Genomic DNA, 230,686 nt, shown 5'->3' on the forward strand with positions numbered 1-230,686 from the left:
TTTTTTTGCAGAGGCCGTCCGGATGGTGAACGAGTCGGTGCAGATCTATAACAACGAGCGGCCTCATCTGTCGCTGAAATACAAAACGCCCGATGCGGTGCATCGGGCGTTTTGAGGCTGAAACAGGTGTAAACCTATTTCAGGACTAGACAAAGATTAAGCTTCCGCCATGGCCGGAAGGTCCTTCAGAAAGAATTAATGGAGCATTTCGCGCTGCAGTGCTCCACGGGAATGCGCTCAGTACACTGATGCAGGTCGCCCCAGCAGCAGCATCGGAAGTACTCCTCGCTTGCATAATTAAAGTCCCCCCAACCAAGGAGTTTGGTTCGTCGATGTACTTCGAAGACGATCTCGGAATGGAGTTCGACCTAGATAGCTCACCGACAATTTTCTGGAAGAGCCCCTTTTTGCTCTATCTTCAAATTCAGCCCGACGCGGCTTTGGCTGCTCTAAGACAGTTGATCGATTTCGCGACTCAGCGCTGGGCGGCAAGAGCTCCAGTAGGTGCGCAAATTCCATCTTTGTCGGTATCGCAAGCCGGCGGCAAAATGCAAGAGTTTCGCGGTAACCATGTGCAGTTTGGCTGGTCACAGCAAAATTCGACATCGAGCGGACAGCTGTTTAGTGCACTAGACGCACTGGAGCGCTGGCTGACGCTGAAAATCGACGCGGGCGAGGACATCGCTCCCTGGTGCCAACGCATCCTCGACATGGGAACCTCCACCGCACTACTCGGCGTATTGGTCAATCTCGGCAAGTATCAGCCAACACTATTCCAAGGTGTGCTGGCTCCTCTTACAGAAATCGAGGCGCTATATCGGTGGGACGATATCCGGGTGGAATCGGTTAACTTTAATTTCGCAGCCTTCAACTGGTCGCGACAAGGAGAAACCGTTTTCAACATGGCACGAGATTGGGTGCTAGCGCCTCATCGGCGTAAAACGTTCCGATCTTTACTCTCCAACCTTGTCGTGGCCGACGCCGACCTGGCAAAAAGGGTAACCGACGCGTCAGCGCTCTGGCCACAACCGGTAGCCCCTAAAGCGTTAATCGAACAACAAATCCTACGCGTGGAGTTGGACCCCATCTACCGGCAATTGATAGTCGATGAAACGAACGGCGAAGCGGTATCACGCATTGTTTACCCCATCGAACTTCAACAAGCCATTACGGCGTTTCAAAAAACGGCCGCCATCAATCTCGAACCGCTCACTGTTCCTTACAAGTGCGAAGAAATCCTTGCGGGCGAGACCCCTCTCTCAAACGCAGACGCCGCATACTTGGCTAACTTACTGCCAGAAGTCGGCTCGAGGCTTCCAGAATCCCCCGACCAACGCCGGATGATGGCGGCAGCTTCCGCGACGTTAATGGCAAAAGGCATCGACTGGCTACAAAGTCAGGGCGACGTAACAGCTAAAACCCGCCATGTCATACACACATTGATTGCGGAAACGGGAAGCACTCTCGACGAGATCAAAGAGCAAAATAACCATTCTTCGTACGACACGCTTCGGTTTGCAGCAATCGGTGCTCTCTATGCTGCCATCAACACTAAGGATTCGGGATCATGGGATCAGATGCTGCTTTCTGTTATTAGCGGTCGAGATCAGAGTGCTATTGGCGGGCTTATGCGAGAAGCGGCGCGTAATCGAGTCCTCTTAGGCCCCGTATGGTATCAGTTGATGAGCCTGTTGATCCTCGCGGCGGGACTCGACCGGCTCGCTCCACACTGGGAGGACGACCCCGCCGTGACAGTTCGATGGAACCGCTGGCTTGCAAGGCTTCGATCTCAACCTGTTTTTGGCACTAACGCTGACCTTGCCAGGTTCAACCCAATCAACATCACCCGACGGGTAGAACGATTGCTCGTCATACGAAGCACTCGATTGCAACCCGATATTTGTGAGGGCATGAGGACACAAGGTCGCAAGCGACAGTTTACCGGGCTGAACTGGCACATTCTAAACGTAGGGTTCAACTGGTTGATCGACCATGAACTCGTTGAAGTCAATGTTTCAGCACCAGAGAATCACTCGTTGATCGCGCGTCTGTGGAGGTTTGAAGAGTGGCGCATGGTAGGAGAGCGCGACGACATGGAGGTGGATGGGGAAGATAACGAGGCAGGTGAATATGATCTACCGAGCGAGCTCGGATACTCCATTTTACGCATTGCACCTACCTTCATCCTCGCTCCACCAATAGGCGAAGCAGATCCGATCTGGCGTCAAATTCTTGGTTTGGGCCCCGACGGCCATTACGCGATCAACAATTTTATTGGGAGTTGGTTTCTTACGCTGTTGAGAAAGCACGACCCAAGCCGCTTTATGGTCGAGTGGCAAGCGATGATTGACTATGCCTTCGCCGCGAATTGGTGTTCAGGTCGGCGTTGGTATCGTGGTCGCGAGATGTTTGTGAACCTGCTCGGCTTCAATGCATCTCGCGAGTTAACACAGGGGAGTGTCATCTGTGAAAGATTGCCCGAATTATTACCGTATTACCGGCGGTGGGCGGAAGAGCACTTAGCCGGTGACGAAGATAACATCGCGATCTTCAGCCACTTCCTAACTTCTCAACCTGGTCAGTCACTACGCCTCGAAGGCTTGATCTGGCTCAATTCTGCGCTAGTCCAAACTGAACGCTTGAATCGACTATCTACTGGAAACAGCATCGCCGAGGCAATAGACGCCATCCTTTTGCAACACACTACTGACCTAATCTCGCAGCCAGCGAGCAGAGATGCAATGATTGCAATTGTTGCCCGACTCGTACGTGAACAGGTTGGCACTGCAATGGACCTTCAGAAGAGGATCGGAAATTTACGGTGAAACCTTTACTGCGGTAATCCAATAAAAGAAAAGGGGACAGATTTATTTTTGCAATAATAAATCTGTCCCCCTTTTTCGTTTTTCCATCTCTTTCCTCTGCCCCTTTCTCCCCCTTCTTTTACCCTTTTTCCCTTTTTCCGCCTGATTTGGCTGAGCTACACCTCAAGCATGTTTTCATGCCTATGTTTGCTTGGATGCAGGTATCGCCTCAGGCAGTATCACGACGTCATTGCGCTGCGTGAGGATGCAGGTATGCGAATGATTGGGCCATTCACCCAGGAGCGTCCCACTCAACCTGCTGGGGCACAACAGGAGAACATTCCCAAGAGAGAAGAGTGGGAAAGCCATTACGACGGGGAGATCCCGGCTGCCGTCCACCGCCCCCCAGCTAGCCAGATCAAAGTCCTTGACCTCAAAATTTTTCAACAGACGATACTTGAGTGGGCTGGCCTCGCGCACCCCCATTATCTCGGCAGCTTTAAACACAACCGTAGAGCTAGCACCCGGATATACGGCGATCACCGCTAAGGTTACAAGCAATGCAGACCCGAACGACAGCAGCCCCCGTGCGACAATATGTTTTTTGCTCACAAAAAAAATCAATGCTGGCAAGAACAACAAGACAACCGCGATCATGGAAATAACCATCAGCGTTGTGATGGCCTCCGGTGTATCTTTGCCCGTGTACGATTTCATCAGTATCAACACCGGGTAGACAGCTGCGAAAACAGCGACCATCAAAACAAAGTAGGCGAAAAACAATACTCCCGCCTGATGCCACCAAGCCCCGAGCGATCTGAGGTTGTTAAAAAGTGAAACAAACTTAAGAGCGATTCGGAATTTCTTGGAGACTAACGACAAACCCATGAAACTGATCATGCAAGTGATAATAACCCCTACCACGATGACATGACCGATTTGGGGGGCTTGAAATAATAGCGCTACAAAAATCAACGACCCAATCACCGCCACCCAAAAAAACAACCGGGCAACAGTTGGCCTAAAATTCGGTGTTTGGTTAAACAACGAAACGGCCAAAGCGTAAAAAATAGTTGTAGTAAACATCACCAACATATATAAAAACAAAACAAAGGCAACTAGCCCAAGCCACGGAAGCAGTGCAGAAAACCTCTTATCAAAGACCAACGGCAGAAGGTCTATTCGGTCTATCGCCTTTGCGTACGTCATTAAAATCCCGAAGCTAATCACTGCACTGAATAAAGCAGCAACACTTCCAATTAGCCCCCAGTGTTCTGCCATCAACTTGAGCGCCGCATGCATATCCTGTTGGAATGAGGCAATCTTTTTTTTCTCATTCCCCCCACCGCTGCCTTTATCCACTGCCTTTACTCGTCCTTTCCATATCCAATATTAACGAAAATCACCGATCAATAATTGATCAGCTCACTATTTCAGTAAATAGTATCGACTCACACTCAATTAACTTTAGCCCCAGAAAAGCAGAACAAGTGGATAAACTTATTTTCATCCACCCTGCTAAAACTTCCGAACCCAAAACTACTTGAGCAAGCCACCTACTTCAAGCAGGCAACACAAACCTTGCTTCAAGCCTATGCAATAACTCAAACGTATTCAAAAAAGGAACATCAAGCTCCTGACAAATATTGGGAATGATGAATTTTCGCTTCGCGTCGAGATTCAGCACTTCATGAGTAACGACTGTAGCCCCTGTAGTCATCGCTTTCGCAATTAACCAAGGGTCAGCACCCGCTAAAAACTCCTCCACAGCACCTATTTTCATCTTAGGCGCTTGGCCAGCCACAAGCCCCGCAACCTGCGTGAATGCCAGTTGCGTATCCTGATCCGTGGTGGAGTGAAAGAAATCAGAATTGTCCTTCGCCCACTCCGCCAGATCGTCATGCCCTTTTGTTAACTCATCCATTACAGGGGCAATGCTGGCTAATGCGAATTCTTTATTTTTAAGTAATAACCATTGCCAAAATCCAGGACAGATAGCCATCCCGTAATAACGGTTCTTCGCTTCGATCAGTGTGTTAGAGTCGAGTAAATGATTCATTCCGTGTTCTTGCTGGCGAGAGTCCTTAATTTGGCAGGTTGCACGCCGAGCAAATGTCCCGCATCGCGCAGCAGCATCCGACCACTCATTGCTTCACTCAGCACTGCCTTGCTTAGGCGAGGGCTGTTTTTCGCGGTGGCGTTACGGTAATAGTCACCCGCTCCACCTTTGTCATCCTGGAAAGCCTTGAGGATCATTCGATAGTAAGTGCTGTACTGCGTTTGGCTTATATAACCAAGATCCAATGCGCGACGACCGATAGCTAATTTACTGATGTGAAACCGAGTGGCTAGCGGAGCTAAATTGTCTTCCCAGTTAATGTCTGCATTCCATAGGGCGCGGAATTGGGCTTCGGGAGCCAGAAACTCACCTGCAACTGCATTGCAGAAACGCTCTTCTTCTCGATCATTGGCGGTATTTCCGTCAGACACTCCACTGCTACCAATCCAGATATGAGCCAGCTCGTGAAGCAAGGTGAACATCCTGGCGGTGGGAGCGTCGGAGCTATTGATAAATACGACGGGGGCGTGGGCATTGCTGATGGCAAAACCCCGAAATTCGCTCACTTCCAGTTTGCGGTGAGTGTTCCCTAGCGCAATGCCACTGCGCATAACCAAAATGCCAGCCACTTCAGCAGCGTCGATCAAGGCACGGCTGTATTTTTCGTAATCCAATCGAGCAATGTCTGGGTTCACGCCGAGGACCCGGCGGATATCGTCCACCACCTCTCCGACTTGAGATCGACTACTGAAGCGACCTACAAATGCCAGCGGTTGATGCTCCTGGTGTTGCAGATACTCCAGGTACCAGTCCTGCTTACGTATTGCATCCCTTACGGTGTCCGCCAGCTCCAAAGTGGGACGTTGAGGAGCGATCCCTCCCACTGTCCGCAGATCAGGTAAAGGCAGTTGCTCGACTGGAGGGTGCTGAAGAAATAAGAAACCAAACGGGATGTGAGCGACACTCGCCCACTTTTGAGCCTGAAGGAATGTTGGCTTGGTCTCACCAGCCTCCCACTCCTGCACTCGATCAGGTTTCACCGGCAGCCTTTTAGCAACCTGCTCAGTGGACAGACCTGCGCGCTCCCGAGACCAGGTGAGCAGGCTTGGATTGACGTAGGCGGCTTGACTCATAGGGTCGCAGGCAAATCAGATGGGGCCAGTAAACGTTCAAGAGCATCCTTGGCAGATGCGTCTGACTGACGCTGGTTCCCGTTATCTGGCATTGCCTTTCTCCTTGGCTATTGAAGATCTGGTAACAGCGTCTACAGATTAGTAGAGAAGCGGAGCTACCGACGGTAGAAGCGGGCGAGTATGAGGTAAATCCGCAACGACCCGAAGCGCAAATATGTAACCCGCGGACAGATGGCATTGCCCTTTTGCCAGCCGCAGCGGCCTCTTTACGCAAACATCCGCCCTCACCACCCACATCATCACCCAGCGGTCTCGAAGGTTGCAGGAAAAGGATCTCCACGATACCCTCCCCACCGTCGCTGCCAATTCAGCGACCGGGTGTGGTAACCCGAGTTATTCAAGGCGCAACAGCGCCCCAATCACGTCATCAGGCGCTTTTTTTATGCCTGCGGCGTGAGTTATGGCGGCTGTGCGTGGGACGCCCTCGGGCGTGCCGGTTTCCTTGATTCCCGGTTTACCACCCTGCGCACAGCTGTCACCCATTCGTGTGGTAACGAACGTGGCGGCTCCTCATATCAAGGAGTTGGATAATGCGCAGTATCAATCCGTTTGAAATTTTGCTTTCCCCTCTACGCAATTCCCAATCGCGTAACACCCTCCCCCATTGCCTCTCCATCCTCGGAGGTGGCCAATGACTGAACAAAATGAACTCAAAACCATTGGTCTGACACCTGCGATCTACTGCGCGGATCAAGCGCTGTTTCATGTCACTCGCGGGGTTCCTCTTGGCGATGCGTTAGCCATGGCCTCCGATTTTTTGTTCCTGGCCAAGACGCTCACTGAAGATGCTGCTTATGCCAGAGACACTGACCGTCACGCCTGGGCTGCGCATTATCTGACTTCGATGAGCAAGGCGTTGGTGGATGATGCGGTGAAGGTGCTGACTCGGGATCGGACTTGTGCGCCGGTATCCAAGCGGGCGGGGGCGAAGGCTGAGGCTTAGTGGTTGAGGCCTGTGGGTGTGGGTGACTTGCGATGGTGGCGGCTGATTCAGCATTAATGTTGGTTGGGCTGGCGCTATCGCGAGCAGGCTCGCTCCTACAGGGGTTGCGGTGAGCTGACAGGCATTATTTGGCCCGACTGGGTGAGTGGGTTGTGATTGCGGTGCATCTTCAGCATTGATGGTGGCTGGGCTGGCGCTTTCGCGGGCAAGCCCGCTCCTACAGGGATTGCGGTGAGCTGACAGGCATTATTTGGCCTGAGTGGGTGAATGGTTATTGCGGTACACCTTCAGCATTGATGCTGGCTGGGGCTGGCGTTTTCGCGAGCAGGCTCGCTCCCACAGGGGGTTGTGTGTTTAGTGGGATTTGTGATTCGCCCCTGGGTTTCGTTAGGAAAGGCTTCGGAGGGGCTGGCTTAGGCAATTTCCATGTTCCATAAACAAGAAGGCCCGAACGTAATGCCGGACTGAGCCAACACCAGAGGATCGGGCGCGATTGGGATCAATGCTGTCTTAGCCTAATGACGATGTCAACGTCGCCAGCAGGAATGGTGGTTGCCTCGGTTTTTTCGCGAGCGAGCTCCTACAGGGGTTATGGGGAATCGGTTTTGGGATTTCCGGGCTTCGAGTGCTTCCGATGGGCTTGATCGTCACCTTCTCCACAGGCAATCCACTGTGCATAACTTCTGCAACCTCCCCTCTGGCACGGCGCCTCCCCCCTCATTCTTCTAGACTCAATACAAGGTCGTAGACAGAACCAAACACGTCGCTCTGGTGCAGCCGAATCAAGGGCCGCGTGGCAATCTGGCTTTTATGCCCCTATTGAGGTGCGGCGAAGACCGTGCCGGGCGCAACAAGATGCCCGCTCAGGGTGCCCTGGCCGACGGCCTGTAGATGCCACGATACCGTGACGTGGTGTGAATGCCGCAGCCGACACTTTCGGACAACCGACAACCGCCTGGTTTGTCCGTGACCGTGAGGATTGCTGAATGCCTGATGAGAAGTTGCACCTGCCTGTGGTCAACAGTCTGCTGGAGCGCCATAAGGGCACCCCGGGTGCGCTGTTGCCCATTCTTCATGATATTCAGGAGCGCATCGGTTACATCCCCGATGTCGCCGTCCCCGAGATTGCCCATGCCCTCAACCTGAGTCAGGCCGAGGTTCGCGGGGTGATCAGTTTTTACCATGACTTCCGTACCGCGCCGCCCGCGCGGCATATCCTGCGGCTGTGCCGGGCCGAGTCGTGCCAGAGCCGTGGCGCCGAGCAGCTTGCCGCGCAGTTGCGCGAGCGTCTGCAACTGGACGATCACGGCAGCAGCGCCGACGGCAGCATCAGTTTGCGTCCGGTGTATTGCCTTGGCGCCTGTGCCTGTTCGCCCGCTCTGGAGCTGGATGGTCGGGTGCATGCGCGGCTCAGTGCCGAGCGTCTGGATGCGTTGCTCGATGCTTGCCGGGAGGACGCGTGATGCCAGCTTTCTATCTGTCCCGTGATTCGGTGGCCCGTGCCGTAGGCGCCGAAGAGATTGCGGCAGCCCTTATCATCCATGGCCGGGGCCGCGTTATGTCTGAGTTGCAACGCACCAGTTCGCGCGGCCTGTATTGGCTGGAACCATTGCTGGAAGTGGACACGCCGCAAGGCCGTTTCGGCTTCGGCCCACTGACTGCTGACGATGTACCGTCAGTGCTCGAAGCCTTGAAAGGCGAGCCGTCTGCCCATCCGTTGGCCCTGGGCCTGGTGGAAGAGTTGCCCTATCTGAAGACGCAACAACGCCTGCTGTTTGCCCGCGCCGGCATCACCCGGCCGCTGTACATCGACGATTACCTGGATCATGGCGGTTTCGAGGGTTTGAAAAGAGCCATTACCCTCGGTGGCGAACAGACTGCGACTGAGGTATTCGATTCGGGCCTGCGTGGCCGTGGCGGCGCGGCCTTCCCGGCCGGGATCAAATGGCGCACGGTGCGCGGCACTCAGGCTGCGCAAAAGTACATTGTGTGCAACGCCGACGAAGGCGACTCCGGCACTTTTGCCGACCGCATGTTGATGGAAGGCGACCCCTTCCTGCTGATCGAAGGCATGGCGATTGCCGGCATTACCGTCGGCGCCACTTACGGCTACATCTATGTTCGCTCGGAATATCCCGATGCTGTGGCCACGCTGCGTGCGGCGTTGAACATCGCCCGAGACGCCGGTTACCTCGGCGCCAATGTCGGCGGCAGCGGCCAGGCCTTCGATATGGAAGTCCGTGTCGGGGCCGGGGCTTACATCTGTGGTGAAGAAACCGCGCTGCTGGACTCCCTCGAAGGCAAGCGCGGGATCGTCCGCGCCAAGCCGCCGATTCCGGCGTTGCAGGGGTTGTTCGGCCTGCCGACGCTGGTGCACAACGTACTGACTTTGGCCTCGGTGCCGCTGATTCTGGCCAAGGGTGCGCAGTTCTACCGCGATTACGGTATGGGCCGTTCTTTGGGCACCATGCCCTTCCAGTTGGCGGGCAATGTGCGTTGCGGCGGTCTGGTGGAACGGGCCTTTGGCCTGACCTTGCGCGAACTGGTGGAAGACTACGGCGGCGGTACCGCCAGTGGCCGGCCGTTGAAGGCTGCGCAGGTGGGCGGCCCGCTCGGCGCCTGGGTGCCACCTTCGCAATTCGACACACCGCTGGATTACGAAGCCTTTATGGCCATCGGTGCGATGCTCGGTCACGGTGGTGTGGTGGTGGCTGACGACACCCTGGACATGGCCCGCATGGCGCGTTTCGCCATGCAGTTCTGCGCCGAGGAATCCTGTGGCAAATGCACGCCGTGCCGCATCGGTTCGACCCGTGGCGTCGAGGTGATCGACCGTCTGCTGGCCGCGCCTGACCAGATCAGTCGTGATGAACAGGTGATCATCCTCAAGGACCTGTGCGACACCCTGCAATACGGTTCGCTGTGCGCGTTGGGCGGCATGACGTCTTATCCCGTGGCCAGCGCCCTCAAGCACTTCCCCGCTGACTTCGGTCTGCAAGCCTCGGAGGCCGAACAATGATCACTCTCTTCGACCCGAAAACAGACATTGACCTGGGTACGCCTGCCCGCGACAGCCAGGTGCAAGTCACCCTCAACATCGATGGCCGCAGCATCAGCGTGCCCGAAGGCACCTCGGTGATGCGCGCCGCCGCGCTGCTGGGCACTACCATTCCCAAACTCTGTGCCACCGACAGCCTGGAAGCCTTCGGCTCCTGCCGCATGTGCCTGGTGGAGATCGACGGCATGCGTGGTTATCCGGCGTCCTGCACTACGCCGGTCAGCGAAGGCATGAGCGTGCACACCCAGACGCCCAAGCTCGCGACCCTGCGCCGTAACGTCATGGAGCTGTACATTTCCGATCACCCGCTGGACTGCCTGACCTGCTCGGCCAACGGCAACTGCGAGCTGCAAACCGTGGCCGGTCAGGTCGGCCTGCGGGAAGTGCGTTATGGCTATGAAGGCGAGAACCATCTGGAGGACGTGAAAGACACCTCCAACCCCTATTTCGACTATGACCCGAGCAAGTGCATCGTCTGCAACCGCTGCGTGCGCGCCTGCGAAGAAACCCAGGGCACCTTCGCCCTGACCATTACCGGGCGTGGCTTCGAATCCCGGGTGGCCGCCGCTGGTGGCGAGAACTTCCTCGACTCCGAATGCGTGTCCTGCGGCGCCTGTGTACAAGCCTGCCCTACTGCGACGCTGATGGAAAAAAGCGTGGTCGAACTGGGCCAGCCCGAACGCAGCGTGATCACCACCTGTGCCTATTGCGGGGTGGGCTGCTCGTTCCGTGCCGAGATGAAAGGCGACCAGTTGGTACGCATGGTTCCGGACAAGAACGGCCAGGCCAACCACGGCCACTCCTGCGTCAAGGGGCGCTTCGCCTGGGGCTACGCCACACACCCGGATCGCATCACCAAGCCGATGATCCGCAAGCACATCAACGACCCTTGGCAGGAAGTCAGCTGGGACGAAGCGGTGACCTACGCCGCCAGTGAATTCCGCCGGCTGCAGCAAAAATATGGCCGCGATTCCATTGGTGGCATCACCTCCAGCCGCTGCACCAACGAAGAAACCTATCTGGTGCAGAAACTGGTGCGGGCCGCCTTCGGTAATAACAACGTCGACACCTGTGCGCGGGTCTGCCACTCGCCCACCGGCTATGGCCTGAAACAAACCCTGGGCGAGTCCGCCGGCACCCAGAGTTTCGACTCGGTGATGCAGGCCGACGTGATCCTGGTGATGGGTGCCAACCCCAGCGACGCCCACCCGGTGTTCGCCTCTCAACTCAAACGCCGCCTGCGTGAAGGCGCGCGGCTGATCGTCATCGATCCGCGACGCATTGATCTGGTGGATACGGTGCATGCCCGCGCCGAGTATCACCTGGCCCTGCGCCCCGGTACCAACGTCGCCATGCTCAACGCCTTGGCTCATGTGATTGTCACTGAAGGACTGCTCAACCAGGCCTTTATCGACGCCCGTTGCGAGGGTAGCGATTTCGCGATCTGGAGTGAATTCGTCAGCCGTGCGGAAAACTCGCCGGAAGCCCTTGGCCCTGTCTGCGGTGTACCCGCTGCCGACATCCGTGCCGCTGCGCGCCTGTATGCCACCGGTGGCAATGCGGCGATCTACTACGGTTTGGGCGTCACCGAACACAGCCAGGGCAGTACTTCGGTGATGGGCATCGCCAACCTGGCCATGGCCACCGGCAACATCGGCCGCGAAGGCGTGGGCGTGAACCCGTTGCGCGGGCAGAACAACGTCCAGGGCTCCTGCGACATGGGTTCCTTCCCCCATGAGCTGCCCGGCTACCGGCACGTCTCCAACGAGGTGGTACGAGCACAGTTCGAACAGGCCTGGAACGTCACCCTGCAACCCGACCCGGGCCTGCGTATCCCCAACATGTTCGAGGCAGCCTTGGGCGGCAGCTTCAAGGGCCTGTATTGCCAGGGCGAAGACATCGCCCAGAGCGACCCCAATACCCAGCACGTCACCGCGGCCCTGTCGGCCATGGAATGCATAGTGGTGCAGGACATTTTCCTCAACGAAACCGCCAAGTTCGCCCACGTGTTCCTGCCGGGCTGCTCGTTCCTGGAAAAAGACGGCACCTTCACCAACGCCGAGCGACGCATCTCCCGGGTGCGCAAGGTCATGGACCCGCTGGGCGGCAAGGCCGACTGGGAAGGCACGGTGGCCCTGGCCAATGCCTTGGGCTACCCGATGAACTACCAACATCCATCGCAAATCATGGATGAAATCGCCAGCCTGACGCCGACTTTCACCAACGTCAGCTACGCCGAACTGGACCGCCACGGCAGCCTGCAATGGCCGTGCAACGCCGAGGCACCGGACGGCACACCGACCATGCACATCGAAGAATTCGTGCGTGGCAAGGGGCGCTTCATGCTCACCGGCTACGTGCCCACCGAGGAAAAGGTCAACAGTCGCTACCCGCTGCTGCTGACCACCGGGCGCATCCTCAGCCAGTACAACGTCGGCGCCCAGACCCGGCGTACCGACAACGTCGCCTGGCATGACGAAGACCGCCTGGAAATCCACCCGACCGACGCCGAGAGCCGTGGCATCAACGAAGGCGACTGGGTCGGCATCGGCAGCCGCGCCGGGCAGACCGTGCTGCGGGCGCGAATCACCGAACGGGTCGCCCCGGGCGTGGTGTACACCACCTTCCACTTCCCGGAATCGGGCGCCAACGTCATCACCACCGACAACTCCGACTGGGCGACCAACTGTCCGGAGTACAAGGTCACCGCCGTGGAAGTCAGTCGCGTTTATCACCCTTCGGAGTGGCAAAAGCGCTTCCAGGAATTCAGCGAGGAACAGCAACGTTTGCTCGATGAACGTCGTCAGGCACGCGGGACCAAAGCCGAGGTACGCCGATGAGTACTGACAACCTGATCAAGATGGCCAACCAGATCGCCCAGTACTTCGCCAGCCAGCCGGACCAGCAACAGGCGGTGCTCAGCGTGCGCAATCATATGCAGATGTACTGGGCGCCGAGCATGCGCAAGGAGTTGCTGGCCTGGCAGACGGAGCATCAGGGGGCGGACTTGCACCCGCTGGTGCAGGCGGCGGTAACAGGGGCGGGTTGGGAGGCCTAAGTTTAAGCCAGCGGAAAAACTGTAGGAGCGAGCTTGCTCGCGATGGTCTTCAACGATAACGCGCGAATCCAGGAGACGCGCGGCGTTCTTGAGCCCATCGCGAGCAAGCTCGCTCCTACACATCCTTCCTCGCCGCCGTCACGGTCACTTCAATGGCCCGGACACTGATCGCCGCGAAAGTCGCGGTCATCAGCACGCCGTTGAAACCCAGCAGCACTGCCAACACTCGCGACACACCCAGTTTTGGCACCAGTTCTCCATAGCCGATGGTCAGTCCGGTCACGAAGGCAAAGTAGACACCGTCATCAGGGCTCCACCCTTCCAGCTGGGCGATGACGAGGCCAAACGCAACGATCACTAAAAGCAGTATCGAGAAGATCGGCCACACCACTTTGAAGTAGAACCAGACGGCTTTGTAGAACTCGTGGCGGACGTTTGATGCACGGGCGAGGTTCATGGCATGGGCTTCCTGGGTTTTGCCTGACCGGCTATTGAATGCGCGGCGGTTCAATACCCCGTTCAGCTTGGCACAAGCGCTGAAAACCGCGACCGACGGGGCGTTATCTTTGGCGAGGACTATGACAAAGATGACGCCAATCGGGCTATCCAGAAACCGCCTGCTGCTGGACTCGTTGTAGGAGCGAGCTTGCTCGCGATGGTCGTTAACGATAACGCGTGTTTACTGGTTAAACGCGGCGCTCTCCAGTCCATCGCGAGCAAGCTCGCTCCTACAATAACGCGGCGCTCTCGAGTCCATCGCGAGCAAGCTCGCTCCTACAACAACAGCAACAGTGGCAGGCTTATCCCTCAGTTCGCTTCAGTTTCCCGGATCAGCTTCTTGTTGATCTTGCCGACGCTGGTCTTGGGGATTTCGGTCACGAACTTGAACTGCTTGGGGATCGCCCATTTGTTGATGCGCCCGCCGTCGACGAAGGCTTGCAAATGAACCTCCAGAATCTTGCGGTCAAGGTATTGCCCCGGCTCGCAGACGACCATGGCCATCGGGCGTTCGCCCCACTGTTCATCGACGATGCCCACCACGGCCACGGACATGACGCCCGGGTGTTCGCTGATCAGGCTTTCCAGTTCCAGGGAGCTGATCCATTCGCCGCCGGTCTTGATCACGTCTTTGATGCGGTCCTTGATTTCCACGCCGCCCAGTGGGTCGATCGAGGCCATGTCGCCGGTGTGCAGCCAGCCGTTGTGCCACAGCTCCGCGCCTTTGTCCGGGGCTTTCAGATAGCCCTGGGTCAGCCACGGCGCGCGCACCACGATCTCGCCCAGGGACTCGCCATCATGGGCCACGTCATTGCCCTCGGCGTCGATGATCTTCAGGTCGACCATCGGCACCGGCGTGCCGGTCTTGATGCGCGTCGGCAGTTGGGCCTCGGCGGACAGTTGGCGGTCTTCATCGCGCAGGTACGTCAGGCACAGCAGCGGGCAGGTTTCCGACATGCCGTAGCCGGCATGCACCACCATGCCTTTGGCATTGGCCTCGCTGGCAACGCCGAGGGTCAGCGCACTGCCGCCCAGGAGCATTTTCCAGCCATCGAAACGGGTCGCCTTGCCTTCCTCGCAATTGAGGATCATCTGCAAAATGGTCGGCACGCAGTGGGAGAACGTCACCTTCTCTTCGCGGTACAACTTGACCAGGCTGTTGGGTTCGTAGCGGCCGGGATACACCTGCTTGATGCCCATCAGGGTCGCGACATACGGCACACCCCACGCATGCACGTGGAACATCGGCGTGATCGGCATGTACACATCGTCGGAACGCAGCAGCGGCTGGCCCTGATAGACGCCCAGGGTGCCGACGGCATTCAGGGTGTGCAGCACCAGTTGCCGGTGGCTGAAGTACACGCCTTTCGGGTCGCCGGTGGTGCCGGTGGTGTAGAACAGCGTGGCGACCGAGTTCTCGTCGAAATCGGGAAAATCGTACTGGTCCGGGGCCAGGGACAGCAGGTGCTCGTACTCGCCCAGCACCGGCAGCGAGGTCGTGGTCGCCTCGTCATCGGTGAGCTGCAGGTAACCTTTTACGGTTTCCAGCCGTCCGTGGATCTGCTCGACCAGGGGCAGGAAATCATCATGCACCAGCACCAGGTCATCCTCGGCGTGGTTCATGGTGAACAGCACCTGCTCCGGCGACAGGCGAATGTTCACGGTGTGCAGCACCGCGCCGATCATCGGCACGGCGAAGAAACACTCCAGGTAACGGTGGCTGTCCCAGTCGAGCAGGGCCACGGTGTCACCGGCCTTGACCCCGGCCGCCGTCAGCGCATTGGCCAGGCGGCGGATGCGCTGGTTGAGCGTCTGGTAGCTGTAGCGCAGCTTGTCGGCGTAGACGATTTCCCGGCCCAGCTCGTAGCGCACGCCGGACAGCAGCAATTGCTTGATCAGCAAGGGATAGGCATAGGCGCCGTCGGCGGGCGGAATTATTTTTGTCGCCATCATGATTAAGGTTCCTTGTCCTTTCGATCAGAACTGATCGGCTTGCAGCTCGTAGAGGCAGTCGCTGCCGGCCTTGGCCGATGCGCTCAACGAGTGGATACGCGGCAGCAACCGGGCGAAATAGAAACGCGCGGTGGCCAGTTTGCTGGTGTAGAAATCGTCCTCGGCATCCCCGCTCATGACGGCCTTGGCCATGCGCGCCCACATGTAGGCGTACGCGGTGTAGCCGAACACGTGCAGGTACTCGACCGAGGCCGCGCCGATTTCGTTCGGGTTGTTTTGTGCCCGGTCCAGCAGCCACGCGGTCAGGTCGTCGAGGGTGTCGACGGCGGCGTTCAGCGGCTGGGTGAACTCGCCGAGGTCCGCGCAGGCAGTGGCGGTGAAGTTGCGGATTTCCGAAGCGAACAAACGGTAGAGCGCCCCGCCGCTGCCGACGATCTTGCGCCCGGCCAGGTCCAGCGACTGGATGCCGTTGGTGCCTTCGTAGATCTGGGTAATGCGCACGTCCCGCACCAGTTGCTCCTGGCCCCACTCACGGATGTAGCCGTGGCCGCCGAAGACCTGCTGGCCGTGGAGGGTGGTCTCCAGGCCCATGTCAGTGAGAAATGCCTTGGCCACCGGGGTCAGCAGCGATACCAGATCCTGCGCGCGCTGGCGTGTCGGTGCGTCTTCGCTGTACTTGGCGATGTCCAGTTGCAGGGCCACGTAGCTGGAGAACGCACGGCCGCCTTCGTTCAAGGCTTTCATGGTCAGCAGCATGCGGCGCACGTCCGGGTGCACGATGATCGGGTCGGCCGCTTTGTCCTTGTGCTGCGCGCCGGTCGGTGCACGGCTTTGCAGGCGGTCACGGGCGTAGGCGACGGCGTTCTGGTACGAACGCTCGCCCTGTGCCAAGCCTTGTATGCCCACGCCCAGACGTTCGTAGTTCATCATGGTGAACATGGCCGCCAGGCCTTTGTTCGGTGCGTCGACGATCCAGCCGGTGGCGCCGTCGAAGTTCATCACGCAGGTGGCGGAGGCCTTGATGCCCATCTTGTGTTCGATGGAGCCGCAGGACAGCGCGTTGTTTTCACCCAGCGAACCGTCAGCGTTGACCAGCACTTTCGGCACCAGGAACAGCGAGATGCCTTTCGGCCCGGCCGGTGCATCCGGCAGTCGCGCCAGCACCAGATGGATGATGTTTTCGGTCAGGTCGTGCTCGCCACCGGTGATGAAAATCTTGCTGCCGCTGACCTTGTAACTGCCATCGGCCTGGGGTTCGGCCTTGGTGCGGATCAGGCCGAGGTCGGTACCGGAATGGGCTTCGGTCAGGCACATCGAACCGGTCCAGGTGCCGGCGTACATGTTCGGCAAGTAAGCCGCTTTCAGTTCTTCGCTGGCGTGGGCCTTGATCGACAGGCAGGCGCCGGCGGTCAGCATCGGGTACAGGCCGAACGACAGGCTGGCCGAGTTGACCATCTCTTCGACCTGCGCCGAAATCGCCTTGGGCATGCCCATGCCGCCGTACTGCGGATCACCGCCGACACCCACCCAACCGCCTTCGGCGAAGGCTTGATAGGCCTGGGCAAAACCGTCCGGGGCGGTGACCGCGCCGTCGTTCCAGGTGCAGCCCTGTTCGTCGCTGGCGCGGTTCAGTGGCGCGATCACTTCGGCGCTGATCTTGCCGGCCTCTTCAAGGATGGCGGCGGCGGTCTCTTCATCGATCACGTCGGCCAGGCCGGGCAATTGTGCCCAGAGCCGGGACACCTGGAAAACCTCGTTGAGTACGAAGCGCATGTCGCGCAGGGGAGCTTTGTAATCAGACATCTTGGCTTACTCGGAAGTGGTCACGGCATGGGGCATGCCGGGACGTTCAGTGGATTCAGCGTTTTCGGTTGCCGCGACAGAACCGGGCTGCGGTGCCCGTTCGCGCAGCAGGAACCAGGACAGGGCCGGAATCAGGATCAGCGCGCCGAGCATGTTCCACAGGAACATGAAGGTCAGCAGGATGCCCATGTCGGCCTGGAACTTGATCGGCGACCAGACCCAGCACACCACGCCGGCGGCGAGGGTGATGCCCACCAGCCCGACCACCCGGCCGGTGAACGACACGGCGTTGCGGTAGGCCTGGGACAATGGCAAGCCCTGACGCTGGAAGTGCAGTTGCACGCTGAGCAGGTACAAGGCGTAGTCCACGCCGATGCCCACGCCGAGGGCGATCACCGGCAGGGTCGCGACTTTCACACCGATACCCATGGCCACCATCAAGGCTTCGCAGAGGATCGAGGTCAGCACCAGCGGCAACAGCGCCACCAGCGTGGCGCGCCAGCTGCGGAAGGTGATCAGGCAGAACAGCGTCACCGCCGCGTAGACGTAAAGCAGCATGGTGCGGTTGGCTTCGCGGACCACTATGTTGGTTGCGGCTTCAATACCGGCGGTGCCGGCGGCGAGCAGGAACTGGCGATCCGCGGTGCTGTTTTCCTTGGCGAACTTGTCGGCAATCGCCACCACCGCGTCCAGGGTTTCGGCCTTGTGATCCTTGAGAAAGGTGATCACCGGCATCAGCGAGCAGTCGGTGTTGAACAGCTCCGGGGAGTTGACCGAGGCTTGTTGCGCGGCGTAGTTCAGCACGTCCTGGTTGCGCTGGATGCTGTTGAGCTTGGGGTTGCCTTCGTAGGTGCCGGCGGTGATCTGGCGTACCGCGTTGACCAAGGACGCGGTCGCCTGCACGCCCGGATACTGTTGCAGTTCCCAGGCCAGGCGGTCGGCGAGGACCAAGGTCTTGTAGTTCAGGCAGCCTTCCGGCGCGGTCTTGATCATCACCGCGAACAGGTCGCTGGACAGCGCGTAATGCTGGGTGATGTAGGCGTTGTCGCGGTTGTAGCGCGAGTCGGCGCGCAGCTCCGGCGCCCCGCTGTCGAGGTCGCCGATTTTCAGGTTCTGGCTGACCATGTAACCGCCAATGCCCATCAACACCGCGACCACTACTGCGCCCGTGGCCCACTTGGCGGTGGTGAAGCGATCGAGCGCGTCCCACAGTCTGCCGGAGCCTTTGTGCTTCTCTGCGCGGTTGTCGATTTTCAGCGCACGCTCGGCGGCTTTCGCGCCCACACCGACATAGGACAGTGCCACCGGCATCAACAGCAGCGAGGTGAAGATCAGCACTGCGACGCCGATGCTGGCAGTGATCGCCAGATCCTGGATCACCGGGATATCGATCAGCATCAGCACGGCGAAGCCCACAGCGTCGGCCAGCAGCGCGGTGACACCGGCGATGAACAGACGGCGGAAGGTGTAGCGCGCAGCGATCAGTTTATGGGTGCCACGGGCGATGTCCTGCATGATGCCGTTCATCTTCTGCGCGGCGTGGGACACGCCGATGGCGAAGATCAGGAACGGCACCAGCACCGAGTACGGATCGATGGCGTAGCCGAGCCAGGCGACAATACCCAGTTGCCAGACCACCGCGATCAGCGAGCAGCCGACCACCAGCAGAGTGCTGCGCACGCAACGGGTGTAGCCGTAAATGATGATCAGCGAAGTGACCACGGCCAGGCCGAAGAACATCATCACCTGGATCAGGCCGTCGATCAGGTCGCCCATGAGCTTGGCGAAGCCGATCACCCGCACCTTGTAATGGCCGGTGCCTTCGACCCCGGATTTACGCGCAGCGCTGTCGCCGGCGTATTCGATCTTGTCGCGCAACTGCTCTTCGAGCATCTGCGAGAAAGCGTGGTAGTTGATGCGTTGACCACCGGCGGCGGCTTTGTCCATCAGCGGCACGATCAGCATGGTCGACTTGAAGTCGCTGGCCACCAGGCTGCCCACCAGACCGGCGCGGGAGATGTTCTGGCGCAACTGTTCAATGTCGGAGGGCGAGCCCTGATAACTGTCGGGCATCACCGGGCCACCCTGGAAACCGTCCTCGGTGACTTCAGTCCAGCGCACCGCCGGGCTCCACAGCGACTTCATCCACGCGCGGTCGACGCCTTCGGTGAGGAACAGCTGGTCGTTGACCTGCTTGAGCACGTCGAGGTATTGCGGATCGAAAATATCGCCCTGGGTGTTCTCGACCACTACCCGCACCGAATTGCCCAGGCCGCGCAGCGAAGCGCGGTTTTCCAGGAAGTTCTGGATGTAGGGCTGGCTCTGGGGAATCATTTTTTCGAAGCTTGGGCGCAGCTCCAGGCGAGTCACGGCCATGAAGCCCAGCACCACGGTGGCGAGCGCCATCAGCAACATGAACAGCGGACGGTAGTTGAACACCAGCCGCTCGAGGAGGTTGCCGGAGCGCTGGTCGAAATCCCGCAGTTCGCGGATCACCGGCATGGCGTCTTGTTTGATATTGCCCATGTCTGGGTTCTCGCTCTTAGGGTTCGAGGGCTGGATCGGCGGACAGCGTCCGGGCACCACGGCTGCCCGCTACCACCAACGCGCCAGCGGCGGACTGGGTGGCACCGGCGACCGGGGTCGGTGCCGGTTGCCGCACCAGATGCAACTGCGCGCCCGTCCCTTGGCTGACCAGCATCTGCCCGCCCTGGGTGAACAAGCGATAGTTGCCACGGGCATCGATCAGGCCCGCGGTGATGCTGACGTGCAGGCCGCTGTCCAGTGGGGTCCAGCTCTGGCCGCCGTCGGTGCTGCGCAGCACGTTGCCGCGCAGGCCGTAGATCAGCACTTCGCCTGGCTTGCCGAGTACACCGAAGAAGCTGCCTTGATAAGGCGTCGGCACGGCATTGAAGCGTTGGGCGCTGTCGTCCCATTTGAGCAGCAGGCCTTGCTCGCCCGCGATGTACAGACTGTCGCCGGTGGAGGCGATGGCGTTGAGGTGGAAACCCTGGGGGTTGTCGGTGCGGTCCTGGAATGGCGTCCAGGTCAGGCCACCGTCGTCAGTGCGCAGGATCAGGTTGAATACACCGACCACATAGCCGGTTTTGTCGTTGGCGAACCAGACGTCGAGCAGCGGTTTGTCCGCGCCCTGATCGACTAGCTTCTGGCCCTCGGTGACCAGCAGCGGCCATTGCTCATTGCCCGGTTCGGCGCTGGCCAGCGCCGTGTAATGCTTGACCAGCAAGGCGCCGATCTGACGACCGTCGAGCTGCTTGTGCCAGGTCGCGCCGGCGTCGCTGCTGTGCAGCACCACGCCATCATTACCCACCGCCCAGCCTTGGGTGGTGGTCGGAAAATTCACCGCAGTGAGATCGGCACTGGCCGGTACGGCGGCCTGTTGCCAGTGGTTTCCCGAATCATCGGAAAACAGAATATGGCCACGCTGGCCGACGGCAATCACGCGCCCGCCGGCGCGGGCCATGCCGGACAACGGACTGTTGATCGCCAAGGCACTGACCCTGGCAGGCAGGTCCAGCACATCGACGTAATCGGCCGCATGGGTGATGCCCTGCGACAGGCCGAGCACGACACCAAACGCCACCCGCAAAATATTATTTTTATACGAACACATACTGCGTCCTCTTCGGAAAACCGCGCCACACCTCGCGCCGTGCAGCTCATGCCACTGTAGGAGCGAGCTTGCTCGCGATGGTCGTGAACGATGACGCGTGCTGTCTGGATGCCCGCGTCGCCCTCTGGTTCATCGCGAGCAAGCTCGCTCCTACAACAACGCACCGGATCGTGCCAGCGCGTTTTTGCAGTTGGCTTAGCGAATGCCGGCGCCGGCCAGGGATTCCGAGGACCACTGGGCCTTGGAGAGCGGGTCGATGTATTTGATGCCGCCGTACGGGCCGACCACACCGTTGATGTTGTACGAACCGCCGACCAGGTCGTAGATCATGAAGGGCGTCGAATCCGGAACCTGCTTGTCGTAGCTCTGGCTCAAGAAGGCGAAGGAACCACGATAAAGCTGACCACGGGCGTCATATTGATCCGAGGCCAAAGCGGTCCAGCTGTCTTCGTCGAGGTAGAAGCGGCGCTTGGCGTAGATGTGACGGGCACCGGCCTTGAGGTTGCCCTCAACGACCCACACGCGGTGTTTTTCCCAGCGTACGAAGTCCGGTGACAGGTGATTGGCAGTGGTCAGCGACTTAGGATCCTGCACGTAGGTCAGCTTGTAGGTGTTGTAGGGCACGATCATTTCCTGCTTGCCGACCAGTTTCCAGTCGTAGCGATCCAGTGCACCATTGAACACGAACACGTCATCGTAGGTGCCCGCACCGGCGGTACCAGGGTTTGGCGTGTCGTAGGCCAAGCTCGGCGCCAGTTTCACTCGACGCTGCCCCGGCAAGTACTGCCAAGCGCGACGCGGTTGCTGCAACGGGTTGGCGGCGTCCTTGAGCATGATCGCCTCACCGGCGCGGCGCGCTGGGCCGGTGTATGCCAGCTTCATCTGGTAGTACACGTCGGCGCTGCTGATCGGCTGCGAGAGGTTTTCATAGATCGGGTAGGAGATGTTCGCTTGCCCGGTGGTCGCCAGGCTCGCCACGCCGGCCGAGTCGACGTTCCAGGAGTCGTACTTGGAGCTGATGCTGACGCCTTGGTAGCGCAACAGGAAGTTCCACATCGCTTCGTTGCCCGACTGCGGAATCGGGAACGGTATGCCTGGCAGGACGTTGTCGATGGCCAGGCCACCTTCCAGGGACTTGGCGCCGCTGGCGTTCTTCACGCCGTTATCCAGAATGGCTTGTGGCAGCGAAACGGTACGGTGAGTCGGGAAAACGTCGACATGGAAAGTCGGGAAGCGCTTGGCCAGTTCAACGGTGGTTGCGCTGAGCAGGCCCTTGTACTGATCGACGTTCTTGCCGTCGATCACCAGCAGCGGCTTCTCGCTGGCAAACGGATCCGGGCGCATGCTGTCACCGGCTTTGAAGCTGGCCGGCGGCGTGGTCAGGCCACCGTTGTAGGCAGGGATGGAACCATCAGCGTTCCCGGCTTTTTCAGCGCCCACCAGGGTCAGGCTGGTGCCCAGCTTGGCAGCTTCCTGGGTTGAAACAGCGGCCTGTGCCTGGGCGGCAAGGACCATGGCCAGCGAAGCGGCCAACACGGTTTTTACAAATTTCATCTTGTTATTCTCCTGCTTGCATTGAGCAAATCAGTGGTGAATCAGAATGTTGTTTTCATCGTCAGGTACACGGCGCCACGGTCCTCAGTCGTGGCACCACCTCCGGAGAAGGACGAGTAGCCACCGGCGAAACAGGCGTAGTTCTCGTTGCCGCTAAAGGCGTTAGGCGTGGAGCCGTCACCACCGTTCGGGCCGGTACTCACACCGCTGACGTTGCATTTTTCGGTTTTGCCGAAGGAGTCCACGTACTTCAGGTCAACGAAGTATTTGTTGTACACAACGGCACCGACGCCCACGGCATAGTTGCCGGTGTCCTTGGCACCGCCACCGGAGACCGGTGACACGCCGGCGAGACCGACGTTGACCGACATCGGCGCGTTGAGGTCGACACCCGGGAATACCTGGTACCAGGTCGGTGTGAAGTTGACTGCCAGACCCCAGTTGTCCCGGGTCGGCGCGTCGATGCCGCGATAGCTGTCCTTGCCCTTGTAGAGCGCTTCGTTCTTGCTATCGAGCTTGAGCAGGTTGCTGTAGTACAGCTCGGCAAGCACGGTTGCCTGATCGAACACCGGCGTTTTCGGCAGGGTCATCAGACCGTTGAGCGTCCAGTGCAAGGTGTCACCGGTGGCGCTCATGCTGTCGCCGCGGCTCGGGGTGTCGTAGACCACACCGGTGGCGTCGGTACGTGCAGGCAGCAGACCAAGCCCTTGCCCCAGACCCAGCGGGCTGCGGGTACTGACGATCGCCGGGATACTGGCCAGCGGCATGTTGTGACGGATGTTCAGGTCCGAACCGACACTGATCCCGCCCACGTCCTTGGACAGGCTCAGGCCGACGATCTTGATGTTGTCGGCATAGGCCATCTGATAGGTGGCGGTGTCCAGCGAATTGAGGGTGTTGATCACCGCAGGCACTTGCCCTGCCGGCCGAGTGCCGTTGGGGTTGGCCGAGGTAATGCCCCTGGCGTCCAGCCAGGCTTGCGGCAAGATTTCCGAAGTCTCGCGGTAGTAGACGCCGAGGGTGCCATCCAGCCAGGCCGGCGACCACTTGGCCATGACGCCCCAGTCGCCGCTGCTGCCCGGTGTCAGGTCATGGCCGCGACGCACGTTGGTCAACGCGTTGCACGGCGCCAGGCCACAACCCAGCGGACTGCCAGGCACCACGGCGTTGGTGTTGCCGAGCAGGAACGATTGCGCACCAAAGCCGACCAGGTCGGAACCACCGTAATAAGTACCGGCTTCCGGCAGACGCGCGGCGTCCCAATCGAGGAAGTACTGGGCACCCACGGTCAATTCCGGATTGACGGTGAACGTCATCGACAACTGGTTACGCGGAACGAACAGTTCCTTGGCCTCGGTACCCGGCGACGCGGCAAGCTTGGCCAGGTCGAGGCCGGACTGGCCGTAGCTGACCGAGTGCACCGGGTTGAGAATGGTCTCGCCCCAGAACACGTTGTGCTGACCGGCCTTGACGCTGAACATCGACTCCTCGCCCACTTCGGTGCTGTAGAACACGAAGGCATCGAGGATTTCGCCCGAAGGACCGCTGTAGTAGCGCTGGGCATAATTGCTCAGGTGCGGGCTGCCGTTGCCAACGTTGTCATGGGTGACCCCGGCCAGGCGCGGGTCGTTGGCGATCAGGCCCGAACGCGCATCGTTGCCATTGACGAACGGGTTGGAATTGGAACCGGTATTGTCATAGGCCTTGTCGTACCAGCTGGCGGCGCTGACGCGAAAACCCATGGCGTTCTTGTAGACCACGTCCATTTCGGTCAACAGGTCGATACGGTTGGTGATGTTGGTGCCGGCCTTGCGGAAGTTGTAATCGCCGTCGTTGTTGTTCGGCGTTGCCAACATGCGTTTGTCGGCGCTTTCGGTGCGCACGCCGTAGTTGTACTTGATGGTGTTATCCACGCGTACGTTCCAGTCCGGATTCCCCGTCTCGATCTCGGCCGCATGGGCCACCGGTAGGGTTGCCGCGAGAATGGCTGAGGCCAACAAGGTGTAGCGTGGAGCGGTGAAGCCGTGACTCTTATTGTTGTGCATTGCGTTGTCTCCGCCTTTTTGTATTTGTTTTAAGCGCAGCCGCCCCCGCGCAAACATCGATGGGTTTGCGTTTAAGGAATGAGGGCAAATGCCGGTTGGCGTACTGCCAGTCCAGCTCCTTGTACTAGCGGTCCAGCTCCAGGATGAGTGCTTCGGCCTGCGGCCAATGGCCAAATCCTGCGGCCGGATTGAGATGGCCGACATCGCCCAGATCGAGCAATTCGGCGCCCCAGCCTTCTGCCATGCGGGTGACTGCAGGAAGGCTGGCAAGGTGATCGTTGGTGCTTGCGGCCACGACGCTGCGAAATGGCAGCGGGCCTTGTGGTAGAGGATTCCAGCCCTGGCTACGCAGGGTTTCGGAAGAAGGATAGTTTGCCGGCCAGACCGCATCGAGGTCCGGTGGCGCGGCCAGCAAAGCGCCCTTGATCGGTCGGCTGTAGTGCGCCGCCCAGTGCGCGACCATCAGCACGCCGGCGCTGTGGGCCACCAGAATCACGGGGCCGTCGATCTGTTCGAGTTCGTGTTGAATCGCCCGCACACGGGCCATGCAATCGAGTTTGTCGGTCTCCAGCGGCGCAACACTGCGCACTTTGCCCAGCCTGGCTGCAAGCAATGTTTGCCAATGTTCGGCCACGTGCTCGCGCAGACCCGGAACGATCAGAATGGTGGCGGCAGTTTGCAGTTTGTCCACGGTCAACACCTTCGCTTTCTCGATAACTCGACTGGCTGTTTTCGCCAGGGGCTTTTTGTAGTGTCGACATTAAAGAGCGCCCACCCGCAGCGCTTTACATTGGACGTCAGGCACTTTTCTTTTGATGACAAATTGTCGGACAGCAGGACAGCGCGACCACTGGTCGAAAAATCCCCCAGGTTGGCGCAAGGTCACTGTAATCAACGGATGAGCGCTGATGGCTCCCTGCAGCGTAGAGGATGGGTGACCGGACAGCATGAAATCCATCAACGACATGACAACTGTTCAACTGTTGATGCGCTGGATATAGTCGCCACGCTCACGCCAATCGCCATAGGCCCAGGGAAGACTTTCGCATGACCAAGCTTGTTCGCGCCGCTGTCTTGACCAACTACCTGGAGGTCACCCAGTACCTGGGTTTCAACCCGCGCGACGTGCTGGCCGCTGTCGGCCTGAGCAGGGCCCAACTGCAAGCCCCTGAACACCGTATCCAGATCGATGCCGCCGTGCGGTTGCTGGAAGACTCGGCCGCTGCCAGCGGTTGCCAGACCTTCGGCCTGAGCATGGCCGAATCGCGCCAGCTCTCGGACTTCGGCGTGGTCAGCCTGCTGCTCAGCCACCAGCGCACCCTGCGCGATGCCTTGCAGGTCGTGGTGGATTACCGGCACCTGATGAATGACTCGCTGGCGATCTTCATTGAAGAGGCCGGCAAGATGGTGATCATTCGCGAAGAGGTGGTCACCGAAACGCCGATGCCCAGCCGCCAGGCCACAGAGCTGGCCATCGGTGTGATGTTCCGGCTGTGCTCGGCATTGCTCGGCTCACACTGGCACCCCTACAGCGTCAACTTCATGCACCAGCCACCGGACAACCTGCACCTGCATCGCCGCCTGTTCGGCTGCAACCTGGAGTTCGGCAGCGAGTTCAACGGCATCGTCTGCCCGGACGTCAGCCTCGACATGACCAACCCCAACGCCGACCCGGCCATGGCCCGCTACGCCCAGAGCTACCTCGATTCGCTGCAGAACCACGAAGGCGCCTCGATGCTGTTCGAGGTGCGCAAGGCCATCTACCTGCTGCTGCCCATGGGGCGCGCCACCATCGAACAGGTCGCCCAAAGCCAGGGCATGAACGTGCGCACCCTGCAACGCCGCCTCAAGGACGACGGCTGCGCCTTCAACGACGTGATCAACGACGTGCGCCGCGACCTGGTGCTGCGTTATTTGGACAACCCCAACTACTCGCTGAGTCGCATTGCCGACATGCTCGGCTACTCGATGGCGAGTTCGTTTACGCGGTGGTTTATCAGCCAGTTTGGTATGCCGCCGGCGACGTGGCGGGCGCAAAAACAAACCACCGCCAAACCCCTCGCTGGCCCTAAAGAACTCTGAATCGACAGCGCAAAAAAAAACGGCGACTGCTGGTACAGTCGCCGCGAAAGACCGGTGTTTGTGACACCGGTCGAGAACCCCACGGCATGAGGAGTCAACGCCGTGTGGTCCTGCCATAAAACGTATAGAGGGTGACGCGTTCAGAGCCCCCAGCACAGCAACAACAGCACCAGCACGACCAGGAACACCGTCTCCCCGACCATCAGCAGAATCGGCTTGATCCCGACCGCCGCCAGCTCCTTGAGCCAGGTCTTCATACCCAGAATGCGCGAAGTTGGAACACTATCCCTGTGGGAGCGAGCTTGCTCGCGATGGCGGTGTGTCAGCCGCCATGAGTGTTGAATGTGAAACCGCTATCGCGAGCAAGCTCGCTCCCACAGGTTTTGTATCAACCTGACGATTAGAAGCCCCAGCGCAGCAACAACAGCACCAGCACGACCAGGAACACCGTCTCCCCGACCATCAGCAGAATCGGCTTGATCCCGACCGCCGCCAGCTCCTTGAGCCGGGTCTTCATGCCCAGAATGCGCGAAGTTGGAACACTATCCCTGTGGGAGCGAGCTTGCTCGCGATGGCGGTGTGTCAGCCGCCATGAGTGTTGAATGTGAAACCGCTATCGCGAGCAAGCTCGCTCCCACAGGTTTTGTGTCTGGCTGAAGACTAGAGCCCCCAGCGCAGCAACAACAGCACCAGCACGACCAGGAACACCGTCTCCCCGACCATCAGCAGAATCGGCTTGATCCCGACCACCGCCAGCTCCTTGAGCCGGGTCTTCATGCCCAGAATGCGCGAAGTTGGAACACTATCCCTGTGGGAGCGAGCAAGCTCGCTCCCACAGGTTTTGTGTCTGGCTGAAGACTAGAGCCCCCAGCGCAGCAACAACAGCACCAGCACGACCAGGAACACCGTCTCCCCGACCATCAGCAGAATCGGCTTGATCCCGACCGCCGCCAGCTCCTTGAGCCGGGTCTTCATGCCCAGGGCACTGATGGAAATCACCAGGCACCAACGCGACAGTTCGTTGACCGATCCCTGCACCGCAGGCGCTATCCAGCCGGTGCTGTTGATGCAGGCCAGAATCAGAAAGCCGACCGCGAACCACGGCAACAGCGGCGGGCGCTTGCCGGTCGGGTCAGCGCCCTGCATGCGGGTGATCATCGCGGCGGTGACGATCACCGGCAGCAGCATGGCAACGCGCATCAGCTTGACCACCGTGGCCGTGTCGCCGGTCTCGGTCGACATGCTGTAGCCGGCGCCAACCACTTGGGCCACGTCGTGGATCGTGGCGCCGAGGAATACGCCCGCGACTTGCGGCGACAACTCCAGCCAGTTGGCGATCATCGGGTAGACGATCATCGCCAGAGTCGACAGCGCCGACACGCCGATGACGGTGAACAGTGTCGCCCGCTCTTTCTGTGGATGGTTTGGCAGCGCCGCCGCCAGCGCCAGTGCCGCCGAAGCGCCGCAGATGGCCGTGGCGCCGCCGGTGAGCATGCCGAACAGGCGCTGGAAACCCAGGGCCTTGGCCGCAACCACCGAAACACTGATGGTCACCACCACCAGAATCACCACCAGGGCTATCGGCTTCCAGCCCAGCGCCGCCATTTGCTCCAGGGTGATGCGCATGCCCAGCAGCGCCACGCCAATGCGCAACACCGTGCGCGCGGTGAACTCGATGCCGGCCTTGCACGGGCCGTCATCGGCGAGAAAGTTCAGGGCCATGCCCAGCAGCAAGGCAAACAGCATGACCGGCGCACCGTAGTGCTCGGACAGGAACGACGCGGCGGCCGCCACGATCAGACTGACGATAAACCCTGGTGCCAGTTCGCGCGTGCGACTGTGGATACGGGTGAGAGCAATGGCGCTCATGACGCGGACTCCTCGGATGCGATAACGATAAACGCCTGGCCGTCGATGCTCTCGACCGGGTATTTGGTGACTTTGACCTGGGTGGAATTGAGCATGTAGCCGCTGCGCAAATCGAAGCGCAGGCCATGGGCGCAGCATTGAATCACCCGGCCCTCAAGGCGCCCGCCACACAGCGAGGCGCCCTGATGCGGGCAGCTGTCGTCGATGGCAAACAGCTGCCCGTCGACGTTGAACAACGCCAGGCTTTTGTCTTCGAATTCGAACAGCGCCCGGCCACCGGCCTGTGGGTGTTTGCCGGCTGGTACGGGAATGCGCCGGGTCATGTCGGTTGCCGCTCGCGATCACTTTCTTTCAGTGCCTGGCTCATGGCTGCCAGCAATGTCTCGGCAGGCTGTGCGCCCACCACCGTCATGCGGCGGTCGAACTGAAAACCCGGTACGCCACTGCTCGCTCCGGAAAAGCCTTCAAATGGAGAGGCGTCGCCATTCAGGCAATCGGCCACGGCCCCCACTTCAATGCCGCAGGAGCGGGCAATGGCGAGCAAGATCTCACGGCAACCGAGATCTTCGCCCTTCTGGAAATATGCCGCGAACAGGCGCTCAAGCAAGACGTCACTCTGGACAGCATTGCCCAGCGCACCGACACGCTCGAACAAACGATGAGCGTCTGCGGTGTTGGGCATGGTCGCGATGCGGCTGAAATCGATAGCCAACCCGACTGCCGCCGCAGCCTGCCGGACCTGGGCCTGACGCATGGCCACTGCGTCCGCATCGCCCAGGCGCTTGCGATAGAAATCGGCGAAGGGTTCACCTTGTACCGGCAGCTGCGGCAGCAACTGCACCCCGTGCCACGTCGTGGTGATCTGCACATCCGGGTGGCGACTGCGAAACTGCACCTGCGCATGCTCCAGTTGGCGTTTGCCGATCAGGCACCAGGGGCAGATAAAATCGAAAAACACATCAATACGTAAACGACGACTCACAACTTCACCTCTATCCCGGCTGCACTGAAGGGCTCAGGCACGCTCTGACCCTCAAGCCGGGCGATATCTTTTTGGTAATGACACTTGGCATAGAAGAACACCGCTGCCGCCGCGAGGCTGACCAGTGGCACTAATTGGAAAGCGGCATGCAGGCCGATGAGGTCGGACACACGGCCAGTCAGGAACGGCCCCGGTGCCAGCCCCAGCAGGTTATTGGCCAGGGTCAGCGTGGCGAACGCCGTACCGTGGACGGAGTAATGGGTCAGGTTGGCAACCATCGCACCGGCGGGGCCGGTGGTGCCGGTGGCAATCGCCATGCCCAGACAGATCAGCGCCAGTTGCACAGGCCCTGCCGACAATGCGAACGCTGCCGACAGCAGCAGGCAACTGCCCAGGCAAAAACCAATGGCCAGGCTGACCTTGCGCTCCGGCGAGTTGCGACACAGGCGGTCGCTGAGCATGCCGCACAGGATCATCCCCGCGCCGCTGCACAACACGATGATCGCCGCCATGCCGCCAGCCTTGTCGGTGGGCATGTCGTAGTAGCGATTGAGGTAGCTGGGAATCCACACCATCACCGTACCGCCGACGAACAACTGCAAGCCGCTGGCGACGTAGGTCGCTACCACCGAACGGCTGGACCACAGCGTGCGCAGCGGACGCTTGACCGCGGCGGCCGTCTTGTTCGCAATCTGCGCGGCACGTTGTGGCGCAATGCGCGCCTCCTTGACGATGAGCGGGTAAAGCACCGCCAGAAACAGGCCAAACAGCGACATGCCGGCGAACGACCAGCGCCAGCCCAGCTTGGCGGCAATCGCACCGCCCAAAGCCATGCCCAACACCGAGCCGAACATGCCGCCAGCCATGAAGGCGCTGGCCAGGGTGGCGCGCATGTGTTTGGGGAACACCGAGATCACCACGGCGATGCCCACGCTGCCGTAGGCGGCTTCGCCGACGCCGACCATGAATCGCGCAATGAACATCTGCTGGTAGTCCTGAGCCAACGCGCAACCCAGGGTCGCCACGCTCCACAGAAAAGCCATCAGCGCCAGGCTCTTGACCCGGCCGAAACGGTCCGCCATCAACGACAGGGGAAACGTCAGCAGGCCGACCATCAGGGCAACGATGCCACTGAGCAGACCGAGCTGACCGTCGCTCAACGCCCACTCAGTCTTGAGCAGCGGGAATACCGCGTTCAGCACCTGACGCGACATGTAATCGGAAATCAACAGGCCGAACGTCAAGGCAAAGACGATCCAGGCATATTGGCGCGCAATGCCGACTCCGCCGGAGTCGTCATCGTCAGCGGCGATTGGGTGAAAGGCCATGCAGCCTCCTCAAGAGCTTTGTTTTATTTTTGTTATCAAGCGTGTAACGGTCAGGCGGACGAGAGGTCACGGCCTCTCGTCCCGACCCTCGGTCAGCCGCGTTGCGGCACGCCTTTCTGCCCAGCCTTGCGGTTGGGGGCCATGCCGTTGGCCAACAGGGTTTCTTCGATGGTTTCGTACTGCACGCCGATGCGGTAGATCTCGCGGGCTTCTTTGCCGGTGGCGATTTCACGGCCCAGTTCATGGGCAATGCGCACGGTTTGCCGGATCTGTGCAACCGAGCCGAAACGATCGCCCTTGTGATCAATGATAGTGTCTTCATTGCCCACACGCGGGTGCATGCCCATGGCCATCGACATGGTGTTGAACGGCATGACGTTCTTGAGCAGCGATTCGGAGGTCACAGTAGAACCGTCCGGCGCGCGGTGGAGGAAGTTGAAGAAGTTGAACGGATTCGGACCATCGAAACCGCCGCCGATGCCGATCCAGGTCAGGTTCAACGGACCTTTGTAGACGCCCCTGCGCACCAGACGCTCGAGGGTTTCCAGGGCGTGCATGCCGGTCAGCTGGAAGTGTGGCTGGATGCCGTTGTCCATCAGGCGCTTGAGGTGCTCGGCAACCCAGGCCGGGCCTGCCGGCACGGTCATTTCGCTGTAGGCCGCCTGGATCATCGGGTTGGCCAGGGAGGTGCCTTCCAGGTACTCCGGATACAGCAGCTCCATGATGTTCATTTGCGTGGTGTTGATCGCGACCGTGACCTGATCCGGTTTCGGCGTCAGCTCGGCCAGCATGTGGCGGGTGTCGTCGGACAGCCACTTGGCCGCTTCGCCATCGCTTTCCGGGGCGAAGGAGATCGAGCCGCCGACCTGGATGATCATGTCCGGCACGGCTTCACGCACACCGGCGATCAGCTCGTTGAACTTCGACAGACGCTTGGAACCCTTGCCGTCCAGTTCGCGCACATGCAGGTGCAGCACGGTGGCGCCGGCTTCATAGCAATCGACCGCTTTCTGGACTTGCTCATCCATGGTCAGCGGGATGTCTTCCGGGAAATCTTCCGGCATCCACTCCGGGCCGTACGGGGCCACGGTGATGACCACCTTTTCCATGTTTTCCGGGTGCAGGGAATCGTCGAAGAATTGCATGGTCTACTCCAGTTCTTATGATTGTCCCGTCCACCCGGGGTCGTGCCGGGCAGACGTGTTTACGAGTGCGAATGCAGCGAGTGCGAATGCAGATGGCGTTCGATCAGAACGTCTTGTCGCCGATGATCCCGGCGCGATCCATCTTGCGATGGCACGGCGGGTAATCCATGACGGCGTAATGCTGGGTACTGCGGTTGTCCCAGATGGCGATGCTGTTGGGCTTCCAGCGCCAGCGCACCTGATACTCGGGGATGTACGCCTGGCTGATCAGGTAGCGCAGCAACTCGCTTGCGCCGGGGTTGGCGTCCTGGCCGAAGCGCACCCGCTCAGGGGTGTGGTAGTTGCTGATGTGGGTGGTGAAGGCGTTGACGAACAGCACCTTCTCGCCGGTTTCCGGGTGTGTGCGCACCACCGGATGCTCGGCATCCGGAAACCTCTCCCTGAGTGCCAGGCGTTTTTCGATCGGCATGGCCGCACCAAAACTGGCTTCGATGCTGTGGCGCGCACGCAGGTCGGCAATCTTCACCTTCACGTCTTCGGGCAAACGCGCGTAAGCCTCGACCATGTTGGCCCACATCGTGTCGCCGCCCACCGGCGGGCACTCCACGCAACGCAGCACGCAGCCCATCGGCGGCGCCTCGCGCCAGGTGGCGTCGCTGTGCCAGGAGTTTTCGTAGCGGTCCGCCGGCTGGTCCGGACGCTTGTAGATTTGTACCAGGCCGGGATGCTCCGGATCGCTGCCCGCCACCGGGTGATCTTCCAGTTCGCCGAAGCGACGGGCGAAGGCCACATGCTCGGCGCGGGTGATGTCCTGATCACGCAGGAACACCACGCGGTGCTTGAGTAACTGGGCACGGATCTCGGCAAACAGGCCGTCGTCATGGACTGCGTCGGCCAGGTTGACGCCGATCAGTTCGGCGCCGATGGAGCAGGTCAATTGTTCGACTTTCATGGCTGGCCGCTCCTTAAACGACGAAAATCGAAGAGCCGGTAGTCTTGCGCGATTCAAGGTCGCGATGAGCCTGCACGGCGTCCTGCAACGCGTAGTGCTGGTTGATCTCGATCTTGATCCGGCCGCTGCCGACATGGTCGAACAGTTCGCCAGCCAGGGCGGCTTTTTCCGCAGGGTCGCTGATGTAGTTGGCCAGGGCCGGACGGGTCAGGAACAGCGAGCCTTTCATCGCCAGCATCACCGGGTCGAACGCCGGGATCGGGCCGGACGCAGTACCCACGCAGACCATCAGGCCACGGGGTTTCAACGAATCCAGCGAACCCATGAAGGTGTTCTTGCCGACGCTGTCGAACACCACGTTGACGCCCACGCCGTCGGTCAATTCGCGAACGCGAGCGGCGACGTCTTCATGGCTGTAATTGATCGTATGGTCGCAACCGTGAGCCCGGGCGATTTCCGCCTTTTGCTCGGTCGACACCGTGCCGATCACGTTCAAGCCCAGCAGTTTGGCCCACTGCGAAACGATCAGACCGACACCGCCGGCGGCGGCGTGCAGCAGAATGCTGTCGCCAACCTTGAAGTCGTAGATGCGGCGCATCAGGTACGAGGACGTCAGGCCACGCATGGTCATCGCGGCGGCGGTCTCGAAGCTGATGGTTTCCGGCAGCTTGATCAGCGGCGCGGCCGGGATCAGGCGCTCGGTGCTGTAGGCGCCGAGGGTGTTGAGAAAACCGGTGTAGGTGACGCGATCACCGACCTCGACATTGGTGACCCCTTCACCAACCGCCTGGACTACGCCAGAGGCCTCGACGCCCATGCCGTTGGGCAGTGGAATCGCATAGGTACCGTTACGGAAATAGGTGTCGGCATAGTTCAGGCCAACTGCCACATGACGAAGCCGAACCTGGCCGGGACCGGGTTCGCCGACTTCGACGTCCTCATAACGCAGGACTTCGGGACCACCGGTTTCGTAGAAGCGTACGGCTTTAGCCATTTTTCTTATTCTCCAATCTGCAATATGGGCGTGTTGCATCGAATTGCGTTGATTGGACTGTAGGTCGAGGCCTGTCGGGACGCTTCTCATCAGACGACAATGGCTTTTCATTTGGTGACAGGCAGAAACGGGATCGTCCCAGACGGCCCCGCCGCCACCTGCGCTATCATCGCCCGCCTCGATACCCCAAGAGTCTTGAACCTGGATGTCTGACACCCTGCCACTGCTCGACGATTACCAAGCCTTGCCCCCGGTCCTGGCCGGCCCGCTGTTGCGGCGCCTGGAGCCCACGCGACTGGTGCTGTGGCTGGTGGGTTCCCGGGCGCTGGCGCTGACCTTGCGCTTGCAGGGCGTCGGCGATATCCGTCTGGATGCCGGGCAATGCGCGGTGATTGCAGTGGGGGCTCATGCCTATGTGCACTTGATCGATGTGCAGCTCGATTGCGCCCTGCCCTGGGACGAGTCGATCGACTATGACCTGCTGATCGATGGCACAGAGAAAGGCATCGCCGACTGGGCGCCGCATTTGCTGTACGGCGATGCCCGATGCCCGAACTTCGTCCTGCGCGCACGGGTCGACCAGTTGCTGCACGGCTCTTGCCGCAAGCCTCATCACCCGGCCGTTGACGGTTTGCTCTGCGTCGACCGGTTGCTGGCGCAAAAGCACGACGCCAAGGACCGCCCGGCACTGCTGATGATGACGGGCGATCAGGTCTACGCCGACGATGTGGCGGGGCCGATGTTGCGGGCGATTCACGCCTTGATCGAGCGTCTGGGCCTGTTCGGGGAACAGCTCGAAGGCGCCGTGGTCAGCGACAGCGCCAGGCTCTACGAGCATCCAGCCAGTTACTACCACCGTGCCGATCTGCTACCGGCGCTGCAAAGCAATGAAACCCTGCGCGAGCGTTTTTTCGGCGGTGCGCGCAAGCCGATTTTCACCAGCAGCAGTGCCGACAATCACTTGGTGACCTTCGCCGAAGTCATGGCCATGTATTTGCTGGTCTGGTCGCCAACGCCCTGGACCTTGATCGCGCCCCAGGCACCGACACTGACGCCAGAAAGGCTCAAGCGCTACGCCCTTGAACAGACGCGCATCGATGCCTTCAAGGCAGGCCTTGGCAACGTCGCACGGGCCATGGCGCATCTGCCGACGCTGATGATTTTCGATGACCACGACATCACCGATGACTGGAACCTTTCCGCGCAATGGGAGGAAACGGCCTACGGCCATCCGTTCTCCCGGCGCATCATCGGCAACGCGCTGCTGGCGTACATGTTGTGCCAGGGCTGGGGCAACAATCCGGATGCGTTCGGTGCCCTGCTGGAAAAGGCCGGCGCGTTGAGCGCCAGCACACACGATCACCTCGACAGCACCGTTCAGGATGACTTGATCGATGATCTGCTGAAGTTTCAACACTGGCATTACGTGCTGCCCACCACCCCGGCCGTGGTGGTGATCGACACCCGCACCCGACGCTGGCGCAGCGAGATGAACCTCAAGCAGCCTTCCGGTTTGCTCGACTGGGAAGCCCTGAGCGAACTGCAACAGGAACTGCTGGACCACCCGAGTGCAATCATCGTTTCGCCGGCGCCGATCTTCGGCGTCAAACTGATTGAAACCGTGCAGCGGGTATTCAGCTGGTGCGGTTATCCACTGCTGGTGGACGCGGAAAACTGGATGGCCCATCGCGGTGCGGCGCAGGTGATCCTGAACATTTTCCGCCACTCGCGCACACCGGGTAACTACGTGGTGCTGTCGGGGGATGTGCACTATTCCTTCGTCTACGAAGTGCTGATCCGCCATCGCAAGGCCGGGCCGCGCATCTGGCAGATCACCAGCAGCGGCATCAAGAACGAATTCCCCGCCACCCTGCTCGAGTGGTTCGACCGCCTCAATCGTTGGCTGTACTCACCACGCTCGCCGCTGAACTGGCTGACCAAACGGCGACGCATGCGCATCGTGCCGCATGTTCCTGTGCATGCTGAAGCGGGTGAGCGGCTTTGGAACTCGGCGGGGATCGGGCAGGTGTTCTTTAATGACCTGGGGCAGCCGCAGACCATCTATCAGCACAACTCGAACGGCTCGCCGAAGACCCGGATGATTGCGCCGGAAGGAGATGATTGAGGTAAAGAAGACACCACAAAAAACTGTGGGAGCGACGGTGCGGCGAGCAGGCTCGCACACACTGGATTTCTGGCATGTACTCTTTCCAGATCCTGTGGGCCTGCTCGCGAAGAGGCCAGTTAAATATTGGGGGAATCCATCCTGTAACCCGCCCCCGGTGCACCTTCATGGAGTGCCACCTGAATTTTCGAATACAAGGCATTCGCCTCAGCAGTGGTGATTGATCGCGAACAATCACGCAGTACAACACGTAGTAGCACATTCTCCTGCCCCGGCAGCAATCCGAGGCGATCAATGGCCTGCAGAGGCAGTTCTGTGAACGTCCAGCGCCCTTTGATCTGCATTTCCTCGATCCAATCTGAACAATCGCCAGCTGCCTGCAACATCCTTTCAGTCAACACTTCCTCGCTCAGCCCCGGCGTTACCGCTAACGAAATATCACGAGTAATCGAAGGCAACCGAGAGACAGCGCTCCACGGATTCAGATCATGCATCTGTGCCTGTACTCGTTCGTTCTGATCACGCAGCAAACGAATATCCGGAATGCCTTTGCGCAGCATGGTCAAGCGATCCAATCCCATTCCCAGCGCCAGTCCTCCATGACGCAAAGGATCGATCTTCAGTCGCTCCAATAATGATTTGGCAATTCGACCGCACTCCAGAACCTCTACAGGGACGCCGTCATTCAACAGATTTACTTCGATCCCGCCCTCAGTGTAGTGATGCGGACTATCACTGTAGATCCAAGGCATATCAGGCACGGCGGATTTGAGGATATCGCCGACCAGGCAAAGCAAATGCTCATGCGTCGACAATTCAGGATCACCGAGCACCCAGATATCCATCTGATGCGGCTGCGCACAATGCCAACGATCCCGGCTATCGCGACGAAAAGTGATACCAGGCGCGGCCAATAATATTGACTGCCCCGGTTGTCGTAGCTTGGCCGCTCGCTGAAGCGCAGACGGAATTTGGCTAGTGGTTTGCGTCCGTAACAGAGACCACTCGTCAACCCATCGTGTGTGTGCACTTCCAAGCGTAATCTCAGATGGGTCATAACCAAGCAATCCGTAGTTTTCTTCAGCGGAGACAATTCTCGGCCCCGTCTGCACTTGCGCTTGTGGCCAGCCTTTATCCGTTAACCCTTGAAGGACCTCCTTGAGTAATAATCGAATGGCGTGATCGGGTGCAGCGGGTTCTGTTAGATCAGCCAGTAACAAGGCTTGGTGTACGGACGTCTCTGTCAGATATTTCTTTGATTCCTGCACTACACAACCCCTTATTAACAATTGAATGTAGGCTCCCCGTAAAAAGAACCCCATAGACCAACTTAACGATTTAAGATCGTCCATCACAACCAAATTCGGTGAAAAACTAAATTTTCAGAAGAGGACTACAGCTACTACTTACACAAATAACCAAGAGCTTCTTATAAGACACCTCACGAGCATCATTAATTCTAAAAAAACCTCAAGAAACCTATTTAATACATCAAAAAAATCTGTATTAATTATTTCGCCCCCTCAAGACCAATAGGGAGCACAAAACCAACAAAACGAAAAAGGATAATCAAATGAAAAAGAAAAACGTCGTTAAAGAAAAGCTCACCCGCATAACTTCCGGCCCGGAAAATTTTGGCTGGGCGCCGTTAGCTTGGGCTCATACTGAAGAGTAAACGATGAAAATGGGCGTCAAGATCACTCTTGCCGCCCTCCGACAAAAAAGGAGGTACCAATGTTATCCAGGACGATGATAAAAACGCTCTTTGGCCAAGAAGAGCCTTCTATAATTTCGGACTTTGAGGAGTTCCTCCAAGAGTGCTCTAAATTAGGATTCAAGACACTCAACATCTCTGACATCGACAGTCTCCCCAAAAACAGCATCATCTTTTCATTCACTAATGACGCAGCGAAAAAGACATTTGAAATTGCGAAAAACACCAAACACAAAAAAAGCATCTTTTGCGCAACACAAGTATTCGAGCCTACTTTAAAAGCAGCACTTTATAGTTTCAATCTATTATTGGTAAGCGACTTTCAACGAGCACTAAGCACACAAAGACGTGTACTGAACATGCTCAATTCACACAACTCATTTTTCTTGACTGAAAATGACGCTGACGCGCAAATAACGATAGCCCCTCACGCTCAGCCTTATGCTTTGATTACGGAGGATATAGAAAACGATTTCATTCATTCCGTGGCGGAGTTTTTTGAAGTTCATTATGCTCACATGAATCCACAAGATCCGAGTCCATTTTCCTTTCACGGAACCTTGAAAATAGCCGGAATACTTACAGTTCTTAGAAGATCCAACCCTGCTTTACCAGAAGGCTTAAATATTTCTTTAAAATGGTTGAGCGATCGCATATCTGAAGAAGGTGCACTATTGACCATTGAAGACAACACAATCACATCACTGAAGATAAATGGCAATGAACACATAAAACTATTGGATCTTGCAGCAGGGCCTAGAGGCCTCAAGCTGACTGAGTTTGCTATTGGAGTAAACGACACAATCGCAAATAGCATTAACTACAAAATCAACTCTCAATTAAACGAAGGGATTAATGGCGTTCATATAGCAATCGGGGACGGTTCTTCTGGTTATCACATAGATTTCCTGAGCCCGACAGTAAAGGTAAGCCCGACTCACAACAGAGCCAACCTGATCGCCCTTACTACAGCCTCCCACATCACGGCAATGTCTAAAACATGACACTATAAAAGGGCTTACAGAAATGATGAGCAGTGACGCACGGCAAGTTACCGATAGACCTCAAGGCGCGCAGGCCGGCGGATTCTGGTGTACCTGTAGGCTTGCCCGCGGTAAGACCAGCACATCCAACATCAATGCTGACTGAAGCACCGCTTTCGCGAGCAGGTTCGTACCCACAATTGATCGGAGTCGCTCATGGACCTCACCCGAACCCTGATCATCGGTAATTCCGGTTCCGGCAAAAGCTGGCTGGCGCAGCGGCTGGCCGAGCAACTGCGTGTGCCCTGGACCGATCTCGACTGGATTCACTGGCTGTCCGACGAACACAGCATCCCCCGCCCCCGCGCCGAAGCATTGACCATGGCGCGGATCGCGGCCGAACAAGAGCGCTGGGTGATCGAAGGCGTGTATGGCTGGATCGCCAGCGAAATCCTGCCACGGGCGACTGCGCTGATATGGCTGAGCGTCGGGGACGAGGATTGCGTGGCCAACATTCGACAACGCGAGGCCGGGCGCGATGAGCAGGACCTGTTGCTGATCGCCTTGCTGGAGTGGGCGGGCAGTTATCGCCTGCGGCTGGGGTCAAGTGGGTTTGCGGCGCATCAACGACTGTTCGAGGAGTTTTGCGGTGCGAAAATCCGTCTGCGGGATCGGAAGGAAATCGCGGCGCTGGTTCATCACTCGTAAATTTTCGCAGCTTCGGTCGGACAATCCTGATGGATGGCGTGTAGCTCAGAATGGGATTACATCAGTCACGGAAACGTCCTGAGGAACATTCGGCGATACTCGATACAAGCGTGGATGCACTTTCCACGTCACAACCGATCGTAGGTATCACCTTGCTAACATGTACTCATTTCTGTACGTTCTCTGCATCAAGCGAGGACAATCAGATGGAAACCATCAACTACACCAACGCTCGGGCACACCTGGCGCAAACCATGGACCGGGTGAATGAAGATCGCGCCCCGCTACTGGTAACCCGTCAGAAAGGCGAGCCGGTGGTGATGATGTCATTGGCCGAATACAACGCTCTCGAAGAGACAGCCTATCTGCTGCGCTCCCCAGCCAACGCTGAACGCCTGATCAAGTCCATCGCCAACCTGCGAGCGGGCAAAACCAAAACCAGGCAACTGATTGAAGAATGAATATCGAGTTCACTCCTGAAGCCTGGGACGATTATCTCTGGTTCCAGCAGAACGATAAGGCAGGGCTCAAACGTATCAACCTGTTGATCAAGGCTATCCAGCGTGAGCCTTTCGACGGACTGGGAAAACCCGAACCGCTCAAGCATAACTTGAGCGGATTCTGGTCACGCCGGATTACGGCCGAACATCGTCTGGTCTACGCCGTTGAAGACGGCGAAATACGCGTCGTGATGTGCAGATACCATTACTGAGCAGAACTTCATCCCTCTTTCACCACGCCCCTCACCCCCCTGACAATCATCTCCACCTCCCGCTCATCAATGGTCAGCGGCGGTAGCAGGCGAATGGTTTTGCCTCGCGTGACGTTGATCAGCAAGCCATGATCCCGGGCGGCGATCAGGCTCAGGTCGCGGATCGGTTGCTTGAGTTCGATGCCGATCATCAGGCCCTGGCCGCGGATTTGCGAGACGTTCGGGTTGCCCGCCAGTTCTGTACGCAATCTTTCGATCAGGCGTTCCCCCTGAAGCCGGGCGTTTTCCAGCAGCCCTTGTTCTTCAACGATATCCAGCACCGTGCAACCGACCCGGCAGGCCAGCGGATTACCGCCGAACGTACTGCCGTGGCTGCCCGGCGTGAAGAGTTCGGCCGCCTTGCCACGGGCCAGGCAGGCGCCGATGGGCACGCCGTTGCCCAGGCCTTTGGCCAGGGTCATGACGTCCGGGACGATGCCTTCGTGCTGGAACGCGAACCACTGGCCGGTGCGGCCGATGCCAGTCTGGATTTCATCGAGCATCAACAGCCATGAGCGCCGGCTGCACAGTTCGCGCACGGCCTTGAGATAGCCCGGTGGCGCCAGTTGCACGCCGCTTTCGCCCTGGATCGGCTCCATCAGGATCGCCACGATCCGCGAGCCAAAGGCCTGTTGCACCTTGTCCAGCGCGTCGAGGTCGCCGAACGGCACTTTGACGAAATCCCCCGGCAGCTTGTTGAAACCCAGGCGCACCGCCGGGCCATCGCTGGCCGACAAGGTGCCGAGGGTGCGGCCATGGAACGCGTTCTCCATGACTACCACCAGCGGCTGCTCGATGCCCTTGTGCCAGCCATGCAGCCGGGCGATTTTCAGTGCGGTTTCGTTGGCTTCGGCCCCGGAGTTGTTGAAGAACGCGCGGTCCATGCCCGCCAGCCGCGTCAGTTTCTGCGCCAGCCGTTGCTGCCAGTCGATGCTGTAGAGGTTCGAGGTGTGCAGCAGTAACCCAGCCTGTTCAACGATGGCGGCAACGATTTTCGGGTGGGAGTGGCCGACGTTGGTCACCGCCACACCGGCGACCGCATCCAGGTATTCGCGACCGGCCTGATCCCACAGGCGAGTGCCCAGGCCCTTGTTGAAACTCAAGGCCAAGGGTTGGTAAGTGCTCATCAGGCAGGCGGCGGTCATGACATCAAGCTCCAGCAAGGGTCGGTGTTTTTGCAGTATGGTTAGCCACCAGAGCTGGATAAACACTGTAAAACTTCAATCATTTAAAAGCCGAGCTTGATAATGGATCTGTTCCAGGCAATGACCGTCTACGTCAAAGTGGTAGAGACCGGCAGCATGACCGCCGCCGCCTTGCAGTGCGAAATGTCCACGACCATGGTCGGCAATCACCTCAAGGCCCTGGAGCAACGGCTGGGTGTGCGCCTGCTCAACCGCACGACACGGCGCCAGCGGCTGACTGAGTTCGGCGCCGCGTATTACCAGCGCTGCCTGGAAGTGCTGGGACTGGTGGCCGATTCCGAGCGACTGGCCGAGCAGACGCTGGACGAACCGAGCGGCATCTTGCGCATCACCGCACCCTTGACCTTCGGTACCGAGCGTTTGGCGCCGGCACTGAGCGAGTTCAGCCGGCAAAACCCGCGGGTGAAACTCGACGTGGTGCTGACCAACCGGCGCCCGGATCTGCTGGAAAACGGTCTGGATGTGGCGTTTCGCCTCGGCGCGCTGGAACCCTCCAGCCTGATCGCCCGCCCGCTGATCGACTACACCCTGACCATGTGCGCGTCACCGGAATATCTGGCCCGTCGGGGCACTCCGCAAACGCCTGAAGACCTGCGACACCACGACTGCCTGTCCTTTGCCTATCCGGCCGGCGATGACTGGCAATCTGTGCAAAAGGAATGGCGTCTGGCCGGTCCCGATGGCGAAGTCAGCGTGGGGGTCAGTGGGCCGATACTGATCAACAGTTCGGCCGGACTGCATCAGGCAGCGCGAACCGGCATGGGCATCGTGATGATGCCCGATGCCTTGGTCGAACAGGACCTCAAGGACGGAAAGCTGCTGGCCTTGATGCCCGACTACTGCCCGCCCAGTCGACCGATGCACCTGGTCTATGCCCAGGATCGCCACCGTTTGCCGAAACTGCGGCGTTTCGTCGAATTCGCCGTACAGAGGTGGGGCAAGCACTAGCCGGCCGAACAGGCCATGCAGTCGCTGATCGCCATTTACATCCCCGCCTTCACCAGCACCGGCTGCTCCTGAAAACGATTCGGGTACAGCTGCTTCAACTGCGCGACCTTCGGCAAATCGTTGATCACGATGTACGGATAGGTCGGATGCTCGGTCAGGAAATCCTGATGTTCTTCCTCCGCCGGGTAGAAACCGTTGAAGGTTTCAAGCTTGGTGACGATCGGCTTGTCGAAGGCATGGGCGGCGTCGAGCTGGGTGATGTAAGCCTGTGCGACCCGCTGCTGCTCAGTGCTTTTGGTAAAGATCGCCGAACGATACTGGGTGCCGCTGTCCGGTCCCTGGCGGTTGAGTTCGGTCGGGTTGTGGGCCACCGAAAAGTAGATCTGCAGCAAGGTGCCGTAGCTGACCTGAGCAGGATCGAAGGTCACTTCGACCGACTCCGCATGGCCGGTATTGCCGTCGCTGACGCGCTCGTACTGCGCAGTATTGGCCGCCCCGCCTGCGTAGCCGGAGACGGCATTCTTCACACCTTTGACATGCTGGAACACCCCTTGAACACCCCAGAAACAACCACCGGCGAACACGGCGGTTTCACTATGGGCCTGGGTGGTTTCGTCGAGGGCCGGTGGTGGGATGATCACCGCCTCTTCGGCACCGCCGAACGAGAAGGCCGAGCATTGGCTGATGATGCCGGCAGCCGCCAGCCCCAACAGGGTACGGCGCCAGGTAAAGAGGGTTTTCATGGGGCGAACTCCTGAAGCGTTGGAAAGTAATCAGCCGAAGGTGAAGGCGTAAGCCGACGCGCCCGGATCAAGAAACTCTATGCTGAAGGTCCGGTCGGTCACGCCGCCGCTCTGGCGCACCAGTTGATACAAGCGCTGGTCGGTCACGGTGCCGCTGCCATCGGGGGTCACGTCCATGCCGTGGTCGTCGCCCGGCGCCTTGCCGTCGATCAGCACCTTGAAGCGCACCGGTTTGCCATCGGCGCCAGGGCCGAGCACCAAATGCAAATCACGGGCGTGGAAGCGATAGACGATGCGGCTGGCCGGTGCGCTGGCGGTGGCCCGCTCCGGGCCGACATGCCACTGGCCGTCCAGGCTCCAGTCGTTGAGGCCCAGTTGCGTCGGCGGGTTGTAGGCCGCCAGCTTGTCCGGCACCAGCGCGGTTTCCGGCACGAAATGCTCGGCACGTTGATAGCCGACGTAGGTTTCCGGCGACTGCACTTCGCTGTTGTCCGGGGCCATTTGCACGCCGTCGGCCTTGGCGTTGATCAGCCCGTCCGACACCTTGGTCGAACCGGCCTCACGCAGCAATTGCTGAATGATCCGCTCCGACTCGTCGTACGCGCCTTCGCCGAAGTGGTGATAACGAATACGTCCCTGGGCGTCGGCAAAGTAATGCGCCGGCCAGTACTCGTTGTTGAAGGCGCGCCAGATCTTGAATTCGTTATCGATGGCCACCGGGTAGGTGATGCCCAGGTCCTTCATGGCTTTGGTGACGTTGCTGACGTCGCGCTCGAAGGCAAACTCCGGCGCATGCACACCGATCACCACCAGGCCCTGATCACGATATTTTTCGGCCCAGGCTTTCACATAGGGCAGCGAACGCAGGCAGTTGATGCAGGAGTAGGTCCAGAAATCCACCAACACGACCTTGCCTTTCAAGGCCTGGGCATCGAGGGGTGGCGAGTTGAGCCATTGCACGGCGCCCTCCAGTGGCGGCAGGTTGCCTTCGACCGGCAAGGTGCCTGGGGATTTCTCGGCCACTTGCACCGCGCCCTCAGAGGTCGTGTTCTGCGCTAGTAGCGCCCCGCTGTTACGCAGCGATTTGCCGGACAGTTTCTCCACCAACGCTTGTTCGATACCGCCGGTAGACGCTGTGGAAAACCGCGCCAGAACCCCCGTATCCAGGCCCAGGGCAATCGCCGCCACACCGGCCAGCATCGCCGCGCCAAGACCGCGACGCACCCATTCGCCCGCGCCAATCGAGCGCTTCATCGCGGTGAAGACTTTGCCGCCCAGAAACAAGGCCAGCGCGAGGGACGTAGCGGCACCGGCGGCATACGCCAGCAGCAAAAAGGTGGTTTGAATGCTGGCGCCTTGCAGCGCTGCACCGGTCAACAGCAAACCGAGGATCGGCCCGGCGCAGGGCGCCCACAACAGGCCGGTGGCCACGCCGATCAGGAGCGAAGCACCGGGACGTGGCCGCGCATCGGCACCCGCCGCCTCCGACAAACGACTGCCCGCCGCCACCAGCGGCCGGGTCAGGCGCTCAGCCAATTGCGGCAGCAACAACGTCAGACCGAACAACGCGACGAACACCAGCGCCAGCCAGCGTCCGTACTGGTTGAGCTGCACCACCCAGCCACCGCCCACCGCCGCCAACGTGGCGACCAGCGCGAACGTCAGCGCCATGCCCACCAACAGCGGCAAGCCGCTTTTGACGAAGGGTTGCCCGGTGCGGGCGAAGACAAACGGCAACACCGGCAGAATGCACGGGCTGACAATCGTCAGCACACCACCGAGATAAGCGAGGACCAGCAGCCACATGGCGATTACCTGCAAAAAGTGAGTGGTAGGGAATCACACCGTCTTGGGCACGAATTTCATCGCCAGGCCGTTCATGCAGTAACGCAGGCCGGTGGGTTTCGGGCCGTCGTCGAAGACATGCCCCAGATGCCCGCCGCAACGCCGGCAGTGAACCTCTTCGCGGACCATGCCGAACGCACGGTCCTGGCGGGTCGCCACGGCCTTGTCCAGCGGCGCCCAGAAACTCGGCCAACCGGTGCGGCTGTCGAATTTGGTGGCCGAGGAAAACAGCAGCAACTCGCAACCGGCACAGACGAAAGTGCCATCGCGGTGCTCGTTGTTCAGCGGGCTGCTGTAGGCCCGTTCGGTACCCTCTTCGCGCAGGATGTCGTACTGCTCGTCACTGAGGATGGCGTGCCATTCTTTGTCACTGTGGGTCACTTCGAATGCCTCCGCTGCGCTGGCCTCGCTGATTAATGCGGTGCCTGTGGAAAACTTCGGCAACAGGCCGATCGCCAGGGTTGCCACCCCCAGTCCGCCGCTCACTAGAAGAAATTGCCGTCGTGAAAACATGCTCGTCTCCAAAAAATCCAGGGGTGTTTCATGGAACACAGCCTAGGCTTTGGGTGATCGCCAAATCCTCACGGGAAGTTAAACAATTCGTGATAACTCGGCCCCCGAAAAACCCGCACAATGCGTATGCCACAGCTGTAGGAGCGAGCTTGCTCGCGATGGAGGCCAACGATGACGCGGGATGCCTGACGCCCCGCGGCGTCCTCAGGTTTTTCGCGAGCAAGCTCGCTCCTACAGTGGCATTTCGCACAATGCGCACATTGCGCTGAAGGATTGAGCTGTATGGAACCGACCAAACGCGTCCTGGTGGTCGAGGACGATATGCATATCGCCGACCTGATCTGCCTGCATCTTCGCGATGAGCAGTTCGAGGTGGTGCACAGCGCCGATGGCGATGAAGGCATGCGCCTGCTGCAGCAAGGCAACTGGGACGCACTGGTCCTGGACCTGATGCTGCCCGGTGTCGACGGCCTGGAAATCTGCCGCCGCGCCCGGGCCATGGCGCGCTACACGCCGATCATCATCACCAGCGCGCGCTCCAGCGAAGTACACCGGATTCTCGGCCTGGAACTGGGTGCCGACGACTATCTGGCCAAGCCCTTTTCCATGCTCGAGCTGGTGGCCCGGGTCAAGGCGCTGCTGCGCCGGGTCGATGCCATGGCGCGCAACCTGAAGATGGACGCCGGCAGCCTGCTCACCGACGGCCTGGCCATCGACCCGATCACCCGCGAAGTGTCCCTCGACGGACGGCGCCTGGACCTCACGCCCCGGGAGTTCGACTTGCTGTATTTCTTCGCCCGCCAGCCCGGCAAGGTGTTTTCGCGCATGGACCTGCTCAATGCCGTGTGGGGTTACAGCCACGAAGGCTACGAGCACACGGTCAACACCCACATCAACCGCCTGCGCGCCAAGATCGAGGCCGACCCGGCGCAACCGGTGCGCATCCTCACGGTCTGGGGTCGCGGCTACAAATTCGCCACCGGTGAGGAGCCGCAGCCATGAGGCTGACCCTGACGCAACGCCTGTCCCTGGTGTTCGCCGTGCTGCTGCTGGTGTGCTGCGGCACCTCGGCGTGGTTGCAGGTGCGCTCCAACCAGATGCATGAGCAGGAAGTGGTGCAAGGGCTGTCCCGGGACCTGGCGCAGCACATCGCCAGTGACACGGTGCTGATGGACACCCAGGGCCTGATGCCCAACGCCGTGCGCGACCTGTTCAGCAAACTGATGCAGGTCAACCCCAGCGTCGAGGTGTACCTGCTCGACTCCGCAGGCAAGATTGTCGGCAGCGCCGCGCCCGAAGGCCGGATCCGTCGCGAACAGGTCGACCTGGCGCCGATCCAGCGCTTGCTGCGGGGCGATGCCCTGCCCATCCTCGGCGACGACCCGCGCAGCGTCGATGCGCGCAAGGTGTTCAGCGCTGCACCGCTGAAGGTTGAAGGCAAGCCGGCCGGTTATCTCTACGTGGTGCTGCTCGGTGAAGATCACGACCGCCTGGCCGAGCGCGGTGCGACCAGCGCGGCGCTCAACACAGCGCTGTTGTCCATCGGACTGGTGGCGCTGCTGTGCCTGATCGCCGGTCTCACCGCGTTTGCCCTGATCACCCGGCCGTTGCGCCGCCTGACCGAAACCGTCAGCCAGTTCGACATCGATGGCGTGCCGGTCACACCGGCCCTGCCCGTCGCGGTGGAAAAAGCCGCCAGCCACGATGAAATCGCCGTGCTCGATGCCGCGTTCCGGCAGATGCAGGCACGCCTGGGCGAACAATGGCGCTCGTTGACCCGCCAGGATCAGGAGCGCCGCGAACTGGTGGCGAACATTTCCCACGACTTGCGCACACCGCTGGCCTCGCTGCACGGTTATCTGGAAACCCTGTCGCTCAAGGACACCACGCTGTCCCCTGCCGACCGCCGTCGCTATCTCGGCATCGCGCTGGATCAAAGCCGCAAGGTCGGTGGTCTGGCGCAGTCGCTGCTGGAACTGGTGCGCCTGGAGCATGGCTTCGTGCAGCCGGTGCTGGAGCGCTTCTCCCTGACCGACCTGGCCCAGGACATCTTCCAGAAATTCGAACTCACCGCCGAAGCGCGCAAAGTCGAACTCAAGGCCACGTTCGCGCCAAATGCCTCGGCGGCCTGTGCTGATCTCGGCTTGATCGAGCGGGTGCTGACCAACCTGTTCGACAATGCCCTGCGCCATACCCCGCCGGGGGGCGAGGTCGAACTGGGCCTGCGCCCGCAAGGCTCATTCATCGAAGTCACGGTCAGCGATACCGGCCCCGGCATCGCCCCGGAACTGCGCGAAGGGTTGTTCCTGCGGCCGTTCAATATCGGCGGCGCACGGCGTGATGGCGGGCTGGGGCTGCGGATCGTGCATCGCATCCTGCAATTGCACGGGCGCGAGATTCAGATGATCGATATGCCGGGGCGCGGTGCGACGTTCCGGTTTTCGTTGCCGATCGATGAGGAAACGGCGACTGCCTTGGCGGTGCGGTCGATGAACCTGAATACACCGCGGCAGGCCTGACGGACCGAGGCGCCTGCATCGCGAGCAAGCTCACTCCCACAGGGGTTATGTGTCGATCACAAAATCAGCGACACATCGAATCAATTGTAGGAGCGAGCCTGTTCGCGATGGTCTCAAGGGCACCGCGTTCATCCAGAATGAACGCGTTATCGTTAACGTCCATCGCGAGCAGGCTCGCTCCTACAGGGGAGCAAAAAGATGACCAGCCGCCTGTTGATCCGTGACAACGCCGCCCCGGTCCAATAGATTAGGCGACCTGAAAAAGCCCCCGGGCTTTCTCGCCCCTATTCAAGTTCAAAGAAGTAGTGAAATTTCAATGTCCGATTCCAATACCGCTGAATCCGTAGTCACCCTGTCGTCCAAAGCGGAATACGAAAACTCCATCAATCTTTCACAGCACATGCCCCAGGCCAAGACCATCAGCGAGATGGTGCTGGACGCTTTCCAGTCCACCCGCGAAAGCGACCAGATCCGCGAACTACGCGCTGCGATCCGCCAGGCCCACGACAGCTTCGACGATGACAAAGCCTACGAACTGATGGGCGAACTCAAGCAGCTCAAGGACGCCGAAGCCGCCGACATCGCCGCCCTCGAAGACCTGAGCAGCAAATTCCCGATCAGCCGCATCCTGTCCAGCTTCAAGGACGACCCGGCGTTTCAGGAAATCGTCTACGGCCTGGCCCTGAAGGTGCTGAACCAGACGCACCAGGCCATCAGCAACCCGAGCGGCGGCAAGAGCAAAGCCGCCAAGGCCAAGAAAGAAGTCGAAGTGTTCACCATCAGCAAGGACGGCATCAGCGTCACCTTGCCGTTGCGCACCCCGCGCTCGCGCCTGAACGTCGACCGTGAAGCCCTGGAATTCCTCGGTTTCACCTTCGTGGGCGAAGGCGAAGAGGCGGAGCTGGAAAGCGAGACGTTCCTGGACAACAGCGGTGCCGAACAGGCCGTCAACCGCAAGAACATCATCACCGCCCTGCAGCAGCAGACCGCGTTCGACGGCTATAGCATCGCTGCGCAGTAAGGCGACCTCGCCACAAGGTCTTCAGCGACTGACTCAAGAGCCCCGCCATCAGTGCGGGGCTTTTTATTGCCCGTGATTCGGGCAAATCCGCGATTACTCTTCCAGTATCGACGCCAGAACCACACTTCCCTTCACCCATGAGCACCACGGGTCCGCCTGCAGGGAGCGTCAACTCACTTTCCAGCCCAGACCTCGGTGGTGCAACTGCTGAGGTCATCATGAACACGACCCCCTTGTATCGCCAGTTGGCCAACCATTACCTGGACGCTATCCGCAGCGGCATCTTGAAAACCGGTGAACGCCTGCCCTCGATCCGGTTGATGATGGAAAAACACGCCGTCAGCCTGTCGACCGCCGTGCAGGTGTGCCGGGAACTGGAAGACTATGGCGTACTGGAAGCCCGGCCGCGCTCCGGCAACTACATTCGTCAGCCCGACACCGTGCCCAGGCGCGCCCCGATTGCCTTGGCGCCAACGCTGGATACCAGCATCTATGTCGGCATCCATGAACAGGTTTCAGCGGTGCTCAAGGCCAGTCAGCGCGCATCGATCAAGGTCAACTTCGCCAGCGCCTACTGCGCGCCCGAGCTGTATCCGCTGAAAACCTTGCAAGACAACATGATCAAATCACTGCGCTTGACACCCTGCCTGCTCGGCACCGCGGGCGGCGCCTGCGGCAACAGCGCATTGCGCAACATCCTGGCCCGACGGGCACTTGCCAGCAGGACCCACCTGGCCCCCGAGCGGATCGTGATCACCAACGGCGCCACCGAAGCGATCAATCTGGCCTTGCGCGCGGTCACCCGCCCCGGCGACACCGTGGCCGTGGAGTCGCCGACGTTCTACGGTCTGCTGCAAATTCTCGAAAGCCTGAACCTGCGGGTGCTGGAAGTCCCGGCCTCAGCCCACACCGGGCTCAATCTGGCGGCCCTGCAACGGCTGCTGCAAGGCCCCGAGCGGATCAAGGCATTGATCGTCATTCCCAACCTGCAAAACCCGCTGGGCAGCATCATGCCCGACGCCAACAAGGCACGACTGGTGAAACTGTGCGCGGAGCACAATACCGTACTGATCGAAGACGACACCTACGGCGACCTGGTGGACAGCGAGCAGCCGCTGTCCACGCTCAAACATTGGGACCGCACCGACAACGTGATCTATTGCGCCTCGCTGAACAAAACCCTCGCCCCGGGCATGCGCCTGGGCTGGATCAGCGCCGGCAAATGGCACGAGCGCGTGGAAATGCTCAAGCATACGCAGTCACGGGGGTGCGAGGCGTTATCACAATTGGCGGCCAGCGAATTCATGCGCACACCGTCCTACGAACGTTACCTGCGGCGTTTGCGCAAAACCCTGACCCAACAACGTCAACAGATGAGCGAGGCAATTATTCGCTACTTCCCCCTCGGCACCCGCGTGACCACCCCCCAGGGCGGCACGTTGTTATGGGTGGAACTGCCTCGCCGGCATTCATCCATGGCGTTTTTTCATGAGGCGCTGAAGGTCGGCATCCAGATTTCACCTGGGGATATCTTCTCCAATGCCAATCGCTTCGATCACTTTGTGCGCATTGGTTGTGGCACGCCGTATTCGCCGCGGATTGATGAGGCACTGCAGACCCTCGGCCATATCCTGAAAAACCAGCCTTAACACAATCCCCTGTAGGAGCTGCCGAAGGCTGCTCCTACAGGGGGTTGTGGGGTTAGTGAGGGTTTTGGTGCAGGCAAATGATATGCGGGTCGTCATTCCAGTGCGGGAAACGCTCGGCGATCAACGGGTCGTGACCGGGGATGACGTGGTCTTCGCTGTCGGCCAGGCGATCGATCTCGGTGAAGGCTTCGAGGGTTTGCGCCAGGTCATCGAGAATCGGAAACGGACTGCGCTCACGAATGTTGACCCACAGGTGCGCAGCATCCGAGGCCAGCACAATCCAGCCGCGTCCGGTATTCACCCGCACCACCTGACTGCCCGGCGTATGCCCGCCCACCGGGTGCAGCGTTACGCCGGGCAGTACCTCGACAACACCGCTGTGCAAACGCATCCGCCCTTCGAACAGCGGCGGCAGCGCCGACATCACATCCTCGACCTCGTAGGTTTTGTTCACCGTGCGATGGGCCATTTTCGGCCCGGTGCAGAAACGCAGTTCCGCTTCCTGCAAATGCACGGTCGCCTTCGGGAACAGCCCGAGGTTGCCGGCATGATCCCAATGCAAATGGGTCAGGATCAGGTGTTCGACCTGCGCCGGATCAATGTCCAGTTGTCGCAGGGATTCTTCCGGCAGGCGATACATCTGGCGATTGCGCCGCTGCGCCGTGGCCGGTTGAAAACAGGTGTCGACCACGATCACCTGCTGCTCGTTGCGGATGACCCAGAAGTAGTAGTCCAGTGGCATTGGCACATTCGGATCACCGCAGCAGGCGTCATAGAGAAAGTTCTCTTTGGCGGTGCGCTGGGCATTGGCACCGACGCGGATGGCGAACACTTCGTACACAGGCATGGGCATAGACACCTCCGGATTCAGGCCGCTGCGGTGGTTTTGAGAGTCGGACGGAAGTCGAAATCGATCTGCTCGCTGATACCCAGGTCATGGGCCAATTTATGCAGGCCACTGTAGTCACGCATGATGTTCGCGTTCCTGTTGCTCTCGCGGGTGTCGGCAATGATCAGCGCTGCATCCTCGACCCCAAGCTGCGTCAGAATCGCCTCCCACATCGAGTAGTCCTGGGCGATAAAAGCACTCAGCGCCACCGACAGGTTGCGTGCGAAAAATTCCCGCTGGGCCGGCTGCATGTTCGCGTACATGACCTTCGCCACTTCGGCCAGCACCTTGCTGTGGGCGTACTCGTCACGGTTGTGCAGTTCGGCCACCCGGCGATTTTGCGGCTGGATGGTCTGGTCGTCCGCCAGCAAGTCGAGATAGGCGTTGACGCTGATCTCGGCCACCACCGCAAAAGTGATCGCCGCCAGATCCCGCTGCCATTGCTCGGGCAACTCTGCATGCAAGGCCTTCAGGCGCAGGTAAGTGACGGACGGCGGCAGATCCAGGTCCTGATCCAGCGCCCGCTCCAGTTTGGTCCGCTCGATGGCGCGCAGGTGCATCAGCGTGTGGTAGTGCTCGTCAATCAGGGTCTGTTGCATGGCCTCGCGAAAATGCCAGTCGTCCTTGCCAAGGTACTGATTGGCGATGACGCTCAGCGCCGGATTGACCACATGCTCCTCGGCGGTGACGGTGCGCAGGTTGTAGCCGATCCAGCCCCAGGTCACCACGCTGCTCTTGAGTTCGTCGCTCAAGGCCTGGAATTTCGGATGATGGAAAAACGGCACCATGCATTCCGGGTAATCCGGGCGCGCCGGGTCGAACACTTCTTCGACCTGGCCCCTGTCCGGCGAACACACCGTGGCGCGCTTGGTCCAGGCCTGGTTGAGCCGCACGATCAGTTGATGATCGACCTGGGCGATCTCGATTGCTGTTTGCATGACGCGATACCTGTAAGGCGCGTACCCGCCAAGGGGTACGCCGAAAAAATGAAGGGCGACGGAAAAATCAGGCCAGCCAATAGCGGGTCAGGTGGCGCGCCGGGTCAGTGTAACGACTGCGCGCATGGATCATTCGCCAGTTGTCCCAAATCAGCAGGCATCCGTCGGGAATCAGCACCGGAACGTTGTGCTCGACGAAGTACGCTTCGCCAAGCACGGCAAACCTGGCCAGCGGCGAGGTGCTGTTGGCGACCAGGGATTGCTGCAGGGCTTCCTTGGACGGGTTCACGTCGCCGTAGTGAAACTGGTTGTAGCTGAAGCGGAAAATATCCCCGTCTTCCGTAGGCGTGAGGATGTATTCCTTGACCCGCCGTTGTCCCGGCTCACCCGGTTTGGCGGTGGCGACAAATTCTACCGGTGTGTCATCCAGCCACTCACGCAGTTGCGGTTCGCTGCGTTCCAGGGACTTGAGAAATTCGTAGCCGTCCACCAATCCGGTGTGCCCGCCGCCGCACGTGGCCTGTTTATGGCAATGCAACGCCAGGTAGTGCGGCGGCGGCCCGTACACCGGCGCTTCAGTGTGCGGGCCGATGCCGTTCATGCTCTGGGAATACGGCAAGTCTTCGTAACCCGGCTTGCGGGTAATGGGAAACGCCATCTGGCCATTGAACTGCGGAATGATCGGGCCGAACTCGCGCAAGGTGCCTACGACATCATCGGCAAATTCGTCCGGGGTAAGCACCGTCCAGCCCAACGTCGACAGCTCTTCATGACGATGGCCGAGCGAAATGCAAGGTTGAGACGCAACAATCCCTTGGTCTGACATGGTGAGATTCCTGGCGGGTTATCCGGCGTTGACGGTTGAGGTGTACGCGGCAATGAAGTCGCGGCAGGCGTCACCCGGTCGATAGCGTTGCTCATCGATGCTCTGCACCGGGGTGATTTCGGCGGCGGTGCCGGTGAGAAAGCATTCATCGAAGTCACCAAGCTCCGTAGGCAAAATGGTGCGCTCGACGACCTGATAGTCCAGCGCTTTGGCCAGTTCGATCACGGTCTGCCGCGTGATGCCGTTGAGGAAGCAATCCGGCAGCGGGGTGTGCAGCGTCCGGCCTTTGACGAAGAACACATTGGCACTGGTGGCTTCGGCAACGTGGCCACGCCAGTCGAGCATCAGCGCATCGTGGTAACCCGTGTTCTCGGCGTCGTGCTTGCTCAGCGTGGCGATCTGGTAATGCCCGGAGGCCTTGGCCTCGAACGGGCTGCTGCTCGGCGGCGGGCGGCGCCAGCTCGCGGTTTTCAAGCGGATACCGGCCATGCGCGCCGCCGGGTCGAAATAGCTCGGCCACTGCCAGCACGCGATGGCCACGTGCACACGGTTGAAACGCGCCGAGGTGGAAATCATCTCGCTGCCACGCCAGGCCACCGGGCGCAGGTAACCATCGACGACGTTGTTGCGTTGCAGCAACTCATGGCTGGCCGCCTCCAGTTCAGCCAGCGCATAGGGGATGGCAAAGTCCATCAGTTGCGCCGAGCGATACAAGCGCTCGCTGTGTTCGCGCAGCTTGAAGATCCTGCCGTTGTAGACCCGCTCGCCTTCATACACGGTGCTCGCGTAATGCAGGCCATGGGTCAGCACATGCAACTGCGCCCGGGACCACTCGACGAACTCGCCGTCGAGCCAGATAACGCCCTCGCGCTGATCAAACGGGATACTGCTCATATCCATATCTCCCCATTGTTCATAAATTTTCCTACGCCGTTTCCAGCAACACGGGTATCAATTCCGGCACGGCGGCGAGCTCGGTCTGAAAGAAGAACGCACGCTCGCCGAAGGCCGGTTGCAAGTCGTCGAACCAGGTCACTTGCGGATCGAAGTGCGCGTAGAACGTGCGCAACACCCATTGCGGATTGCGTGCCTGGAGGAACTGCAAGACGAAGACTTTTTCCCCGGCGACGGTCTCGATGCCGTTGATCAACACCTTGCCGTAGAAGGTGCTCATGGACGGCCCGCGCACCGTGCGCGCAAGCCCCGATACCGTGCGGTACGCCGCCTGGAAGATCTCGAAGGCCCGGGCCAGTGGCATCGCGAAGTAGTGGCTGGGGCCGGTGTCACGCTCGACGAACATGTAATACGGCACGGCCCCGAGCCGCACACCTTCGGTCCACAGCGCCGCCCAGTCGGCGGGGTTTTCGTTAATGTGGCGGATCAGCGGCGCCTGCATGCGCACCGTCGCGCCCGTCGAGCGAATACGCTCGACGGCCTGGCGGGCGATGGTCTGGCGGATCTCCACCGGGTGGTTGTAGTGCCCCATGATCGACAGGTTTTTCCCCGCCGCGACGATGCGCTGGAACAGCTCCAGCAGCTCGGGTGCATCCTTGTCGCTGACAAAACGCTGCGGCCAGTACGCCACGGATTTGGTGCCGATGCGGATGTTCTTCAGGTGCGGCAAATCCAGCAGCGGCTCGATGTAACCGGCCAGGGAGCGGGTGTTCATGATCATCGGGTCGCCGCCGGTAATCAGCACGTCAGTCACTTCAGTGTGCACCCGCAGGTAGCTGACCAGCTCCTGGGACTCACGGGCATTGAACTTGAGTTCTTCTTCGCCAATGAACTGCGCCCAGCGGAAACAGAAGGTGCAGTACGCGTGACAGGTCTGACCGGCACCCGGGAAAAACAGCACGGTCTCGCGGTACTTGTGCTGGATGCCCGGCAGAACTTTTCCGTTGAGGGTGACACCGTTGTGGGTCAACTGCCCGGCCGGATGCGGGTTCATGCGCCGCCAGATCGCCTCGATCCGACGCTTGATCGCCGCGCTGTCATCCTGCTCGATCAGGTGTTTAAGCGAGGCATACTCCTCCGCCAGCAACATGTCCTTGTGGGGGAAGGTCATGCGAAAAACCGGATCGTCCGGAATGTTGTTCCAGTCGATCAGCGTGCCCAGCACGTATTCGTTGGTGCGAAACGGCATGACCCGCGCCACCACGGTCATGGCCTCCTGCAACGCCGGCGTCAACTTGTGCCAGTAAGGTGATTCGCGGATGGTGCGTGAGTTATAAGGTTTGTAGCGTTCGTGCTCCGACAGTCCTTGCATGGCCGCGCTCCTGGTGATTGCCCTGGGTGTTGTCAGGCGATGGCCGGCGCTTTGCGCTCTATGTCCATCCACGCCCGGACGCTGTCGCGATCCCACTGGCGCCGCACATACGCCGCGAGCCGCGCCGGCACCGGATCGCCGTTGGCAACCAGTCGGTTGAGCATGATTGCCAGGTCGGTGTCGGCAATGCTCCAGTCACCGAACAGATGCTCGGCGCCCTCTTCCAGCAAATGCTCGGCGACGAAGAACAAGCGCTCGACGGCGACACGGGCATCCGCGCTCAGGGGCAGATCTTTTTTACCGAAGTAGACCAGGTCAAACGGGCGCTCCTTGCGCACCACCAGCAAGTCACTGCGCAACCAGGCCTGCAATTGACGGGCACGGGCACGCTGCTGGATGTCCTGCGGATAGAGTTTTTTAAGCCCTGGGGAGAGCTCATCGAGGTATTCGGCAATCGCCGATGATTCCGACAAGGCAAAACCTTCGTAAACTAACGTTGGGATTTTGCAGGTCAGCGAAAGATCGCGATAACTCGACAGATAGTTTTCGCGTGTTCTTAGATCAACAGTAACAAGTTCAAATGAAAGTTGCTTTTCCTTGAGCGCCACAAAAGCCGACATCGCAAAAGCGCTGACATAGTCGGCGCCAACATACAGTTTTAGCTTCCTGTTTTCCATATAACACTCCATTGACCAACTGCAGGAATTGACGTGCATTGGAAGTGATCGTAGTTAGTTGAATGAATGTTGAATAGATACAGAATTTGTCCGTTTCAATCGATACAGAACGTTGTTTTTCACCGGCAGACACGCAGCCAGAATCCCGGCAAAACTGCTGCAAAAAGGGATCCTGGGGCAGGTCTGAAAAACAAAAAAGGGAGCCCACAAAAGTGGGCTCCCTGGGCAGATACGGCGGGGAATTACGGCTGGGTGGTGATCAGACCGTGGCTGTCGGCAAAATTCGAAAGCAGTGCCATTTGTGGCATGTTGCTCATGTTCAGCATCGCCAGAGGCTCGTGTTTACTGGTGTTGACGAAACCATGCCGGGTCCAGGCTGGCACCAGTAGCACGTCGCCGCTACTGACGTTAACCCCGTCGGCATCGCCGAGGGTCATCACGCCGCTGCCGCACTGGATAACAAACAGATGCCACCAGGAATGGGCATGACCGTTGAGCGTCACACCGGGGTTCAGCCATTGCATGGCGATCGCCATTCCAGGCGTCACTTCACAGCCTTCAATGCTTTTGTCGTGAGCCAACGCGACAATATCGACGTCGCTGTCTTCAAGGGTTTGACGCATACCCGCCAGTTCAGTGCCCTTCCACACCTTGGGACTTGGCGTTCGATGGTGGAGGCTTTGACGAAAGTCCTTATATGAAAAAAACGCACCTTGAAAGTTATCCATTCGCACGTCCTTTCTTCTTATTTCCCATACTTTAGCGCCAAACCTTAAGTTAACGATTCAGCGCTGTAAAGCTGGGAAACATTTTACAAAACCGAGGGGCGCAAGGCGGCAATCATGTCCACTTCTATCGCGGCATTCTTGGGTAACTGGTAAACACCTACGGTGGTGCGGGTATGTTTACCGGCATCGCCCAGCACATGGCTGAACACATCCGAGGCGCCGTTGGCCACTTCGCTCAAATCGACAAAATCCGCCGTGGACTTCACATAGACCGTTACCCGGATCAATGACTTGATCTTGTCCAGCGAACCAATGGCATCGACGATCAAGGCCAGCCCGCGCATCGCACTGATGCTGGCCGCCGCTTGCGCATCGGCCAAGCTGAGGTCCAGGCCGACGCGACCGGGGTAATGGATCTTGCCGTTCATGCGCGGCACCAGACCGCTGATGTACAGCTCATCGTGATGACGGATCAGCGGCGCATAATGCCCGCCTGCGGTGTTTTCGCCGTAGATGTCGTAGCCAAACTCTTTAGCCAGGGCGATGAAGCGTTCATCGCAGGTCATGTGCTGGATCATTGATCGAACCCTCTTAATCAGTAGTGCAAAAAACGGGTGCTTGCAGGCTCAACACACGGCGCGGGTAGCCGGTGCCAGGCAAGTCACCTCAATGCGTGACTCAATCGCCTCGGCCAGACGCAACAGGTCGTTGCTCAGTTGCCCGTAGTGTTCGTTGAACAGCACGATGTGGCCGATGAATGAGAAGTTGTCTTTCACTAACGCGCTGACGGAGTCGCCGATTCGCTTGGCGTACTGGCCCTCCACCAGATCGATACGCAATGCGCGGGCCAGGGCCTCGATGTCGGGCGTCGCGCGCAAGATGCCGCCATCCGGCGCCCTGAGCAGGCGAATGCCGCAGAAGCCGCGAGCCACTGGCTCGTGCTGTTCGGTCTTGCCTTCCACCGCCCAGCGCACCCAGCGTTCCCACGGATCGAAATTGACGAAGGCGCGTTTGGCCAGATCCCAGATGTGCATGCCGCCGGGGCGCATGTTGGTTTCCACGGCGCAGGTCAGGTTGTCGCTGCGCAGGAACACTTCGTTGTGCCAGGCACCATTGTCCTGGGATACCAATGCCGACATATGCCGACCGGCTGCCATCAAACGCGCCTGTACCTCAGCCGAAAGCGGTGCGGGGACGACTTGCTGGATCTCTGCGCGGTAGGCGCCTTCGGTGGTGGTTTTTTCAGTCACCCAAGTGCTGCCGGCCACGTAGTCCCAGCTGTATTCGCGGGCGTTCTGCACCAGTGCTTCAAGGACGATGCCGCCTTCGCGGTAGGGCTTCAGTGCGAGCCAGGCGTCATCGCATTCCGAAGGGTGATGGATGACGCGACAGCCTCGGCTCGCGCCTTCGCAGGCCGGTTTGATGAAGGCCTTGCCGCCCAGTTCGACAACGCGTTGGCGCAGTTCCGGCAGGCTTTCGACCCGCGCGGAAAACACCGGTCGGTATTCTCCGGGAGAGGTGCTGGCCGCCGCTTCGAGCCGACGGAAGATCTGCTTGTCCAGGCCCGCCCGCGCTTCGCCTGGGGTAATGCCCGGCAGGCCGAAGTGAGTGGCCAGCGCGGCACCGAGCAGTACGCCGCGATCGGAAAACGGCAGCACGCCGATCAGTTTCCAGCTATCGGCATTCAGGCACCCCACCACCAGTTCAAGGGACGCCGCCACGTCTTTCTCGGCCAGCGAAGTGCTGCAAACGTGATCGGCCACCTGGTCGTCATGGAGCTGAATTTTCTCGACCAGCAGGATGAGCCTGGCGTCGTAGAGCGACTTGCACAGCTCGCGCAGTTTCTGGATGTCGTGAACCCGATTGCCGTTGTAACCGACCACTACTACGCATGAAGTCGTATTCATAATGCCCCCGACCTGCAAAGTGAAAACCGCAACGGCGATGACTCAGTCATGCAACGACGCATTGGATTTACGATTGAGCCAGTACCAGGCCAGGATCCCGCCGGCGCCGATGGCGGCCAGCACCAGCGCGTTGTACGGCGCCGGCACCACCCGCATGATCAACACGGTCAGCCCGGCCCCCACCCCCAGGGACACTTCCTTGACGAACATGTTGTTTTGCTTGACCGAGAAGTAATCGAGGTAGCTGAAGGCGCACTCGGCGATGGACAGCAGCGCCACCCAGACCAGCGCCCCGGCGAGGGTTTCGACGTGGAACGCGGCGGGCGAAGACAGCACGGCAAAGCCGCCGACGATGATCCCGATCACCGCCACGACCTTGAAGCGCCCGGTGCGCTCGATCAGCTTCATCACCGGCACCTGGGCGAACACCACCACGGCGCTGTTGAGGATCAGCATCAAGCCGTACCAGGCCGGCAGCTCGCCGGTCTTGAGCAGGATCGCCTGCGGCAGGATCGAGAACACCCCGAACAGCTTGATGCCCATGATGATGCCGGCGATCACCCAGGGCAGTTTGTTGCCCCAGTTGCTGCCGGCCTGAGTGGCCGGGCGGGCCAGCACCGGTTCGGTGGTGAAGGTCGCGCCGAGGGCGATCGGCAGGCACAGCAACACGAAGGCCGCCGCACCGAGGAAAAACATCGTAGGCGTGAGCAGCGGCGACAGCAGGATCAAACCGGCCACCAGGCTGCCCATGTTCATGGCCACGCGGTTGTAGGCCGCGCCTTCCTTGGTCTGGGCCGCTTCGCTCTTGATCAGGTAACCGGCAATCGCAATGCCGTAGGCAAACAGTGCGGCAGCAAACATCACCATGCCTTGATGGCTGGTCAGCGCGAGCAGCACCAGGCCAAGGCCGGCACACAGCAGCGTGACGCTCAGGGAGCGGCGGCCAAGCACCAGTAAAGTCAGGGGCAACAGCAGCAACAAGGCGCGATATCCAAGGGCCAGGATGCTGTTGGTGGCCGTGTCGAGCCAGACGTTGGCCTTGCCCAGCACCGCGAACAGCGAGACGGCGGTGATGATCCGGATCGTGAATAACCGCAGGTTAATGACCGGCTTGGCCACCGCGACCGTTGTTTCGACACTCATGCAGCACCTCAGGAACGGGGTGAATGCCCGCCGACAAAGGCCGACATTCAGAAAAGTCTGTAAGGGCATGGTAGAGAGAGAGGCGTGTCCTGATCAGAGCAAGTTCGTATAGAATCCAACGAACTTTACTGCCGGAGAGACCAGTAAAATGCAGGTTCAACGTGCAGTCATTGCCGCCATTGAATTCCAGCCCGGCGTGCCGCTGGTGCAGCAGATCGTCGATCAACTGACCCAGGCCATCAGCACGGGCGGCCTGCCCCACGGCGCCAAGCTGCCGCCGATTCGCGAACTCTCCGACTTGATGAACGTGGGCAAATCCACGGTGGTCGATGCCCTGGACCGCATGCGGGCCAAGGGGCTGGTGGTGTCTCGCCAGGGCTCCGGGCATTACGTGCATCGCTCCGAAGCAGCACTGAAAAGTGGCACCGGTCCGGACCTGCAACCTCAGGACACCCTCAGTGTGGTACGCCGCGCACTGCTGCTGGACAACGGCACGCTGCGCCCCGGCTGCGGTTTTCTGCCGACCTCGTGGCTACCCGCCGAAGAATTGCAGAAAGCCGTGCGCAGTACCCTGCGAGCGACGTCATTGCGCATGGGCGAGTACGGCGTGGCCGGCGGTTACCTGCCGTTGCGCCAGGCCTTGCGGGTCAAACTGGCGACCTTCGGCATCGAAGCGCCGGTGGACCAGATCATCACCACCGCCAACACCATGCAGGCCATCGACCTGCTGATGCGCCTGCTGGTCAAACCCGGCGACACCGTGCTGCTCGACGACCCCTGCTACTTCAACATGCACGCCAACCTGGCGTTGCACGGGGCCAAAGTCATCACCATCGCCCGGGATTGCGACGGCATGGACCTCGACGCCTTCGAGCAACTGCTGATCGCCCACAAACCCGTGCTGTACATGACCAACAGCACACTGCATAACCCCACCGGCCACTCGTTCACCCCGGCCCAGGTCTACCGCTTGCTGGAACTGAGCCACCGCCATGGCTTGCACATCGTCGAAGACGATCTGTACTGCGACATCCAGCAACGCCGCACCCCGCGCCTGGCGGCCAGTGGGTTGGACAACGTGAGTTATGTGTCGGGTTTCTCCAAGACCCTGACCGCCAACAGCCGGGTCAGCTACACCGTACTGTCACCGCAATTGGCGGCACGCATGGTCGCGCTGAAAATGGCCTGCGGCGGGGTGACGTCGGAGCTGGCGGAGCAGATTACGTGCACCATGCTCAGCGATGGCAGCTATGCCAAACATGCGCGGCGCACGGTGGATCGGTTGTATGAATCGAACAGCCGCGTGGCCGGTTGGCTGGCCGAGGCCGGGTGTTCGCTGTCGTCATTGCCGGGTGAAGGCGTATTTATCTGGGCGCGGTTGCCGGAGGGCTTGCACGCCGAGAACCTGGCTCGCCAAGGGTTGGAGAACAATATGGTATTGGCGCCGGGCACCTTGCTGAGCAAAGGGCCGGATGCCAGCCAGTTCCTACGCTTCAATGTGGCTCACAGTGACAGTTTGCAGGTGCGCGAGCGGTTTTTCCGCTTGCTCGATACACAAAGTAAATAACCGACGCCCCCCAACCCTGTGGGAGCGAGCTTGCTCGCGATGAGGCCGTCACATTCAAAATTGATGCTGCCTGACACGCCGCCATCGCGAGCAAGCTCGCTCCCACAGGGGCCCGCGTCATGCTCGATATCAGCGATGACGCTAGTCCAATGTGGGAGCGGGCTTGCTCGCGAAGAGGCCGTCACATCCAGCATCAATATTGCCTGACCCACCGCCTTCGCGAGCAAGCCCGCTCCCACAGGGATTGCGGTGCCCAATGAGATCCCCGGCCACCAGATTGCTACGATTGCCGACCTCATCCTTGCCGGCTAACTTCGCCCCGTCGCTGCCAATTCAGCGACCGGGCCTGATAACCCGGGTAAGATGCGCACGCAACTGCGCCAACCTCACGATTGTCGGCGTTTTTTTTCGCCCGTTTTTTCGTGCAATGGCGGCTGTGCGTGGGAGACTTTCGGGTCTGCCGGGTCCTGCATCTCCGGTTTATCAGCCTGCGCACAGCTGCCACCCATTCGCCTGATAACGAACGGGACAGCTTCACTTATGCAGGAGTTACAAATGAACGCTATTGATCCGTCTGCTACACCAGTCATACCCCTCCACCTCCAGCCCAATAGGAGGTGAAGCCCAATGACCAATCCCCAAGACCTCAAAACCATCGGCCTCACCCCCTTCTCCTACCACGCCAACGAACCACTGTTCCGCATCAATGCCGGTGTCCCGGTGATCGAAGCCCTCTACCACGCCTCCGACCTGCTCCACCTCGCAAAACTTCTCGCCTCAGACGCAGCCACGGTTCGCGACTCCGACCGGCATGCCTGGGCCTCTCATTTTTTGCAGGACATGAGCAAGGCAATCATCGATGACGTGGTGAAGGTGCTCGACGCACCGTGTAACAACCGCGAATGAATGAAAAAGCCCCACCGTTCTCTCGAAAGGAGGGGCTTTTGCGCAACAGGCCATTTCAACTTTTGAACCAAACGATGCAGCCTCTTCGCTGCAACCAGAGCTCAGGAAAACATGGCGCGCTGCTCAGCTTCGTAATGCCGGGTCTGAAAAGGCATGAGGGCTTGGGCTTTTAGGCCGAGGCCCTCACTCAACCCCCAAGAGATAGCGAGTTCATCACGGCGTCGACGCAGTGGAGTGACGGTTTGTAGCCTCACGGCTTGCACGGAAGTCGAATGTGCAAAAAGCTCGAGGACATTGAGAGTTTCCGACACCCGGAGATCGGATAAGCAAGTAAATCGAGTGAATCGCTCAAGCAGATAGCCAGCGCGCCGAACCTCCACTTCGTCAGTGTGACAATTCAAAAAAGCGGTTACCTCGCATTCAAGATTTGAGTCCGAGTACCAGACAGCTTTGGCGGCGCTCACCAAGGCAGCGTCATCCGCTTGATTCAAAGGTCTTTTTACCAGCGTGTCCAAGGCGGATGAGAGGACGTGGCCGCTATGGGGCTTCGTCATCTGTGTTCTCCAGATAATCATGCAAAATATTCGTGAGGACGGAGATTGGTGACTCCTCAATATGAACGTGTTCTTGCGTACCAATATCAGTGGTCCGCACGTCTTCCACCGCATTGCGACGCATGACTTCGCGTTGAGCTCTCATTTCTTCAACGCCCTGGATCAACTCGTCAAATAGGTTACGTTCTCTCATTCAGTCCCACTTTCCTGTCATCGAAGACGAATACGTTGCCACTGTCTTGTGCCTCAACGATCTATCAATTGACGAGAGAGACCTTACCCGAGCAACGCAGGAGCTGGCGTTAGGACGTTTCCTAAATGCCATGTTCCGTTTTCCTCAATGACTCATGACACAGGGGTTGCGCCGAACCCGTTTGGCCAGACGACTATGGTTCGTGCCTGAAACACCGCGTCGCTGCCATCGCGAGCAGGCTCGCTCCCACAGGTGATCGGGGTTGCATTCAACATTGGCGGCGACGCAGATCCAATGTGGGAGTGAGCCTGCTCGCGATGGCGGCAACACGGTCCACCAGAATCACCCCCAACAAAAAGCCCCGCTCTTCTCTCGAAGGCGGGGCTTTTCTTTAAAGCATGTCCGACGCTTACGGCGCGTACGTCAACAGCAACTCGCTCGGCACTTTGAAGTCCAGGGACATCATCACGCTCAACGCGGTAATGGTGAAGATCGAGAACACGAACAGCTTGCGTGCCCAGACCGTGTCATCCACTGCCTTGTAGCCGGTCCAGGCCATGTACAGCCAGTACATGCCCATGGCCGCGGCGACGGCGAGGTAGCTCATGCCGGCGTAGCCGCTGAAGGTCAGCATCAAGGTCGCCACGAGGAAGGCCAGGATGTAGAGCAGGATATGCTTCTTGGCCACCTGGATGCCGCGCTTCACAGGCAGCACCGGAATCGATGCGGCCAGGTAATCGTTGAAGCGGAAGATCGCGATGGCGTAGGAATGCGGCATCTGCCACAGGCTGAACATCACCAGCAGGGTCAGCGCGGCCATGTCGAAGGTGTTGCTGACTGCGACGTAGCCAATCACCGGCGGCATGGCGCCCGACAGACTGCCCACCAGCGTGCCGTGAACCGACTTGCGCTTGAGGTACAGGCTGTAGAAGCCGACGTAGATGACGAAGCCGATGACTGCGAACAGCGCGGCCAACGGGTTGGCCACCTTGTACAACAGGGCAACGCCGGCGACACCCAGGACGGTCGCATAGATCAGGGCCAGTTTCAGGGAGATCAAGCCCTGGACCAGCACCCGGTTCTTGGTGCGTTCCATCTTCAGGTCGATGTCGCGGTCGATGCAGTTATTGAACACGCAACCGGAGGCAACCACCAGAGACGTGCCGATCATGGCGGCCAGGAAGATGGCCAGATCGACATGCCCTTTGGAGGCCAGGAAAAATCCGCCTGCCACAGAAAGCACGTTACCGAAAATGATCCCCGGTTTGGTGATTTGGATAAAGTGCTTAAGGGACATGCGGACTTACCTCACTTCGCCATCATGAACGTGTGGATGCTGAACATGATCCACAGCGACAAGCCAACCAGCAGGACAATCACGATCGCGGCAAAGACAAACGCAATCACGTTGTTACGCTGCGCGGCCGAACGGTCCAGGTGCAGGAAGTACACCAGGTGCACCAGCACCTGGATGACTGCGAACGCGACGACGATCATCAGGGTGATCGACTTCGGCAGCGTCGGGTACATCACCAGACCGAACGGAATCAGGGTCAGGATCACCGACAGGATGAAACCGATGCCGTAGGACTTGACGCTGCCGTGACCGGCGTCGTGGCTGTCATGGCCATTTTGGGAATGAGCTGCGTTAGCCATTTACATAGTCCCCATCAGATAAACAACGGTGAATACGCAGATCCACACGACGTCCAGGAAGTGCCAGAACAGGCTCAGGCAGCTCAGACGGGTCTTGTTGGTCGCCGTCAGGCCGTTTTTCTGCACCTGATACATCATGATCGCCATCCAGATCAGACCGCTGGTCACGTGCAGACCGTGGGTGCCGACCAGGGTGAAGAACCCGGACAGGAAGCCGGAACGGCTAGGGCCGTAGCCTTCGGAGATCAACATGTGGAACTCGTTGATCTCCATGCCGATGAAGCCGGCACCGAACAGGAAGGTCAGGGCCAGCCAGCCCAGGACCTGCTTCTTGTTGCCACGGAAGAACGCCAGCATGGCGAAGCCGTAGGTGATCGAACTGAACAGCAGCAGAGCGGTTTCGCCCAGTACGTATGGCAGTTCGAAGATGTCGTGGCCCGACGGGCCACCCGCTACGTTGTTAACCAGTACCGCGTACGCCGCGAAGATCGACGCAAACAGAATGCAGTCGGTCATCAGGTAGAGCCAGAAACCGAATACGGTCATCTCGCCCGAGTCGTGGTGATGGTCATCATGCCCATGTCCATCGACATGGGTGTGTCCAGCATTGGTCACTAAGTTCGACATGGTTTAAGCCTGTTCCAACGAGGTTTCAACACGGGTGGCGGTGGCCGGGATTTTCCCTGCCGCTACCAGACGCTTGTGCTGCTCGGCTTCGATGCGCTCGATCACGTCGACCGGCACCATATAGCCTTGATCATCACGGGCCGCGTGGATCACGAAGTAGATCACGGTGCCGGCAAGACCCGCGATGGCCAGCCACCAGATGTGCCAGATCATCGCGAAACCGAACACGGTCAACAGAGCACCCATGACCACACCGGTCGCGGTGTTGTTTGGCATGTGGATCGGCTCGTACCTGGCCGGGGCCTTGTACGCGGTGCCGTTTTCCTTGGCTTCGGTGAACGGGTCGACAACGTCGGCTTTTGGCAGCACGGCGAAGTTGTAGAACGGAGGTGGCGACGAGGTCGACCATTCCAGGGTGTGTGCATTCCACGGGTCGCCGTGTTCGCACATGTTTTCCGGTTTGTTGCGGTCACGCACGCTGACGTACAGCTGGATCAGCTGGCAAGCGATACCTACGGCGATCATCACCGCACCGAACATGGCAACGTACAGGTACGGCACCCACTCAGGGTTGGTGGTGGCGTTCAGACGACGGGTCATGCCCATGAAGCCCAGTGCATAGAGCGGCATGAACGCGACGAAGAAGCCGGAGATCCAGAACCAGAATGCTGCCTTGCCCCAACCTTCGTGCAGCTTGAAGCCGAACGCTTTAGGGAAGTAGAAACCGAAACCGGCGATGTAACCGAATACCGCACCGCCGATGATCACGTTATGGAAGTGTGCGATCACGAACAGGCTGTTGTGCAGAACGAAGTCAGCACCCGGGATGGCCAGCAATACGCCGGTCATGCCGCCGATAGCGAAGGTCACCATGAAGCCCAGGGTCCACAGCACCTGGCTGGTGAAGCGCAGACGGCCCTGGTAGATGGTGAACAGCCAGTTGAACAGCTTCACACCCGTCGGGATGGAAATCAGCATCGTCGCCAGACCGAAGAAGGCGTTGACGCTGGCACCCGAACCCATGGTGAAGAAGTGGTGCAGCCAAACCATGAAGCCCAGGATCGAGATTGCGCCCGATGCGTAGACCATCGAGTGGTGGCCGAACAGTTTCTTGCCGGTGAAGGTCGAGATGACTTCGGAGAAGATACCGAACGCTGGCAGGATCAGGATGTACACCTCAGGGTGACCCCACGCCCAGAACAGGTTCACGTACATCATCGGATTGCCACCAAGTTCATTGGTGAAAATGTGGAAATCCATGTAACGGTCAAGCGTCAGCAGTGCCAGGGTAGCGGTCAGGATCGGGAACGAAGCCACGATCAGGACGTTGGCCCAGGTGCAGGTCCAGGTGAAGATCGGCATGTCCATCAGCTTCATGCCAGGGGTACGCATTTTCAGCACGGTAGCCAGGAAGTTGACCCCCGTCAGCGTCGTACCTAGCCCGGATAGCTGTAGCGCCCAGATGTAGTAATCCATCCCCACGCCAGGGCTGTATTGCAGGCCCGACAGCGGCGGATAGGCAACCCAACCGGTCTTGGCGAATTCGCCGACGCCCAGGGACAGGTTGATCAGCACTACGCCGGAAACCAGCAGCCAGAAGCTCAGGGAGTTCAGGAACGGGTAGGCAACGTCACGCGCGCCGATCTGCAGCGGCACTGCAAGGTTCATCAGGCCGGTGAAGAATGGCATCGCCATGAAGATGATCATGATCACACCGTGAGCGGTGAAGATCTGGTCATAGTGTTCAGGTGGCAGGTAGCCAGGCGAACCCTCGGTGGCCATGGCCAGCTGGGTACGCATCATGATGGCGTCGGCAAAGCCGCGCAGCAGCATGACCATGGCGACGATGATGTACATCACGCCGATTTTCTTGTGGTCGACCGACGTCAGCCACTCGGTCCACAGGTAGGTCCACTTCTTGAAGTAGGTGATTGCAGCGAACAGCGCCAGACCACCGAGCGCGATCATGGAGATGGTTATCATCACGATCGGTTCGTGGAACGGGATCGCTTCCCAACTTAATTTACCAAACATCGTTTACTCCTCTGCCCCGGCAGCTGAATGCGAACTCGAGTCCATCCCTTCCATCTGGGCCACTTCTTTCTCTTCTTTCTCGTGCTTGACCTTAGGACCTGGTTTCATGCCTTCGTACTTGTCGACGATGGACTGGAACATGCCTGGGGTAACCGAGTTGTAGAGCTCGACTGGGTTGTTCTGGCTTGGTTTGGAAAGGGCTGCGTATTCAGCTTGTTCAAGCTGTTTAGGTGCCTTTTTGACTTCACTTACCCAGGCGTCGAAATCTTCCTGGGAAGTTGCGATCGCTTTGAATTTCATACCGGTGAAACCAGCGCCGCTGTAGTTGGCGGAGATACCGTCCATTTCAGCGTTCTCGTTGGCGATCAGGTGCAGCTTGGTCTGCATGCCCGCCATCGCGTAGATCTGGCCGCCCAGAGCAGGGATGAAGAACGAGTTCATCACGGCGTCGGAAGTAATCTTGAAGTTGATCGGAGTGTGCGCCGGGAACACGATCTTGTTGACCGTGGCGATGCCTTGTTCCGGGTAGATGAACAGCCACTTCCAGTCCAGCGCGACCACTTCGATGGTCACAGGCTTAACGTCGGATTCCAGCGGCTTGTACGGGTCCAGCGCGTGGGTCGACTTGTAGGTGACGTAACCCAGGGCAATGATGATCAGCACTGGAACAGCCCACACCGCGATCTCGATCTTGGTGGAGTGGTTCCATTTCGGGGTGTAGGTGGCGTTGGTGTTGGACGCGCGGTATTTCCAGGCGAACAGGAAGGTCATGACGATGACCGGCACCACGACCAACAGCATCAGCAGCGTTGCGGTGATGATCAGGTTTCGCTCGTCCAGACCAACCTGGCCCTTGGGATTGAGCAAGGTCATGTTGCAGCCTGACAGCAACAACGTGCCGATCAGCGGCAATAAGCCTAGTAGTCTGGGGTACCTGTTTTTACTCATCTCACGACCTCTAAAGCAGCTTGCGCAATGCAGTTGGGTTTTGATCGCCAACACTTCACCCTGCCAAGGGTTGGCATTTTTCTTGGATTGAATAAGGGCATGCCCGTTGTGCGTCAGACGCTGTACGACAAATCCCGGGCCTGCGGTGAGTTCTTATTCGAATTCGTGGTCAAAGGCCTTGTTACAGACCAATTCCATTTGGTGCGGGTAGTTGGAGGCTCCGACACCTGGGCATCGCATGAAGCCACCAGACCTCTCGACACCCTGTTTCTGCTCACGTCTGGTTAAGATTTGAGCAGTGCCGGGGATTCAGTGCGGGCGATTGTAGATATGTAACGTTGTATAAACCATGTCTCATCCCGAAATAATTTTTATCCGAACCGGCAACAATCATTAACCGTTTTCGCAAAAGTGGCGCATCTTATCGAAATTAATTCTCAACAAAAACACCACAATAAGTAGGTCTTCCACCCACAGTTCAGACAGTATCGGCCCCCTCTTCACTGCCCTTTACCTTGCCCGGAGCCCGATATGACGGGGGCTTCGGCCATTCGCCAGACCCTGTTAAAACTGCCTGCTCGCGTTCGCAATGGAAAAAACCGCAAGCCTGCAAAACAGCCCAATTTCGTTACGTTTCCATGTACCAATCCGGCCTCTTCGAACGCCCTGCGACACTGACTCTGTGACAACATGTCGCACATGTGTCGCACCCTTGGCTGTCGCACATCACGGTCTTTTTACCCGGCCTCTGAAATGCGCTGAGCAAGACAAAAAAGCCCCGGTCCTCTCTTCAAGGACCGGGGCTTTTTTGTCCGACAATTCCTGCCGACAGATGACCTCAGCGCAGCGCTTTGCGGTTACGCGACGTGAGCAAAGGCACCAGCACCACAATCAGCACGAAGGCGACCAACGCCCACTGTGCCAACGACAAACCGAGGATCGGCGGGTATGGCGTGGAGCAGAAACCATCGACCTGGAAACCCAGCGGGAAGATCTTCGCCAGCGGCAAGTCATCGACAATCGGTTGCAGCACATCGATGCCGCAGCTGACCGCCGGATAGAACTGCGTATAGACGTGATGCCCGGCAACGCCGACACCTGCCAGTGCGCAGATCACCACCAGGGTTTCGAACACCGTGATGCTGCGACGGCTGCGCATGGCGGCGCCGATGAAGGCGAAGATCGCGATCAGCAGCAACGCATAACGTTGCAGGATGCACAGCGGGCAAGGGGCCTCGCCCAGAACAATTTGCATGTACAGCGCCCCGCCGATCAGCGCCAGGCAAATGATGCCCAACAACACCAGGTAGCGCCGTTCACGCCCCAACCGCATGGATTCATCGCTCATCGCGTTTCCCTTGAAAATTTCGATTGCCCGCCAGTCTACACGCTGGCCTGATCTTTGAGAGCTGGCGCGTAGCAAGGGGGATGTCGCAGGGAATAGACGACAGGACGGTTAAGGAGGGATTAACTTTTAACCAGAAAGATCAAAAGATCGCAGCCTCCGGCAGCTCCTACATCGGAATGGATTGCATCCTGTAGGAGCTGCCGAAGGCTGCGATCTTTATTAGGGGTTACTCCAGTGCCGCAGCCGGCCCGAAGAACTCGTAACGGCTTTGCTTCTCCGGCACGCCCAGGGCTTTGAGGTGACGCTTGATGGACGCCATGAAACCTTTCGGCCCCAGGAAGTAAACATCCAGGTCACGCTGCTCCGGCAGCCATGCATGCAACTGCTGCTGGCTCAACAAGCCGACCTTGTGCGCCGCCGGGCTCACGCCGTCATCTTCGGCGTAGCAGTAGAAGCGCTTGAGCTGCGGGTGACGCTCGGCCAGGCCATCGATCCAGTCGCGGAAGGCATGGACGCTGCCGTTGCGCGCGCAGTGGATGAAATGCACCGGCCGCTGAGTTTCCAGCGCAGCTTCGAGCATCGCCAGGGTCGGGGTAATGCCGACGCCGCCGCTGATCAGCACCAGAGGTTTGTCGCTGGCGGTCAGGGTGAACTCGCCCGATGGCGGGAACAACTGGATGCTGGCGCCAACATGCAACTGGTCATGCAAGTAGTTGGAAGCGCGGCCACCGGCTTCACGCTTGACGCTGATGCGGTACTGGCCTTTGTTCGCCAGCGCTGACAGCGAGTAGTTACGACGGATCTCTTCACCGTCGAGGATCAGTTTCATACCGATGTACTGGCCGGGTTCTGCCTCCAGAATCGGGCCTTTGTCTGCAGGTTCAAAGTAGAACGAGGTGATCTCGGCGCTCTCCTCGACCTTGCCGGCCACGATGAATTCCCGCGCCCCGCGCCAGCCGCCCGGTGCCTGTTCCTTCTGGTCGTAGATGCTGGTTTCGGCACCGATCAGGATGTCCGCCAGTTGCCCGTAGGCCGCACCCCAGGCCGCGATCACTTCCGGGGTGGCGATCTCTTCGCCCAATACTTCGGCAATGGCCCGCAGCAGGCAGCTGCCGACAATCGGGTAGTGCTCCGGCAGAATCTGCAGGGCCACGTGCTTGTTGATGATCTTGGCCACCAGGTCGCCCAACTGGTCGAGTTGGTCGATATGGCGCGCATACATCAATACGCCGTTGGCCAGGGCTCGCGGCTGATCACCACTGGCCTGGTGGGCCTGGTTGAACAGTGGGCGGACTTCCGGGTATTCGGAGAGCATCATGCGGTAGAAGTGTGTGATCAGCGCTTCACCACCGCTTTCGAGCAGTGGCACAGTGGATTTGACGATGGCACGATCTTGAACGCTCAGCATAAAGTGACTCCTGGTCTTCTTGGATTGCTAACGGATTACCCTATGCCTATCAGTTTCCATGCCAACTATTTAGTCTTTATAAATCAATAAGTTAATAACTTAATAGTCATTTAGACACTGCCTGACTTATAGTCATACCGACTACACGGAGTCACTATGACTGCAAAACCCCTGCTCACCGCCCTGCTGCCCCTGGTCTCCGACCTGTCCCGCGAACTGCCCGAGGGCGAGCGTTATCGCCGCCTGCTGGAAGCCATGCGCGCCCTGCTGCCATGCGACGCCGCCGCTCTGCTGCGTCTCGACGGTGAATGGCTGGTGCCGCTGGCGGTCGACGGCTTGAGTACCGATACCCTCGGTCGGCGCTTCAAGGTCAGCGAGCACCCGCGTTTCCAAGCGCTGCTCAGCGGCCCAGGCCCGACCCGTTTCGCTGCCGACAGCGACTTGCCTGACCCCTATGACGGCCTGGTCGATGGCCTGGATGATCATCTGGAAGTTCATGACTGCATGGGTTGCCCGTTATTCATCGACGAGCGCCCATGGGGCCTGCTGACCCTCGACGCCCTCGATCCGGAGCGCTTCGAACCGATCGAGCTGGATGCCCTGCAAGCCTTCGCCAGCCTCGCGGCCGCCACAGTCAACGCCGCCGAGCGCATCGAGCGCTTGAACAACCGGGTCGAAGACGAGCATCAGCGCGCCGAGGTCTACCGCCAGGCCAGCGGCCAGCAGACTCGCGAGATGATCGGCCAAAGCAAGGCCCACAAGCGTCTGGCCGAAGAAATCAGTCTGGTGGGCGGCAGCGACCTGACCGTGTTGATCACCGGCGAAACCGGGGTCGGCAAGGAGTTGGTGGCCCAGGCCATCCATGCCGCCTCGCCCCGCTCCGACAAACCGATCATCAGCCTCAACTGCGCCGCGTTGCCCGACACACTGGTGGAAAGCGAATTGTTCGGCCATGTCCGCGGTGCTTTTACCGGTGCGCTGAACGACCGCCGTGGCAAGTTCGAACTGGCCAACGGCGGCACGCTGTTTCTCGATGAAGTCGGTGAGTTGTCGCTGACCGTGCAGGCCAAGTTGCTGCGCGTGTTGCAGAGCGGTCAACTGCAGCGACTGGGCTCGGACAAGGAGCATCAGGTCGACGTGCGCCTGATCGCGGCGACCAACCGCGACCTCGCCGAAGAAGTGCGCAGCGGCCGTTACCGCGCCGACTTCTACCATCGCCTCAGCGTTTATCCGCTGCTGGTGCCGGCCCTGCGCGATCGCGGACGCGATGTGCTGCTGCTCAGCGGTTACTTCCTGGAGCAGAACCGCTCGCGCATGGGCCTCAACAGCCTGCGCCTGAACAGCGACGCCCAGGCCGCGCTATTGGCCTACGACTGGCCCGGCAACGTGCGCGAGCTTGAACACTTGATCGGCCGCAGCGCCTTGAAAGCCTTGGGCAACTGCAAGGAACGGCCGAAGATTCTCAGCTTGAGCGCAGCCGACCTGGACTTGCCCAACGCCAGCGTCGAAGCCGCTGCCGAGCAACCGGCTGCCAGCGTCACGCAACTGGTGACTGGCGATTTGCGCGAGGCCACCGAGCGTTATCAGCGTCAATTGATCGGTGCCTGCCTGGAGCGGCATAACAACAACTGGGCAAGCGCGGCCCGTGAGCTGGGCCTGGATCGGGCGAACCTGGGGCGGATGGCCAAGCGGTTGGGGATGAAGTGATGGCGGCCTGACATTCAACGGAAATGCTAAAGCCTGCCCCCGACAAGTCGATAACCCGGCATCGAAGTCATTGGCGATCCCGGGATTGCCCGTCACCTTTTTCCAGAGAAGGTTCCTATGTCCTCCACCAAAGCCCGCGCAGACTCACTTTCGCTTCTGCTGTTTACCTTGCGCAGCGGCAAGTTGATGGCGATCAACCTGCTCAAGGTCAGTGAAATCATTCCCTGCCCGCCGCTGACCCGGCTGCCGGAGTCGCACCCTCACGTCAAAGGCATCGCCAGCCTGCGCGGTGCCTCGCTGTCGGTGATCGACCTCAGCCGTGCCATTGGCGAACGTCCGCTGGAAGACCCGAACGGCGGCTGCCTGATCGTCACCGACGTCAGCCGCTCCAAGCAGGGCCTGCACGTGCAGGCCGTGAGCAAGATCGTCCATTGCCTGACCACCGACATCCGCCCGCCGCCCTTCGGCTCCGGTGGTTCGCGCGCCTACATCACCGGCGTGACGTCGGTCGATGGCACCCTGGTGCAAGTGCTGGACATCGAAAAAGTCATCCACGGCATCGCCCCGGCACAAATCGAAATGGCGCCGACCGAGCTGAGCATGGAAGACGCCGAACTGCTCGGCAACGCGCGCATCCTGGTGGTCGATGACAGCCAGGTAGCCTTGCAGCAATCGGTGCACACCCTGCGCAACCTCGGCCTGCAATGCCATACGGCCCGCAGCGCCAAGGAAGCCATCGACTGCCTGCTGGACCTGCAAGGCACCGCACAACAGATCAACCTGATCGTCTCGGACATCGAAATGTCGGAGATGGACGGCTACGCCTTCACCCGTACCCTGCGGGAAACTCCGGATTTCGCGCATCTTTATGTACTGCTGCACACCTCGCTGGACAGTGCGATGAACGCCGAGAAAGCACGACTGGCGGGGGCGAACGCGGTGCTGACCAAGTTCTCTTCGCCGGAACTGACCCAGTGCCTGATCACCGCGGCCAAGGCTGTCGCCGAACAGGGTTATTGAGTGTTGACCGAAGAGTTCTGCTGGCTGATGCGGCGCGACCTCTCTGTCGTCGTGCCGTCCCCCGATTGGCCAGCCGGCCTGCAATTGACCGAGTACCGCCCCGAACTGGCCGCCGCCGTGCATCGGCTGATGGAGCTCGGTTATCTCGACGGCGCTGGGCGTGTAGCCGCGCTGGACATGTGGCAACGGCAGTTCGAAACCGATCCGGAATATGACCCGGCCCTGTGCTTCATTGCCCAGGATGCCGAAGGTGTGGTGGGTGTGTGTCAGTGCTGGACCAGTGCCTACATCAAGAACCTGGTGGTGCATCCGCGGTTTCAGGGCCGTGGATTGGGGCGTGCCTTGCTGTTGCAAGCGTTCAAGGTATTCCAGCAGCGGCGTGAAGGCTTCGTGGACCTGAAGGTTCTGGAAGACAACCTTCGGGCGCGGCGCTTGTATGAAAGCGTCGGGATGCGCGCAGTCCGCCGGGAGCCGGTTCCTCTCTGACATGCCGCCTTCGCTGGCAAGCCAGCTCCTACAGTGACCGGGCCGATCACAAAACATGTGTAGGGCGCGATTCCTGTAGGAGCGGGCTTGCTCCGGCCGGCGAGGCCAACTGAGTGGCGCATAATTTGCTTCGATAGCGGCTTTTGTGGCGGCATTCTGTCGCCGTTTCATGCCCTGTAATGCGAATGAACACTCAATGAATACAAGGTTTTCCTGCGTAGGCTGCGGCAAATGCTGCAACGGCCACCATGTGCCCCTGACCCTGAGCGAAGCCCGGATGTGGGCAGCCGACGGTGCTCAGGTGATCGTACTGGTGGAAGCGTTTCTGGACAACGGCCTGGGCCTGCCAGTGCAACAACGGGAGCACACCGTACGCCGTTCGGCGGCGGTGCGCAGCGGCGAATCCGACGCGTACGTGGCCATCACCTTCGCCGCCTACAATGTCGGCCCCTGCCGGAATCTTGACGAAGACAACCGCTGCCGCATCTACGAACGCCGGCCGTTGGTGTGTCGCATCTATCCGATGGAAATCAATCCGCACATTCCCCTGAACCCCACCGCCAAGGAGTGCCCGCCAGAGTCCTGGGAAACAGGGCCAGAGCTGATTGTCGGTGGCAAACTGGTCGACCGGGAGTTATCGGAATTGATCCAGCGTTCCCGTCAGGCGGATCGCGACGAAATTCAGACCAAGGATGCGATTTGCGCACAGCTGGGCATCCGCACGACGGCCCTGAAGGGCGACGGGTTTACCGCATATCTTCCGGATATGGCGGAGTTCGCCAGAATCATCGACGAACTGACCGGGCAAATGTTGCCGGAGTGGGGCAGCGAGTGGCTGTTTCATGTGTCGGGGGACGATATCGCCGGGCAGATTGTTGCGGCCGGGGCGAAAGTGGCGGCGGATGCGCCGACGAACTTTGCGTTCATTTCGTTGCGCACGGCTTGAGAGGTCAGGTGCGCAGCTTTGCGAGCTGCGCACGCGCCTTCAGACAGGTAAAGATTTAAAGCGTCGTGACCGCCAGACACTCCACTTCCACCCCTGCGTCCAGTACAAGCTTGCCAGCAAATGTCGTACGAGCGGGTAACCGATCCGCCGGAAAGTAGCTGCGATAAACAGCATTCATGGCAGCAAAGTCCTTCATGTCGGAAAGAATAACCGTGCATTTGGCCACCTGCGCCAGAGACGACCCATGATGCTGCAGTGCTTTGCGCAGATTGGCCATGGCCTGTTCCATTTGCGGCCCTATACCACCTTTCACCAACTCCCCTGCCTCCGTCATTCCGATTACGCCAGAGAGGTAAAGTGTCTGACCAACCTGAACCGCATTGGAAAATGGCATGCCTTCTTCGTTTGGAAAGTACCGAGGAAACTCGAGAGCCAGCGTCGGCAAGTAGCGCTGGGTTATTGCTTGCAGCTGACCATTTTGTTTCAACCGCTCAAGAGCAGCATTCAGGTTATTGCGCAGCAGGGTGTCGTTTTTGCGAACCGCCATGGCCACGCCGCTGCCCAGCATGGGATCGCTAATCGCCGGGCCGGCGAAGTCAAAACCTTGCCCCTGCGGTTTACTCAATAGCGCGTAGGTAATTTCGATCGAGTCTTGCAAAGTCGCATCCAGCTCTCCCGCCAGCAGGCTGGCGATCAATCGATCATTGAGGTTGAAGCTGCGTACTGTTACCCCCGCCTGCGCCCAACGCGCCTTGGCGAACGCCTCGCGACTGGTACCGGCCAGCACGCCGACACGCTTGCCCCGGAGCGATTGAGCATCGGGTTGCAGATTCGCCTCCTTGGGAGCCACCAGCCTGCTGCTCAGGGGATGCAGGTTTTCGGTGAAATCGACACGCTCGCGACGCAACGATGTGGCTGTCATCGGCATGATTGCGTCGAAACGACCGCCTTCGAGCGCATCGATGTTGGTGGCGTAATCCTGGTCAACCCAGACACAGCGGGACTTGAGTTCGGCACACAGCGCATTGCCCAACTCGATATTGAGCCCTTCCAGTTCGCCATTCGCGTTACGGAATTCAAACGGCGGTACAAGCGGCTCGACACCGAAACGGATCTGTGGATCGACGACAGCTGTAGTACAACCCGCGGCCAGAGCCACTATCAGGGGTGCAGAAAAAAACTTAAGCAGACGCATGAGAAAACCTTCATCAAGATTCATGGAAATGAATCCTCGACGAATGGCCTTCGAGATTCCCAGAGGGCGAATCGCCAACCGGTGTAGGAACGCTCTGACTTACAGCAAGGAATACGGGCGACCTGAAAATGCCTGAACCTTAACGCTTACCCATCGATCGACGAGTTCCCGGCGGCGCCATGCCCGGTGTCTTGGTGTGGCCGTTCTTGGCGCCGTTCTTGTACCACGGCTGGTTGGAGCCCTTGGCGGCCGCCAGTTCGCCCGGTTTGAACGGGAACTTGAAGGCCGGGATTTCGGCTTTGGTTTCGCTGTCGGCGCTGGAGTCGACGCTGTCTGGCAGCTCTGCCTGCACGTCGCTCAGGGCGTCGGCGACCGGCGGTTGTTTCGGGGAAGTCATGAAAGCTCCGGGTGGTGCATGAAGTGTCGGGCCCGGTGAACGAGCCGCATGCCACAGTATAAGAAGTGCGGCAGTATAACTGGATGGAGCACCGCAAGCTGCAAGCTTGCATTGACCGCCTGACGACTCGCACAAATCCCGCGAAGAATGTTAGCGTGCTCATCATTCTTCACCGCCCGACGAGCCCGCCTCCCATGAAAAAGACTGTCCTGGCCTTCAGCCGCGTCACCCCGGAAATGGTCGAACGCCTGCAACAAGACTTCGATGTCATCGTGCCGAATCCGAAAAACGGCGACATCAACGCCCAATTCAACGAAGCCCTGCCCCACGCCCACGGCCTGATCGGCGTGGGTCGCAAACTCGGCCGCGCCCAGTTGGAAAACGCCGCCAGGCTGGAAGTGGTGTCCAGCGTCTCGGTGGGCTACGACAACTATGACCTGGCCTACTTCAACGAACGCGGGATCATGCTGACCAACACGCCGGATGTGCTCACCGAAAGCACCGCCGACCTGGCGTTTGCTCTGTTGATGAGCAGCGCGCGTCGCGTCGCCGAACTGGATGCCTGGACCAAGGCCGGGCAATGGCAGGCCACTGTCGGTGCGCAGCTGTTCGGTTGTGATGTGCATGGCAAGACGCTGGGCATCGTCGGCATGGGCAACATCGGTGCCGCCATCGCCCGGCGTGGCCGCCTGGGGTTCAACATGCCGGTCATCTACAGCGGTAACAGCCGCAAGACCGAACTGGAACAGGAACTCGACGCGCAGTACCGCAGCCTCGATCAATTGCTGGCCGAAGCTGATTTCGTCTGCCTGGTGGTGCCGCTCAGCGAGAAAACCAAACACTTGATCAGCCATCGTGAACTGGCACTGATGAAGCCAAGTGCCATTCTGGTGAACATTTCCCGTGGTCCGGTGGTGGATGAACCGGCGCTGATCGAAGCGCTGCAAAACAACCGCATTAGGGGTGCAGGGCTGGACGTGTACGAAAAAGAACCACTGGCCGAGTCGCCACTGTTCCAGCTGAAAAATGCCGTGACCTTGCCGCACATCGGCTCGGCCACCCATGAGACCCGCGATGCCATGGCCAACCGTGCCCTGGCCAACTTGCGCAGTGCCCTGCTGGGCGAGCGACCGCAGGACCTGGTCAACCCGCAAGTCTGGAAGGGTTAACGCAAATCGGGCAGACGTTACAAGCGCCTGCCCGTTTGAAAAAAAGTCACTTTCAAGTTATTAAACAACTCTCTGAATACACACCCTGCAATTCAGTCAGCAGCCGAACAACAAAACCACGAGATAGACTCTCCTTGTTTACCCTGGCACTACGGGATCAGCAACGGAGATCACCCATTTGAACTCACTCACAACAAATCAAGTCATTCGACTCAGCAAAGCCAAACTGATGTTATTTACTAGCCTCTTTGGATTGCTGATGCTATACAACAATTTCACGGATTACTCGACCAACTATGAATACATCAGCCATATCCTGAGCATGGACACTACCAATGATCAAAGCAAATACAGACACAGGGCTATTACTTCCGCCATACTTCACCACCGCATTTACTGGCTGATCATTACACTTGAGGTGGTCTACACCCTATGTTGCCTGCTCGGAACCTATTGCCTTTACAAAAACATCAACGCCAGCCCCGAACAATTTCACGAAGCTAAAAAACCTGCAATCATCGGATTATTGATTGCCCTTTTTCTTTATTACGTCGGTTTTCAAACAGTCGGTACCGAATGGTTCAATATGGATGAGTCGAAAACCTGGAACTACAATTACAGGGCTGGACACATTGTTGATTTCATCTTTCCGTTACTGATATACATCGCGATAAAAATCGAGCACTGAGTCACTCAGCACTCGACGCCCCCCTCAAGCCAGCTTGCCGTTGCCCAGCACTTGCGGCGTTTTGGGTTTGCGAAACACCAGTACGTTCCCCGACATCACCAACACCAGCCCCAACAGCGCCGGCACCGTCCATTGATAGCCCTCGGCGAACGCTGACACGTTGAGCGCCACCACCGGAAACAGCACCGTGCAGTACGCCGCCCGCTCAGGCCCCATGCGGCCGACCAGCGTCAGGTAGGCGGTGAAACCGATCACCGATCCCGGAATCACCAGGTACAGCAGTGACCCGATGTAACGCGTGCTCATTTCCATGTCGAAGGGAATGCCCTTGACCAGACACCACACCGAGAGCATCGCCGCCCCGTAAGCCATGCCCCAGGCATTGGTGGTCAGCGGTTTGAGCCCGGCCTTCTGTTGCAGGCTCGAGAGCATGTTGCCCGCCGAGAAACACAAGGTGCCGCACAGGGCCAGACCGAGACCGAGCAGGGTTTCCGGGCTGGCGGTATGCCCGGCCAATTCAGGCCAGAACAACAGGCCCAGCCCAAGCAGGCCCAGCGCGCCACCCATCAGCACATTGCGGGCGATTTTCTGACCGAAGAACACCCGCGCGTTGAGGGCATTCCACAGGGTGGCGGTGGAAAACACCACAGCCACCAGACCGCTGGGGATCCACTGGCTCGCAGTGAGAAAGCACATGAAGTTGACGCAGAACAGGCACAAGCCCTGAGCCAGGCAAATCAAATGCCCGCGACGGTTCATCACTTGCAGGCGTCGGCTGAGCAGCAAGATCACGAACAGCACCAGCGCGGCGAGGCCGAAGCGATAGACGATCGACACAGGAATGGCCACCACACCCAGTTGCCATTTCAAGGCAATCCAGGTGGTGCCCCAGATCAGCACGGTCAACAGGTACAAAGAAAGGTTCATGGCAAAGGCTCCTCGATAGGCGCCCAGTGTCCGGCGCCACGCCTGGGCGCACTTGCATAAACTTGCGCTTTTGTCTGGCGACAGGCTGGCAGGCACGCGTCTACGGAGTAGGATGCAGGGCGTTGGATGCAGGTGTTAGAGAGCAACGATCATGGCTGTACTGGATACCCTACAAGTCTTTCAAGCCCTCAACCGCTCGCCGAATGCTCGCCTCGAGCACAGCGCCGAGCTCGGGGACGGCTTGTCTGCAGCTTTGTGGAGCAATCACCACGACGCCCAGGAATACGAAGCACCCAGCCACCATACGCTGTCCTGTTACATTGCTGGCGGCACCGGTACCTTCCGCCGCGATCAGCCCGCAACCAAGGGCGGCCCGGACAAACTGTGCATCCTGCCGGCCGGTCACCAGTCAGGCTGGGTGATCAACGGCGACATTCGTCTGGCGCACCTGTATTTCAGCCCCGAACAATTTGCCCTCGGCTGTGTCACCCTGCTCGATCGCGAGCCACGGGAAATGCAACTGCGCGAGCAGACCTTTCTCGATGATCCGCAGCAGGCGCTGCGCTTTCGACAGTTGATCACCCTGAACTGGGACGAGCCGGGCGAGCGCCTGCTCACCAGCAGCCTGGCTCACGAACTGCTCAGCCATGCCCTGCTCAGCCAGGTCAATGCCCGGCAAGGCCTGCGCCTTAAAGGTGGGTTGGCCGCGCATCAGCGCCGACATCTGGTGGAGTACATCGACAGCCATCTGGACGAGGCCATCAGTCTCGGCCAGTTGGCGGCGTTGTGCGCGTTGTCGGAATACCACTTCGCGCGGATGTTCCGCGAAAGCTTCGGCTTGCCACCCCACCAGTATGTGCTGGCACGACGCCTGAACCGGGCGCAGGAGTTGCTGCGCACGACCTTGCAGCCACTGGGGGAGATTGCGCTGGCCTGCGGATTTTCCAGTGCCAGCCATTTCACCAACCGGTTTCGCCAGGCCCTCGGTGGAACGCCCGGCGAATATCGCCAGGCGTTTTTGCGCTAGGCGCGGGATTTTCGGCGTCCTTCAGGCCGCCATCGCGAGCAGGCTCGCTCCCACAGGGAGAAACAGTCGTCAGAACTCCAAGGTGCTCGACAACGTCACCTGCCGCGAGTCACCCATCGACACAAAGAACCGACTCGCCGCCGAGGTGTAGTAAGTACGGTCAAACAGGTTCTTCACGTTGAGCTGGAACTTGACCTTCTGCCCTTCGACCTTTGTGTCGTAGGTGGCGAACGCATCGGCCACGGTGTAGCTCGGCAGGTCGAAATCGTTCACCGCATTGCCCGCGCGCTCCCCCACATAACGCGCCCCGGCGCCGACCCGCAGTTGGTCGCCGCCGACGATGGTGCCGAAGTCATAGACGGCCGACAGCGAGCCGCTGTTCTTTGCCACGTTTTGCAGTTGATTGCCCTTGTAAACAGGGTCTTCGGTGACTTCGGCATCGGTGTAGGCGTAGCTGCCGATCATGCTCCAGCGATCCGTCAGCTGACCGCTCAAGTCCACTTCCAGGCCACGGGAACGCACTTCGCCGGCGGCACTGTAAATCGTGGTCGGGCCTTCGGCGTTGGCCACCAGCACGTTGCGTTTCTTGATGTCGAACAGCGCGATGTTGCCAGTGACGCGGCCCGGCAGATCGAGCTTGGCACCCAGCTCCCAGGACTTGGCTTCTTCCGGCGCGATGCCGCCGTCAAGCACGGTGCTGCTGCCGCTCAACGGCGCGATGGTCGAGTTGGGTTTGAACGACTCGGTGTAGCTGCCATAAAACGACAAGGCATCGGTGTATTTGTATACCAGGCCCGCGCGCGGCACCCATTTCTGCCCGTTACTGTCGGTGTTGGCGTGGAACGGTACGCCTTTGCCGGCGTATTGGTCGTACGCCTGGAAGCGCGCGCCGGCCACCAGAATCCATTGGTCGTTGAGGTGGATGGAATCCTGCAGGAACACCGAATCGCTACGCAGTTCATCGGTCTGCGCGCTGTCGGCCGCACTGACAGTGGTGCCCGGCACTTCCTGGCCATAGATCGGGTTCACGTAGCTGAACTGGGTGCGGCTTTTCTGGCGGATCAGGTCTTCGCGGAAAATCTTGCGGTACTCGTCATCGACGCCGAACAGCAGGTCATGCTGCATGCCGAACACATCCACGTTGCCTTCGAGGCTGGCGGTGGTGAAGCGGTCGGTGCTGATCGCATTCCGGGTGCCGTCCATGCTGCGGGTCAGGGTGCCCTTATTGGTGTCGATTGCAGTCACGCGCACCTGGCTGGCGTCGTAGGTTTCGCGGTTCCAGCTGTAGCCGAAATGGGCCTTCCAGTTGTCGTTGAGCTCGTGATCGGCCTCGAAGTGATAGAGGTCCGAACGCCCTTCCATGTTGTTGAACGGCTCGTCGAGACGCTCGTTGCGCGAGATGTCCAGCGGATGGTTGGTCCGTGGATCGATCAGCGTGCCTCGGTCAAACGGCGTGAGGAATTCGCGGTGCTCATAGGAGAACAGCAACTTGGTGCTTTCACCGTACCAGGCCAGCGACGGCGCGATCAGGCTCTCACGATGTACACCGAAGTTGCGCCAGTAATCTTCGTCTTCGTAGTCGAGCACCATGCGGTACGCCAGCCCGGAGTCGCCCAGGGCACCGGTGCTGTCGAGACCGCCGCCGCTGCCATTCTTGCCGTCGCCATAGCTCGAGCCGCGCACGGTCAAGGCGTTGTACTGCTCAAGCTCGGGCTTCTTGCTGACCATGTTGACCACGCCGCCCGGATCCTGGATGCCGTAGAGCAACGAGGCCGGGCCCTTGAGTACTTCGACCCGGTCGACGCTGGCGTTGAGACCACGACCCTGCACGATCGGCATGCCGTCTCGCATGATCGAGCCGTTACGGTTGTCGCCAAAGCCGCGGACCATCACCGAGTCCTGGGTGCTGCCAAGGGTGTTGGCCTGGGTGATGCCACTGACATTGGCCAGGGCGTCATCGAGATTGCGCGGAGCCTGGTCGCGAATGACCTGGGCCGGGACGACGTTGATGGTCTGCGGGATTTCCTGAATCGGGGCCGAGGAGCGCATCACTGAAGAAGTCGGTGGCGGCTGGTAGCTCATGGATTCATCCATCGACGAGGTGATGGTGGTCGCGCCGAGATTCAATGCGCCTTCAGTCGGCCGTGGTTCCAGTGCAATGGTGTGGCCGTCGGTGCGACGGAAGGTCAAGCCCGAACCAGTGAGCAGTCGTTGCAGGGCCTGTTCGGCGCTCATCTGGCCATTGATGGCCGGCGCATTGAGGCCGTACGGCGCCTCATCGGTGTAGACCACGCTGATACCGGTCACCCGGCTGAAATCACTCAGGGCCTGGGGCAGCGGTTTGGCGGCCAGCGCGAAATTGAATTGCGCCCGCGACTGGCTGCTGCCCGCCTCTGCGGCCAGTGCCACGCTCAGCGGCAACAAGGCCAATGCCGAAAAGCTCAACGCAGACACACCCAACCATTGTTTGACCGAACCCGATTTTGCCCTGGACTTCATGACTCATGACCTGTGTAGAACCGCAACGGATGCGAATGAATCGCAGTTTCAGTCACTACACGAATGGCAATCGGGTTTACCTCATCACAATTTGAAAATATTTTTACTTGAGTGATTGGGTGTCTGATCTGCCGCCATCGCGAGCAAGCTCGCTCCCACAGGGTTATGTGTTGCCCCAATATTGTGACCGACTCAATACCTGTGGGAGCGAGCTTGCTCGCGATGGGGCCGATCGATTCAACGCAAAATAATCAGATGCCCCAACACCTGATGCTGCTCAAACCCCAACACACCTTGCAGTGAACTCAACACCGCCTGCGGGTTCCTGCTCGGAAAGCTACCACTGACCCGGCGTGCCGCCAGTTCATCATTGAGCAACACGATCCGTCCGGGGTAATAGCGCGCCAAATCCTGCACCACATCGGCCAACGTCGCCTTGTAGTAATTGAGCCAGCCCTGGCGCCATGCCAACTGCGCTTCGCTGTCCACCGCGTGGAGTTTTTCCGCCGAGCCTTCGCCGTAGGCCACTTGCTGGCCAGCGGTAAGAATTTGCTGTTCGGCGTTCTGCTCCGCCGTCACGCCAACCCGCCCTGACAGCACCGTGACCTGCGCACCGTGGGGCTGCAAACGGACTTCGAACTGCGTGCCCAAGACCCGCGTCTGGCCTTTCTCGGCGTCCACCACAAACGGCTCGCCGGTGTGGGTGACACTGAAAAAACCGGCGCCGCGACGCAGTTGTACATGTCGCTCACCGCGACTGAAATCCACGGCGATGGCGCTGTCGGCATCCAGAGTCACCTGTGACTGATCGGCCAGGGTAACTGTGCGAATTTCCCCCGGTGCCGAGACGTAATCCGCCCCCAGGTCATCAATCCAGCGCATCGGCTGCCAGCCTGTGCCGAGACTGATCATCAACAGCAGGCACGCGGCCATCGCCAGCGCACCCGACCAACGTCCGACCGTGCTGCGCCGCGAGCGTTTGATGGCATTGAGATAGCCTTGCATGGCAAAAGCGTCTTCATCGGCCAGCGTGCGCGCCGGCCCTTCGCTCAACTCCCACAAGACCTGCGCCTGGGCATACGCCTGCGCATGAGCAGTATCGGCTCGCAACCATTGGCTGAACGCCGCCTGATCACCACTGCCAGGCTGGTCATGCAACAGGCTCAGCCAGGCCAGCGCGGCCTGCTCCTGAGCGGGCGTCGGGGTGACGCGTTCGAAGTGGTTCACGGTGCTTTCCCTGGCGTTCGTATTTCAGGCTCCCGAAGGCTGGCCTTGCAGGCTTCGAGGGCGCGCATCATATGTTTTTCCACGGCACTTTGGGACAAACCCATGGCCTTGGCGATCTCGGCGTATTTACGGCCGTGAATGCGATTGAGCAAAAAGATCTGCCGCGTGCGCTGCGGTAATGCGCGCAACGCCGCTTCGACGTGGCGCAAATCGTTGCCCGCCTCCAGCGCCGCTTGCGGTCCGCAGCCGTGGCTGTCCGGTGGTTCCACCATCAAGCCTTCACTGGCCCGGACCCGCGTGCCTTCACTGCGCAAATGGTCGATGGCGATATTGCCGGCGCAGCGCAGCAGATACGTGCCGAGCTCCTCGACCTGCACCAGCGGCCGCCGCCAGAAACGCAGGAACAAGTCCTGCACCAGGTCAGCCGCCGTCGCCCGGCAACCGACGCGCCGACTCACCAGTGCCTCCATTTGTGAACGCTGGGAGAGAAACACCTGGAGAAACTGCGCACGGTCGCCACGCTGTTCGTCGCGTTCGATATCGTGGGGGTCTGGGGGCAGAGTGATCATCGTTCATGTTCCGACCTGAAAACCGGGGAGGCCACGACAGCGTCAGGGGGCCGGCAAGGTTGCAATATTAATGATAAATATTCTCATATGCAAAAGGATCGGGTGCAGCCCTCTATTACGCCCATTGGCTGCACCGCAAACTCGGCCGTCCCGATAGCCCAGTCCAATGGCCATGGAATCCAAAAGCCACCCAAACGAAAACGGGCCTGCAATGCAGGCCCGTTCTAATGGGTAGGTAAAAAGTGAATCAGGTGTCAGCCGTTAAGCGCCGCCTGTTCGTTTTCCAGAAACTCTTCTTCCAGCAGCTGGTCGGCATGGGCGCCACTCTCGATGGGCACCACATTGGCTCGTTTGCCGCGTAATTTGCCGAACATATGCTCCAGCGCATGTTCAAGTTTGGTAGCTGCTCCGTCGATCGCCTGCTCCATGGTGGAGGCTTTATGGGTGACGGAAACCGGTTGATGGCCTTTTGGCCGCGCCTCCAGTTGGCAGCGCATGTCATGGGGACCCGGCTTGTCGCCGTTCTCGTCCCGCAGGTGAACCTCGACGCGTGTCAGGTCCTCTTCGTAGCGTTCGAGCGTGCTCTCAATGGTCGTACGTACCCACTCCTCCAGTCGTTTACTGCCTTGAATATGGTTATCGCTATTGACTTGGATTTGCATAGTTCATCCCTTATTTCAGCTAGCTCGCGAGAGGCCGGTCAGCTAAGCCCTTGGGCGTCATCACCGTGACCTCTTGCTTACACAATCGGTCTGTACGCTGAACAATTCAACCCCCTAAAAAAGATAAATTTTCAATCGCAAAAAAAGCCGGACAACCGGTAAAAGCGCTGTTAAGGTCGGGAGTTGGGTCGCCCTGCTCTTACGTAATAATTGCTCACATTTGCCGCTCCCCCAACGGGTGCAAACTGCGAAAAGCGCCCGCCTCCTCCACCAACCAATCGTGCACCGCGCGCACACCCGGATGGCTCAATGCCCCTGGTGCGTAAAGCAGCATGTAGCGCTTGTGATTGGGCACCGCCAGGCCGAACGGCACGATCAACGCCCCACGCTCCAGCTCATCGTTGAGCAGTGTCCGTCGGGCAATCGCCACCCCCATCCCGGCGATGGCCGCTTCGATCGTCAGGTGATTGCGATTGAACGTATGCCCGCGTCGCACATCCGCCCCCTCGAAACCGATGGCGTTGAGGTAAAACTCCCATTCCGCGTACTCATAGCTGCCGCGCCAGGCGGTGATGTCGTGCAGCAAGGGAAAGTGCATCAGGTCTGCCGGACCGTGCAGCGGCGGACGACCGCGCAACAGGCTCGGTGCACACACAGGAAAAATCTGCTCATCGAGCAAGGCTGTGGATAACAGGCCCGGGTAGCTGCCGTCGTTCAGGTCGATCGCCAGGTCGAAGTCGCCTTCATGCAACGGCACGCTGCTGTCCTCGGCCACCAGGCGCAACTGAATATCCGGAAAACGCTGCTGCAAACGCGGCAGACGCGGCGTCAGCCATTTGCTCAGGAACGACGGAATCGAACGTACCCGCAGAATCCCGCTGATCATGCCCGCATCCAGTCGCCGCAATTCCGCGTCGATGCTGCCAAATGCCTCGTTGACGGTAATGGCCAGACGCTGGCCCTCAGCGCTCAACTCCACTCCGCGGGCGCGGCGGTGAAACAGACGAAAACCCAGGCGTTCTTCCAGCTGACGGATCTGCTGGCTGACCGCCCCCGGTGTGATGTGCAGCTCTTCGGCGCAGCGGGTGAACGACAAGTGCCGCGCGGCACAGGCAAACACGTTCAACCAGACATATGTCTGGGCGTGTAATTGACGGCTCATCGTTTAGTCCTGCTAAAGGATGTCTTAGGAATTTTCGTTGGTCACGCAGGATCGTGACAGGCAGTATCGCCCAAATAGCGCTTGTCCTACAGAAATGGCAGCGATTACCCTTCCATTGCATGTAAAGGCTTTAGCATGGCTATCAGTGTTTTCGATCTATTCAAAGTCGGCATCGGCCCGTCCAGCTCCCATACCGTCGGTCCGATGCGCGCTGCCGCAACCTTTGCCCAAGCGCTGGTCGATCACGGTTTTCTGGCTGACGTGCGACGCGTGGAAATTCGCCTCTATGGTTCTCTGTCAGCGACCGGCGTCGGCCACGCAACGGACCGCGCCTGCGTCATGGGCCTGATGGGCGAATGGCCCGACCGCATCGACCCCACCACCATCGACAGCCGCATTCACACCCTGCGCGAAACCGGCAAATTGTGCCTGGCAGGCGTTGCGGACATTGCCTTCGACTGGCAACACGATCTCCTGCTGCTAAACGAGAGCCTGCCCTACCACCCCAACGCCATGTCCCTGACAGCTTTCGGTGAAACCGGCGAATTGTTCGAGCAGACCTATTACTCGGTGGGCGGCGGTTTCATCATCGAAGCGGCCGAAGCCGAATCCGGGGTCGCACTGGCCGGCGATGTGGTGCTGCCTTACGATTTCTCCAGCGCCGCCGAACTGCTCAAACTCTGCAACCAGCACGGCCTGCGGGTGAGCGAACTGATGATGGCCAACGAACGGGCATGGCGTGGTGATGCCGAGATTCGCCAGGGCCTGTTGCATATCTGGTCGGTGATGCGCGAATGCGTCGAGCAGGGCTTGCGTCACGAAGGCATCTTGCCCGGCGGTCTGAATGTTCCACGTCGAGCGGCGAAACTGCATCGCAGCCTGCAGGAAATCGGCAAGCCGAATGTCATTACGTCCACTTTGTCGGCAATGGAATGGGTCAACCTGTATGCCCTTGCCGTGAACGAAGAAAACGCAGCCGGCGGGCGCATGGTCACGGCACCGACCAACGGCGCGGCGGGGATCATTCCCGCGGTGCTGCACTACTACATGAAATTCAATGCCGATGCGTCTGACGATGACGTGGTCGCGTTCTTCCTGGGCGCAGCGGCCGTCGGCATCCTGTGCAAGAAAAACGCTTCGATCTCCGGGGCCGAAGTCGGCTGCCAGGGTGAAGTCGGCTCCGCCTGCGCCATGGCCGCCGCCGGCCTGGCAGAGGTGCTTGGCGCCACCCCGGAGCAGCTGGAAAACGCCGCCGAAATCGGCCTGGAACACAACCTCGGCCTCACCTGCGACCCGGTTGGCGGACTGGTACAAGTGCCGTGCATCGAGCGCAATGCGATCGCCGCAGTGAAAGCCATCAACGCCACGCAAATGGCCCTGCGTGGCGACGGCCAGCACTTCATTTCCCTGGACCGGGTGATTCGCACCATGCGTGACACCGGCGCCGACATGCACGACAAGTACAAAGAGACGTCACGGGGCGGACTGGCGGTGAACTGGGTGGAATGTTGACCGTTTTGGTTGCACACCGAGGTTTATTGCCCTGAAACGTGCAGAAAACGCGGCCCCTGTAGGAGCGAGCTTGCTCGCGAAAAACCCTCAGGCGCCGCAAACCATCTGGTTTGACGCGTTATCGTTCACGACCATCGCGAGCAGGCTCGCTCCTACAGAACGTTTTTTTGTCCGACAATTTTGTCGGCATGCCCCTTGCTACATCCTGGTTGGAACAATGATGGCGAGATGGCCGGTGGTCAGGCATTGCGAACCAACCCGATCACGGCCGGTCAACAACTGCACGTTCAATCAGGCGGTGACGCATCATGGACAACCCTTTCCAGCTCATTACCGATGCCTTTGCAGCGGATTACCAGATCAACCTGAGCATTCAGGGCCTGGATGGCAGCATCATGCTGACCCTGTCCAACAGTGGACGCGTAGTCGCAAAGCGCATGATCAGTGCCGAACAACGCAATGACCCCGAGCGCCTGAAACGACTGGTGCAAAGCATTCAGTTCGGCATTGCCATCGAGCAGGGCCACAGTGCCGTGGCCATCCTCGAATCCATGACCGATGGCGGCATGCACAGCCTGCCGCCACCAGCCAAAGGCCGGCCCCGACCCGCCATGGAGCTTTAAAGCTCGCCCTTTTCTACTTCGGAATGCTCACTGGAGCCCGCACCTGTCTTGCGGTGCGGGTTCTCAATCTTCACCGAAGGAAATTGCGACGAAGCATAACGCACCACCAGAATCGCAAACGCCAGCAGCAGAATCCCGCCGCACAGGTAGATGATCCCAAGGTCCGGCGGGTTGTGGTGCGAAACGTTGGAAATCAGCAGCCGCGTCAGCGCGGTGATCGCCACGTAGATCAGGAAGCGCACCGGCATGTGATTGGTCTTGAAGTAAATCCCGACCATCGCTCCCAGTTCCAGATAGATGAACAGCAGCAAGATGTCATCGATCTTGATGTGCCCCTCTTCGATCATCCCGAGGAATTCCATCACCGCCGCCCACGCGGTCACCGCACCAATGGCGAACAGCGCCAGGTAGTGGAAGGTTTCGACGAACAGATTGCCCAGGGACTCGGCCAGTCCATGCACGTTCTGCCGCAGTTTTTCGGCCCAGTTGATTTTCACGATGATGCTTCCTTAGGTCGGCTCGACCGGATGATGCGGGTTGGACGTGACGGTTTTTCTGCATGCAGAAAAAAGGCCAGCCCATGATGGCGAGCCGCTCTGGATCGCGCGCCGTGGCGTTTGGTCGCACCCGTACAGCGCCTCACCTGACAAATCTCGAATCCGGTCTACATTGAAAAGCCACTATCCAAAAGACAGGGTTTCGCTTATCCTTTGGCTGTATATAAATACAGTAGTCGAAATCGACAACCAATGTGAAGGCATGTGAGGTGGTGAATGGCCGTCGAAGTGGTATACCGCAGCAGCCGAGATCTGGAGCGTTTGTTCATGGATAAAGCCGAAGCTGACCGTCATGACAAAATGCTCGAACTGGCCGAATTGCTGGCTGAAGTGTTGCAAAAAGCCGTTCCGTCCCTGACCGAGCAGCAAGTGGAAGAAGCCGGGATCTACATGGCGAAGAATCGCGACGTGTTCGCCAAGGCGTTCAAGAGCCAGCCGGACGCTCTGTCCGAATTGCTCAGCGCACCGGTTGAAGTCGCAGAACCTGTCGCAGCGCTCGAGGTCGTTGAAGCCGCTGAGCCGATCGCCCCGGCCAAGCCTGCCAAGGCCCCCAAAGCCGCCAAGTAAGCAACGCGCAAATTGAACAGGCCCTGAGTCGAATGGCTCAGGGCCTTTTTCATGCCTGTGGAAAACTCATGCCTGACTCACCGGTACAACACTTTCTCCGCCAGTTCGTCCGCCACCCGGGCCGGTGAGCGTTTTTCCGCTTGGGCGTGGGCGAACACTTCAGTCAGGCGCGAACTGATTTTCGACAGGTGCGCGGTGATGGTTCCCAGTTCTTCGCCCCGATGTTTGAGCGAAACATAGATCAAACCGCCGGCATTGATCACGTAGTCCGGCGCATACAGGATGCCCCGCCGTTCCAACTGATCGGCGACGTCCAGATGGGTCAGTTGGTTGTTCGCCGAACCGGCCACTGCCGAGCAGCGCAGTTGCGTCACGCTGTGGCTGTTCAGCACTCCGCCCAAACCGCACGGCGCAAGAATATCGCAAGGCGTGCTGAGCAGTGCGTCGTTGGCGATGGGGTGAGCCCCGAGTTGCTCCATCGCCAGTTGCACCTTGCCGTGATCGATATCGCTGACCAGCAGTTCGGCCCCGGCGGCGTGCAACTGTTCTGCCAGGGCATAACCGACGTTGCCCAGGCCTTGAATGGCGACGCGCAGGCCTTCGAGGTTATCGCTGCCCAGTCGCGCCATTGCAGTGGCGCGAATACCGGTGAATACACCCATCGCCGCGTGCGGCGCGGGGTCGCCCGCCGAGGTGGTGCTGGTGACGTGTTGGGTCTGTTGGGCAATGCAATCCATGTCCGCCACTGAGGTGCCACTGTCGATGGCCGTGATGTAGCGCCCGTCGAGCTGATTGATACAGCGCCCGAAGGCTTCGAACAGCGCGGCGCGGTTGGCCACGTGAACGGGGCGGATGATCACCGCCACACCGCCGCCCTGAGCCAGGCCGGCCAGTGCCGCCTTGTAACTCATGCCTTGGGCAAGGCGCACCGCATCCTCGACCGCAGACTCGTCGCTGGGATAGGCAAGGTAACGACAGCCGCCCAGGGCAGGCCCCAAGCGGCTGTTATGAATGGCAATGACCGCCTTCAACCCGGTGACCGAGTCAACGCTCAGATGCAGCGATTCAAGGCGGGTGCTTTGCATGAGAGCGAACATCGTAAGGCTCCCGAATCACTTCTTGTAGTCGCCAGTATAGGCTTGCGCCCAAAAATTGCAGAAGCGCACCGGAATAAGCACGGCCACGATGCAAGCTTTAGGAAATAACCTGCATTCGACCTTGTACGGCACTGGACGAACGCCGGAGAGGGGGCTAAAACGAGGCATTGCCCGGAGATTTTGATGACCCCGCGCCAATCGTTCTTCGCCTGCCTGCAACGTTCACCGCCCGCGCTGTTCGAGGCGGCACTGTGGATTGCGGTCGAGCACGACAGCGAAGTGGAGCCGCAAGCACTGCTGGCCGATTTCCAGGAGTTGCAGCAACGGGTCAGCGGCGGCTTGCCGATGCTGCCGGTCAGTGAACTGGCCCAGCCGCTGCTGCGGCGCCTGAATGACCTTGGCTTCGCCCAGGACGATTTCACGCCGTTGCGCCCGCAAGTGGCACTGCTGAACAAGGTACTGGAACGCCGAAGAGGGCAACCCTTGACGCTGGCGCTGATAGCACTGGAGTTGGCCAGGGGCCTGGAGATTCCCCTGGTCGGGGTCAACTTTCCCGGGCATTTCCTGCTGCGGGTGCCGGGCGCCGATCATTTGCTCGATCCCTGCGGCGGTCGTCGCCTTTATCCCAACGATTGTCGGGAGTTGTTGCACCGCCAGTACGGCCCGAACATCAAGCTCAGCGCCGAGCACCTGGAAACCGCCGAGCCGGTACAGATGCTGCAACGGCTGTCGCGCAACCTGCGCCAGTTGTACCTGTCCCACGACGATTTCATCAATGCCTTGATCGACGCCGAGCGTGTCCTGGAACTGGGCAACGCCAGCGCCGCCGACTATCTGGCCCGGGCCAGCTTGTACCAACGACTGGACTGCCCGAACGCCGAGCGTTTTGATCTGGAGCACGCACTGCTGCTCAGCGACGATCCGATCCAGCGGATTCGCCTGACGGAACGGTTGGGGCATTTGCCGCCGAACGCCATCGTTCATTAAAAGCAAAAGATCCTGCTTCTGACTTAAGGCGTATCTGGCTGATTCGCCGGATGCGCCTTGATGAACGCCGGGTGTGTCGCCGCCAATGCCGCCACTCGCCGGATTCGCGGGTAAGCTTCAAGAGAAACATTGAACCGCTCGGCCGCGTACAGTTGCGGGATCAAGTAGACATCCGCCAACCCGGGTTCGGTGCCGAAACAGTAACCCTCATCACCGATCAACTGCTCCACCGTCGCCAACCCTTGGCCGATCCAGTGGCCGATCCACTCCACCACCTGCGGTTCGTCGTGGCCCGACTGGCGCAGCCGATTGAGCACGCTGACGTTGTGCAGCGGGTGCACATCGCAGCCGATCACTGCCGCCACGCCGCGCTCGTGAGCACGGGCAGCCAGGTCTTTGGACAGCAGGGGCACCTGTGGATAACGCTCCTCCAGGTACTCGATGATCGCGGGAGACTGGATCAGCAATTCGCCTTCATCGGTGCGCAAGGCCGGCACACGGCCCTGCGGGTTGATGCCCAGATAAGGCGGCTGCCGATGCTCGCCACCCTGCGGTGCGATCAGGTTGACTGGCAAGGATTGATAATCCAGACCCTTGAGCGCCAACGCGATACGCACCCGGTACGACGAAGTCGAACGGTAGTAGGTATAGAGTTCCATGCCCTGCTCCTGTCAGCGCGCCGGCAGCACTTTGCCGCGGCATTCGCCGAAGCCAATGGACGCGAACCCGTCGCGGCGGCAACGTCCGCGCAGGATGATTTCGTCGCCGTCCTCGAGGAATTTACGCACCTCGCCCGAGGCCAGTTCGATCGGCTTTTTACCGCCCTCGGTAATTTCCAGCAGGCTGCCGAACTGACCGCTCTGCGGTCCCGACAACGTGCCCGAGCCGAACAAGTCCCCGGCCTGCAATTGGCAACCATTGACGCTGTGGTGCGCGACCATTTGTGCCACGGTCCAGTACATGTGCCCGGTGTTGCTCAGGGTCAGGCGATGGGCTGGCAGGTTCTGCTCGCGCATCGCCTCGGTGAGCAGCAACACTTCCAGTTCGATGTCGAACGCACCAGCGGCCTGATCGCGCTTGTCGAGCAGGTACGGCAGCGGCTGCGGATCGCCCTGCGGACGCGCAGGCTGGGCACGACGGAACGGCTCCAGTGCTTCGGCGGTGACCACCCACGGCGAGATGCTGGTGATGAAGCTTTTCGACAGGAACGGCCCCAGCGGCTGGTATTCCCAGGCCTGGATGTCCCGTGCCGACCAGTCGTTGAGCAGGCAGAAACCGGCGATGTGGTCGGCGGCGTCGCCAATGGCAATCGAGTCGCCCATGTCGTTGCCCTGGCCGATCCAGATGCCCAGCTCCAGTTCGTAGTCCAGGCGCGCGCAAGGGCCAAACGTCGGTTCGCTCTGACCGGCCGGCAACGTCTGGCCTTTCGGGCGGCGGACGTCAGTACCGGATGGGCGAATGGTCGACGCACGACCGTGGTAGCCGATTGGCACGTACTTGTAGTTCGGTAGCAGCGGGTTGTCGGGACGGAACAGTTTGCCGACGTTCTGCGCGTGCTCGATGCCGACGTAGAAATCGGTGTAATCGTTGATTTTCGCCGGCAGGTGCATCTCGCAATCCACCGCCAGCGGCAGCAGTTTTGCGCCCTGGGCTTCGATCTTGCCGTGCAGGGTGCTGCCTTCGGCGAACAGTTCCAGCAAGCGTTCACGCAGGGCCACACGGGCCTCGCGGCCCAGTTCGAAGAACGCATTCAACTGGCCGCAACAAGTAGCCTCGACCGCAGCCTTCGCGGCGCCATCGAACAACCCGACTTCAAGGGCCGCTTGCAGATCAAAGATATGCTCGCCAATGGCCACGCCACTGCGCGGTGCCGAGCCATTGAGGCTGAATACGCCCAGCGGCAGGTTTTGCAGGGGGAAGTCCGCGTGGCCGTTGGCGGACGCAACCCAGCTGCGAGTGATGGAAGTCTGCGTCATGGGTTATCTCCGGGTCGGGTCGAAAGTGGCGGGCAGCGTAGCCCAGCAGGCGTCGTAGGTATTTTGCAGTTGTGGGCAATCGAGGGCGAAACGGCTTGGGCGCAACACTTGGCTGGTTTCGAACATGAACGCCATGGTGTTGTCGATTTTCGCCGGCTTGAGGTCAGCGTTGATCGCTTTGGTGCAAGTCTCACCGTCGGGACCGTGGGCGCTCATGCAGCTGTGCAACGAAGCACCGCCGGGCACAAAACCTTCAGCCTTGGCGTCGTATTCGCCCTGGATCAAACCCATGAATTCGTTCATCAGGTTGCGATGGAACCACGGCGGGCGGAAGGTTTTCTCGGCCACCATCCAGCGCGGCGGGAAGATCACGAAGTCGAGGTTGGCCAGGCCGTGGACGCTGGTTGGCGAGGTCAATACCGTGAAGATCGACGGATCAGGGTGATCGAAACTGACGGTGCCGATGGTGTTGAAACGGCGCAGGTCATATTTGTACGGCACGTTATTACCGTGCCAGGCAACCACGTTGAGCGGCGAATGATCAAGCTCGCACGCCCACAACTGGCCGAGGAATTTCTGCACCAGCGTGGTCGGTTGTTGCAGGTTTTCGTAGGCCGCCACCGGGGTCAGGAAGTCCCGCGGATTGGCCAGGCCATTGCTGCCAATCGGCCCCAGGTCCGGCAGACGCAGCGGCGCGCCATGGTTTTCGGCGACATAACCGCGGGCTTGCGGGTCAAGCAGTTCGATGCGGAATTTAAGGCCGCGTGGCAGTACGGCAATTTCCAGCGGTTCCAGTTCAAGCACGCCGAGTTCGGTGGCAATGCGCAGGCGCCCCAGTTCAGGCACCAGCAACATCTCGCCGTCGGCGTTGAATAACACACGCTCCATGGAACGGTTGGCGCAGTAGTTGTAGATGCTGATCCCGGCCGGTTTTTCCGCGCCCGAGTTGGCCGCCATGCTCACCAGACCGTCGATGAAATCGGTCGGCTCGGCAGGAATCTCCAACGGGTTCCAGCGCAGGCGATTGGGGGTCACGTCACCCAGCGGACCGCCGGCCAGTTGCCGGTCAAGTTTGACGAATGCCGGGTGATTGGCCGACGGCTGGATGCGGTACATCCAGGTGCGCCGCGCCTCGCTGCGCGGCATGGTGAACGCCGTGCCGGAGAACAGTTCGGTGTAGAGGCCGTACGGGGCTTTTTGCGGGGAGTTCTGGCCGACGGGCAGTGCGCCGGGCAACGCTTCGCTGCTGAATTCGTTGCCGAAGCCTGGCAGGTAGGCCAGCGCTGGCGTCGTTGAATCGGGGTTCATGGAGCCTCCTGAACAGGGAGTCGGCAATGCCGGTCACCCTTTGGAAGAGTTACTGGCCAGCCTCGGTTATTTTTATCGTAATTAGATTACGCATAACGTAATTTGATTGGTATTGACCGTCAAGCTATAAAGACGCCCATTCGTTACAGGATCAAACCGCCACCATGGAAAAACCTACCAGCGACAGCAACGGCAAACAGAAAGTCCGCTCGGCTGAGGTTGGCACCGACATCCTCAAGGCTCTGGCCGAGTTGTCGCCCTCCACTTCGCTGTCGCGCCTGGCTGAACACGTGCAGATGCCGGCGAGCAAGGTTCACCGCTATTTGCAGGCCTTGATCGCCAGCGGTTTTGCCGAACAGAACGCCGCCACCAACCATTACGGCCTGGGCCGCGAAGCCTTGCGTGTAGGGTTGGCGGCACTCAACAGTATGGACGTGCTGAAAGTTGCCGCCCTGCCCTTGTCCGAGTTGCGTGACGACTTGAACGAAACCTGTTTTCTGGCGGTATGGGGTAACCAGGGCGCGACCGTGGTGCATATCGAACCGGCGGTGCGTGCGGTGACGGTGGTGACACAACTGGGCTCGGTGTTGCCATTGCTCAGTTCTTCGACGGGACTGGTATTTGGCGCCTACCTGCCCAGGCGTGAAACCGTGGACCTGCGCGATCAGGAGTTGCAGAGCAGCGCCACCCACAGCTTGGCGGATGATCAGGCGTACACGACGATGTGCGAACAGATCCGCCAACGGGGCCTGCATCATGTGCATGGATTGTTGATGCCCGGTGTGGATGCCTTGTCGGCACCGGTATTCAACGCCATGGGCAAGATTGCGGCAGTACTGACCGTGGTCGGGCCCACCTCGCTGTTCCATGCCGATGAAAACGGTCCCGCGGCGCAGCGTTTGCTGTCTGCCACACGAGCAGTGAGTTGGCGCATGGGTTATCAGCCAGACGCATTGACAACCTGAACGCAACGGCGCTGATCAGACGGGCAGGATCAGCCCCAGCTTCTTGCCCATTGCCACGGCTTGCGTCCGACGCTCAACCCCCAATTTGCTGTGGATTCTCCGGGCGTGGGTTTTCACCGTATGCAAGGAGATGAACAGTCGCTCGGCAATTTGCTGATTGGAACTGCCTTGGGCAATGAGACCCAGCACCTCAATCTCCCGGGTACTCAGCGGGCTGACATCGGCGAGCATGGCCGTCACCGACTCTTCCCCGCGCAAACGGCTGAGCAAGTTCGGCTGGCGCAGCCCCAGTTCACGCAACGCCTGTTGCCCATTACAACGCTTTACCAGCGCCAGGCCCGCCTCCAAAGCCGCCCTGGCCAGCCTGGGCTCCGCGGTCAGGTCCGCCACTTCGCTGATCGCCAAATGCAATTCCGTTTCCAGCGCCAGCATGGCATGCCGTTGCGCGTGATCGAGCAACTCCTGCAGCCGATCCAGCGGCTTTTGCGTCTGTTGCAAATGCATCTGCGCCAACACCAATTGGTACTCGATACGGGCAATCAGTTGAAGCGTGGCCGGTGGCGCCTGGCGTGCACGAGGCCCGCGATAGTGACGCAAGACACGGGTCAGCGCTTCACAGGCCAACTCCGGTCGCCCTTGCTGCAACCAGAAATGGCTGCTGATTTGCAGCAGCACCCCGCGATACACCGTATCGGGAATCTGGCGCTGCTGCATCACGCGTTCGGCTTCGCGCAAACGATCAAACGCAAGGGCGTAATCGCGCTGATTGGCGGCCATCTGCGCTTGCCCGAGAAAGCCATACAGCGCGTGCTTGTCCTGGCTTTGCAGGCAGTCCTCCAGGCCGGACTGGAAGAAATCGGCGGCCAACTCATCTTGTCCCTGACAGAGGGCCAACCGCCCTCGCCGCAGGGCAATTCGCCCCAATAACGGCGTCGGTCGATCAGCCTGTCGGGACAACAGGGCAAAAACTTCAGCCAACAAGCTCTCGGCGCGTCGGGGCGCACCGCGCATCTCCAGCAACTGCGCGTGATCGAGTTCAAGCAGCCCTTCGAACAATAGCGAGCCTTGGGCGCGCGCCAGACACAGCGCCTCACGATTGAACGTCTGCGCCGCATCGAGTTCGGCGTTGAGCAAGGCCTGCTGGGTCAGACCCGACAGGCACAACAATCGCACCGGCCAGGCATCGACGCTCAACTCGGCCAGCGCATCGAGAAAGTGCGCACGGGCCGCCTCCATGCGGCCTTGCAAATGCAGCAACCAGCCCTGTTGCGCCTGCCAGCGTGCCAGCAGTTGCCGTTGCAGTTTTTGCGTAGGCTGTGGGGCAAATCGAGCCAGTTGCTCAATGCACACGGCAGCATGATCGAAGCGCCCGGCAAACAACAACGCCGCAGTAACCAGTCCCACCAATTGCGGTGTAACAAGGGTCAGCTCAGCCTGTTGACGCTCGTGTAGATTCAACAACAGACAAGCATTTTCACGCCGGAACAAATGCTCGAAGCTGAAGTGCTGCAACAGGCTGACCGCCACTTCGAACTCCTGCGCCAACAGAGCCTGCTCGAACGCACCTTGCCAGTCTTCTTCGGTGCTGAACCATTGGCACGCGCGGCGATGCCAGGATCGCCCGGCCGGGGTCGGCTCTTCACGCATCGCCCGGGCCAATGGCTCGAAGATCCGCAACCACTCGACGGAGTCTTCCCTGGGTTCAATGAAGCAGCCCATTTCCTGCAACGCGTGCAGCCACTGTGCGCCCTCACCCGTACCGAAAAGATGCTCGCACAGGCTGGCGTTGAAGCGTGGCAGATGAACCAACACCTGCCAGACTTCAACCAACTCCGGCGGCAAGGTGTTGAACAACTCATGCTGCAGATAATCGAGCAGCGTCGCCGAACGCCCCTGTTCACCAGACCACGGACAACCATTGAGCAACGCGATCCGCACGCCAGCGCACCAGCCACCGCTGCGCTCAACTACCCTTTTGGCGGTTTGTGCCGCCAGGGTCGGCTCGACATGACCGAGCAACTGCCCGACCTCGGCCTCGGTAAACGCCAGCGTCCGGCCTTCGCACTCGTACAACTCATCATCCAGCAGCAGCCGCGGCCAATTGCAGGATGGTCGTCGACGGGAGCTCAGCCACCAGGTCAGCGCCGGGCTGGCGACGGCCAACAGGCGATCGAGCATCCGGTCGAGTTCCGGATTGGGTGCGCGGCAGTAATCATCCAGAAACAGCCAGGTCGGCGCCTGTAATCGGGCCAGATGCGCCAGCAGCCCGGGCTCATCCGCCGAGGGCAGACCCAGCGCTTGCGTCAGGCGCAACAGAAAATCGGCTGCACTCAACGACGCCCCCGCCAGCGGCAGCCAACAGACCCGAGAGTGCTCCGGCGCCCGCAGCAGGCATTCGGTGAGCAACGCGCTCTTGCCACTACCGGCCGGCGCGCAAAGCAACTTCACCCGCGCAGTCGAGACCAGCATGGGCTCGATCAGCCGCTCGCGGGACAGATGATGGGACGACAGTCGGGGCAGGAAACCGGGGCGGTCCAGACAGTGCGTCATTGCAGTCATAGTGATGCGCCTTTTTTATAATTCTGGCGCCACCCTAGTCCCCTCCCGAGCGCTTGTTGAAGAAGTATTCAACACACTGATCAACCCCTATAAAAAAGGTGACCGCGAAGTCACCCTTTTGTTTAAGAGTCTGTAGGAAACCTACCGAACTCCCGTACTACGCAAGGCTGCCGGCGTGTAGTCCCCCGCTTTTGCATCGATGTTGAATTCGAAGCTGCGCTTCTCTTCGTTCTTCATTCCCAGGGCGATATAGCGGCCGGCAATCAGGTCATACAGCGCTTCGACGGTGTAGGCCGGCACCTGGTGATCGTAGTAGAACTGGGCATGCCCTTCGGCGACGCGCCAAAGCTGGCCACGCCCGTCGTAGTGGTCGGCCAGCGCCACTTGCCAGCTGTCTTCGTCAATGTACATGTGACGCTTGGCGTACACGTGCCGCTCGTTCGGCTTGACCGTGGCAACGACTTCCCAGACCCGGTGCAGCTCATAGCGGGTCAGGTCCTGATTGATGTGTCCGGCCTTGATCACGTCGGTGTACTTGAGGTCTGGCGAGTCGAGCTTGTAGCTGTTGTAGGGGATGTACATCTCCTTCTTGCCGATCAGTTTCCAGTCGTAGCGATCCGGTGCGCCGGAAAACATATCGAAGTTATCGGTAGTGCGCAGGCCGTCGGATGAGGTGCCGACGCCGTCATAAGCGACCTGTGGCGCACGCCGTACCCGGCGCTGTCCAGCGTTGTAGATCCAGGCCTTGCGCGGCTCCTTGACCTGGTCGAGGGTCTCGTGGACCAGCAACACGTTGCCCGCCAGCCGCGCCGGTGCGGTCACTTCCTGCTTGAAGTAGTTGAGGACGTTATCGTCGCTGCCCGGTTTGAGATCACCGAGCAACGACGGCACGGCGACCTCGTCCTTGAAGCGGATCACGGTGAAATCGCCATTGGACTGCGGTGTCGCCTGGGTGATGGTGCGCCGCAGATTGCCGCCGTGGTAACGCGTGACGTGGTTCCAGATCACTTCCACGCCATTCTTCGGAATCGGGAACGCGTAGTAGCGATTGCCGGTGAAATTGGCCAGACCGTTACCGTCGTTGATCGGTGTTACGTTCAGAGCGCTGCGTTTGGCCGACTCATAGATTTCTGCCGGTAACGCCACGGTGCGGTGGCTGGGATAGACCGGAATCTTGTAAGTCTCTGGATAGCGCTTGAACATCGCGATCTGGCCGTCGGAGAGTTTGTCCTTGTACTTGTCGACGGTCGCCGCGGTGATCACGAACAACGGCTTTTCATTGGCGAATGGGTCGGCCAGGAAACCTTTGCTGTCCACCGCACCAGCATTTTTCGGGATGCCGCCGGTCCAGGCCGGAATCGAGCCATCGACATTGCCGGCCCTCTCGGCACCGAGCGGTGTAAGGCTGGTGTCGAGTTTGCCGGCTTCTTGCGGCGACACCGCGGCCATCACGTTGGCGGCCAGCAGACTCAGAGCCAGAACGGCGCCCAATTGCAGAATCATCTTGCGCATTGAATTCATCCTTTTCAGCCAGATCAGAAGTTCACACCAAAGCTCAACGCCACGAAGTCACGGTCAGTGAGGACGTTGTAGTCCCCGCCGAAAAAGTCGGTGTAACTGAGGCTCGCGGTATAGGTGTTGCGATAGTCCGCGTCGACACCGAGGCTGATGGCCTTGGCGCCTTCGTTGAACAGACCGTTGGGGCCAAAGCCTGCGACGTCGTGGGACCACGAGAGGTTGGGTCTGAAATTGATCCCGGCGATCAGGTTGTTGTAATCGAGAATGGCCCGGGCGCGATAACCCCACGACGTCGAGGTCACGAAGCCGCCGGTATCACCGCCGAAACCATACTGACCAAACACCGAGTCGCGGCCGTAGCGCAGTTTGGTGCGAGGCTCCAGACCACCGACCCGAACCACCGCCGCCTCGCCCACCAGGGTCAGGCGATCCGCACCCGCGACCTGATCGATGAAATGCGTCAGGGTGCTCTGGACCTGCGTCACTTCCTTGCGGCGATAACCTTTGTTGTCAGCCCCAGGTGAAGTGGCAATGGGCGATGCCGCACCGCCTGCAATCGGATTGAGCATGGCCAGGGTCAGGTCATTGGTGTTGACCTGCACCGGGAGGTTGGGGCGGTAGCTGATTTCCCCGCTCCATGCGGTGCCGGTGGATAACGTGGTAGAGAAGCTCGCACCGTAGAGGCGGATGTCCTCCGGGTATTCGAGGTAATACTGGCCACGACCGAGCATCACACTTTGGGCCAGGCCCGAACCGCTGCCGGGCGCGATGCGGTTGGCGGCGGCAACGATCCCCGGAAGGCTTGCCAGCGTACCGGGGCCAGCGGTGGTGGTCCCGACATTCGGTGAGCGGCTGTGGTAGTTCATGAAGTACAGGCCGTACTCGGTGTCGTCCCCCAGCCAGCGCAATGCCGTCCCCCACTGTCCGGAGTCCCGGGCATCGCGGTCGCCACCACGGGGAACGATCACCCCCTCCTTGCTGACTTCGAAGCCCTGGCCAAAGGCAGCAGCAATCGGCTGCAGCGGTGCAATGGCCGGGTTGGCGACGGTGTAACCCTTGTTGCAACCATCGGCCACCACATCGACGCCGAAGAAGGTGCCGCAGTTATCGACAACCGTCTGGTCCCACTCCAGTTGATAGAAGCCTTCGACCGTCAATTTGTCCGTCAGCCCCTGGGAGGCAAACAGCATGTTGACCGGAATCAGGCCCTCCTTGATCTCGGCGCCAGGACGACGGAACGCGGACACGTCGACCGGGTTGATGCTGTTGATCGAGTTGCCGATGAAGGTGCTCTCACCCCAACTGACCACTTGTTTACCGGCACGCACCGTACCCGGCAGATCGGCAAGGGAGTAGTTGTGATAGACGAAAGCGTCGAGGATTTGTCCACCTGAAGACTTGGCGCCCTCTTTGCGATTGTGATCGCTGATGTCCTTGAATGGCCGGCTCTCATCTTTCAGTTCGAAGTCGTACCAGTACTTGCCACGCACAAACGCACCGGTGTCGCCGTACTTCAGTTCGAGGTCGTGAATCCCCTTGAAGATTTTCGAGAAGGTTTCACCCTTCTTGAAATTCAATCGCCCGTCGTCGCCGGTCGAAGACTGGCCGGAACCGCCGTTGACGGTGCCCACCAGGGCGTTATCCGCATCACGCACGCCCCAACTCGCGCCGACCGACAGCGAGGAATCGAACGTCCCCTCGATTTCCCCAATGTTGAACGAAATGGCCTGTGCCTGGGCACAGCAGCCCAATGCAACCGCAGCCGCCAGCGCCTGTGGTGTGAAGATGGCGCGCATTGTTGTTTTTGTCATGCGTCTTCCCCGGTGAGTGACAGAAGGCCTCACCCTACTGCCGGGCACCGGGGTCGATAAGCGCACCAAGGAGGTATTCGTGGTGTACCTCTAAAGGATGACCGGCACAGGGTCATCACCCAGAGGACGAGCAGCCGAATCCTGACTGTTGCCGGGGTTGCAACAGTGCATGTCCGTAATTGGTATTTTTCCTACGACACCAAGGGCTTATTCTTGCCTGGCTGTCACGGTAAACCACCGCAGGCACGATGTACCCGCCTGTGCCGTGATGAAAGATTTCAGATGAATTGAGGATTCGGTTCTTCGCTCCGTGTTCACTGACGTTGATTTGTAGCTCCTGATCCAACGTCTTACCTTGGCCGCTGCGTTTGCAGCGGCCTTTTTTATGGGCGATGGTTTTTGATGAGTCACTGCTGCCAGTCGGTAACCCGTGACAACCGAGGCAAGACGTCGCCTACCTACATTTCTTTCAGAAAGCGCCTACAAGCATAGGTAAACACCAAAAGCACTCGAGCCATTAAGTTGAACAGCAAGTCGGCGCACGACTTTTATCGTCGCCCGGCTTCAAACTTACTTAATGCGAGTGCAATTATGAAACCCATCAACTACAACCAGTATCGCTCAATCCGAAGCTTCAACAGTCGAATACACTTTCTGATTCTTCACTACACGGCCGCTAACTTTTCAAGTTCTGTCAGTGCCCTGACCGGCCCGTATGTCAGCGCGCACTATCTGATTCCAGATATCACTGACCCCAGTTACCTGAGCGCCGGTCATACCGGGCAGGAAGTTTTCAACCTGGTGGATGAAAACCATCGCGCTTGGCACGCGGGCGTCAGTCAGTGGGGCAACCGCAGCAATTTGAATGACACGTCCATCGGCATTGAAGTCGTCAACCTGGCGACTGACAACAACGGCGATTTCACCTTTCCGCCGTATCACCCCGAGCAGATCGCTGCGATTGAACAACTGGCGCTGAACATCCTCAAGCGCTACCCGGATATCACGCCGACGAAGGTTTTGGGCCACTCCGATGTTTCGATCGGCCGCAAGAGTGACCCGGGGCCGATGTTTCCCTGGCAGGCGCTGTACTTGAAAGGCGTCGGCGCCTGGTTCGATGCAACCACTCGGGACGAGTATCTGCGCCAATACACCACATCGGGCGTACCAGCCCGAAGCGAATTGCTTGGGCTGTTCAAAACCTATGGATACGATGTTTCGGGTGCGTCAACGGAAGGCGGTTTTAAACAGTTGGTGCGGGCATTCCAGATGCATTTTCGCCCGGAAAACTTCGACGGAAAAATGGACGTGCAAACAGCCGCCAATCTGAAGGCACTGGTAGTCAAATACTTTCCCGGCTGATCGGTAACAAACGGCTCCCAGCCGACAAATGCAACAACCGGCAAGGTCAATCAATGTGACCTTGCCGGCAGTATCAGAGCGTATATCTCTGCAAATTCCCCATCATTTCCTTCAACGCTTCGATGTTGTCCTTCGGATGCGCCGCGCCTTCGAAGTCGCAAATCTGCTGCCAGTGCGCCGCCACGTCTTCCGGGGAGAAACCTGTCCGTGGATCGAACCCGGCACCAAGGCTGCGCTCCCAGCGGACCTTGCCCATCCAGCCGCCGCCGACTTCAAACAGTCCGGAGGTTTCCTGGCAGTCCTCGCTGGCCAGGTACACCACCAGCGGGCTGACCAGTTCCGGCTTGAGCTGTTCGAAGACTTGCGGCGGGATCAGGCCTTCGGTCATGCGCGTGCCGCCAGTGGGGGCGATGGCGTTGACCAGGATGTTGTTCTTGCGGCCTTCGATGGCCAGGGTGCGGGTCAGGCCGTAGAGACCGAGCTTGGCCATGCCGTAGTTGGACTGGCCGAAGTTGCCATAGATGCCCGAGGTCGACGCGGTGAAAATCACCCGGCCGTAGTTCTGCTCGCGCATGTGCGGCCAGGCGGCGCGGGTGACTTTGTAGGCACCTTCGACGTGGACGCGGTAAACCAGGTCCCAGTCGGCGTCATCCATTTTGTGGAAGGTCTTGTCACGCAGGATCCCGGCGTTGTTGACCACTACGTCGACTCGACCGAAGACGTCCAGAGCGTGCTGGACCAGTTTGTCACCGTCAGTGACCGAGTCGTGGTTGGCCTCGGCGATGCCACCAGCCTCGCGAATGTCCGCCACCACGCGGTCGGCGGCCGAGGCGTTGGCGCCCTCACCCTGGGCCGAGCCGCCAAGATCGTTGACCAGCACCCTGGCGCCCTGTTTGGCGAACAGCAGTGCATGCGCCCGTCCCAGGCCGCCACCGGCTCCGGTGATGATCACGACTTTATCTTCGAAGCGCACAGACTCATTCATGGGGGACTCCAGCAGGCCAGGGGACAATGAGTCCGAGTTTCAGGCACTGCGCGGCGGGTCACAATGAACAAGGGGGAGGCTGAATGGTGGGCGATAAGGCTGGGGGATGATGATCGCGTCGGACAGGATGACGCGACCCCTGTGGCGAGGGAGCTTGCTCCCTCGCCACAGAAGCAGAACAGGTTCAACGCTACGAATCAGGAACACGCCACCTTGCGCGACGGCAAGAGCAGTTGATCGCGAAACGCCAGGTAGTGCTTGAGCACCTCGCAGGGCGCCTCGATCTGTGGGTAGTGGCCAATGTCGGGCAACACCACCGTGTCCGCCTTCGGGATCAGTTCCCGGTAACGCTCGACCATGTGCACGCCGGAGATCGGATCGACCCCGCCGTCGATCACTCGCAGCGGCACTTCACCGCGTTGCATCGCGCTCACCCAGCGGTTGCGCCAGACGCGTCGCTCCGGGATGTAGGCGATCAATTTGTGCATGATCCGTGGCCCGCGCTGGCTTTCGACCAGGCTCCAGAAGTCATCCATCTGGCTTTCACTGGGACGGGTTTGCGGACCGAAAATCTGCCGGAAGCTTCTCACCAGGCCATCACGGCTGAAGGCACGGCCAATGATCCAGCCCAAAGGGCTGAGCAAGAGTTTTTGCATCAATACCGGGCGATGGGTTTCCGGAAACAACCCGCCATTGAGAAACACGCAACTGGCCAGCTCCACCCGCGACTCGTAATGCCGGGCCAGCAGTTCCTGGGCCACGCTGTCGCCGTAATCGTGGGCAAACAGGTGCACCGGCTGTTCGACATTCAGGTGTTCAAGCAGTGCCTGTTGCAGATCCGCTTGCTCCAGCAGGCTGTATTCGTGATTCGCAGGTTTAGCTGAATCGCCGAAGCCCAGCATGTCGCAAGCGATCACGCGAAACCGCTGGGTCAAAGGCTGCCACAGGTAATGCCAGTCCCAACTGGCGGACGGAAAGCCGTGAATGAGCAGCAGTGGCTCACCCTGCCCTGCTGTCCAGTAACGGATGCTCTGGTCACGAAAGATGAACGTCTGGCTGCGCTTGCGCCAGACACACAGAGGGATCTCGGCGAGTTCCATCAGAGTTTATAGCCCGGGTCCAGTTTATCGAGTTTGCGCAGCAGCGCCGGCCACGCCAGCGCTCCGCCCATGCCTTGAGCACTTCGGGTGACACCCGCGATCATGGCTTTGGCGCCGGCCAGAATCCGCGGTTCGATGGCGATCAGTTCAGCGGCACCGTTTTGCGCCATGACCTGAATGTCGCAGGCACGCTGAAAGGTGAACATCATCAGGAACGTATCGGCGATGGTGCTGCCGCAGGTCAGCAGACCGTGGTTATGCAGCATCAGGAAATTGTTTTCACCGAGGTCGGCCTGCAGCCGCACTTTCTCTTCATGGTTGAGCGCCACGCCTTCGTAGGCGTGGTAGGCCAAGCTGGAAAGCACGAACAACGACTGTTGGCTGATCGGCAAAACGCCCTGCTTCTGTGCCGACACCGCCACCCCTGAAGCGGTGTGGGTGTGGAGCACGCAGACGACATCGTGACGAACTTCATGCACGGCGCTGTGGATGGTGTATCCCGCCGGATTGATCTCGTAAGGACTGTCCATCAGCTTGTTGCCGGCCTGATCCACCTTGACCAGGCTCGACGCGGTAATTTCATGAAACATCAACCCGAACGGGTTGATCAGGAAATCTTCGGTGCCAGGCACCTTGGCGGAGATATGGGTGAAGATCAGGTCATCCCAGCCATGTTGGGCGACCAGGCGATAACAGGCCGCCAGGTCGACACGGGTCTGCCACTCGGCAGCACTGACCTGGTGTTTGACACTGTGTGGCGATTGGACGGGAGCGACAGTCACGGCAAGGAACCTCGGTGTTTTTATGATGGAGTGTTTCCAATGATCACCGAGTCTAGTCAGCCCTTGAGGTTCGTGTAGTTGCATTGGCAGCCAGCTTGGTGGTCCAGCGAGTCAGCCGCCCTGCAGTCCTGGATCCATGTCAAATGACCGGCGCCAGCGAGGGTCTGACAGGCAGCTTTTAGCGCACTGTCAGAACCCTGACTGGCATGGGTGCCGTGGCAACGGTCAGTAGCGCAGTGCGCTGATCAGATCCGCCAGCCAAGGCTCGGCGTCCGTCTCGGGGGTCACGCTTTCACTGGCATCCAGGCGTAGCATCGGCATTACTTCGCGAATGCCCAGTTCACCGAACAATTCGCGCATCTGCTCGCCGCCGCCACAAAAAGTATCGCCATAACTCGCATCACCCAATCCGATCACCGCGCCCGGCAAACCGCGCCAGGCCGCTGGCAATTGGTCGCGAATGGTCGAATACAGCGGTTGCAGGTTGTCCGGCAGCTCACCCATGCCGGTGGTCGAGGTCACCGCCAGAAAGGCTTCGGGGCCGAACGCCTGGAGATCGGCGAGGGTCGCACGCGGGTTGTGAAAGGTTTCGAAACCGGCGGCTTTCAACAGGCTGGCGGCGTGGCGGGCAACTTCTTCGGCCGTGCCGTACACCGAGCCGGAAATGATGGCGACTTTCATCAATCTGATCCTGAATCCGAGTAAAAGACCGGGATATTAACAGCACGGTCGTGATTGTTCTTTTAGAATGCAATCGACAATCAATCAGGAAAGGATACTCCGATGATTAATGCACAACTGCTGCAAATGGCGATCAACACCTCCAACGACGGGATCGTGATTGCGGAAAAGGAAGGCGATCAGGACAAAATCCTCATTTACGTCAACCCCGCGTTCGAACGCCTGACGGGGTACTCCAGCGAAGAAATCCTCTATCAGGATTGCCGCTTCCTGCAGTCGGGAGACCGCGACCAGGAAGCCCTGCCGTTGATTCGCGACGCCTTGAACCGTGAAGGATCCTGCCGGGAAATACTGCGCAACTACCGCAAGGACGGCACACCGTTCTGGAACGAGCTGTCCCTTTCAACGGTGAAAAATCCAGCGGACGGGCAAACCTACTTTGTCGGCGTGCAGAAAGATGTCACCGCGCAGGTCAAGACACAACAGCGCGTGACACAGCTTGAAGCGCAGTTGGCTGAACTCCAGGCCGAACTGACGGCGCTCAAGGCGACGAACGGCAAAAACCAAATCAAGAATTAATGGTCAGTAACTACAATCACCGCTGACTTTGTAACTATATCTTTTGAGCTGGCCATGCAACGCGACGCACTCCTGACCCAGGATGAGCTGGATTTCATCCAGAGCATGCAACACAACCCGCAACTCAATGTGCGGGACGCGACGTCGAGCCTGCTCGTCAACGGGGGATCGCAAATTCGTGACCTGCTCACCCGCCTGGCGGCCCATGAGCAGGTGACCATTCAAGCCACCTTCGAAAACCAGCAAATGACCTTCCCCCTGCACCTGGTGGAAGACGAGTTCCATGCGCTACACCTGCGCCTCGGCGTGCCGAGCATCTATGAAGACGGACCGATGGTCCGGCCTTGGCGCCTGGTACTGGACGAACCGGTAGCACTGGAAAACGCCAAGGGTCAAACAGGCACCCTCTGGGTGCACGAAGTGTCGTGCAAAGGGGTTTTGCTGGAGGTTCGCAACAAGACCAAGCCGCCGAAGCATTTCGCCTTGTGGTTCAGCCCGTCAGGCTATGAGCGGATTGCCTTGCGTGGCACTTTCGAGAAAGAAAACGAACAGGGCTTCTATGCCTATCAACTGAGCCAGAGCGATACGGACGAAACCGAGCGCCTGCGCCAGTTCATCCTGCAACAACATCGGTTGACTCATCCCGCGCTGCACCTCTGAACCTCAAGTATCCAGACTACCCGCCAGGAACTGCTTCAGACGCTGGCTCATGACCTCCCCTTCATTGCCCAGGCATCCGATCGATGACCCGGCCAGGCTCTCCTGTACCAGATCGCAAGCATCACCGGCCAACAACAATCGGCACTCCAGACTCATGGCCAGGCGATTCAAGCGCCGCGGCAACTCGGGAGCCGGCACATGATTGGAAAACAACACCAGCGCCAAGGGCTTGACCCTTTCACACGTCAGCACCAGCTCATCGAACGGCTGACCAATGTTCAGCACGCGAACGGCCGCTGGCCCGGCACTCAGAAACAGGGCGGCGACCAACAGTTCCAGCTCGCGGCAATGGCCAACCAAGGCACAGATGACCACCCGAGGCGGCTGTTTGTCTCGCAGCAACAACAGACGCTGCACCACCCGGGAACGCAAAAATCCATCCAGGAACAGCCACTCGCTGGTCCCGCCGAACTGGTCCTGTCGTTGCAACAATTGCTTCCAGACAGGGATCAGAATGTCCTGAAACACCACCGGCAGGGCGTGACTGGAAAAGATTTTCCCGTAGACCTGCTCCAGCCGAATGTCGTCAAACCCGTTGACCGCAGCAAGAACCTGTTGCTGCCACTGTGCATAATCGGCTTCCACGAGGTTGTTGGGGATAATGTGCGACAACGCCTGGAGCGGCTGGGTTTTGGCCAGGATCCTGCCGATCTTGCTGACGACTACACCGCGCTCGACCCAGCCGAGGACGTCGCGAATCCGTTCGATATCGGTCAGCGAATACAGGCGATGCCCACTTTCGGTGCGCATTGGAACAATCAGGCCATAACGTCGCTCCCAGGCTCGAAGCGTGACCGGATTGACGCCCGTCAGGCGCGCCACCTCGCGAATCGGATAGAGCTGTTCCTGTTCAAGGGAGACAGCCCGCGGTACACCTGAAACTACGTCAGTGAGGACAGGCATCTAGGATTGTATGTCCATGTGCAGGTGGGATCCCATTTAACTCCTCTGCCCCACAACGATTCAAGTTCATAATCGAAAAAAATCGCTCAAAGACGAAACCGGCAGAATGAGGAATAATCCTTGCTTGTTTCAAGCCGCAGCCCACTACCCCGGCGCTGCGCCTGGCGAAGTTCCTATCCGGAGCGACGCAAATGTCTACGGAGATGCACAATGTCTACCCCTCCCGTCACGCTGATGGTTGCGCGCCGCGTTGCCAATGGACGTTATCAAGACCTGATCGCCTGGCTGCGCGAAGGCGAACAACTGGCCACCGACTTTCCTGGCTACCTTGGCTCCGGAGTACTCGCACCGCCGCCCGGTGATGACGAATGCCAGATTATCTTCCGCTTCGCCGACGAGCAGACCCTGCATGCCTGGGAGTATTCCGCTTCGCGCAGCGCCTGGCTCGGACGCGGCAGCGAGTTGTTCGCCCACCCGACGGAACATCGGGTCAGCGGCATCGAGGGCTGGTTCGGTGCCGTCGGTCAACGCCCGCCGCGCTGGAAACAGGCCGTGGCAATCTGGTTGGCGTTCTTTCCGGTTTCCCTGCTGTTCAACTTTGCGCTGGGGTCGCTGCTGAGTGAGATGGCGCTGCTGCTCCGCATGTTCATCAGCACCCTGTGCCTGACGCCGTTGATGGTGTATTTCTTCATTCCACTGTCGACCCGTTTGCTGGCCAATTGGCTGAACAGCACGCCCGTACGCCGCTTGCCCGCCGCCCCCTCCACCCAAAACCACTGATATTGCGCACAATAGGTAGAGCGCTCCCGTCGCTGGTATAGTTTTGTTCTCACCGCGACGCGAGCCGTTCATGACTTTTTCTGCAGCCCCCATCCTCATTACCGGAGCCGGCCAGCGTGTCGGCCTGCATTGCGCCCGGCGACTGCTGGAAGATGGCCAGCGCGTGATTTTCAGCTACCGCAGCGAACGACCCGGCGTACAAGCCCTGCGCGATCTGGGGGCCACCGCGGTGTTCGCGGACTTCGCCAGCGAGGCCGGGATCCTCGCCTTCATCAGCGAACTGAAAACCCACACCGACTGTTTACGGGCGATTGTCCACAACGCCTCCGAATGGCTGGCCGAAACGCCGGACACCGACGCTGCAGCGTTCACCCGCATGTTCAGCGTGCACATGCTGGCGCCCTACCTGATCAACCTGCATTGCGCCGACCTGCTGCAACGCTCAAGCCCCGCAGACATCGTGCACATCAGCGATGACGTGACCCGCAAGGGCAGTAGCAGGCACATCGGCTATTGCGCCAGCAAAGCCGGGCTCGACAGCCTGACCCTGTCCTTCGCCGCCAGGTACGCGCCGGCCATCAAGGTCAACGGGATCGCGCCAGCCCTGCTACTGTTCAACCCTGAGGACGACGCGGCCTACCGCGCCAAGGTGCTGGCCAAGTCCGCGCTGGGCATCGAACCCGGCTGTGAAGTGATCTACCAGAGCCTGCGCTATCTGCTCGACAACCCTTATGTCACCGGCACCACCCTGACCGTCAACGGCGGAAGGCACATCAAATAAGTGTCCCGCGAGGATTTTCCATGACGTTATCGCTGCCCCAGAATTATCGAGAGATCCTCATCGGTCTCGGTGAAAACCCCAACCGCGAAGGTTTGCTCGATACGCCGATGCGCGCGGCCAAAGCCATGCAGTACCTTTGCCATGGTTACGAGCAAAGTGTCGAAGAGATCGTCAATGGCGCGCTGTTCGCCTCCGACAACGATGAAATGGTCATCGTCGACAACATCGAGCTGTACTCGCTTTGCGAACACCACATGCTGCCCTTCATCGGCAAGGCGCATGTGGCTTATATTCCAACCGGCAAAGTGCTGGGCCTGTCGAAGATCGCACGGCTGGTGGACATGTTCGCCCGGCGCCTGCAAATCCAGGAAAACCTCACCCGGCAAATCGCCGACGCCGTGCAACAGGTGACCGGCGCGGCAGGCGTCGCGGTGGTCATCGAGGCACAGCACATGTGCATGATGATGCGCGGCGTCGAGAAACAGAATTCGACCATGAACACCTCGGTGATGCTCGGCGCCTTCCGCGAGTCGAGCAACACCCGCCAGGAGTTCCTGCAATTGATTGGACGGAGCAAGTAGCAATGCCACAACTTCAGCCAGGCATGGCACGCATCCGGGTCAAAGACCTGTGCCTGCGTACCTTCATCGGCATCAACGAGGATGAAATCCTCAACAAGCAGGATGTGCTGATCAACCTCACCATCCTGTACGCAGCCCAGGAAGCGGTGCGGGACAACGACATCGATCACGCGCTGAACTACCGGACCATTACCAAGGCGATCATTGCCCATGTGGAAGGCAACCGCTTTGCGCTGCTCGAACGCCTGACCCAGGAAATTCTCGACCTGGTGATGGCTAACGCATCGGTGCTCTACGCCGAGGTCGAGGTCGACAAGCCCCACGCGCTGCGATTTGCCGAGTCGGTGTCGATTACGCTGGCAGCGAGCCGCTAGCTTCAAGGCACAAGCGCCAGGCTGTAAACTTGCAGCCACCGCCATCCAACTTGCAGCTTCAAGCGTGCCGCTTGAAGCTGTCTCGCAGAGACCGCCATGACCGATCAACAACGCCTGGAACTCGAAGCCGCCGCCTTTCGCCGGCTGGTGGCCCACCTCGACAGCCGTAAGGATGTGCAAAACATCGACCTGATGAACCTCTCGGGCTTCTGCCGCAACTGCCTGTCCAAGTGGTACAAGGCGGCGGCTGACGAACGCCAGATCGAGGTCAGCCTCGATGAAGCCCGCGAAGTGGTTTACGGCATGCCGTACGCCGAGTGGAAAGCCCAATTTCAGCAAGAAGCCAACGCCGAACAACAGGCGGCGTTCGCCAAAGGAAAACCCAATGAGTGATTTGAACACCCTGCGCGCCAGCCTCAACAGCGGCGAACACGCCTTCGCCGATACTCTGGCGTTCATTGCTGCCGGTTACGACTACCAGCCTCAGGCCTTCAACAACGGTGGCGTGGAAAACGCGGCCGGGCAGAACGAAGGCTCGTGCAAGACCTTGGGCCTGGCGCTGCTCGAAGGCTTGAGTGATGCAGAAGCCCTGTTGGCTTTCGGCGAGCATTACCGTTCGGTTGTTGCCACACCTGAAGGCAGTGATCACGGCAATATCCGTGCATTGATGGCCCATGGTCTGGCTGGCGTGAAATTCACCCAACAGCCACTGACCCGCCGCTGATTCAAATTGTAGGAGCGAACCTGCTCGCGATGAACCTGAGAGCGCTGCGGGGCATCAGGCACCCAGTGTTATCGTTCACGACCATCGCGAGCAGGCTCGCTCCTACAGACGATCGACAGCACAACCCGACTTTTAAGATTGACCCCGCCACTTTATTTCGTTTGCCGGGTACCGCTGCTCACGGCTTAGATAAAAGAAGTCCTCCTTCTTTCGAGCCGGTCATCCATGCGCAGCGAATCCATCAGCCAGTCGATCAACATCGTTCACCCTGTCACGCTCAGCCACGGTAAAAACGCCGAGGTCTGGGACACCGATGGCAAACGCTACATCGACTTTGTCGGCGGCATCGGCGTGTTGAACCTCGGCCATTGCCATCCGCGTATCGTCGAAGCCATCCGCGAACAAGCCACCCGACTGACCCATTACGCGTTCAATGCAGCGCCCCATGTGCCTTACCTCGAACTGATGGATCGCCTCAGCGCGTTCATGCCGGTGAGTTACCCGGTCAGCGGCATGCTCACCAACAGCGGCGCGGAAGCAGCGGAAAACGCCTTGAAGATCGTCCGTGGCGCCACCGGCCGTAGCGTGGTCATCGCCTTCGACGGCGCTTTCCACGGCCGCACACTGGCCACCCTCAACCTCAACGGCAAAGTCGCGCCCTACAAACAGAAAGTCGGCGTGCTGCCGGGGCCGGTATTTCACCTGCCCTTCCCCAGCCAGGACAACGGCGTCACCGGTGCCGAGGCCCTCAAAGCCATGGAGCGCCTGTTCAGCGTCGAGATCGATGTCGAGGACGTCGCCTGCTTTATCGTCGAACCGGTGCAGGGCGAAGCGGGCTTCCTGGCCATGGAGGCCGAGTTCGCCCAGGCGCTGCGCAAGTTCTGCGACGACAAGGGCATTGTACTGATCGCCGATGAAATCCAGTCCGGTTTCGGCCGAACCGGCCAGCGCTTCGCGTTCTCGCGATTAGGCATCGAACCAGACCTGATCCTGCTCGGCAAAAGCATCGCCGGCGGTGTGCCGCTGGGTGCGGTGGTCGGGCGCAAGTCGCTGCTCGACAACTTGCCCAAGGGCGGACTTGGCGGCACTTACTCCGGCAATCCCATCGCCTGTGCAGCGGCATTGGCAACCCTGGACGAAATGACCGATGCCAACCTGCACGCTTGGGGTGCCCAACAGGAAGAAGCGATTGTCGGCCGCCATGCAACCTGGCGCGCGAACAAGCTGACGCCGTACGTGGGACGCCTGACCGGCGTCGGCGCCATGCGTGGCATCGAGCTGATCAACGCCGATGGCTCGCCCGCACCGGCCCAATTGACCCAACTGCTGGCGCTGGCGCGGGATGCGGGTCTGCTGCTGATGCCCAGTGGCAAATCGCGGCACATCATTCGCCTGCTGGCCCCGTTGACCATCGAGGCAACGGTGCTGGAGGAAGGGCTGGATATTCTTGAGGCGTGCCTGAAGAAATTGACCTGAACACATTTCCCTGTAGGAGCGAGCTTGCTCGCGATGGAGTGTCAGTCGACAACAATGTGGCTGATATACCATCGCGAGCAAGCTCGCTCCTACAAGGTCATCGCATTTTTCGCAGGCACAAAAAAACCGGCCGAAGCCGGTTTTCTTATTTCAACAACAGCAGAATCAAGCGTTCTGCAGATCGTCGAGGTAACGCTCGGCATCCAGTGCCGCCATGCAACCGGCGCCAGCGGAGGTGATGGCCTGACGGTAAACGTGGTCAGCCACGTCACCGGCGGCGAAGATGCCTTCGAGGCTGGTGGCGGTGGCGTTGCCGTCACGGCCGCCCTGCACAACCAGGTAGCCGTCTTTCAGGGTCAACTGGCCTTCGAACAGCGAAGTGTTCGGGGTGTGGCCGATGGCGATGAACACGCCGTCGACTTTCACTTCGTCGAAGCTGCCGTCGTTGTTCTTCAGGCGCGCACCGGTCACACCCATGTTGTCGCCCAGCACTTCGTCCAGGGTCGCGTTCAGCTTCAGCTCGATCTTGCCTTCGGCAACACGGGCATTCAGCTTGTCGATCAGGATCTTCTCGGCGCGGAAAGTCTCGCGACGGTGGATCAAGGTCACCTTGCTGGCGATGTTGGCCAGGTACAGGGCCTCTTCAACAGCGGTGTTGCCGCCGCCGACCACGGCAACCGGCTTGTTGCGGTAGAAGAAACCGTCGCAGGTCGCGCAGGCCGAAACGCCCTTGCCCATGAACGTTTCTTCCGATGGCAGGCCCAGGTAACGAGCGCTGGCGCCGGTGGCGATGATCAGGGCGTCGCAGGTGTAAGTCGCGCTGTCGCCGGTCAGGGTGTACGGCTTGGCGGCGAAGTCCACGGCATTGATGTGATCGAAAACGATCTCGGTTTCGAAACGCTCGGCGTGCTCGCGCATCCGCTCCATCAGCGCCGGGCCGGTCAGGCCGTGGACGTCGCCCGGCCAGTTGTCGACTTCGGTGGTGGTGGTCAGTTGACCGCCAGCCTGCATGCCGGTGATCAGCAGTGGCTTGAGGTTGGCACGGGCGGCATAGACCGCGGCGCTGTAACCGGCAGGGCCGGAACCGAGAATAATCACTCGCGAATGACGGACTTCAGACATGACCTGCTCCTGTTGACCGGCCCGGAACACCTGGCGCGGAACGCCGGATTGCCGGCTGGAATAAAAAAGAACGGTTGAAAGCACTTGGGGAAGGCTTGAACCCGACCGTCCTGTAAAAAGATTGGGTGCAGCGTATCGAGGGGGCGAAGATTAAGGAAATACGGATTAACAATCCAGCTCATAGGTGGTCTCTATGCCATCTGACCGACGATATCGACGTCTTTGTTACAGTGAATGTCGATACCACTGCCGCGCTTTCGCACATGAAGCAAAGCCGGTAAGGTCGGCGCGTTTTCCCTTTGCTCGGAGCACATCATGCCTGCCCCCGTTCTGTCCGGCCCGCAATACCTGCGCGAAGGCCTCAAGCTGGTGCTGAGCCCCAGCCTGCGTTTGTTCGTGTTGTTGCCGCTGGCGATCAACCTGGTGCTGTTCGTCGGATTGATCTACCTGGCCGGCCATCAATTCAGCTTGTGGGTCGATACGCTGATGCCGTCCCTGCCCGACTGGCTGAGTTTTCTCAGCTACATCCTCTGGCCGCTGTTCGTGGTGCTCGTCGTGCTGATGGTGTTCTTCACCTTCACCATGCTCGCCAACGTCATTGCCGCGCCATTCAACGGCTTCCTGGCGGAGAAAGTCGAGGTGGTGGTGCGCGGCACCGACGACTTCCCGACCTTCAGCTGGGGCGAACTGATTGCGATGATCCCGCGCACCCTGGCCCGGGAAATGCGCAAGCTCGGCTACTTCCTGCCCCGGGCTATCGGGCTGTTCATCCTCTCGTTCATCCCGGTGGTGAACATCATCGCCGCGCCGCTGTGGCTGTTGTTCGGGGTATGGATGATGGCGATCCAGTACATCGACTACCCGGCGGACAACCACAAACTGGGCTGGAACGAAATGCTCGCCTGGCTGCGACAGAAGCGCTGGCAAAGCATGAGCTTCGGCGGCATCGTCTACCTGGTGCTGCTGATCCCGGTGGTCAACATCCTGATGATGCCGGCCGCCGTGGCCGGGGCAACGCTGTTCTGGGTGCGTGAGCGCGGCGCGGAAAACCTGGTGGCGCAGCGCTGAGCCATCAGCTCCGGTACCGCAGTCACAAATCCATCATCCAGACGTCACACTGACGACATGCCCCCAGCCGACACTGGGGTCATGACGACAGCTCTGCATATCACCCTGATCACCGAAACCTTCCCTCCGGAAATCAACGGCGTGGCCAATACCCTGGGGCACTTGTGCGACGGTTTGCGCGCACGCGGGCATCAGGTGGAACTGGTGCGACCGCGTCAGGGCTGCGACCAACAGCTGGGCAGCGACGATGAACTGCTGCTATGCCGCGGCTGGCCGCTACCGGGTTATCCCGGCCTGCAATGGGGTCAGTCGTCGATGCACAAGCTGCTGCGGCGCTGGACGCGTCATCGCCCGGATGTGCTCTACATCGCCACCGAGGGCCCGCTGGGCCTCTCTGCATTGCGTGCGGCACGGCGACTGGGGATTTCCGTGGTCAGCGGTTTTCACACCAATTTCCAGCAATACTCCAACCAGTACGGGCTTGGTTTGCTCACGCGCCTGCTGACTCACTACCTGCGCTGGTTCCACAACCGCTCGACCATGACCCTGGTGCCCAGCGTCAGTCAGCGCATGGAACTGGAGCGACGTCATTTCGAACGACTGGCGTTGCTGTCCCGAGGGGTCGACAGCGAATTGTTTCACCCGGCCAAACGCTTGAATGCCCTGCGCGAGCAATGGGGACTGGCCGAGGCAGACATCGCCGTCATTCATGTCGGACGCCTGGCCCCGGAAAAAAACCTCGGCCTGCTCAAGCGTACCTTCAATACCCTCAAGGCGAGTTATCCCCAGCGCATCCTGAAACTGATCGTTGTCGGCGATGGCCCGCAGCGCCAGGAACTGGAAAACGAAATCCCCGAGGCGATTTTCTGTGGTACCCAACGGGGTGAAGCCCTGGCGTGTCACTACGCTTCGGGCGACGTGTTTTTGTTTCCGAGCCTGACCGAAACCTTTGGCAATGTAGTGCTTGAAGCACTTGCCTCGGGGCTCGGCGTGGTGGCCTACGACCAGGCGGCAGCCGCCCAGCATATTCGTCATGGCTACAACGGCGTGCTGGCGATGCCGGGAGATGAAGAAGCGTTCTGCGATGCAGCGGCATGGCTGCTGGAGGAAAGGGAAGCCTTGCGCAATGTGCGGCTCAATGCGCGCCAGCATGCCAGTCGCCAGGGTTGGGCGACGATTATCGAGCAGTTCGAGGGACAGTTGCGCGGGGCATGTGCGGGGGAGATGGTGGTGCCGAATGCACCGACTGTGCCCTGAATCTTCGGTGATTTGAAGTCCGCCATCGCGAGCAAGCTCGCTCCCACAGTAGTTCTTCGGTGGTCACAGGATTTGTGGTCACCATCGATCAATGTGGGAGCGAGCTTGCTCGCGATGAGGCCTTCCCGGTCGCTGCTTAAACCAGCGTCATCAACGCCTCACGGCTGAACGGCAGAATGTCTTCCTCACGGCCGTCGCGCACTTTCTGCGCCCAGTCCGGGTCCACCAGCAACGCACGACCGACCGCTACCAGGTCAAACTCGTCGTTGTTCAGGCGCTCCAGCAGTTTTTCCAGGCTGGCGGGCTGTGCGACCTTGTCGGTGTTGACCATGAACTGCAGGAACTCGCCATCCAGGCCGACGCTGCCTACGGTGATGGTCGGCTTGCCGGTGAGTTGACGGGTCCAGCCGGCCAGATTCAACTCGGAACCGTCGAACTCCGGCTCCCAGAAACGGCGGGTCGAGCAGTGGAAAATATCCACGCCCGCATCCGCCAGCGGCTTGAGAAACTCGCCCAAGGCTTCCGGGGTTTGCACCAGGCGTGCGGTGTAGTCCTGCTGCTTCCACTGGGAGAAACGGAAGATGATCGGGAAACCTTCACCGACTGCGGCACGCACGGCCTGAATCAATTCAATGGCGAAGCGCGAACGGTTGGCCAGGCTGCCGCCGTACTCGTCGGTACGCTGGTTGCTGCCTTCCCAGAAGAACTGGTCGATCAAGTAACCGTGGGCACCGTGGATTTCCACGCCGTCCATGCCGATGCTCTGGGCATCCTTGGCGGCCTGGGCGAACGCGGCGATCACGTCCTGGATGTCTTGCTTGGTCATGCCGTGCACCACGACCTGACCTTCCTTCACTTTTTCCGACGGGCCATAACCCGGCACGCTGGCGTCCGGCTCGGTGCCGATACGACGTACGCTGCCCACATGCCACAACTGTGGAACGATCTTGCCGCCTTCGGCGTGAACGGCATCGACGACTTTCTTCCAGCCGGCCAGGGCCGCTTCACCGTAGAAATGCGGAACGTTCGGGTAGCCGTTGGACGCCTTGTGACCGACGGTGGTGCCTTCGGTGACGATCAGGCCGACGCCCGCAGCGGCGCGGCGACGGTAGTATTCGATCACTTTGGAATCAGGCACGCCGCCCGGGGAAAAGGAGCGGGTCATCGGCGCCATGACGACGCGGGTCGGCAGTTCGAGGGTGCCGAGGTGGAACGGTTTGAACAGGGCTTTGACGGGCATGGGACGCTCCACGGAAGAATGACTTTATGACGGCGATAATATGGAGAGTCCAACGCATTGAACAGCATTATTGATTGCAGTGATTAAGGATCAAAAGATAGGGAATATTGTAGGAGCGAGCTCGCTCGCGATGGACTGGAGAACGCCGCGCCGTATCAGGCTTGCAGCGTTATCGTTGACGACCATCGCGAGCAAGCTCGCTCCTACAGGGGGGGGGATCAGCTCAGCGCTTTTTCAATCGCGTGAACGATGGTCGGATCATCCGGCGCCGTACGTGGCGAGAACCGCGCCAGCACGCGGCCGTCCTTGCCCAGCAGGAACTTCTCGAAGTTCCAGGTGATGTCGCCGGGAAATTCCGCACCCTCGCCCGCCAGCAAGCGGTACAACTGATGACGGTCATGCCCGTTGACTTCCAGCTTGCTGGACAACGGGAAGGTCACGCCATAGTTGAGGCTGCAGAAATCCTTGATCTGCTGCTCGGTCCCCGGTTCCTGCCCGGCAAACTGGTTGCACGGCAAGCCCAACACGCTGAAGCCTTTGGCCTTGTATTGCTGGTAGAGGTTTTCCAGCGCCGCGTACTGCGGGGTCAAGCCGCATTTGGAGGCGACGTTGACCACCAGCACGACTTGGCCTTTGAAAGGCGCCAGAGGTAGCTCCTGTCCATCCAGGGCTGTCAATTTAAGGTCGTGAAAAGCACTCATGGCGTACTCCAGATTCCCGTGTTCTTTTCGAAACAGCCACTTGGCGGTGTCGTCAGGGACAGCCGCAGACTAAAAAGGCGCCCTCGGGGCGCCTCTCCAGCTATCTGAGCTTAGCGCAGAAATCAGTGGTGATGGCCACCTTCGCCATGGACGTGGCCATGAGCGATTTCTTCCTGGCTGGCGTCACGAATGGCAACGATCTTGACCTGGAAATTCAGGCGCTGACCGGCCAACGGGTGGTTGCCGTCAACGGTCACGTCGTCGCCGTCCAGATCACGGATGGTCACGATCTGCATCTGGCCGTCCGGAGCGGAAGCGTGGAACTGCATGCCCACTTCCAGCTCGTCGACGCCTTCGAACATGCTGCGGCTCAGGGTGCTGACCAGTTCGGCAGCGTATTCGCCGTAAGCGTCTTCCGGCTCAACGGCTACAGTCAGCTCGTCGCCGACAGCCTTGCCTTCCAGAGCCTTTTCCAGGCCCGGGATGATGTTGCCTGCGCCTTGCAGGTAGACCAGCGGCGCGCCGCCGGCGGAGCTGTCGATGACCTCACCAGCGTCGTTGGTCAGGGTATAGTCGATGGAGACAGCCTTATTGGCGGCGATCAGCATGGGGCGAGACCTTTTGCATAAGAAGATTGAAAGGCCAAGTTTAGCGAAGCAATCGTCCGAAAGCGAACACAACACGGACAGACGGGACTCGACGATCACAGGCTTCCACCAGGACGAGGACGGACACTGGGTGGCCGAGCTTTCCTGCGGCCACACCCAACACCTGCGGCACCAGCCACCCTGGCAATCGCGCGCCTGGGTCATGGACCCTGCGCAGCGCCAGGAAAAAATAGGCCAACCCTTTGATTGTGGTTGGTGCGCACAAGGCTCGGTTAGCGATAACCTTGGCGACTGAATTTCGGTAGATCGCCAGTTATAGGCGTTCACCTTTGCCATGCACCTCCAGAGAATCCGCATGCAAACTTTTTTTATCGCGCCCACCGATTTTGGTGTGGGTCTGACCTCCATCAGCCTCGGGCTGGTGCGTACTCTTGAGCGCGCCGGCCTCAAGGTCGGCTTTTTCAAACCGATTGCCCAGCCGCATCCGGGCGACACGGGCCCGGAACGTTCCACCGAACTGGTGGCGCGTACCCACGGCTTGAAACCACCCCAGCCCTTGGGCCTGGCCCATGTCGAGCGCATGCTCGGCGACGGTCAGCTCGATGAGTTGCTCGAAGAAATCATCGTCCTTTATCAGCAGGCGGCCATCGGCAAGGACGTGCTGATCGTCGAAGGCATGGTGCCGACCCGCAGCGCCAGTTATGCCGCGCGGGTCAACCTGCATCTGGCCAAGAGCCTCGACGCCGAGGTGATCCTGGTCTCGGCACCGGAAAACGAAGTGCTGACCGAGCTCTCCGGTCGCGTCGAGTTGCAGGCGCAATTGTTCGGCGGCCCGAAAGACCCGAAAGTCCTTGGTGTGATCCTCAACAAGGTCAAGACCGAGGAAAGTATGGAGGCCTTCGCCACGCGCCTGAAGGAACATTCGCCGTTGCTGCGCAGTGGGGATTTCCGTTTGCTCGGCTGCATTCCGTTCCAGCCGGAACTGAACGCCCCGCGCACCCGCGACGTCGCCGACCTGATGGGCGCGCAAGTGCTCAACGCCGGTGATTACGAAACCCGGCGCATGACCAAGATCATCATTTGCGCCCGCACCATGCGCAACACCGTGGAGTTGCTCAAGCCCGGCGTGCTGGTGGTAACCCCCGGCGACCGCGATGACATCATCCTCGCCGTCAGCCTCGCGGCCTTGAACGGCGTACCGCTGGCCGGCCTGCTGCTGACCAGCGACACCCTGCCCGACCCACGCATCATGGACCTGTGCCGCGGCGCCCTGCAGGCCGGGTTGCCGGTGCTGTCGGTGAGTACCGGCTCCTACGACACCGCCAACCTGCTCAATGGCCTGAACAAGGAAATTCCCATCGATGACCGCGAGCGCGCCGAAATCATCACCGATTTCATCGCCAGCCACCTCGATGCCAACTGGTTGCATCAGCGTTGCGGTACGCCGCGGGAGATGCGCCTGTCGCCAGCAGTTTTCCGCTATCAATTGATCCAGCGCGCCCAGGCGGCCAACAAGCGCATCGTGTTGCCCGAAGGCAGCGAGCCGTTTACCGTACAGGCTGCCGCGATCTGCCAGGCCCGTGGCATCGCTCGCTGTGTGTTGCTGGCCAAGCCCGAAGACGTGCAGGCCGTCGCCCGCGCCCAGGGCATCGAACTGCCGCCAGGCCTGGAAATCATTGATCCGGACTTGATCCGCGAGCGTTATGTCGAGCCAATGGTCGCGCTGCGCAAAAGCAAAAGCCTCAACGCGCCGATGGCCGAGCAACAACTGGAAGACACTGTGGTGATCGGCACCATGATGCTGGCCCTGGATGAAGTCGACGGCCTCGTGTCGGGCGTGATCAACACCACCGCCAACACCATCCGCCCGGCCCTGCAACTGATTAAAACCGCGCCTGGCTGCACCCTGGTGTCGTCGGTGTTCTTCATGCTGTTTCCGGAAGAGGTGCTGGTTTATGGCGACTGCGTGATGAACCCGCACCCAAGTGCCAGCGAACTGGCCGAGATCGCCCTGCAAAGCGCTGACTCGGCCGCCGCCTTCGGCATCACGCCACGGGTAGCGATGATCAGCTACTCCAGCGGTGAATCCGCCAGCGGCGAAGAAGTCGAGAAGGTCCGCGAGGCGACCCTGCTCGCCCACGAACAACAGCACTCGCTGCTGATCGACGGCCCCTTGCAATACGACGCCGCCGCCAACGAAGACGTCGCCCGGCAACTGGCGCCGAACAGTCAGGTCGCCGGTCGTGCCACGGTGTACGTGTTCCCCGACCTCAACACCGGCAACACCACCCACAAGGCCGTGCAACGCAGTGCCGACTGCGTCAGCCTCGGGCCGATGCTGCAAGGCCTGCGCAAACCGGTGAACGATTTGCCGCGCGGCGCGCAGGTCGATGACATCGTCTACACAATCGCGTTGACCGCGATCCAGGCAGCCAACCGACCTATGGATGTGTAAATGCTGGATTTTCTACCCGCTGCGCTGCGGGGCGTGATCGCCTCGCTGCTGTTGGCGCTGAACACGATTTTGCTCTGCTCGTTTCTGTTCTGCGTGGCGCTGGTCAAGGTATTGCCGTTCGCCTTCACCCAGCGTCTCGCGGGCTGGCTGATGAGTCATACCCACGAAGCCTGGATCAGCCTCAACAAAGGCTGGATGAATCTGGTGCGCCGCACGCGCTGGCACATCAGCGGCCTGCAAGGCCTCGACTATCAGCACTCGTACCTGATCACCAGCAACCACCAGAGCTGGGTCGACATTCTGGTGCTGCAATACGTGCTCAACCGGCGCATTCAGCCGCTGAAGTTCTTTCTCAAGCAGGCGCTGATCTGGGTCCCGGTGATCGGTCTGGCTTGGTGGGCGTTGGGCTTTCCGTTCATGAAGCGCTACTCCAAGGCCTATCTGGAGAAACACCCGGAGAAGAAAGGCAAGGACCTGGAAACCACCCGCAAGACCTGTGCGAAATTCCGCAACAACCCGGTGGGCATTTTCAACTTCGTCGAAGGCACGCGCTTTACCGAGGGCAAGCACAAGCAACAACAGTCACCCTTCAAGTACCTGCTCAAGGCCAAGGCCGGCGGCATTGCCTTTGTACTGGATGCGATGGGCGAGCAGCTTGAATCCCTGGTCAACGTGACCATCCACTACCCCGCCGGCCGCCCGGGTTTCTGGGACTTGCTGTGCGGGAACGTTGCGGACGTGGTGGTGCACTTTGAAGAGCTGAAGATTCCGCCGCAATTCATTGGCAAGAACTATGACCAGGACGGCGAATACCGCCTGCAGTTTCAGGGCTGGATCAACCAGTTGTGGCAGGACAAGGATGCGTTGCTGGAACAGATGCATCGGGAGTATCCCGCCAGGAAATAAGCCGTCGAAGACCTCACTCCTTCGATGTTGCATCTTAAGGAGCAAAGGCGGCTTGGTTCCGGTTCTCGACGAAATCAAGGTGGGTACTTAGCCAACACTCGCCGTTAATACGGGATGCACTGACTTTGGCTCCATCTGCATGAACGACAATGCTGCCGAATTTGTCGGAGCGAATGTCGCCATCGCCTGAACCAAACGATCAGCGTCATATTGCTGCATGAAAGCAGTGCGACTGTGATCCCCTGCCGCCCGCATGGTTGGCATTGTAAGGGTGTCCAGTAATCTACCAGCCGAAAGAATCCGATCTTCAATCGACGACATCGATGGTCGGTCCCGGTCAAAAGAGCTCAGCTCAGTTGGGATTGTCCTATCGACCGCTTCAAATATGACGGGTTTAAAAGAACTCTCATCACGCTTTGAAAAGTAGTCGTCCAACCGGAAAGGCACTCTGTCGATAACTGGACTCAGGCGAAGTTTAATTTCGCTACCTCTCTCTATAGAAGATGGCCGAAGGTCCATTTCGAGCGACGGTACAAACCGGGTAACGCGCTCGGGACTCAGGCTCCGCTCATGCACGCTTACGGACGATAGGTCGTTTTCCAGGTTTTCAGCAATTGGTACCAATACCGACCCCGGATTCACTTCGGCCAGCGAGCTGGGGGAAGCAAATATAAAGTCCGTCGCCTTTAACTGTGAAGCTTCGAGCGCATCCAGGTACAGCAATTTGATCTCGGGGCCAGCGCCTGATACTCCCGCGCTAACCTCCACACCGTGTACCAGTGAAATGCCATTGATCGTCGCCCGGTTTTGCTTACTGATCGTCAACGCGCTGAAATCGGTGATGCCAGTCTGACTCAAGTCTATCTTGTCGACACCTTGGCGAAATCCCCGCATCGCATTGTTGTAATTCGACACACCTTCCTGCTTCGCAACGACAAATACATTGGACGCTTCGTTATCGTGGCTATACACCTTCCCCGTCAATGAGGCGATCAACTGTCCGTAGGCATCAGTTGAGTAACTGACGCCTCCAGCACCTCCTTTCAGGGTCACTGTGCCCGGAGCATCGCGTGATATCTCAAGGGTAACGGTAGTCTTTTCACCGGCAGAGATTTCACTGAGAAAGACTGGAGCAACGAACGTATCCTGGAACTTGAACTGGCTCGACTTTACATCAGCGGCTAACTGATTTTTCAGTAAAAGGGTTTGCCCTTCACCCAGTTCAACAATGACACCTGCCTCTTGCTGGTTGAGCTGTAGATCACCGAACTGTTTACCCTTGAAACCGACCAGGTTGATCACTTCACCGCGAACGGGATCAAAATTGACGACTGTGTCGATTCCACCACTACGCCGGTGAACGACGAAAAGGTCCTTGCCTGCGCCCCCAACCAAGGTATTTTTCCCACGACCACCGTTAAGTAAGCTGTCCGACGGACCGGCCACCAGCCAGTCATTACCGTCACCACTGAGCAGGTTCTGAATCGTGCCGGGACTCTTCACTGTCAAGCCGACGCCCCCGATGGATGCCGTGCCTGTACTCAGATCAATCGAGACATCGGCGCTAACGGCTGCGGCATTAATCGTATTGCGCCCGCCCGGTGTGCCATTAAGCCCATCGTCGAGAACTGTGCGCGCATTCTGTCGTTTAGCCGCATCGACAAACTCATTAGTATAGAAATAGCTATCGTCGCTCGTAGCCTCGGCACCATAGAGTCGAAGCGACCAACTGTTGAGCGTGACCGGCAGGCCGTTGGCAGTATTAATCACCTGCAATGTCCAGTCCCCAGCCGAGCGTTCACCCCAGTCATGGGTCGACATAAAGGTGTATTTAAATTCACCCGACTGAATGCTGCCGACGTCCGCTTCGTTAGCTCCTGTCGCGGCCACCGGGATCTTGCCTACCCGGTCAAGCAACACGCTTTGGGTGCCATTGGGTGAAATCAATTTGACGACCAGATCGCCTAACCGTCCGACCTGAGCGTCAACATCGACTTCCACGTGTTCGATGTTCAATTCACCCTGTATCGCCAGTTTTGGCGCGATTAGCTTCCCTGAAGCAACGGCCTGTTCAAGCGCACCACTCGATGCAGTGAGAGACTTTTCATTCGCGCCGGTACTTTGCGTCATCCAACTCTCAGCCAAGCGCACGGCAGCCCGCGCGTCCACTTTGCCGAAACCATAGTCGTGGCTGGCGTGCATCCCCCCACCATTCCAGTTACGAGCACCGTTATCGCTCCACTGTGTGGACGAGTCCTCCACACTCCGCGCAGACATAGCGAGTATTTGCTGCACGTCGCGGTAGCCCAGATTGGGGTTAGCTTGCAACATCAGAGCGATCACACCGGAGACAATCGGTGCAGCGAAACTGGTGCCTTGCATCGCGCTGTAATCATTGCCAAACGTAGAGCCACGTTCGGTTTCCAGCTTGTAACTGGTGGACCAGACGTTATTGCCCGGAGCCGAAACCAGCAGACTCACGCCGGGATTGGAGAAAGGTGTCGAGCCCACCTCCAACGTTGACAGATCCGCCTGCGAATTGAGCGCACTGACCTGGATCGAAAAGCGGTTGTTGTTGATCAGCGAGCCTTGAGAACTACCGCCAGTCCCACGTTTGTTCCCGCCCGAGGTGACGATTAACGTTCCGAGGCCGCCTCGGCCATTGCTCGCGGCATAGCGTGCGTTACTGATCAACGCACTTGCCGTGTTGATTTGCCCTCCTTGCAGATTGCTTAAGGCAAAGTCCTTGGTGAACCCCCAACTGTGATTGGCAATGTCATAGCCGAGCATCTTGCCCATGCCTGTCAGGTCTTCACCGCTGTTGGCCAAGTAATGGCCGCCCAGTGTTGCCTCGTGGGCAATTCCGACCCCGCCCAGCGTATTTTTTGCCGCCACCATGACACCCGCGACCATCGTGGCGTGATTCGATACCAAGGCCGGCAGGGTCTGATCTGTGTGTTGAGTCCGCAACCAGACCTGGTCGACATTCGGTGCTAAATCGGGGTGCTGGATATCGAAAATTTCCGGAGCGGTAGAGAACTCTCCACCCGGTTCGAATTGGCCGATGCGTACGCCCTTGCCGGTGTAGTCCTTCCAGACCGGCAGCACATCAATGTCGTTCAAGTACCACTCTTGTGCAGCCAGCGGGTCACTCGGGACATCTGGGGTGAGCAGTGTGACGGTCGCACACATGGGCGCCAGTTCGCCGGTCTTCAAGTCCACAACCGAGGTCGCCGGGTTACCGGCCTCATCCACCAGGCCATACTTAAAACTGAAAATTCCGGTGAAACGCGGATCGGGGGTAAATAGCACATCACCCTGTTCAGTGAGACTCACACTACCGCCAATCGCGTCGACAACAGAAGCAATACGCAAGTTGCCTTTGCTGTTGAGACGCTGATCGTTTGCAAGCACGCTTGCTGCCGAAATCAGGTGAGGCTGAGCACGATCAAATTCATTTCCGGCCAGATTGACCCGTAATGCATCCGCCACTGGCATCGCATTGGGTTGTTGGAGGTCCACCGCCGAAATATCTGCGAAGTTCAGCTTCTGGATATTGCTCAGGGTCAGGGTGCCGTCACGCCCAGTGACCTTGTCGGTTACGGTGTAACCCAAGTCGGTTGGACTGATCGTGTAATCGCCGTACCTACCATGCAGCGTCACCAGATTGATTCCCCCACCACCGTCAATGACCGCGTTACCGTGGCCGGCCTCGATCACATCATGACCCGCGCCACCATAAATCCGATCCATGCCGGCCCCGGCGTGAATGATGCTGCCACCGGCCGACGCCATGATCGCATCGCCCTTGGGCCCCGCGTAAATGAGTGCCTTACCACTTCCTCCGATAATGGTGTTGCGGCCTGCGCCACCCACCAATACATCGTTGCCGCCACCGCCCACTAATGTCGCGCCTCCAAAACCGCCTTTTATAAAAACCCCGGACTGACCACCGCTGATTAGATAGTCATGACCCCGACCACCTTGAGCAATGGTCAACCCGGCCTGAGCCATGTTCAGCGCAACGCCCTCATCGCCGACGATAATCGCCGTGTCGCGTCCACCGTTGCCATGGATATTTTGAGGTCTGTCGGAAGAGCTAATGACAAACACATCGTCACCCACTCCGCCGTTATAAATGTTGCTACCCGCACCACCCACCAACCAACTGCCCGTTGACGCAGCGGTCAAGGTGTCATTGCCGCTACCGGCGTACAGGTTAGTGACGCCCAGTTGGCCCGCATCGAGGGTTTCATCGGCGGTGCTGCTACTCGCGTAAGCGGTAGTGGTGGTAGTGCCAGTGGTCGACACTACTTTGCTGCCATTACCTTCCGCCGTCAGCGTGCTGCTGACCGTGTCCCCCAGGAAGTTGACCGCCAGGGCTTCACGAGTCTCGCCATTGATCACAAAGGAACCGCGCGCAACCACGCTGTTACCCTGGCGAATATCACCACTGACCGGTGTAGCCGTGACGTTGATCTGAGTGATGCCGAGCTCAGCTAAAGTCTTGAGTTCGCCCGCATCGCTTTTGCCGTCGTGAGACGCATCGACCCAAACCCGCAACTGGCTCCATATGTCATCACGCTGATCAATCACTTGATCAGCGTTGCTGTCGACACTGGCCAGCGCCGCAAAACCTTCTTTATACAACGCCTGGCCCGCCAGACCGTTGCCCCCCGAAGTGCCCCGGAAGTACTCGGAAAACATCTGGCTGACATCCTTGATTTGCCCGCTGCCATCGTCGATCACCAACATCCCGGTAGCTCGGTCTGCCCAACCGCTGCGCTTGAGTGTCCCGCTATGGTCTGTATCGAACAACACACCGTCGCTGATCGGCGTCATTTGCACGCCATCGCCAGTCAGGTCCAATAGCAACGGATCGACGTACGTGTTCACGGTGGTCAGCGCTGCCAATCCGTTCAATGTCACTGCATTGCGCAAACTGAAATCCGGCGCCTTACCTGAGGGGCGATGGTGGTAGAACTGCGACAAGTAGTCGCTTGGACGAACGTTAGGATCAAGCTGAATTTCGCCGGGACGAATACCGCCAGTTGCCAGACTGCCAAGCTGGACGGATGTGAAATCGGTTTTGTTCAGGGTTTGGTCGTTGAAGAACACGCGATGGGTAGGGGCGTTTTGAGTGAAGCCGTTGGTTACGTCTTCACGGGCCTGGTCTTCGTTGGGGATTTTTTGTTGGGGCTTTGGGTCGGGGGTGATTTGGATGTTGATGTGGTTGATAGGTGGCGCGCCGGCAGCCGTTTCTACAGGCGGACCAAAGAGCCCAGTTGCAGCGTTTCCAAGTTGGCTCGCAACACTGGTTAAAAAAGTCAATGTACCCGAAGGAGAGTCGACCCGATCAATCCAGTTTTTTGCCAGTATTCTGTTTTGTTCTGTACCGGCAGAACTTGCTGTTGACATCAATACATCCGTTCGGGCTGCCAGGCTCAACTCGGCTGGTAGACTCCCTGCTGCGTCGAGTGCAGCTTGCCAATACCCCTCGCGGCTGCGTTCACTCATGATTGACAACACCGAGTTCAATGTCCAGGCGTCAGCCGGCAGGCCATTTTTTTTAAAAACATCGGTATGAAAACCCCAAGCCTCTCCGTAATTTATATCAGAAGACAACACCCCGTTATTCTGCTGAAGCTTATCCAGTAACTTATTAATATAAGCGCCAGCCATCTCAAGTCGAATTTTATCTATGCCTTCCGGCGACATTGGCACCCCCATTTCAGAAGCAGTAAGCTTCATAAAATTAATGGCCACCTCGCCTGCAACAGAGTTACCTTTAGCTACACCATTCGCCAAGGTTGCATATTTGTAACCTTTAGCTGATAAAAAATCATACATAGAACCGGGACCTTGCGAATCCAAAAGACTCCGAGCATGGTCCAGGTCAGCGCTAGTTAATGTCTGCGTCACAGCAACACTCCTTAATTCTTGACTTTAGATAATACAAATGCTCTTACAGCGCCGACAATCTCTCTCCACGCCTTCATTTTCTCCGGAGTGAAATCGACGCTAACCAACGCACCAATTTCTTCTAATACATACCTTCCTTCACAGGTATAGAGCCTATTCTCCCTAGCCAACCAAAGGCATTCGAATACAATAGAAATCTCGCCACCACTCTCCAGCCAGTAATACCTATTTAAACTTTCGGTAAAAACCCTATCGTTTCCGTCTACATAAAGCAGGCCAAGATCCTCATCAAAACGCACATGTTCTTTCCATTGCGCAGGTGTTCTCCAAAGAAAAAAATCAAGTGCATAACGCATATCATTATTTGGTCTACGAAGTGGCTCCAACTTAACACCAAGCCCTTCAAACTCCAGTGCTTGCACAAAGTAAGTCGTATGATTTGCGGGCATCATCTCCGGCCAAGTCATGACCATCTGCAACGACACTAGACTTGCATCACAGCCTTTTTTGTTATGGATAAAGCCGTTCTCCCAAGAACTTTTACCTTCGTATTCCGGCCAAAACGCACTGTATTTACGTGACACTTTGATCACATGCCCATTCAACTTTCCACAAACCATATCTTCAGCTAAAGAAACACCTATGGAGTAACAATAAAAAAACATCACTCCGACTAGAAACAACAAACACTTCTCCCGTGTCATGAGAGCGCTCCTTTGTGCTTCAAACAAAATTTAGCCAACCAAACAGAGCCATCATTTTATAACGGGTGACGGATTCGAAACCCACATCAAGAATTCAACCGCCAAACAGATCAATTTCAATACTTACTAGCCTAGTCGCAATCAGTTATAAATCACTCATCAGGCTTCCGACAATTTTGTAGGCTCCTTCCGATAATCTCTTGCCGATTGTAGGATCACACCACTGTATAAATTATTATGAGACGCCTACTTGACAGCCAAATTTCCGCCCATCATTTTTTTAAAAAGCCCAAGGCAAAATCGTCCATGCCTCTTATATCCGCATGCTCCACCGAGTATTGATAAGCACCTTGCATGTTGATGGCGAATTTACGCGCCACGCTGTTAACAGTTTCATGTTCATTAACATAAACCTCTCGGCCGTCGCTCCCCAAAAATGTGCTGACCCGAGTTCTTCCGATCCTGAAACTTGTAATGGGACCTGCATCGAGAAGTGGAACATCAATGACAGTGCGGTCTACTCCATCTTCCGGTATTGGGAGATACCAAAACTGAAGAGTCATCAGCCCTTTATCGGAGCCTGCTTTAGCCTCTACAATTTTCATCTCGGGATATTCAACAACCACTTCTATCTTGCCGTCTTGTTTGTAAGCGACAAAATGGCACTCCTCTTCAGTCAACTCAGTCTGAAAAGGATAAGCAACCATTGCTTCAGACGAAACCTTACAGATTGCAAAAGCAGCCCCACAGAACAAGAAACTCAAAATTACCAAGCCCACCATAGCTGCATATTTTTCAAGCATTAAAACACTTCCAAAAAACTTGGTGAATTAAGAAACTCATATAAAACCAAAAAACATCACAGCAAACCGTTGGGCTAGCAAAAGCCCCTACTGCACGATAAAAACTCAGCGCTCTCTCAAGCTTTCATTCGCATATTGCTGCAATGGACTCAAAAAATACTCAATCACTCGACGTTGATCTGTCTTGACTTCAGCCGTCACCGACATACCGGGGGACAAGGACACTTTTTTGCCATTCACTAATAAGTGATCGTTTTTCAGTCGTATCCGACTGCTGTAGACAAGTCCTTTCTTTTCATCCTCGATTGCATCACTGGAAATACTGATAACTTCGCCATCCACCGTCCCATATTTGGTAAAGGTAAATGTCTCCACCTTCACCGTGACGGGCTGCCCAGCCCGGACAAAACCGACATCTTTGTTTTCCAGGAAAGCCTCAACCTCAACCGGTTGATTATCGGGAACGATTACCATCAGTGGCTGGGCAGCGGTCACCACTCCACCAACGGTGTGAATCGCCAGTTGCTGGACAGTGCCAGCCACCGGGGCGTTAAGAAGTGTTAGCGATTCCTGATAGCGAGCCTTGGCAAGCTCCTGAACCAGTCGGGCCACTTTTTGATCCGCCTGTTGCTGCAAATCGAGCATGGCTCTGCGTGTCTGGGCGATGACGCCTTCACGGCGACGTCGAGCTTCTGTTTGAGCCGCAGAGAATTGCAGCACGCTAGCCTGCTGCACCCTCAAGTGACGCTGCAGATCCAGCCGAGCCTGCTCTTTCTCTAGGTATTCGTGACGAGCCACGTATTGCTGGTTCAGCAAGCGCTGATAATCCTCCGCCAACTGTGTGGCTATCGGCAGCGTTTTCAGCAGATTCGACACCTGTGCCCGAGCGGCCTGGATTTCGGCCGTACGCTGAAGGATTTCCGCATCAACCAACTCCAGGCTGCTGCGGTACTCCTGATACTGCCCCTGGAGCCAGCGCTGTGCCGAAAGCACTTGCTCAGGATTGGCATGCTGGATGGCACCGATCAAGGACTCAGGGTCTTGCTGGTGATTGATTGCATCCAGCATTGCTTTGCCACGCGCACTGTCAATTCGCGCAGCAAGAAGATCGCTCTGGATGAGCTTGATGTCTGCATCCGCGGAAGTCGGATCTAGCTCGACAAGCAACTCCCCCATCCTGACAGTCTGGCCATCACTGACATGGATGGCTTTGACCACAGCCGTTTCACTGGACTGAATCAGTTTGGTTTTACCGCTGGGCACAATCTTGCCTGAGGCGATGGCTACCACTTCTATTTTGCCGATTGAAGCCCACAGCACTACGAGTACGGCGAACGCCATGATGCCCCAGATAAAAACGCGAGGCGCCGGGTGTACAGGCTTATCCTGGAGTTCCAAAGCTGCCGGTAAAAACTGGACTTCATGTGGCAAGCGCTCAGGCGCGTCCATCTGCTTGCGCTGACGCCAGCACTGGCGCCAGGAATCGCGATATCGGTGCAATAGTTCAAGACTTGCGCTCATGAGAAGATCGCTCCTTGAGTCAAAATATTTTTCATCCCTGCCTCACATAGAGAGGTCAGTAGTGAACATTGTTGTCTCGTGTCTTGATGGCTCAGCCTTGCTGCATACGGTGCAAGCGACAGTAATGCTCCGCTTGTTGGGCGAGCAGTTCGGAATGTGAGCCCTGTTCAACGATTTGCCCTCGATCCACAACCAGGATGCGATTTGCTTCACGTACGGCCGATAGACGGTGAGCGATGATGATCACGCTGCGCCCTCGGCAAATGGTTTGCATGTTCTGCTGGATGATTCGCTCTGATTCGTAATCCAGAGCGCTGGTGGCTTCGTCGAAGATGAGAATGCGCGGATTGCCTATCAATGCTCGAGCGATAGCCACACGCTGGCGCTGCCCGCCGGATAGCGAAGCTCCGTGTTCTCCAACGACGGTGTCGTAGCCTTCTGGCAACTCCAGAATGAACTCATGAGCTCCCGCCATTTGAGCGGCATCGATCACAGACTCAAGGGGAGCCGCGGGGTCAGTCAGTGCAATGTTTTCGCGAATGCTGCGGTTAAACAGCATGCTGTCCTGCAACACCACCCCAATCTGTCGGCGTAGCGATGAAACATCCGCCAGCGCCAAATCCATGCCATCGACCAATACCCGGCCACGCTCAGGGACGTACAGCCGTTGCAAAAGGCGGGTCAATGTACTTTTTCCAGAGCCAGACCGGCCGACTACACCAATGACTTCACCGGCCTCGATACGCAGGCTCACCCCGCGCAAAACTTCCGAGCCATCGGTGCGATACCGGAAATGCACTTGGTCGAACTCTATTCGGCCCTTAAGCGGCGGCAGCGTACTGCGCGTGCCTTTGGCCAACTCGGTGGGGGTATTGAGAATATCGCCCAAGCGCTGAACCGAAACACCTGTCTGCTGGAAGCTCGTCCATAACTGCGCCATGCGCATAATCGGTTGCGATACCCGACCGGCAAGCATGTTAAAGGCGATCAACTCACCCACCGAAAGCTGCCCGCCAATGACTAACTGTGCGCCTAGCCAGAGCGTCGCTACAGTGACCAATTTGCCAATCAGGGAGACACTTTCATTTGCGACAGTGGACAGGTTTTGGGTTTTGAAACCCGCCGCAACATAGGCCGCCAACTGGTTGTCCCACTTGCGCATCACCTGCGGTTCGACAGCCATCGACTTGACGGTATCAATACCATTCACGACCTCCACCAGAAAAGCCTGGTTCTCGGCACCTCGAGCAAAACTGTCTTGCAGTCTCGATCTCAATACTGGCGTGATAAATAGCGAGACCAAAATATAAAGCGGTAATGACAAAAGCACGATTAACGTCAACCAGCCGCTGTAATAGAACATCACGACGATGAACACCACTGAAAACAGGACGTCCAGCAGTAACGTAACGGCATTGCCAGTGAGGAAGCTGCGGATATTTTCCAGCTCTCGCACACGCGCTATTGAGTCACCTACCCGCCGCGCCTGAAAGTAGGCCAACGGTAGATTGATTAAATGTTGAAATAAGCGTGAGCCAAGCTCCACATCAATACGGCTGGCGGTATGGGCAAATATGTAGCTTCGTAAACTACTGAGCGCCGACTCAAAGATCATCACCGCCAGCAAACCTGAGGCGATGACATCTAACGTAGTTAAACCATGGTGCACCAGTACTTTGTCCATCACTACCTGAAAGAAAAGGGGTGTCACCAATGCAAAAAGTTGCAGAACAAAAGAGACGAGTACGATTTCGCCCAGCAGCCTTCGGTATTTGACGATGGCCGGAATAAACCAGGTGAAATCAAAGCGTGAAGTCTCACCCAGAACTCCCGATCCGGAGCGCATCAACACCAGCCCCCCCGTCCAACGAGTTTCCAGATGTTCTAAACTGATTACCTCGGGCCCGTTGCAGCAAGGATCCTTGATGAGTACCTTACCGTTATCAATCTTCGCAATAATAAAAAAAGAGCCATCACGATCCGTAGCAATAGCAGGCAGCGGAGTACGATTAAGGCGGGAGGTCGTTGTTTCCACTAGCTTGGACTTAAGCCCTAATTTTCGAGCAGCCAAGAGCAAATCAGATTGACTTAACAGCTGAACTGAAGAATTCAGTTGGTAACGCAACTGCTCGACCGACGCCGCAATATTATGAAAACGGGCCAACACGACTAAACAGACAGCGCCAGTATCCAAATCAATACTCAAGTCTGCTGGATCAGAATTTGTTGCTTCTTCGCTCATAGTGAACCCAAAGACGCCTAAAAAATGAATTAACTGCTCGCAATACGAGAATGACCACTCATGAACAAAAACATGATGTCGAACAGAAGACTAACTACCAGTTTTTTTTGAATTTCGCTCAAAGCGGCGCATGAATATCTGGTGGAAGGAAGTCGCGCACCGAATCATAATCCTTAGCCAAATAGATGCTCAGGTCGGACAAATCGTCAGGACTCAACACTCCAGCAGCCTGTTTCAATTTCAGGGTATTAACAATATAATCGTAGCGAGCATTGTTGTACTCCCTGACAACACCATAGAGTTGGCGTTGTGCATTAAGCACATCGGCGACGTTACGGGCCCCCATCTCCCAACCCATCTTATTTGCATGTACGGATGCCTGACTGGAACGAATACTTTGACGTCTTGCAACAACCTGTTCAATATCGGAGTTAATGGTTCGATAAAGGTTTCTAGTGCTCTGCACTACTTCACGGAGCTTATCTTCTCTTTCATATTGGCTTTGAGACAACTGTTCAGTCGCTTCACGCACTTGCGAACGAGTCATACCACCCGAGTACAACGGAATATTGAGTTCGAGGCCAATGCTACGTTGGGAGGCATCACCTTGATAATTACTTCCACCCACGCTAGCACCATCACCTTTGCGATAGGAAATAACAGCATCGAGAGTGGGGGCAAACCCGGACTTTCGCTGAAGGATAGTATGCTCTGCCGCTATAACTGAAAAATTGCTTGCTTTAAGAAGTAAGTTTTCCTGCACCGCTTGGTTAACCCAGGTGCTCACGTCATTAGGTACTGGCGCTTCGAGAGGTAATTGGTGCTGAATACCCTCAATGGTGGTGTAGTCTCGATTGGTAAGGCGATATAGATACCCGAAAGCATCATCAACTTTACGCTCCGCCGACTTGCGGTTGGCCATGGCATTGTCGTAGGCGGCCTGGGCATCTAATGTATCGGTAATGCTAGAGGCTCCGCTCTCAAGGCGTCCTTGTGCCTGTTTTTGTTGACGCTGCATTGCTGCTTCTTCCGCCTTCGATGCAGCAAGCATATCCAGTGCGCGCAGTGTCTGAAAGTAAGCTTCTGCAGCAACGAGGACCAACGATTGCTCCTTTGCTGAAAACTCGAGTTCGGCTTGGGCCGTACTGGCATGAGCGGCCTCAAGCTGAAACCAACGATCAGCTCGAAACAGTGGTTGATTTAAACTTGCATGAAAAACAGAGTCACTACGGGTGCGATTGAAAGAAGGGGCGTCCTGATCCACTCTTATAGATTGGACCGACGTGCCGGCATTTAAAGAGGGCAATAGACCCGCGCGAGCTTGGGAGGTTATTTCCCTGCGAGCTTTATATTGATGTCTAGCTGCGGAAAGCTGTGCATCATTGGCAGCTGCCTCATAATAAACACTTAGCAAATTGGCACGATCAAAACGATTATTTGCAGATGCAAATGATGACTGGCCAGCCAGGTTAACGGCTAACACGACAACAATCGCGAACCAAATTAACACCTCACTTATTGATACCGACAAGTAAGAGTTTTGACACCCTGATTTCATGCACTTATTTCCTTAAATCGATAAAAAATTCTCGACCAACCTTTAAGAAAAAGGCGTCGAGAAGATTAATCTCATTTAGAAATAAATATCACCCACCCACTTCCGACGAGACCGTAGTCCAAATCCGATTATCGACTACGCTTTCGTCACCGGTTAAGTCAGACCTTACATACACATGCCAGACTCAACGGACTAGTAATACATCATCAAAACAAAAAACCCGAAAAAATTTCGTTCGCGTATCGATTGCAGTTTCAGGGTTGGATCAACCAGTTGTGGCAGGACAAGGACGCGTTGCTTGCGCAGATGCACCACGAATATCCAGCCAAGTCTTGAGTCGCCTGTTCCGGCCCCATCGCGAGCAAGCTCGCTCCCACAGTTGATCTTCAGTGCACACAAAATCTGTATTCCATAGGGAACCGATGTGAGAGCGGGCTTGCCCGCGATGGCGATTTTAGGGACAAAAAAACCCGCCGTTGATCACTCATTGGCGGGTTTTTCATTTGCGGCTAGCGCTTAGATCGCACCACGCTCACGCAGCAGACCCAGCACTTGCTTGACGCTTTCCTCCAGCGACACGGACTGGGTGTCGATCACCAGGTCGGCATCCAGCGGCACGTCGTACGGGAAGGACTCGCCCGGGATGTTATCCCCGGCCGCTGCGTACAAACCTTGCGGATCACGCTCGGCGCAGACTGTCGGCGAAGCCTGGACATAGACCGTCAGCAGACGCTCCTTGCCGATCAGTTCACGGGCCTGCTCACGACCTTCGGCGCTCGGCGCAACGAACGCTGCCAGGGTCAGCAGACCGGCTTCGTTGAACTGACGCGCGACGTGCGCGGCACGACGCCAGTTCTCGGTACGCCCGGCGCGGTCCTGTGGCAGACCTTTGTTCAGGTCGTGACGCAGGTTCTGGCCATCGAGCACGAACACTGCTCGGCCCAGGTCGAACAGCTTGCGTTCAACCGCGTAGGCCAGCGTGCTTTTGCCCGCGCCGGACAAGCCGCTGAACAACACGGTGGCCGGTTGCTGGCCGAAGCGCTGGGCGCGTTCTTCGGTGGCGACGTGCGCGAGTTTGCCGTGATGCGTGCTACTGCCGTGCGCCACTGGTTGAGCGATGATCATGCCGGCGGCGACGGTGCCATTGGTCAAACGATCGATGACGATGAACGAACCGGTGGTGCGGTTGCTCGCGTAACCGTCCAGCGCGATGGCTGCATCGAGGCTGATCTTGACCCGACCGATCTCGTTCAGCTGCAAGGCACTGGCAGGGCCTTCTTCCAGGGTGTTCACGTCAACGCGGTTGACAATGCTGGTGATCGAACCCGGCACGTACGTCGTAGCGCGCTTGATGTCGTATTTCTTGCCCGGCAGCATCGGCTCTTCGGCCATCCACACCAGCATGGCATCGAAGCCGTCAGTCACTTGCGGCTGGTTGTCGGCATGCACCAGCAAGTCGCCGCGGGAGATATCGATCTCGTCTTCCATGGTCAGCGTCACCGCTTGACCCGGACCTGCATGCTCCAGCTCACCTTCGAAGGTGACGATGGATTTCACGCGACTGCTCTTGCCCGACGGCAGCACCACGACTTCGTCGCCCTTGTGCACGACGCCACTGGCCAGGGTGCCGGCGAAACCACGGAAGTTCAGGTTCGGACGGTTGACGTACTGCACCGGGAAACGCAGGTCGGTGTAGTTGCGGTCGCTGGCGATTTCGACGGTTTCGAGGATTTCCATCAGCGACTGGCCGGTGTACCACGGCGAGCGCTCGGACTTGTTCACTACGTTGTCGCCCTTGAGCGCCGACATCGGTACGAACGCCATGGTGGTCGGCTTGAAGGCGATGCCTTCGGCGAACTTCAGGTAATCGGCCTTGATCGACTCGAACACGTTTTCGTCGAAGCCGTTGAGGTCCATCTTGTTGATGGCGACAACGATGTGCTTGATGCCCAGCAACGAGGCAATGAAGCTGTGGCGACGGGTCTGGGTTTGCACGCCGTAACGGGCGTCGACCAGGATGATCGCCAGGTCACAGGTGGATGCACCGGTGGCCATGTTGCGGGTGTACTGCTCATGGCCGGGAGTATCGGCGATGATGAATTTGCGTTTGGCGGTGGAGAAATAGCGGTAGGCGACATCAATGGTGATGCCTTGCTCACGCTCGGCCTGCAAGCCATCGACCAGCAACGCCAGGTCGATATCTTCACCGGTGGTGCCGACTTTTTTCGAGTCGCGGGTGATGGCTTCCAGATGATCTTCGTAGATCATTTTGGAGTCGTGCAGCAGACGCCCGATCAGGGTGCTCTTGCCGTCATCGACGTTGCCACAGGTAAGAAAGCGCAGCATTTCCTTGCGTTCGTGCTGGCCCAGATAGGCGAGGATGTCCTCGCTGATCAAATCAGATGCGTGCGACATGACAACCCCTTAGAAATAACCCTGACGTTTCTTTTCTTCCATCGAGCCTGCGCCATCGTGATCGATGACCCGGCCCTGGCGTTCGGAAGTTCGCGTCAGGAGCATTTCCTGAATGATGTCGGTCAGGCTGGTGGCCTCGGACTCGACCGCACCGGTCAACGGGTAGTCACCCAGTGTGCGGAAACGGACCTTCTTCTTGACGATGCGCGCCTTGTCTTCATCGCTCAGGTGATTGAGCAGGCGTTCGTCGTCGATCATGATCCAGGTGCCATTCATCTCGATGACGTCGCGCTCGGCGGCGAAATACAGCGGCACGATCGGGATGCCTTCGAGGTAGATGTACTGCCAGATGTCCAGTTCGGTCCAGTTCGACAACGGGAACACGCGGATCGATTCGCCCTTGTTGACCTTGCCGTTGTAGACGTTCCACAGCTCGGGACGCTGGTTTTTCGGGTCCCAGCGGTGCTTGGTATCGCGGAAGGAATACACGCGCTCTTTGGCACGGGACTTCTCTTCGTCACGACGGGCACCACCGAAAGCAGCATCGAAACCGTACTTGTCGAGGGCCTGCTTGAGGCCTTCGGTTTTCATGATATCGGTGTGCTTGGCACTGCCGTGGGTCAGCGGGTTGATGCCCTGCGCAACACCCTCGGGATTCACGTGCACCAGCAGGTCAAGGCCCAGTTCTTCGACCATGCGGTCGCGGAACGCGTACATTTCCTTGAACTTCCACTGGGTGTCGACGTGCATCACCGGGAACGGCAGTTTGCCCGGGAAGAATGCCTTGCGCGCAAGGTGCAGCATCACGGCGGAGTCTTTACCGACGGAGTACAGCATCACCGGGTTATCGAACTCGGCGGCGACCTCGCGGATGATGTGGATGCTTTCGGCCTCCAGCTGTTTCAGATGCGTCAGTTTGTCGACCATGGCTACTCACGAAAACGATCTTATGGACGGCCAGCGGGCCGTGTTCGAGCGGGGAATCCTAGCACAGCGACCTCTTCTAATCAGGACGCCAACTAGATCGAAAGAGCATATGAATATGCCTGCCTGTTTGGGCTGTGGAACTGCGAACTCTTCCTTGTAGGAGCTGCCGGAGGCAGCTCCTACAAAAGCGATCACATTGCAGTCGGAAATCAAATCGGATTCGGGCAATCGATGAAGATGTGTTCCAGCGCAAAGCGCCGCGCCAGATAATCCCCCAGCGCCTGAACGCCGTAGCGCTCGGTGGCATGGTGACCGGCGGCGATGAAGCTGATGTCGTTTTCCCGGGCGCTGTGGAAGGTTTGCTCGGAAGCCTCGCCGCTGAGGTACAGATCGACGCCTGCCAGTATGGCCTGATCGATGTAACCCTGGCCACCACCGGTGCACCAGCCGACGCGGCGGATCATCGCGCTGCCTTCGATCAACAGCGGCTCACGGCCCATGACTTCCTTGACGCGGCGGGCGAAATCCCGGGGCGTCATCGGCTCATTCAGCGAGCCGACCAGGCCGACAATCTTCAGATTGTCCGGGTCCAGCGGGCCTTCGACGGTGATGTCGAGTTGCCGCGCGAGCTGCACGTTATTGCCGACGTCCGGGTGCAGATCCAGCGGCAGGTGATAGGACAACAGGCTGATATCGTGCTTGAGCAGGGTCTTCAAGCGGCGCTGCTTCATGCCGGTGATGCACGGGTTCTCGCCCTTCCAGAAGTAGCCATGATGCACCAGCACCAGGTCGGCATTGGCCTCCACGGCCGCATCGAGCAAGGCCTGGCTGGCAGTGACGCCACTGACAATGCGCATCACTTGCGGACGGCCTTCGACCTGCAGGCCATTGGGACAGTAATCGGCGATTTTGGCGCTGTTTAGGTAACGGTCGGCTTCTTCGACCAGGGTGCTCAGGGCGACGGCCATAAAAGACTCCTAAATATCCCGTTCAGAGGCGCGTGCGGCCTCGTATAATGCGCGTCATTATGAGCGGTCTCATACCGCCTGCAACTCTCTCAGGAAGTGCTTAATGCTCAAGGCGCTGCGTTTTTCCGGCTGGCCGCTGCTGGCCGGCGTGCTTGTCGCTCTTTTGATAATCCAGCGTTACCCGCAGTGGGTCGGGCTTCCAAGCCTCGACGTCAATCTGCAACAAGCGCCGCAAACCACCAGTATGCAGCAGGGCCCGGTGTCTTATGCCGAAGCGGTATCCACCGCGGCGCCGTCGGTGGTGAACCTGTACACCACCAAAGTCATCAACAAACCCAACCATCCGTTGTTCGAAGATCCGCAGTTCCGTCGCTTCTTCGGCGATAACTCGCCCAAGCAGAAACGCATGGAATCGAGCCTCGGCTCCGGCGTGATCATGAGCCCGGAAGGCTACATCCTGACCAACAACCACGTGACCAGCGGCGCCGACCAGATCGTGGTGGCGCTCAAGGACGGCCGGGAAACCCTGGCGCGGGTGATCGGCAGCGATCCGGAGACTGATCTCGCGGTGCTGAAAATCGACCTGAAAAACCTGCCGTCGATCACTGTCGGGCGTTCCGACAACATCCGCATCGGCGACGTCGCGCTGGCCATCGGCAACCCGTTCGGCGTCGGCCAGACCGTAACCATGGGCATCATCAGCGCCACCGGTCGCAACCAACTGGGCCTGAACAATTACGAAGACTTCATCCAGACCGACGCCGCAATCAACCCCGGCAACTCCGGCGGTGCGCTGGTGGATGCCATCGGCAACCTGACCGGCATCAACACGGCGATCTTCTCCAAATCCGGCGGTTCCCAGGGCATCGGTTTCGCGATCCCGGTAAAGCTGGCGATGGAAGTGATGAAGTCGATCATCGAGCACGGCCAGGTGATTCGTGGCTGGCTGGGTATCGAAGTGCAGCCGCTGACCCAGGAATTGGCCGAATCGTTCGGCTTGTCCGGACGCCCGGGCATTGTAGTGGCGGGGATTTTCCGCGACGGTCCGGCACAGAAGGCCGGCCTGCAACTGGGTGATGTGATTCTTGCCATCGATGGCGAACCGGCCGGTGATGGCCGCCGCTCGATGAATCAGGTGGCGCGGATCAAGCCGACAGACAAGGTCGCGATCCAGGTGATGCGCAACGGCAAGGAACTCAAGCTGACAGCGGAAGTCGGCCTGCGTCCGCCGCCGGCTCCGGTCAAGGAAAAAGAAGAAGAGTAAGCGGCTGAGACAAGCCCCTGTAGGAGCGAGCTTGCTCGCGATGGTGTCTCAGATAAGTTTGTGGTGACTGACACACCTTCGCGAGCAAGCTCGCTCCTACAGGGGGCAGTGGTGGTTTACAGGTCGCCCAGGCCGTCGATCAGCGCCTGATTCTGCTCTGGCGTGCCGATGCTGATCCGCAGGAACTGGGCAATCCGCTGCTGCTTGAAGTGCCGGACGATCACGCCCTGCTCACGCAACTTGGCCGCAAGCCCCGCCGCATCGTGGCGGGGGTGACGGGCGAAAATGAAGTTCGCCGCCGATGGCAGCACTTCAAACCCCTTCTCCTCTAGCTGCGTAACGACCTTCTCGCGATTCTCGATCACCAACCGGCAGGTCTTGTCGAAATACTCGCGATCCTCGAACGCCGCGGCAGCGCCGACATTCGCCATGCGATCCAGCGGATAGGAGTTGAAGCTGTTCTTGATCCGCTCCAGCGCCTCGATCAGGTCCGGATGCCCGACCGCCAGCCCCACCCGCAGACCGGCCAGGGAACGGGACTTGGACAGGGTCTGGGTCACCAGCAGGTTCGGATAACGCTCGACCAGCGTGATTGCCGTCTCGCCGCCGAAGTCGATGTAGGCCTCGTCCACCACGACCACAGAATCCGGGCTGGCCTTGAGAATCTGCTCCACCGCCTCCAGCGCCAACAGGCAACCTGTAGGTGCGTTCGGGTTGGGGAAGATAATCCCGCCGTTCGGCCTGGCGTAGTCCGCCGGGTTGATCTGGAATTGCTCGTCCAGTGGCACGGCGTCGAACTTGATGCCGTACAACCCGCAGTAAACCGGATAGAAGCTGTAGCTGATGTCCGGGAACAGCAGCGGCTGATCGTGCTGCAGCAAACCGTGGAAGATGTGCGCCAGCACTTCATCGGAACCGTTGCCGAGGAACACCTGATTGCCTTGCACGCCGTAGTACCTGGCAACGGCCTGCTTGAGCAGATCGCTGTTCGGGTCCGGGTACAGACGCAGATTGTCATTCAGTTCGGTTTGCATCGCCGCAAGGGCTTTTGGCGATGGGCCGTACGGGTTTTCGTTGGTGTTGAGCTTCACCAGCTTTGCCAGCTTCGGCTGCTCACCCGGGACGTAAGGCACCAGATTCTTGACGAACGGGCTCCAGAATTTACTCATGTTCAGTTCCCCTTTTGTTCATCAACGATGCGGTATTCGGCGCTACGCGCGTGGGCGGTCAGCGACTCGCCACGGGCCAGCACGGAAGCGGTCTTGCCCAACTCGGACGCGCCCTGCTCGGAGCAGAAGATGATCGACGAGCGTTTCTGGAAGTCGTACACACCCAGCGGCGAGGAGAAACGCGCAGTGCCGGAGGTCGGCAATACGTGGTTCGGGCCGGCACAGTAGTCACCCAAGGCTTCGGACGTGTGACGGCCCATGAAGATCGCGCCGGCATGGCGGATTTTCGGCAGCCAGGCCTGTGGATCGGCAACGGACAATTCGAGGTGCTCCGGCGCGATGCGGTTGGCGACTTCGATGGCCTGTTCCATGTCGCGCACCTTGATCAGTGCACCACGGCCATTGATCGAGGTTTCAATGATCGCGGCGCGTTCCATGGTCGGCATCAGCTTGGCGATGCTGGCGGCGACCTTGTCGAGGAACTCGGCGTCGGGGCTGACCAGAATGGCCTGGGCGTCTTCGTCGTGCTCGGCTTGGGAGAAAAGATCCATGGCGATCCAGTCCGGATCGGTCTGGCCGTCGCACACCACAAGGATTTCCGAAGGGCCGGCGATCATGTCGATACCGACCTGGCCAAACACGTGGCGCTTGGCGGTGGCGACATAGATGTTGCCCGGGCCGACCACCTTGTCGACCTTCGGCACGCTTTCGGTGCCGTAAGCCAATGCGGCAACGGCTTGAGCGCCACCGATTGTGAACACGCGGTCGACACCGGCGATGCAGGCAGCGGCCAGCACCAGCTCGTTGATTTCACCGCGCGGGGTTGGCACCACCATGACCACTTCGGTGACGCCTGCAACCTTGGCCGGAATCGCGTTCATCAGCACCGACGACGGGTACGACGCCTTGCCGCCCGGCACGTACAGACCGGCGCGGTCCAGCGGCGTGACTTTCTGGCCCAGCACCGTGCCGTCGGCCTCGGTGTAGCTCCAGGAATCCTGCTTCTGTTTTTCGTGGTAGCTGCGCACTCGAGCCGCGGCGACTTCCAGCGCTTCGCGCTGCGGCACGGAGATACGGGTAAGTGCCAGTTCCAGACGCTCGCGCGGCAGGATCAGGTCGGCCATGGACTTCACGTCCAGGCCATCGAACTGGCGGGTAAAGTCCACCAGTGCCGCGTCGCCACGCTCACGCACGGCCTTGATGATGTCCAGCACCCGCTGATTGACCGAGTCGTCAGACACACTTTCCCAGCTCAGCAGATGATCCAGATGATGTGCGAAATCCGGGTCAGCAGCATTGAGTCGGCGAATTGCAGTCGGTGCGGTCATAGCGAGAGCCTCATAGGAATGGCAAAAACTCAGGCGCCCTAACTTAGCAGTCGTTTCCGCTTGGGCACCTGAGAATTCTGGCTATGAGGCGGATAGACGGGCGCGACTCAAGGTCGCGCAGGTAAATCAGCCGCGGTGTCGAGACTCCACTGCCTTGCGCAGGGTGTCGATCAACGCCTGGATACGGGCGTGCTGCATTTTCATGGATGCTTTGTTGACGATCAGCCGGGAACTGATGTCGGCAATGAAATCCTGGGGTTCCAGACCATTGGCGCGCAGGGTGTTACCGGTGTCGACCACGTCGATGATCTTGTCCGCCAGACCGATCAGCGGCGCCAGCTCCATCGAGCCGTACAGCTTGATGATGTCGACCTGACGTCCCTGTTCAGCGTAATAACGCTTGGCAACGTTGACGAACTTGGTGGCGATGCGCAGGCGGCCCTTGGGCTCGACCGCGCCAACCTTGCCGGCCGTCATCAACTTGCACTGGGCAATTTGCAGGTCCAGTGGCTCGTACAAGCCCTGGCCGCCATATTCCATCAGCACATCTTTACCGGCGACACCGAGGTCGGCAGCACCATGTTCGACATAGGTCGGAACATCGGTGGCACGCACGATCAGCAGGCGTACATCTTCCTGGGTCGTGGGAATGATCAGCTTGCGGCTCTTGTCCGGATTCTCGGTCGGCACGATGCCCGCTTCAGCCAGAAGCGGCAGGGTGTCGTCAAGGATGCGGCCCTTGGACAGTGCGATGGTCAACATGGGAAACGTCAGTCCTTATCAAGGTACTCATGCCCGGTCGCAAATGGCGCCGGACATACATCGAGCCGAAAACGGCCCGACTTCAACAAATCAACGGGCACGTCCTTATGCCCATGCAGCAGGTACTAGCCCGGAACGCGACGGATCTTGGCGCCCAGCATCTGCAGTTTTTCTTCGATGCACTCGTAGCCACGGTCTATGTGGTAGATGCGGTCGATCAGGGTGTCGCCGTCGGCGATCAGGGCCGAAATCACCAGGCTGGCCGAGGCACGCAGGTCGGTCGCCATCACTGGCGCGCCCTTGAGTTTTTCGGTGCCGGTGACGATCGCGGTGTTGCCCTCGACCTGGATCTTGGCGCCCATGCGGTGCAGCTCATAGACGTGCATGAAGCGGTTTTCGAAGATCGTCTCGATCACAGCACCGGTGCCTTCGGCAATGGCGTTGAGGGAGATGAACTGGGCCTGCATGTCGGTCGGGAACGCCGGGTACGGAGCGGTCCGCACGTTGACGGCTTTCGGCCGCTTGCCGTGCATGTTCAGCTCGATCCAGTCTTCGCCGCAGGTGATTTCGGCACCGGACTCACGGAGTTTTTCCAGAACGGCTTCGAGGATGGTCGGATCGGTGTCCTTGACCTTCACGCGGCCGCCGGTCACGGCAGCGGCAACCAGGTAGGTACCGGTTTCGATACGGTCCGGCATCACCTTGTAAGTGGTGGTGTGCAGACGCTCGACGCCGTCGATGGTGATGGTGTCGGTGCCGGCGCCGGAAACCTTGGCACCCATGGCGTTCAGGAAGTTCGCCAGGTCGACCACTTCAGGCTCGCGCGCGGCGTTAGCCAGGACGCTGCGGCCTTTGGCCAGTGCTGCGGCCATCATGATGTTTTCGGTACCGGTCACACTGACGGTATCGAAGAAGAAGTGCGCACCGCGCAGGCCGCCTTCAGGCGCCTTGGCCTTGATGTAGCCGCCTTCAACGTCGATGACTGCACCCATGGCTTCCAGGCCACGGATGTGCAGGTCAACCGGACGCGAACCGATGGCGCAACCGCCAGGCAAGGCGACTTCGGCTTCACCGAAACGGGCAACCATCGGGCCCAGCACCAGGATCGACGCACGCATGGTTTTAACCAGTTCGTACGGTGCGACCAGGGTCTTGATGGTGCGCGGGTCGATTTCGACGGAGAGTTTTTCGTCGATCACAGGCTCGATGCCCATGCGGCCGAACAGCTCGATCATGGTGGTGATGTCGTGCAGGTGCGGCAGGTTGGCCACGGTCACCGGGCCATCGCACAGCAAAGTGGCCGCCAGGATCGGCAGGGCAGAGTTCTTTGCCCCGGAGATGCGGATTTCGCCATCAAGACGAACGCCACCGGTAATAATCAATTTATCCATAAGAATCTCGACGCCCTTGGGCTCAGGTGCGCTCGGCCCAGGCCGCGCTGCTGAAAAATTTCATAGTCACCGCGTGGATGCTGCCATCAGCGATCCATGGGTTCAAATGGGCATAGATGCTCTGCTGACGCTTCACCGGGCTCAATGCCGCCAGTTCATCGCTAATCACGTTCAGCTGGAAATTGCAGCCTTCGCCCTCAACTTCTATCTGAGTTCCGGGCAGCTTTCCTTCAAGGAAGCTCTTCACTTCTACGGCCTGCATGCTCAACCTCATTCGGCGCCCTGTGCGCGCGGGTCGGACATCATACAAAAAAGCCCCGCGCCTGCGAACCCCGCCAAACAGGACTCGGACGGGGGGCTTCTTTATAGATGCGTGTCAGGGGTGCGCCAACAGCTCGGTCAGCTCGCTGACCTGAGCAATTTCACGCATGTCATCCGGCATTCCGCGGATACTCAGGGCCTTGCCGGCCGCCTGCGCATCGCGGATAAAGCACAGCAGCAACGACAAACCGACACTGCTGGACTTGGTCACCGTCGAGCAATCGACCACCAGCGCCACAGCCTTGCTGGCCTTGATCAGCGCCTTGCCCTGCTCGCGCAGGCCAGGGCCGGTGCGGTAATCCAGCACACCACTGAGTCGCAGCTCGCCCGCTTCGTCCATCTGGACTGCCGACTCACTCATTGGGCTGACTGCCCTGGCTTCTTGTCGGTGGCTTCCTTGGCCTTGGCGACTTCCCCGGCCCAACCATTGATGGTCTTGTCCAGGTCGTTGCCATTGCGTTGCATCGCATCGGCGAACTGATCGCGGAACAGCTTGCCGATGTTGATGCCATTGATGATCACGTTACGCAGTTTCCACTCGCCGTTGATCTTTTCCAGCGTGTAGGACACTGGATAGATCGCACCGCTGCTGCCCTTGACGGTCATGCCAACGGTGGTACGGTCGCCCGACTCGTCTTTGGCCGGATCAACGGTGATGCCCTGGTTGTTGTACTCCAGCAAGGCATTGCCATAGAACTGGAACAGACCCTTCTTGAAGTTTTCTTCGAAGGTCTTCATCTGCGCCGGGGATGCTTTCTTCGAGTATTTGACCGTCATGATGCTCTTGGAAATGCCCTCGGCATCCACGACCGGCCCGACGATGGTGTTCAGCGCCGCATAAAAGTCTTGCGGATCCTGCTTGTACTTTTCTTTGTTGGCCGCCAGATCGGCCAGCATCCGATTAGTGGTGTCCTGTACCAGATCGTGCGCGGAAGGCGCCGCCACGGCGTGGGACACCAACGGAAACACCGCGAGTATTACCAACAGGCCACGTCGCAAGGTAGAGATCATTTAACAGTTCCTCATTTAGCTTCTTTGCTAACGGTATTGAGCAGGAATTTACCGATCAGGTCTTCGAGCACCAGCGATGACTGCGTGTCATGGATGGTTCCACCATCCTTGAGCAGGGTATCTTCCCCGCCCACGCTGATACCGATGTACTTTTCGCCCAACAGGCCAGCGGTCAGGATAGATGCAGTAGAGTCCGCCGGAAGATTATCGATGCGTTTTTCCAACTGCATGGTCACCCGACCAGTAAAACTGTCGCGATCCAGATCGATGGCCGTGACCTTGCCGATGGTCACACCGGCCATGGTCACTTTAGCTCTGACCGTCAAACCGGCGATATTGTCGAAGTAGGCGTAAAGTTTATACGTATCGGTGCTCGGACTCGGGGACAGGCCACTGACCCGCAACGCCAACAAGAGCAAAGCCAGGATGCCAGCCAGCAAGAAAAGGCCGACACCGATTTCCAGGGTGCGGTTTTGCATCAGAAATCTCCAAACATCAAGGCGGTCAGAATAAAGTCCAGGCCGAGTACTGCCAACGAGGCATATACAACGGTCTTGGTAGTGGCACGACTGATCCCCTCGGAAGTGGGTTCGCAGTCATAGCCTTGGAATACGGCGATCCAGGTCACGACAAAGGCAAAGACGATACTTTTGATGATCCCGTTGAGCACATCGTCGGTGAACGTCACGCTGTTCTGCATGTTCGACCAGTAGGAACCTTCATAGACTCCCAGCCAGTCGACAGCTACCCACGAGCCGCCCCAGATACCCACCACGCTGAAAATCATCGCCAGCACCGGCAGGGAAATGAAACCGGCCCACAAGCGTGGCGCGATGATGTACTTGAGCGGGTCAACCCCGATCATTTCCAGGCTGGACAACTGCTCGGTGGACTTCATGTTGCCGATTTCGGCGGTCAACGCCGAACCTGCGCGCCCGGCGAACAGCAAGGCAGTCACCACCGGCCCCAGTTCACGCAGCAGCGTCAGGGCAACCATCTGCCCGACAGCCTGCTCCGAACCATAGCTGGAAAGAATGTTGAAGCCCTGCAGCGCCAGCACCATGCCGATGAACACCCCGGAGACCACAATGATCACCAGGGACATCACGCCCACCGAATGCAGCTGCTTGACCAGCAGCCCGAAGGCGCCACCGATACCGCCCCGGCCGAGCAAGGCATGGAACAGGAACAAGCTCGAACGCCCGAACACCGCCAGCGCATCGATGCCGGCCTGGCCGAAGCGGCGAACGCGTTCTATCAATGAAATTCTGCGCATCAGCGCTTCCCCAGAAGATCTGCGCGGTAATCCGTCGCTGGAAAGTGGTACGGGACCGGGCCGTCGGGTTCGCCGGTCATGAACTGACGAATGCGCGGTTCATCCGAGTTCATCAACTCGTCCGGCGTCCCCTCCCCCAGCACCTGACCATCGCCCACCACATAAATGTAATCGGCAATGCTCGCGGTCTCGGCCAGGTCATGGGACACCACGATGCTGGTGATGCCCAGCGCATCGTTGAGCAAACGAATCAGGCGCACCAGAACGCCCATTGCGATGGGGTCCTGGCCGACAAAGGGCTCGTCGTACATGAGGATCTGCGGGTCGAGCGCAATCGCCCGGGCCAGCGCAACACGGCGTTTCATGCCGCCGGAAAGCTCGTCGGGCATCAGGTCGATGGCACCGCGCAAGCCCACAGCCTGCAGCTTGAGCAGGACGATGTCGCGGATCATTTCATCCGGCAGTTGCGTATGGACCCGCAACGGAAAGGCGACGTTCTCGAAGACATCGAGGTCGGTGAACAGTGCGCCGCTCTGAAACAGCACGCCCATATGCTTGCGCGCATCGAACAGGTCGCTGCGCGACAGTTTTGGCAGATTCTGACCGTTGACCCAGACTTCGCCCCTGGTAGGCCGCAACTGGGCACCCATCAGACGCAAAAGCGTGGTCTTGCCACACCCGGAAGGCCCCATGATGCCGGTGACCTTGCCGCGCGGGATACGGATATCGACATTATTGAAAATGCTGCGCGCACCGCGCTTGAAGGACAGTCCCTTCAGCTCGACCGCGTAGGCGTTATCGGCACTCATCTAAACTCCTTGCGATGCAGCCTCTCACTCGGACGCCTGGCTTCCTGACGAAAGCACATACCTCCCGGGCAGGCCGAACTGGCGGCGAACTATATCACTGCAAAGGCTGCGCGCCCAAGGCCAAAGCCGGGGCAAGTTCAACTGCATGACGGGTTGAAAGCGCCATTTAGAAGGTTTCCCGCAACAGGTAATGACAATGCGCGACGAACTTGCGTGAGGGATTCGATCATTACCGTTATAATCGCCGACTTTTCATCAGGCTATACGATTTCTGACATGAGCCAATCCAGCGACCTGATTCAATCAGCACAACGCACCATCCGCCTCGAGGTAGAAGCCGTGCAAGGCCTGCTGCCCCATATCGATGCTGATTTCGTACGCGCTTGCGAGATGATTCTGGCCAGCAAGGGCCGCGTGGTCGTGGTCGGCATGGGCAAGTCGGGGCACATCGGCAACAAGATTGCCGCGACCCTGGCCAGCACCGGCACCACGGCATTTTTTGTGCACCCGGCAGAAGCCAGCCACGGCGACATGGGCATGATTACCCGCGACGACATCATTCTGGCGCTCTCGAATTCCGGCTCCACCAATGAAATCGTGACCCTGCTGCCGCTGATCAAGCGCCTGGGCATTCAATTGATCAGCATGACCGGCAATCCTGACTCCGCGCTGGCCAAGGCCGCCGAGGTCAACCTGAATGTTCACGTCGAGCACGAAGCCTGCCCGCTGAACCTGGCACCAACCTCGTCGACCACCGCCGCCCTGGTCATGGGCGACGCCCTGGCAGTCGCGCTGCTGGAAGCCCGTGGCTTTACCGCCGAAGACTTCGCCTTTTCCCATCCCGGTGGTGCCCTGGGCCGACGCCTGCTGCTGAAAGTGGAAAATGTCATGCACGCAGGCCAGGAACTGCCGCAGGTCCAGCGCGGCACCCTGCTCAAGGATGCCCTGATGGAAATGACCCGCAAGGGCCTGGGCATGACCGTCATTCTGGAAGCCGACGGCAAACTGGCCGGAATCTTCACCGACGGCGATTTGCGCCGCACACTGGACCGCAGTATCGACATCCACAACGCCATCATCGACCAGGTCATGACGGCCCATGGCAAGACCGCGCGCGCCGAGATGCTCGCTGCCGAAGCGCTGAAAATCATGGAAGACCATAAAATCAACGCATTGGTCGTGGTCGACAGCGAAGACCGCCCGGTCGGCGCCCTGAACATGCACGACTTGCTGCGTGCAGGAGTAATGTAATGAGTGCGGACCTGCTGCAACGCGGTAAACAGATCAAACTGGCGGTGTTCGATGTCGATGGCGTGCTGACCGACGGGCGCCTGTACTTCCTCGAAGACGGCAGCGAATTCAAGACGTTCAACACACTCGACGGCCAGGGCATCAAGATGCTGATGGCCGCCGGCGTGCAGACCGCCATCATCAGTGGCCGCAAGACTCCGGTGGTCGAGCGACGAGCCAAAAACCTCGGCATCCCGCATCTCTATCAGGGTCGTGAGGATAAACTGGTGGTACTCGACGAACTGCTGGCCCAACTCAACCTGAGCTATGAACAGGTGGCCTACCTCGGCGATGACCTGCCGGACCTGCCGGTGATTCGCCGCGTCGGCCTGGGCATGGCGGTGGCCAATGCCGCCAGCTTCGTGCGTGAACACGCTCACGGCATCACCCTCGCCCGTGGTGGTGAAGGTGCCGCTCGCGAATTCTGCGAACTGATCCTGCGCGCCCAGGACCGCCTCGATGCGGCCAATGCGGCGTACCTGTGAGCCCACTATGCTGAGCAAAAAGTTTCGCAACACCCTGATGTACAGTTGCATCGCGGCGATATTCGCCGCGGCTGGCTACTGGAACATCAGCCCGGAACGCTTCCTCGACAAGCCGGTAACGCCGGTCGATGAAAGCGCGATCGACTATTACGCCATCAACGCCCACAGCGTGCAGTACCTGCCGGACGGCAAGCTGCAATATGATCTGGTGTCCGACAAGGTCGAGCACCTGAAAGCGACCGAGGTGACATTGCTGACCAACCCCGACCTGAATGTGTTCCGCGGCACTGAATTTCCGTGGCACGTCCAGAGCCTGCACGGCGAGGTCAACCCTGATGGCACACAGGTCGAACTGATCGATGACGTGCGCATCACGCGCTTCGACGAGAAAAACCGTAAAACCCTGATCACCAGCACCCGCATGACCGTGTTCCCGCAGCAGCAATATGCGCAGACAGAGCAAGACGTTAGAATCGACGGCGCTGGCGGTGTATCGACTGGCAAGGGAATGAAGGCGTATTTGAAAGAAAGCAGGATACACCTGCTATCGAACGTAAGAGGACAGTATGAGGCTCGTTAAAACCCTCCCGATTTTGCTCAGTCTGGGCGCAGCACTGGGAAGCGTGAGCGCCTGGGCTCTGCCGGAAGATCAACAGCAGCCTATCCGCATTCAGGCCGACGATGCCCAACTGGACGACAAGCAAGGTATTGCCATCTATACCGGTGACGTGATCATTACCCAAGGTACGATGAAGGTTACCGGCAACAAGGTGACCATGACCCGCACCCCGAATGGCGACATCGACGTGGTTACCTCGGTGGGCAACCTGGCCTACTTCGAGCAACTGCAAACGGCGGGCGACACCAAACCCGTCCAGGGCTGGGGTGTGACCATCCAGTACCACGCAACGCAAAATCGCGTTGTGCTGATCGACAAGGCCAAAGTCATCGACAAGGACAACAACACCACCCAAGGTGAGAAAATCGTCTACGACACCGAGAAGAAGCTGGCCAGCGCCGGTCGCGCCACCGGCAGCAAGGTGACCGAGTCGCGTCCGCGTATCGACATGGTGATCCAGCCGAAGAAGAAAACCGACGAGAAAAAGGCCCAGTAATGGCAACTCTGAAAGCTCAGCATCTGGCCAAGAGCTACAAGAGCCGCCAGGTCGTGCGCGACGTCAGCCTGTCCATCGACAGCGGTCAGATCGTCGGCCTGCTTGGCCCGAACGGCGCCGGCAAGACCACCTGCTTCTACATGATCGTCGGTCTGGTGCAGGCCGACCAGGGCCGCGTCCTGATCGATGACCTGGACATCAGCCACCAGCCGATGCACGGCCGCGCAAAGGCTGGTATCGGCTACCTGCCGCAAGAAGCATCGATCTTCCGCAAACTGTCGGTGGCCGACAACATCATGGCCATCCTCGAGACCCGCAAGGAACTCGACAAGGCCGGTCGGCGCAAGGAACTGGAAAGCCTGCTGCAGGAATTCCACATCAGCCACATCCGCGACAACCTCGGCATGAGCCTGTCTGGTGGTGAGCGCCGTCGCGTGGAAATCGCCCGAGCCCTGGCCACCAACCCGAAATTCATCCTCCTCGACGAACCCTTCGCCGGCGTGGACCCGATTTCGGTCGGGGACATCAAGCAGATCATTCACCACCTCAAGGCCAAAGGCATTGGCGTGCTGATCACCGACCACAACGTTCGTGAAACCCTGGATATCTGCGAAACCGCCTACATCGTCAACGACGGCCAACTGATCGCCGAAGGCGACGCTGAAACCATCCTGGCCAACGACCTGGTGAAGGAAGTGTACCTGGGCCACGAATTCCGCCTGTAAGACACCGAGGTGCGAGACTGGTCGACGAGCGCTTGTCTCGATAAAAAACAACTCTTTTTTATTGTTACAGTGCTCTAGGCAAACACGACAGTTTCAGGCATATAATTTGCTTATGTTTGGCGCCCCGGCGCCCTGTAGTGGATGGCGCGTGTGCGCCGGCGAATAAGGTGTTAAGCCCCTGCCATGAAACCATCGCTAGTCTTGAGAATGGGCCAGCAGCTGACGATGACACCGCAGCTGCAACAGGCTATCCGCCTGCTCCAATTGTCGACCCTGGACCTGCAACAGGAAATCCAGGAGGCCCTGGAGTCCAATCCGATGCTCGAACGCCAGGAAGAAGGCGACGACTTCGATAACACCGACCCCTTGGCCGACAACGCCGAACAGAAGCCCAACACCGACATCCAGGAACCCTCCTACCAGGAAACCGCCCCGACGGTTGATAACCTCGATGAGGGTGACTGGAACGAGCGCATCCCCAACGAACTCCCCGTCGACACCGCGTGGGAAGACGTTTACCAGACCAGCGCCAGCAGCCTGCCCAGCAATGACGACGACGAGTGGGACTTCACCACCCGTACCTCGGCCGGCGAAAGCTTGCAAAGCCACTTGCTGTGGCAACTGAACCTGGCCCCGATGTCCGACACCGATCGCCTGATCGCCGTGACCCTGATCGACTGCATCAACAATCAGGGCTACCTGGACGAAACCCTCGAGGAAATCCTCGACGCCTTCGATCCGGAACTGGACATCGAACTGGACGAAATCGAAGCGGTCCTGCATCGCATCCAGCAATTCGAGCCCGCCGGCATCGGCGCCCGCAACCTGGGCGAATGCCTGCTGCTGCAATTGCGCCAGCTACCCGCCAAGACCCCTTGGCTGGCTGAGGCCAAGCGCCTGGTCACCGATTACATCGACTTGCTTGGCAGCCGCGACTATAGCCAACTGATGCGCCGCATGAAGCTCAAGGAAGATGAACTACGCCAGGTCATCGAGCTGGTCCAGAGCCTCAACCCGCGCCCGGGTTCGCAGATCGAGTCCACCGAAGCCGAGTATGTCGTTCCTGACGTTATCGTGCGCAAGGACAACGAGCGCTGGCTGGTGGAGCTGAATCAGGAGTCGGTGCCACGGCTGCGGGTCAACGCCCAGTACGCCGGTTTCGTGCGCCGCGCCGACACCAGCGCCGACAACACGTTCATGCGCAATCAGTTGCAGGAGGCCCGCTGGTTCATCAAGAGCCTGCAAAGCCGCAATGAAACCCTTATGAAGGTTGCCACCCAGATCGTCGAGCATCAGCGTGGTTTCCTCGAATATGGCGACGAAGCCATGAAGCCGTTGGTCCTGCATGACATCGCCGAAGCGGTCGGCATGCATGAGTCGACGATTTCACGGGTGACCACCCAGAAGTTCATGCACACCCCCCGGGGCATTTATGAACTGAAGTACTTTTTCTCCAGTCACGTCAGCACCTCCGAAGGCGGCGAATGCTCGTCCACGGCGATCCGCGCGATCATCAAAAAACTGGTTGCCGCGGAAAATCAGAAAAAGCCATTGAGTGACAGCAAGATCGCTGGTTTACTGGAGGCACAAGGCATTCAGGTGGCTCGCCGCACCGTCGCCAAGTACCGCGAATCCCTCGGGATCGCGCCTTCGAGCGAACGCAAGCGGTTGATGTAGAGCCACGCCACAGCGTTCCAGTGGCAGGCATTTCTGCCTGCCGCTTTATGCACTGGCAACGAAGGAGAAGCTGTATGCAAGTCAACATCAGTGGACACCAACTGGAAGTGACCGAACCTCTTCGCACCTACATCGGCGAAAAACTCGAACGATTGGAGCGACATTTCGACAAGATCACTAATGTGCAGGTCACGATGACCGTCGAAAAACTGAAGCAGAAAATCGAAGCCACGCTGCATATTCCCGGGAATGAAGTGGTCGCCAACGCGGAACATACCGATATGTACGCCGCGATCGACGCACTCACCGACAAGCTGGATAAACAACTCAAAAAGCATAAGGAAAAGACCCAGAGCCTCCTCCAGGGTGCAACCGGTCGTTAACACTCCCAACCCATGATCCGACTTGAAAGTATCCTGACCCCCGGCCGTTCCCTGGTGAACGTGCCGGGCGGCAGTAAAAAGAAAGCCCTCGAGCAAATTGCCAATCTGATCGCCCGCGAAGTGCCGGCCCTGGAGATGCAAGATGTCTTCGAGGCACTGATTGCCCGTGAAAAACTCGGCTCCACCGGTTTTGGCAACGGCATCGCTATTCCACACTGCCGTCTCAAGGGCTGTGTTTCACCCATCAGTGCATTGATGCACCTGGACGCCCCTATCGACTTCGACGCCATCGACGGCGCGCCGGTTGACTTGCTGTTCGTATTGCTGGTCCCGGAAGCCGCCACCGATGCGCACCTTGAGCTGCTGCGACAAATCGCCAGCATGCTCGACCGCAAGGAAGTTCGCGAAAAACTGCGTAATGCTGCAAGCAACGAAGCCCTGTATCAGGTTGTCCTGGACGAGCAAAACGGTCAGTAATCATGCGCTTGATCATCGTCAGTGGCCGTTCCGGCTCAGGTAAAAGTACCGCCCTCGACGTTCTTGAGGACAACGGCTACTACTGCATCGACAACCTGCCTGCCGGTCTGCTGCCGGAACTGGCCGAACGAGCCTTGATTCATACCGAGCTGCTACAGCCGCTGGTCGCCGTTTCCATTGATGCGCGCAACCTGCCCAGCCACCTGTCACGCTTCCCCGATCTGCTCGAAGAAGTCCGCAACCGCCACATCCAGTGCGATGTGCTGTACCTGGATGCCGACGAAGAAACCTTGCTCAAGCGCTTCTCGGAAACCCGCCGTCGTCACCCCCTGACCAACGCCAACCGCTCGCTGGCCGAAGCCATCAGCGTCGAGAGCGACCTGCTCGGGCCGATTGCCGACCTCGCCGATCTCAAGATCAACACCACCAGCCTGAACCTGTACCAGCTGCGCGACGCCATCAAACTGCGTCTGTTGAATCAGCCCGAGCCGGGCACTGCGTTCCTGGTGGAATCCTTCGGGTTCAAGCGTGGCATGCCGGTGGACGCCGACCTGGTGTTCGATGTGCGTTGCCTGCCCAACCCTTACTGGAAACCGGAATTGCGCGAGCAGTCCGGGCTCGATCAACCGGTTGCCGAATACCTGGCGGCACAGCCGGATGTCGAAGAGATGTTCCAGGACATTTCCACATACCTGCTAAAGTGGCTGCCTCGTTTTGCCGCCAGCAACCGCGCCTATGTCACCATTGCCATTGGCTGCACTGGCGGACATCACCGCTCCGTCTACCTGACCGAGCGTCTGGGGCAGGCGCTGCAAAAAACCCTGAAGAACGTCCAGGTTCGCCACCGCGACCTCAGCTAAAGGATTCACATCGCGATGCCTGCTCTGGAAATCGAAATCATCAACAAGCTGGGCCTGCATGCCCGTGCTTCTGCAAAATTCGTCGGGGTCGCCGGCCAGTTCAAGGACTGCACGATCAGGGTAGGACGCACACCTGAATCCACAGTAGATGGTAAAAGCATCATGGCCATGATGATGCTCGCTGCCGGTAAGGGCACCAAAATCCATCTGAGCACGGAAGGCGAGCAGGAAAAGGAAGCGATGGACGCGCTGGTAGCCTTGATCAATAACTACTTCGACGAAGGCGAATAAACATCAAAAGAAAGGCGCGCCACCCATTGGGTGGCGCGCCTTTTTTATGCAACGGTCTGAGCTTAGCTGCCCGCCACCGTCATCCGCTCGATCAACACCGAACCAGTGCGAATGTTGCTGCGCAGTTCCAGGTCGTTACCCACGGCAACGATCTGTTTGAACATATCGCGCATGTTGCCGGCGATGGTCACTTCCTGGACCGCGAACTGGATTTCGCCGTTCTCGACCCAGTAACCCGCTGCGCCCCGGGAATAATCGCCGGTGACCATGTTCAGCCCCTGGCCCATCAACTCGGTGACCAACAGTCCGCGTCCCATGCGCCGCAGCAAGGCCGCCTGGTCTTCATCACCATGGGTGACGAACAGGTTGTGCACGCCGCCGGCGTTGGCCGTACTTGGCATGCCGAGCTTGCGGCCGGAGTAGGTACCGAGGATGTACGACACCAACTCGCCTTTTTCGACGAACGGTTTGGCGTAGGTTGCCAGGCCATCGCCATCGAACGCCGCGCTGCCCAAGGCTCGCATCAAGTGCGGACGTTCGTCGATGGTCAGCCACTCCGGAAACAGCTTCTGGCCGAGAGTGCCCTCAAGGAACGAAGACTTGCGATACAGGCTGCCGCCGGAAATCGCCGACAGGAAACTGCCAAACAGGCCCCCGGCCAACTCTGCGGAAAACAGCACCGGCACCTCACAAGTCGGCACCGGACGCGCTCCCAGACGGCTCGCCGCCCGTTGCGCGGCACGCTGGCCGATGCTGACCGGATCGGCCAGCAGATTGCCCTGGCGGTTCACGTCGTACCAGTAATCGCGCTGCATCTGGCCGTCCGCTTCGGCGATCATCACGCAGCTCAAGCTGTGACGAGTCGATGCGTAACCACCGATAAACCCGTGGCTGTTGCCATAAACGCGGCAACCCTGATGGGTACTGAGAGTGGTGCCGTCAGCGTTCTTGATCCGGCTGTCGGCAGCAAACGCCGCGGCTTCACAGGCCAAGGCCTGTTCGATGGCTTGTTCCGGAGTGATGTCCCATTGGTGGAACAGGTCGAAATCCTGAATATCCCGCGCCATCAGCGCGGCATCCGCCAGGCCCGAGGCTTCGTCTTCCGAAGTGTGTTTGGCGATGGCCAGTGCCGCGGCGACGGTTTCGCGAATCGCTTCCGGACCACTGGCCGATGTGCTGGCCGAGCCTTTGCGCTGACCGACGTACAAGGTGATGCCAAAACCCTGATCGCGGTTGAATTCTACCGTTTCGACTTCACGCTGACGCACCGTGGTCGACAAGCCCTGCTCCAGTGACACCGCCACTTCACAGGCGCTGGCGCCCTGGCGCCTGGCTTCAGCGATGATCTGCTCGACTTGTTCCTGCAGTGCCGGCAACGCTTGTGGGCCGACGCTTTCAACTGCACTCATGCTGTTCTCCACTCAAATTCTGCTTTCGGTAACGGTCATCGAGCGACCGGGCCGGACAAGCGGCCCCCGACTGGTTATCATGGCGGCGTTTCTTTGCGGACGGCCACCATGGTTGATTCTTACGACGACTCCCTCGATACGGGAGAAAAAAGCAAATCCCAGGTTAAACGCGAGCTGCATGCTCTGGTTGACCTTGGCGAGCGCCTTACAACACTCAAGCCTGACTTGCTGGCAAAACTGCCCTTGACCGACGGAATGCGTCGGGCTCTGGCCGATGCGCCCAAGCACACCGCGAACATCGCGCGTAAACGGCACCTTCAGTTCATCGGCAAACTGATGCGCGATCAGGACACTGCCGCCATTCTGGTTCTGCTCGATCAACTCGATGCCTCCACCCGTCAATACAACGAACGCTTCCATAACCTGGAGCGCTGGCGCGATCGTCTGATCGCCGGCGACGATGCCGTTCTGGAGAAATTCGTCGTCGACTACCCGGACGCGGACCGCCAGCAATTGCGTTCCCTGATCCGTCAGGCCCAGCATGAGGTTGCGCAAAACAAGCCTCCTGCTTCCAGCCGTAAAATCTTCAAGTACATCCGTGAGCTGGACGAGACTCAACGCGGTCTGCGTTAATTCTCCGAAGCTCTTGTAGGAGCTGCCGAAGGCTGCGATCTTTTGATCATTAAAAAAGGCAAAGATCGCAGCCTTCGGCAGCTCCTACAGGAGATGTCCCTATCCTTATGCGCCCGTGCCACCCACGGTGATCGCATCAATCTTCAGCGTTGGCTGGCCGACACCCACCGGCACCGATTGCCCATCCTTGCCACACGTGCCCACACCGCTGTCCAGCGACAGGTCATTACCGACCATCGACACCTTGCTCATGGCTTCCGGCCCGTTGCCGATCAGAGTCGCGCCCTTGACCGGAGCGGTGATCTTGCCGTCCTCGATCAGGTACGCCTCGCTGGTGGAGAACACGAACTTGCCGCTGGTGATGTCCACCTGACCACCACCCAGGTTGGCGCAGTAGATGCCGCGCTTCACCGAGGCGATGATTTCCGCCGGGTCGCTTTCGCCGGCGAGCATGTAGGTGTTGGTCATGCGCGGCATCGGCAGGTGCGCGTAGGATTCGCGACGGCCGTTACCGGTACGCGCCACGCCCATCAGGCGCGCGTTGAGCTTGTCCTGCATGTAGCCTTTGAGTACGCCGTTTTCGATCAGCGTGGTGCACTCGGTCGGCGTGCCTTCGTCGTCGACGCTCAACGAGCCGCGGCGACCGGCCAGGGTGCCGTCATCGACAATGGTGCACAGCTTCGATGCGACCATCTCGCCCATGCGCCCGCTATAAGCCGAGCTGCCCTTGCGGTTGAAGTCGCCTTCCAGGCCATGACCGACGGCTTCATGCAGCAGCACACCCGACCAGCCGGAACCGAGCACCACCGGCAAGGTACCGGCCGGTGCCGGGATGGCTTCAAGGTTGACCAGTGCCTGACGCAACGCTTCACGGGCATAGCCCATGGCGCGGTCTTCGCCAAGAAAATAACGGTAATCGGTCCGTCCGCCACCGCCATGACCGCCGCGCTCGCGGCGACCGTTCTGCTCGACGATCACGCTGACGTTGAAGCGCACCAACGGCCGCACATCCGCCGCCAGACCGCCATCGGTGGAAGCCACCAGAATCCGCTCCCAGACACCGGCCATGCTCACGGTGACTTGCTGGATGCGTGGGTCGAGGGCGCGGGTCGCGGCGTCGACTCGCTTGAGCAAATCGACTTTCTCGGCACGGGTCAGCACTTCCAGGGGATTGTCCGGCGCATACAACTGCGCGACGTCCTGGCTGGTGAACGCCTGTACGGTGCCGTGCTGCCCGGCCCGGGAAATCGAACGGGCGGCACGCGCCGCCGCGCCCAGGGCTTCAAGAGTAATGGCATTGCTGTAGGCAAAACCGGTTTTTTCACCCGATTGCGCGCGCACGCCGACACCCTGGTCAAGGTTGAAGCTGCCTTCCTTGACGATGCCGTCTTCCAGCGCCCAGGACTCGGAGATCTGCCCCTGGAAATACAGGTCGGCGGCATCGATGCCTGGCCCGGCCAAGTCGCCGAGCACGCCTTGCAGGCTCTCGATCGTGACGCCACCGGGCGCCAGCAGGTGTTCACTGACTGAGGACAACAACTCGCTCATATGCTTTACGCCTTAAATTCGTCGTTCTGATGCAGGTCGCTGGGCGCCCTGCGAGAAAAATCGCCGGTGACTGGACACCGGCATCCGCGCCCGGATGGACGCCTGTTCATTGCTGTCGCGTTCGGCCAGCAGCACGGCCTCGCCTTGATCCTGTTGCGCCAGTACCCGGCCCCATGGGTCGATGATGGCGGCATGGCCAAAGGTTTCCCGCGGCCCCGGATGCGTCCCGCCCTGGGCCGCGGCGAGCACATAACATTGCGTCTCGATGGCTCGCGCACGTATCAGCACATCCCAATGCGCCGCGCCGGTCACCGCGGTGAAGGCCGAAGGGGCGGTAATCAGTTCCGCGCCGGCCGCGCGCAATTCGCTGTATAACTCGGGAAAGCGCAGGTCATAGCAGACCGTCAGGCCAACCCGGCCGACCGGTGTGTCCGCCACAACCACTCCGTTGCCATAAGCATAGTCATCGGATTCACGATAACGGCCACGATTGTCCGCCACGTCCACATCGAACAGGTGCAGCTTGTCGTAGCGTGCCACCGTATCGCCCTGGTCATCGACCAGCAATGAACAGGCATGGGCTTTCGCCGTCGGCTGATCCACCGGCGGCAACGGCAACGTGCCGGCCACAATCCATAACTTGAGGTCGCGTGCGGTCTGTTTCAACCAGGGCAGGATCGGGCCTTCGCCCAAGGCTTCGGCGCGCCCGATGTCGGCAACGTCGCGCCGGCCCATGGCGGCGAAGTTTTCCGGCAATACCGCGAGCTTCGCGCCACCGGCGGCCGCTTGCTCGAGCAGTCGACGGGCCTGGGCCAGATTAGCCAGCACATCGCTCTGGCTGACCATTTGAATCACCGCTACAGACATGGCCCTTTCCTTGATTGAAATCAACGCATAACCGTAGGAGCCGCCGCAGGCTGCGATCTTTTGATTTTGCTTCTGAAAAACAAGATCAAAAGATCGCAGCCTGCGGCAGCTCCTACAGGGGAGTTACGGCCATGCTACTCCATAGGTCCGAAGGATGGCTTTTCAAAAAGCCTTGTCGAAGGTGATTTTCGGTTCTTTCCACGGCCCTTGGACCGTGTACTTCACACTGGCGAAACGGGAGACGCGGTCACCGATCAGCTTGTCGATCAGGAATAGCGCTCCGCCGACCGCGGGTGCACCGACGATCAGTGCGGCAATCGGAAGGTTATTGGTCACCGGCAAGGTCACCATCAGTTTCGCATCGATCTGATCGGCCACCATGTTCAGGGTGCCGTCGAGTTCGATGGTGCTCGAAGGGCCCGTCAGCCGGATCGGCTCACGGGTGACATACACCCCATTGGTCCCAACCAGCAGCCCCTTGACCCGGTCATAACTCAGACCTTTGCCGAACAGGTCGGAGAAGTCCAGGCGCAGGCGCCGGCCGATGGAGTTGAAGTTGAGCAAACCAAATACCCGCAGCGCCTGGGCACTGCCTTCGACCTCGACGAACTGGCCCTGATTGAGCGTCGCATCGAGCGAGCCGGAGAATCGTTTGGTCGCCACCCAGGCCGGCGATCCGGGCCAGCGGCCATCGACATCCATATAAAAGTCCCGGCTGGTGACGCTTGGCGCAAACCCCCAGCCCTTGAGTACATCGGCGAGGTTCTTGCCGCTGATGCGTCCCTTGTACCAGCTGTTGCTGGCGCCAGGCGCGCCTTCCCAGCCACCGCTGCCCACCAACAGCATGCCCTTGAGGCCCAGGTCCAGCGAGTTGAACACGATGCCCTTGGGCGTAGGACGAATCTTCAGCGACCAGCCCCCCACCAGATCCTGGCCCTGGAATAACTGATTGATGGTGATGTCCATCGCGGGGATTTTCGTCGGGTCCACCGACGCCAACGGATCCGGCGAGTTTTCATCGGCCAGCACGGCCGGGTCCGGTGCCGGCAGACGCACGGTTTGCAGATTGATCATGATCGGCGTGGCCTTCGAATCAGGAAGGTTCGCGCTGCCCTTGATTTGCTGGCTGTCGAGTTGCAGCGCCCAGGCGGAAGGCTTGCGCGCCAGCTGAATCGAGGCCTGGTCGAGCGTGGTGCCGATACCGCTGAGCTTGTCCACCTTGAAATCCGCGCCGCTGAGCAATTGCTTCGCGCTGCCGCCGGGGTCCTGTCCGGCGTATTTATCCACCAGATCCTTCCACGGGCCAACGTCCAGCTCCGACAACACACCCTTTATCCGCAGGCCTTTGGTGCCAGGCAACACGGCCTCGCCGCCACCGAGGAACAATTCCCCGCGACCGTCGGCGAAATTGCTGGCCGGGGCGGCAAACGTGAAACTCGCCAGGTCCGCGTAGTTGACCCAATAGCGCCGTTCGTCACCCTGCAAGGTCATACGGAACGTCGTGTCGCGCCCGGCATCGGCAGCCATGCCGAACGGCGCAGGCAAATCGACGGCCACGCCCTTGAGATTGGAATTGACCAGCAATTGGCTGTCGGCGCCATTCAGGGTCAGTTGCAGTTGATAAGGGATCACGCCACTCACCGGCAGAGGCTGGGTCACCTTCAGCCAGTCGGTCAGTTTCCTGACCTCGACCTGGCCCGACGCGGTCACCCGGGTATTAAGCTTACCCGGGCTGCCGTCGGCAAAAATCTGTGCGGTGACCGGCTTGTCGAACGCCCGTGCGCCGATGTTCTGCCCGCTCAGGCCTTTGGCACTGTCGAAACGGAAATCACCTTTGAGTTGGGTCAGCTCCAGCACAGGTTCAGCCAGTTTCAAGCGTGCCTTGGCGGTCTTGAAATCGACGAGGATCTTCGGCTCCTCGCCTTTCGCCAGCGGAATATCCAGCTTCAAGTTGCCTTGCAGATCACCCTCGCCTTCCCACCCGGCAAAGGTTGCCCCGGTACCGATCGGCGCGTCCTGGAGGATTTTCAGGCCATCGCCCAAACCGCCGGTAAACCCGCCATCGAGGAACAAATGAACGTTCTGCCCGGCAGGCACATGGGGAATGTTGACGTAGATATCGCTGACCTGCGTGTCGAGCAACTGGCCCTTGCTGGCCAGAATCCGCACGCCGCTGTCTTCGACAAACACATCGCCGCTGACCTTGCTGACATGGGGCCAGCCCGGCTGGAAGGCCAGTTCGGCATCGTGAACCTTGAAGAACAGGCTGATGCTGCGATCGACGTCCGCGGCACCATGGCTGAGCGACCCTTGATACTGGAAGAAGCCTTGGTCCACCGCGCCCTTGAGAATCGCCGTGCGCAGCCATTCATCCAGCGCCGGGCTGAGGACTGCCGGCAAGTACTTGGCGGTGTAGCGACCGTCACCATCCACCATGCCGACCCGCAGGTCCATGTAGTCTTCCTGGGTGTGATCGAAGTGCAGGCGAATCAGGAAGTCGCCGGCGATCTTGCCTTCCTCGCCCAGCACCTTCAGGTACGGCGCGATCAGGGTGAAACCTTCTTTATCGAGTTTCCAGGTCAGCCGCGCATTGGCCTGAATGTACTGCCATGGCTTGGCGAAAATCGGGTCCAGATGCAGCATGAAATCCTTGCTGTCCATACGCAATTCGCCGCGCCCCAGGTCACCACTGATGCTGCCGCTGACATTTCGCGCCGCCGGCGCACCGTGATAGGCATCGAAGCCTACCTGGTCGAGGTTGGCGGCAAAGCCGAACTTGCTGTCGTCTGTGGCATTGGGGCGGAGGTCGACCAGCACGTTACGCAGGCTGCCCGTAACTTTGAGCCGCTCGACGACCGTGGCAAGACCTTCTGGCAACGGCGCCAGCGCGTTGAGCAGCGGGGTCAGCGGAGTGAGATCGACCCGGTCGGCTTGCAGGCGCCAGAGCTCTTCGGTTTTATCAGTGGCCGCGTTTTGCTTGAGTTGCAAATGCGTTTCCCAGCGGGTCTCGCCAAGGTTCATCGCCAGGGAATCGAAAGTCACTGACGCGCCTTCGGCACTGCGCTGGAAGTAGCCGTTCAGGGCCAGATTGTTGATCTGGATCTGCTTGCGCTCGGCGTAGGCACCCTTGAGTTGTGGTGCATTCAAACGGACCGCAGCACTTTGCAGGGCACCTTTGCCCCAGGTCAGCCAAAGCTCGCCGCCGGCTTTGATCTCAGAGAAACTCCACTCTTGGGTCACTCGCTCGGGCAACCATTTAGACCAGTCGCTTTGCGGCAGGCTTAGATAGACCTCGGCTTCACCGTCCTGCCATTGACTGGCTCGAATGCGGGTGCGCAGACTCATGGTCACCGGCTGCCCGTCGGGCAGGGTCAGGCGGGCGTCGAGTCGCTGCCGCGACGCCCCGGTTTTCAGATTCAGGCCGACATAAGTCAGGGTCAGCGGCGACTGCGCAAACGGCTGCAAGGTCACCTGGCTGTCGAGCACCGACAGTTGCTGGATCATCTGCATGCGATTGAGCAGCTGTTCCGGATCGGTTGGCTGGTCCTGCTGTACCGGCAAACCTTCCAGCGCCCATTGACCGTCGTTACCCTCCTTGACGCTGATCTTCAGGCCGCTGAGCTCCAGATGAGCGATGCGTACCTGACGTGCCAGCAGGCTGGCCCAAAGGTCCGGCACCGCGCGCACCTGATCCAGGTGCAAGGCATTGACGCCCTCGCCGACCGTCACGTCGTGCGCCATCAGTATGGGGGCGAATCCACTCCAGTTGCCTTCGAGCTCGCCGATCTGCAACGGCATGCCCAAGGCATCGCTGGCTTTGGTTTCGATGTCGGCACGGTACTCGGCGACTAACGGCGTCAGCTCCCGGCCCAGGCTGACGTAGAGCGCCATCAACACCAAAACCAACGCGCACAGGCCCAGACCCCAGCGGGTCAGTGCGGCCAAAATGCGTGTCAGACGGTCCATGTCAGGTGGCCCCCATGGCAAAAGTTTTGCAAAAAGCTGAGGCCAGCCATTCTCGAACAATCAAAACGATACGCTTCAGAGCAGCACCACGTCGTATTGTTCCTGGGAATACATGGTTTCGACCTGAAAGCGGATGGTGCGCCCGATAAACCCCTCCAGTTCGGCGACGTTGCCCGACTCTTCGTCGAGCAGGCGGTCCACCACTTTCTGGTTTGCCAATACACGATAGCCTTCCGCCTGATAGGCGCGTGCTTCACGCAGGATTTCGCGGAAGATTTCGTAGCAAACGGTTTCCGGGGTTTTGAGCTTGCCGCGCCCCTGACAGGCGTTGCACGGCTCGCACAACACTTGTTCAAGGCTTTCGCGGGTGCGCTTGCGGGTCATCTGCACCAGGCCCAGTTCGGTGATACCGATGATGTTGGTTTTGGCGTGATCGCGCTCCAGTTGCTTTTCGAGCGTGCGCAACACCTGGCGCTGGTGTTCTTCATCTTCCATGTCGATGAAGTCGATGATGATGATTCCGCCGAGGTTACGCAGGCGCAATTGACGAGCGATGGCTGTCGCGGCTTCGAGGTTGGTCTTGAAGATGGTTTCTTCGAGGTTGCGATGGCCGACGAACGCCCCGGTGTTGACGTCGATGGTGCTCATGGCTTCAGCCGGGTCGACCACCAGATAACCGCCGGACTTGAGCGGGACCTTGCGCTCGAGAGCCTTCTGGATTTCGTCTTCGACGCCATACAGGTCAAAAATCGGCCGCTCGCCCGGGTAATGCTCCAGACGGTCGGCAATCTCGGGCATCAATTCGGCGACGAATTGCGTGGTTTTCTGGAAGGTTTCCCGGGAGTCGATGCGGATCTTCTCGATTTTCGGGCTCACCAGATCACGCAGGGTACGCAGCGCCAGACCGAGGTCTTCGTAGATCACGCTGGGCGCGCTGATGGTTTTGATCTGGGCGCTGATCTGGTCCCAAAGCCTTCGCAGGTAGCGGATGTCCATGAGGATTTCATCGGCGCCGGCGCCTTCGGCTGCCGTGCGCAGAATGAAACCGCCGGCTTCCTTGATCCCTTCCTTGGCCACGCAATCAGTGACCACTTGCTTGAGTCGCTCGCGCTCGGCCTCGTCTTCGATCTTCAGGGAAATGCCGACATGGGCCGTGCGTGGCATGTACACCAGGTAACGCGAAGGGATCGACAGCTGAGTGGTCAGGCGTGCGCCCTTGGAACCGATCGGGTCCTTGGTCACTTGCACCACCAGGCTCTGGCCTTCGTGCACCAGTGCACTGATGCTCTCGACCGCCGGACCTTCGCGCAGGGAAATTTCCGACGCATGAATGAATGCGGCACGATCCAGGCCGATATCGACGAATGCCGCCTGCATCCCCGGCAATACCCGCACGACTTTGCCTTTATAGATGTTGCCGACGATCCCGCGCTTTTGCGTACGCTCGACGTGGACCTCTTGCAGGACACCGTTTTCGACCACCGCCACGCGCGACTCCATCGGCGTGATGTTGATCAGGATCTCTTCACTCATGGCAGGGTCTCGTTCAGGCATGTTCACGATAATGGCCGCATCTGTTCAGGACGACGCTTAAAGCGCGTTCCGGGGTTGCCAACAGGGTATGCCGAAATGGCCGAGCAGTTCCGCGGTTTCGCAAAGCGGTAGTCCGACCACCGCTGAATAACTTCCATTGAGCCCGGCGACAAACACCGCACCCAGTCCTTGAATGCCATAACCGCCCGCCTTGTCCCGCGGTTCGCCGCTGGCCCAGTAGGCCGCGGCTTCATCGCGACTGATAGCACGAAATCGCACCCGACTGGTGACAACCCGGGACTCGCAACGTTCGCCATCGAGCACTGCAATCGCGGTCAGGACCTCATGCTCACACCCTGACAACATCATCAGCATGGCGCACGCATCCGCTTCATCAACCGGTTTGCCGAGAATTTTTCCATCGAGCACCACGGCGGTATCGGCGCCGAGCACGCAGAACGGTTCTTCAGACACGACGCCGCCGCACCCGGCTTCGGCCTTGCCGCGCGCCAGACGCTCGACATAGGCCGATGGGGATTCTTTGAGTACAGGGGTTTCATCGATGTCCGCACTGACGGCGGAGAACGGAACGCCGATCTGCGTGAGCAATTCACGCCGACGCGGCGAGCCAGAGGCGAGGTACAACCGTTTCATCAAGACCTCTCCCTGTCCAATGCCTGAGCGAATTAATTGATTTTGTAGCGTCGACGCAATCCGCGCAAACCGAAACTGATCCAGGGCCAGAGCAATGCACTGACCAGTGCCGGCAGTACCAGCGCCAGCGTCGGTTGACGATTGCCGGTCAAGGCACTGAGCCATAGTTGTACAAGCTGGGCGAGGCCGAAGATCACCAGGATCACCAGGCTCTGCTGCCACATCGGGAACATCCGCAGACGTTGCTGCAGCGCCAGTACCAGGTAGGTGATGAGCGTCAGGATCAAGGCATTCTGACCCAGCAAGGTACCGTAGAGCACGTCTTCAGCCAGCCCCAGGCAAAACGCCGTCACCATCCCGACGGTCTGCGGCAGGTTCAACGCCCAGAATGCCAGCAACAAGGCCAGCCACAGCGGGCGCAGGATTTCCATGAATTGCGGCAGAGGTGAAACGCTCAGCAGCAGACCGACGGCAAATGTCAGCCAGACTATCCAGCCGTTTCGGGATGCTTTTACACCGCCCATTATTCTCTCCCCACTGGAGTGGCCGGCACGGAGACTGGCGGTTTGGCGGCAGGTTTCGCGGCAGCGGGTTGCGCCGCCGGCGGTTTAGCCGCCGCAGGATGCGTGGCCGCAGGTTTGGCTGGCGTGGTGGCTGGCGTGGTGGCTGGCTTGACTGGCGCAGTGGCCGCGGGCGCCACCGTAGCAGGAGCTACCGGTGCAGCGGGGGCTACAGGGTTGACCAGTTTCGGAACTGTCGCCGGAATGATCGGGCCACCACCCTGTGCATCCAGGCTTTCCTGAGCCTGGGCGGCATCGTTGGCGCGCTCTTCAGCCGTACGGTTGTCGCTGAACACCAGCAGCAGGTAACGGCTACGGTTCAAGGCGGCGGTCGGAATGGCGCGGACAATGGCAAACGGCTGGCCGGAATCGTGAATCACTTCCTTGACCGTCGCCACTGGATAACCTGCTGGGAAACGCTGACCGAGGCCGGAGCTGACCAGCAAATCGCCTTCCTTGATGTCGGCGGTATCGGCCACATGCCGCAATTCGAGACGTTCCGGGTTGCCGGTGCCGCTGGCAATCGCCCGCAACCCGTTGCGGTTCACCTGCACCGGGATGCTGTGGGTGGTATCGGTCAGCAGCAAGACGCGGGAGGTGTAGGGCATCAACTCGACCACCTGGCCCATCAGGCCACGGGCATCGAGTACCGGCTGACCGAGGACCACGCCGTCGCGCTCACCTTTATTGATGATGATGCGATGGGTGAACGGGTTGGGGTCCATACCGATCAACTCGGCCACTTCGACCTTCTCGTTGACCAGTGCCGAAGAGTTGAGCAACTCGCGCAGCCGAACGTTCTGCTCGGTCAGGGAGGCAAGCTTCTGCATGCGCCCCTGCAACAGCAGGTTTTCGCTTTTGAGTTTTTCGTTTTCGGCGACGAGTTCGGTCCGGCTGCCAAACTGACTGGCGATACCTTCCCACAGTCGTCCAGGCAGGTCAGTGATCCAGTAGGCGTCCATCAGCACCAGCGACATCTGGCTGCGTGCAGGCTTGAGCAGACTGAAACGGGCATCGACCACCATCAGCGCGACCGATAGCACGACAAGCACCAACAGGCGCACGCCCAGTGAAGGGCCCTTGGTGAAAAGCGGTTTAATAAGCCGCTCCTCCCAGGCAAATGTTCTGTTTATTCATACGGCAGCAATCCGGCCAGGATGCAAAGTGACAGAAGATAAACGCGAACAGGCAGCACTGCAAAGTGCCGCCTGCGCGCTCAACAGCATAGAGGCAATCCGGCGACTTATTCGCTGGAAAGCAGGTCCATGGTGTGTTTATCCATCATTTCCAATGCACGGCCACCGCCGCGAGCAACGCAGGTCAGCGGGTCTTCGGCAACGATCACCGGCAGACCGGTTTCCTGGGCCAGCAATTTGTCCAGGTCACGCAGCAAGGCGCCACCACCGGTCAGTACCAGGCCACGCTCGGCGATGTCGGAAGCCAGTTCCGGAGGCGATTGCTCCAGGGCGCTTTTCACGGCCTGAACGATAGTGGCCAGGGACTCTTGCAGAGCTTCCAGCACTTCGTTGGAGTTCAGGGTGAATGCGCGCGGAACGCCTTCGGCCAGGTTACGGCCACGAACATCGACTTCGCGAACTTCGCCGCCCGGGTAGGCCGTACCGATTTCCTGTTTGATGCGCTCGGCGGTGGATTCGCCGATCAGGCTGCCGTAGTTGCGACGCACATAGGTGATGATCGCTTCGTCGAAGCGGTCGCCGCCAACACGCACGGATTCGGCGTAAACCACACCGTTCAGGGAGATCAGCGCGATTTCGGTGGTACCGCCACCGATATCCACGACCATCGAACCGCGAGCTTCTTCAACCGGCAGGCCGGCACCGATCGCAGCGGCCATTGGCTCTTCGATCAGGAACACTTCACGGGCACCGGCGCCAAGGGCCGATTCACGGATGGCACGACGCTCAACCTGGGTGGATTTGCACGGAACGCAGATCAACACGCGAGGGCTAGGCTGCAGGAAGCTGTTTTCGTGAACCTTGTTGATGAAGTACTGCAGCATTTTTTCGCAAACGCTGAAGTCGGCGATCACACCGTCCTTCATCGGACGAATGGCAGCAATGTTGCCCGGCGTACGGCCGAGCATGCGCTTGGCTTCGGTGCCGACAGCAACGACACTTTTCTGGTTACCGTGTGTCCGAATGGCCACAACGGAGGGCTCATTCAGGACGATACCGCGCTCGCGCACGTAAATAAGGGTGTTGGCAGTGCCCAGGTCAATGGAAAGATCGCTGGAAAACATGCCACGCAGTTTCTTGAACATGGGAAAGGGACCCTAGGCAACGCGTGGGTAAAAAAGTGCGGCAAACTCTAACAACGACAGGGATTTTGGGCAAGGCGCCAATATGTTAAATTGGCCGCTTTTCTGTGCACCAAGCCCCACAATCGCGGCCTTGAGACCGTAGAAATGCGGTAGTGTTCCGACAATCTAACACACGGACGCCGTCCGTTCTGTTTTCCACTGGAGAATCCCATGGCGCTTGAACGCTCCGACGTGGAAAAAATCGCTCATTTGGCCTGCCTTGGCCTCAATGATGCCGATCTTCCACACATCACTTCGGCCCTGAACAGCATTCTCGGGCTGGTCGACGAAATGCAAGCGGTCAATACCGACGGTATCGAACCGCTGGCCCACCCACTGGAAGCCAGCCAGCGCCTGCGTGCAGACGTCGTGACCGAGACCAATCACCGCGAGGCCTACCAGTCCATCGCACCAGCGGTCGAAAACGGCCTGTACCTGGTTCCGAAAGTCATCGACTAAAGGGAAAGAGCCTGCAATGCATCAATTGACTCTGGCCGAGATCGCCCGCGGACTCGCCGATAAAAAGTTTTCCTCCGAAGAGCTGACCAAAGTCCTGCTGGCGCGCATCGCCCAGCTCGATCCGCAGCTCAACAGTTTCATCAGCCTCACCGAGGACCTGGCGCTGACGCAGGCGAAAGCCGCTGACGCTCGTCGGGCCAATGGTGAGAGCGGCGCCCTGCTCGGCGCGCCGATCGCCCACAAAGACCTGTTCTGCACCCAGGGCATTCGCACCAGCTGCGGCTCGAAGATGCTCGACAACTTCAAGGCACCGTACGACGCCACCGTCGTCGCCAAGCTGGCTGCGGCCGGGGCCGTGACCCTGGGCAAGACCAACATGGACGAATTCGCCATGGGGTCGGCCAACGAGTCGAGCTACTACGGCGCGGTGAAAAACCCGTGGAACCTGGAACACGTGCCGGGCGGCTCGTCTGGCGGTTCGGCGGCGGCGGTAGCTGCTCGTCTGTTGCCAGCAGCCACCGGCACCGACACAGGCGGTTCGATCCGTCAGCCTGCGGCCCTGACCAACCTCACCGGCCTGAAACCGACCTACGGTCGCGTTTCGCGCTGGGGCATGATTGCCTACGCGTCCAGCCTCGATCAGGGCGGCCCATTGGCCCGCACCGCCGAAGACTGTGCGATCCTGCTGCAAGGCATGGCCGGTTTCGACCCGCAAGACTCCACCAGCATCGACGAACCCGTGCCTGATTACAGCGCCGGCCTCAACGGTTCGCTGCAAGGCCTGCGCATCGGCGTGCCGAAGGAATACTTCAGCGCCGGTCTCGACCCCCGCATCGCCGATCTGGTCATGGCCAGCGTTGAAGAATTGAAAAAGCTCGGCGCGGTGGTCAAGGAAATCAGCCTGCCGAACATGCAGCACGCGATTCCTGCGTACTACGTGATCGCCCCGGCGGAAGCGTCCTCCAACCTGTCGCGTTTCGACGGCGTACGTTTCGGCTATCGTTGCGAAGACCCGAAAAACCTGGAAGACCTGTACAAGCGTTCCCGTGGCGAAGGCTTCGGGCCGGAAGTTCAGCGCCGGATCATGGTTGGCGCCTATGCGCTGTCGGCCGGTTACTACGACGCCTACTACCTGAAGGCGCAGAAGATCCGTCGCTTGATCAAGAACGACTTCATGGCAGCCTTCAATGAGGTCGACATCATCCTCGGCCCAACCACGCCGAACCCGGCCTGGAAGCTCGGCGCCAAGAACAGCGACCCGGTCGCTGCCTACCTGGAAGACGTCTACACCATCACCGCCAACCTCGCCGGTCTGCCGGGCTTGTCCATGCCGGCAGGTTTTGTCGATGGCCTGCCGGTCGGCGTGCAACTGCTCGCTCCGTATTTCCAGGAAGGTCGCCTGTTGAACGTTGCCCATCAGTATCAGCAAAACACTGACTGGCACACCCGCACCCCAACCGGCTTCTGAGGAGAAACACATGCAATGGGAAGTCGTGATCGGGCTGGAGATTCATACCCAGCTCACCACCCGGTCGAAAATCTTTTCCGGTAGCTCCACCACCTTCGGTTCCGAGCCGAACACCCAGGCCAGCCTGGTAGACCTCGGCATGCCCGGCGTATTGCCGGTGCTGAACCAGGAAGCGGTGCGCATGGCGGTGATGTTCGGTCTGGCGATTGACGCCGAGATCGGCCAGCACAACGTGTTCGCCCGTAAAAACTATTTCTACCCGGATCTGCCGAAGGGCTATCAGATCAGCCAGATGGAATTGCCGATCGTCGGCAAGGGCCACCTGGACATCGCCCTCGAAGACGGCACGGTCAAACGTGTCGGCATCACTCGCGCGCATCTGGAAGAAGACGCCGGCAAGAGCCTGCACGAAGAATTCAGCGGCGCCAGCGGCATCGACCTGAACCGTGCCGGCACGCCGTTGCTGGAAATCGTCTCCGAGCCGGACATGCGCAGTGCCAAGGAAGCCGTGGCTTACGTCAAGGCGATCCACGCGCTGGTGCGCTACCTGGGCATCTGCGACGGCAACATGGCCGAAGGCTCGCTGCGTTGCGACTGCAACGTGTCGATCCGTCCGAAAGGCCAGGTCGAATTCGGCACCCGCTGCGAGATCAAGAACGTCAACTCGTTCCGTTTCATCGAGAAGGCGATCAACTCCGAGATCCAGCGTCAGATCGAGCTGATCGAAGACGGCGGAAAAGTGATCCAGCAGACCCGCCTGTACGATCCGAACAAGGACGAAACCCGTCCGATGCGCAGCAAAGAGGAAGCCAACGACTACCGTTACTTCCCCGATCCGGACCTGCTGCCGGTAGTCATCGAGAACTCGTTCCTCGACGACGTGCGCGCCACCCTTCCGGAATTGCCACCGCAGAAGCGCGAGCGCTTCCAGGAGCAATTCGGTCTGTCGGTCTACGACGCCAGCGTCCTGGCCACCAGCCGTGAGCAAGCCGACTACTTCGAAAAAGTCGCGAGCATCGGCGGCGACGCCAAACTGGCGGCGAACTGGGTGATGGTCGAGTTGGGCAGCCTGCTCAACAAGCAAGGCCTGGACATCGAAGAGTCGCCGGTTTCCGCCGAGCTTCTGGGTGGCATGCTGTTGCGCATCAAGGACAACACCATCTCCGGCAAGATCGCCAAGGTGGTGTTCGAAGCAATGGCCAACGGCGAAGGCAGCGCGGACGAGATCATCGACAAGCGCGGCCTCAAGCAAGTGACCGACACCGGCGCCATCTCGGCGGTACTGGACGAAATGCTCGCGGCCAACGCCGAGCAGGTCGAGCAATACCGTGCGGCAGACGAAGCCAAGCGCGGCAAGATGTTCGGCTTCTTCGTCGGTCAGGCCATGAAAGCCTCCAAAGGCAAGGCCAACCCGCAACAGGTCAACGAACTGCTCAAAAGCAAGCTCGAAGGCTGATGAGAATGGAGCCAGTTTTTAAGCCTGGCTCCAGACCCTGTGGGAGCGAGCCTGCTCGCGATGGCAGTCCGGCACTCAATACAAAGTTGACTGTCAGAACGCTATCGCGAGCAGGCTCGCTCCTACAATTTGTTTCGGGAAACCTTCGAATGAACCGTCTACTCGGCGCCTGCGCCCTGCTCTCGCTGCTCGCCGGCTGCGCCAGCAACGATGTTGTCGACCCCCACGGCTACGACAAAACCGGCGTGGCTTCGTACTACGGCGCCAAACACCAAGGCAAACGCACCGCCAACGGCGAACGTTTCGACAAGAATTCCATGACCGCCGCCCATCGCCAGCTACCCTTCGGTACACGGGTGAAGGTGACCAATCTGAATAACGACAAATCCTGCGTGGTGCGCATCAATGATCGCGGGCCGCACACCCGTGGCCGCCTGATTGACCTGTCCCACGAAGCCGCCGCGCGCCTGGGTATGCTCAAAAGCGGCACCGCACGGGTTCGCGTACAAGCCCTCGACGACTGACCGATGGAGCCCCGACCATTTTCGGATTAGCCGATTTACCCCTGATCAGCGTGATCGAATTGCTCAGCGGATTGCTCCTGCTGATTGTCGGCGCCGAATTGATGGTGCGCGCTGCAGTACGCATTGCCGCAAGGTTGCACATACGCCCGCTGATCATCGGCCTGACCATCGTCGCCCTCGGCAGCAGCGCCCCGCAGATGGCGGTCAGCCTGCAAGCCACCCTGGCGCGCAACGCCGACATCGCGGTCGGCAGCGTGATCGGCAGCAGCATTTTCAACATCCTCGTCACCCTCGGGTTGTCCGCGCTGATCATTCCGTTGAGGGTTTCCCGACAACTGGTGCGTCTGGATATTCCGTTGATGATCGGCGCCAGCCTGTTGGTGTTCGTACTCGCCTGGAATGAAGAACTGACCCGGGCCGACGGCATGATATTGCTTGCGGCACTGGCGATTTACCTGGGCTTGTTGCTGCGCCAGTCGCGACACTCGGCACGGCCGGTATCGAGCCATGACCACCACCCGCAAGCGCCATGGTTGAGCAGCCTGCTGATGATCGTCGCAGGACTGGCGATGCTGGTGTACGCCGGGCACTTGTTGCTGGGTGCAGCGGTTGCGGTCGCCACCGATTTGGGGTTGTCGGAGCGGATCATCGGCCTGACCATCGTCGCTGTCAGCACGTCACTGCCTGAGCTCGCCACTTCGTTGATCGCCGCAATGCGCGGCGAGCGCGAGATTGCCGTGGGCAACGTGATTGGCAGCAACCTGTTCAACCTCTTGGGCGTGCTCGGCTTTACCGCACTGGTGGCGCCGTCGCCCCTGTCGGTGTCGCCCAACGCCCTGGATTTCGACCTGCCGGTGATGCTCGGCGTCGCGGCGCTGTGCCTGCCGGTGTTTTACTCCGGCTACCGGGTGACCCGCGCCGAAGGCCTGCTGTTTCTGGGTTTGTACCTGGCCTATGGACTGCACGTGGTGTCGTTCACCACCGGCATGCCACTGGCCGGCAAGCTGGAACACTTGATGCTGTTTTTCGTCCTGCCGGCGTTGGTGGCGTTTTTGCTGTTCACGTCGCTACGCGCCTGGCGTCGCCAACACCATAAGAGGGAAGTCCCATGACCGAGAATAAAAAACCCGGCGTTGAAGTCCGCCGCCAAGTGATGGGCGACGCCTTCGTCGACCGCGCACTGGGCAACGCCACCGAGTTCACCCGGCCGCTACAGGATTTCGTCAATGAACACGCCTGGGGCGGGGTGTGGAATCGCGAAGGTCTGCCGCTGAAAACCCGCAGCCTGATCACCCTCGCCGCCCTGACCGCACTGAAGTGCCCGCAGGAATTGAAAGGTCACGTACGCGGTGCGCTGAACAACGGCTGCACTGTGGATGAGATTCGCGAGGCCTTGTTGCATTGCGCGGTGTATGCCGGTGTGCCAGCGGCGATCGATGCGTTTCGGGCAGCGCAGGAAGTGATCGACAGCTATCAGACGCCGAAGTGATCACCATCGCCAGAGTGGTTCGCCGCCCTCGGTAACGCTTGTGGTTGAACGGTTCAACCACATATTTCGACAATAAAAGACGCCCCGCCAAACCTGTTCGCCCACACCTCTTTTCGACACACTGCGCCGACAAAAATCCACCAGGGGGGGATGGTCGGCGCAGCATCGCTGCAACCAGGACTCGAACCTCTCCCTGCATTACAAGGAAGGTTCTCATGCGATTGAACTCCAGGTTCGTATTGTCGAAATTGATGTTGGCCAGCCTGCTCGTCAGCAGCTCGATACATGCCTCTGCCCAGGCGTGTTTCGAGGCCAGCAATCAAGACTTCAGCGAAGTGCTTGCCTGCTACACGAAAGCCGAAGACGCCAATCCACTGGTTTACACCGCCAAAGGCAACACGCCATTTCCCGGTGTGGAAAAGCGCAGTTTCGACCTGTCCTCCCAGCAATGGTCGCCACAAGGATTGGTCAGCCCCGCACAGTGGAAACACACCGTGGACATCTACATCCCGGACAATGCCCTGCGCGGCCAGTCGCTGCTGGTGGCCAATAACGGAACCCCTAACGCAGGGCAAAACAACGCCGACGAGCCGACGGACTTTACCGAAGCCATGGCACTTGAAGTGGCGCGTAAAACACGCACGATTGTCATTTCAGTCAGCAACGTTCCGAACCAGTACCTGACCTATACCGACGACGGCATTGCGCGCACTGAAGATGCCAGCGTCGCCCACAGCTGGAAGCTCTTTCTCGATGACCCGTACCAGCGCCCGTACATGTCGGTGCGCCTACCCATGGTGGTGTCGATGATCAAGGCCATGGACCTCGCGCAAAAGGAGCTGCAACCCTGGGGAATAGACCGTTTCATTGCCAGCGGCGCATCAAAACGTGGCTGGACCACCTGGCTGGCAGCGATTGCCGATGAGCGGATCAAGGCCATCGTGCCGTTTGTGATCGACGTACTGGGCACGGACAGTGTGCTTGAACATACCTGGCAGGCCTACGGAAAGAACTGGCCACTGGCATTTTTTGACTACCATCACGAGGGCATTACCCAACGAATCAAGACTGAAAACTTCGCACACCTGATGAAAATCGAAGACCCTCTAAGCTACTTGCAAACCCGCTATGCCGATCGCCTGGCGATCCCGAAATACATCGTCAATGCCAGCAGCGACGATTTTTTCCTGCCAGACAATTCACAGTTTTTCTTCGATCAGCTACCCGGTCCGAAAGCCTTGCGAATCGCGCCCAATGCGAGCCACTACGGCATCAATCGGTTCGTCGAGAACTCGCTGATACCGGTCATCAATCGCTGGCAACAGGACAAGCCTTTGCCGGTCATTTCCATGCGCTCGAATCCGCACGTTTCAACACAAAGGATGGGGCTGCACTTTTCCGAGGCACCGGTGCGAGTCGTTCAATGGACGGCGATAAATCCGGTCGCCCGGGACTTTCGTCACCCCTGTGGCGTCCAGTACGTGCCTGAAGACGTAAAGCTCACAGACCCGCTCAACGCTGACATGCAGATCGACACACCGGAAAATGGCTGGAAAGCGACCTTTGTCGAAACGACCTTTGCCGATGGCTTCGTCGTGACAACCCCGGTGCAGGTCATGCCCACGCACTATCCGACCCAGGCGCCTCCGGTTATCGAACCGGCGTGCAAAACCCTGGCCGATGAACAGGGGCGCTAAATCCAGCCACCCCACTGCAAGAAGAAGATCCCGATGTTGGTGGTGACAGCCGCCATCAACGTAGTGATCACGATAATCGCCGCCGCCAGTTCGTGATTGCCATCCGCCGCCCGGGCCATGACGAAACTGGCAGCGGCGGTCGGGCTACCGAAGTACAGAAACAGAATCCCCAGTTCCGCCCCACGAAAGCCCCACAGCCATGCCCCCAGCGTCGCCAGCACCGGCAGGCCGATCATCTTCACCAGGCTTGAACTCAGCGCCATGTTACCGCTTTTGCGCAGTGCCGCCAGGGACAGCGTGCCGCCGATGCAGATCAGCGCCAGCGGCAGCGTGGTTTGCGCCAGGTACTGGCCGGAGGTCTCCAGCCAGCCGGGCAAGCCGATCTTGAAATAGGCGAAGGGTGCAGCCGCAATCACGCTGATGATCAGCGGATTGCTGAACACGCTTTTGCAGATGCTCCAAGGATCGGATTTGATCACCGGACTGTAGACCGCCAGCACGATAGTCGAGAGGGTGTTGTAAAACAGGATCACCAGTGCCGCGAGGATCGCCCCGAGAGAAATCCCGTAAGCACCGTACATGCTGGCCGCCAGCGCCAGGCCGATGACCCCGTTGTTACCGCGAAAGGCGCCCTGGGTGTAGATCCCGCGATCTTCCCGCGGGCACTTCCAGATCGCCCAACCCCAGGCAATGGCAAAACACACCAGCGTCGCCACGGAGAAATAGATCAGCAGCGCCGGCTGCAATGCCGCGCGCAGGTCAGCATGCAGGATGCCCAGAAACAGCAACGCCGGCATGGTGACGTTGAACACCAGTGCCGACGCCGTGTGGATGAAGTTGTCGTTGATCCAGTCGATGCGCTTGAGCAGCACCCCCAAAAACAGCATGGCAAACACCGGCGCGGTGATGTTCAGGGTTTCGAGGAAAATTGCCAGCATGCCGGGAGGACCTTGGGGTGGGCGTCGTTAGGGGGCTAATGATAAGCCACACGAGCGCATTAAGATCAAAAGATCGCAGCCTGCGGCAGCTCCTACAGGGAAAATCGTGCTCTGTAGGAGCTGCCGCAGGCTGCGATCTTTTCCCGGGCAATGCAGTATCAGGTGATCGGCGCCGGGTTGAACAAGGTGATGTCGTTATGCAGCTTGTGCCGCTCGGCCCATGTCTGTTTCTTGCCGCTGGCCACATCCAGGTAGTAATGGAACAGCTCCCAGCCCAGTTCCTCGATCGATGTGCGCCCGGTGGCAATACGCCCGGCGTCGATATCGATCAGGTCAGGCCAGCGCTGCGCCAATTCAGTCCGGGTCGATACCTTGACGACCGGGGCCATGGCCAACCCGTAAGGCGTACCACGACCGGTGGTGAACACATGCAGGTTCATCCCCGCCGCCAGCTGCAAGGTCCCACAGACAAAGTCACTGGCCGGGGTCGCGCAGAAGATCAGGCCTTTGCGTTTGAAGCGCTCGCCAGGGCCAAGCACGCCATTGATCGCGCTGCTGCCGGACTTGACGATCGAGCCCAAGGACTTCTCGACAATGTTCGACAACCCGCCCTTCTTGTTGCCCGGCGTGGTGTTGGCGCTACGATCTGCTTCACCCTTGGCCAGGTAGCGGTCGTACCAGTCCATTTCCCGCACCAGTTCCTGGGCGACGTCCTGGTTTTCCGCGCGGGAGGTCAGCAGATAAATGGCATCGCGCACTTCGGTGACTTCGGAAAACATCACCGTCGCACCGGCCCGCAGCAGCAGGTCCGAGGCATAACCGAGTGCCGGGTTGGCGGTGATACCGGAGAACGCATCACTGCCGCCGCATTGCATGCCCAGGATCAGCTCGGACGCCGGCACGGTTTCCCGGCGACGCTGATCGAGCTTCTTCAAGCGCGTCTCGGCCAGTTCCATGATCTGCTCGATCATCTCGGTGAAGCCGTGGCTGGAATCCTGCAAGCGGTACAACCATGGCTCGCTGAGATCCACCGAGCTGTCGTTGTCGTGCATCACCTGCCCGGCCTGCAATTTCTCGCAGCCCAGGCTGATCACCAGGGCTTCGCCGCCCAGGTTCGGGTTGCGGGCCAGGTTGCGCACGGTGCGGATCGGGATGTATGCGTCAGTCGCAGTGATCGCCACGCCACAGCCGTAGCTGTGGGTCAGCGCCACCACGTCATCGACGTGTGGGTACTTGGGCAGCAACTCATCCTTGATGCGCTTGACCGCATGATCCAGCACCCCGGTCACGCACTGCACGGTGGTAGTGATGCCGAGAATGTTGCGCGTGCCGACGGTGCCGTCGGCGTTGCGATAACCCTCGAAAGTGAAGCCTTCCAGCGGTGCCTGCGCGGCCGGCACATCGGTGGACAGCGGCAGGCTGTCCAGCGGTGGCGCGGTCGGCATGCGCAGTTGATCTTCCTTGACCCAACTGCCACGGGGAATCGGCTGCAAGGCATAGCCAATGACCTGGCCGTAACGAATCACCTGGCCACCTTCGGGAATGTCTTCCAGGGTGACCTTGTGGCTCTGCGGCACGAAGTCCAAGGTGACCAGGCCGTCCGCAAACTCGGTACCGGCTGGTACGCCCTGATCATTGACCACGATGACCACGTTATCCCGCTCGTGCAGGCGGATGTAGCGCGGCGAGTCGGAATGTTCAATCAACTGCATGACGCCGCTCCTCAGGAATGCGCTTGAGACAATTTGCCAGGGGCTTCAGAACCGTTCGCTGGTGGCTCTTTGAGCACCACACGCTTGATCGGGCCCACGATGACCAGATAGCTGAACACCGCGACCAGTGCGTTGCAACCGACGAACACCAGTGCCCATTTGAACGAACCGGTGGAGCTGATGATGTAGCCGATGACGATCGGGGTAGTGATGGAAGCGAGGTTACCGAAGGTGTTGAACAGGCCACCGCTCAGGCCGGCGATCTGCTTCGGCGAGGTGTCGGACACCACCGCCCAACCCAGTGCACCCACGCCTTTGCCGAAGAACGCCAGGGCCATGAAGCCGACCACCATCCATTCAACATCCACGTAGTTGCAGGCCACGATGCTGCTGGAAACCAGCAGGCCGGCAATGATCGGCGCCTTGCGGGCGAAGGTCAGGGAATGGCCTTTGCGCAGCAGATAATCGGAAATCACCCCGCCGAGCACACCACCGATGAAGCCGCAGATCGCCGGCAAGGACGCAATGAAACCGGCCTTGAGAATGGTCATGCCGCGTTCCTGCACCAGGTACACCGGGAACCAGGTCAGGAAGAAGTAGGTGATGCCGTTGATGCAGTATTGGCCCAGGTATACGCCGAGCATCATGCGGTTGGTCAGCAACTGCCGGATGTAGTCCCACTTCGGACCATCGGTCTTCTTGCCTTTGCCCTTGTCCTGGTCCATGTCGACCATGCCGCCGTTGTCGGCGATGTGCTTGAACTCGGCATCATTGATCATCGGGTGCTGACGCGGGCTGTGGATAACCTTCAGCCAGATCCCGGAGAAGATGATGCCGATCACGCCCATGACGATGAACACGTGCTGCCAGCCGAAGCTGTAGACGATCCAGCCCATCAGCGGTGCAAACAGTACCGTGGCGAAGTATTGCGCCGAGTTGAAGATCGCCGAGGCAGTGCCGCGCTCAGCGGTCGGGAACCAGGCCGCTACGATACGTGCGTTGCCGGGGAAGGATGGTGCTTCAGCCAGGCCCACCAGGAAGCGCAGCATGAACAGCGCAACCACTGCCGTGGACATGCCGAACTCGCCGACATAGCCCTGCAGCACGGTGAACAGTGACCAGGTGAAGATACTCAACGCGTAGATTTTTTTCGAACCGAAACGGTCCAGCAGCCAGCCACCGGGGATTTGCCCGGCCACGTAGGCCCAACCGAATGCGGAGAAGATGTAGCCGAGGGTAACGGCATCAATGCCCAGGTCTTTCTGCAGGCTGGAGCCGGCGATTGCGATGGTAGCCCGGTCGGCGTAGTTGATCGTGGTCACCAGAAACAGCATGAGCAGGATCAAATAGCGGACGTGAGTCGGCTTTTGGGTCGATTGCATGTAGATGTACTCCCACTGATTATTTTTATGCGGGGTGAATCTTTGGTTGTTCCCCGTAGGAGCTGTCGAGTGAAACGAGGCTTCGATCTTTTGATTTTTAAAAGCAAAGATCGCAGCCTGCGGCAGCTCCTACAGGGGTATCGCGGTGAATCAACCGATGTAGGCAGTCTTCACAACGGTGTAAAACTCTTGCGCATAGCGACCTTGCTCACGTGATCCATAGGATGAACCTTTACGCCCACCGAACGGAACGTGGTAATCCACGCCGGCCGTCGGCAGGTTGACCATCACCATCCCTGCCTGGGAGTGGCGCTTGAAGTGGTTGGCGTACTTCAAGGACGTGGTAGCGATGCCCGCCGACAGACCGAACTCGGTGTCGTTGGCCATGGCCAGCGCGGCTTCGTAGTCAGCCACGCGCACCACGTTGGCCACCGGGCCAAAGATCTCTTCGCGGCTGATGCGCATCGCGGCTTCACTGTCGGCAAACAGGGTCGGCGCGAGGAAGTAGCCTTCGGTGTCGCAGGTCACCAGACCACCGCCGCTGACCAGACGTGCACCTTCGGACTGGCCGATGTCGATGTACTTCAGGTCCTGTTCAAGTTGTGCTTGCGAGACCACCGGACCGATGTCGGTGCCTGCCTTCAATGCATGGCCGACCTTGATCGACTTCATGCGCTCGGCCATGGCTTCGACGAACTGGTCGTGGATGCCAGCGGTGACGATAAAGCGGCTGGAAGCGGTGCAACGCTGGCCGGTGGAGTAGAACGCGCTCTGTACCGACAGTTCGACCGCTTGCTTGAGGTCGGCGTCGTCGAGAATGATCTGCGGGTTCTTGCCACCCATTTCCAGCTGAACCTTGGCCTGGCGCGACACGCAGTTGACGGCGATCTGACGACCCACGCCCACGGAACCGGTGAAGCTGATGCCATCGACTTTCGGGCTGTTGACCAGTGCATCGCCCACCACGCGACCGCTGCCCATCACCAGGTTGAACACACCGGCCGGGAAGCCTGCGCGGGAGATGATTTCGGCCAGGGCCCAGGCGCAACCCGGAACCAGGTCCGCCGGCTTGAGCACGACGCAGTTGCCGTAGGCCAGGGCCGGAGCGATTTTCCATGCCGGGATGGCAATCGGGAAGTTCCACGGGGTGATCAGACCGACCACGCCAAGGGCTTCGCGAGTGACTTCAACGTTGACGCCCGGACGCACCGACGGCAGATAGTCACCGGAGAGGCGCAGGCACTCGCCGGCGAAGAATTTGAAGATGTTGCCGGCGCGGGTCACTTCACCGATGGCTTCAGGCAGGGTCTTGCCCTCTTCCCGGGCCAGCAGGGTGCCGAGCTCTTCGCGACGGGCGAGGATTTCAGTGCCGACTTTATCCAGCGAATCGTGACGTGCCTGGATGCCCGAAACGGACCAGGCCGGGAACGCGGCGCGAGCAGCGTCGATGGCGGCGTGGACCTGAGCCAGATCGGCTTTGGCGTAGTTGCCAATGGTGTCGGTCAGTTCGGACGGGTTGATGTTGGCGCAGTAATCACTGCCCGCAACCCATTCACCATTGATGTAGTTATCAAAACGCTTTGCTTCTGCCACGAGATGTTCTCCTCACGCAAAAGGCCGCTGATTACTCAGCGGCCTTGTTAAATCGGATGTGTTATTGGGCACCTTGCTTGTCGATCAGCGCGGCGAGCATTTCGTACTCTTCGCCGGTCAGATCGGTCAGCGGTGCGCGCACAGGACCTGCGTCGTAGCCGGCAATTTTTGCCCCGGCCTTGACGATGCTCACGGCATAACCAGCCTTGCGGTTACGGATGTCCAGGTACGGCAGGAAGAAGTCGTCGATGATCTTGCCGACGGTGGCATGATCTTCACGAGCGATCGCGTGGTAGAAGTCCATCGCGGTTTTCGGGATGAAGTTGAACACCGCCGAGGAGTAGACCGGTACGCCCAGGGCCTTGTAGGCGGCGGCGTAGACTTCGGCGGTCGGCAAGCCACCCAGATAGCTGAAGCGATCACCGAGGCGGCGACGGATCGACACCATCAACTCGATATCACCCAGGCCATCCTTGTAGCCGATCAGGTTCGGGCAGCGCTCGGCCAGACGTTCCAGCAACGGCGCGGTCAGGCGGCAGACGTTACGGTTGTAGACCACCACGCCGATGTTGACCGATTTGCACACGGCTTCAACGTGGGCGGCAACGCCGTCCTGGCTGGCTTCGGTCAGGTAGTGCGGCAGCAGCAACAGACCTTTGGCGCCCAGACGCTCGGCTTCCTGAGCGTATTCGATGGCTTGACGGGTCGAACCGCCCACGCCAGCCAGAATCGGCACGCTGGTGGCGCAGGTGTCGACGGCGGTCTTGATGATTTCCGAATATTCGCTGGCCGCCAGAGAGAAAAACTCACCGGTGCCGCCCGCAGCGAACAGCGCCGAGGCGCCGTATGGGGCCAGCCATTCGAGACGCTTGATGTAACCCGCGCGATTGAAGTCGCCCTGAGCATTGAAATCGGTGACCGGGAAAGACAGCAGACCGGCAGAGAGGATGGACTTCAGTTCTTGTGGATTCATTATTCGAACACCCTGGGTAGCGACGTTATGTGTGAGAAAACCGTTCAGCCTGCGCCGAAGTTGTAGGTCATCGTACAACTTAAAATACAACCGTCAACTGCATTTCATCGCGCAGGGTGAAAATTGTTCGATAAGAAAGGCTGTTGGCCTGGGTTTTCGCGAGGGAAGGACAGTTGCGAGCACCGTGATAAACGGTCGCTTGAGAGATACGTTGTCGGAAGATGCGGGAAAGCTACTGGATTTGTTTTATGGCTTACGGCCCTATCGCGAGCAGGCTCGCTCCTACAGTGATCTTCAGTGTTGCGAGATCCACTGTAGGAGCGAGCCTGCTCACGATAGCGGTAGTTCAGACGATGGAGGACAAGGGTAGATTACTTACCCCCGCTGCGCCTCAGCCTCTTCATGGGCATGACGCAACCGTTCACGGCTGTTGGTCAGGTGCAAACGCATGGCCGCCCGCGCCGCATCGGAATCCTGACGGGCAATGGCGTCGTAGATTTCCTCGTGCTCACGGCTCAGGCGACTCATGTAGTGCTGCTGGTCGTCATGGGCCAGGCGCGCGGAATTCAGCCGGGTGCGCGGAATGATGCTGGTGCCCAGGTGGGTCATGATGTCGGTGAAGTAGCGGTTGCCGGTGGACAACGCGATTTCGAGGTGGAAGGCGAAGTCCGACGCCACGGCATCACTGGCATGAGCGGCGCTTTCGTTCAACGCATCGAGGGCGGCGCGCATGTTGGCCAGTTGCTCCGGACTGCGGCGTTGCGCCGCCAGCCCGGCAGACTCCACTTCGAGACTGATGCGCAGCTCCAGGATCGCCAGCACATCTCGCAAGGTCACCACGGTCGCCGGGTCGATACGGAAACCGCTAGGGCTCGGCGTGTCGAGCACGAAGGTGCCGATACCGTGGCGGGTTTCCACCTGGCCGGCCGCCTGCAAACGGGAAATCGCTTCGCGCACCACGGTGCGGCTGACGCCATGGGCATCCATGATGGCCGACTCGGTGGGCAACTTGTCGCCACGCTTGAGATGACCGTCGCGGATCTGCTCGGACAGCACCGTCACCAGTTCCTGAGCGAGGCTGCGGCGCTTGCGTGGGAGGCGTGGTGCGTCGTTCGGGTTTTCCATGGTGAACATCTGTCTCGAAAAGTTCGGCTGCTGAAAGCGCATCATAGCGCAACGCGGTTGTACGATCACCACACCCCTGTAGGAGCGAGCCTGCTCGCGATGGAGGTTAACGATAACGCGTGCTTTCTGAATAAACGCGGCGCTTTCAAGTCCATCGTCGGAGCGCCGCCCGGAGCAAGCTCGCTCCTACAAGGTTTTGCGGTGTTCAGGCGGTCACGGCCTGGTCCACCAGATGGCCATTCTCGATACGGATGTGCCGTGGGTGGAAGCGCTTCAAGCTGCTGCGATGGCCGACGCTGACAATGCTCAACCCCGGCAACTCGTCGATCAGCGCCTGATACAGCGTGGCCTCGTCCTCTTCGTCCATCGCCGAGGTCGCTTCGTCCATGTACAGCCATTGCGGTGCATAAAGCAGCGCACGGGCAAAGGCCAGGCGCTGCTGCTCACCCGGGGACAACATGCGCTGCCAGTGGTTGGCTTCGTCGAGACGGGCAATCAGGTGCGGCAAGCGACAGGTTTCCAAGACCTGCACGTAGCGTTCGTTCGGATAGATATCGCCTGCCTGTGGATAACTGAGAACATCACGCAGGGTGCCAATCGGCAAATACGGTTTTTGCGGCAGGAACAGGTAACGCGCCGCTGGCAGGCGAATACTGCCGTGGCCGGCCGGCCACAGATGGCCCATCGCCCGCAGCAAGGTCGACTTGCCGCTGCCGGAACGACCGCTGAGCATCACACGGTCGCCCTCCTCCACGGTCATGTCGGCGTTGGTCAGCAGGTGACGACCTTCAGCCAGGTCGAGGCCGAGGTTGTGCACCTTCAGCACCGAGCCCGAATTCTGTACGTCGATGGCCGGCGCACGCTCTTCGTTGTCACGCATGGCCTGGTGGAAGCTCAGCAGACGATCGCAGGTGGCGCGCCAGGAAGCGAGGCTCTGGTACGCGCTGATGAACCAGCTGAAACTCTCCTGCACATTGCCAAATGCCGAGCTGATTTGCATCAGCTCGCCCAGTTCGATCTTTCCGGAGAGGTAACGCGGCGCGGCAACCATGAAGGGGAAAATGATGGCGGCCTGAGTGTAACCGGCGGTGAAGAATGTCAGGCGCTTGGACACCTTCATGATGTCCCAGAAGTTATGCCAGACCATCCCGAAGCGACTGCTCAACCGACGATTTTCGTTCGGCTCGCCGTTGTACAACGCGATGCTTTCGGCATTCTCGCGAATCCGCACCATGGAGAAACGCAGGTCGGCTTCGAAGCGTTGTTGCTGGTTGTTCAGGCCGATCAGGCGACGACCGATCAAATGCGTCAGCCAACTGCCCACCACGGCGTAAACCAGGACGCACCAGAACATGTAGCCGGGAATGGTGATACCGAATACTTCAATGCTGCCCGACACGCCCCACAGAATGATCGAGAACGACACCAGGCTGACGATATTGCGCAGCAGCCCGATCCCCAACTCAAGGGTGTTGGAGGTGAAGTTGTTGAGGTCTTCGGAAATCCGCTGGTCCGGGTTATCGGTGTAACCGCCCTGCTCGAGCTGGTAGTAGTTTTTATCACCCAACCAGCGAGTGAAATGCTTTTCGGTGAGCCATGCCCGCCAGCGGATCGTCAGCATCTGCGTCAGGTACTGGCGGTACACCGCGCCGACGATCGCCACCGCCGCAATCGCGCAGAAGTACAGGATCAGTTGCCAGAACGCCGCCTCGTCCTTCTTTTGCAGGGCGTTGTAGAAGTCCTTGTACCAGGTGTTGAACCACACCGAGATCCCCACACTGATCAGCGACAACGCAATCACCGCGATCAGCAGCGTCCAGGCCTTGACCTTCTCCTCGCTGCGCCAGTAAGGCGTGATCATCGCCCACACTTTGCGAAAAAACTGCCCGCGCACGGCGTCGTTAACCGCGGAATACTCAGCGTTCTGATTCATGGATAAGGCTCGATAGAGAAAAGAACACGCACGAACCGATCATAGATGATCGGTTCGGTTTGTCGTGAGATACGGCCTGCATTCGTTCAGCGCAGGTTCAGCGACGAACGGGACGCTTCTGCAGTTTGCGCTGCAGGGTGCGACGGTGCATGCCCAGGGCACGGGCCGTGGCCGAGATGTTGCCTTCGTGCTCGGTCAGCACGCGCTGGATGTGCTCCCACTGCAGGCGGTCCACGGACATCGGGTTTTCCGGCACCAGGCTGTCGAGGTCAGCGTGTTCGGACAGCAGCGCCGCCAGCACGTCGTCGGCGTCCGCCGGTTTGCACAGGTAGTTGCAGGCACCGCGCTTGATCGCCTCGACGGCGGTGGCAATGCTCGAATAACCGGTGAGGATCACCACGCGCATTTCCGGGTCCATTTCCAGCAACTTGGGCAGCAGCACCAGGCCCGAATCGCCGTCCATCTTCAGGTCCAGGGCGGCGTAATCCGGCAGATCGGCCTTGGCCAGTTCCAGGCCTTCTTCGGCGGAACTGGCAGTGCTGACGCGAAAACCGCGGCGGGCCATGGCGCGGGCCATGACGCGGGTGAACGTGGCGTCGTCATCGACCAGCAGCAAATGCGGCAGTTCTTCGCCTTCGACTTGGATCTCTTCACTCATGTTCGTCTCCTCGGGCGACACGGGGCAGGCGCAGCTCGGTGAGCGTGCCGCCTTCCTCATGACTGTAGAGTTTCACTGAGCCGCCGGCGCGTGTCACGCTGGCCTTGCTCAAAAACAGGCCCAGGCCGAAGCCTTTGCCCTTTGTGGTAAAAAACGGTTTGCCGATTTGCTCGGCGATGGCCAGCGGCACACCGGCGCCATGATCACGAATGCTGATGGTGAGGTTTTCCCAATCCCAGTCCAGTGTCACTTGCAGCCCTTCGGGGCAGGCATCGGCGGCGTTGTTCAACAGATTCAGCAAAGCCTGGGTCAAGTCCGGCGGCGGCGCCATGCGCGGTACTGCGCCCTGGCCGAGGCGCTGGAAGCGATAACTGGCCTCCGGGCGCATCAGGTGCCAGCGATTGAGGGCTTCATCAAGCCAATCGGTGACGTCCTGCATCTCCACCGCCAACCGGCGATTGGCCTCGGCGGCGCGCACCAGATGCTGCAAGGTCTCTTTACACAACTTGACCTGATCCTGCAGCACGCTCAGGTCATCTTGCAACATCGGGTCATGGTGGTCCTGACGCATTTCCTTGAGTAGCACACTCATGGTCGCCAGCGGCGTGCCCAGTTCATGGGCCGCACCGGCGGCCTGGGTGGCGACGGCCAGCAGTTGCTGATCGCGCAAGCCTTCTTCGCGACGAATGGCGCGCAGTTCTTCCTGACGGCGCAGCTCTTCGGCCATGCGCGCGGCGAAGAACGTGATCACTGCGGCGGCGAGGGCGAAGCTCAACCACATCCCGTACACCTGCAGGTTTTCCCGAGCGATCGGGAAGGTTTGCAGTGGGTAGAACTGTGCCAGCAACAGCGTGTACATCGTCAGCGCGATACCCGACAGGACCACCGAATAACGCCATGGCAACGTTACCGCGGCAATGGTCAACGGCACCAGGTAATAGGAGACGAAGGGGTTGGTCGAGCCGCCGGAGAAATACAGCAAGGCGCTGTGGATAAACAGGTCGCAGGCCAGTTGCACGGCGTATTCGAGCTCGGTCACCGGCCACGAGGTACGCAGGCGAATCGCCGTGAACAGGCACAACAGCATCGAACAACCCAGGGTCGCAGCCAGTTGAAACCAGGGCAATGGCAACAATTCGAGCCAGTAGGCCAGGCCCACGGAACCAGCCTGGGCGGCCAGCACCAAGGTGCGGATGAACGTCAGGCGCCAGAGGTTCTGGCGAGTAGCGGAAGTGATTTGAACGGGGGCGAGCATGAGCTCTCCTGATGAGCGCTCCAGGCGGATCGCAGGGAGTATAACCAAGCGCGGGGGCTGACAGGCAAAAGTGCGGCAAACGGCCACATGCCTGTAGGAGCGAGCTTGCTCGCGATGGTCGTCAACGATTACGAGGGAGTCCTGATACCCTGTGGCGCTTTCGGTTTTTTCGCGAGCAAGCTCGCTCCTACAGGGATGCATCTGTATAGAAGTTGTAACTGTGCGAACCGGAGCATAAAAGCTAGAGTCTGATGGTTTCACGCAGGCCCGGACCATACCCCTGCGCACCTTTCAAGGAGCCTTCATGTACAGATTCCGCCGCAGCGCCGCCCTCCTCGCCCTGAGTGTTGGCACCGTCGCCAGCCTCCCGGCCCTGGCTGCCGACGAGCTGCATTACAACCAGATTTCCCTGCGCGCCGAAGTCAGTCAGGAAGTGGCCCGCGACTTGATGATCGTGACCCTCTACACCGAAGAACAGAACAGCGACCCGGCCAAACTCGCCGCCGACGTCAGCACTGCAATGAACAAGGCGCTGGCCCAGGCCAAGAAAGTCAAGGACATCACCCTGCGTCAGGGCAGTCGCAACAGCTATCCAATCTACGATACCAAGGGCCAGAAAATCACCGGCTGGCGCGAGCGCGCCGAATTGCGCCTGGAAAGCTCGGACTTCGCCGCGCTGTCGAAGCTGACCGGCGAACTGCTCACCGACCTGAAAATGGGCGGCATGGACTTCGCCATCGCCACCCCGACCCGCAAAGCCAGCGAAGACGCCCTGCTCAAGGACGCCGTGACCGCCTTCAAGGCCCGCGCCCAACTGGCCACCGACGCCCTCGGCGGCAAGAGCTACAAAATCGTCAACCTGAACCTCAACAGCAACGGTTATCCACAGCCTTACCTGCGCGCGCCGATGATGATGAAAGCCGCCGCCATGGACGCCGCACCGGTGACGCCAGATGTTGAAGCCGGCACCAGCCAGGTCAGCATGACCGCCGATGGATCGATTGAAGTGCTGATGCCTTGAATCGATAGCCTCTAAATAAAAAAAACGGCGATCACTCACATGATCGCCGTTTCTTTTTTTTTTTTTTTGGGGGGGGGCTGTTTTCAGGCATGAGCTATAACTGGAGAGTCCACTGAGAAAAGCCGGCAGTTGCACCGGGTGCAACTGAGATTGATTGGCCACTATCGGTGCAACAATAACCACTCTTATTCACGCCATACCCACCTCACAAAACGGGGTATAAATAAGTAACACCCCGCCCTGATCGGGAGCACCCTGCGCTCAGGACGCACCGTGAAAGTGCGTCGTTTGCACCGTGAAAATGTCGCGCAAACGGTAAAATACGTCAGGATTTATACAAATGCGACATTAAGGTACGTTCGTACCACCGTTTCAGGCTTGTAGTCACTCTGGATCTTGCATTGGGTATGGCCCCTGCATAAGTATCCGCAGGCACGACTCACGAGGTCGTCCTCTAATTCCAAAAATGACAACAAATCATGAGGCCACCATGCTTAAACACGCGGTCATTCCGTTCTTAGTTGGCGCAAGCTTGCTAGCCAGCGCACCGTTCGCCCAAGCAGCGACTAACCTGGTGTTCTGCTCCGAAGGGAGCCCGGCCGGTTTCGATCCAGGTCAATACACCACCGGAACCGACTTCGACGCCTCTGCAGAAACCATGTTCAACCGCCTCACCCAGTTCGAGCGCGGCGGCACCGCCGTTATTCCTGGTCTGGCAACCAGCTGGGACGTCTCAGAGGACGGCCTGACGTACACCTTCCACTTGCGTGAAGGCGTCAAGTTCCACACCACCCCGTATTTCAAGCCGACTCGTGAGTTCAACGCCGACGACGTGCTGTTCACCTTTAATCGCATGATTAACAAGGATGACCCGTTCCGCAAAGCCTACCCGACCGAATTCCCGTACTTCACCGACATGGGGATGGATACCAACATCACCAAGATCGATAAAGTCGACGACAAAACTGTCAAGTTCACCCTCAAAGACGTTGATGCCGCGTTCATCCAGAACATGGCCATGAGCTTCGCCTCGATCCAGTCCGCCGAGTACGCTGCCCAGCTGCTCAAGGAAGGCAAGGCTGCCGACATCAACCAGAAGCCGATCGGCACCGGCCCGTTCGTATTCAAGAGCTACCAGAAAGACTCCAACATCCGCTACTCCGGGAACAAGGACTACTGGAAGCCTGACGACGTGAAGATCGACAACCTGATCTTCGCCATCACCACCGACCCGTCGGTACGTATCCAGAAGCTGAAGAAGAACGAGTGCCAGGTCACCCTGTTCCCTCGTCCGGCCGACCTGAAGGCGCTGCGTGAAGACAAAACCCTGAAGCTGCCTGACCAGGCTGGTTTCAACCTGGGCTACATCGCCTACAACGTGATGCCCAAGGTCAAGGGACAAACCGATGCGAACCCGCTGGCCGAGCTGAAGGTGCGCCAGGCACTGGACATGGCGGTCAACAAGCAACAGATCATCGACTCCGTGTACCAGGGCGCTGGCCAACTGGCCGTCAACGCCATGCCTCCGACCCAGTGGTCCTACGACACCACCATCAAGGATGCGCCGTACAACCCTGAGAAAGCCAAAGAGCTGCTCAAGGAAGCCGGCGTGAAAGATGGTACCGAAATCGTTCTCTGGGCGATGCCGGTGCAGCGTCCATACAACCCGAACGCCAAACTGATGGCAGAAATGCTGCAGTCCGACTGGTCCAAGATCGGCCTCAAGGTCAAGATCCAGAGCTACGAGTGGGGCGAGTACATCAAGCGCTCCAAAGGTGGCGAGAACCAGGCGATGCTGATTGGCTGGAGCGGTGACAATGGTGATCCGGACAACTGGCTGAACGTGCTGTTCGGCTGCGACTCGCTGGAAGGCAACAACTTCTCCAAATGGTGCGACAAGAAGTTTGACGACATCGTCAAGCAAGCCAAGCGCACTTCAGACCAAGGCAAGCGCACCGAGCTCTACAAACAAGCGCAACACGTGCTCAAAGATGCTGTGCCCATGACACCTATCGCTCACTCGACGGTGTTCCAACCCATGCGCGCCAACGTGCAGGATTTCAAGATCAGCCCATTTGGCTTGAACTCCTTCTACGGCGTCAGCGTCAGCAAGTAAGACATTGCTACGGCGACGTTTCTGACGTCGCCGTAGCTTTATCTACCGAGAAAGCAGGAATTTGCCTACATCCAAATCCGCAGCTGACTACAGCATCGGGGGAGGACGCGTTGCCATTTCCTACGAGCCTTTAGGACTTTACGCATTTACTGCCGGACCCGTGGCTCATACCGTCGGGATCCGACCAGTGCATGCGTGGGTCATCGGTTACTGCTGCGTGCATGGCTTGAAATCAATGATGCCTCTACGTCCGCTGACGGGACGGCGGCTCATTGACAACACTTTGAGAGAAAAGGAAGCGTTATGCGCCATACCTTGGTTTTATCCGCATTGCTGGGCACCGGCCTGTTGGCCGCCACTTCCATCAGCCAGGCCGCCAACAACAGCCTGGTGTTCTGCTCCGAAGGCAGTCCCGCCGGTTTCGACACGGCGCAGTACACCACTGCGACCGACAACGACGCCGCCGAACCGCTGTACAACCGGTTGGCAGAGTTTGAAAAAGGCGCGACCAACGTCGTACCGGGCCTGGCCACGAGCTGGGATATTTCCGAGGACGGCCTCAAATACACCTTTCACCTGCGCGAAGGGGTGAAGTTTCATACCACCAAGTACTTCACGCCGACCCGCGATTTCAATGCCGATGACGTGCTGTTCACGTTCAATCGCATGCTCGATCCGCAACAACCTTTCCGTAAGGCTTATCCGACAGAGTTTCCGTACTTCAACGGCATGAGCCTGAACAAGAACATCGCCAAGGTCGAAAAGACCGGGCCGCTGACCGTGGTCATGACGCTCAACAGCGTGGACGCCGCGTTCATCCAGAACATCGCCATGAGCTTCGCCGCCATCCTTTCGGCCGAATACGCCGAAAAGCTGCTGGCCGAAGGCAAGCCGAGCGACATCAACCAGAAGCCGATCGGCACCGGGCCGTTCGTGTTCAAGAGCTACCAGAAAGACTCGAACATCCGTTACACCGGCAACCAGCATTACTGGGACCCGAGCCGGGTCAAGCTCGACAACCTGATTTTCGCCATCAACACCGACGCCTCGGTGCGCGTGCAGAAACTCAAGGCCGGCGAGTGCCAGATCACCCTGCACCCGCGCCCTGCCGATGTGACCGCGCTGAAGAACGACCCGGCCCTGCAACTGATCGAGAAGCCTGGTTTCAACCTCGGCTACATCGCCTACAACGTGCGCCACAAGCCGTTCGACCAGCTCGAAGTGCGCCAGGCGCTGGACATGGCGGTGAACAAGCAAGGCATTCTCAATGCCGTTTATCAGGGTGCGGGGCAACTGGCGGTCAACGCCATGCCGCCGACCCAATGGTCCTACGACGACACGATCAAGGACGTCGCCTACAACCCGGAAAAAGCCAAGGAGCTGCTCAAGGCTGCCGGCGTCAAGGAAGGCACTGAAATCACCCTCTGGGCCATGCCGGTCCAGCGTCCGTACAACCCCAACGCCAAGTTGATGGCCGAGATGCTCCAGGCTGACTGGGCGAAGATCGGCCTCAAGGTCAGGATCGTCAGCTATGAGTGGGGCGAGTACATCAAGCGCACCAAGAACGGCGAACACGACATCAGCCTGATCGGCTGGACTGGTGACAACGGTGATCCGGACAACTGGCTGGGCACGCTCTACAGCTGCGACGCCATTGGCGGCAACAACTACTCGATGTGGTGTGATCCGGCCTACGACAAGCTGATCAAGCAGGCCAAGGTCGTCACCGATCGTGACCAGCGCACCCTGCTCTACAAACAGGCGCAGCAGTACCTCAAGCAGCAGGTGCCGATCACGCCAGTCGCCCACTCAACGGTCAACCAGCCGCTGAGCGCCAAAATCGAAGGGTTCAAGGTGAGCCCGTTCGGTCGCAATGTTTTCTCGGGTGTCAGCATAGAAAAATAACCGATTAGCCAGAAATGCCGGGGGGCGGATTTTTCCGCCCTCACGCAGACGCTTTGCCGTCTTTTGCCAATTTGGCTGGCAGCAAACGTTTGCGATGCCGTGAATGAGTTCTAAACCAATAGCCGGATCACAAAAAAAGACCGGCATAAAAAAAGAAAGTAAGGAGCTTTACCCATGAAACTGAGCAGCACCGCGTTATTGGCCTTGGCCATAAGCAGCGTAACCGCCACGGCTTACGCAGAAACCCAAAGCCAGGCTTTCACCCCGGTTACCGTGAACGAGAAAAGCGCCCAAAGCGAAGCCACCGGCTTTGTCGAAGGCCAGTCGATCACCGGCACCACGCGTAACTGGTACGCCAACGAGCAATTGCAACGTGGCGCCAAGTTCGCCTACAAGAAAGACGGCGTTTCGACCCCGACCGATCGCCGGATCAACTGGGTCCAGGGCACCATCCTCAAGTACAACTCGGGCTTCACTGAAGGCACTGTCGGTTTCAGCACTGAAGTCGCCGCCTACAACGCCGTTGCCCTGGACCGGGACCGCAAAGACCTGGCGTCCAACAACGGTGGCGCACCGGGCTCTCGTCCAGGCGCGGGCAACAACCGCACCCTGACCAAGGAAGGCGGCGACGCTCAAGGACAGTGGAGCAAGCTGGGCCTGGCCAACGTCAAGGCCCGTGTCTCCAACAGCACCCTGACTGCCGGCCGCATGAACTTCAGCAGCCCGATGGTCGACGTGATCGGGAACCGTGCACTGCCTTCAAGCTTCCAGGGCGTGGCCATCCACAGCGAAGAACTGAACAACCTGGCCTTCGACCTGGCCACCTTCGACCGCAACTCACCGCGTACCGAAGAAAGCCTGCGCAAATTCCGCACCGAATACGCCAACGGCATCGTCGAAACCGACCACATCTACACCGGCGGTATCACCTACAACCCGCTCGCCAGCCTGACCACCAGCCTCTGGGCGACCCAGGCTGAAGACATCTGGAACCAATACTACTTCGGCGCCTCTCACGTACTGGGCGACAGCCAGGTACTGAGCCTGACCACCGGCCTGAACTACTACAAAACCAAGGAAACCGGAAAGGCCCTGATCGGCGATATCGACAACGACACTTACTCGCTGTCGTTCGGCCTGACCCACCAGGCCCACACCCTGACCTTCTCGTACCAGGAAGTGAACGGTAACGAGTACTTCGACTACCTGCACGAAACCAACGGCATCTACCTGGCCAACTCCCTGCTGTCGGACTTCAACGGCCCGAACGAAAAATCGTTCCAGGTTGCCTACGGCCTGAACATGGCCGAATACGGCGTACCGGGCCTGAAGTTCAACATCTACCAGGCTCGCGGCTGGGGTATCGACGGTACTCACTACACCGGCAACGGCGGCGTGGCCGGCAAGGGTTACGACGGCATCCAGTCCCAGGATGGCGAACACCACTATGAATACGGCATCGGCGCGACTTACGCCGTGCAGAGCGGCCCGCTCAAGGCCACCACGATCCGTGGCACCTACACCGCTCACCGTGCCAGCGAAAACCAGGCTGACGGCAGCATCAACGAGTTCCGTCTCGTGACCACGGTTCCGTTCAACATCCTGTAATGCCGCTGCCGAACGGCTGATTCATTGACGAGTCGGCCGTTGGGCTTTTGTCCTTTAACTGATTGCAGAGGGTTCTTGATGAAAATGCTTCCCCTACGTGCGGCCATCGCGGCTGCGTTGCTCAGTGTCGCTGTCGGTGTCTCGGCCAAACCCCTGGTAGTTTGTACCGAAAACAGCCCCGAAGGCTTCGACATGGTCCAGTACACGACTGCAGTCACAGCCGATGCGGTGGCCGAAACCATCTTCAATCGCCTGGCAGACTTCAAGCCCGGTACCACCGAAGTGATTCCGGCGCTGGCCGAATCCTGGGATATCAGCGAAGACGGCCTGAGCTACACGTTCCATCTACGTAAAGGCGTCAAGTTCCACACCACCGAATACTTCAAGCCGACCCGCGACATGAATGCCGACGATGTGGTCTGGAGCTTCCAGCGCCAGCTGGACCCGAATCATCCGTGGCACAAACTGTCGAGCGTGGGCTTCCCGTACTTTGAAAGCATGGGCTTCAAGGAGCTGCTCAAGAGCGTCGAGAAAGTCGACGACAACACGGTCAAGTTCACCCTGACCCGTCCTGAAGCACCGTTCCTGGCCGACATCGCCATGGCGTTCTCCTCGATCTATTCCGCCGAGTATGCCGACCAGTTGCTCAAGGCGAACAAGAGCGGTGACCTGAACAACAAGCCGGTCGGCACCGGCCCGTTCGTCTTCCAGCGTTACAACAAGGACGCCCAGGTACGCTTCAAGGCCAATCCGGACTACTTCCGCGGCAAGCCTCCGGCTGATGCGCTGATCCTGGCCATCGCCACCGACAACAACGTGCGCCTGCAGAAGCTAAAGGCAAACGAGTGCCAGGTCGCGCTGTATCCAAAACCGGATGACATTCCGAGCATCAAGAAAGACGACAAGCTGAAAGTCGATGAGCTGAATGCGATGACCGTCGCGTACATCGCCATCAACACCACGCACAAGTACCTGAGCGATGTACGGGTGCGTAAAGCCATCGACATCGCCTTCGACAAGGAAGCGGCTGTCAACGCGCTGTTCGGCAAGGGCAATGCAACAGCCGCAGTCAACCCGTTCCCGGACACCCTGCTGGGCTACAACCACACACTGAAGAACCCGGCCCGTGACCTGGACAAGGCCCGCGCCCTGCTCAAGGAAGCCGGCGTACCGGAAGGCACCACCTTCACCCTGTTCACCCGCAACGGAGGCGGTGCAACCAACCCGAACCCGATGCTCGGTGCGCAGATGATGCAGGCCGACCTGGCCAAGGTCGGGATCAAGATCGACATTCGCGTGATGGAATGGGGCGAAATGCTCAAACGCGCGAAAAACGGCGAGCACGACATGGTTTCCGCCGGATGGGCGGGCGATAACGGCGACCCGGATAACTTCCTGACGCCTATGCTCAGTTGTGATGCGGCCAAGAACGGCGAAAACTACGCACGCTGGTGCAATGACAAGTTCCAGGCCCTGATCGATCAGGCCCGGGAAAAAACCGACCCGGCCGAGCGTGCAGCCCTGTACGAGCAGGCCCAGGTCATTTTTAACCAGGACCAGCCGTGGATCAGCTTGGCGCACACTAGAATGTTTACCGCAATGCGCAACAACGTAGAGGGCTATCACATTAGCCCCCTCACCACGAATAACTTCGCCACCACCCAGGTGAAGTAATAAGAAAACTCCCGGCATGCCTGACCCAGGCATGCCGGGCACGCCTAACCGGCTGATGAGGTACAACACACGATGTTTAGTTTTATTGCCCGCCGACTGGGGTTACTGATCCCCACGTTCTTCGGTATCACCTTGCTGACTTTCGCGTTGATTCGCATGATCCCGGGCGACCCCGTGGAAGTCATGATGGGAGAACGTAGGGTCGATCCCGAAATGCACGCTCAGGCAATGGAACGCCTAGGTCTGAACAAACCCCTGTATGCCCAATACCTGGATTACATCGGCAAACTGGCCCACGGCGATCTCGGTGAATCCCTGCGTACCCGTGAAAGCGTCTGGACCGAATTCACCTCTCTGTTCCCCGCGACCCTGGAACTGTCCTCGGCCGCGCTGTTGTTCGCCGGTGTCCTGGGACTCTTGGCCGGAGTGATCGCGGCACTCAAGCGAGGATCCCTGTTCGACCATGGGGTGATGGGCATCTCCCTGGCGGGATATTCGATGCCGATCTTCTGGTGGGGCCTGATCCTGATCATGTTCTTCTCGGTGTCGCTGGGCTGGACCCCAGTGTCCGGGCGGATCGACCTGCTCTACGACATCGAGCCACGCACCGGCTTCATGCTGATCGATACGCTGCTGGCCGATGACGTCGACGCGTTCCTCGATGCCCTGCATCACCTGATCCTGCCGGCCATCGTGCTGGGTACCATCCCGCTGGCGGTGATCGCGCGGATGACCCGCTCCTCGATGCTCGAAGTGCTGCGTGAAGACTACATTCGTACCGCCAAGGCCAAAGGCCTGTCGCCGTCGCGCGTGGTGTTCGTGCACGGTCTGCGTAACGCGTTGATTCCGGTACTGACCGTGGTTGGCCTGCAAGTTGGTACCCTGCTGGCCGGTGCGGTCCTGACCGAAACCATCTTCTCGTGGCCCGGCATCGGCAAATGGCTGATCGAAGCCATTGGCGCCCGGGATTACCCCGTCGTGCAAAACGGCATCCTGTTAATCGCCTGCCTGGTGATTGTGGTCAACTTCGTAGTGGACATCCTCTACGGCTTTGCCAACCCACGCATCCGTCACCAGCGCTGAGATCATGACCATGACCATGACCACTCCAATTCCATCGGTAGCAGTCGATCAAAGCCTGCTGTACCCGTCTCCGTACAAAGAGTTCTGGCATGCATTCTCCAGGAACAAAGGTGCCGTCGCCGGCCTGATGTTCATGCTGCTGGTGATTTTCTGCGCGATCTTCGCCCCGTGGGTTGCCCCCCACGACCCGAGTGAGCAGTACCGCGATTTCCTGCTGACCCCGCCGGCCTGGCTGGAAGGTGGGCAACTGCAATTCCTGCTCGGTACCGACGAACTGGGCCGCGACCTGCTGTCGCGCCTGATCACTGGCTCGCGCCTGTCGTTGATGATCGGCTTGTCATCGGTGGTGATGTCGCTGATTCCTGGCATCCTGATGGGGCTGTTCGCCGGGTTCTTCCCGCGCGTGCTTGGCCCGACCATCATGCGCCTGATGGACATCATGCTGGCCCTGCCGTCCCTGCTGCTGGCCGTGGCGATCGTCGCCATCCTCGGCCCTGGCCTGATCAATACCGTGATCGCCATCGCCGTGGTGTCCCTGCCGTCCTACGTTCGTCTGACCCGCGCTGCGGTGATGGGCGAACTGAACCGCGACTACGTGACCGCCGCGCGCCTGGCCGGTGCCGGCCTGCCTCGTCTGATGTTCGTCACCGTGCTGCCCAACTGTATGGCGCCGCTGATCGTTCAGGCCACCCTGAGCTTCTCCTCGGCGATCCTCGATGCCGCCGCACTGGGCTTCCTCGGCCTTGGCGTACAACCGCCAACCCCTGAGTGGGGCACCATGCTGGCTTCGGCCCGCGACTACATCGAACGCGCCTGGTGGGTGGTGAGCCTGCCTGGTTTGACCATTTTGCTCAGCGTGCTGGCAATCAACTTGATGGGTGACGGCCTGCGCGACGCGCTGGACCCGAAACTCAAGAACGCCGCCTGAGGAGATTCCCATGTCACTGCTAGAAATCAAGAATCTCAACGTTCGCTTCGGCGACAAAAACGCCACGCCAGTGGTCGACGGCCTCGACCTGAATGTGGACAAGGGCGAAGTGCTGGCCATCGTTGGCGAATCGGGTTCCGGCAAGTCCGTGACCATGATGGCGCTGATGGGCTTGATCGAGCATCCGGGGATCGTCACTGCTGACGCCCTGAATTTCGACGGCAAGAACATGCTCAAACTCAACAATCGCCAACGTCGGCAGATCGTCGGTAAAGACCTGTCCATGGTCTTCCAGGATCCGATGACCGCGCTGAACCCGAGCTACACCGTCGGCTTCCAGATCGAAGAAGTGCTGCGCCTGCACCTGAAAATGTCCGGCAAGGCCGCGCGCAAGCGCGCCATCGAACTGCTGGAGAAAGTTGAAATCCCGGGTGCCGCCAGCCGCATGGATGCCTACCCGCATCAACTGTCCGGTGGTATGAGCCAGCGTGTCGCGATTGCCATGGCGATTGCCGGCGAACCGAAACTGCTGATCGCCGACGAACCGACCACCGCACTGGACGTAACCATCCAGGCGCAGATCATGGACCTGCTGCTGGCGCTGCAGAAAGAGCAGAACATGGGCCTGGTGCTGATCACCCACGACCTCGCGGTCGTGGCCGAAACTGCCCAGCGCGTGTGCGTGATGTACGCAGGCCAGGCGGTCGAAGTCGGTCAAGTGCCGCAACTGTTCGACATCCCGGCGCACCCCTACAGCGAAGCGCTGCTCAAGGCGATTCCGGAACACAGCCTGGGTGCCGCGCGCCTGTCGACCCTGCCGGGCATCGTTCCCGGTCGCTACGACCGTCCGCAGGGTTGCCTGCTGTCGCCGCGCTGCCCGTACGTGAAAGACAACTGCCGTCAACAACGTCCGGCACTAGACCAGAAAAGCAACAGCCTCGCTCGCTGCTTCTACCCGCTGAACCAGGAGGTGGCGTAATGGCCGTCGTTCTTACCGCCCGCGACCTGACCCGTCACTACGAGGTGTCCCGAGGCCTGTTCAAGGGTCACGCCACTGTGCGCGCCCTCAACGGCGTGTCGTTCGAACTGGAAGCCGGCAAGACCCTCGCTGTCGTAGGCGAGTCGGGTTGCGGCAAGTCCACCCTGGCCCGGGCCTTGACCCTGATCGAAGAGCCGTCCTCCGGTTCCTTGAAAATTGCCGGACAGGAAGTCGCCGGTGCCGACAAGGCCCAGCGCAAACAACTGCGCAAAGACGTGCAGATGGTGTTCCAGAGCCCGTACGCATCGTTGAACCCACGGCAAAAAGTCGGTGATCAGCTTGCAGAGCCATTATTGATCAACACCAACCTCAGCGCTGCGGAACGTCGCGAGAAAGTCCAGGCGATGATGAAGCAGGTGGGCTTGCGTCCCGAGCACTACCAGCGTTATCCGCACATGTTCTCCGGTGGTCAACGCCAGCGGATCGCCCTGGCCCGGGCGATGATGCTGCAACCGAAAGTGCTGGTAGCGGACGAACCGACCTCGGCGCTGGACGTGTCGATTCAGGCGCAGGTGCTCAACCTGTTCATGGATTTGCAGCAGGAGTTCAACACCGCCTATGTGTTCATCTCCCACAACCTGGCGGTGGTACGCCACGTTGCCGACCACGTGATGGTGATGTACCTCGGTCGTCCGGTGGAAATGGGCTCGAAAGAGGACATTTACTCTCGTCCTCTGCACCCCTACACCCAGGCGCTGTTGTCGGCGACGCCAGCCATCCACCCGGATCCGAACAAGCCGAAAATCAAGATCGTCGGCGAATTGCCCAACCCGCTGAACCCGCCGTCCGGCTGCGCTTTCCACAAGCGCTGCCCGTACGCCACCGAGCGTTGCAGCACCGAAGAGCCGGCCCTGCGCCTGCTCGACGGCCGCCAAGTGGCTTGCCACTACGCCGAGCAATTCCTCGACGGCGCGGCATAAAAAACTGTAGGAGCGAGCTTGTTCGCTCCTACAGGGATTGAGTTGCTCAAATTCTTGATGCGTTGACCAAACCCCTTCCGCCTCGATTGCGCATCAGTCAGGCAGAAGGGGTTTTCTTTTACCTGCCATTCAGCGACTACGTCTGGCTGTCACCTTCTTCTTCATCGGAGTCCGGCTCGTCGGTGGTCGAGTCATCGTCGTTGTCAGCACCACCCTGCCCCTGATCTCCCGGCTCCGATTCGGATTTGGCGAGCATCAACCCCGCGTACCCCGCCTGCCCGCTCGAGGCCTGCTCACCGTGATTGGTGCACTCGGCCCACGCCATCGACGTTCCGAGCGAAAGCATCACCAACACCTTCAACAGCAGTAAAACGCGAAACAACCTGTTCATAGCCGATTCCTTCCTTTCGTAGAGTGCCTGTCTGGCGCTGAGTCAAATCTAGTTCCGATCAGTCGGGTTCTCCAGATTGGACGTTGTCGAACCCGCGGAAATGCCCTTGGCTTGGAGACTGGTTTGCTATAAAGGTTATGCCGAAAAGATCAAAGCGTGTTCCGCCGTCCAGAACGCTTGTGTACCCACAGAATTCCTCGCAGGATTCGCGGGATGTACGCAGGACAGGACTTCCCGCGATCGGCACGTTTAATCAAAGGACACAGCATGATCAGCAGCGCCTTCGCACCGATGCAATCACTCGCCACCACCCTGCTGCCCCACGCCCTGGAACCCTCGGAAGACGGCGCTCACGACCTTTCGCACCTGCAACGGGTCTGGCACAACGCCCACTTGATTCAGGCACAGGAAGGTGGCGATCTTGAGGTGCTGCTGGCGGCGGTGCTGCTGCATGATTGTGTAGCAGTGGAAAAGAACTCGCCGTTGCGCTCGCAGGCATCGCAATTGGCAGCGCGCAAAGCGTCAGGGGTATTGGCGAAGATGGATTGGCGCGAGACAAAAATCGCCGCCGTCGCCCACGCCATCGAAGCCCATAGCTTTTCCGCCAACATCCCGCCGACCTCGCTGGAAGCGAAAATCGTGCAGGACGCCGACCGCCTCGACTCCCTGGGTATGCTCGGCGTCGCCCGCACCTTTTACGTTGCCGGGCGCATGGGCAGCGCCCTCTACGACCCGCAGGACCCACAGGCCAATAACCGCGACTATGACGACACCCGCTTCTGCATCGACCATTTCCAGATCAAGCTGCTGCATTTGGCAGACGGTTTCCAGACTGCGACAGGGCAACGTCTGGCACAGGTTCGTCATGAGCGTTTGAAGGGGTTTCTGGAGCAGTTCAAGGAAGAGATCGGGGTTGGCTGATACGCCAGGAGCACTGAACCTGCAGCCACGGCCATCCCGGCGCAGTCCACAGTCTGCGCAGTTCCATCTGGCGTAATCGGGGCGAGCAGTGGCAGATGGTTTTCCACCAGGGGACATTGATTCCCAGTGAACAATGACGCAGGCATTCATGGCGAATCCGGATCCCTCGCGAGCAAGCTCGCTCCTACAGTGCCCGCGGCGAGTCAGAGAATGTTGTGAACGCCCCGGATTACTGTAGGAGCGAGCCTGCTCGCGATGGTCGTCAATGATGACGCGTGCTGCCTGAATAAACGCGGCGGGTCTGAGTTCTTCGCGAGCAAGCTCGCTCCTACAGGGGGTTGCGTCAGGTAACAAAAAACCCCGCAGCTTTCGCGTCGGGGTTTCTGGTGTTTCAACTCAGCGCTTAATGGTGCTCACGGGTCGCACGGAATTTAACATCCGGCCAGCGCTCTTCCATCAGGGCCAGGTTGACCCGCGTAGGTGCGAGGTAGGTCAGGTGACCGCCGCCGTCCAGTGCCAGGTTTTCCACAGCCTTGTTGGAGAATTCCTCAAGCTTTTTCTTGTCGCTGCATTCGATCCAGCGCGCGGAATAAACGGTGATCGGCTCGTAGGAGCATTCGACCTTGTATTCCTCTTTCAAGCGGCTGGCGACCACATCGAACTGCAGCACACCGACGGCGCCGAGGATGATGTCGTTGCTGCGTTCAGGGAAGAACACCTGGGTCGCGCCTTCTTCGGCCAGCTGCTGCAAGCCCTGGCGCAGTTGCTTGGATTTCAGCGGATCTTTCAGGCGCACGCGGCGGAACAGTTCCGGAGCGAAGTGCGGGATACCGGTGAAGCCCAGGACTTCGCCTTCGCTGAAGGTATCGCCGATCTGGATGGTGCCGTGGTTGTGCAGGCCGATGATGTCGCCGGCAAAGGCTTCTTCCAGTTGCTCACGCTCGGAGGAGAAGAAGGTCAGCGCGTCGCCGATGCGCACGTCCTTGCCGGTGCGCACATGGCGCATCTTCATGCCTTTTTCGTACTTGCCGGAGCAGATACGCATGAAGGCGATGCGGTCGCGGTGTTTCGGGTCCATGTTCGCCTGGATCTTGAAGATGAAGCCCGAGAACTTCTCTTCCACCGGCTCCACGGTGCGCTCGTTGGCCACGCGTGCCAGTGGGCGCGGCGCCCAATCAACCACGGCGTCGAGTACGTGGTCGACACCGAAGTTGCCCAGTGCCGTACCGAAGAACACCGGGGTCAGCTGACCGTCGAGGAACTCCTGCTGGTTGAATTCGTGGCAGGCGCCCTGCACCAGTTCCAGCTGTTCGATGAAACGCTCGTACTCGTCACCCAGATGGGCGCGGGCTTCATCGGAGTCGAGCTTCTCGATGATTTTCACATCGGTGCGCTCATGACCGTGACCAGCGGTGTACACGATGATGTAGTCATCGGCGAGGTGATACACGCCTTTGAAGTCACGGTAGCAACCAATCGGCCAGGTGATCGGCGCAGCCTTGATCTTGAGGACGGCTTCGATTTCGTCGAGCAGTTCGATCGGGTCGCGGATGTCACGGTCGAGTTTGTTGATGAAGCTGACAATCGGCGTGTCACGCAGACGGCAGACATCCATCAGGGCGATGGTCCGTGGCTCTACACCTTTACCGCCGTCGAGGACCATCAAGGCCGAGTCCACCGCCGTCAGGGTGCGGTAGGTATCTTCGGAGAAGTCTTCGTGGCCCGGGGTGTCGAGCAGGTTGATCATGTGCTCGCGATACGGGAACTGCATGACCGACGTGGTAATGGAAATACCCCGCTGCTTTTCCATTTCCATCCAGTCGGAGGTGGCATGGCGGTCGGATTTACGCGATTTCACCGTACCAGCTACCGCAATCGCCTTGCCCATCAGCAAGAGCTTCTCGGTGATGGTGGTCTTACCGGCATCGGGGTGGGAAATAATGGCGAAAGTGCGGCGTTTCGCGACTTCGGCGGCCTGTTTGGTCATGGGAAATCGCCTGGCAGGTGATTCAAAAAAGGGCGCAGATTATAGCCCAAGTTGATCGAAGAACCGAACCGTTGAGCACATTAGGGGTGGCCAAATGCAGCTTCAGATGGGAACCTTTTAAAGCACGGAGACGTCCACTCCCCCGTTACGACCACTCGTCGGGGGCCTGAAACACCTGCAATTCAGCCTGACGAGGCTGTGCTCATGGCTCAATAGCCGTGTGCCTACCCTCTGTAGGAGCGAGCTCGCTCGCGAAAAACGTCCAGACAACGCGTACATTCAGATACCCCGCGTTATCGTTGACGTCCATCGCGAGCAGGCTCGCTCCTACAGTGGAACGCGCTCGGCATGAGCTGCTTCTCGCGATCATTTTTCGGCAGCCAGGCATGGCGTTGCCACACGAAAATTTTTCGCCGACTGAAAAAAGGAGTCCGCCTGTGGCTATCCACTATGGCAAAGGGCTGATAGGAGGCGCGCTGGTAATCGCCCTTCTGGCCCTGCTGATCCACTGGATCGGCATCGACACGATCGAACACTACCGCGACGATTTGTTGTTTTACCTGCAAGCTCATCTGATTCTCGTCCTCGCTTCCATGCTGGCCGCCCTTGTCGTGGGCATTCCTGCCGGCATCCTCCTCAGCCGCCCGTCCATGGTCGGCCGTGCCGAACGCTTCATGCAGTTTTTCAACATCGGCAACACCGTTCCGCCCCTCGCCGTTCTGGCCATAGCCCTCGGTATCCTCGGCATCGGCAGCGGCCCGGCCATCTTCGCCCTGTTCCTCGCCTCGCTACTGCCCATCGTACGCAACACCTACGAAGGCCTGAAAAACGTTCAGGGTTCGCTCAAGGAAGCCGCCGTCGGCATCGGCATGACCCCGCTCCAGGTGCTGCGGAAAGTCGAATTGCCCAGCGCGGTGCCGATCATCATCGGTGGTGTGCGCGTGGCGTTGGCGATCAATGTCGGGACGGCGCCGCTGGCGTTCCTGATCGGCGCCAACAGTCTCGGCAGCCTGATCTTCCCCGGCATTGCCCTGAACAATCAGCCGCAATTGCTCCTCGGCGCGGCCTGCACCGCCCTGCTGGCCTTGTTGCTCGACGGTCTGGTGACACTCGCCAGCCGCCTCTGGCTCGAACGCGGCTTGCGCCCGTCTTAAGCCTCGGCAAAGGAATCGTCATGAAAACTTCAAGCTTTTTACTAGGCTGCGTTCTGCTGTTCGCAGGATTTACCCAAGCCGCTGACAAACCCTTGATCCGCATCGGCGCCCGGGTGTTCACCGAACAGACCCTTCTGGCGGAAATCACTTCGCAGTACCTGCGCACCAAGGGTTACGACGTGCAAGTGACCGGCGGCCTGGGCAGCAATCTGGCCCGCGGTGCCCACGAAAGCGGGCAGCTGGACATGCTCTGGGAATACACCGGCGTGTCGCTGGTGGCCTACAACCATGTGACGGAAAAACTCGACAGCGAACAGTCCTACGCCCGGGTGAAAGAACTCGACGGCAAAAAAGGGCTGGTCTGGCTGACCCCGTCGAAATTCAGCAACACCTATGCCTTGGCACTGCCGAAGAACGTTGCGGATAAATACCCGCAGGTCCACAGCATCAGCGATCTGAACAAGGTGCTGCGCGATGAAGCCAGGACCAACAATCTGGTGGCGCTGGACACCGAGTTCGCCAACCGTTCCGACGGTCTGGACGGCATGGTCAAGCTGTACGACATGAACCTGACCCGCAAGAACATCCGCCAGATGGACGCCGGCCTGGTCTACACCGCCCTGCGCAATGGCCAGGTGTTTGCCGGCCTGGTCTACACCACCGACGGCCGCCTGAACGCCTTCAAGCTCAAGCTGCTCGAAGACGACAAGCATTACTTCCCCGACTACACCGCCGCGCCCGTGGTGCGCCAGGCCTACCTCGATGCGCATCCGCAACTGGCCGAACAGCTCAAGCCGCTGGCTGAACTGTTCGACGACAACACCATGCGCGAGCTCAACGCGCGGGTCGATGTCGATCACCAAAGCCCTTCGTCCGTTGCCGCAGATTTCCTGCGCCAGCATCCAATCCAATAAGGAGGAAAAGCCATGGAATTTCTCAACGCCTTTTCCCACCTCGACTGGGCACAGGTACTGCACCTGACCGGGCAACACATCACCCTGGTCGGCATCGCCGTGCCCCTGGCGATCGTGGTCGGCGTGCCGCTGGGCGTGCTGATGACGCGTTTCCTGACGCTCGCCGGGCCGCTACAGGCCAGCGCCACGGTGCTGCTGACCGTGCCGTCGATTGCCCTGTTCGGCCTGCTGCTGCCGTTCTACTCCAAGTTCGGCCAGGGCCTGGGCCCGATGCCGGCCATCACCGCGGTGTTCCTGTATTCGCTGTTGCCGATCATGCGCAACACCTACCTGGCCCTGACCAGCGTCGAGCCGGGCATCCGCGAAGCCGCCCGCGGTATCGGCATGACCTTCGGCCAGCGCCTGCGCATGGTCGAACTGCCGATTGCCGTGCCGGTGATCCTCGCCGGTGTGCGCACCGCCGTGGTCATGAACATCGGCGTCATGACCATCGCCGCCACCATCGGCGCCGGCGGCCTCGGCGTACTCATCCTCGCTTCCATCAGCCGCAGCGACATGTCGATGCTGATCGTCGGCGCCGTGCTGGTCAGCCTCCTGGCCATCTTCGCCGACCTGCTTCTGCAATGGCTGCAACGCTCGCTGACTCCAAAAGGACTGCTCAAATGATCGAACTTCAAAACCTCAGCAAGACCTTCCAAAGCAACGGCAAAGACGTCAAAGCCGTGGACTCGGTGAGCCTGACCGTCAATGAAGGCGAAATCTGCGTATTCCTCGGGCCATCGGGTTGCGGCAAAAGCACCACGCTGAAGATGATCAACCGCCTGATCAAGCCGACCTCGGGCAAGATCCTGATCAATGGCGAAGACACCACCGGCCTCGACGCAGTGACCCTGCGCCGCAACATCGGTTATGTGATCCAGCAGATCGGCCTGTTCCCCAACATGACCATCGAAGAGAACATCGTGGTGGTGCCCAAGCTGCTCGGCTGGGACAAGCAGAAATGCCACGACCGCGCCCGCGAGTTGATGAGCATGATCAAGCTCGAACCCAAGCAATACCTGCATCGTTATCCACGAGAATTGTCCGGTGGCCAACAACAGCGGATCGGCGTAATTCGCGCACTGGCCGCCGATGCGCCACTGTTGCTTATGGACGAACCCTTCGGCGCGGTTGACCCGATCAACCGCGAGATGATCCAGAATGAGTTCTTCGAAATGCAGCGGGCGCTGAACAAGACCGTGATCATGGTCAGCCACGACATCGATGAGGCGATCAAGCTCGGCGACAAGATCGCGATCTTCCGTGCCGGCAAACTGTTGCAGATCGATCACCCGGATACTCTGCTCGCGCATCCGGCGGATGAGTTTGTCAGCAACTTCGTCGGTCAGGACAGCACACTCAAGCGCCTGCTGCTGGTAAAAGCCGAAGACGCGGCGGACAACGCGCCTTCCGTCAGCCCGCAAACCCCGGTGGCCGAAGCGCTGGAGTTGATGGACGAGCATGACCGACGCTACGTGGTGGTCACTTGTGCCGAGAATAAAGCCCTGGGTTACGTGCGCCGTCGCGACCTGCACCGTCAAGCCGGCGCTTGCGCGCAGTACCAACGCGAGTTCAACGCCACCGCAGCGTACGACGAGCACTTGCGCATCTTGCTGTCGCGCATGTACGAGTTCAATCGCGCGTGGTTGCCGGTGATGGATGCCGAACGGGTGTTTTTGGGGGAGGTGACGCAGGAGTCGATTGCGGCTTACCTGAGCTCTGGCCGATCGCGCGGGATGAAGACCAATATCGTGTCGCCTGCCGAGGCAGTGATCGCCTGATCACCCATATCGCCAGGTAAAAAACGCAAAACCTGTAGGAGTGAGCCTGCTCGCGATTGCGCAATATCAGTCAACGACGATGTTGGCAGTGAAAATGCCATCGCGAGCAGGCTCGCTCCTACAAGGTTTGTGCAATTTTTGGGTAATCGGCATACCGGAAAAAAATATCAACAGTCGCGACTGTAAAAGCCATCCGAAAATACGCGCTGAAATAGTCAAATCCCCTCTCAGCCTACCTTTTCGCAGCCAACGTCGGCGATGTTGACGCTATCGTAGTTACTAGCGACTTGGCGCACAAAAGCGTCGAACGTGCAGATATTCTTAACACTTCACAATTCCTTGGGAACATCCGACTGTCATCTGTGTCGGTTACAAAGAGTAATGCTCGCAACGCACGTCAGAAGAGTGCAAAAACGCGACATTTTTTGTTGATCTCAGGCCCCTCACGCCCTAAAGTTCGCGCCGAACGTCCATGCTGGAAACGATCCATCCGGCTCAAGTACTGACGACGAGACAGCAAGGCCAAGGGAAAGCTGCACTTCCCATGGCCTTTTTGCTTTCGGCGACATGCCTTGGGAAGTAGGCGAACCAAAGTGGGGATACGGAGGACGTTCATTTGCACCCATTGATTACTAATGTTTGCCACTAGGAGTCCCAGGTATGTCGATCCAGGTCGAAGACTATTTCGCGCGTGAAACCTTTCAGAAAATGAAGGCGTTCGCCGACAAACAGGAAACCCCGTTCGTGGTGATCGACACCGCGATGATCAGCCAGGCCTATGACGACCTGCGCGCCGGTTTCGAATTCGCCAAGGTCTACTACGCGGTCAAGGCCAACCCGGCCGTCGAGATCATCGACCTGCTCAAAGAGAAAGGCTCGAGCTTCGACATCGCCTCTATATACGAGCTGGACAAAGTGCTCGATCGCGGCGTCAGCGCCGACCACATCAGCTACGGCAACACCATCAAGAAATCCAAGGACATCCGCTACTTCTACGAGAAGGGCGTGCGTCTGTTCGCCACCGACTCCGAAGCCGACCTGCGCAACATCGCCAAGGCCGCACCGGGCTCGAAAGTCTACGTGCGTATCCTGACCGAAGGCTCGACCACCGCCGACTGGCCGTTGTCGCGCAAATTCGGCTGCCAGACCGACATGGCCATGGACCTGCTGATCCTCGCCCGTGACCTGGGCCTGGTGCCTTATGGCATCTCGTTCCACGTGGGTTCGCAGCAGCGCGACATCAGCGTCTGGGACGCGGCCATCGCCAAGGTCAAAGTGATCTTCGAACGCCTGAAGGAAGAAGACGGCATTCACCTGAAGCTGATCAACATGGGCGGCGGCTTCCCGGCCAACTACATCACCCGCACCAATAGCCTGGAAACCTACGCCGAGGAAATCATCCGCTTCCTCAAGGAAGACTTCGGTGACGACCTGCCGGAAATCATCCTGGAACCGGGCCGTTCGCTGATCGCCAACGCCGGCATCCTGGTCAGCGAAGTGGTGCTGGTCGCGCGTAAATCCCGTACTGCTGTCGAGCGTTGGGTGTACACGGATGTGGGCAAGTTCTCCGGCCTGATCGAAACCATGGACGAAGCCATCAAGTTCCCGATCTGGACCGAGAAGAAAGGCGAGATGGAAGAAGTGGTCATCGCCGGCCCGACCTGCGACAGCGCCGACATCATGTACGAAAACTACAAGTACGGCCTGCCGCTGAACCTGGCCATCGGTGATCGCCTGTACTGGCTGTCGACCGGTGCCTATACCACCAGTTACAGCGCCGTCGAGTTCAATGGTTTCCCGCCGCTGAAGTCGTTCTACGTTTAAATTTTGCCCGCTGTACAAAAAAGGCCTGTGAGTAATCACAGGCCTTTTTTATTTCTATCATCTCCTCTTGAAAGCGATTTCAAAGCGTCGTCACAACACATTAAGTTTCGATATCAGAAAGCTGCATTTTATCTAATAGAAACAGCAAATCGCAGAGCTTCACTCCCTACCCGACACACATTGAAATTCTTCCAGACTTAACTTTAACTACAACCACCATTACTTTTTCAGTGGCAACAACAAGGACCTCCATGACGGAAAAGCACAAAAGGGATTTTCATGTTAGCCATTCAAGAACAGACCATTACCGCCGAAGAGCTTAACTCACTGACATCGGATTTCATGGGAGCCGTTTCCGGCACCCTCAAAGGTGTCGAGCGTGAACAAGGACTATTAGTTACAAACGACGACATCAGAAAAATCAAGCGCTACGTCAATGCCGCACTGGCACTACCGATCGAAATCGAGGAAATAGAACAGATTCACAAGTACGACAGACTGAATATCGCAGGGCTTAAATCTGCCGATATGCAGATCCTGTTCACATCCATGAAAAATCATGCAGCAACCTGGTCACCACTGGAAACCAGCATGAAGAAAGTTGGTTCTGACCTTCATGTATTTGCCGACAAGTTCACTTCAAGTAGTCGATCAATCATCGACTACTTGGAGACACTACCTAGCTACATCAGTGGAATCGGAAAAATCGGTGACCTGAGCCCGGAGGAAATCGAAAACCTGCCAGAAATTAAATTAACCGGAGATGAGAAACAAAAAATTCCGGCTTTATTGGCATTGGTTGACGAACTCAAAATAGTTATTACCAAACACAGTGCAAGCACGCAGACCACCAAAGCTCAGATTACCGAATTCAAACGTGAAATCAGCAATTCGCTGAAGCCGGCGCTGGGTTTAAAAATAGCCCTTTGCAACAGCCATAACTTCAACGAAGAAATAAAACTGCTCAATGAAAGTCTCGACACCCTCAACCAGCGCATCAACGAAAAGTTGGCGGAAATCGAACAATACTCCCAGAGCAAATGGTGGGGGCTGCTCGGTGGCGCAGTTGGTTTCATCGTCACGTCCACCATTTATGGAAACAAGGCTCAGCAAGCTCGGAAAGAACTGGATCAGCTAACAACTCAGCGACGTGAAATCGAAGCAAAGATTGCAACCATCAGCGCAGCGTTTGCGTCGTTGCGGGCATTCGAAACCGACCTTCAGGACCTGCAAATCAGAGTCGAAGATGCGGCTGGCAGTTCATCGAACCTCGAAAGTCTGTGGGAGTTGATAGCGGGTTATGTAGACGCTTCCAGCGAAGGGCTCAATGGCGTTACCAATACCATGTACCTGGTGATTTTTGCCGCAAGGCTAAAAGGGATGATGGGTAACTGGTTAGAGATAAAAAAGCAGGCTGGCGATTTATTGACGGCCTTTAACAACGCCACCCGCAACGCCTGACACTCCGCAAATGCAAACCTACCCCCTACCATAAAACTTCCTTTTTTAAAGACAGGACAATCATGACCGTACATACACTAGACACCTCATTTCAATACCCAGTACCTGACATGAAAAAAATCAAGGAGAGCAGAGAAGCACTCAATTATAAAATCCGTACATTGAGCACCATTTACTTACCCGTACTAGGAGAACAATTAAAGTCGCTACAGGAAGAAATAAATTCAACCAACAAGCAGGCGCTCAGCACCTTAACCCTGACCCCCACAGCATTACCCATTACTGAAATCAAACACTTCCTTACCGCCATTGAAAACCTGAAAACAGGAACACCCACACCGGAACAGCAGGAGGCGATAGACAGCTTTTACAAAGAAATCAAAATATTAATGAAGAGCGGGACAACCGGAACATTAGATTTTCTGACGGCATTAAACAAAAATTTGATAATTCTGAAAGCAGTGACACTCAGCGACAACCAATACCGAATCAAAGAGCTGGAAACTTCAATCAGCAACGCTACTCCGCATATCCAAGTAGGAGAAAATGCAATAGCAGGACTACTCAAAGACGAATCAGAGCTGAACGAGGCGATAAAACTCATTGAAGCGACAGACACCTTCTCGCTCATCAGGGAGTTTTTTCTAACCGCTGAAAAACTCGCCAACCTCAACCTGTCCGCGCCTCAGGTCGAACTTGTCAAGACAGGTATTGCTGGCGCCGGCAAGATCCTCAACTTAATCAGTGACAGAATAAAGTATGACCACCTGATCCAGGCCAGAAGCCAGATTCAAAAACGACTGGATGACCGCCGCCGCAATCTCGCTGGCATCAATCAAGATATAAAAATCCTACAGGATCAAAAAAGTCAGTTGCAGGAATTCCAGTCCGTACAAACACCCAGAGAACTCTATACCCATGAATTGAGTGTTCTCGCCGACGCCATTAATAAATTCCTGGAACTTACCGAACATGACGAGAGCGACGATCTCGAGTCGGTGGTTAAACGCTTCATTGAACAATCAGATATTTTCATGAAGCATATGAAGTCTCTGCGCGGGGAATGGAAGAGCTAAACCGGTTTCGATTCGGTTGTTTGCGGCAACTTCGATTAATGCGAGCGAAAACCCTGAGCAGCCTTTTCGCTCGCCTCAATGACTGTCATACCCACATGCTCATGCCAGCGCCTGATTTTGCAATTGCACGGCACGCTGTTCAAAGCACGGCGCCAATGCCCGTAGATCCGGGTGAGGAGCGTGTAACAGTGCCTGGCCGCTGACGCGCAGGAAGTTCAGGTTCCCTGCCGCCAATGCCTTGTGCAACCACACCAAGGCCTCTTCGATTTTCCCGTCCTGCGCCAGAACAGCCGCATAGCTGAATTGCCCGCGGAAATCCCCACCCTTGGCAGAACGTCGATACCACTCGAAAGCGGCATCCGGGTCGGCCTGGCAAAATCGGCCTTCCTCCATATAGCGCCCCAGCAGGTTCATCGACTTCGCATGGCCAAGGTCCGCCGCACGCCGATACCAGCTAAGCGCCAGCGCCTGATCCTCGGCTACACCGCGCCCGGTGGCGAGCAGATTGGCGAAATTGTACATCGCCCAATCCAGCCCTGCCGCAGCGGCAATTCGGTAATGCCTGGCCGCCAGCGATGCATCGTCCGCACAACCCCAACCATGCTCATGACAACGGCCGAGCATGTTGCGCGCCATCAGGTGCCCCTGGCGCGCGGCGATGCCGAACCAGCTCAGCGCCAGCGGCTTATCCTGCGCGATCCCCTGGCCGTCGAGCAGAATCTGCCCGAGCAAAGCCTGGGCTTCAATCTCCCCTTCGCGTGCGGCAATCAGGATGGCCTGGGCCGCGCGGGCCGGACTTTCGTCGAGCATCGCGCGCAGGCGCTCACCGTCGAGCAATTCCTCGCGGCGTAAACGAAAATCCGCCACTTACACCTCGACCCAGCGACGCAGCAGATTGTGATAAGTGCCGGTCAGGCGGATCAGTGACAGATGATCGGGCACATCGCGGGTCAGTTGCTGGATTGCCCCGTCCATCTCGAACAACAGGGCGCGCTGGCTGTCTTCGCGCACCAGGCTTTGAGTCCAGAAAAACGAGGCGAGTCGCGTTCCGCGCGTCACCGCGTTGACCTTGTGCAGGCTGGTGCCGGGGTACAGCACCATGTCACCGGCAGGCAGCTTCACCCGTTGGGTGCCGAAGGTGTCCTGGATTTCCAGCTCGCCGCCGTCATAATCCTCGGGCTCGCTGAAGAACAGCGTGGCGGACAAGTCCGTGCGTACCCGTTCGATACTGCCTTTGGGCTGACGCACCGCATTGTCGATATGGAAGTCGAAACTGCCACCGGCGGTGTAACAGTTCACTAACGGAGGAAAGACTTTGTGCGGCAGTGCAGCTGACATGAACTGCGGATTTTTCCACAGCCGTTCCAGCATCGCCGCGCCGATCTCCTTGGCCAGCGGATGCCCTTCAGGCAGCTGCAAATTGTGCTTGGCCTTGGCCGACTGGTAGCCGGCGGTGATCTTGCCATCGGCCCAATCGGCCTGTTCCAGAGCCTCGCGAATGCGCTGCACCTCGTCTTTTTCGAACAGGCCGGGAATGTGCAGCAGCATGACAAAGACACCTGAAAACAAAGGGGTGCCAATGGTATTGATTCTTATTGCCATTGTAAAACCCATCTGACGAATGAGTCAGCAAAAACCGTAAGGTTAAATTGTAAAGAATGTAAATTAAGTGCGAATAGTAATATTTCGCAATTGTTACGAATACGTATTTACCCTATATTCCGCCGCCTCAAATCCTTGGGGAGGGGAATTCAAATGTCGCGTCAACAACCACAAGTACCGGTCAGTTCACCACGTCTGCTCGCATCTGCCATCGGCATGGCGATTACTGCCGGCTCTGCGGGCCACATGGTTTTCGCGGCGGAAAAAACCGACGAAAAAGCACCGGACAAAGTGATTTCGCTGGGCGCCACCGCCATCACCGGCGAAGCCCAGGACGAGACGACCTACAACGTAGAGAAAGCCTCCTCGCCCAAGTACACTGCACCGCTGATCGACACTCCGCGCTCGGTGACCGTTGTTCCGCAACAAGTCTTGAAAGACACCGGCTCGCTCAACTTGCAGGACGCGCTGCGCACCGTTCCGGGCATCACCTTCGGTGCCGGTGAAGGCGGCAACCCGCAGGGCGACCGCCCATTCATCCGCGGCTTTGACGCCCAGGGCGACACCTATCTGGACGGCGTGCGCGATACCGGTTCCCAGAGCCGCGAGATCTTCGCCGTTGAATCGATCGAAGTCAGCAAAGGCCCGAACTCCGCGATCGGCGGCCGTGGCGCCGCCGGCGGCAGCATCAACCTGGTCAGCAAGAAAGCGCACCTGGGCGATTCGCTCGACGGTGGTTTCACCTGGGGCTCCGACCAGACCCAACGCTACACCTTCGACGGCAACTACCAGTTCACCGACACCGCCGCTGGCCGTCTGAACCTGCTGAGCCACGAGAGCAACGTCGCCGGACGTGACAGCGTCGATTACGACCGTTGGGGTGTTGCACCGTCCCTGGCCTTCGGCCTGGGTACGGACACACGCGTCAACCTCGACTACTACCACCTCGAAAGCAATGACACGCCGGACTCGGGTATTCCGTACTCCATCCCGGTCGGTGGCTCGACTGCCCGTACCAAGGCCAATCCGGACAAGCCGAATGACGGCGGCGACAGCAGCAACTTCTATGGTCTGACCGATCGCGACTTCCGCAAGACCCGCACCGACACCGCGACCTTCGCCATCGAGCACGACCTGAGCGACTCGCTGACCATCAAGAACACCCTGCGTCACGGCACCAGCATGCAGGATTACATCCTGACCCAGCCGGACGACAGTAAAGGCAACGTCAACAACGGCAGCGTCTGGCGCCGCGCGAACACCCGCGTGAGCAACACCGAGACCACCACCAACCAGACCGACCTGTTTGGCGATGTCTACATTGCCGGGTTCAAGAACAGCTTCTCCACCGGTGTCGAATACACCCACGAGGAAAGCGAAAAGTCCTCGTACAACGTCAACACGGACACCACCCCGGGAACAGCAGCGGTGACCACCAACTGCTCGCCGGCACTGATCGGCGCGCCAAGCGGCTTCAACTGCACCTCGCTGTCCAACCCGAACCCGAATGATCCATGGAACGGTGCCATCTCGCGTAATTACGCCGGCACCAACACCAAGGCCGACACCTACGCACTGTACGTGTTCGACACCCTGACGTTGTCCGAGCGGTGGCTGGTGAACATGGGCCTGCGGTATGACCATTTCAATACCCAGTACCGTACCTTTGACGGTTCCGGCGCCACCGTCGTGACCAAAGGCAACGCAGCCAAAGGCAAGGACACCAGCGAATTCGTCACTGGCCAGTTCGGCGTGGTCTACAAGCCAGCCGAAAACGGCAGCATCTATGCGTCCTACGCGACGTCTGCCACGCCACCGGGCAACACCTTGGGCGAAGGTTCGGAAGGCAACCCGTTGGGTGGCACGCCGGATCGCAACGGCAACCTGCTGAGCAGCGACATGGAGCCGGAAACCACCAAGAACTACGAAATCGGTACCAAGTGGGATCTACTGAACAATCGCCTGTCGTTGACCGCCGATATCTTCCGCACCGAGAAAGACAACGCTCGTGTGCAGACCAACACCACCACCTTCGAAAACGTCGGCAAAACCCGCGTTCAAGGCATCGAACTGTCGGCCAGCGGCAAGCTCACCGACAAATGGCAAGTGTTCGCCGGTTACGCCTACATGGACAGCGAACAAATCGATGGTGGCCCATTGGGCGCGGCCAATGACGGCAACCAGTTACCTAACACGCCGGAAAACAGCGCCAGCCTGTGGACGACCTACCAGGTCACGCCAAGGCTGACCATCGGTGGCGGTGCGTTCTATGTCGATGACGTGTTCGGCAGTACCGCCAACACCACCATGGTTGATTCCTACGTTCGTTACGACGCGATGGCGGCCTATAAGCTGACCAAGAACGTCGACCTGCAACTGAACGTGCAGAACCTGACCGACGAAACCTACTACGACAAGGCGTTCTCGACTCACTTCGCCAACCAGGCGGCCGGTCGTACCGCGTTGCTGAGCACCAACTTCCACTTCTGATGGAATTGTGACCAACAACCTCCTGTAGGAGCGAGCTTGCTCGCGATGGACCGGAGAACGACGCGGGGTGTCAGGCTTTACGCGTCATCGTTGACGACCATCGCGAGCGAGCTCGCTCCTACAGGAGGGGTGAAGGTTGAAATCAGCGGCAGTGCCCCGTTCATCCAGGTGAATGGGGCCTTTGTGCGTAAAAAAGAATGCGTCTCGACAACCCCACGGCATAATGCGCACCGTGATGAATCAATTTGAACGAACAAGGCGAGCGACGTGTTGAAGAAAACCCTGTTCCAGTTGCACTGGTTTTTCGGCATCAGCGCCGGGCTGGTCCTGGCCCTGATGGGCATCACCGGGGCAACGGTGTCGTTTCAGGATGAAATCCTGAGCACACTCAACCCTTCTGTGTTGCAGGTCGAGAAACAGGTCGCCGGTGTGCTGCCGCCCGCCGAACTGGTGGAGCACATCGAAGCCGCGTCGGGCAAAAAAGTCTCGATGCTCACGGTGGAAACCGACAGCGGCAACGCCGCCAAAGTGTGGTTCACCCCACCACCAGGTGAACGCCGTGGCGAGAAGCGCTACTTCGATCCGTACACCGCCGGGTTCCTGGGCGACGCCACCGGCCAGGACTTCTTCGGCCTGATGCTGCAACTGCACCGCTTCCTCGCCATGGGCGACACGGGTCGGCAGATCACCGGCGCCTGCACACTGATTCTGGTGTTCTTCTGTCTTTCCGGGCTGTACTTGCGCTGGCCTCGCCAGTGGAAAAGCTGGCGTGCCTGGCTGACCCTGGACTGGAAGAAAAAGGGTCGCAGTTTCAATTGGGACCTGCACTCAGTGGCTGGCACCTGGTGCCTGGTGTTTTACCTCCTGGCAGCGTTGACCGGGTTGTCCTGGTCCTACGAGTGGTACAACAAGGGCCTGACCCGGTTGCTCTCCGACTCACCGCAGAACGAGCGCGTTCGCGGCGGACGTGGCCCTGCGCCAAGCGGTCCGGCACCGACAGCCGATTACGCGGCGATGTGGAGCAGCATCTACAGCGCGGCCGGTCCGCAACTCAGTTCCTATAATGTGCGCATGCCGCCCGTGGCCGGCCAACCAGCGACCGTGTACTTCCTGCTGAAAACTTCGCCTCACGACCGCGCCCTCAACCAGATCACCCTCGACCCGGCCACCGGTGTGGTCAAACGGGTTGATCGCTACAGCGACAAGAGCCTCAAGGCGCAACTGCTGACCAGCATCTATGCGCTGCACGTCGGCAGTTACTTCGGCATCGTCGGGCGCATCATCCTGACCCTCACCGCGTTGACCATGCCGCTGTTCTTCGTCACCGGCTGGATGCTGTACCTGGATCGTCGGCGCAAAAAACGCCAGATCAAGGATGCGCGCAAAGACCTCGTGCAAACCGCCAGCGATGCGCCGGCGTGGCTGATCGGCTTCGCCAGCCAAAGTGGTTTTGCCGAGCAGTTGGCATGGCAGACCGCCGGTCAATTGCAGGCCGCAGGCTTGCCGGTAAAAGTGCAACCATTGGCGGACGTCAGCGAGCAGGACTTGCATGAATCGAACAATGCCTTGTTCGTCATCAGCACCTTCGGCGACGGCGAAGCACCGGACAGCGCCCGCGGTTTCGAGCGCAAGGTACTGGGCCGGGCACCGAGCCTGGGACGCCTGAATTATGCCGTCCTTGGGTTGGGCGACCGGCAGTATCAACACTTCTGCGGTTTCGCCAAACGCCTGCACGCCTGGTTGGGCGAACATGGCGCAAAGACCCTGTTCGCCCCGGTGGAGGTCGACAGCGGTGACCCTTACGCCTTGCGTCACTGGCAACAGCAACTGGGCCTGTTGACCGGTCAGGCCCCCGTGGATACCTGGCAAGCACCCAACTACGACAACTGGACCCTGCTGCGTCGTGAACTGCTCAACCCGGACAGCAGTGGCTCGCCGGTGTACTTGTTGGGCCTCAAGTCTCCTTCCACCAGCAGCTGGCTGGCGGGCGACCTGGTGGAAGTGTTGCCGCGCAATTGCCCGTGGGCCATCGAGCATTTCCTCGACGGCCTGGGCATTCACGGTGAAACCAGGGTGCAACTCAACGGCCTGGAGGAAACCCTCGAACAGGCCCTGGCCAGCCGCCAGTTGCCGGAGAACCGCGCCCATCTGGTCGGCCTGCACGCCCAAGCGTTGGCAGAGGCCCTCGTGCCGTTGGCCATGCGCGAGTATTCCATTGCGTCGATCCCGGCCGATGGCGTGCTGGAATTGATCGTGCGCCAGGAAGTGCACGCCGACGGCAACCTCGGCGTCGGCTCCGGTTGGCTGACCGAGCACGCGCCCGTAGGCAGTTCCATCAGCCTGCGAGTGCGGCGCAATAGCGGTTTCCATCTGCCGGCGCAGCCGGTGCCGATGATCCTGCTGGGCAACGGCACGGGGCTGGCCGGGTTGCGCAGCCTGCTCAAGGCGCGGATTGCCGATGGTCAGCAACGTCACTGGCTGCTGTTTGGCGAGCGCAATCGCGAACACGATTACCTGTGCCGAAAGGAGCTGGAGGAGTGGCTGATCAATGGTGATCTGGCGCGCCTCGACCTGGCGTTTTCCCGCGACCAGGCCGAAAAGGTTTACGTACAGGATCGCCTGCGCGAATCGGCAGCCGAGTTCAAGAAGTGGCTGGCGGACGGTGCGGTGATCTACATCTGCGGCAGCCTTCAAGGCATGGCTTCAGGCGTGGACCAGGTGCTCAACGAGGTGTTGGGCGCCGCCGAAGTGGAGCGCCTGATCGAACAGGGCCGCTACCGCCGCGACGTGTACTGATTCACTGAATTCCCTGTGGGAGCGAGCTTGCTCGCTCCCACAGGGGCTTTGTGTCCAGCGATCAGAGCGGCTGCAACTTCTGCTCAAACACCGACACACCATCCAGATCGCGCAACACCACGCTCAACTCCCCGCTCTGCCCATCGATGTTCACCTCGCCAAAAAACTGAAACCCGGCAAACGGCGAGAGGTTCTGCGCCGGTGGGGCCTTTTCGAACACCGCTTCAGGACCAAAGGTTTTATCCAGCGGATTCGGCCCGTAGCTGCCGGCATTCAAAGGCCCGGCGACGAACTCCCAGAACGGTTCGAAATCCTGAAACGCCGCCCGATCCGGATGGTAATGATGGGCCGCGCAGTAATGCACATCCGCAGTCAGGAACAGGAAATTGCGCACCTGCTGCCGCCGCAGAAAACCGAGCAATTCGGCGATTTCCAGTTCGCGGCCCTGGGCCGGGCCGGGGTCACCGTTGGCCACCGCGTCCCACCTCGTGACACCGGGGCTGACTTCGCCGTCCCCTTCGCCGAGGCCGATGGGCATGTCGGCGGCGATCACTTTCCATTGCGCATTCGAGGCCTGCATTTCGCGCTTGAGCCAGTCCAGTTGCTCACGACCGAGGAATGGCTTGGCCTCGCCCAGATTGTCGTCATTGGCCCCGCGATAACTGCGCATGTCCACCACGAACACATCGAGCATGGGCCCGTAACCGAGCTTGCGATAGATGCGCCCGCCGCCATCGGCGCTCTGCCAGCGCATCGGCGCGTATTCGAGCCAGGCCTGGCGTGCGCGGTCCACCAGACTGTGGATATCTTTGCTCTGGTAACGCGCACCCAGCTGCTTGCCGGGCGACCAGTTGTCCACCACTTCGTGGTCGTCCCACTGCCAGATCTGCGGGACCTCGGCGTTGAAGCGACGGATGTTTTCGTCCATCAGGTTGTAGCGGTAATTACCACGGTACTCATCGAGGGTCTCGGCGCTTTTGCTCTTGGCCTCGGTGGTGATGTTGCGCCATACCCGGCCGCTTTCTGTGGTGAGCTGCGCCCGGATCGGGATATCGGCGTAAATGATGTCGCCGCTGTGGATAAAGAAGTCCGGCAGCCGCCGGCGCATCGCCTCGTAGATGCGCATGCCGCCAAAGTCCGGGTTGATGCCGAAGCCCTGGCCGGCGGAGTCGCCGCTCCAGACAAAACGGATGTCGCGCCGGGTCTGCGGCACGCTGCGCAAGTGACCGAACCAGGGCTCGCTGGCAACGCCGCTCTGGGCGTCCTCAAACTGCACGCGATAGAAAATCGCCTGGTCGGCGGGCAGCCCGCTGAGTTCGACCCGAGCGGTGAAATCGGTGCGCGCATCGGCCAAGGGCGAGACGAAACGTCGAGGGTTGGAAAACAGGCTGCGGGTGTCCCACTCCACCACCATCCGCGCGGGGCGATCGCAGCGGCTCCAGATGATCGCCCGGTCGCCCAGCAGGTCGCCGGACTGCACGCCGTCGGTGAGTTGCGGCCGGTCCTTGACCGAAGCGATCACCGCCGGCGCCAGCCCCGGCAACAGCAATCCGGCGCCTACCGCTTGCATGACACGACGGCGCCCGAGGTTGAAATCGCTCATGGTGTTCTCCCTGAAAAAGGAAAAACTAAAGCATGGCCCTAAGACCCTGGCATGACACAAATATCTACTAGCAATGCAGATCCATTGTAGGAGCGAGCCTGCTCGCGATAGCAGTGTAACAGTCGCCATATTTGCTGAATATCACGCCGTCATCGCGAGCAGGCTCGCTCCTACAGGATTGGGTGTCAGGCGCTGACGGGCTCTACCGCCAGCTCCACCGCCTCCGACCGTTTCACCAGCGCATACACCACCGCCGTCAACAGGCTCCCTGCCACAATCGCCAGCAAATAAAGCAGCGCATGGTTGATCGCATTCGGGATCGCCAGCACGAACAACCCACCGTGGGGCGCCATCAGTTTGCAGCCGAAATACATCGACAGCGCACCAGTCAACGCACCGCCGGCGATGCTCGCCGGAATCACCCGCAACGGGTCTTTCGCCGCAAACGGAATAGCCCCTTCGGAGATGAAGCACAGCCCCAGCACCAGTGCTGCCTTACCGGCTTCGCGCTCAGTCTGCGCAAACTTGCGCCGCGCAATGAACGTGGCGATGCCCAGGCCGATCGGCGGCACCATGCCGGCCGCCATGGTCGCCGCCATCGGCGCGTAACTCTGCGACGCCAGCAACCCGACCGAGAAGGCATAGGCCGCCTTGTTGATCGGCCCGCCGAGGTCGACGCACATCATGCTGCCCAGCAATACACCCAGCAGAATCGCGTTGGTGGTGCCCATGCTGTCGAGGAAATGCGTGAGCCCGGCGAGCATGCCGGCCACAGGTTTGCCGACCACGTAGATCATCACCAGGCCGGTGAACAGACTCGCCACCAACGGGATGATCAGGATCGGTTTCAGCGCCTCAAGGCTCTGCGGCAAACGCGCATATTTATTGATCGCCCTGGCCGCATAACCGGCGAGGAAACCGGCAATGATCCCGCCGATGAAACCTGCGCCCAAAGTGCTCGCCAACAGACCGCCGATCATCCCCGGCGCGAGGCCCGGACGGTCAGCGATGGAATAGGCGATATAGCCTGCCAGCAGCGGCACCATCAACTTGAATGCAGTGTCGCCACCGATCTGCATCAACGCCGCCGCCAGCGTGCCCTGCTCCTTGAATGCGGTGATGCCGAACACGAACGACAAGGCGATCATCAGGCCGCCGGCCACCACCATCGGCAACATGAACGACACGCCGGTCAGCAGGTGTTTATAGACGCCGGTTTTCTCTGATTTGGCTGGGCCCTTGGCGCTGCTCGAAGCGCTTTCCTGCTGGCCTTCGGCCAAGGCCTTTTTCAAGGTCGCTTCAGCTTGCTTGAGAGCGATACCGGTGCCACAGCGATAGATTTTCTTGCCGGCGAAACGCTCGGTGGCGACTTCGATATCAGCCGCCAAGAGCACCACATCGGCCTCGGCGATCGCTTGCGCGCTCAATGGATTGCGCGCGCCGACCGAGCCCTGGGTTTCCACTTGCAGGTCATAGCCCAGGCGTTTGGCCGCTTGCTGCAAGGCTTCGGCAGCCATGAACGTGTGAGCGACACCCGTCGGGCACGCGGTGACGGCCACCAGTCGCGGCGTGTTTTGAGGCACCGTCACAGGTTCGACGACGGCTTCGTCAGCGGCGTAAACCTGAGCCTCCTGCGCACCGCGCCGCAACACGGCTTCCACGTCTTGCAGGGCCTGGGCCGGGGTGCTCTGGAACAGCCGCTTACCGACAAACCGCGACATCTCCACCGGCGCGCTGGTCACCAGCAGCACCCACTCGGCCGCGTCCAGGGTGGCCGCCGACAGTTGTTTTTCGGGATGCGCGGCATCGGTGATTTCGACACTGGTGCTCCAGCCCTGACGCTGAGCCGCGGCATCGAGCAGCCGGGCACACAGCACACTGGTGACCATGCCGTTCGGGCAGGCCGTAACGATGGCTAACTTCATGACAAACCCTCTTATTGTTCTGTCAGGGGACGCACGCGCACACCCTGTTCGAGCTGCGCCAGTTGCGCTGCATCGCCAATGCCGAATCCGATCTGGGTCACTGCCATCGCGGCAATCGCCGTGGCGGTGCGCAAGGTCTGCTCCGGCGTATCGGCACTGAGCAAACCGTGGAGCATCCCCGCCAGCAATGAGTCGCCCGCGCCCACCGTACTGGCGACACTGACCCTGGGCGGAGTGGCATGCAGTGCCGAACCGACGCTGAACCAGTTCACACCCTCGGCACCATGGGAAATCACCACATGCTCGATGCCCTGGGCGTGCAAGCGCTCCGCCGCCAAGGCCTGGGCACTGACCGAGACGACCTCGCAATCCAATACTTCGGCCAGCTCTTCAGTGTTGGGTTTGATGAGCCACGGTCCCGCTTTCAGCGCTGCGCGCAATGCCTCGCCGCTGGTGTCGAGGGCGACGTTCAAGCCCAACTTCTTCAAGCGCAAAATCAACGCCTGCAACCATTGCGCACTGACGCCCATCGGCAAACTGCCGGCAACCACCACCGCATCATGGCCCGGGGCAATCTGCTCCAGTCGCTCCATCAAGGCCTGCTGCGCCGCTTCGCTGACCTGCGGTCCAGGCCCATTGATGTCGGTGATGCGTCCGTCGCTTTCCGCCAGTTTGATATTGCTGCGGGTTTCACCGGGAACGCGGATGAACGCATCGACAAAACCGCGTTTAGCGAACAATGTTTCGAACGCTTGCAGGTTGTCTTCGCCAAGAAAGCCACTGACGGTCAGCTGATGACCGAGGTCCGCCAGCACCTGCGCCACGTTCACGCCTTTGCCGGCGGCGTGGGTGTGCATCACCTCGCTGCGGTTGACCTGGCCGGCGTCAAGGCGCGGCAACTGGACGGTCAGGTCCAGCGCCGGGTTGAGGGTCAAAGTAAGAATCCGGGCCATTACAGGGCCTCCACTAGTGCGCGCACTTCATTGGCGCTGCCCACGGCCAGGGCCTGTCGGGCAAGGGTTTGAGTCTGAGTGAAGCCCAGTTCGCGAATCCGCGCCTTGACTTCGGCAATGCTGCGAGCGCCGACGCTGAGTTCGTCCACCCCGAGGCCGATCAGCACCGGCACTGCCAGCGGGTCGGCTGCCAGCTCGCCGCACACACCGACCCATTTACCGTGAGCATGAGCCGCGCGCACGGTGATGTCGATCAGTTGCAGCACCGCCGGATGCAAGCCATCGGCCTGGGCCGACAGCGTCGGATGGCCACGGTCGATGGCCAGGGTGTATTGGGTCAGGTCGTTGGTACCGACACTGAAAAAGTCGACCTCTTTGGCCAGCACCGGCGCCAGCAATGCCGCCGATGGCACTTCGATCATGATCCCCAGTTGCAGGTCGGCGACCGGGATTTCCTGGCGCAGACGTTCGGTCATGTCACGGGCCTGGCGCCACTCGTCAACACTGCCCACCATCGGGAACATGATCCGCAGCGGCCGGTTGTCGGCCGCCCGCAGCAAGGCGCGCAATTGCGCTTCCATGATCTGCGGGCGCTGCAAGGTCAGGCGAATGCCACGCACGCCGAGGAAGGGGTTTTCTTCTTTCGCAATCGGCCAGTACGGCAGCGGTTTGTCGCCACCGACATCGAGAGTGCGCACCACCAGCGGCCGCCCGGCCAGACCGTCCAGGACGCGGCGGTACTCGACTTCCTGGGTCGCTTCGTCGGGCGCTTGCGAGTGGGCCATGAAAATCAGTTCGGTGCGCAACAGGCCAATGCCTTCGGCGCCCTGCTCCACCGCGCCGGTTACGCCAGCGCTTTCACCAATGTTGGCGAACACTTCTACGGCGTGGCCATCGGTGGTCAGCGCCGGTTGATGGCGCCGTTCAGCAGCCGCCTTCAAGCGTTGCTCGCGGGTATCGCGCTCGGCGGTGGCGCGCTGCAAGGTCGCCGCGTCGGCGTCCACATGCAGGCGACCCCGCTGGCCATCGAGCAGCAATGGCGTACCCGGCGCCAGCAGCAACACGCCGGGGCCGGCGCCGACCAGTGCCGGAATGCCCAAGGCCCGGGCAACAATCGCACTGTGCGCCGTAGCGCCACCCCGGGCGGTGAGAATCCCGGCCACGCGAGCCGGATCCAGACGCGCGACGTCGGACGGGCCAACCTCGTCCATCACCAGAATGTACGGTTGATCTGGTTCGCTCGGGGTTTCGATGCCACTGAGCTGCATCAGCACCCGGCGCCCGATGTCGCGCAAGTCGGCTGCGCGCTCGGCCAGCAAGGCATCCTGCAACGCTTCCTGCTGCCGGGCCGCCGCCTCAATCACAGCCATCCACGCCGCCTGGGCGCTTTCGCCCTGCTTGAGGCGCGCATCGACCTCATCGGTCAGTTCCGGGTCGTCGAGCATCTCTTGGTGGGTGATGAAGATTTCGCGGATGGCTTTGCTCTTGCTGCGCTCGATCAGGCCCTGAATGTCACGACGCACCTGCGCCAGGGCGTGCTGGAGACGCTCACGCTCGATGCCGGCGGACTCGCCGCGCAACGGGTAATCGATGGTTTGCAGCACTTGAATATGCGCCGGGCCGATGGCAATCCCCGGGGCGGCGGCAATCGCCTGGACCACGCTGCCTGACACCGGGGCAAGGACCACTTCGGCCATATCGGCAACGACTTCGCGTGCCTGGCTTACTGGCGGCAGCGGCTCGACTTCCTCACCGAGGCCTTCTTCGATGGCGGCCAACAAGGCCGGCAACGCATCAGCCGCGATGCCCGGTTCGGCAATGATTTCCAGAACCTGTCCCCGACGGGCGCCGAGGCTGAGCAACTTGCTCAAACTCTTTACCGACACCGCGCTGTCGTGACCATCGACAATGCGCACGCGGATGTCACCTTCAAAACTCTTTGCCAGTTGCGCGAGGATTTTCGCCGGCCGCGCATGCAAACCGTGGGCGTTGGCCAATGCAATTCGCGCGCTGGGCCAGTCGGCGGGCACTTCACCACCGAGCACTTCGAGGACTTTGCGGCTGCTGGTGGCGCGTCCCAATTCATGGCCACGCCCTTCGATCAACAACGCGCACAGGCGTTCGAGCAGCGCTTGATGGGCCTCACCAAGGCTGGCCAGGCAGAACAGTCCATTGAGTGGCTGGCCGAGATAGCGCAGCGGTTTGTCCGGGGTGACGAAGGCAAGGCCAGGGCGCTTCACCGTCTGCTCGCTGTGCAGCCACCACAGGCCATCGCCCAGGGGCAGCGCTTCAACCTGCTGCAGCACGGCAGAAAAACCATTGCTCACGCATTCGGACTGCCGCAGCAAACGTGCGCCGCGCCAGACCAGCTCTTCGAAATCTTCGGCCGCCACACCCAGGCCGATCATCTGTGCGTCCAGCGCCAGTTCTTGCGGCGCGCCTTGCAACAACTTCAGCAATGCTTCGGCGGAACCGGCGCGGCGCAGGGCCTGGCCCAGATCCGTCTCGCCGAGGGCGCGGGTGAGCAATTGCAACAGGCGCAGATGTTCATCGGATTTGGCGGCAATACCGATCGCCAGGTAAACGATATGACCATCGCCCCAGTCCACACCTTCAGGGAACTGCATCAGGCGCACACCGGTGGTGAACACCAGCTCGCGGGTTTCAGGCGTACCGTGGGGGATGGCAATACCTTGACCGAGAAAGGTCGAGCCCTGGGCTTCCCGCGCCTGCAAACCGGCGAGGTAGCCCTCGGCAACCAGGCCGTCGGTGACCAGGTGCCCGGCCAGCAATTGCAGCGCTGCGGACTTATCCACGGCCGACTGGCCCATGGAAATCTGCTCTACAGTGAGCTCGAGCATGCTTTCTCCTTTTTGGCGCCTTGGGGCGCCAGGTATTGTTTTGAATGAGCCAGCTCAGGCGCTTGGTCATCATTTTGGCGGTTTCATGGCAGAACCGACCAAAGGCGCCTGTAACGTAGAAAATACGCTTGCTGAATCGTTTAATCTAGATTGAATGGCACGTTACTCGATAATGTCCCATCCTTGAAGCTCAACTTGTCGGATGCGTTGTGACAATGGTCGCCTGCCTTAATCGGTTAGGATTGACGAAAATGTCGAGGCAATCTCGAAAAAACAAGGAAACAGCGGGTTGAAACTCAGTGATATCGCCCAGTTGGCTGGTGTGTCCGTCACCACCGCCAGCTATGTCATCAATGGCAAGGCCGAACAACAGCGCATCAGCAGCGCCACCGTCGAACGCGTGCGCGCAGTCGTCGAGCTGCATGGCTTCACGCCTAACCCACAGGCCGCTGGCTTGCGCAGCCGACACACGCGCACATTGGGGTTCATTCTGCCGGATCTGGAAAACCCCAGTTACGCGCGAATCGCCAAATTGCTGGAACAAGGTGCGCGAGCCCGGGGCTATCAGTTGCTGATCGCCAGTTCCGACGATGCACCGGACAGCGAACGGCAATTGCTGCAACTGTTCCGCGCCCGGCGCTGCGACGCACTGATCGTTGCCAGTTGCCTGCCGACCGGCGACGACAGCTATCGCCAATTGCAGGCCAAGGGCCTTCCGATCATCGCCATCGACCGGGTCATGGAGCCCGAGCATTTCTGTTCGGTGATCAGCGACGACCGCGAGGCCAGCCTGCAACTGACCCGCAGCCTGCTGGAGCCGCTGCCCAGGCACATCGCGCTGATCGGCGCCCGCCCAGAGCTGAGCATCAGCCGGGAACGTGCCGCTGGCTTCAAAGAGGCGCTCGTCGGGTTCAACGGGGAAGTGCTGATCGAAGAAGGCGAATCCTTCAGTCGCGAGTGCGGCAAACAATTGATGGACGAGTTGCTGCAGCGCCTGGGCCATTTACCCGATGCCCTGGTGACCACCTCCTACGTGCTGCTTCAGGGCGTGTTCGATGCGCTGCACGACTTCCCGCTGAGAAACCGCCCGCTACGCCTTGGCACGTTCGGCGATACCCAGTTACTGGACTTCCTGCCACTGCCGGTCAACGCCATGGCCCAGCAACATCAGCTGATCGCAGACAAGGTCCTCGCGCTGGCCCTGGCAGCCATCGAGCAGTCGGATTACCGGCCCGGCGTGCAAGCCATCCCGCGCACGTTCAAGCAGCGTATTCTTCAGGACTGAACCGTGGAGCTGATCGACACCCACACCCATCTGGATTTTCCGGACTTCGACGCCGACCGTCAGGCGCTGCTGGCCGAAAGCCGCGCCCTGGGGGTGCGGCGGATCGTGGTGCTGGGGGTTTATCAGGCCAACTGGCAGCGGGTCTGGGAGCTGGTGCAGAGTGATCCCGACCTGCACGCCGCGTTCGGATTGCACCCGGTGTACCTGGACGATCATCGACCGCAACACCTGAGCGAACTCGGTGACTGGCTGACCCGTCTGGCCGGCCATCGGCAACTGTGTGCGGTGGGCGAGATCGGCCTGGACTACTTCATCGAAACCCTGGACCGCGACCGTCAGCAGGCGTTGTTCGAGGCGCAATTGCAACTGGCGGTGGATTTCAATCTTCCGGCATTGATCCATGTGCGGCGTAGCCATGCGGCGGTGATTGCCACGCTCAAACGGTTTCGCCTGAAACGGGCCGGCATCATCCACGCCTTCGCCGGCAGCCAGGAAGAAGCGCGGGAATACATCAAGCTCGGTTTCAAACTCGGCCTTGGCGGCGCCCCGACCTGGCCGCAGGCGCTACGCATGCACCGCGTGCTCGGCGGACTGCCGCTGGATTCAGTGGTGCTGGAAACCGACTCGCCGGACATGGCCCCTGCCATGTTCCCCGGCCAGCGCAACAGTCCGGCACACTTGCCGGCGATCTGCACGGCACTGGCGCAATGGATGGCGATCAGCCCGGAACGATTGGCGGCTGCCAGCACCGCCAACAGCTGCGAAGTGTTCGCCTGGTAATCAGTCGACGTGAGCCCTGGCGGCCTCCAGGATCAGCGTCAGATGCTGGCGCCGGCGGAAATAACGAACCACCGCGAAGTACACGAATATGACGATCAGCGAAGCATTCAGCTGTTCGATGACGCTGAGCATCCCCACCCACTCCATCACCAACGCCACCAGCAAGGCAGTGCAGACCATGATCCGCAGGCTGGCGCGCAACAGCGAAAAAGAGTCGAGCGACTTGAAGCGCCTGAACTGTTCCGGACAACGTAACTGAACGTGTTTCTGGCAGTGGGCACAGGCAAACGCCTCATTGATCGCAATGGCGTTGAGCTGCCAGGGTTGAAGCCGCAATGTGCGCTGACAATGCGCACAGCGTCCCTGGATCCCTATTGTTGCAACAGACATAACCAAGTTCCTCCATGAAGTAAGCCGCGTAACTCTTCCTTGATTGACATCCAAAATCCAGCGCACGGAAAGAATCAGGAGGATTCTCACCTGGAAAAGGAAAAAGTATTACGAAACCTTCCGACAGTACACCAAAACGTGGGAGTGGGCTTGCCCTGCAACATAGAATCTCCCACAGGGTTCCCGAGCAGTCTTTCAGACCCGGAATGCACTGATCAACTGTTTCAACTCCACGACCTGGGCCGACAACGCCCGGCTGGCATCTTCGGTCTGATGTGCACCTTCAGCGGTACGCTCGCCGGCGCGATTGATCTCGACGATGTTCTGGTCGATGTCGTGGGCTACGGCGGTTTGTTGCTCCACGGCGGCGGCAATCTGCTGGTTCTGGTCGACGATCATGCCGACCGCACCCAGGATGTTTTCCAGCGCCCGCTGGACCTTCTCCGACTGCCCCACCGTGCCGTTGGCCATTTCATGGCTGGTGCCCATGGCCTTGACCGCCGCGCCGACACCGCCATGAAGCCTGGCGATCATCTGCTCGATTTCTTCGGTCGATTGCTGGGTCCGTTTGGCCAGGGTCCGGACTTCATCGGCTACCACGGCGAAACCACGGCCCTGCTCACCGGCCCGTGCGGCCTCGATGGCGGCATTGAGCGCCAGCAGATTGGTCTGCT

General features: G+C 59.3%; 202 protein-coding genes and 4 pseudogenes (1 of these 206 cut by a window edge). 90 read left to right on the forward strand and 116 right to left on the reverse strand.

From position 1 onward, the window contains the following. Both AC1DKH_RS08440 and AC1DKH_RS08445 read left to right on the forward strand, forming a co-directional pair. Positions 1-115: integrase core domain-containing protein (locus AC1DKH_RS08440; protein ID WP_477798046.1), on the forward strand; the 115-nt coding region annotated here is incomplete at its 5' end. A 217-nt stretch (positions 116-332) separates the two neighbouring features. Next, the gene (locus AC1DKH_RS08445) at positions 333-2,825 is read left to right on the forward strand and encodes a hypothetical protein (protein ID WP_477797930.1); all 2,493 of its coding nucleotides are present in this window, start codon (positions 333-335) and stop codon (positions 2,823-2,825) included. Positions 2,826-3,005: 180 nt separating this feature from the next. Here AC1DKH_RS08445 and AC1DKH_RS08450 read toward each other — a convergent pair whose 3' ends face one another. The 3 genes from AC1DKH_RS08450 to AC1DKH_RS08460 form a co-directional block, all read right to left on the reverse strand. Next, positions 3,006-4,166 (reverse strand): hypothetical protein, encoded by a 1,161-nt coding sequence (locus tag AC1DKH_RS08450; RefSeq protein WP_477797931.1) that lies wholly within the window; start codon positions 4,164-4,166, stop codon positions 3,006-3,008. Positions 4,167-4,365: 199 nt separating this feature from the next. After that, complete coding sequence (locus AC1DKH_RS08455) at positions 4,366-4,863, reverse strand: DUF4411 family protein (protein ID WP_477797932.1); 498 nt, start codon at positions 4,861-4,863, stop codon at positions 4,366-4,368. Beyond that, complete coding sequence (locus AC1DKH_RS08460) at positions 4,860-5,996, reverse strand: ImmA/IrrE family metallo-endopeptidase (protein WP_477797933.1); 1,137 nt, start codon at positions 5,994-5,996, stop codon at positions 4,860-4,862. The genes AC1DKH_RS08455 and AC1DKH_RS08460 overlap by 4 nt, the downstream gene beginning before the upstream one ends. Positions 5,997-6,687: 691 nt before the next feature. Between AC1DKH_RS08460 and AC1DKH_RS08465 the strand changes: the two genes are divergently transcribed. The 5 genes from AC1DKH_RS08465 to AC1DKH_RS08485 all read left to right on the forward strand — a co-directional run bounded on the left by AC1DKH_RS08465 (position 6,688) and on the right by AC1DKH_RS08485 (position 13,115). Beyond that, positions 6,688-6,999 carry a DUF3077 domain-containing protein gene (locus AC1DKH_RS08465; RefSeq protein WP_477797934.1) on the forward strand — a complete coding sequence of 104 codons (312 nt, stop codon included), beginning with the start codon at positions 6,688-6,690 and terminating at the stop codon, positions 6,997-6,999. A gap of 986 nt (positions 7,000-7,985) precedes the next feature. Further along, complete coding sequence (locus tag AC1DKH_RS08470) at positions 7,986-8,462, forward strand: formate dehydrogenase subunit gamma (RefSeq protein WP_477797935.1); 477 nt, start codon at positions 7,986-7,988, stop codon at positions 8,460-8,462. Continuing rightward, the gene (locus AC1DKH_RS08475) at positions 8,462-10,018 is read left to right on the forward strand and encodes a formate dehydrogenase beta subunit (RefSeq protein ID WP_477797936.1); all 1,557 of its coding nucleotides are present in this window, start codon (positions 8,462-8,464) and stop codon (positions 10,016-10,018) included. The genes AC1DKH_RS08470 and AC1DKH_RS08475 overlap by 1 nt, the downstream gene beginning before the upstream one ends. Next, positions 10,015-12,897, forward strand: coding sequence for a formate dehydrogenase subunit alpha (fdhF, locus tag AC1DKH_RS08480; protein WP_477797937.1), 2,883 nt, complete (start codon positions 10,015-10,017; stop codon positions 12,895-12,897). Before AC1DKH_RS08475 ends, fdhF begins: the two co-directional genes overlap by 4 nt. Beyond that, a complete protein-coding gene (locus tag AC1DKH_RS08485; protein WP_046040259.1) occupies positions 12,894-13,115 on the forward strand; it encodes a formate dehydrogenase subunit delta in 222 nt (73 codons plus the stop codon). Before fdhF ends, AC1DKH_RS08485 begins: the two co-directional genes overlap by 4 nt. A 115-nt stretch (positions 13,116-13,230) precedes the next feature. Here AC1DKH_RS08485 and AC1DKH_RS08490 read toward each other — a convergent pair whose 3' ends face one another. The 8 genes from AC1DKH_RS08490 to AC1DKH_RS08525 all read right to left on the reverse strand — a co-directional run bounded on the left by AC1DKH_RS08490 (position 13,231) and on the right by AC1DKH_RS08525 (position 25,293). Further along, the gene (locus AC1DKH_RS08490; RefSeq protein ID WP_477797938.1) at positions 13,231-13,572 is read right to left on the reverse strand and encodes a potassium channel family protein; all 342 of its coding nucleotides are present in this window, start codon (positions 13,570-13,572) and stop codon (positions 13,231-13,233) included. A 350-nt stretch (positions 13,573-13,922) separates the two neighbouring features. After that, on the reverse strand, positions 13,923-15,566 hold the full coding sequence (locus tag AC1DKH_RS08495; RefSeq protein WP_477797939.1) for a fatty acid--CoA ligase: 1,644 nt from the start codon (positions 15,564-15,566) through the stop codon (positions 13,923-13,925). A gap of 24 nt (positions 15,567-15,590) precedes the next feature. Further along, a complete protein-coding gene (locus AC1DKH_RS08500; protein WP_477797940.1) occupies positions 15,591-17,369 on the reverse strand; it encodes an acyl-CoA dehydrogenase C-terminal domain-containing protein in 1,779 nt (592 codons plus the stop codon). Between the two features lie 6 nt (positions 17,370-17,375). Continuing rightward, the gene (locus AC1DKH_RS08505) at positions 17,376-19,895 is read right to left on the reverse strand and encodes an efflux RND transporter permease subunit (protein ID WP_477797941.1); all 2,520 of its coding nucleotides are present in this window, start codon (positions 19,893-19,895) and stop codon (positions 17,376-17,378) included. Positions 19,896-19,911: 16 nt separating this feature from the next. Further along, the gene (locus AC1DKH_RS08510; protein WP_477797942.1) at positions 19,912-21,003 is read right to left on the reverse strand and encodes a WD40/YVTN/BNR-like repeat-containing protein; all 1,092 of its coding nucleotides are present in this window, start codon (positions 21,001-21,003) and stop codon (positions 19,912-19,914) included. 195 nt (positions 21,004-21,198) lie between these two features. Continuing rightward, positions 21,199-22,557, reverse strand: a complete 1,359-nt coding sequence (locus AC1DKH_RS08515; RefSeq protein ID WP_477756067.1) for a DUF1329 domain-containing protein — start codon at positions 22,555-22,557, stop codon at positions 21,199-21,201. A gap of 41 nt (positions 22,558-22,598) precedes the next feature. Continuing rightward, a complete protein-coding gene (locus AC1DKH_RS08520) occupies positions 22,599-24,602 on the reverse strand; it encodes a DUF1302 domain-containing protein (RefSeq protein ID WP_477756066.1) in 2,004 nt (667 codons plus the stop codon). A 124-nt stretch (positions 24,603-24,726) separates the two neighbouring features. Then, positions 24,727-25,293, reverse strand: coding sequence for an RBBP9/YdeN family alpha/beta hydrolase (locus AC1DKH_RS08525; protein WP_477756065.1), 567 nt, complete (start codon positions 25,291-25,293; stop codon positions 24,727-24,729). A gap of 356 nt (positions 25,294-25,649) precedes the next feature. On the opposite strand from AC1DKH_RS08525, the gene AC1DKH_RS08530 reads away from it, so the two are divergent. After that, complete coding sequence (locus tag AC1DKH_RS08530) at positions 25,650-26,684, forward strand: AraC family transcriptional regulator (protein ID WP_477756064.1); 1,035 nt, start codon at positions 25,650-25,652, stop codon at positions 26,682-26,684. A gap of 400 nt (positions 26,685-27,084) precedes the next feature. On the opposite strand, the pseudogene AC1DKH_RS08535 reads toward AC1DKH_RS08530, so the two are convergent. The 9 genes and pseudogenes from AC1DKH_RS08535 to AC1DKH_RS08575 all read right to left on the reverse strand — a co-directional run. Then, positions 27,085-27,207: pseudogene (locus tag AC1DKH_RS08535) on the reverse strand (putative sulfate exporter family transporter); the annotation flags it as partial. A gap of 137 nt (positions 27,208-27,344) precedes the next feature. Next, positions 27,345-27,467 (reverse strand): annotated as a pseudogene (locus AC1DKH_RS08540) (putative sulfate exporter family transporter); the annotation flags it as partial. A 75-nt stretch (positions 27,468-27,542) separates the two neighbouring features. Next, positions 27,543-28,553, reverse strand: coding sequence for a YeiH family protein (locus AC1DKH_RS08545; RefSeq protein ID WP_477797943.1), 1,011 nt, complete (start codon positions 28,551-28,553; stop codon positions 27,543-27,545). After that, positions 28,550-28,876 (reverse strand): Rieske (2Fe-2S) protein, encoded by a 327-nt coding sequence (locus AC1DKH_RS08550; protein ID WP_477797944.1) that lies wholly within the window; start codon positions 28,874-28,876, stop codon positions 28,550-28,552. The genes AC1DKH_RS08545 and AC1DKH_RS08550 overlap by 4 nt, the downstream gene beginning before the upstream one ends. After that, entirely contained in the window at positions 28,873-29,535 is a 663-nt protein-coding gene (locus AC1DKH_RS08555; protein ID WP_477797945.1) for a DsbA family oxidoreductase, read from the reverse strand. Before AC1DKH_RS08555 ends, AC1DKH_RS08550 begins: the two co-directional genes overlap by 4 nt. After that, positions 29,532-30,863 carry an MFS transporter gene (locus AC1DKH_RS08560; RefSeq protein WP_477797946.1) on the reverse strand — a complete coding sequence of 444 codons (1,332 nt, stop codon included), beginning with the start codon at positions 30,861-30,863 and terminating at the stop codon, positions 29,532-29,534. Before AC1DKH_RS08560 ends, AC1DKH_RS08555 begins: the two co-directional genes overlap by 4 nt. Positions 30,864-30,955: 92 nt before the next feature. Further along, positions 30,956-32,008 (reverse strand): beta-keto acid cleavage family enzyme, encoded by a 1,053-nt coding sequence (locus tag AC1DKH_RS08565; protein ID WP_477753533.1) that lies wholly within the window; start codon positions 32,006-32,008, stop codon positions 30,956-30,958. Between the two features lie 103 nt (positions 32,009-32,111). After that, the gene (locus tag AC1DKH_RS08570; RefSeq protein ID WP_477797947.1) at positions 32,112-32,960 is read right to left on the reverse strand and encodes a TauD/TfdA dioxygenase family protein; all 849 of its coding nucleotides are present in this window, start codon (positions 32,958-32,960) and stop codon (positions 32,112-32,114) included. 13 nt (positions 32,961-32,973) lie between these two features. Beyond that, entirely contained in the window at positions 32,974-33,954 is a 981-nt protein-coding gene (locus tag AC1DKH_RS08575) for a quinone oxidoreductase family protein (protein WP_477797948.1), read from the reverse strand. A 205-nt stretch (positions 33,955-34,159) separates the two neighbouring features. On the opposite strand from AC1DKH_RS08575, the gene AC1DKH_RS08580 reads away from it, so the two are divergent. Next, positions 34,160-36,079: an alkaline phosphatase D family protein gene (locus AC1DKH_RS08580; RefSeq protein WP_477797949.1), complete on the forward strand. Its 1,920-nt coding sequence runs from the start codon at positions 34,160-34,162 to the stop codon at positions 36,077-36,079. A gap of 119 nt (positions 36,080-36,198) precedes the next feature. Here the strand turns inward: AC1DKH_RS08580 and srmL are convergent, their stop codons facing one another. After that, a complete protein-coding gene (gene srmL / locus AC1DKH_RS08585) occupies positions 36,199-37,347 on the reverse strand; it encodes a PheS-related mystery ligase SrmL (protein WP_477798047.1) in 1,149 nt (382 codons plus the stop codon). Positions 37,348-37,813: 466 nt separating this feature from the next. On the opposite strand from srmL, the gene AC1DKH_RS08590 reads away from it, so the two are divergent. The 4 genes from AC1DKH_RS08590 to AC1DKH_RS08605 all read left to right on the forward strand — a co-directional run bounded on the left by AC1DKH_RS08590 (position 37,814) and on the right by AC1DKH_RS08605 (position 40,196). Then, a complete protein-coding gene (locus tag AC1DKH_RS08590; protein WP_477797950.1) occupies positions 37,814-38,797 on the forward strand; it encodes a CgnE/CgnB domain-containing protein in 984 nt (327 codons plus the stop codon). A gap of 195 nt (positions 38,798-38,992) precedes the next feature. Then, complete coding sequence (locus tag AC1DKH_RS08595) at positions 38,993-39,484, forward strand: P-loop NTPase family protein (protein ID WP_477797951.1); 492 nt, start codon at positions 38,993-38,995, stop codon at positions 39,482-39,484. A gap of 206 nt (positions 39,485-39,690) precedes the next feature. After that, positions 39,691-39,945: a type II toxin-antitoxin system prevent-host-death family antitoxin gene (locus AC1DKH_RS08600; protein ID WP_218429407.1), complete on the forward strand. Its 255-nt coding sequence runs from the start codon at positions 39,691-39,693 to the stop codon at positions 39,943-39,945. Continuing rightward, positions 39,942-40,196, forward strand: coding sequence for a Txe/YoeB family addiction module toxin (locus tag AC1DKH_RS08605; RefSeq protein ID WP_015093589.1), 255 nt, complete (start codon positions 39,942-39,944; stop codon positions 40,194-40,196). The genes AC1DKH_RS08600 and AC1DKH_RS08605 overlap by 4 nt, the downstream gene beginning before the upstream one ends. A gap of 8 nt (positions 40,197-40,204) precedes the next feature. Here AC1DKH_RS08605 and AC1DKH_RS08610 read toward each other — a convergent pair whose 3' ends face one another. Then, positions 40,205-41,380 carry an acetylornithine/succinylornithine family transaminase gene (locus AC1DKH_RS08610; protein WP_477797952.1) on the reverse strand — a complete coding sequence of 392 codons (1,176 nt, stop codon included), beginning with the start codon at positions 41,378-41,380 and terminating at the stop codon, positions 40,205-40,207. A gap of 102 nt (positions 41,381-41,482) precedes the next feature. Here AC1DKH_RS08610 and AC1DKH_RS08615 point away from each other — a divergent pair, with 102 nt between their 5' ends. Then, entirely contained in the window at positions 41,483-42,388 is a 906-nt protein-coding gene (locus tag AC1DKH_RS08615; protein ID WP_477797953.1) for a LysR family transcriptional regulator, read from the forward strand. A gap of 35 nt (positions 42,389-42,423) precedes the next feature. Here the strand turns inward: AC1DKH_RS08615 and msrA are convergent, their stop codons facing one another. The 3 genes from msrA to msrB are packed head-to-tail and all read right to left on the reverse strand — an operon-like array spanning position 42,424 to position 45,489. After that, the gene (msrA, locus tag AC1DKH_RS08620; RefSeq protein ID WP_477797954.1) at positions 42,424-43,131 is read right to left on the reverse strand and encodes a peptide-methionine (S)-S-oxide reductase MsrA; all 708 of its coding nucleotides are present in this window, start codon (positions 43,129-43,131) and stop codon (positions 42,424-42,426) included. 30 nt (positions 43,132-43,161) lie between these two features. After that, positions 43,162-44,937 (reverse strand): cytochrome c biogenesis protein DipZ, encoded by a 1,776-nt coding sequence (locus AC1DKH_RS08625; protein WP_477797955.1) that lies wholly within the window; start codon positions 44,935-44,937, stop codon positions 43,162-43,164. Between the two features lie 33 nt (positions 44,938-44,970). Then, on the reverse strand, positions 44,971-45,489 hold the full coding sequence (msrB, locus tag AC1DKH_RS08630; RefSeq protein WP_477753543.1) for a peptide-methionine (R)-S-oxide reductase MsrB: 519 nt from the start codon (positions 45,487-45,489) through the stop codon (positions 44,971-44,973). A gap of 282 nt (positions 45,490-45,771) precedes the next feature. On the opposite strand from msrB, the gene AC1DKH_RS08635 reads away from it, so the two are divergent. The 4 genes from AC1DKH_RS08635 to AC1DKH_RS08650 all read left to right on the forward strand — a co-directional run bounded on the left by AC1DKH_RS08635 (position 45,772) and on the right by AC1DKH_RS08650 (position 50,678). Beyond that, a complete protein-coding gene (locus tag AC1DKH_RS08635; RefSeq protein WP_477797956.1) occupies positions 45,772-46,491 on the forward strand; it encodes a response regulator transcription factor in 720 nt (239 codons plus the stop codon). Next, positions 46,488-48,008 (forward strand): sensor histidine kinase, encoded by a 1,521-nt coding sequence (locus AC1DKH_RS08640; RefSeq protein WP_477797957.1) that lies wholly within the window; start codon positions 46,488-46,490, stop codon positions 48,006-48,008. Before AC1DKH_RS08635 ends, AC1DKH_RS08640 begins: the two co-directional genes overlap by 4 nt. Before the next feature lie 316 nt (positions 48,009-48,324). Continuing rightward, a complete protein-coding gene (locus AC1DKH_RS08645; protein WP_477753545.1) occupies positions 48,325-49,029 on the forward strand; it encodes a hypothetical protein in 705 nt (234 codons plus the stop codon). Positions 49,030-49,247: 218 nt separating this feature from the next. Next, on the forward strand, positions 49,248-50,678 hold the full coding sequence (locus tag AC1DKH_RS08650; RefSeq protein WP_477797958.1) for an aminotransferase-like domain-containing protein: 1,431 nt from the start codon (positions 49,248-49,250) through the stop codon (positions 50,676-50,678). Between the two features lie 52 nt (positions 50,679-50,730). On the opposite strand, the gene AC1DKH_RS08655 is transcribed toward AC1DKH_RS08650, so the two are convergent. From AC1DKH_RS08655 to AC1DKH_RS08700, 10 genes are all read right to left on the reverse strand, one after another. Beyond that, on the reverse strand, positions 50,731-51,531 hold the full coding sequence (locus AC1DKH_RS08655) for an N-acyl homoserine lactonase family protein (RefSeq protein ID WP_477797959.1): 801 nt from the start codon (positions 51,529-51,531) through the stop codon (positions 50,731-50,733). Positions 51,532-51,545: 14 nt separating this feature from the next. Continuing rightward, a complete protein-coding gene (locus AC1DKH_RS08660; RefSeq protein WP_477753548.1) occupies positions 51,546-52,505 on the reverse strand; it encodes a diiron oxygenase in 960 nt (319 codons plus the stop codon). A gap of 67 nt (positions 52,506-52,572) precedes the next feature. After that, the gene (locus AC1DKH_RS08665) at positions 52,573-53,331 is read right to left on the reverse strand and encodes a TauD/TfdA family dioxygenase (protein WP_477797960.1); all 759 of its coding nucleotides are present in this window, start codon (positions 53,329-53,331) and stop codon (positions 52,573-52,575) included. A gap of 18 nt (positions 53,332-53,349) precedes the next feature. Then, positions 53,350-54,225 carry a branched-chain amino acid aminotransferase gene (locus AC1DKH_RS08670; protein WP_477797961.1) on the reverse strand — a complete coding sequence of 292 codons (876 nt, stop codon included), beginning with the start codon at positions 54,223-54,225 and terminating at the stop codon, positions 53,350-53,352. Between the two features lie 31 nt (positions 54,226-54,256). Then, entirely contained in the window at positions 54,257-55,597 is a 1,341-nt protein-coding gene (locus AC1DKH_RS08675) for a KamA family radical SAM protein (protein ID WP_477797962.1), read from the reverse strand. Between the two features lie 32 nt (positions 55,598-55,629). Beyond that, positions 55,630-56,274, reverse strand: a complete 645-nt coding sequence (gene yfcF / locus AC1DKH_RS08680; protein ID WP_477753552.1) for a glutathione transferase — start codon at positions 56,272-56,274, stop codon at positions 55,630-55,632. Positions 56,275-56,516: 242 nt separating this feature from the next. Beyond that, positions 56,517-57,002 carry a cupin domain-containing protein gene (locus AC1DKH_RS08685; RefSeq protein ID WP_477753553.1) on the reverse strand — a complete coding sequence of 162 codons (486 nt, stop codon included), beginning with the start codon at positions 57,000-57,002 and terminating at the stop codon, positions 56,517-56,519. A gap of 83 nt (positions 57,003-57,085) precedes the next feature. After that, positions 57,086-57,580: a RidA family protein gene (locus AC1DKH_RS08690; protein WP_150727357.1), complete on the reverse strand. Its 495-nt coding sequence runs from the start codon at positions 57,578-57,580 to the stop codon at positions 57,086-57,088. Between the two features lie 48 nt (positions 57,581-57,628). Next, the gene (locus tag AC1DKH_RS08695) at positions 57,629-58,909 is read right to left on the reverse strand and encodes an ATP-grasp domain-containing protein (protein WP_477763251.1); all 1,281 of its coding nucleotides are present in this window, start codon (positions 58,907-58,909) and stop codon (positions 57,629-57,631) included. 42 nt (positions 58,910-58,951) lie between these two features. Then, positions 58,952-60,052 carry an MFS transporter gene (locus tag AC1DKH_RS08700; protein ID WP_477797963.1) on the reverse strand — a complete coding sequence of 367 codons (1,101 nt, stop codon included), beginning with the start codon at positions 60,050-60,052 and terminating at the stop codon, positions 58,952-58,954. A 148-nt stretch (positions 60,053-60,200) separates the two neighbouring features. On the opposite strand from AC1DKH_RS08700, the gene AC1DKH_RS08705 reads away from it, so the two are divergent. Continuing rightward, positions 60,201-61,619, forward strand: coding sequence for an aminotransferase-like domain-containing protein (locus tag AC1DKH_RS08705; protein WP_477797964.1), 1,419 nt, complete (start codon positions 60,201-60,203; stop codon positions 61,617-61,619). Between the two features lie 627 nt (positions 61,620-62,246). Then, positions 62,247-62,525, forward strand: a complete 279-nt coding sequence (locus AC1DKH_RS08710; protein ID WP_477797965.1) for a DUF3077 domain-containing protein — start codon at positions 62,247-62,249, stop codon at positions 62,523-62,525. A gap of 101 nt (positions 62,526-62,626) precedes the next feature. Here AC1DKH_RS08710 and AC1DKH_RS08715 read toward each other — a convergent pair whose 3' ends face one another. From AC1DKH_RS08715 to cyoA, 7 genes are all read right to left on the reverse strand, one after another. Continuing rightward, positions 62,627-63,079 carry a hypothetical protein gene (locus tag AC1DKH_RS08715; protein WP_477797966.1) on the reverse strand — a complete coding sequence of 151 codons (453 nt, stop codon included), beginning with the start codon at positions 63,077-63,079 and terminating at the stop codon, positions 62,627-62,629. Continuing rightward, positions 63,063-63,272: a hypothetical protein gene (locus AC1DKH_RS08720; RefSeq protein WP_477797967.1), complete on the reverse strand. Its 210-nt coding sequence runs from the start codon at positions 63,270-63,272 to the stop codon at positions 63,063-63,065. Before AC1DKH_RS08720 ends, AC1DKH_RS08715 begins: the two co-directional genes overlap by 17 nt. Before the next feature lie 409 nt (positions 63,273-63,681). Then, positions 63,682-64,569 (reverse strand): heme o synthase, encoded by an 888-nt coding sequence (cyoE, locus tag AC1DKH_RS08725; protein WP_477755605.1) that lies wholly within the window; start codon positions 64,567-64,569, stop codon positions 63,682-63,684. Between the two features lie 11 nt (positions 64,570-64,580). After that, positions 64,581-64,928, reverse strand: coding sequence for a cytochrome o ubiquinol oxidase subunit IV (gene cyoD, locus AC1DKH_RS08730; protein ID WP_223459110.1), 348 nt, complete (start codon positions 64,926-64,928; stop codon positions 64,581-64,583). Further along, entirely contained in the window at positions 64,929-65,555 is a 627-nt protein-coding gene (locus AC1DKH_RS08735) for a cytochrome o ubiquinol oxidase subunit III (protein WP_007986828.1), read from the reverse strand. 3 nt (positions 65,556-65,558) lie between these two features. Then, the gene (gene cyoB / locus AC1DKH_RS08740; RefSeq protein ID WP_477760003.1) at positions 65,559-67,589 is read right to left on the reverse strand and encodes a cytochrome o ubiquinol oxidase subunit I; all 2,031 of its coding nucleotides are present in this window, start codon (positions 67,587-67,589) and stop codon (positions 65,559-65,561) included. A gap of 3 nt (positions 67,590-67,592) precedes the next feature. Beyond that, a complete protein-coding gene (gene cyoA / locus AC1DKH_RS08745) occupies positions 67,593-68,537 on the reverse strand; it encodes a ubiquinol oxidase subunit II (RefSeq protein WP_477797968.1) in 945 nt (314 codons plus the stop codon). A gap of 27 nt (positions 68,538-68,564) precedes the next feature. Here cyoA and AC1DKH_RS08750 point away from each other — a divergent pair, with 27 nt between their 5' ends. Beyond that, positions 68,565-68,825: a hypothetical protein gene (locus tag AC1DKH_RS08750; protein ID WP_218480045.1), complete on the forward strand. Its 261-nt coding sequence runs from the start codon at positions 68,565-68,567 to the stop codon at positions 68,823-68,825. A gap of 550 nt (positions 68,826-69,375) precedes the next feature. On the opposite strand, the gene AC1DKH_RS08755 is transcribed toward AC1DKH_RS08750, so the two are convergent. Together AC1DKH_RS08755 and hmpA are read right to left on the reverse strand one after the other, a co-directional pair. Continuing rightward, positions 69,376-69,885 (reverse strand): disulfide bond formation protein B, encoded by a 510-nt coding sequence (locus tag AC1DKH_RS08755; protein ID WP_477776397.1) that lies wholly within the window; start codon positions 69,883-69,885, stop codon positions 69,376-69,378. A 226-nt stretch (positions 69,886-70,111) separates the two neighbouring features. Continuing rightward, a complete protein-coding gene (gene hmpA / locus AC1DKH_RS08760; protein WP_477797969.1) occupies positions 70,112-71,293 on the reverse strand; it encodes an NO-inducible flavohemoprotein in 1,182 nt (393 codons plus the stop codon). 156 nt (positions 71,294-71,449) lie between these two features. Here hmpA and norR point away from each other — a divergent pair, with 156 nt between their 5' ends. The 4 genes from norR to AC1DKH_RS08780 all read left to right on the forward strand — a co-directional run bounded on the left by norR (position 71,450) and on the right by AC1DKH_RS08780 (position 75,452). Continuing rightward, positions 71,450-73,000 (forward strand): nitric oxide reductase transcriptional regulator NorR, encoded by a 1,551-nt coding sequence (gene norR / locus AC1DKH_RS08765; protein WP_477797970.1) that lies wholly within the window; start codon positions 71,450-71,452, stop codon positions 72,998-73,000. Between the two features lie 117 nt (positions 73,001-73,117). Continuing rightward, a complete protein-coding gene (locus AC1DKH_RS08770; RefSeq protein ID WP_477797971.1) occupies positions 73,118-74,020 on the forward strand; it encodes a chemotaxis protein CheW in 903 nt (300 codons plus the stop codon). Between the two features lie 27 nt (positions 74,021-74,047). Beyond that, on the forward strand, positions 74,048-74,506 hold the full coding sequence (locus AC1DKH_RS08775) for a GNAT family N-acetyltransferase (protein WP_477798048.1): 459 nt from the start codon (positions 74,048-74,050) through the stop codon (positions 74,504-74,506). Positions 74,507-74,702: 196 nt separating this feature from the next. Then, positions 74,703-75,452, forward strand: a complete 750-nt coding sequence (locus AC1DKH_RS08780; RefSeq protein WP_477788209.1) for a YkgJ family cysteine cluster protein — start codon at positions 74,703-74,705, stop codon at positions 75,450-75,452. A gap of 55 nt (positions 75,453-75,507) precedes the next feature. On the opposite strand, the gene AC1DKH_RS08785 is transcribed toward AC1DKH_RS08780, so the two are convergent. Both AC1DKH_RS08785 and AC1DKH_RS08790 read right to left on the reverse strand, forming a co-directional pair. Continuing rightward, complete coding sequence (locus AC1DKH_RS08785; protein WP_477798049.1) at positions 75,508-76,647, reverse strand: transporter substrate-binding domain-containing protein; 1,140 nt, start codon at positions 76,645-76,647, stop codon at positions 75,508-75,510. Positions 76,648-76,786: 139 nt separating this feature from the next. Continuing rightward, the gene (locus tag AC1DKH_RS08790; RefSeq protein WP_103394221.1) at positions 76,787-77,044 is read right to left on the reverse strand and encodes a hypothetical protein; all 258 of its coding nucleotides are present in this window, start codon (positions 77,042-77,044) and stop codon (positions 76,787-76,789) included. A 194-nt stretch (positions 77,045-77,238) separates the two neighbouring features. Between AC1DKH_RS08790 and AC1DKH_RS08795 the strand changes: the two genes are divergently transcribed. Further along, the gene (locus AC1DKH_RS08795) at positions 77,239-78,213 is read left to right on the forward strand and encodes a 2-hydroxyacid dehydrogenase (RefSeq protein WP_477797972.1); all 975 of its coding nucleotides are present in this window, start codon (positions 77,239-77,241) and stop codon (positions 78,211-78,213) included. A gap of 178 nt (positions 78,214-78,391) precedes the next feature. Then, positions 78,392-78,901, forward strand: a complete 510-nt coding sequence (locus tag AC1DKH_RS08800) for a DUF2165 family protein (protein ID WP_477752924.1) — start codon at positions 78,392-78,394, stop codon at positions 78,899-78,901. Positions 78,902-78,925: 24 nt separating this feature from the next. Here AC1DKH_RS08800 and AC1DKH_RS08805 read toward each other — a convergent pair whose 3' ends face one another. Next, the gene (locus tag AC1DKH_RS08805) at positions 78,926-79,828 is read right to left on the reverse strand and encodes a DMT family transporter (RefSeq protein ID WP_477763243.1); all 903 of its coding nucleotides are present in this window, start codon (positions 79,826-79,828) and stop codon (positions 78,926-78,928) included. 151 nt (positions 79,829-79,979) lie between these two features. Here AC1DKH_RS08805 and AC1DKH_RS08810 point away from each other — a divergent pair, with 151 nt between their 5' ends. After that, entirely contained in the window at positions 79,980-80,855 is an 876-nt protein-coding gene (locus tag AC1DKH_RS08810) for a helix-turn-helix domain-containing protein (RefSeq protein WP_477763242.1), read from the forward strand. Positions 80,856-80,924: 69 nt separating this feature from the next. Here the strand turns inward: AC1DKH_RS08810 and AC1DKH_RS08815 are convergent, their stop codons facing one another. From AC1DKH_RS08815 to AC1DKH_RS08835, 5 genes are all read right to left on the reverse strand, one after another. Continuing rightward, positions 80,925-83,354 (reverse strand): TonB-dependent siderophore receptor, encoded by a 2,430-nt coding sequence (locus AC1DKH_RS08815; RefSeq protein WP_477797973.1) that lies wholly within the window; start codon positions 83,352-83,354, stop codon positions 80,925-80,927. 237 nt (positions 83,355-83,591) lie between these two features. Further along, on the reverse strand, positions 83,592-84,581 hold the full coding sequence (locus AC1DKH_RS08820; RefSeq protein WP_477752928.1) for a FecR family protein: 990 nt from the start codon (positions 84,579-84,581) through the stop codon (positions 83,592-83,594). Next, positions 84,578-85,150 (reverse strand): RNA polymerase sigma factor, encoded by a 573-nt coding sequence (locus AC1DKH_RS08825; protein WP_477797974.1) that lies wholly within the window; start codon positions 85,148-85,150, stop codon positions 84,578-84,580. The genes AC1DKH_RS08820 and AC1DKH_RS08825 overlap by 4 nt, the downstream gene beginning before the upstream one ends. A 254-nt stretch (positions 85,151-85,404) precedes the next feature. Continuing rightward, positions 85,405-85,812: an HPF/RaiA family ribosome-associated protein gene (locus tag AC1DKH_RS08830; RefSeq protein ID WP_007970346.1), complete on the reverse strand. Its 408-nt coding sequence runs from the start codon at positions 85,810-85,812 to the stop codon at positions 85,405-85,407. Between the two features lie 214 nt (positions 85,813-86,026). Then, entirely contained in the window at positions 86,027-86,974 is a 948-nt protein-coding gene (locus AC1DKH_RS08835; protein WP_008046773.1) for a LysR substrate-binding domain-containing protein, read from the reverse strand. A gap of 135 nt (positions 86,975-87,109) precedes the next feature. Here AC1DKH_RS08835 and AC1DKH_RS08840 point away from each other — a divergent pair, with 135 nt between their 5' ends. Together AC1DKH_RS08840 and AC1DKH_RS08845 are read left to right on the forward strand one after the other, a co-directional pair. Continuing rightward, positions 87,110-88,486, forward strand: coding sequence for an L-serine ammonia-lyase (locus tag AC1DKH_RS08840; protein WP_477797975.1), 1,377 nt, complete (start codon positions 87,110-87,112; stop codon positions 88,484-88,486). A 308-nt stretch (positions 88,487-88,794) separates the two neighbouring features. After that, positions 88,795-89,109 (forward strand): DUF3509 domain-containing protein, encoded by a 315-nt coding sequence (locus tag AC1DKH_RS08845; RefSeq protein ID WP_477797976.1) that lies wholly within the window; start codon positions 88,795-88,797, stop codon positions 89,107-89,109. On the opposite strand, the gene AC1DKH_RS08850 is transcribed toward AC1DKH_RS08845, so the two are convergent. Next, on the reverse strand, positions 89,106-89,606 hold the full coding sequence (locus AC1DKH_RS08850) for a phosphate-starvation-inducible protein PsiE (RefSeq protein ID WP_477752932.1): 501 nt from the start codon (positions 89,604-89,606) through the stop codon (positions 89,106-89,108). The genes AC1DKH_RS08845 and AC1DKH_RS08850 overlap by 4 nt on opposite strands. A gap of 276 nt (positions 89,607-89,882) precedes the next feature. Here AC1DKH_RS08850 and AC1DKH_RS08855 point away from each other — a divergent pair. Next, positions 89,883-90,122 (forward strand): annotated as a pseudogene (locus AC1DKH_RS08855) (YebG family protein); the annotation flags it as partial. 188 nt (positions 90,123-90,310) lie between these two features. On the opposite strand, the gene AC1DKH_RS08860 reads toward AC1DKH_RS08855, so the two are convergent. Then, positions 90,311-91,330 (reverse strand): Glu/Leu/Phe/Val dehydrogenase family protein, encoded by a 1,020-nt coding sequence (locus AC1DKH_RS08860; protein WP_477760005.1) that lies wholly within the window; start codon positions 91,328-91,330, stop codon positions 90,311-90,313. Between the two features lie 183 nt (positions 91,331-91,513). Here AC1DKH_RS08860 and AC1DKH_RS08865 point away from each other — a divergent pair, with 183 nt between their 5' ends. Further along, positions 91,514-92,317 (forward strand): SirB1 family protein, encoded by an 804-nt coding sequence (locus tag AC1DKH_RS08865; protein ID WP_477752934.1) that lies wholly within the window; start codon positions 91,514-91,516, stop codon positions 92,315-92,317. A 23-nt stretch (positions 92,318-92,340) separates the two neighbouring features. Here AC1DKH_RS08865 and maiA read toward each other — a convergent pair whose 3' ends face one another. The 3 genes from maiA to hmgA are packed head-to-tail and all read right to left on the reverse strand — an operon-like array spanning position 92,341 to position 95,601. After that, on the reverse strand, positions 92,341-92,976 hold the full coding sequence (gene maiA / locus AC1DKH_RS08870) for a maleylacetoacetate isomerase (protein WP_477752935.1): 636 nt from the start codon (positions 92,974-92,976) through the stop codon (positions 92,341-92,343). A gap of 12 nt (positions 92,977-92,988) precedes the next feature. Beyond that, a complete protein-coding gene (gene fahA / locus AC1DKH_RS08875; protein ID WP_477797977.1) occupies positions 92,989-94,293 on the reverse strand; it encodes a fumarylacetoacetase in 1,305 nt (434 codons plus the stop codon). Positions 94,294-94,296: 3 nt separating this feature from the next. After that, a complete protein-coding gene (hmgA, locus tag AC1DKH_RS08880; protein WP_477797978.1) occupies positions 94,297-95,601 on the reverse strand; it encodes a homogentisate 1,2-dioxygenase in 1,305 nt (434 codons plus the stop codon). A 164-nt stretch (positions 95,602-95,765) separates the two neighbouring features. On the opposite strand from hmgA, the gene AC1DKH_RS08885 reads away from it, so the two are divergent. Next, positions 95,766-96,566, forward strand: coding sequence for an IclR family transcriptional regulator (locus tag AC1DKH_RS08885; protein WP_477752938.1), 801 nt, complete (start codon positions 95,766-95,768; stop codon positions 96,564-96,566). A 15-nt stretch (positions 96,567-96,581) separates the two neighbouring features. Here AC1DKH_RS08885 and AC1DKH_RS08890 read toward each other — a convergent pair whose 3' ends face one another. The 3 genes from AC1DKH_RS08890 to AC1DKH_RS08900 form a co-directional block, all read right to left on the reverse strand. Beyond that, positions 96,582-99,125: a LuxR C-terminal-related transcriptional regulator gene (locus tag AC1DKH_RS08890; RefSeq protein WP_477797979.1), complete on the reverse strand. Its 2,544-nt coding sequence runs from the start codon at positions 99,123-99,125 to the stop codon at positions 96,582-96,584. Between the two features lie 141 nt (positions 99,126-99,266). Beyond that, a complete protein-coding gene (locus tag AC1DKH_RS08895; RefSeq protein ID WP_477797980.1) occupies positions 99,267-100,637 on the reverse strand; it encodes a DUF1329 domain-containing protein in 1,371 nt (456 codons plus the stop codon). A gap of 23 nt (positions 100,638-100,660) precedes the next feature. Further along, positions 100,661-102,454 (reverse strand): DUF1302 domain-containing protein, encoded by a 1,794-nt coding sequence (locus tag AC1DKH_RS08900; RefSeq protein WP_477797981.1) that lies wholly within the window; start codon positions 102,452-102,454, stop codon positions 100,661-100,663. A gap of 591 nt (positions 102,455-103,045) precedes the next feature. Here AC1DKH_RS08900 and AC1DKH_RS08905 point away from each other — a divergent pair. After that, positions 103,046-103,816 carry an N-acetylmuramoyl-L-alanine amidase gene (locus AC1DKH_RS08905; RefSeq protein WP_477797982.1) on the forward strand — a complete coding sequence of 257 codons (771 nt, stop codon included), beginning with the start codon at positions 103,046-103,048 and terminating at the stop codon, positions 103,814-103,816. 73 nt (positions 103,817-103,889) lie between these two features. Here the strand turns inward: AC1DKH_RS08905 and AC1DKH_RS08910 are convergent, their stop codons facing one another. The 4 genes from AC1DKH_RS08910 to AC1DKH_RS08925 form a co-directional block, all read right to left on the reverse strand. Continuing rightward, positions 103,890-104,801, reverse strand: coding sequence for an SDR family oxidoreductase (locus AC1DKH_RS08910; protein ID WP_477752943.1), 912 nt, complete (start codon positions 104,799-104,801; stop codon positions 103,890-103,892). A gap of 197 nt (positions 104,802-104,998) precedes the next feature. Continuing rightward, complete coding sequence (locus AC1DKH_RS08915) at positions 104,999-105,901, reverse strand: alpha/beta fold hydrolase (RefSeq protein ID WP_477752944.1); 903 nt, start codon at positions 105,899-105,901, stop codon at positions 104,999-105,001. Next, positions 105,901-106,683 (reverse strand): class II aldolase/adducin family protein, encoded by a 783-nt coding sequence (locus AC1DKH_RS08920; protein WP_477797983.1) that lies wholly within the window; start codon positions 106,681-106,683, stop codon positions 105,901-105,903. The genes AC1DKH_RS08915 and AC1DKH_RS08920 overlap by 1 nt, the downstream gene beginning before the upstream one ends. A 225-nt stretch (positions 106,684-106,908) precedes the next feature. Continuing rightward, entirely contained in the window at positions 106,909-107,364 is a 456-nt protein-coding gene (locus AC1DKH_RS08925) for a flavodoxin (protein ID WP_477797984.1), read from the reverse strand. 102 nt (positions 107,365-107,466) lie between these two features. Here AC1DKH_RS08925 and AC1DKH_RS08930 point away from each other — a divergent pair, with 102 nt between their 5' ends. Next, the gene (locus AC1DKH_RS08930) at positions 107,467-107,943 is read left to right on the forward strand and encodes a PAS domain S-box protein (RefSeq protein ID WP_477752947.1); all 477 of its coding nucleotides are present in this window, start codon (positions 107,467-107,469) and stop codon (positions 107,941-107,943) included. Positions 107,944-107,997: 54 nt separating this feature from the next. After that, positions 107,998-108,603, forward strand: coding sequence for a hypothetical protein (locus AC1DKH_RS08935; protein ID WP_477752948.1), 606 nt, complete (start codon positions 107,998-108,000; stop codon positions 108,601-108,603). Positions 108,604-108,606: 3 nt separating this feature from the next. On the opposite strand, the gene AC1DKH_RS08940 is transcribed toward AC1DKH_RS08935, so the two are convergent. Further along, a complete protein-coding gene (locus tag AC1DKH_RS08940; protein ID WP_477797985.1) occupies positions 108,607-109,566 on the reverse strand; it encodes a MerR family transcriptional regulator in 960 nt (319 codons plus the stop codon). 210 nt (positions 109,567-109,776) lie between these two features. On the opposite strand from AC1DKH_RS08940, the gene AC1DKH_RS08945 reads away from it, so the two are divergent. From AC1DKH_RS08945 to AC1DKH_RS08975, 7 genes are all read left to right on the forward strand, one after another. Continuing rightward, a complete protein-coding gene (locus AC1DKH_RS08945; RefSeq protein ID WP_477752950.1) occupies positions 109,777-110,346 on the forward strand; it encodes an antibiotic biosynthesis monooxygenase in 570 nt (189 codons plus the stop codon). A 70-nt stretch (positions 110,347-110,416) separates the two neighbouring features. Continuing rightward, complete coding sequence (gene folM / locus AC1DKH_RS08950) at positions 110,417-111,127, forward strand: dihydromonapterin reductase (RefSeq protein ID WP_477752951.1); 711 nt, start codon at positions 110,417-110,419, stop codon at positions 111,125-111,127. Positions 111,128-111,147: 20 nt separating this feature from the next. After that, positions 111,148-111,708: a GTP cyclohydrolase I FolE gene (gene folE / locus AC1DKH_RS08955; protein ID WP_477752952.1), complete on the forward strand. Its 561-nt coding sequence runs from the start codon at positions 111,148-111,150 to the stop codon at positions 111,706-111,708. 2 nt (positions 111,709-111,710) lie between these two features. Continuing rightward, positions 111,711-112,082: a dihydroneopterin triphosphate 2'-epimerase gene (gene folX / locus AC1DKH_RS08960; RefSeq protein ID WP_007970304.1), complete on the forward strand. Its 372-nt coding sequence runs from the start codon at positions 111,711-111,713 to the stop codon at positions 112,080-112,082. A 96-nt stretch (positions 112,083-112,178) separates the two neighbouring features. Continuing rightward, positions 112,179-112,475, forward strand: a complete 297-nt coding sequence (locus AC1DKH_RS08965) for a DUF1244 domain-containing protein (protein ID WP_218429330.1) — start codon at positions 112,179-112,181, stop codon at positions 112,473-112,475. Next, entirely contained in the window at positions 112,468-112,806 is a 339-nt protein-coding gene (locus tag AC1DKH_RS08970; protein WP_477797986.1) for a HopJ type III effector protein, read from the forward strand. Before AC1DKH_RS08965 ends, AC1DKH_RS08970 begins: the two co-directional genes overlap by 8 nt. A 225-nt stretch (positions 112,807-113,031) precedes the next feature. Further along, positions 113,032-114,282 (forward strand): 2-aminoadipate transaminase, encoded by a 1,251-nt coding sequence (locus AC1DKH_RS08975; protein ID WP_477797987.1) that lies wholly within the window; start codon positions 113,032-113,034, stop codon positions 114,280-114,282. 165 nt (positions 114,283-114,447) lie between these two features. Here AC1DKH_RS08975 and trxB read toward each other — a convergent pair whose 3' ends face one another. After that, positions 114,448-115,404, reverse strand: a complete 957-nt coding sequence (gene trxB / locus AC1DKH_RS08980) for a thioredoxin-disulfide reductase (RefSeq protein ID WP_160387065.1) — start codon at positions 115,402-115,404, stop codon at positions 114,448-114,450. Positions 115,405-115,719: 315 nt separating this feature from the next. Between trxB and cysZ the strand changes: the two genes are divergently transcribed. Together cysZ and AC1DKH_RS08990 are read left to right on the forward strand one after the other, a co-directional pair. After that, on the forward strand, positions 115,720-116,472 hold the full coding sequence (gene cysZ / locus AC1DKH_RS08985; RefSeq protein ID WP_477760007.1) for a sulfate transporter CysZ: 753 nt from the start codon (positions 115,720-115,722) through the stop codon (positions 116,470-116,472). Positions 116,473-116,529: 57 nt separating this feature from the next. Further along, a complete protein-coding gene (locus AC1DKH_RS08990) occupies positions 116,530-117,729 on the forward strand; it encodes a glycosyltransferase family 4 protein (protein ID WP_477755367.1) in 1,200 nt (399 codons plus the stop codon). Between the two features lie 136 nt (positions 117,730-117,865). Here AC1DKH_RS08990 and AC1DKH_RS08995 read toward each other — a convergent pair whose 3' ends face one another. The 3 genes from AC1DKH_RS08995 to AC1DKH_RS09005 form a co-directional block, all read right to left on the reverse strand. Beyond that, positions 117,866-118,969 (reverse strand): NADH:flavin oxidoreductase, encoded by a 1,104-nt coding sequence (locus AC1DKH_RS08995; protein ID WP_477788200.1) that lies wholly within the window; start codon positions 118,967-118,969, stop codon positions 117,866-117,868. A gap of 218 nt (positions 118,970-119,187) precedes the next feature. Then, complete coding sequence (locus AC1DKH_RS09000) at positions 119,188-119,670, reverse strand: glutathione peroxidase (RefSeq protein WP_108218223.1); 483 nt, start codon at positions 119,668-119,670, stop codon at positions 119,188-119,190. 122 nt (positions 119,671-119,792) lie between these two features. Continuing rightward, the gene (locus AC1DKH_RS09005; RefSeq protein WP_007942189.1) at positions 119,793-120,278 is read right to left on the reverse strand and encodes an FKBP-type peptidyl-prolyl cis-trans isomerase; all 486 of its coding nucleotides are present in this window, start codon (positions 120,276-120,278) and stop codon (positions 119,793-119,795) included. Here AC1DKH_RS09005 and AC1DKH_RS09010 point away from each other — a divergent pair. The 3 genes from AC1DKH_RS09010 to AC1DKH_RS09020 are packed head-to-tail and all read left to right on the forward strand — an operon-like array spanning position 120,247 to position 123,639. Continuing rightward, on the forward strand, positions 120,247-120,573 hold the full coding sequence (locus tag AC1DKH_RS09010) for a DUF3565 domain-containing protein (RefSeq protein WP_477755365.1): 327 nt from the start codon (positions 120,247-120,249) through the stop codon (positions 120,571-120,573). The genes AC1DKH_RS09005 and AC1DKH_RS09010 overlap by 32 nt on opposite strands. A gap of 60 nt (positions 120,574-120,633) precedes the next feature. After that, positions 120,634-122,733, forward strand: a complete 2,100-nt coding sequence (gene pta, locus AC1DKH_RS09015) for a phosphate acetyltransferase (RefSeq protein ID WP_477797988.1) — start codon at positions 120,634-120,636, stop codon at positions 122,731-122,733. Beyond that, a complete protein-coding gene (locus tag AC1DKH_RS09020; protein ID WP_477797989.1) occupies positions 122,734-123,639 on the forward strand; it encodes an acyltransferase in 906 nt (301 codons plus the stop codon). 87 nt (positions 123,640-123,726) lie between these two features. Here the strand turns inward: AC1DKH_RS09020 and AC1DKH_RS09025 are convergent, their stop codons facing one another. From AC1DKH_RS09025 to AC1DKH_RS09050, 6 genes are all read right to left on the reverse strand, one after another. After that, positions 123,727-129,489: a S8 family serine peptidase gene (locus tag AC1DKH_RS09025; protein WP_477797990.1), complete on the reverse strand. Its 5,763-nt coding sequence runs from the start codon at positions 129,487-129,489 to the stop codon at positions 123,727-123,729. A gap of 83 nt (positions 129,490-129,572) precedes the next feature. After that, positions 129,573-130,265, reverse strand: a complete 693-nt coding sequence (locus tag AC1DKH_RS09030) for a hypothetical protein (protein WP_477797991.1) — start codon at positions 130,263-130,265, stop codon at positions 129,573-129,575. A gap of 272 nt (positions 130,266-130,537) precedes the next feature. Then, positions 130,538-131,068 (reverse strand): hypothetical protein, encoded by a 531-nt coding sequence (locus AC1DKH_RS09035; RefSeq protein ID WP_477797992.1) that lies wholly within the window; start codon positions 131,066-131,068, stop codon positions 130,538-130,540. A 105-nt stretch (positions 131,069-131,173) separates the two neighbouring features. Continuing rightward, positions 131,174-132,589 carry an HlyD family type I secretion periplasmic adaptor subunit gene (locus AC1DKH_RS09040; RefSeq protein WP_477797993.1) on the reverse strand — a complete coding sequence of 472 codons (1,416 nt, stop codon included), beginning with the start codon at positions 132,587-132,589 and terminating at the stop codon, positions 131,174-131,176. Positions 132,590-132,680: 91 nt separating this feature from the next. Then, positions 132,681-134,831: a type I secretion system permease/ATPase gene (locus AC1DKH_RS09045; RefSeq protein ID WP_477797994.1), complete on the reverse strand. Its 2,151-nt coding sequence runs from the start codon at positions 134,829-134,831 to the stop codon at positions 132,681-132,683. Between the two features lie 118 nt (positions 134,832-134,949). After that, positions 134,950-136,389: a TolC family outer membrane protein gene (locus tag AC1DKH_RS09050; protein ID WP_477797995.1), complete on the reverse strand. Its 1,440-nt coding sequence runs from the start codon at positions 136,387-136,389 to the stop codon at positions 134,950-134,952. Between the two features lie 240 nt (positions 136,390-136,629). Between AC1DKH_RS09050 and AC1DKH_RS09055 the strand changes: the two are divergent. Beyond that, positions 136,630-136,725, forward strand: a pseudogene (locus AC1DKH_RS09055) (acyltransferase); the annotation flags it as partial. 180 nt (positions 136,726-136,905) lie between these two features. Here the strand turns inward: AC1DKH_RS09055 and cysN are convergent. From cysN to AC1DKH_RS09070, 3 genes are all read right to left on the reverse strand, one after another. After that, the gene (cysN, locus tag AC1DKH_RS09060; protein WP_477755362.1) at positions 136,906-138,804 is read right to left on the reverse strand and encodes a sulfate adenylyltransferase subunit CysN; all 1,899 of its coding nucleotides are present in this window, start codon (positions 138,802-138,804) and stop codon (positions 136,906-136,908) included. 9 nt (positions 138,805-138,813) lie between these two features. Next, positions 138,814-139,731 (reverse strand): sulfate adenylyltransferase subunit CysD, encoded by a 918-nt coding sequence (cysD, locus tag AC1DKH_RS09065; RefSeq protein ID WP_008008639.1) that lies wholly within the window; start codon positions 139,729-139,731, stop codon positions 138,814-138,816. Between the two features lie 209 nt (positions 139,732-139,940). Continuing rightward, positions 139,941-140,699 carry a Nif3-like dinuclear metal center hexameric protein gene (locus AC1DKH_RS09070; protein WP_477753423.1) on the reverse strand — a complete coding sequence of 253 codons (759 nt, stop codon included), beginning with the start codon at positions 140,697-140,699 and terminating at the stop codon, positions 139,941-139,943. 103 nt (positions 140,700-140,802) lie between these two features. Between AC1DKH_RS09070 and algW the strand changes: the two genes are divergently transcribed. Next, positions 140,803-141,963: a Do family serine endopeptidase AlgW gene (gene algW, locus AC1DKH_RS09075; RefSeq protein WP_223455591.1), complete on the forward strand. Its 1,161-nt coding sequence runs from the start codon at positions 140,803-140,805 to the stop codon at positions 141,961-141,963. A gap of 116 nt (positions 141,964-142,079) precedes the next feature. Here the strand turns inward: algW and hisC are convergent, their stop codons facing one another. The 10 genes from hisC to AC1DKH_RS09125 form a co-directional block, all read right to left on the reverse strand. Further along, entirely contained in the window at positions 142,080-143,132 is a 1,053-nt protein-coding gene (hisC, locus tag AC1DKH_RS09080; protein ID WP_477797996.1) for a histidinol-phosphate transaminase, read from the reverse strand. Between the two features lie 2 nt (positions 143,133-143,134). Beyond that, positions 143,135-144,460 carry a histidinol dehydrogenase gene (gene hisD / locus AC1DKH_RS09085; RefSeq protein WP_477797997.1) on the reverse strand — a complete coding sequence of 442 codons (1,326 nt, stop codon included), beginning with the start codon at positions 144,458-144,460 and terminating at the stop codon, positions 143,135-143,137. Between the two features lie 126 nt (positions 144,461-144,586). Then, positions 144,587-145,222, reverse strand: a complete 636-nt coding sequence (gene hisG, locus AC1DKH_RS09090; protein WP_150754381.1) for an ATP phosphoribosyltransferase — start codon at positions 145,220-145,222, stop codon at positions 144,587-144,589. Between the two features lie 125 nt (positions 145,223-145,347). Continuing rightward, positions 145,348-146,613, reverse strand: coding sequence for a UDP-N-acetylglucosamine 1-carboxyvinyltransferase (murA, locus tag AC1DKH_RS09095; RefSeq protein WP_223455589.1), 1,266 nt, complete (start codon positions 146,611-146,613; stop codon positions 145,348-145,350). 22 nt (positions 146,614-146,635) lie between these two features. Then, positions 146,636-146,875, reverse strand: a complete 240-nt coding sequence (locus tag AC1DKH_RS09100) for a BolA family protein (protein WP_105340088.1) — start codon at positions 146,873-146,875, stop codon at positions 146,636-146,638. Positions 146,876-146,989: 114 nt separating this feature from the next. After that, on the reverse strand, positions 146,990-147,295 hold the full coding sequence (locus AC1DKH_RS09105; protein ID WP_477797998.1) for an STAS domain-containing protein: 306 nt from the start codon (positions 147,293-147,295) through the stop codon (positions 146,990-146,992). Further along, a complete protein-coding gene (locus tag AC1DKH_RS09110) occupies positions 147,292-147,945 on the reverse strand; it encodes an MlaC/ttg2D family ABC transporter substrate-binding protein (protein ID WP_477753417.1) in 654 nt (217 codons plus the stop codon). Before AC1DKH_RS09110 ends, AC1DKH_RS09105 begins: the two co-directional genes overlap by 4 nt. A gap of 11 nt (positions 147,946-147,956) precedes the next feature. Further along, entirely contained in the window at positions 147,957-148,424 is a 468-nt protein-coding gene (mlaD, locus tag AC1DKH_RS09115; RefSeq protein ID WP_056728368.1) for an outer membrane lipid asymmetry maintenance protein MlaD, read from the reverse strand. Then, positions 148,424-149,221: a lipid asymmetry maintenance ABC transporter permease subunit MlaE gene (mlaE, locus tag AC1DKH_RS09120; protein WP_223546373.1), complete on the reverse strand. Its 798-nt coding sequence runs from the start codon at positions 149,219-149,221 to the stop codon at positions 148,424-148,426. Before mlaE ends, mlaD begins: the two co-directional genes overlap by 1 nt. After that, positions 149,221-150,030 (reverse strand): ATP-binding cassette domain-containing protein, encoded by an 810-nt coding sequence (locus AC1DKH_RS09125; RefSeq protein ID WP_477759871.1) that lies wholly within the window; start codon positions 150,028-150,030, stop codon positions 149,221-149,223. The genes mlaE and AC1DKH_RS09125 overlap by 1 nt, the downstream gene beginning before the upstream one ends. Before the next feature lie 276 nt (positions 150,031-150,306). Between AC1DKH_RS09125 and AC1DKH_RS09130 the strand changes: the two genes are divergently transcribed. From AC1DKH_RS09130 to AC1DKH_RS09175, 10 genes are all read left to right on the forward strand, one after another. Beyond that, positions 150,307-151,281, forward strand: a complete 975-nt coding sequence (locus tag AC1DKH_RS09130; protein ID WP_477763219.1) for a KpsF/GutQ family sugar-phosphate isomerase — start codon at positions 150,307-150,309, stop codon at positions 151,279-151,281. After that, positions 151,281-151,805 carry a KdsC family phosphatase gene (locus AC1DKH_RS09135; protein WP_008018712.1) on the forward strand — a complete coding sequence of 175 codons (525 nt, stop codon included), beginning with the start codon at positions 151,281-151,283 and terminating at the stop codon, positions 151,803-151,805. The genes AC1DKH_RS09130 and AC1DKH_RS09135 overlap by 1 nt, the downstream gene beginning before the upstream one ends. 7 nt (positions 151,806-151,812) lie before the next feature. Next, complete coding sequence (lptC, locus tag AC1DKH_RS09140) at positions 151,813-152,385, forward strand: LPS export ABC transporter periplasmic protein LptC (protein WP_477753414.1); 573 nt, start codon at positions 151,813-151,815, stop codon at positions 152,383-152,385. Then, a complete protein-coding gene (gene lptA, locus AC1DKH_RS09145) occupies positions 152,372-152,920 on the forward strand; it encodes a lipopolysaccharide transport periplasmic protein LptA (RefSeq protein WP_477753413.1) in 549 nt (182 codons plus the stop codon). The genes lptC and lptA overlap by 14 nt, the downstream gene beginning before the upstream one ends. Beyond that, a complete protein-coding gene (lptB, locus tag AC1DKH_RS09150) occupies positions 152,920-153,645 on the forward strand; it encodes an LPS export ABC transporter ATP-binding protein (protein ID WP_477753412.1) in 726 nt (241 codons plus the stop codon). Before lptA ends, lptB begins: the two co-directional genes overlap by 1 nt. A gap of 183 nt (positions 153,646-153,828) precedes the next feature. Continuing rightward, entirely contained in the window at positions 153,829-155,322 is a 1,494-nt protein-coding gene (locus AC1DKH_RS09155) for an RNA polymerase factor sigma-54 (RefSeq protein ID WP_477753411.1), read from the forward strand. A 74-nt stretch (positions 155,323-155,396) separates the two neighbouring features. Beyond that, positions 155,397-155,705: a ribosome hibernation-promoting factor, HPF/YfiA family gene (hpf, locus tag AC1DKH_RS09160; protein ID WP_007941242.1), complete on the forward strand. Its 309-nt coding sequence runs from the start codon at positions 155,397-155,399 to the stop codon at positions 155,703-155,705. 12 nt (positions 155,706-155,717) lie between these two features. After that, positions 155,718-156,182, forward strand: coding sequence for a PTS IIA-like nitrogen regulatory protein PtsN (ptsN, locus tag AC1DKH_RS09165; protein WP_150718657.1), 465 nt, complete (start codon positions 155,718-155,720; stop codon positions 156,180-156,182). A gap of 2 nt (positions 156,183-156,184) precedes the next feature. Then, positions 156,185-157,042, forward strand: a complete 858-nt coding sequence (gene rapZ, locus AC1DKH_RS09170; RefSeq protein WP_477797999.1) for an RNase adapter RapZ — start codon at positions 156,185-156,187, stop codon at positions 157,040-157,042. 15 nt (positions 157,043-157,057) lie between these two features. After that, a complete protein-coding gene (locus tag AC1DKH_RS09175; protein WP_008046141.1) occupies positions 157,058-157,333 on the forward strand; it encodes an HPr family phosphocarrier protein in 276 nt (91 codons plus the stop codon). A gap of 62 nt (positions 157,334-157,395) precedes the next feature. Here AC1DKH_RS09175 and pmbA read toward each other — a convergent pair whose 3' ends face one another. Further along, complete coding sequence (gene pmbA / locus AC1DKH_RS09180) at positions 157,396-158,742, reverse strand: metalloprotease PmbA (protein WP_008018721.1); 1,347 nt, start codon at positions 158,740-158,742, stop codon at positions 157,396-157,398. A 108-nt stretch (positions 158,743-158,850) separates the two neighbouring features. Between pmbA and yjgA the strand changes: the two genes are divergently transcribed. Next, the gene (gene yjgA, locus AC1DKH_RS09185; protein WP_056728351.1) at positions 158,851-159,375 is read left to right on the forward strand and encodes a ribosome biogenesis factor YjgA; all 525 of its coding nucleotides are present in this window, start codon (positions 158,851-158,853) and stop codon (positions 159,373-159,375) included. Positions 159,376-159,480: 105 nt separating this feature from the next. On the opposite strand, the gene tldD is transcribed toward yjgA, so the two are convergent. From tldD to mreB, 8 genes are all read right to left on the reverse strand, one after another. Beyond that, positions 159,481-160,923 (reverse strand): metalloprotease TldD, encoded by a 1,443-nt coding sequence (gene tldD / locus AC1DKH_RS09190; protein ID WP_218429285.1) that lies wholly within the window; start codon positions 160,921-160,923, stop codon positions 159,481-159,483. A gap of 12 nt (positions 160,924-160,935) precedes the next feature. Beyond that, the gene (locus AC1DKH_RS09195) at positions 160,936-161,790 is read right to left on the reverse strand and encodes a carbon-nitrogen hydrolase family protein (protein WP_477753408.1); all 855 of its coding nucleotides are present in this window, start codon (positions 161,788-161,790) and stop codon (positions 160,936-160,938) included. Positions 161,791-161,952: 162 nt separating this feature from the next. Further along, on the reverse strand, positions 161,953-165,756 hold the full coding sequence (locus AC1DKH_RS09200) for a YhdP family protein (protein ID WP_477798000.1): 3,804 nt from the start codon (positions 165,754-165,756) through the stop codon (positions 161,953-161,955). Positions 165,757-165,831: 75 nt separating this feature from the next. Then, positions 165,832-167,289 (reverse strand): ribonuclease G, encoded by a 1,458-nt coding sequence (gene rng, locus AC1DKH_RS09205; RefSeq protein WP_007970246.1) that lies wholly within the window; start codon positions 167,287-167,289, stop codon positions 165,832-165,834. A gap of 57 nt (positions 167,290-167,346) precedes the next feature. Beyond that, positions 167,347-167,943 carry a Maf family protein gene (locus tag AC1DKH_RS09210; protein ID WP_477753406.1) on the reverse strand — a complete coding sequence of 199 codons (597 nt, stop codon included), beginning with the start codon at positions 167,941-167,943 and terminating at the stop codon, positions 167,347-167,349. Positions 167,944-167,975: 32 nt separating this feature from the next. After that, positions 167,976-168,467: a rod shape-determining protein MreD gene (gene mreD / locus AC1DKH_RS09215; RefSeq protein WP_007970244.1), complete on the reverse strand. Its 492-nt coding sequence runs from the start codon at positions 168,465-168,467 to the stop codon at positions 167,976-167,978. After that, the gene (gene mreC, locus AC1DKH_RS09220) at positions 168,467-169,603 is read right to left on the reverse strand and encodes a rod shape-determining protein MreC (protein ID WP_477798050.1); all 1,137 of its coding nucleotides are present in this window, start codon (positions 169,601-169,603) and stop codon (positions 168,467-168,469) included. The genes mreD and mreC overlap by 1 nt, the downstream gene beginning before the upstream one ends. Before the next feature lie 143 nt (positions 169,604-169,746). Beyond that, entirely contained in the window at positions 169,747-170,784 is a 1,038-nt protein-coding gene (gene mreB / locus AC1DKH_RS09225) for a rod shape-determining protein MreB (RefSeq protein ID WP_002555108.1), read from the reverse strand. A 210-nt stretch (positions 170,785-170,994) separates the two neighbouring features. Here mreB and gatC point away from each other — a divergent pair, with 210 nt between their 5' ends. The 7 genes from gatC to AC1DKH_RS09260 all read left to right on the forward strand — a co-directional run bounded on the left by gatC (position 170,995) and on the right by AC1DKH_RS09260 (position 177,916). Further along, positions 170,995-171,282, forward strand: coding sequence for an Asp-tRNA(Asn)/Glu-tRNA(Gln) amidotransferase subunit GatC (gatC, locus tag AC1DKH_RS09230; protein ID WP_007901429.1), 288 nt, complete (start codon positions 170,995-170,997; stop codon positions 171,280-171,282). Between the two features lie 16 nt (positions 171,283-171,298). Then, a complete protein-coding gene (gene gatA / locus AC1DKH_RS09235; RefSeq protein WP_477753405.1) occupies positions 171,299-172,750 on the forward strand; it encodes an Asp-tRNA(Asn)/Glu-tRNA(Gln) amidotransferase subunit GatA in 1,452 nt (483 codons plus the stop codon). Positions 172,751-172,760: 10 nt separating this feature from the next. Continuing rightward, entirely contained in the window at positions 172,761-174,206 is a 1,446-nt protein-coding gene (gene gatB / locus AC1DKH_RS09240; RefSeq protein ID WP_347910607.1) for an Asp-tRNA(Asn)/Glu-tRNA(Gln) amidotransferase subunit GatB, read from the forward strand. 149 nt (positions 174,207-174,355) lie between these two features. Continuing rightward, entirely contained in the window at positions 174,356-174,730 is a 375-nt protein-coding gene (locus AC1DKH_RS09245; protein WP_477798001.1) for a septal ring lytic transglycosylase RlpA family protein, read from the forward strand. 50 nt (positions 174,731-174,780) lie between these two features. Then, positions 174,781-175,842, forward strand: a complete 1,062-nt coding sequence (locus AC1DKH_RS09250; protein WP_477753404.1) for a calcium/sodium antiporter — start codon at positions 174,781-174,783, stop codon at positions 175,840-175,842. Next, positions 175,839-176,219: a carboxymuconolactone decarboxylase family protein gene (locus AC1DKH_RS09255; RefSeq protein WP_477798002.1), complete on the forward strand. Its 381-nt coding sequence runs from the start codon at positions 175,839-175,841 to the stop codon at positions 176,217-176,219. Before AC1DKH_RS09250 ends, AC1DKH_RS09255 begins: the two co-directional genes overlap by 4 nt. A gap of 215 nt (positions 176,220-176,434) precedes the next feature. Then, entirely contained in the window at positions 176,435-177,916 is a 1,482-nt protein-coding gene (locus AC1DKH_RS09260) for a PhoPQ-activated pathogenicity-related family protein (protein ID WP_477798003.1), read from the forward strand. Here AC1DKH_RS09260 and AC1DKH_RS09265 read toward each other — a convergent pair. The 9 genes from AC1DKH_RS09265 to AC1DKH_RS09305 form a co-directional block, all read right to left on the reverse strand. Beyond that, a complete protein-coding gene (locus AC1DKH_RS09265; protein ID WP_477798004.1) occupies positions 177,913-178,854 on the reverse strand; it encodes an AEC family transporter in 942 nt (313 codons plus the stop codon). The two genes, AC1DKH_RS09260 and AC1DKH_RS09265, sit on opposite strands and share 4 nt — an antisense overlap. A 158-nt stretch (positions 178,855-179,012) precedes the next feature. After that, on the reverse strand, positions 179,013-180,566 hold the full coding sequence (garD, locus tag AC1DKH_RS09270; protein WP_477798005.1) for a galactarate dehydratase: 1,554 nt from the start codon (positions 180,564-180,566) through the stop codon (positions 179,013-179,015). 11 nt (positions 180,567-180,577) lie between these two features. Then, positions 180,578-181,948, reverse strand: coding sequence for an MFS transporter (locus AC1DKH_RS09275; protein ID WP_477753399.1), 1,371 nt, complete (start codon positions 181,946-181,948; stop codon positions 180,578-180,580). 150 nt (positions 181,949-182,098) lie between these two features. Then, entirely contained in the window at positions 182,099-183,541 is a 1,443-nt protein-coding gene (locus tag AC1DKH_RS09280; protein WP_477798006.1) for an aldehyde dehydrogenase family protein, read from the reverse strand. Positions 183,542-183,602: 61 nt separating this feature from the next. Then, positions 183,603-184,514 carry a 5-dehydro-4-deoxyglucarate dehydratase gene (kdgD, locus tag AC1DKH_RS09285; protein WP_007981458.1) on the reverse strand — a complete coding sequence of 304 codons (912 nt, stop codon included), beginning with the start codon at positions 184,512-184,514 and terminating at the stop codon, positions 183,603-183,605. A gap of 375 nt (positions 184,515-184,889) precedes the next feature. Next, entirely contained in the window at positions 184,890-185,639 is a 750-nt protein-coding gene (locus AC1DKH_RS09290) for a FadR/GntR family transcriptional regulator (RefSeq protein WP_008018739.1), read from the reverse strand. 205 nt (positions 185,640-185,844) lie between these two features. Next, positions 185,845-187,572, reverse strand: coding sequence for an ABC transporter ATP-binding protein/permease (locus tag AC1DKH_RS09295; RefSeq protein WP_477798007.1), 1,728 nt, complete (start codon positions 187,570-187,572; stop codon positions 185,845-185,847). Between the two features lie 97 nt (positions 187,573-187,669). Then, the gene (locus AC1DKH_RS09300) at positions 187,670-188,230 is read right to left on the reverse strand and encodes a response regulator transcription factor (RefSeq protein WP_007981466.1); all 561 of its coding nucleotides are present in this window, start codon (positions 188,228-188,230) and stop codon (positions 187,670-187,672) included. Then, positions 188,223-189,485: an ATP-binding protein gene (locus AC1DKH_RS09305; protein ID WP_477798008.1), complete on the reverse strand. Its 1,263-nt coding sequence runs from the start codon at positions 189,483-189,485 to the stop codon at positions 188,223-188,225. Before AC1DKH_RS09305 ends, AC1DKH_RS09300 begins: the two co-directional genes overlap by 8 nt. Before the next feature lie 304 nt (positions 189,486-189,789). On the opposite strand from AC1DKH_RS09305, the gene AC1DKH_RS09310 reads away from it, so the two are divergent. From AC1DKH_RS09310 to AC1DKH_RS09350, 9 genes are all read left to right on the forward strand, one after another. Then, complete coding sequence (locus tag AC1DKH_RS09310; protein ID WP_477798009.1) at positions 189,790-190,506, forward strand: SIMPL domain-containing protein; 717 nt, start codon at positions 189,790-189,792, stop codon at positions 190,504-190,506. 490 nt (positions 190,507-190,996) lie between these two features. Beyond that, complete coding sequence (locus AC1DKH_RS09315; protein ID WP_477798010.1) at positions 190,997-192,622, forward strand: ABC transporter substrate-binding protein; 1,626 nt, start codon at positions 190,997-190,999, stop codon at positions 192,620-192,622. 303 nt (positions 192,623-192,925) lie between these two features. Next, positions 192,926-194,527, forward strand: coding sequence for an ABC transporter substrate-binding protein (locus tag AC1DKH_RS09320; RefSeq protein ID WP_477798011.1), 1,602 nt, complete (start codon positions 192,926-192,928; stop codon positions 194,525-194,527). A gap of 174 nt (positions 194,528-194,701) precedes the next feature. After that, positions 194,702-196,135, forward strand: a complete 1,434-nt coding sequence (locus AC1DKH_RS09325) for an OprD family porin (RefSeq protein ID WP_477753391.1) — start codon at positions 194,702-194,704, stop codon at positions 196,133-196,135. Positions 196,136-196,213: 78 nt separating this feature from the next. Next, positions 196,214-197,809, forward strand: coding sequence for an ABC transporter substrate-binding protein (locus AC1DKH_RS09330; protein ID WP_477798012.1), 1,596 nt, complete (start codon positions 196,214-196,216; stop codon positions 197,807-197,809). Positions 197,810-197,881: 72 nt separating this feature from the next. Further along, positions 197,882-198,892 (forward strand): ABC transporter permease subunit, encoded by a 1,011-nt coding sequence (locus AC1DKH_RS09335; RefSeq protein ID WP_477753389.1) that lies wholly within the window; start codon positions 197,882-197,884, stop codon positions 198,890-198,892. A 16-nt stretch (positions 198,893-198,908) separates the two neighbouring features. Then, positions 198,909-199,820 carry an ABC transporter permease subunit gene (locus AC1DKH_RS09340; protein WP_477798013.1) on the forward strand — a complete coding sequence of 304 codons (912 nt, stop codon included), beginning with the start codon at positions 198,909-198,911 and terminating at the stop codon, positions 199,818-199,820. A 10-nt stretch (positions 199,821-199,830) separates the two neighbouring features. Then, positions 199,831-200,799: an ABC transporter ATP-binding protein gene (locus tag AC1DKH_RS09345; RefSeq protein WP_477798014.1), complete on the forward strand. Its 969-nt coding sequence runs from the start codon at positions 199,831-199,833 to the stop codon at positions 200,797-200,799. Next, entirely contained in the window at positions 200,799-201,779 is a 981-nt protein-coding gene (locus tag AC1DKH_RS09350; RefSeq protein WP_477753386.1) for a peptide ABC transporter ATP-binding protein, read from the forward strand. Before AC1DKH_RS09345 ends, AC1DKH_RS09350 begins: the two co-directional genes overlap by 1 nt. A gap of 136 nt (positions 201,780-201,915) precedes the next feature. Here AC1DKH_RS09350 and AC1DKH_RS09355 read toward each other — a convergent pair whose 3' ends face one another. Further along, complete coding sequence (locus AC1DKH_RS09355) at positions 201,916-202,170, reverse strand: hypothetical protein (RefSeq protein WP_223454129.1); 255 nt, start codon at positions 202,168-202,170, stop codon at positions 201,916-201,918. A gap of 267 nt (positions 202,171-202,437) precedes the next feature. Here AC1DKH_RS09355 and AC1DKH_RS09360 point away from each other — a divergent pair, with 267 nt between their 5' ends. Continuing rightward, on the forward strand, positions 202,438-203,091 hold the full coding sequence (locus AC1DKH_RS09360; protein WP_477798015.1) for an HD domain-containing protein: 654 nt from the start codon (positions 202,438-202,440) through the stop codon (positions 203,089-203,091). 403 nt (positions 203,092-203,494) lie between these two features. On the opposite strand, the gene AC1DKH_RS09365 is transcribed toward AC1DKH_RS09360, so the two are convergent. Continuing rightward, entirely contained in the window at positions 203,495-205,078 is a 1,584-nt protein-coding gene (locus AC1DKH_RS09365) for a peptide chain release factor 3 (protein WP_095942377.1), read from the reverse strand. Between the two features lie 437 nt (positions 205,079-205,515). Here AC1DKH_RS09365 and AC1DKH_RS09370 point away from each other — a divergent pair, with 437 nt between their 5' ends. From AC1DKH_RS09370 to AC1DKH_RS09400, 7 genes are all read left to right on the forward strand, one after another. After that, complete coding sequence (locus AC1DKH_RS09370; protein WP_477798016.1) at positions 205,516-206,232, forward strand: ABC transporter permease; 717 nt, start codon at positions 205,516-205,518, stop codon at positions 206,230-206,232. 20 nt (positions 206,233-206,252) lie between these two features. After that, positions 206,253-207,146, forward strand: a complete 894-nt coding sequence (locus AC1DKH_RS09375; protein ID WP_477798017.1) for a glycine betaine ABC transporter substrate-binding protein — start codon at positions 206,253-206,255, stop codon at positions 207,144-207,146. Positions 207,147-207,158: 12 nt separating this feature from the next. Beyond that, complete coding sequence (locus AC1DKH_RS09380; RefSeq protein WP_477798018.1) at positions 207,159-207,812, forward strand: ABC transporter permease; 654 nt, start codon at positions 207,159-207,161, stop codon at positions 207,810-207,812. Next, positions 207,809-208,966 (forward strand): osmoprotectant ABC transporter ATP-binding protein OsmV, encoded by a 1,158-nt coding sequence (locus tag AC1DKH_RS09385; RefSeq protein ID WP_477798019.1) that lies wholly within the window; start codon positions 207,809-207,811, stop codon positions 208,964-208,966. The genes AC1DKH_RS09380 and AC1DKH_RS09385 overlap by 4 nt, the downstream gene beginning before the upstream one ends. A 660-nt stretch (positions 208,967-209,626) precedes the next feature. After that, entirely contained in the window at positions 209,627-210,790 is a 1,164-nt protein-coding gene (locus tag AC1DKH_RS09390) for a type III PLP-dependent enzyme (RefSeq protein WP_110657157.1), read from the forward strand. 279 nt (positions 210,791-211,069) lie between these two features. After that, positions 211,070-212,251, forward strand: coding sequence for an alpha-xenorhabdolysin family binary toxin subunit A (locus AC1DKH_RS09395; RefSeq protein WP_477798020.1), 1,182 nt, complete (start codon positions 211,070-211,072; stop codon positions 212,249-212,251). Positions 212,252-212,361: 110 nt separating this feature from the next. Further along, entirely contained in the window at positions 212,362-213,327 is a 966-nt protein-coding gene (locus tag AC1DKH_RS09400; RefSeq protein WP_477798021.1) for an alpha-xenorhabdolysin family binary toxin subunit B, read from the forward strand. Between the two features lie 99 nt (positions 213,328-213,426). Here AC1DKH_RS09400 and AC1DKH_RS09405 read toward each other — a convergent pair whose 3' ends face one another. Further along, the gene (locus AC1DKH_RS09405) at positions 213,427-214,194 is read right to left on the reverse strand and encodes a tetratricopeptide repeat protein (RefSeq protein ID WP_477755293.1); all 768 of its coding nucleotides are present in this window, start codon (positions 214,192-214,194) and stop codon (positions 213,427-213,429) included. Beyond that, positions 214,195-214,875, reverse strand: coding sequence for a Fe2+-dependent dioxygenase (locus tag AC1DKH_RS09410; protein WP_477798022.1), 681 nt, complete (start codon positions 214,873-214,875; stop codon positions 214,195-214,197). It abuts the gene before it with no gap. A 207-nt stretch (positions 214,876-215,082) separates the two neighbouring features. Between AC1DKH_RS09410 and AC1DKH_RS09415 the strand changes: the two genes are divergently transcribed. Together AC1DKH_RS09415 and AC1DKH_RS09420 are read left to right on the forward strand one after the other, a co-directional pair. Beyond that, on the forward strand, positions 215,083-217,419 hold the full coding sequence (locus AC1DKH_RS09415; RefSeq protein WP_477798023.1) for a TonB-dependent receptor: 2,337 nt from the start codon (positions 215,083-215,085) through the stop codon (positions 217,417-217,419). 267 nt (positions 217,420-217,686) lie between these two features. Beyond that, entirely contained in the window at positions 217,687-220,215 is a 2,529-nt protein-coding gene (locus tag AC1DKH_RS09420) for a PepSY domain-containing protein (RefSeq protein WP_477798024.1), read from the forward strand. 61 nt (positions 220,216-220,276) lie between these two features. On the opposite strand, the gene AC1DKH_RS09425 is transcribed toward AC1DKH_RS09420, so the two are convergent. The 4 genes from AC1DKH_RS09425 to ptsP form a co-directional block, all read right to left on the reverse strand. Beyond that, a complete protein-coding gene (locus tag AC1DKH_RS09425) occupies positions 220,277-221,818 on the reverse strand; it encodes an alkaline phosphatase D family protein (protein ID WP_477798025.1) in 1,542 nt (513 codons plus the stop codon). Positions 221,819-222,003: 185 nt separating this feature from the next. Continuing rightward, a complete protein-coding gene (locus AC1DKH_RS09430) occupies positions 222,004-223,743 on the reverse strand; it encodes a PTS fructose-like transporter subunit IIB (RefSeq protein ID WP_477798026.1) in 1,740 nt (579 codons plus the stop codon). An 11-nt stretch (positions 223,744-223,754) separates the two neighbouring features. Further along, on the reverse strand, positions 223,755-224,696 hold the full coding sequence (gene pfkB, locus AC1DKH_RS09435) for a 1-phosphofructokinase (protein WP_477752803.1): 942 nt from the start codon (positions 224,694-224,696) through the stop codon (positions 223,755-223,757). Beyond that, on the reverse strand, positions 224,696-227,557 hold the full coding sequence (gene ptsP, locus AC1DKH_RS09440) for a phosphoenolpyruvate--protein phosphotransferase (protein ID WP_477798027.1): 2,862 nt from the start codon (positions 227,555-227,557) through the stop codon (positions 224,696-224,698). Before ptsP ends, pfkB begins: the two co-directional genes overlap by 1 nt. Between ptsP and AC1DKH_RS09445 the strand changes: the two genes are divergently transcribed. The 3 genes from AC1DKH_RS09445 (at position 227,556) to AC1DKH_RS09455 (ending at position 229,622) form a co-directional block, all read left to right on the forward strand. Then, positions 227,556-227,711, forward strand: coding sequence for a hypothetical protein (locus AC1DKH_RS09445; RefSeq protein WP_477798028.1), 156 nt, complete (start codon positions 227,556-227,558; stop codon positions 227,709-227,711). The genes ptsP and AC1DKH_RS09445 overlap by 2 nt on opposite strands. A gap of 135 nt (positions 227,712-227,846) precedes the next feature. Next, entirely contained in the window at positions 227,847-228,842 is a 996-nt protein-coding gene (cra, locus tag AC1DKH_RS09450; RefSeq protein ID WP_477752805.1) for a catabolite repressor/activator, read from the forward strand. 3 nt (positions 228,843-228,845) lie between these two features. Further along, positions 228,846-229,622: a TatD family hydrolase gene (locus AC1DKH_RS09455; RefSeq protein WP_477798029.1), complete on the forward strand. Its 777-nt coding sequence runs from the start codon at positions 228,846-228,848 to the stop codon at positions 229,620-229,622. Here AC1DKH_RS09455 and AC1DKH_RS09460 read toward each other — a convergent pair whose 3' ends face one another. After that, positions 229,623-230,012 (reverse strand): hypothetical protein, encoded by a 390-nt coding sequence (locus AC1DKH_RS09460; RefSeq protein ID WP_477798030.1) that lies wholly within the window; start codon positions 230,010-230,012, stop codon positions 229,623-229,625. A 195-nt stretch (positions 230,013-230,207) separates the two neighbouring features. Then, positions 230,208-230,686: the 3' portion of a methyl-accepting chemotaxis protein gene (locus AC1DKH_RS09465; RefSeq protein ID WP_477798051.1), read on the reverse strand. The gene runs 451 nt beyond the window's last position; only the last 479 of its 930 coding nucleotides appear in the window; its start codon lies beyond the right edge, outside the window — the gene reads right to left on this strand; its stop codon occupies positions 230,208-230,210.

Source organism: Pseudomonas sp. 05L36 (genome assembly GCF_056398125.1).

Coding starts and splice junctions, on each gene's coding strand:
- AC1DKH_RS08445 (WP_477797930.1), top strand. CDS start 333: ATGTACTTCGAAGACGATCTCGGAATGGAGTTCGACCTAGATAGCTCA.
- AC1DKH_RS08455 (WP_477797932.1), bottom strand. CDS start 4,863: ATGAATCATTTACTCGACTCTAACACACTGATCGAAGCGAAGAACCGT.
- AC1DKH_RS08460 (WP_477797933.1), bottom strand. CDS start 5,996: ATGAGTCAAGCCGCCTACGTCAATCCAAGCCTGCTCACCTGGTCTCGG.
- AC1DKH_RS08465 (WP_477797934.1), top strand. CDS start 6,688: ATGACTGAACAAAATGAACTCAAAACCATTGGTCTGACACCTGCGATC.
- AC1DKH_RS08470 (WP_477797935.1), top strand. CDS start 7,986: ATGCCTGATGAGAAGTTGCACCTGCCTGTGGTCAACAGTCTGCTGGAG.
- AC1DKH_RS08475 (WP_477797936.1), top strand. CDS start 8,462: ATGCCAGCTTTCTATCTGTCCCGTGATTCGGTGGCCCGTGCCGTAGGC.
- fdhF (WP_477797937.1), top strand. CDS start 10,015: ATGATCACTCTCTTCGACCCGAAAACAGACATTGACCTGGGTACGCCT.
- AC1DKH_RS08485 (WP_046040259.1), top strand. CDS start 12,894: ATGAGTACTGACAACCTGATCAAGATGGCCAACCAGATCGCCCAGTAC.
- AC1DKH_RS08490 (WP_477797938.1), bottom strand. CDS start 13,572: ATGAACCTCGCCCGTGCATCAAACGTCCGCCACGAGTTCTACAAAGCC.
- AC1DKH_RS08495 (WP_477797939.1), bottom strand. CDS start 15,566: ATGATGGCGACAAAAATAATTCCGCCCGCCGACGGCGCCTATGCCTAT.
- AC1DKH_RS08500 (WP_477797940.1), bottom strand. CDS start 17,369: ATGTCTGATTACAAAGCTCCCCTGCGCGACATGCGCTTCGTACTCAAC.
- AC1DKH_RS08505 (WP_477797941.1), bottom strand. CDS start 19,895: ATGGGCAATATCAAACAAGACGCCATGCCGGTGATCCGCGAACTGCGG.
- AC1DKH_RS08510 (WP_477797942.1), bottom strand. CDS start 21,003: ATGTGTTCGTATAAAAATAATATTTTGCGGGTGGCGTTTGGTGTCGTG.
- AC1DKH_RS08515 (WP_477756067.1), bottom strand. CDS start 22,557: ATGAAATTTGTAAAAACCGTGTTGGCCGCTTCGCTGGCCATGGTCCTT.
- AC1DKH_RS08520 (WP_477756066.1), bottom strand. CDS start 24,602: ATGCACAACAATAAGAGTCACGGCTTCACCGCTCCACGCTACACCTTG.
- AC1DKH_RS08530 (WP_477756064.1), top strand. CDS start 25,650: ATGACCAAGCTTGTTCGCGCCGCTGTCTTGACCAACTACCTGGAGGTC.
- AC1DKH_RS08545 (WP_477797943.1), bottom strand. CDS start 28,553: ATGAGCGCCATTGCTCTCACCCGTATCCACAGTCGCACGCGCGAACTG.
- AC1DKH_RS08550 (WP_477797944.1), bottom strand. CDS start 28,876: ATGACCCGGCGCATTCCCGTACCAGCCGGCAAACACCCACAGGCCGGT.
- AC1DKH_RS08560 (WP_477797946.1), bottom strand. CDS start 30,863: ATGGCCTTTCACCCAATCGCCGCTGACGATGACGACTCCGGCGGAGTC.
- AC1DKH_RS08565 (WP_477753533.1), bottom strand. CDS start 32,008: ATGCAATTCTTCGACGATTCCCTGCACCCGGAAAACATGGAAAAGGTG.
- AC1DKH_RS08570 (WP_477797947.1), bottom strand. CDS start 32,960: ATGAAAGTCGAACAATTGACCTGCTCCATCGGCGCCGAACTGATCGGC.
- AC1DKH_RS08575 (WP_477797948.1), bottom strand. CDS start 33,954: ATGGCTAAAGCCGTACGCTTCTACGAAACCGGTGGTCCCGAAGTCCTG.
- AC1DKH_RS08580 (WP_477797949.1), top strand. CDS start 34,160: ATGTCTGACACCCTGCCACTGCTCGACGATTACCAAGCCTTGCCCCCG.
- AC1DKH_RS08590 (WP_477797950.1), top strand. CDS start 37,814: ATGTTATCCAGGACGATGATAAAAACGCTCTTTGGCCAAGAAGAGCCT.
- AC1DKH_RS08595 (WP_477797951.1), top strand. CDS start 38,993: ATGGACCTCACCCGAACCCTGATCATCGGTAATTCCGGTTCCGGCAAA.
- AC1DKH_RS08600 (WP_218429407.1), top strand. CDS start 39,691: ATGGAAACCATCAACTACACCAACGCTCGGGCACACCTGGCGCAAACC.
- AC1DKH_RS08605 (WP_015093589.1), top strand. CDS start 39,942: ATGAATATCGAGTTCACTCCTGAAGCCTGGGACGATTATCTCTGGTTC.
- AC1DKH_RS08610 (WP_477797952.1), bottom strand. CDS start 41,380: ATGACCGCCGCCTGCCTGATGAGCACTTACCAACCCTTGGCCTTGAGT.
- AC1DKH_RS08615 (WP_477797953.1), top strand. CDS start 41,483: ATGGATCTGTTCCAGGCAATGACCGTCTACGTCAAAGTGGTAGAGACC.
- msrA (WP_477797954.1), bottom strand. CDS start 43,131: ATGAAAACCCTCTTTACCTGGCGCCGTACCCTGTTGGGGCTGGCGGCT.
- AC1DKH_RS08625 (WP_477797955.1), bottom strand. CDS start 44,937: ATGTGGCTGCTGGTCCTCGCTTATCTCGGTGGTGTGCTGACGATTGTC.
- msrB (WP_477753543.1), bottom strand. CDS start 45,489: ATGTTTTCACGACGGCAATTTCTTCTAGTGAGCGGCGGACTGGGGGTG.
- AC1DKH_RS08635 (WP_477797956.1), top strand. CDS start 45,772: ATGGAACCGACCAAACGCGTCCTGGTGGTCGAGGACGATATGCATATC.
- AC1DKH_RS08640 (WP_477797957.1), top strand. CDS start 46,488: ATGAGGCTGACCCTGACGCAACGCCTGTCCCTGGTGTTCGCCGTGCTG.
- AC1DKH_RS08645 (WP_477753545.1), top strand. CDS start 48,325: ATGTCCGATTCCAATACCGCTGAATCCGTAGTCACCCTGTCGTCCAAA.
- AC1DKH_RS08650 (WP_477797958.1), top strand. CDS start 49,248: ATGAACACGACCCCCTTGTATCGCCAGTTGGCCAACCATTACCTGGAC.
- AC1DKH_RS08655 (WP_477797959.1), bottom strand. CDS start 51,531: ATGCCCATGCCTGTGTACGAAGTGTTCGCCATCCGCGTCGGTGCCAAT.
- AC1DKH_RS08660 (WP_477753548.1), bottom strand. CDS start 52,505: ATGCAAACAGCAATCGAGATCGCCCAGGTCGATCATCAACTGATCGTG.
- AC1DKH_RS08665 (WP_477797960.1), bottom strand. CDS start 53,331: ATGTCAGACCAAGGGATTGTTGCGTCTCAACCTTGCATTTCGCTCGGC.
- AC1DKH_RS08670 (WP_477797961.1), bottom strand. CDS start 54,225: ATGAGCAGTATCCCGTTTGATCAGCGCGAGGGCGTTATCTGGCTCGAC.
- AC1DKH_RS08675 (WP_477797962.1), bottom strand. CDS start 55,597: ATGCAAGGACTGTCGGAGCACGAACGCTACAAACCTTATAACTCACGC.
- yfcF (WP_477753552.1), bottom strand. CDS start 56,274: ATGGAAAACAGGAAGCTAAAACTGTATGTTGGCGCCGACTATGTCAGC.
- AC1DKH_RS08685 (WP_477753553.1), bottom strand. CDS start 57,002: ATGGATAACTTTCAAGGTGCGTTTTTTTCATATAAGGACTTTCGTCAA.
- AC1DKH_RS08690 (WP_150727357.1), bottom strand. CDS start 57,580: ATGATCCAGCACATGACCTGCGATGAACGCTTCATCGCCCTGGCTAAA.
- AC1DKH_RS08695 (WP_477763251.1), bottom strand. CDS start 58,909: ATGAATACGACTTCATGCGTAGTAGTGGTCGGTTACAACGGCAATCGG.
- AC1DKH_RS08700 (WP_477797963.1), bottom strand. CDS start 60,052: ATGAGTGTCGAAACAACGGTCGCGGTGGCCAAGCCGGTCATTAACCTG.
- AC1DKH_RS08705 (WP_477797964.1), top strand. CDS start 60,201: ATGCAGGTTCAACGTGCAGTCATTGCCGCCATTGAATTCCAGCCCGGC.
- AC1DKH_RS08710 (WP_477797965.1), top strand. CDS start 62,247: ATGACCAATCCCCAAGACCTCAAAACCATCGGCCTCACCCCCTTCTCC.
- AC1DKH_RS08715 (WP_477797966.1), bottom strand. CDS start 63,079: ATGACGAAGCCCCATAGCGGCCACGTCCTCTCATCCGCCTTGGACACG.
- AC1DKH_RS08720 (WP_477797967.1), bottom strand. CDS start 63,272: ATGAGAGAACGTAACCTATTTGACGAGTTGATCCAGGGCGTTGAAGAA.
- cyoE (WP_477755605.1), bottom strand. CDS start 64,569: ATGTCCCTTAAGCACTTTATCCAAATCACCAAACCGGGGATCATTTTC.
- cyoD (WP_223459110.1), bottom strand. CDS start 64,928: ATGGCTAACGCAGCTCATTCCCAAAATGGCCATGACAGCCACGACGCC.
- AC1DKH_RS08735 (WP_007986828.1), bottom strand. CDS start 65,555: ATGTCGAACTTAGTGACCAATGCTGGACACACCCATGTCGATGGACAT.
- cyoB (WP_477760003.1), bottom strand. CDS start 67,589: ATGTTTGGTAAATTAAGTTGGGAAGCGATCCCGTTCCACGAACCGATC.
- cyoA (WP_477797968.1), bottom strand. CDS start 68,537: ATGAGTAAAAACAGGTACCCCAGACTACTAGGCTTATTGCCGCTGATC.
- AC1DKH_RS08750 (WP_218480045.1), top strand. CDS start 68,565: ATGCAGTTGGGTTTTGATCGCCAACACTTCACCCTGCCAAGGGTTGGC.
- AC1DKH_RS08755 (WP_477776397.1), bottom strand. CDS start 69,885: ATGAGCGATGAATCCATGCGGTTGGGGCGTGAACGGCGCTACCTGGTG.
- hmpA (WP_477797969.1), bottom strand. CDS start 71,293: ATGCTGAGCGTTCAAGATCGTGCCATCGTCAAATCCACTGTGCCACTG.
- norR (WP_477797970.1), top strand. CDS start 71,450: ATGACTGCAAAACCCCTGCTCACCGCCCTGCTGCCCCTGGTCTCCGAC.
- AC1DKH_RS08770 (WP_477797971.1), top strand. CDS start 73,118: ATGTCCTCCACCAAAGCCCGCGCAGACTCACTTTCGCTTCTGCTGTTT.
- AC1DKH_RS08775 (WP_477798048.1), top strand. CDS start 74,048: ATGCGGCGCGACCTCTCTGTCGTCGTGCCGTCCCCCGATTGGCCAGCC.
- AC1DKH_RS08780 (WP_477788209.1), top strand. CDS start 74,703: ATGAATACAAGGTTTTCCTGCGTAGGCTGCGGCAAATGCTGCAACGGC.
- AC1DKH_RS08785 (WP_477798049.1), bottom strand. CDS start 76,647: ATGCGTCTGCTTAAGTTTTTTTCTGCACCCCTGATAGTGGCTCTGGCC.
- AC1DKH_RS08790 (WP_103394221.1), bottom strand. CDS start 77,044: ATGACTTCCCCGAAACAACCGCCGGTCGCCGACGCCCTGAGCGACGTG.
- AC1DKH_RS08795 (WP_477797972.1), top strand. CDS start 77,239: ATGAAAAAGACTGTCCTGGCCTTCAGCCGCGTCACCCCGGAAATGGTC.
- AC1DKH_RS08805 (WP_477763243.1), bottom strand. CDS start 79,828: ATGAACCTTTCTTTGTACCTGTTGACCGTGCTGATCTGGGGCACCACC.
- AC1DKH_RS08810 (WP_477763242.1), top strand. CDS start 79,980: ATGGCTGTACTGGATACCCTACAAGTCTTTCAAGCCCTCAACCGCTCG.
- AC1DKH_RS08815 (WP_477797973.1), bottom strand. CDS start 83,354: ATGAAGTCCAGGGCAAAATCGGGTTCGGTCAAACAATGGTTGGGTGTG.
- AC1DKH_RS08825 (WP_477797974.1), bottom strand. CDS start 85,150: ATGATCACTCTGCCCCCAGACCCCCACGATATCGAACGCGACGAACAG.
- AC1DKH_RS08830 (WP_007970346.1), bottom strand. CDS start 85,812: ATGCAAATCCAAGTCAATAGCGATAACCATATTCAAGGCAGTAAACGA.
- AC1DKH_RS08835 (WP_008046773.1), bottom strand. CDS start 86,974: ATGAGCCGTCAATTACACGCCCAGACATATGTCTGGTTGAACGTGTTT.
- AC1DKH_RS08840 (WP_477797975.1), top strand. CDS start 87,110: ATGGCTATCAGTGTTTTCGATCTATTCAAAGTCGGCATCGGCCCGTCC.
- AC1DKH_RS08845 (WP_477797976.1), top strand. CDS start 88,795: ATGGACAACCCTTTCCAGCTCATTACCGATGCCTTTGCAGCGGATTAC.
- AC1DKH_RS08860 (WP_477760005.1), bottom strand. CDS start 91,330: ATGTTCGCTCTCATGCAAAGCACCCGCCTTGAATCGCTGCATCTGAGC.
- AC1DKH_RS08865 (WP_477752934.1), top strand. CDS start 91,514: ATGACCCCGCGCCAATCGTTCTTCGCCTGCCTGCAACGTTCACCGCCC.
- maiA (WP_477752935.1), bottom strand. CDS start 92,976: ATGGAACTCTATACCTACTACCGTTCGACTTCGTCGTACCGGGTGCGT.
- fahA (WP_477797977.1), bottom strand. CDS start 94,293: ATGACGCAGACTTCCATCACTCGCAGCTGGGTTGCGTCCGCCAACGGC.
- hmgA (WP_477797978.1), bottom strand. CDS start 95,601: ATGAACCCCGATTCAACGACGCCAGCGCTGGCCTACCTGCCAGGCTTC.
- AC1DKH_RS08885 (WP_477752938.1), top strand. CDS start 95,766: ATGGAAAAACCTACCAGCGACAGCAACGGCAAACAGAAAGTCCGCTCG.
- AC1DKH_RS08890 (WP_477797979.1), bottom strand. CDS start 99,125: ATGACTGCAATGACGCACTGTCTGGACCGCCCCGGTTTCCTGCCCCGA.
- AC1DKH_RS08895 (WP_477797980.1), bottom strand. CDS start 100,637: ATGCGCAAGATGATTCTGCAATTGGGCGCCGTTCTGGCTCTGAGTCTG.
- AC1DKH_RS08900 (WP_477797981.1), bottom strand. CDS start 102,454: ATGACAAAAACAACAATGCGCGCCATCTTCACACCACAGGCGCTGGCG.
- AC1DKH_RS08905 (WP_477797982.1), top strand. CDS start 103,046: ATGAAACCCATCAACTACAACCAGTATCGCTCAATCCGAAGCTTCAAC.
- AC1DKH_RS08910 (WP_477752943.1), bottom strand. CDS start 104,801: ATGAATGAGTCTGTGCGCTTCGAAGATAAAGTCGTGATCATCACCGGA.
- AC1DKH_RS08915 (WP_477752944.1), bottom strand. CDS start 105,901: ATGGAACTCGCCGAGATCCCTCTGTGTGTCTGGCGCAAGCGCAGCCAG.
- AC1DKH_RS08925 (WP_477797984.1), bottom strand. CDS start 107,364: ATGAAAGTCGCCATCATTTCCGGCTCGGTGTACGGCACGGCCGAAGAA.
- AC1DKH_RS08930 (WP_477752947.1), top strand. CDS start 107,467: ATGATTAATGCACAACTGCTGCAAATGGCGATCAACACCTCCAACGAC.
- AC1DKH_RS08935 (WP_477752948.1), top strand. CDS start 107,998: ATGCAACGCGACGCACTCCTGACCCAGGATGAGCTGGATTTCATCCAG.
- AC1DKH_RS08940 (WP_477797985.1), bottom strand. CDS start 109,566: ATGCCTGTCCTCACTGACGTAGTTTCAGGTGTACCGCGGGCTGTCTCC.
- AC1DKH_RS08945 (WP_477752950.1), top strand. CDS start 109,777: ATGTCTACCCCTCCCGTCACGCTGATGGTTGCGCGCCGCGTTGCCAAT.
- folM (WP_477752951.1), top strand. CDS start 110,417: ATGACTTTTTCTGCAGCCCCCATCCTCATTACCGGAGCCGGCCAGCGT.
- folE (WP_477752952.1), top strand. CDS start 111,148: ATGACGTTATCGCTGCCCCAGAATTATCGAGAGATCCTCATCGGTCTC.
- folX (WP_007970304.1), top strand. CDS start 111,711: ATGCCACAACTTCAGCCAGGCATGGCACGCATCCGGGTCAAAGACCTG.
- AC1DKH_RS08965 (WP_218429330.1), top strand. CDS start 112,179: ATGACCGATCAACAACGCCTGGAACTCGAAGCCGCCGCCTTTCGCCGG.
- AC1DKH_RS08970 (WP_477797986.1), top strand. CDS start 112,468: ATGAGTGATTTGAACACCCTGCGCGCCAGCCTCAACAGCGGCGAACAC.
- AC1DKH_RS08975 (WP_477797987.1), top strand. CDS start 113,032: ATGCGCAGCGAATCCATCAGCCAGTCGATCAACATCGTTCACCCTGTC.
- trxB (WP_160387065.1), bottom strand. CDS start 115,404: ATGTCTGAAGTCCGTCATTCGCGAGTGATTATTCTCGGTTCCGGCCCT.
- cysZ (WP_477760007.1), top strand. CDS start 115,720: ATGCCTGCCCCCGTTCTGTCCGGCCCGCAATACCTGCGCGAAGGCCTC.
- AC1DKH_RS08990 (WP_477755367.1), top strand. CDS start 116,530: ATGCCCCCAGCCGACACTGGGGTCATGACGACAGCTCTGCATATCACC.
- AC1DKH_RS08995 (WP_477788200.1), bottom strand. CDS start 118,969: ATGCCCGTCAAAGCCCTGTTCAAACCGTTCCACCTCGGCACCCTCGAA.
- AC1DKH_RS09000 (WP_108218223.1), bottom strand. CDS start 119,670: ATGAGTGCTTTTCACGACCTTAAATTGACAGCCCTGGATGGACAGGAG.
- AC1DKH_RS09010 (WP_477755365.1), top strand. CDS start 120,247: ATGGAGACAGCCTTATTGGCGGCGATCAGCATGGGGCGAGACCTTTTG.
- AC1DKH_RS09005 (WP_007942189.1), bottom strand. CDS start 120,278: ATGCTGATCGCCGCCAATAAGGCTGTCTCCATCGACTATACCCTGACC.
- pta (WP_477797988.1), top strand. CDS start 120,634: ATGCAAACTTTTTTTATCGCGCCCACCGATTTTGGTGTGGGTCTGACC.
- AC1DKH_RS09020 (WP_477797989.1), top strand. CDS start 122,734: ATGCTGGATTTTCTACCCGCTGCGCTGCGGGGCGTGATCGCCTCGCTG.
- AC1DKH_RS09025 (WP_477797990.1), bottom strand. CDS start 129,489: ATGTATGATTTTTTATCAGCTAAAGGTTACAAATATGCAACCTTGGCG.
- AC1DKH_RS09030 (WP_477797991.1), bottom strand. CDS start 130,265: ATGACACGGGAGAAGTGTTTGTTGTTTCTAGTCGGAGTGATGTTTTTT.
- AC1DKH_RS09035 (WP_477797992.1), bottom strand. CDS start 131,068: ATGCTTGAAAAATATGCAGCTATGGTGGGCTTGGTAATTTTGAGTTTC.
- AC1DKH_RS09040 (WP_477797993.1), bottom strand. CDS start 132,589: ATGAGCGCAAGTCTTGAACTATTGCACCGATATCGCGATTCCTGGCGC.
- AC1DKH_RS09045 (WP_477797994.1), bottom strand. CDS start 134,831: ATGAGCGAAGAAGCAACAAATTCTGATCCAGCAGACTTGAGTATTGAT.
- AC1DKH_RS09050 (WP_477797995.1), bottom strand. CDS start 136,389: ATGAAATCAGGGTGTCAAAACTCTTACTTGTCGGTATCAATAAGTGAG.
- cysN (WP_477755362.1), bottom strand. CDS start 138,804: ATGTCGCACGCATCTGATTTGATCAGCGAGGACATCCTCGCCTATCTG.
- cysD (WP_008008639.1), bottom strand. CDS start 139,731: ATGGTCGACAAACTGACGCATCTGAAACAGCTGGAGGCCGAAAGCATC.
- AC1DKH_RS09070 (WP_477753423.1), bottom strand. CDS start 140,699: ATGGCCGTCGCCCTGAGCACCCTGGTCGAAGAAGCCGACCGTTACCTA.
- algW (WP_223455591.1), top strand. CDS start 140,803: ATGCTCAAGGCGCTGCGTTTTTCCGGCTGGCCGCTGCTGGCCGGCGTG.
- hisC (WP_477797996.1), bottom strand. CDS start 143,132: ATGAGTAAATTCTGGAGCCCGTTCGTCAAGAATCTGGTGCCTTACGTC.
- hisD (WP_477797997.1), bottom strand. CDS start 144,460: ATGACCGCACCGACTGCAATTCGCCGACTCAATGCTGCTGACCCGGAT.
- hisG (WP_150754381.1), bottom strand. CDS start 145,222: ATGTTGACCATCGCACTGTCCAAGGGCCGCATCCTTGACGACACCCTG.
- murA (WP_223455589.1), bottom strand. CDS start 146,613: ATGGATAAATTGATTATTACCGGTGGCGTTCGTCTTGATGGCGAAATC.
- AC1DKH_RS09100 (WP_105340088.1), bottom strand. CDS start 146,875: ATGCAGGCCGTAGAAGTGAAGAGCTTCCTTGAAGGAAAGCTGCCCGGA.
- AC1DKH_RS09105 (WP_477797998.1), bottom strand. CDS start 147,295: ATGAGTGAGTCGGCAGTCCAGATGGACGAAGCGGGCGAGCTGCGACTC.
- AC1DKH_RS09110 (WP_477753417.1), bottom strand. CDS start 147,945: ATGATCTCTACCTTGCGACGTGGCCTGTTGGTAATACTCGCGGTGTTT.
- mlaD (WP_056728368.1), bottom strand. CDS start 148,424: ATGCAAAACCGCACCCTGGAAATCGGTGTCGGCCTTTTCTTGCTGGCT.
- mlaE (WP_223546373.1), bottom strand. CDS start 149,221: ATGCGCAGAATTTCATTGATAGAACGCGTTCGCCGCTTCGGCCAGGCC.
- AC1DKH_RS09125 (WP_477759871.1), bottom strand. CDS start 150,030: ATGAGTGCCGATAACGCCTACGCGGTCGAGCTGAAGGGACTGTCCTTC.
- AC1DKH_RS09130 (WP_477763219.1), top strand. CDS start 150,307: ATGAGCCAATCCAGCGACCTGATTCAATCAGCACAACGCACCATCCGC.
- AC1DKH_RS09135 (WP_008018712.1), top strand. CDS start 151,281: ATGAGTGCGGACCTGCTGCAACGCGGTAAACAGATCAAACTGGCGGTG.
- lptC (WP_477753414.1), top strand. CDS start 151,813: ATGCTGAGCAAAAAGTTTCGCAACACCCTGATGTACAGTTGCATCGCG.
- lptA (WP_477753413.1), top strand. CDS start 152,372: ATGAGGCTCGTTAAAACCCTCCCGATTTTGCTCAGTCTGGGCGCAGCA.
- lptB (WP_477753412.1), top strand. CDS start 152,920: ATGGCAACTCTGAAAGCTCAGCATCTGGCCAAGAGCTACAAGAGCCGC.
- AC1DKH_RS09155 (WP_477753411.1), top strand. CDS start 153,829: ATGAAACCATCGCTAGTCTTGAGAATGGGCCAGCAGCTGACGATGACA.
- hpf (WP_007941242.1), top strand. CDS start 155,397: ATGCAAGTCAACATCAGTGGACACCAACTGGAAGTGACCGAACCTCTT.
- ptsN (WP_150718657.1), top strand. CDS start 155,718: ATGATCCGACTTGAAAGTATCCTGACCCCCGGCCGTTCCCTGGTGAAC.
- rapZ (WP_477797999.1), top strand. CDS start 156,185: ATGCGCTTGATCATCGTCAGTGGCCGTTCCGGCTCAGGTAAAAGTACC.
- AC1DKH_RS09175 (WP_008046141.1), top strand. CDS start 157,058: ATGCCTGCTCTGGAAATCGAAATCATCAACAAGCTGGGCCTGCATGCC.
- pmbA (WP_008018721.1), bottom strand. CDS start 158,742: ATGAGTGCAGTTGAAAGCGTCGGCCCACAAGCGTTGCCGGCACTGCAG.
- yjgA (WP_056728351.1), top strand. CDS start 158,851: ATGGTTGATTCTTACGACGACTCCCTCGATACGGGAGAAAAAAGCAAA.
- tldD (WP_218429285.1), bottom strand. CDS start 160,923: ATGAGCGAGTTGTTGTCCTCAGTCAGTGAACACCTGCTGGCGCCCGGT.
- AC1DKH_RS09195 (WP_477753408.1), bottom strand. CDS start 161,790: ATGTCTGTAGCGGTGATTCAAATGGTCAGCCAGAGCGATGTGCTGGCT.
- AC1DKH_RS09200 (WP_477798000.1), bottom strand. CDS start 165,756: ATGGACCGTCTGACACGCATTTTGGCCGCACTGACCCGCTGGGGTCTG.
- rng (WP_007970246.1), bottom strand. CDS start 167,289: ATGAGTGAAGAGATCCTGATCAACATCACGCCGATGGAGTCGCGCGTG.
- AC1DKH_RS09210 (WP_477753406.1), bottom strand. CDS start 167,943: ATGAAACGGTTGTACCTCGCCTCTGGCTCGCCGCGTCGGCGTGAATTG.
- mreD (WP_007970244.1), bottom strand. CDS start 168,467: ATGGGCGGTGTAAAAGCATCCCGAAACGGCTGGATAGTCTGGCTGACA.
- mreB (WP_002555108.1), bottom strand. CDS start 170,784: ATGTTCAAGAAACTGCGTGGCATGTTTTCCAGCGATCTTTCCATTGAC.
- gatC (WP_007901429.1), top strand. CDS start 170,995: ATGGCGCTTGAACGCTCCGACGTGGAAAAAATCGCTCATTTGGCCTGC.
- gatA (WP_477753405.1), top strand. CDS start 171,299: ATGCATCAATTGACTCTGGCCGAGATCGCCCGCGGACTCGCCGATAAA.
- gatB (WP_347910607.1), top strand. CDS start 172,761: ATGCAATGGGAAGTCGTGATCGGGCTGGAGATTCATACCCAGCTCACC.
- AC1DKH_RS09245 (WP_477798001.1), top strand. CDS start 174,356: ATGAACCGTCTACTCGGCGCCTGCGCCCTGCTCTCGCTGCTCGCCGGC.
- AC1DKH_RS09255 (WP_477798002.1), top strand. CDS start 175,839: ATGACCGAGAATAAAAAACCCGGCGTTGAAGTCCGCCGCCAAGTGATG.
- AC1DKH_RS09260 (WP_477798003.1), top strand. CDS start 176,435: ATGCGATTGAACTCCAGGTTCGTATTGTCGAAATTGATGTTGGCCAGC.
- AC1DKH_RS09265 (WP_477798004.1), bottom strand. CDS start 178,854: ATGCTGGCAATTTTCCTCGAAACCCTGAACATCACCGCGCCGGTGTTT.
- garD (WP_477798005.1), bottom strand. CDS start 180,566: ATGCAGTTGATTGAACATTCCGACTCGCCGCGCTACATCCGCCTGCAC.
- AC1DKH_RS09275 (WP_477753399.1), bottom strand. CDS start 181,948: ATGCAATCGACCCAAAAGCCGACTCACGTCCGCTATTTGATCCTGCTC.
- kdgD (WP_007981458.1), bottom strand. CDS start 184,514: ATGAATCCACAAGAACTGAAGTCCATCCTCTCTGCCGGTCTGCTGTCT.
- AC1DKH_RS09290 (WP_008018739.1), bottom strand. CDS start 185,639: ATGGAAAACCCGAACGACGCACCACGCCTCCCACGCAAGCGCCGCAGC.
- AC1DKH_RS09295 (WP_477798007.1), bottom strand. CDS start 187,572: ATGAATCAGAACGCTGAGTATTCCGCGGTTAACGACGCCGTGCGCGGG.
- AC1DKH_RS09300 (WP_007981466.1), bottom strand. CDS start 188,230: ATGAGTGAAGAGATCCAAGTCGAAGGCGAAGAACTGCCGCATTTGCTG.
- AC1DKH_RS09305 (WP_477798008.1), bottom strand. CDS start 189,485: ATGCTCGCCCCCGTTCAAATCACTTCCGCTACTCGCCAGAACCTCTGG.
- AC1DKH_RS09310 (WP_477798009.1), top strand. CDS start 189,790: ATGTACAGATTCCGCCGCAGCGCCGCCCTCCTCGCCCTGAGTGTTGGC.
- AC1DKH_RS09315 (WP_477798010.1), top strand. CDS start 190,997: ATGCTTAAACACGCGGTCATTCCGTTCTTAGTTGGCGCAAGCTTGCTA.
- AC1DKH_RS09320 (WP_477798011.1), top strand. CDS start 192,926: ATGCGCCATACCTTGGTTTTATCCGCATTGCTGGGCACCGGCCTGTTG.
- AC1DKH_RS09325 (WP_477753391.1), top strand. CDS start 194,702: ATGAAACTGAGCAGCACCGCGTTATTGGCCTTGGCCATAAGCAGCGTA.
- AC1DKH_RS09330 (WP_477798012.1), top strand. CDS start 196,214: ATGAAAATGCTTCCCCTACGTGCGGCCATCGCGGCTGCGTTGCTCAGT.
- AC1DKH_RS09335 (WP_477753389.1), top strand. CDS start 197,882: ATGTTTAGTTTTATTGCCCGCCGACTGGGGTTACTGATCCCCACGTTC.
- AC1DKH_RS09340 (WP_477798013.1), top strand. CDS start 198,909: ATGACCACTCCAATTCCATCGGTAGCAGTCGATCAAAGCCTGCTGTAC.
- AC1DKH_RS09345 (WP_477798014.1), top strand. CDS start 199,831: ATGTCACTGCTAGAAATCAAGAATCTCAACGTTCGCTTCGGCGACAAA.
- AC1DKH_RS09350 (WP_477753386.1), top strand. CDS start 200,799: ATGGCCGTCGTTCTTACCGCCCGCGACCTGACCCGTCACTACGAGGTG.
- AC1DKH_RS09355 (WP_223454129.1), bottom strand. CDS start 202,170: ATGAACAGGTTGTTTCGCGTTTTACTGCTGTTGAAGGTGTTGGTGATG.
- AC1DKH_RS09360 (WP_477798015.1), top strand. CDS start 202,438: ATGATCAGCAGCGCCTTCGCACCGATGCAATCACTCGCCACCACCCTG.
- AC1DKH_RS09365 (WP_095942377.1), bottom strand. CDS start 205,078: ATGACCAAACAGGCCGCCGAAGTCGCGAAACGCCGCACTTTCGCCATT.
- AC1DKH_RS09375 (WP_477798017.1), top strand. CDS start 206,253: ATGAAAACTTCAAGCTTTTTACTAGGCTGCGTTCTGCTGTTCGCAGGA.
- AC1DKH_RS09380 (WP_477798018.1), top strand. CDS start 207,159: ATGGAATTTCTCAACGCCTTTTCCCACCTCGACTGGGCACAGGTACTG.
- AC1DKH_RS09385 (WP_477798019.1), top strand. CDS start 207,809: ATGATCGAACTTCAAAACCTCAGCAAGACCTTCCAAAGCAACGGCAAA.
- AC1DKH_RS09390 (WP_110657157.1), top strand. CDS start 209,627: ATGTCGATCCAGGTCGAAGACTATTTCGCGCGTGAAACCTTTCAGAAA.
- AC1DKH_RS09395 (WP_477798020.1), top strand. CDS start 211,070: ATGTTAGCCATTCAAGAACAGACCATTACCGCCGAAGAGCTTAACTCA.
- AC1DKH_RS09400 (WP_477798021.1), top strand. CDS start 212,362: ATGAAAAAAATCAAGGAGAGCAGAGAAGCACTCAATTATAAAATCCGT.
- AC1DKH_RS09410 (WP_477798022.1), bottom strand. CDS start 214,875: ATGCTGCTGCACATTCCCGGCCTGTTCGAAAAAGACGAGGTGCAGCGC.
- AC1DKH_RS09415 (WP_477798023.1), top strand. CDS start 215,083: ATGTCGCGTCAACAACCACAAGTACCGGTCAGTTCACCACGTCTGCTC.
- AC1DKH_RS09425 (WP_477798025.1), bottom strand. CDS start 221,818: ATGAGCGATTTCAACCTCGGGCGCCGTCGTGTCATGCAAGCGGTAGGC.
- AC1DKH_RS09430 (WP_477798026.1), bottom strand. CDS start 223,743: ATGAAGTTAGCCATCGTTACGGCCTGCCCGAACGGCATGGTCACCAGT.
- pfkB (WP_477752803.1), bottom strand. CDS start 224,696: ATGGCCCGGATTCTTACTTTGACCCTCAACCCGGCGCTGGACCTGACC.
- AC1DKH_RS09445 (WP_477798028.1), top strand. CDS start 227,556: ATGCTTTCTCCTTTTTGGCGCCTTGGGGCGCCAGGTATTGTTTTGAAT.
- ptsP (WP_477798027.1), bottom strand. CDS start 227,557: ATGCTCGAGCTCACTGTAGAGCAGATTTCCATGGGCCAGTCGGCCGTG.
- AC1DKH_RS09460 (WP_477798030.1), bottom strand. CDS start 230,012: ATGTCTGTTGCAACAATAGGGATCCAGGGACGCTGTGCGCATTGTCAG.